Annotated in this window: 238 protein-coding genes and 22 pseudogenes (2 of these 260 only partly in view); 130 read left to right on the top strand and 130 right to left on the bottom strand. The window is 59.4% G+C overall.

Annotation, left to right across the window (positions count from 1 at the left end):
• A protein-coding gene (locus AC2444_RS32565; RefSeq protein WP_432431633.1) for a potassium transporter Kup crosses the window boundary here: on the top strand, positions 1–1359 show its 3' portion. It extends 528 nt beyond the left edge of the window; only the last 1359 of its 1887 coding nucleotides appear in the window; its start codon lies off the left edge, out of view; the stop codon is at positions 1357–1359.
• Positions 1360–1776: 417 nt separating this feature from the next.
• Here AC2444_RS32565 and AC2444_RS32560 read toward each other — a convergent pair.
• Positions 1777–1948: pseudogene (locus AC2444_RS32560) on the bottom strand (LysR family transcriptional regulator); the annotation flags it as partial.
• A gap of 164 nt (positions 1949–2112) precedes the next feature.
• On the opposite strand from AC2444_RS32560, the gene AC2444_RS32555 reads away from it, so the two are divergent.
• A complete protein-coding gene (locus AC2444_RS32555; RefSeq protein WP_245461288.1) occupies positions 2113–2538 on the top strand; it encodes a hypothetical protein in 426 nt (141 codons plus the stop codon).
• A 110-nt stretch (positions 2539–2648) separates the two neighbouring features.
• On the opposite strand, the gene AC2444_RS32550 is transcribed toward AC2444_RS32555, so the two are convergent.
• The 7 genes from AC2444_RS32550 to melA (AC2444_RS32520) form a co-directional block, all read right to left on the bottom strand.
• Entirely contained in the window at positions 2649–2870 is a 222-nt protein-coding gene (locus tag AC2444_RS32550; protein ID WP_128450086.1) for a hypothetical protein, read from the bottom strand.
• 245 nt (positions 2871–3115) lie between these two features.
• On the bottom strand, positions 3116–4486 hold the full coding sequence (melA, locus tag AC2444_RS32545) for an alpha-glucosidase/alpha-galactosidase (protein ID WP_128407992.1): 1371 nt from the start codon (positions 4484–4486) through the stop codon (positions 3116–3118).
• A 22-nt stretch (positions 4487–4508) separates the two neighbouring features.
• Complete coding sequence (locus tag AC2444_RS32540) at positions 4509–6176, bottom strand: ABC transporter ATP-binding protein (protein ID WP_128450085.1); 1668 nt, start codon at positions 6174–6176, stop codon at positions 4509–4511.
• Between the two features lie 10 nt (positions 6177–6186).
• A complete protein-coding gene (locus tag AC2444_RS32535; RefSeq protein ID WP_128450084.1) occupies positions 6187–7320 on the bottom strand; it encodes an ABC transporter permease in 1134 nt (377 codons plus the stop codon).
• Position 7321: 1 nt separating this feature from the next.
• On the bottom strand, positions 7322–8329 hold the full coding sequence (locus AC2444_RS32530) for an ABC transporter permease (protein WP_128450083.1): 1008 nt from the start codon (positions 8327–8329) through the stop codon (positions 7322–7324).
• A 118-nt stretch (positions 8330–8447) separates the two neighbouring features.
• Positions 8448–10535, bottom strand: a complete 2088-nt coding sequence (locus AC2444_RS32525) for an ABC transporter substrate-binding protein (RefSeq protein WP_128450082.1) — start codon at positions 10533–10535, stop codon at positions 8448–8450.
• A 124-nt stretch (positions 10536–10659) separates the two neighbouring features.
• Entirely contained in the window at positions 10660–12126 is a 1467-nt protein-coding gene (gene melA / locus AC2444_RS32520) for an alpha-glucosidase/alpha-galactosidase (RefSeq protein WP_128450081.1), read from the bottom strand.
• Positions 12127–12186: 60 nt separating this feature from the next.
• Between melA (AC2444_RS32520) and AC2444_RS32515 the strand changes: the two genes are divergently transcribed.
• Positions 12187–13212 carry an AraC family transcriptional regulator gene (locus AC2444_RS32515; protein ID WP_206615948.1) on the top strand — a complete coding sequence of 342 codons (1026 nt, stop codon included), beginning with the start codon at positions 12187–12189 and terminating at the stop codon, positions 13210–13212.
• 29 nt (positions 13213–13241) lie between these two features.
• Here AC2444_RS32515 and AC2444_RS32510 read toward each other — a convergent pair whose 3' ends face one another.
• Positions 13242–14303 carry a class I SAM-dependent methyltransferase gene (locus AC2444_RS32510; RefSeq protein ID WP_128450080.1) on the bottom strand — a complete coding sequence of 354 codons (1062 nt, stop codon included), beginning with the start codon at positions 14301–14303 and terminating at the stop codon, positions 13242–13244.
• 425 nt (positions 14304–14728) lie between these two features.
• Here AC2444_RS32510 and AC2444_RS32505 point away from each other — a divergent pair, with 425 nt between their 5' ends.
• The 6 genes from AC2444_RS32505 to AC2444_RS32480 all read left to right on the top strand — a co-directional run bounded on the left by AC2444_RS32505 (position 14729) and on the right by AC2444_RS32480 (position 19284).
• Positions 14729–15052, top strand: a complete 324-nt coding sequence (locus AC2444_RS32505) for a hypothetical protein (RefSeq protein ID WP_245461287.1) — start codon at positions 14729–14731, stop codon at positions 15050–15052.
• Positions 15053–15516: 464 nt separating this feature from the next.
• Entirely contained in the window at positions 15517–15837 is a 321-nt protein-coding gene (locus AC2444_RS32500) for a helix-turn-helix domain-containing protein (RefSeq protein WP_012763392.1), read from the top strand.
• A gap of 3 nt (positions 15838–15840) precedes the next feature.
• Positions 15841–16101: a hypothetical protein gene (locus tag AC2444_RS32495; RefSeq protein WP_012763393.1), complete on the top strand. Its 261-nt coding sequence runs from the start codon at positions 15841–15843 to the stop codon at positions 16099–16101.
• Between the two features lie 10 nt (positions 16102–16111).
• Positions 16112–16351 carry a hypothetical protein gene (locus tag AC2444_RS32490; RefSeq protein WP_128450079.1) on the top strand — a complete coding sequence of 80 codons (240 nt, stop codon included), beginning with the start codon at positions 16112–16114 and terminating at the stop codon, positions 16349–16351.
• Positions 16236–16619 carry a hypothetical protein gene (locus AC2444_RS32485; RefSeq protein ID WP_128450078.1) on the top strand — a complete coding sequence of 128 codons (384 nt, stop codon included), beginning with the start codon at positions 16236–16238 and terminating at the stop codon, positions 16617–16619. Before AC2444_RS32490 ends, AC2444_RS32485 begins: the two co-directional genes overlap by 116 nt.
• A 103-nt stretch (positions 16620–16722) precedes the next feature.
• Complete coding sequence (locus tag AC2444_RS32480; RefSeq protein ID WP_128450077.1) at positions 16723–19284, top strand: GcvT family protein; 2562 nt, start codon at positions 16723–16725, stop codon at positions 19282–19284.
• A gap of 413 nt (positions 19285–19697) precedes the next feature.
• Here the strand turns inward: AC2444_RS32480 and AC2444_RS32475 are convergent, their stop codons facing one another.
• Positions 19698–20024: a sunset domain-containing protein gene (locus tag AC2444_RS32475; protein WP_128450076.1), complete on the bottom strand. Its 327-nt coding sequence runs from the start codon at positions 20022–20024 to the stop codon at positions 19698–19700.
• Positions 20025–20385: 361 nt separating this feature from the next.
• Here AC2444_RS32475 and AC2444_RS32470 point away from each other — a divergent pair, with 361 nt between their 5' ends.
• From AC2444_RS32470 to AC2444_RS32460, 3 genes are all read left to right on the top strand, one after another.
• Entirely contained in the window at positions 20386–21906 is a 1521-nt protein-coding gene (locus AC2444_RS32470) for a mechanosensitive ion channel family protein (protein WP_128450075.1), read from the top strand.
• A 351-nt stretch (positions 21907–22257) separates the two neighbouring features.
• Positions 22258–22635: a helix-turn-helix domain-containing protein gene (locus tag AC2444_RS32465; RefSeq protein WP_012763398.1), complete on the top strand. Its 378-nt coding sequence runs from the start codon at positions 22258–22260 to the stop codon at positions 22633–22635.
• A gap of 290 nt (positions 22636–22925) precedes the next feature.
• The gene (locus tag AC2444_RS32460; protein ID WP_128450074.1) at positions 22926–23138 is read left to right on the top strand and encodes a hypothetical protein; all 213 of its coding nucleotides are present in this window, start codon (positions 22926–22928) and stop codon (positions 23136–23138) included.
• Positions 23139–23240: 102 nt separating this feature from the next.
• Here AC2444_RS32460 and AC2444_RS32455 read toward each other — a convergent pair whose 3' ends face one another.
• Genes AC2444_RS32455 through AC2444_RS32445 form a run of 3 tightly spaced genes read right to left on the bottom strand, consistent with a single transcriptional unit; the run spans position 23241 to position 25000 of the window.
• Positions 23241–23465 carry a hypothetical protein gene (locus AC2444_RS32455; RefSeq protein WP_128450073.1) on the bottom strand — a complete coding sequence of 75 codons (225 nt, stop codon included), beginning with the start codon at positions 23463–23465 and terminating at the stop codon, positions 23241–23243.
• Positions 23462–24214: a COG4280 domain-containing protein gene (locus tag AC2444_RS32450; protein ID WP_128450072.1), complete on the bottom strand. Its 753-nt coding sequence runs from the start codon at positions 24212–24214 to the stop codon at positions 23462–23464. The genes AC2444_RS32455 and AC2444_RS32450 overlap by 4 nt, the downstream gene beginning before the upstream one ends.
• A 57-nt stretch (positions 24215–24271) precedes the next feature.
• Positions 24272–25000, bottom strand: coding sequence for a phosphatase PAP2 family protein (locus tag AC2444_RS32445; RefSeq protein ID WP_128450097.1), 729 nt, complete (start codon positions 24998–25000; stop codon positions 24272–24274).
• Positions 25001–25573: 573 nt separating this feature from the next.
• Between AC2444_RS32445 and AC2444_RS32440 the strand changes: the two genes are divergently transcribed.
• On the top strand, positions 25574–26299 hold the full coding sequence (locus AC2444_RS32440) for a Crp/Fnr family transcriptional regulator (RefSeq protein WP_128450070.1): 726 nt from the start codon (positions 25574–25576) through the stop codon (positions 26297–26299).
• Between the two features lies 1 nt (position 26300).
• Here the strand turns inward: AC2444_RS32440 and AC2444_RS32435 are convergent, their stop codons facing one another.
• Positions 26301–26540 (bottom strand): DUF6894 family protein, encoded by a 240-nt coding sequence (locus AC2444_RS32435; protein ID WP_128450069.1) that lies wholly within the window; start codon positions 26538–26540, stop codon positions 26301–26303.
• 220 nt (positions 26541–26760) lie between these two features.
• On the opposite strand from AC2444_RS32435, the gene AC2444_RS32430 reads away from it, so the two are divergent.
• On the top strand, positions 26761–27009 hold the full coding sequence (locus AC2444_RS32430; protein ID WP_128450068.1) for a hypothetical protein: 249 nt from the start codon (positions 26761–26763) through the stop codon (positions 27007–27009).
• A 64-nt stretch (positions 27010–27073) separates the two neighbouring features.
• Positions 27074–27328, top strand: coding sequence for a hypothetical protein (locus AC2444_RS32425; RefSeq protein ID WP_128450067.1), 255 nt, complete (start codon positions 27074–27076; stop codon positions 27326–27328).
• Positions 27329–27503: 175 nt separating this feature from the next.
• Here the strand turns inward: AC2444_RS32425 and AC2444_RS32420 are convergent, their stop codons facing one another.
• The 6 genes from AC2444_RS32420 to AC2444_RS32395 form a co-directional block, all read right to left on the bottom strand.
• Complete coding sequence (locus AC2444_RS32420) at positions 27504–28409, bottom strand: formylglycine-generating enzyme family protein (RefSeq protein WP_128450066.1); 906 nt, start codon at positions 28407–28409, stop codon at positions 27504–27506.
• 166 nt (positions 28410–28575) lie between these two features.
• Positions 28576–29100: a hypothetical protein gene (locus AC2444_RS32415; protein ID WP_128450065.1), complete on the bottom strand. Its 525-nt coding sequence runs from the start codon at positions 29098–29100 to the stop codon at positions 28576–28578.
• 54 nt (positions 29101–29154) lie between these two features.
• Positions 29155–30792 carry an arylsulfatase gene (locus AC2444_RS32410; protein WP_128450064.1) on the bottom strand — a complete coding sequence of 546 codons (1638 nt, stop codon included), beginning with the start codon at positions 30790–30792 and terminating at the stop codon, positions 29155–29157.
• A gap of 363 nt (positions 30793–31155) precedes the next feature.
• Entirely contained in the window at positions 31156–31527 is a 372-nt protein-coding gene (locus AC2444_RS32405) for a response regulator transcription factor (RefSeq protein WP_128450063.1), read from the bottom strand.
• A 101-nt stretch (positions 31528–31628) separates the two neighbouring features.
• Positions 31629–32261 carry a response regulator transcription factor gene (locus AC2444_RS32400; RefSeq protein WP_128450062.1) on the bottom strand — a complete coding sequence of 211 codons (633 nt, stop codon included), beginning with the start codon at positions 32259–32261 and terminating at the stop codon, positions 31629–31631.
• A complete protein-coding gene (locus tag AC2444_RS32395) occupies positions 32258–34153 on the bottom strand; it encodes a sensor histidine kinase (RefSeq protein ID WP_128450061.1) in 1896 nt (631 codons plus the stop codon). Before AC2444_RS32395 ends, AC2444_RS32400 begins: the two co-directional genes overlap by 4 nt.
• 293 nt (positions 34154–34446) lie before the next feature.
• Here AC2444_RS32395 and AC2444_RS32390 point away from each other — a divergent pair, with 293 nt between their 5' ends.
• From AC2444_RS32390 to AC2444_RS32360, 7 genes are all read left to right on the top strand, one after another.
• Positions 34447–36117 (top strand): arylsulfatase, encoded by a 1671-nt coding sequence (locus tag AC2444_RS32390; protein WP_012763409.1) that lies wholly within the window; start codon positions 34447–34449, stop codon positions 36115–36117.
• Positions 36118–36201: 84 nt separating this feature from the next.
• The gene (locus tag AC2444_RS32385; protein ID WP_128450060.1) at positions 36202–37212 is read left to right on the top strand and encodes an HAD family hydrolase; all 1011 of its coding nucleotides are present in this window, start codon (positions 36202–36204) and stop codon (positions 37210–37212) included.
• A 70-nt stretch (positions 37213–37282) separates the two neighbouring features.
• Positions 37283–39559 (top strand): tetratricopeptide repeat protein, encoded by a 2277-nt coding sequence (locus AC2444_RS32380; protein WP_128450059.1) that lies wholly within the window; start codon positions 37283–37285, stop codon positions 39557–39559.
• Between the two features lie 90 nt (positions 39560–39649).
• Positions 39650–40438 (top strand): DUF481 domain-containing protein, encoded by a 789-nt coding sequence (locus AC2444_RS32375; protein WP_003554199.1) that lies wholly within the window; start codon positions 39650–39652, stop codon positions 40436–40438.
• A 224-nt stretch (positions 40439–40662) separates the two neighbouring features.
• Positions 40663–41478 (top strand): transporter, encoded by an 816-nt coding sequence (locus AC2444_RS32370; RefSeq protein ID WP_128450058.1) that lies wholly within the window; start codon positions 40663–40665, stop codon positions 41476–41478.
• Between the two features lie 552 nt (positions 41479–42030).
• Positions 42031–43443: a DUF1254 domain-containing protein gene (locus AC2444_RS32365; RefSeq protein ID WP_128450057.1), complete on the top strand. Its 1413-nt coding sequence runs from the start codon at positions 42031–42033 to the stop codon at positions 43441–43443.
• A gap of 193 nt (positions 43444–43636) precedes the next feature.
• The gene (locus AC2444_RS32360) at positions 43637–44179 is read left to right on the top strand and encodes a hypothetical protein (RefSeq protein WP_128450056.1); all 543 of its coding nucleotides are present in this window, start codon (positions 43637–43639) and stop codon (positions 44177–44179) included.
• 7 nt (positions 44180–44186) lie between these two features.
• On the opposite strand, the gene AC2444_RS32355 is transcribed toward AC2444_RS32360, so the two are convergent.
• The 5 genes from AC2444_RS32355 to AC2444_RS32335 form a co-directional block, all read right to left on the bottom strand.
• Positions 44187–45674, bottom strand: coding sequence for an HAL/PAL/TAL family ammonia-lyase (locus AC2444_RS32355; protein WP_128450055.1), 1488 nt, complete (start codon positions 45672–45674; stop codon positions 44187–44189).
• The gene (locus AC2444_RS32350) at positions 45671–46447 is read right to left on the bottom strand and encodes an ABC transporter ATP-binding protein (RefSeq protein ID WP_003554209.1); all 777 of its coding nucleotides are present in this window, start codon (positions 46445–46447) and stop codon (positions 45671–45673) included. The genes AC2444_RS32355 and AC2444_RS32350 overlap by 4 nt, the downstream gene beginning before the upstream one ends.
• 25 nt (positions 46448–46472) lie before the next feature.
• A complete protein-coding gene (locus AC2444_RS32345; protein WP_003554211.1) occupies positions 46473–47177 on the bottom strand; it encodes an ABC transporter permease in 705 nt (234 codons plus the stop codon).
• Between the two features lie 10 nt (positions 47178–47187).
• Positions 47188–47913, bottom strand: coding sequence for an ABC transporter permease (locus AC2444_RS32340; RefSeq protein WP_105009319.1), 726 nt, complete (start codon positions 47911–47913; stop codon positions 47188–47190).
• Between the two features lie 217 nt (positions 47914–48130).
• Complete coding sequence (locus AC2444_RS32335) at positions 48131–48973, bottom strand: transporter substrate-binding domain-containing protein (RefSeq protein ID WP_128450054.1); 843 nt, start codon at positions 48971–48973, stop codon at positions 48131–48133.
• A gap of 197 nt (positions 48974–49170) precedes the next feature.
• Here AC2444_RS32335 and hutC (AC2444_RS32330) point away from each other — a divergent pair, with 197 nt between their 5' ends.
• The 3 genes from hutC (AC2444_RS32330) (at position 49171) to AC2444_RS32320 (ending at position 51163) form a co-directional block, all read left to right on the top strand.
• Positions 49171–49926 carry a histidine utilization transcriptional repressor HutC gene (hutC, locus tag AC2444_RS32330; protein WP_017996595.1) on the top strand — a complete coding sequence of 252 codons (756 nt, stop codon included), beginning with the start codon at positions 49171–49173 and terminating at the stop codon, positions 49924–49926.
• Between the two features lie 125 nt (positions 49927–50051).
• Complete coding sequence (locus tag AC2444_RS32325) at positions 50052–50288, top strand: DUF6894 family protein (protein WP_128450053.1); 237 nt, start codon at positions 50052–50054, stop codon at positions 50286–50288.
• A 107-nt stretch (positions 50289–50395) separates the two neighbouring features.
• Positions 50396–51163 carry a Crp/Fnr family transcriptional regulator gene (locus AC2444_RS32320; protein ID WP_128450052.1) on the top strand — a complete coding sequence of 256 codons (768 nt, stop codon included), beginning with the start codon at positions 50396–50398 and terminating at the stop codon, positions 51161–51163.
• Positions 51164–51481: 318 nt separating this feature from the next.
• On the opposite strand, the gene hutC (AC2444_RS32315) is transcribed toward AC2444_RS32320, so the two are convergent.
• Together hutC (AC2444_RS32315) and AC2444_RS32310 are read right to left on the bottom strand one after the other, a co-directional pair.
• Positions 51482–52204, bottom strand: coding sequence for a histidine utilization transcriptional repressor HutC (gene hutC, locus AC2444_RS32315; RefSeq protein ID WP_128450050.1), 723 nt, complete (start codon positions 52202–52204; stop codon positions 51482–51484).
• A gap of 118 nt (positions 52205–52322) precedes the next feature.
• The gene (locus AC2444_RS32310; RefSeq protein ID WP_128450049.1) at positions 52323–53669 is read right to left on the bottom strand and encodes a formimidoylglutamate deiminase; all 1347 of its coding nucleotides are present in this window, start codon (positions 53667–53669) and stop codon (positions 52323–52325) included.
• Positions 53670–53791: 122 nt separating this feature from the next.
• Here AC2444_RS32310 and hutI point away from each other — a divergent pair, with 122 nt between their 5' ends.
• The 6 genes and pseudogenes from hutI (at position 53792) to AC2444_RS32280 (ending at position 60491) form a co-directional block, all read left to right on the top strand.
• On the top strand, positions 53792–55054 hold the full coding sequence (gene hutI, locus AC2444_RS32305; protein ID WP_128450048.1) for an imidazolonepropionase: 1263 nt from the start codon (positions 53792–53794) through the stop codon (positions 55052–55054).
• A pseudogene (hutH, locus tag AC2444_RS32300) lies at positions 55051–56584 on the top strand (histidine ammonia-lyase). Before hutI ends, hutH begins: the two are co-directional and overlap by 4 nt.
• A 1-nt stretch (position 56585) precedes the next feature.
• Entirely contained in the window at positions 56586–57407 is an 822-nt protein-coding gene (hutG, locus tag AC2444_RS32295; protein ID WP_128450046.1) for an N-formylglutamate deformylase, read from the top strand.
• A 24-nt stretch (positions 57408–57431) separates the two neighbouring features.
• The gene (gene hutU, locus AC2444_RS32290; protein ID WP_065283880.1) at positions 57432–59105 is read left to right on the top strand and encodes a urocanate hydratase; all 1674 of its coding nucleotides are present in this window, start codon (positions 57432–57434) and stop codon (positions 59103–59105) included.
• A gap of 5 nt (positions 59106–59110) precedes the next feature.
• Positions 59111–59686, top strand: a complete 576-nt coding sequence (locus tag AC2444_RS32285; protein ID WP_128450045.1) for a HutD/Ves family protein — start codon at positions 59111–59113, stop codon at positions 59684–59686.
• 175 nt (positions 59687–59861) lie between these two features.
• Entirely contained in the window at positions 59862–60491 is a 630-nt protein-coding gene (locus AC2444_RS32280) for a J domain-containing protein (protein WP_128450044.1), read from the top strand.
• 25 nt (positions 60492–60516) lie between these two features.
• Here the strand turns inward: AC2444_RS32280 and AC2444_RS32275 are convergent, their stop codons facing one another.
• The 4 genes from AC2444_RS32275 to AC2444_RS32260 all read right to left on the bottom strand — a co-directional run bounded on the left by AC2444_RS32275 (position 60517) and on the right by AC2444_RS32260 (position 65366).
• A complete protein-coding gene (locus AC2444_RS32275; RefSeq protein ID WP_128450043.1) occupies positions 60517–61218 on the bottom strand; it encodes a DUF899 family protein in 702 nt (233 codons plus the stop codon).
• Positions 61219–62087: 869 nt separating this feature from the next.
• Positions 62088–62966, bottom strand: a complete 879-nt coding sequence (locus AC2444_RS32270; protein WP_128450042.1) for a DUF1236 domain-containing protein — start codon at positions 62964–62966, stop codon at positions 62088–62090.
• Positions 62967–63065: 99 nt separating this feature from the next.
• Positions 63066–63461: a DUF1236 domain-containing protein gene (locus tag AC2444_RS32265; RefSeq protein ID WP_128450041.1), complete on the bottom strand. Its 396-nt coding sequence runs from the start codon at positions 63459–63461 to the stop codon at positions 63066–63068.
• 438 nt (positions 63462–63899) lie between these two features.
• Positions 63900–65366 carry a PAS domain S-box protein gene (locus AC2444_RS32260; protein ID WP_128450040.1) on the bottom strand — a complete coding sequence of 489 codons (1467 nt, stop codon included), beginning with the start codon at positions 65364–65366 and terminating at the stop codon, positions 63900–63902.
• Positions 65367–65567: 201 nt separating this feature from the next.
• On the opposite strand from AC2444_RS32260, the gene AC2444_RS32255 reads away from it, so the two are divergent.
• Positions 65568–66695, top strand: a complete 1128-nt coding sequence (locus tag AC2444_RS32255) for a PAS domain-containing protein (RefSeq protein WP_128450096.1) — start codon at positions 65568–65570, stop codon at positions 66693–66695.
• On the top strand, positions 66692–67117 hold the full coding sequence (locus AC2444_RS32250) for a response regulator (protein ID WP_128450039.1): 426 nt from the start codon (positions 66692–66694) through the stop codon (positions 67115–67117). The genes AC2444_RS32255 and AC2444_RS32250 overlap by 4 nt, the downstream gene beginning before the upstream one ends.
• A gap of 51 nt (positions 67118–67168) precedes the next feature.
• On the opposite strand, the gene AC2444_RS32245 is transcribed toward AC2444_RS32250, so the two are convergent.
• Both AC2444_RS32245 and AC2444_RS32240 read right to left on the bottom strand, forming a co-directional pair.
• Positions 67169–67462 (bottom strand): DUF982 domain-containing protein, encoded by a 294-nt coding sequence (locus AC2444_RS32245; RefSeq protein WP_128450038.1) that lies wholly within the window; start codon positions 67460–67462, stop codon positions 67169–67171.
• Between the two features lie 64 nt (positions 67463–67526).
• Positions 67527–67947: pseudogene (locus AC2444_RS32240) on the bottom strand (ATPase domain-containing protein); the annotation flags it as partial.
• A gap of 319 nt (positions 67948–68266) precedes the next feature.
• Here AC2444_RS32240 and AC2444_RS32235 point away from each other — a divergent pair.
• The 5 genes from AC2444_RS32235 to AC2444_RS32215 all read left to right on the top strand — a co-directional run bounded on the left by AC2444_RS32235 (position 68267) and on the right by AC2444_RS32215 (position 69833).
• Positions 68267–68668 carry a response regulator gene (locus AC2444_RS32235; protein WP_003554251.1) on the top strand — a complete coding sequence of 134 codons (402 nt, stop codon included), beginning with the start codon at positions 68267–68269 and terminating at the stop codon, positions 68666–68668.
• Positions 68669–68786: 118 nt separating this feature from the next.
• Positions 68787–68987, top strand: a complete 201-nt coding sequence (locus AC2444_RS32230) for a hypothetical protein (RefSeq protein WP_003554253.1) — start codon at positions 68787–68789, stop codon at positions 68985–68987.
• Between the two features lie 80 nt (positions 68988–69067).
• Entirely contained in the window at positions 69068–69382 is a 315-nt protein-coding gene (locus AC2444_RS32225; RefSeq protein ID WP_128450037.1) for a hypothetical protein, read from the top strand.
• Positions 69379–69615 (top strand): hypothetical protein, encoded by a 237-nt coding sequence (locus AC2444_RS32220; protein ID WP_128450036.1) that lies wholly within the window; start codon positions 69379–69381, stop codon positions 69613–69615. The genes AC2444_RS32225 and AC2444_RS32220 overlap by 4 nt, the downstream gene beginning before the upstream one ends.
• Positions 69612–69833 (top strand): hypothetical protein, encoded by a 222-nt coding sequence (locus AC2444_RS32215; RefSeq protein ID WP_348630196.1) that lies wholly within the window; start codon positions 69612–69614, stop codon positions 69831–69833. Before AC2444_RS32220 ends, AC2444_RS32215 begins: the two co-directional genes overlap by 4 nt.
• Before the next feature lie 72 nt (positions 69834–69905).
• Here the strand turns inward: AC2444_RS32215 and AC2444_RS32210 are convergent, their stop codons facing one another.
• Positions 69906–70166, bottom strand: coding sequence for a DUF982 domain-containing protein (locus AC2444_RS32210; protein WP_017957861.1), 261 nt, complete (start codon positions 70164–70166; stop codon positions 69906–69908).
• Between the two features lie 74 nt (positions 70167–70240).
• Between AC2444_RS32210 and AC2444_RS32205 the strand changes: the two genes are divergently transcribed.
• Both AC2444_RS32205 and AC2444_RS32200 read left to right on the top strand, forming a co-directional pair.
• Positions 70241–70753, top strand: a complete 513-nt coding sequence (locus AC2444_RS32205) for a hypothetical protein (RefSeq protein ID WP_128450035.1) — start codon at positions 70241–70243, stop codon at positions 70751–70753.
• 676 nt (positions 70754–71429) lie between these two features.
• A complete protein-coding gene (locus tag AC2444_RS32200; RefSeq protein WP_128450095.1) occupies positions 71430–71768 on the top strand; it encodes a helix-turn-helix transcriptional regulator in 339 nt (112 codons plus the stop codon).
• A 269-nt stretch (positions 71769–72037) separates the two neighbouring features.
• Here AC2444_RS32200 and AC2444_RS32195 read toward each other — a convergent pair.
• From AC2444_RS32195 to AC2444_RS32180, 4 genes and pseudogenes are all read right to left on the bottom strand, one after another.
• A pseudogene (locus AC2444_RS32195) lies at positions 72038–72253 on the bottom strand (GNAT family N-acetyltransferase); the annotation flags it as partial.
• Positions 72254–72567: 314 nt separating this feature from the next.
• The gene (locus AC2444_RS32190) at positions 72568–73317 is read right to left on the bottom strand and encodes a sulfite exporter TauE/SafE family protein (protein ID WP_128450034.1); all 750 of its coding nucleotides are present in this window, start codon (positions 73315–73317) and stop codon (positions 72568–72570) included.
• A gap of 148 nt (positions 73318–73465) precedes the next feature.
• The gene (locus AC2444_RS32185; RefSeq protein WP_128450033.1) at positions 73466–73780 is read right to left on the bottom strand and encodes an EamA family transporter; all 315 of its coding nucleotides are present in this window, start codon (positions 73778–73780) and stop codon (positions 73466–73468) included.
• A 397-nt stretch (positions 73781–74177) separates the two neighbouring features.
• A complete protein-coding gene (locus tag AC2444_RS32180) occupies positions 74178–74432 on the bottom strand; it encodes a hypothetical protein (RefSeq protein ID WP_128450032.1) in 255 nt (84 codons plus the stop codon).
• A gap of 75 nt (positions 74433–74507) precedes the next feature.
• On the opposite strand from AC2444_RS32180, the gene ku (AC2444_RS32175) reads away from it, so the two are divergent.
• From ku (AC2444_RS32175) to AC2444_RS32160, 4 genes are read left to right on the top strand one after another with little or no spacing between them, the layout of a single operon-like run.
• Entirely contained in the window at positions 74508–75401 is an 894-nt protein-coding gene (ku, locus tag AC2444_RS32175; RefSeq protein ID WP_206615945.1) for a non-homologous end joining protein Ku, read from the top strand.
• 9 nt (positions 75402–75410) lie between these two features.
• On the top strand, positions 75411–76238 hold the full coding sequence (ku, locus tag AC2444_RS32170) for a non-homologous end joining protein Ku (RefSeq protein ID WP_128450030.1): 828 nt from the start codon (positions 75411–75413) through the stop codon (positions 76236–76238).
• 28 nt (positions 76239–76266) lie between these two features.
• A complete protein-coding gene (locus AC2444_RS32165; RefSeq protein WP_128450029.1) occupies positions 76267–76863 on the top strand; it encodes an SOS response-associated peptidase in 597 nt (198 codons plus the stop codon).
• A complete protein-coding gene (locus AC2444_RS32160) occupies positions 76856–77275 on the top strand; it encodes a hypothetical protein (protein WP_128450028.1) in 420 nt (139 codons plus the stop codon). The genes AC2444_RS32165 and AC2444_RS32160 overlap by 8 nt, the downstream gene beginning before the upstream one ends.
• Before the next feature lie 504 nt (positions 77276–77779).
• Here AC2444_RS32160 and AC2444_RS32155 read toward each other — a convergent pair.
• Together AC2444_RS32155 and AC2444_RS32150 are read right to left on the bottom strand one after the other, a co-directional pair.
• Positions 77780–78082, bottom strand: coding sequence for a hypothetical protein (locus AC2444_RS32155; RefSeq protein ID WP_245461285.1), 303 nt, complete (start codon positions 78080–78082; stop codon positions 77780–77782).
• A pseudogene (locus tag AC2444_RS32150) lies at positions 78030–78281 on the bottom strand (spike base protein, RCAP_Rcc01079 family). Before AC2444_RS32150 ends, AC2444_RS32155 begins: the two are co-directional and overlap by 53 nt.
• A 906-nt stretch (positions 78282–79187) precedes the next feature.
• Here AC2444_RS32150 and AC2444_RS32145 point away from each other — a divergent pair.
• A pseudogene (locus AC2444_RS32145) lies at positions 79188–79406 on the top strand (MOSC domain-containing protein); the annotation flags it as partial.
• A gap of 203 nt (positions 79407–79609) precedes the next feature.
• Here AC2444_RS32145 and AC2444_RS32140 read toward each other — a convergent pair.
• A complete protein-coding gene (locus AC2444_RS32140; protein WP_003554361.1) occupies positions 79610–79792 on the bottom strand; it encodes a hypothetical protein in 183 nt (60 codons plus the stop codon).
• Between the two features lie 405 nt (positions 79793–80197).
• On the opposite strand from AC2444_RS32140, the gene AC2444_RS32135 reads away from it, so the two are divergent.
• The 4 genes from AC2444_RS32135 to AC2444_RS32120 all read left to right on the top strand — a co-directional run bounded on the left by AC2444_RS32135 (position 80198) and on the right by AC2444_RS32120 (position 81609).
• On the top strand, positions 80198–80518 hold the full coding sequence (locus AC2444_RS32135) for a hypothetical protein (protein WP_128450026.1): 321 nt from the start codon (positions 80198–80200) through the stop codon (positions 80516–80518).
• Positions 80511–80834 carry a hypothetical protein gene (locus tag AC2444_RS32130; protein WP_128450025.1) on the top strand — a complete coding sequence of 108 codons (324 nt, stop codon included), beginning with the start codon at positions 80511–80513 and terminating at the stop codon, positions 80832–80834. The genes AC2444_RS32135 and AC2444_RS32130 overlap by 8 nt, the downstream gene beginning before the upstream one ends.
• A 366-nt stretch (positions 80835–81200) precedes the next feature.
• Positions 81201–81401 carry a hypothetical protein gene (locus AC2444_RS32125; protein WP_128450024.1) on the top strand — a complete coding sequence of 67 codons (201 nt, stop codon included), beginning with the start codon at positions 81201–81203 and terminating at the stop codon, positions 81399–81401.
• A gap of 1 nt (position 81402) precedes the next feature.
• Positions 81403–81609 carry a hypothetical protein gene (locus AC2444_RS32120; protein ID WP_003554353.1) on the top strand — a complete coding sequence of 69 codons (207 nt, stop codon included), beginning with the start codon at positions 81403–81405 and terminating at the stop codon, positions 81607–81609.
• 2002 nt (positions 81610–83611) lie between these two features.
• Here AC2444_RS32120 and AC2444_RS32115 read toward each other — a convergent pair.
• From AC2444_RS32115 to AC2444_RS32100, 4 genes and pseudogenes are all read right to left on the bottom strand, one after another.
• The gene (locus tag AC2444_RS32115) at positions 83612–83851 is read right to left on the bottom strand and encodes a DUF2934 domain-containing protein (protein ID WP_128450022.1); all 240 of its coding nucleotides are present in this window, start codon (positions 83849–83851) and stop codon (positions 83612–83614) included.
• The gene (locus tag AC2444_RS32110; protein WP_128450021.1) at positions 83848–84093 is read right to left on the bottom strand and encodes a hypothetical protein; all 246 of its coding nucleotides are present in this window, start codon (positions 84091–84093) and stop codon (positions 83848–83850) included. Before AC2444_RS32110 ends, AC2444_RS32115 begins: the two co-directional genes overlap by 4 nt.
• 589 nt (positions 84094–84682) lie before the next feature.
• Positions 84683–84952, bottom strand: a complete 270-nt coding sequence (locus tag AC2444_RS32105) for a hypothetical protein (RefSeq protein WP_128450020.1) — start codon at positions 84950–84952, stop codon at positions 84683–84685.
• Between the two features lie 215 nt (positions 84953–85167).
• Positions 85168–85353: pseudogene (locus AC2444_RS32100) on the bottom strand (glycosyltransferase family 2 protein); the annotation flags it as partial.
• A gap of 186 nt (positions 85354–85539) precedes the next feature.
• Between AC2444_RS32100 and AC2444_RS32095 the strand changes: the two are divergent.
• The 4 genes and pseudogenes from AC2444_RS32095 (at position 85540) to AC2444_RS32080 (ending at position 87857) form a co-directional block, all read left to right on the top strand.
• The gene (locus AC2444_RS32095; RefSeq protein ID WP_128450018.1) at positions 85540–85917 is read left to right on the top strand and encodes a response regulator; all 378 of its coding nucleotides are present in this window, start codon (positions 85540–85542) and stop codon (positions 85915–85917) included.
• A 380-nt stretch (positions 85918–86297) separates the two neighbouring features.
• Positions 86298–86453: pseudogene (locus AC2444_RS32090) on the top strand (BON domain-containing protein); the annotation flags it as partial.
• 131 nt (positions 86454–86584) lie between these two features.
• The gene (locus AC2444_RS32085) at positions 86585–87196 is read left to right on the top strand and encodes a response regulator (protein ID WP_128450017.1); all 612 of its coding nucleotides are present in this window, start codon (positions 86585–86587) and stop codon (positions 87194–87196) included.
• 334 nt (positions 87197–87530) lie between these two features.
• The gene (locus AC2444_RS32080; protein ID WP_432431632.1) at positions 87531–87857 is read left to right on the top strand and encodes a BON domain-containing protein; all 327 of its coding nucleotides are present in this window, start codon (positions 87531–87533) and stop codon (positions 87855–87857) included.
• Here AC2444_RS32080 and AC2444_RS32075 read toward each other — a convergent pair.
• Positions 87805–88083: pseudogene (locus AC2444_RS32075) on the bottom strand (DUF983 domain-containing protein); the annotation flags it as partial. The gene AC2444_RS32080 and the pseudogene AC2444_RS32075 overlap by 53 nt on opposite strands.
• Before the next feature lie 530 nt (positions 88084–88613).
• Between AC2444_RS32075 and AC2444_RS32070 the strand changes: the two are divergent.
• The 13 genes from AC2444_RS32070 to AC2444_RS32010 all read left to right on the top strand — a co-directional run bounded on the left by AC2444_RS32070 (position 88614) and on the right by AC2444_RS32010 (position 96476).
• Entirely contained in the window at positions 88614–89588 is a 975-nt protein-coding gene (locus AC2444_RS32070) for a CobW family GTP-binding protein (protein ID WP_128450015.1), read from the top strand.
• 33 nt (positions 89589–89621) lie between these two features.
• Positions 89622–90122 carry a DUF1097 domain-containing protein gene (locus AC2444_RS32065; protein ID WP_128450014.1) on the top strand — a complete coding sequence of 167 codons (501 nt, stop codon included), beginning with the start codon at positions 89622–89624 and terminating at the stop codon, positions 90120–90122.
• A 29-nt stretch (positions 90123–90151) separates the two neighbouring features.
• Positions 90152–90892: a nitrile hydratase subunit beta gene (gene nthB / locus AC2444_RS32060; RefSeq protein WP_128450013.1), complete on the top strand. Its 741-nt coding sequence runs from the start codon at positions 90152–90154 to the stop codon at positions 90890–90892.
• 28 nt (positions 90893–90920) lie between these two features.
• Positions 90921–91538 (top strand): nitrile hydratase subunit alpha, encoded by a 618-nt coding sequence (gene nthA / locus AC2444_RS32055; RefSeq protein WP_128450012.1) that lies wholly within the window; start codon positions 90921–90923, stop codon positions 91536–91538.
• A gap of 10 nt (positions 91539–91548) precedes the next feature.
• Entirely contained in the window at positions 91549–91875 is a 327-nt protein-coding gene (locus AC2444_RS32050; RefSeq protein ID WP_128450011.1) for a nitrile hydratase accessory protein, read from the top strand.
• Between the two features lie 57 nt (positions 91876–91932).
• The gene (locus AC2444_RS32045) at positions 91933–92121 is read left to right on the top strand and encodes a CbtB domain-containing protein (protein WP_128450010.1); all 189 of its coding nucleotides are present in this window, start codon (positions 91933–91935) and stop codon (positions 92119–92121) included.
• Positions 92122–92132: 11 nt separating this feature from the next.
• The gene (locus tag AC2444_RS32040; protein WP_128450009.1) at positions 92133–92858 is read left to right on the top strand and encodes a CbtA family protein; all 726 of its coding nucleotides are present in this window, start codon (positions 92133–92135) and stop codon (positions 92856–92858) included.
• A complete protein-coding gene (locus AC2444_RS32035; protein WP_128450008.1) occupies positions 92855–93175 on the top strand; it encodes a hypothetical protein in 321 nt (106 codons plus the stop codon). Before AC2444_RS32040 ends, AC2444_RS32035 begins: the two co-directional genes overlap by 4 nt.
• A 2-nt stretch (positions 93176–93177) precedes the next feature.
• Positions 93178–94248, top strand: coding sequence for a GlxA family transcriptional regulator (locus AC2444_RS32030; RefSeq protein ID WP_128450007.1), 1071 nt, complete (start codon positions 93178–93180; stop codon positions 94246–94248).
• A 299-nt stretch (positions 94249–94547) separates the two neighbouring features.
• Positions 94548–95180, top strand: a complete 633-nt coding sequence (locus tag AC2444_RS32025; RefSeq protein WP_128450006.1) for a hypothetical protein — start codon at positions 94548–94550, stop codon at positions 95178–95180.
• A complete protein-coding gene (locus AC2444_RS32020; protein WP_128450005.1) occupies positions 95131–95454 on the top strand; it encodes a hypothetical protein in 324 nt (107 codons plus the stop codon). The genes AC2444_RS32025 and AC2444_RS32020 overlap by 50 nt, the downstream gene beginning before the upstream one ends.
• Before the next feature lie 437 nt (positions 95455–95891).
• A complete protein-coding gene (locus tag AC2444_RS32015) occupies positions 95892–96149 on the top strand; it encodes a hypothetical protein (protein ID WP_245461284.1) in 258 nt (85 codons plus the stop codon).
• Positions 96150–96185: 36 nt separating this feature from the next.
• Positions 96186–96476, top strand: coding sequence for a CopG family transcriptional regulator (locus AC2444_RS32010; protein ID WP_128450003.1), 291 nt, complete (start codon positions 96186–96188; stop codon positions 96474–96476).
• Between the two features lie 77 nt (positions 96477–96553).
• Here AC2444_RS32010 and AC2444_RS32005 read toward each other — a convergent pair whose 3' ends face one another.
• From AC2444_RS32005 to ligD, 3 genes are all read right to left on the bottom strand, one after another.
• A complete protein-coding gene (locus tag AC2444_RS32005) occupies positions 96554–96793 on the bottom strand; it encodes a hypothetical protein (protein ID WP_164902799.1) in 240 nt (79 codons plus the stop codon).
• Between the two features lie 370 nt (positions 96794–97163).
• Positions 97164–97529 (bottom strand): hypothetical protein, encoded by a 366-nt coding sequence (locus tag AC2444_RS32000; protein WP_164902798.1) that lies wholly within the window; start codon positions 97527–97529, stop codon positions 97164–97166.
• A gap of 25 nt (positions 97530–97554) precedes the next feature.
• The gene (gene ligD / locus AC2444_RS31995) at positions 97555–98598 is read right to left on the bottom strand and encodes a non-homologous end-joining DNA ligase (protein WP_128450001.1); all 1044 of its coding nucleotides are present in this window, start codon (positions 98596–98598) and stop codon (positions 97555–97557) included.
• 109 nt (positions 98599–98707) lie between these two features.
• Here ligD and AC2444_RS31990 point away from each other — a divergent pair.
• A pseudogene (locus tag AC2444_RS31990) lies at positions 98708–98989 on the top strand (hypothetical protein).
• 235 nt (positions 98990–99224) lie between these two features.
• Here the strand turns inward: AC2444_RS31990 and AC2444_RS31985 are convergent.
• Positions 99225–99473: a hypothetical protein gene (locus AC2444_RS31985; RefSeq protein WP_128450000.1), complete on the bottom strand. Its 249-nt coding sequence runs from the start codon at positions 99471–99473 to the stop codon at positions 99225–99227.
• A gap of 222 nt (positions 99474–99695) precedes the next feature.
• Between AC2444_RS31985 and istA the strand changes: the two are divergent.
• Together istA and istB are read left to right on the top strand one after the other, a co-directional pair.
• Positions 99696–101265 (top strand): annotated as a pseudogene (gene istA / locus AC2444_RS31980) (IS21 family transposase).
• Positions 101195–101929, top strand: coding sequence for an IS21-like element helper ATPase IstB (gene istB / locus AC2444_RS31975; protein ID WP_128449998.1), 735 nt, complete (start codon positions 101195–101197; stop codon positions 101927–101929). Before istA ends, istB begins: the two are co-directional and overlap by 71 nt.
• Positions 101930–102526: 597 nt before the next feature.
• Here the strand turns inward: istB and AC2444_RS31970 are convergent.
• The 8 genes and pseudogenes from AC2444_RS31970 to AC2444_RS31935 all read right to left on the bottom strand — a co-directional run.
• The gene (locus tag AC2444_RS31970) at positions 102527–103492 is read right to left on the bottom strand and encodes a sterol desaturase family protein (RefSeq protein WP_128449997.1); all 966 of its coding nucleotides are present in this window, start codon (positions 103490–103492) and stop codon (positions 102527–102529) included.
• Between the two features lie 527 nt (positions 103493–104019).
• Positions 104020–104400 carry a hypothetical protein gene (locus AC2444_RS31965; RefSeq protein ID WP_017996646.1) on the bottom strand — a complete coding sequence of 127 codons (381 nt, stop codon included), beginning with the start codon at positions 104398–104400 and terminating at the stop codon, positions 104020–104022.
• Positions 104401–104697: 297 nt separating this feature from the next.
• The gene (locus AC2444_RS31960; protein WP_128449995.1) at positions 104698–105423 is read right to left on the bottom strand and encodes a Crp/Fnr family transcriptional regulator; all 726 of its coding nucleotides are present in this window, start codon (positions 105421–105423) and stop codon (positions 104698–104700) included.
• Positions 105424–105556: 133 nt separating this feature from the next.
• Positions 105557–105829, bottom strand: a complete 273-nt coding sequence (locus tag AC2444_RS31955) for a DUF6894 family protein (RefSeq protein ID WP_128449994.1) — start codon at positions 105827–105829, stop codon at positions 105557–105559.
• A 779-nt stretch (positions 105830–106608) separates the two neighbouring features.
• Positions 106609–107085, bottom strand: a complete 477-nt coding sequence (locus AC2444_RS31950) for a hypothetical protein (protein ID WP_128449993.1) — start codon at positions 107083–107085, stop codon at positions 106609–106611.
• Between the two features lie 160 nt (positions 107086–107245).
• Positions 107246–109006: an adenylate/guanylate cyclase domain-containing protein gene (locus AC2444_RS31945; RefSeq protein WP_245461283.1), complete on the bottom strand. Its 1761-nt coding sequence runs from the start codon at positions 109004–109006 to the stop codon at positions 107246–107248.
• A complete protein-coding gene (locus AC2444_RS31940) occupies positions 108990–109988 on the bottom strand; it encodes an ABC transporter substrate-binding protein (RefSeq protein ID WP_128449992.1) in 999 nt (332 codons plus the stop codon). The genes AC2444_RS31945 and AC2444_RS31940 overlap by 17 nt, the downstream gene beginning before the upstream one ends.
• Before the next feature lie 169 nt (positions 109989–110157).
• Positions 110158–110262, bottom strand: a pseudogene (locus tag AC2444_RS31935) (non-homologous end-joining DNA ligase); the annotation flags it as partial.
• A gap of 111 nt (positions 110263–110373) precedes the next feature.
• Here AC2444_RS31935 and AC2444_RS31930 point away from each other — a divergent pair.
• The 3 genes and pseudogenes from AC2444_RS31930 to AC2444_RS31920 all read left to right on the top strand — a co-directional run bounded on the left by AC2444_RS31930 (position 110374) and on the right by AC2444_RS31920 (position 113011).
• Entirely contained in the window at positions 110374–110652 is a 279-nt protein-coding gene (locus tag AC2444_RS31930) for a hypothetical protein (protein ID WP_128449991.1), read from the top strand.
• A 1041-nt stretch (positions 110653–111693) separates the two neighbouring features.
• Complete coding sequence (locus AC2444_RS31925; RefSeq protein ID WP_206615951.1) at positions 111694–111918, top strand: hypothetical protein; 225 nt, start codon at positions 111694–111696, stop codon at positions 111916–111918.
• Between the two features lie 273 nt (positions 111919–112191).
• Positions 112192–113011, top strand: a pseudogene (locus AC2444_RS31920) (Crp/Fnr family transcriptional regulator).
• Positions 113012–113245: 234 nt separating this feature from the next.
• On the opposite strand, the gene AC2444_RS31915 reads toward AC2444_RS31920, so the two are convergent.
• A complete protein-coding gene (locus AC2444_RS31915) occupies positions 113246–113575 on the bottom strand; it encodes a DUF1515 domain-containing protein (protein WP_128449989.1) in 330 nt (109 codons plus the stop codon).
• Between the two features lie 486 nt (positions 113576–114061).
• Here AC2444_RS31915 and AC2444_RS31910 point away from each other — a divergent pair, with 486 nt between their 5' ends.
• Positions 114062–114286: a hypothetical protein gene (locus AC2444_RS31910; protein ID WP_206615943.1), complete on the top strand. Its 225-nt coding sequence runs from the start codon at positions 114062–114064 to the stop codon at positions 114284–114286.
• Positions 114277–114477 (top strand): hypothetical protein, encoded by a 201-nt coding sequence (locus tag AC2444_RS31905; protein WP_206615942.1) that lies wholly within the window; start codon positions 114277–114279, stop codon positions 114475–114477. The genes AC2444_RS31910 and AC2444_RS31905 overlap by 10 nt, the downstream gene beginning before the upstream one ends.
• A gap of 281 nt (positions 114478–114758) precedes the next feature.
• Here the strand turns inward: AC2444_RS31905 and AC2444_RS31900 are convergent, their stop codons facing one another.
• The 3 genes from AC2444_RS31900 to AC2444_RS31890 form a co-directional block, all read right to left on the bottom strand.
• The gene (locus AC2444_RS31900) at positions 114759–114926 is read right to left on the bottom strand and encodes a hypothetical protein (protein WP_164902797.1); all 168 of its coding nucleotides are present in this window, start codon (positions 114924–114926) and stop codon (positions 114759–114761) included.
• Between the two features lie 30 nt (positions 114927–114956).
• On the bottom strand, positions 114957–115085 hold the full coding sequence (locus tag AC2444_RS31895; protein WP_348630197.1) for a YHYH domain-containing protein: 129 nt from the start codon (positions 115083–115085) through the stop codon (positions 114957–114959).
• A gap of 496 nt (positions 115086–115581) precedes the next feature.
• Positions 115582–115776, bottom strand: coding sequence for a hypothetical protein (locus AC2444_RS31890; protein WP_128449987.1), 195 nt, complete (start codon positions 115774–115776; stop codon positions 115582–115584).
• A gap of 89 nt (positions 115777–115865) precedes the next feature.
• Here AC2444_RS31890 and AC2444_RS31885 point away from each other — a divergent pair, with 89 nt between their 5' ends.
• Both AC2444_RS31885 and AC2444_RS31880 read left to right on the top strand, forming a co-directional pair.
• Positions 115866–116102, top strand: coding sequence for a spike base protein, RCAP_Rcc01079 family (locus tag AC2444_RS31885; protein WP_128450091.1), 237 nt, complete (start codon positions 115866–115868; stop codon positions 116100–116102).
• A 249-nt stretch (positions 116103–116351) separates the two neighbouring features.
• The gene (locus AC2444_RS31880; protein WP_128449986.1) at positions 116352–116534 is read left to right on the top strand and encodes a hypothetical protein; all 183 of its coding nucleotides are present in this window, start codon (positions 116352–116354) and stop codon (positions 116532–116534) included.
• Between the two features lie 384 nt (positions 116535–116918).
• Here the strand turns inward: AC2444_RS31880 and AC2444_RS31875 are convergent, their stop codons facing one another.
• Positions 116919–117824, bottom strand: a complete 906-nt coding sequence (locus AC2444_RS31875) for a hypothetical protein (RefSeq protein ID WP_128449985.1) — start codon at positions 117822–117824, stop codon at positions 116919–116921.
• A gap of 34 nt (positions 117825–117858) precedes the next feature.
• Complete coding sequence (locus tag AC2444_RS31870) at positions 117859–118455, bottom strand: alpha/beta hydrolase (RefSeq protein WP_128449984.1); 597 nt, start codon at positions 118453–118455, stop codon at positions 117859–117861.
• 455 nt (positions 118456–118910) lie between these two features.
• Here AC2444_RS31870 and AC2444_RS31865 point away from each other — a divergent pair, with 455 nt between their 5' ends.
• Complete coding sequence (locus AC2444_RS31865) at positions 118911–119099, top strand: helix-turn-helix domain-containing protein (RefSeq protein ID WP_128449983.1); 189 nt, start codon at positions 118911–118913, stop codon at positions 119097–119099.
• Positions 119100–119193: 94 nt separating this feature from the next.
• Here the strand turns inward: AC2444_RS31865 and AC2444_RS31860 are convergent, their stop codons facing one another.
• Positions 119194–119448 carry a gamma-glutamylcyclotransferase gene (locus AC2444_RS31860; protein WP_128407349.1) on the bottom strand — a complete coding sequence of 85 codons (255 nt, stop codon included), beginning with the start codon at positions 119446–119448 and terminating at the stop codon, positions 119194–119196.
• A gap of 145 nt (positions 119449–119593) precedes the next feature.
• Entirely contained in the window at positions 119594–120013 is a 420-nt protein-coding gene (locus AC2444_RS31855; protein ID WP_409566181.1) for a Crp/Fnr family transcriptional regulator, read from the bottom strand.
• Here AC2444_RS31855 and AC2444_RS31850 point away from each other — a divergent pair.
• Positions 119990–120151: a hypothetical protein gene (locus tag AC2444_RS31850; protein WP_164902793.1), complete on the top strand. Its 162-nt coding sequence runs from the start codon at positions 119990–119992 to the stop codon at positions 120149–120151. The genes AC2444_RS31855 and AC2444_RS31850 overlap by 24 nt on opposite strands.
• On the opposite strand, the gene AC2444_RS31845 is transcribed toward AC2444_RS31850, so the two are convergent.
• The 4 genes and pseudogenes from AC2444_RS31845 to AC2444_RS31830 form a co-directional block, all read right to left on the bottom strand.
• On the bottom strand, positions 120139–120264 hold the full coding sequence (locus AC2444_RS31845) for a hypothetical protein (RefSeq protein ID WP_432431631.1): 126 nt from the start codon (positions 120262–120264) through the stop codon (positions 120139–120141). The two genes, AC2444_RS31850 and AC2444_RS31845, sit on opposite strands and share 13 nt — an antisense overlap.
• Positions 120265–121731: 1467 nt before the next feature.
• Complete coding sequence (locus tag AC2444_RS31840; protein WP_128449981.1) at positions 121732–122130, bottom strand: low affinity iron permease family protein; 399 nt, start codon at positions 122128–122130, stop codon at positions 121732–121734.
• A gap of 89 nt (positions 122131–122219) precedes the next feature.
• A pseudogene (locus tag AC2444_RS31835) lies at positions 122220–122675 on the bottom strand (cysteine hydrolase family protein); the annotation flags it as partial.
• A gap of 27 nt (positions 122676–122702) precedes the next feature.
• Positions 122703–123209: pseudogene (locus AC2444_RS31830) on the bottom strand (SDR family oxidoreductase); the annotation flags it as partial.
• A gap of 62 nt (positions 123210–123271) precedes the next feature.
• Between AC2444_RS31830 and AC2444_RS31825 the strand changes: the two are divergent.
• Positions 123272–123565, top strand: a complete 294-nt coding sequence (locus AC2444_RS31825) for a hypothetical protein (protein WP_012763472.1) — start codon at positions 123272–123274, stop codon at positions 123563–123565.
• Positions 123566–123589: 24 nt separating this feature from the next.
• Here AC2444_RS31825 and AC2444_RS31820 read toward each other — a convergent pair.
• The 4 genes and pseudogenes from AC2444_RS31820 to AC2444_RS31805 all read right to left on the bottom strand — a co-directional run.
• Positions 123590–123885 (bottom strand): annotated as a pseudogene (locus AC2444_RS31820) (transposase); the annotation flags it as partial.
• Between the two features lie 137 nt (positions 123886–124022).
• Complete coding sequence (locus AC2444_RS31815; RefSeq protein ID WP_128449979.1) at positions 124023–124919, bottom strand: universal stress protein; 897 nt, start codon at positions 124917–124919, stop codon at positions 124023–124025.
• Positions 124920–125530: 611 nt separating this feature from the next.
• Positions 125531–125980 carry a hypothetical protein gene (locus AC2444_RS31810; protein WP_003553728.1) on the bottom strand — a complete coding sequence of 150 codons (450 nt, stop codon included), beginning with the start codon at positions 125978–125980 and terminating at the stop codon, positions 125531–125533.
• Positions 125981–126119: 139 nt separating this feature from the next.
• A pseudogene (locus AC2444_RS31805) lies at positions 126120–126200 on the bottom strand (transposase); the annotation flags it as partial.
• 71 nt (positions 126201–126271) lie between these two features.
• Here AC2444_RS31805 and AC2444_RS31800 point away from each other — a divergent pair.
• Together AC2444_RS31800 and AC2444_RS31795 are read left to right on the top strand one after the other, a co-directional pair.
• Complete coding sequence (locus AC2444_RS31800) at positions 126272–126784, top strand: phosphotransferase (RefSeq protein WP_164902796.1); 513 nt, start codon at positions 126272–126274, stop codon at positions 126782–126784.
• 113 nt (positions 126785–126897) lie between these two features.
• Positions 126898–127278 carry a VOC family protein gene (locus AC2444_RS31795; RefSeq protein ID WP_128449977.1) on the top strand — a complete coding sequence of 127 codons (381 nt, stop codon included), beginning with the start codon at positions 126898–126900 and terminating at the stop codon, positions 127276–127278.
• A gap of 52 nt (positions 127279–127330) precedes the next feature.
• On the opposite strand, the gene AC2444_RS31790 is transcribed toward AC2444_RS31795, so the two are convergent.
• The 11 genes and pseudogenes from AC2444_RS31790 to AC2444_RS31740 all read right to left on the bottom strand — a co-directional run bounded on the left by AC2444_RS31790 (position 127331) and on the right by AC2444_RS31740 (position 134141).
• On the bottom strand, positions 127331–127543 hold the full coding sequence (locus AC2444_RS31790; RefSeq protein ID WP_245461281.1) for a cupin domain-containing protein: 213 nt from the start codon (positions 127541–127543) through the stop codon (positions 127331–127333).
• A gap of 1068 nt (positions 127544–128611) precedes the next feature.
• A complete protein-coding gene (locus tag AC2444_RS31785; protein ID WP_128449976.1) occupies positions 128612–129229 on the bottom strand; it encodes a hypothetical protein in 618 nt (205 codons plus the stop codon).
• 75 nt (positions 129230–129304) lie between these two features.
• Positions 129305–129460: a hypothetical protein gene (locus AC2444_RS31780; protein WP_164902795.1), complete on the bottom strand. Its 156-nt coding sequence runs from the start codon at positions 129458–129460 to the stop codon at positions 129305–129307.
• A 49-nt stretch (positions 129461–129509) separates the two neighbouring features.
• Positions 129510–130421, bottom strand: a complete 912-nt coding sequence (locus AC2444_RS31775) for a hypothetical protein (protein WP_128449975.1) — start codon at positions 130419–130421, stop codon at positions 129510–129512.
• A gap of 359 nt (positions 130422–130780) precedes the next feature.
• Entirely contained in the window at positions 130781–131092 is a 312-nt protein-coding gene (locus AC2444_RS31770; RefSeq protein WP_128450090.1) for a hypothetical protein, read from the bottom strand.
• Between the two features lie 593 nt (positions 131093–131685).
• Positions 131686–131838: pseudogene (locus AC2444_RS31765) on the bottom strand (ATP dependent DNA ligase); the annotation flags it as partial.
• A gap of 33 nt (positions 131839–131871) precedes the next feature.
• The gene (locus AC2444_RS31760) at positions 131872–132021 is read right to left on the bottom strand and encodes a hypothetical protein (protein WP_164902794.1); all 150 of its coding nucleotides are present in this window, start codon (positions 132019–132021) and stop codon (positions 131872–131874) included.
• 2 nt (positions 132022–132023) lie between these two features.
• On the bottom strand, positions 132024–132320 hold the full coding sequence (locus AC2444_RS31755) for a hypothetical protein (protein ID WP_128449974.1): 297 nt from the start codon (positions 132318–132320) through the stop codon (positions 132024–132026).
• A 202-nt stretch (positions 132321–132522) separates the two neighbouring features.
• On the bottom strand, positions 132523–132756 hold the full coding sequence (locus AC2444_RS31750) for a hypothetical protein (RefSeq protein WP_260687292.1): 234 nt from the start codon (positions 132754–132756) through the stop codon (positions 132523–132525).
• An 814-nt stretch (positions 132757–133570) separates the two neighbouring features.
• Positions 133571–133806: pseudogene (locus tag AC2444_RS31745) on the bottom strand (hypothetical protein).
• Positions 133807–133958: 152 nt separating this feature from the next.
• Positions 133959–134141 (bottom strand): DUF3606 domain-containing protein, encoded by a 183-nt coding sequence (locus AC2444_RS31740; protein WP_012763478.1) that lies wholly within the window; start codon positions 134139–134141, stop codon positions 133959–133961.
• A 68-nt stretch (positions 134142–134209) separates the two neighbouring features.
• Here AC2444_RS31740 and AC2444_RS31735 point away from each other — a divergent pair, with 68 nt between their 5' ends.
• The 4 genes from AC2444_RS31735 (at position 134210) to AC2444_RS31720 (ending at position 136472) form a co-directional block, all read left to right on the top strand.
• On the top strand, positions 134210–134410 hold the full coding sequence (locus AC2444_RS31735; RefSeq protein WP_128408132.1) for a hypothetical protein: 201 nt from the start codon (positions 134210–134212) through the stop codon (positions 134408–134410).
• Between the two features lie 61 nt (positions 134411–134471).
• Entirely contained in the window at positions 134472–135380 is a 909-nt protein-coding gene (ku, locus tag AC2444_RS31730; protein WP_012763479.1) for a non-homologous end joining protein Ku, read from the top strand.
• Between the two features lie 11 nt (positions 135381–135391).
• Positions 135392–136204 carry a non-homologous end joining protein Ku gene (ku, locus tag AC2444_RS31725; protein ID WP_128449972.1) on the top strand — a complete coding sequence of 271 codons (813 nt, stop codon included), beginning with the start codon at positions 135392–135394 and terminating at the stop codon, positions 136202–136204.
• Between the two features lie 4 nt (positions 136205–136208).
• Complete coding sequence (locus AC2444_RS31720; RefSeq protein ID WP_128449971.1) at positions 136209–136472, top strand: hypothetical protein; 264 nt, start codon at positions 136209–136211, stop codon at positions 136470–136472.
• A gap of 94 nt (positions 136473–136566) precedes the next feature.
• Here AC2444_RS31720 and AC2444_RS31715 read toward each other — a convergent pair whose 3' ends face one another.
• On the bottom strand, positions 136567–137457 hold the full coding sequence (locus AC2444_RS31715; RefSeq protein WP_128449970.1) for a LysR family transcriptional regulator: 891 nt from the start codon (positions 137455–137457) through the stop codon (positions 136567–136569).
• 212 nt (positions 137458–137669) lie between these two features.
• Here AC2444_RS31715 and AC2444_RS31710 point away from each other — a divergent pair, with 212 nt between their 5' ends.
• From AC2444_RS31710 to AC2444_RS31695, 4 genes are all read left to right on the top strand, one after another.
• Positions 137670–137915 carry a helix-turn-helix domain-containing protein gene (locus tag AC2444_RS31710; protein ID WP_003553687.1) on the top strand — a complete coding sequence of 82 codons (246 nt, stop codon included), beginning with the start codon at positions 137670–137672 and terminating at the stop codon, positions 137913–137915.
• Between the two features lie 300 nt (positions 137916–138215).
• Complete coding sequence (locus AC2444_RS31705; protein WP_003553685.1) at positions 138216–138629, top strand: very short patch repair endonuclease; 414 nt, start codon at positions 138216–138218, stop codon at positions 138627–138629.
• Positions 138629–139810, top strand: coding sequence for a DNA cytosine methyltransferase (locus AC2444_RS31700; protein WP_128449969.1), 1182 nt, complete (start codon positions 138629–138631; stop codon positions 139808–139810). The genes AC2444_RS31705 and AC2444_RS31700 overlap by 1 nt, the downstream gene beginning before the upstream one ends.
• On the top strand, positions 139807–140676 hold the full coding sequence (locus AC2444_RS31695) for a GIY-YIG nuclease family protein (protein ID WP_245461280.1): 870 nt from the start codon (positions 139807–139809) through the stop codon (positions 140674–140676). Before AC2444_RS31700 ends, AC2444_RS31695 begins: the two co-directional genes overlap by 4 nt.
• Positions 140677–141155: 479 nt before the next feature.
• On the opposite strand, the gene AC2444_RS31690 is transcribed toward AC2444_RS31695, so the two are convergent.
• On the bottom strand, positions 141156–141338 hold the full coding sequence (locus AC2444_RS31690; protein WP_003548476.1) for a hypothetical protein: 183 nt from the start codon (positions 141336–141338) through the stop codon (positions 141156–141158).
• A gap of 70 nt (positions 141339–141408) precedes the next feature.
• Between AC2444_RS31690 and AC2444_RS31685 the strand changes: the two genes are divergently transcribed.
• Positions 141409–142050 (top strand): alpha/beta hydrolase family protein, encoded by a 642-nt coding sequence (locus AC2444_RS31685; protein ID WP_128407538.1) that lies wholly within the window; start codon positions 141409–141411, stop codon positions 142048–142050.
• On the opposite strand, the gene AC2444_RS31680 is transcribed toward AC2444_RS31685, so the two are convergent.
• The gene (locus tag AC2444_RS31680) at positions 142047–142742 is read right to left on the bottom strand and encodes an RES family NAD+ phosphorylase (protein ID WP_128449968.1); all 696 of its coding nucleotides are present in this window, start codon (positions 142740–142742) and stop codon (positions 142047–142049) included. The genes AC2444_RS31685 and AC2444_RS31680 overlap by 4 nt on opposite strands.
• Positions 142739–143260 carry an MbcA/ParS/Xre antitoxin family protein gene (locus AC2444_RS31675; protein ID WP_003553677.1) on the bottom strand — a complete coding sequence of 174 codons (522 nt, stop codon included), beginning with the start codon at positions 143258–143260 and terminating at the stop codon, positions 142739–142741. The genes AC2444_RS31680 and AC2444_RS31675 overlap by 4 nt, the downstream gene beginning before the upstream one ends.
• A gap of 232 nt (positions 143261–143492) precedes the next feature.
• On the opposite strand from AC2444_RS31675, the gene AC2444_RS31670 reads away from it, so the two are divergent.
• On the top strand, positions 143493–144071 hold the full coding sequence (locus AC2444_RS31670) for an acyloxyacyl hydrolase (RefSeq protein WP_128449967.1): 579 nt from the start codon (positions 143493–143495) through the stop codon (positions 144069–144071).
• Positions 144072–144482: 411 nt separating this feature from the next.
• Here AC2444_RS31670 and pcaQ read toward each other — a convergent pair whose 3' ends face one another.
• A complete protein-coding gene (gene pcaQ, locus AC2444_RS31665; RefSeq protein WP_128449966.1) occupies positions 144483–145400 on the bottom strand; it encodes a pca operon transcription factor PcaQ in 918 nt (305 codons plus the stop codon).
• 94 nt (positions 145401–145494) lie between these two features.
• Between pcaQ and pcaD the strand changes: the two genes are divergently transcribed.
• The 5 genes from pcaD to AC2444_RS31640 all read left to right on the top strand — a co-directional run bounded on the left by pcaD (position 145495) and on the right by AC2444_RS31640 (position 149325).
• A complete protein-coding gene (pcaD, locus tag AC2444_RS31660) occupies positions 145495–146304 on the top strand; it encodes a 3-oxoadipate enol-lactonase (RefSeq protein WP_128449965.1) in 810 nt (269 codons plus the stop codon).
• Positions 146301–146705, top strand: a complete 405-nt coding sequence (gene pcaC / locus AC2444_RS31655; protein WP_128449964.1) for a 4-carboxymuconolactone decarboxylase — start codon at positions 146301–146303, stop codon at positions 146703–146705. Before pcaD ends, pcaC begins: the two co-directional genes overlap by 4 nt.
• Positions 146706–146714: 9 nt before the next feature.
• Positions 146715–147464, top strand: coding sequence for a protocatechuate 3,4-dioxygenase subunit beta (gene pcaH, locus AC2444_RS31650; protein WP_012763508.1), 750 nt, complete (start codon positions 146715–146717; stop codon positions 147462–147464).
• A gap of 2 nt (positions 147465–147466) precedes the next feature.
• Positions 147467–148078 carry a protocatechuate 3,4-dioxygenase subunit alpha gene (pcaG, locus tag AC2444_RS31645; protein ID WP_128449963.1) on the top strand — a complete coding sequence of 204 codons (612 nt, stop codon included), beginning with the start codon at positions 147467–147469 and terminating at the stop codon, positions 148076–148078.
• 200 nt (positions 148079–148278) lie between these two features.
• Positions 148279–149325, top strand: a complete 1047-nt coding sequence (locus AC2444_RS31640; protein ID WP_128449962.1) for a 3-carboxy-cis,cis-muconate cycloisomerase — start codon at positions 148279–148281, stop codon at positions 149323–149325.
• Here the strand turns inward: AC2444_RS31640 and AC2444_RS31635 are convergent.
• Positions 149322–149645: a helix-turn-helix domain-containing protein gene (locus AC2444_RS31635; protein ID WP_128449961.1), complete on the bottom strand. Its 324-nt coding sequence runs from the start codon at positions 149643–149645 to the stop codon at positions 149322–149324. The genes AC2444_RS31640 and AC2444_RS31635 overlap by 4 nt on opposite strands.
• 201 nt (positions 149646–149846) lie before the next feature.
• Between AC2444_RS31635 and AC2444_RS31630 the strand changes: the two genes are divergently transcribed.
• A complete protein-coding gene (locus tag AC2444_RS31630) occupies positions 149847–150614 on the top strand; it encodes an SDR family oxidoreductase (protein WP_128449960.1) in 768 nt (255 codons plus the stop codon).
• A 59-nt stretch (positions 150615–150673) separates the two neighbouring features.
• Here the strand turns inward: AC2444_RS31630 and AC2444_RS31625 are convergent, their stop codons facing one another.
• The 7 genes from AC2444_RS31625 to AC2444_RS31595 all read right to left on the bottom strand — a co-directional run bounded on the left by AC2444_RS31625 (position 150674) and on the right by AC2444_RS31595 (position 156183).
• The gene (locus tag AC2444_RS31625; RefSeq protein WP_128449959.1) at positions 150674–151504 is read right to left on the bottom strand and encodes a shikimate dehydrogenase family protein; all 831 of its coding nucleotides are present in this window, start codon (positions 151502–151504) and stop codon (positions 150674–150676) included.
• Between the two features lie 4 nt (positions 151505–151508).
• Entirely contained in the window at positions 151509–152570 is a 1062-nt protein-coding gene (locus AC2444_RS31620) for a Gfo/Idh/MocA family protein (RefSeq protein ID WP_128449958.1), read from the bottom strand.
• Positions 152571–152628: 58 nt separating this feature from the next.
• The gene (locus tag AC2444_RS31615; protein WP_128449957.1) at positions 152629–153393 is read right to left on the bottom strand and encodes an amino acid ABC transporter ATP-binding protein; all 765 of its coding nucleotides are present in this window, start codon (positions 153391–153393) and stop codon (positions 152629–152631) included.
• A 53-nt stretch (positions 153394–153446) separates the two neighbouring features.
• On the bottom strand, positions 153447–154088 hold the full coding sequence (locus AC2444_RS31610) for an amino acid ABC transporter permease (RefSeq protein ID WP_012763515.1): 642 nt from the start codon (positions 154086–154088) through the stop codon (positions 153447–153449).
• A gap of 10 nt (positions 154089–154098) precedes the next feature.
• Complete coding sequence (locus AC2444_RS31605) at positions 154099–154767, bottom strand: amino acid ABC transporter permease (RefSeq protein ID WP_003553649.1); 669 nt, start codon at positions 154765–154767, stop codon at positions 154099–154101.
• A gap of 31 nt (positions 154768–154798) precedes the next feature.
• Complete coding sequence (gene aroQ / locus AC2444_RS31600) at positions 154799–155242, bottom strand: type II 3-dehydroquinate dehydratase (RefSeq protein WP_128449956.1); 444 nt, start codon at positions 155240–155242, stop codon at positions 154799–154801.
• A gap of 110 nt (positions 155243–155352) precedes the next feature.
• The gene (locus AC2444_RS31595) at positions 155353–156183 is read right to left on the bottom strand and encodes a transporter substrate-binding domain-containing protein (RefSeq protein ID WP_128449955.1); all 831 of its coding nucleotides are present in this window, start codon (positions 156181–156183) and stop codon (positions 155353–155355) included.
• 250 nt (positions 156184–156433) lie between these two features.
• Here AC2444_RS31595 and AC2444_RS31590 point away from each other — a divergent pair, with 250 nt between their 5' ends.
• A complete protein-coding gene (locus AC2444_RS31590) occupies positions 156434–158329 on the top strand; it encodes a bifunctional sugar phosphate isomerase/epimerase/4-hydroxyphenylpyruvate dioxygenase family protein (protein WP_128449954.1) in 1896 nt (631 codons plus the stop codon).
• A gap of 110 nt (positions 158330–158439) precedes the next feature.
• Here the strand turns inward: AC2444_RS31590 and AC2444_RS31585 are convergent, their stop codons facing one another.
• Together AC2444_RS31585 and AC2444_RS31580 are read right to left on the bottom strand one after the other, a co-directional pair.
• Positions 158440–159114, bottom strand: coding sequence for a GntR family transcriptional regulator (locus AC2444_RS31585; protein ID WP_128449953.1), 675 nt, complete (start codon positions 159112–159114; stop codon positions 158440–158442).
• A 74-nt stretch (positions 159115–159188) separates the two neighbouring features.
• Positions 159189–159857: a GntR family transcriptional regulator gene (locus AC2444_RS31580; protein ID WP_128449952.1), complete on the bottom strand. Its 669-nt coding sequence runs from the start codon at positions 159855–159857 to the stop codon at positions 159189–159191.
• A gap of 571 nt (positions 159858–160428) precedes the next feature.
• On the opposite strand from AC2444_RS31580, the gene AC2444_RS31575 reads away from it, so the two are divergent.
• Positions 160429–162027, top strand: coding sequence for a Fic family protein (locus AC2444_RS31575; protein WP_128449951.1), 1599 nt, complete (start codon positions 160429–160431; stop codon positions 162025–162027).
• Between the two features lie 16 nt (positions 162028–162043).
• On the opposite strand, the gene AC2444_RS31570 is transcribed toward AC2444_RS31575, so the two are convergent.
• Both AC2444_RS31570 and AC2444_RS31565 read right to left on the bottom strand, forming a co-directional pair.
• Positions 162044–162292, bottom strand: a complete 249-nt coding sequence (locus tag AC2444_RS31570; RefSeq protein ID WP_128449950.1) for a hypothetical protein — start codon at positions 162290–162292, stop codon at positions 162044–162046.
• A gap of 273 nt (positions 162293–162565) precedes the next feature.
• Positions 162566–163084 carry an NUDIX hydrolase gene (locus AC2444_RS31565; protein ID WP_128449949.1) on the bottom strand — a complete coding sequence of 173 codons (519 nt, stop codon included), beginning with the start codon at positions 163082–163084 and terminating at the stop codon, positions 162566–162568.
• A gap of 140 nt (positions 163085–163224) precedes the next feature.
• Here AC2444_RS31565 and AC2444_RS31560 point away from each other — a divergent pair, with 140 nt between their 5' ends.
• The 3 genes from AC2444_RS31560 to AC2444_RS31550 all read left to right on the top strand — a co-directional run bounded on the left by AC2444_RS31560 (position 163225) and on the right by AC2444_RS31550 (position 166040).
• Entirely contained in the window at positions 163225–164673 is a 1449-nt protein-coding gene (locus AC2444_RS31560; RefSeq protein ID WP_245461279.1) for a CYTH and CHAD domain-containing protein, read from the top strand.
• Between the two features lie 145 nt (positions 164674–164818).
• Positions 164819–165325: a LapA family protein gene (locus AC2444_RS31555; RefSeq protein WP_245461278.1), complete on the top strand. Its 507-nt coding sequence runs from the start codon at positions 164819–164821 to the stop codon at positions 165323–165325.
• A gap of 415 nt (positions 165326–165740) precedes the next feature.
• Entirely contained in the window at positions 165741–166040 is a 300-nt protein-coding gene (locus AC2444_RS31550) for a hypothetical protein (protein WP_128449947.1), read from the top strand.
• A gap of 201 nt (positions 166041–166241) precedes the next feature.
• On the opposite strand, the gene AC2444_RS31545 is transcribed toward AC2444_RS31550, so the two are convergent.
• Entirely contained in the window at positions 166242–166544 is a 303-nt protein-coding gene (locus AC2444_RS31545) for a hypothetical protein (protein ID WP_017996800.1), read from the bottom strand.
• Positions 166545–166681: 137 nt separating this feature from the next.
• Here AC2444_RS31545 and AC2444_RS31540 point away from each other — a divergent pair, with 137 nt between their 5' ends.
• From AC2444_RS31540 to AC2444_RS31525, 4 genes are all read left to right on the top strand, one after another.
• On the top strand, positions 166682–166912 hold the full coding sequence (locus tag AC2444_RS31540) for a hypothetical protein (protein WP_012763524.1): 231 nt from the start codon (positions 166682–166684) through the stop codon (positions 166910–166912).
• A gap of 481 nt (positions 166913–167393) precedes the next feature.
• Positions 167394–168224 (top strand): MBL fold metallo-hydrolase, encoded by an 831-nt coding sequence (locus AC2444_RS31535; protein WP_012763525.1) that lies wholly within the window; start codon positions 167394–167396, stop codon positions 168222–168224.
• A 156-nt stretch (positions 168225–168380) separates the two neighbouring features.
• Positions 168381–168755: a GFA family protein gene (locus tag AC2444_RS31530; RefSeq protein ID WP_128449946.1), complete on the top strand. Its 375-nt coding sequence runs from the start codon at positions 168381–168383 to the stop codon at positions 168753–168755.
• A 24-nt stretch (positions 168756–168779) separates the two neighbouring features.
• The gene (locus tag AC2444_RS31525; protein WP_128449945.1) at positions 168780–169649 is read left to right on the top strand and encodes an alpha/beta fold hydrolase; all 870 of its coding nucleotides are present in this window, start codon (positions 168780–168782) and stop codon (positions 169647–169649) included.
• 106 nt (positions 169650–169755) lie between these two features.
• On the opposite strand, the gene AC2444_RS31520 is transcribed toward AC2444_RS31525, so the two are convergent.
• Together AC2444_RS31520 and AC2444_RS31515 are read right to left on the bottom strand one after the other, a co-directional pair.
• Entirely contained in the window at positions 169756–170514 is a 759-nt protein-coding gene (locus AC2444_RS31520) for a polysaccharide deacetylase family protein (protein ID WP_128449944.1), read from the bottom strand.
• Positions 170514–171602 carry a glycosyltransferase family 4 protein gene (locus AC2444_RS31515; protein WP_128449943.1) on the bottom strand — a complete coding sequence of 363 codons (1089 nt, stop codon included), beginning with the start codon at positions 171600–171602 and terminating at the stop codon, positions 170514–170516. Before AC2444_RS31515 ends, AC2444_RS31520 begins: the two co-directional genes overlap by 1 nt.
• Positions 171603–171781: 179 nt before the next feature.
• Here AC2444_RS31515 and AC2444_RS31510 point away from each other — a divergent pair, with 179 nt between their 5' ends.
• The gene (locus tag AC2444_RS31510) at positions 171782–173500 is read left to right on the top strand and encodes an adenylate/guanylate cyclase domain-containing protein (protein WP_128449942.1); all 1719 of its coding nucleotides are present in this window, start codon (positions 171782–171784) and stop codon (positions 173498–173500) included.
• The gene (locus AC2444_RS31505) at positions 173500–174378 is read left to right on the top strand and encodes an FkbM family methyltransferase (RefSeq protein ID WP_128449941.1); all 879 of its coding nucleotides are present in this window, start codon (positions 173500–173502) and stop codon (positions 174376–174378) included. The genes AC2444_RS31510 and AC2444_RS31505 overlap by 1 nt, the downstream gene beginning before the upstream one ends.
• Before the next feature lie 59 nt (positions 174379–174437).
• Here the strand turns inward: AC2444_RS31505 and AC2444_RS31500 are convergent, their stop codons facing one another.
• Both AC2444_RS31500 and AC2444_RS31495 read right to left on the bottom strand, forming a co-directional pair.
• Positions 174438–174815 (bottom strand): GFA family protein, encoded by a 378-nt coding sequence (locus AC2444_RS31500; RefSeq protein ID WP_128449940.1) that lies wholly within the window; start codon positions 174813–174815, stop codon positions 174438–174440.
• A gap of 182 nt (positions 174816–174997) precedes the next feature.
• Positions 174998–176341 (bottom strand): chloride channel protein, encoded by a 1344-nt coding sequence (locus AC2444_RS31495; RefSeq protein ID WP_128449939.1) that lies wholly within the window; start codon positions 176339–176341, stop codon positions 174998–175000.
• A gap of 656 nt (positions 176342–176997) precedes the next feature.
• Between AC2444_RS31495 and nhaA the strand changes: the two genes are divergently transcribed.
• On the top strand, positions 176998–178188 hold the full coding sequence (nhaA, locus tag AC2444_RS31490; protein WP_487762927.1) for a Na+/H+ antiporter NhaA: 1191 nt from the start codon (positions 176998–177000) through the stop codon (positions 178186–178188).
• 311 nt (positions 178189–178499) lie between these two features.
• On the opposite strand, the gene AC2444_RS31485 is transcribed toward nhaA, so the two are convergent.
• Complete coding sequence (locus tag AC2444_RS31485; protein WP_128449934.1) at positions 178500–179405, bottom strand: NAD(P)/FAD-dependent oxidoreductase; 906 nt, start codon at positions 179403–179405, stop codon at positions 178500–178502.
• A gap of 131 nt (positions 179406–179536) precedes the next feature.
• On the opposite strand from AC2444_RS31485, the gene AC2444_RS31480 reads away from it, so the two are divergent.
• Both AC2444_RS31480 and AC2444_RS31475 read left to right on the top strand, forming a co-directional pair.
• Positions 179537–179992: an Rrf2 family transcriptional regulator gene (locus tag AC2444_RS31480; protein ID WP_128449933.1), complete on the top strand. Its 456-nt coding sequence runs from the start codon at positions 179537–179539 to the stop codon at positions 179990–179992.
• A 418-nt stretch (positions 179993–180410) separates the two neighbouring features.
• Complete coding sequence (locus tag AC2444_RS31475) at positions 180411–182201, top strand: ABC transporter ATP-binding protein (RefSeq protein WP_128449932.1); 1791 nt, start codon at positions 180411–180413, stop codon at positions 182199–182201.
• Positions 182202–182328: 127 nt separating this feature from the next.
• Here AC2444_RS31475 and AC2444_RS31470 read toward each other — a convergent pair whose 3' ends face one another.
• A complete protein-coding gene (locus tag AC2444_RS31470; protein ID WP_012763538.1) occupies positions 182329–182808 on the bottom strand; it encodes a class I SAM-dependent methyltransferase in 480 nt (159 codons plus the stop codon).
• A 224-nt stretch (positions 182809–183032) separates the two neighbouring features.
• Here AC2444_RS31470 and AC2444_RS31465 point away from each other — a divergent pair, with 224 nt between their 5' ends.
• The gene (locus tag AC2444_RS31465) at positions 183033–184208 is read left to right on the top strand and encodes a DUF3095 domain-containing protein (protein WP_128449931.1); all 1176 of its coding nucleotides are present in this window, start codon (positions 183033–183035) and stop codon (positions 184206–184208) included.
• Positions 184209–184270: 62 nt separating this feature from the next.
• Here AC2444_RS31465 and AC2444_RS31460 read toward each other — a convergent pair whose 3' ends face one another.
• The 5 genes from AC2444_RS31460 to AC2444_RS31440 all read right to left on the bottom strand — a co-directional run bounded on the left by AC2444_RS31460 (position 184271) and on the right by AC2444_RS31440 (position 186987).
• Positions 184271–184645 (bottom strand): tudor domain-containing protein, encoded by a 375-nt coding sequence (locus AC2444_RS31460; protein ID WP_128449930.1) that lies wholly within the window; start codon positions 184643–184645, stop codon positions 184271–184273.
• 63 nt (positions 184646–184708) lie between these two features.
• Positions 184709–185095 (bottom strand): VOC family protein, encoded by a 387-nt coding sequence (locus AC2444_RS31455; protein ID WP_245461277.1) that lies wholly within the window; start codon positions 185093–185095, stop codon positions 184709–184711.
• A gap of 125 nt (positions 185096–185220) precedes the next feature.
• The gene (locus AC2444_RS31450; RefSeq protein WP_017996818.1) at positions 185221–185799 is read right to left on the bottom strand and encodes a cysteine hydrolase family protein; all 579 of its coding nucleotides are present in this window, start codon (positions 185797–185799) and stop codon (positions 185221–185223) included.
• A gap of 64 nt (positions 185800–185863) precedes the next feature.
• Positions 185864–186697, bottom strand: a complete 834-nt coding sequence (gene nadE, locus AC2444_RS31445) for an NAD(+) synthase (protein ID WP_128449928.1) — start codon at positions 186695–186697, stop codon at positions 185864–185866.
• A 44-nt stretch (positions 186698–186741) separates the two neighbouring features.
• Positions 186742–186987, bottom strand: coding sequence for a hypothetical protein (locus tag AC2444_RS31440; RefSeq protein ID WP_003553537.1), 246 nt, complete (start codon positions 186985–186987; stop codon positions 186742–186744).
• A 113-nt stretch (positions 186988–187100) separates the two neighbouring features.
• Here AC2444_RS31440 and AC2444_RS31435 point away from each other — a divergent pair, with 113 nt between their 5' ends.
• From AC2444_RS31435 to AC2444_RS31415, 5 genes and pseudogenes are all read left to right on the top strand, one after another.
• Complete coding sequence (locus AC2444_RS31435; protein ID WP_003553535.1) at positions 187101–187634, top strand: DUF4142 domain-containing protein; 534 nt, start codon at positions 187101–187103, stop codon at positions 187632–187634.
• A gap of 50 nt (positions 187635–187684) precedes the next feature.
• Positions 187685–187907 (top strand): annotated as a pseudogene (locus AC2444_RS31430) (LLM class F420-dependent oxidoreductase); the annotation flags it as partial.
• A gap of 144 nt (positions 187908–188051) precedes the next feature.
• Positions 188052–189002 carry a TniQ family protein gene (locus AC2444_RS31425; RefSeq protein WP_128449927.1) on the top strand — a complete coding sequence of 317 codons (951 nt, stop codon included), beginning with the start codon at positions 188052–188054 and terminating at the stop codon, positions 189000–189002.
• Positions 189003–189106: 104 nt separating this feature from the next.
• The gene (locus AC2444_RS31420; RefSeq protein WP_128449926.1) at positions 189107–190330 is read left to right on the top strand and encodes a hypothetical protein; all 1224 of its coding nucleotides are present in this window, start codon (positions 189107–189109) and stop codon (positions 190328–190330) included.
• Positions 190331–190444: 114 nt separating this feature from the next.
• Positions 190445–191440 carry a hypothetical protein gene (locus AC2444_RS31415; RefSeq protein ID WP_128449925.1) on the top strand — a complete coding sequence of 332 codons (996 nt, stop codon included), beginning with the start codon at positions 190445–190447 and terminating at the stop codon, positions 191438–191440.
• A 77-nt stretch (positions 191441–191517) separates the two neighbouring features.
• Here AC2444_RS31415 and AC2444_RS31410 read toward each other — a convergent pair whose 3' ends face one another.
• The 3 genes from AC2444_RS31410 to AC2444_RS31400 form a co-directional block, all read right to left on the bottom strand.
• A complete protein-coding gene (locus tag AC2444_RS31410) occupies positions 191518–192366 on the bottom strand; it encodes a hypothetical protein (RefSeq protein WP_128449924.1) in 849 nt (282 codons plus the stop codon).
• Entirely contained in the window at positions 192363–192563 is a 201-nt protein-coding gene (locus tag AC2444_RS31405) for a hypothetical protein (protein WP_128449923.1), read from the bottom strand. The genes AC2444_RS31410 and AC2444_RS31405 overlap by 4 nt, the downstream gene beginning before the upstream one ends.
• Before the next feature lie 117 nt (positions 192564–192680).
• The gene (locus AC2444_RS31400) at positions 192681–193355 is read right to left on the bottom strand and encodes a hypothetical protein (RefSeq protein ID WP_245461276.1); all 675 of its coding nucleotides are present in this window, start codon (positions 193353–193355) and stop codon (positions 192681–192683) included.
• Positions 193356–193439: 84 nt separating this feature from the next.
• Between AC2444_RS31400 and AC2444_RS31395 the strand changes: the two genes are divergently transcribed.
• Entirely contained in the window at positions 193440–194276 is an 837-nt protein-coding gene (locus AC2444_RS31395) for a hypothetical protein (RefSeq protein WP_245461275.1), read from the top strand.
• Positions 194277–194359: 83 nt separating this feature from the next.
• Here the strand turns inward: AC2444_RS31395 and AC2444_RS31390 are convergent.
• Positions 194360–194784, bottom strand: a pseudogene (locus tag AC2444_RS31390) (ATP-dependent DNA ligase); the annotation flags it as partial.
• A 139-nt stretch (positions 194785–194923) separates the two neighbouring features.
• Here AC2444_RS31390 and AC2444_RS31385 point away from each other — a divergent pair.
• Entirely contained in the window at positions 194924–196156 is a 1233-nt protein-coding gene (locus AC2444_RS31385; protein ID WP_128449922.1) for a hypothetical protein, read from the top strand.
• Between the two features lie 484 nt (positions 196157–196640).
• Here the strand turns inward: AC2444_RS31385 and AC2444_RS31380 are convergent, their stop codons facing one another.
• The 5 genes from AC2444_RS31380 to AC2444_RS31360 form a co-directional block, all read right to left on the bottom strand.
• Positions 196641–196901, bottom strand: coding sequence for a hypothetical protein (locus AC2444_RS31380; protein ID WP_128449921.1), 261 nt, complete (start codon positions 196899–196901; stop codon positions 196641–196643).
• 87 nt (positions 196902–196988) lie between these two features.
• Entirely contained in the window at positions 196989–197192 is a 204-nt protein-coding gene (locus tag AC2444_RS31375; RefSeq protein ID WP_128449920.1) for a hypothetical protein, read from the bottom strand.
• Positions 197193–197222: 30 nt separating this feature from the next.
• Entirely contained in the window at positions 197223–200486 is a 3264-nt protein-coding gene (locus AC2444_RS31370; protein WP_128449919.1) for an error-prone DNA polymerase, read from the bottom strand.
• Positions 200483–201994, bottom strand: a complete 1512-nt coding sequence (locus tag AC2444_RS31365) for a Y-family DNA polymerase (protein WP_128449918.1) — start codon at positions 201992–201994, stop codon at positions 200483–200485. Before AC2444_RS31365 ends, AC2444_RS31370 begins: the two co-directional genes overlap by 4 nt.
• The gene (locus tag AC2444_RS31360) at positions 201915–202667 is read right to left on the bottom strand and encodes an ImuA family protein (RefSeq protein WP_128449917.1); all 753 of its coding nucleotides are present in this window, start codon (positions 202665–202667) and stop codon (positions 201915–201917) included. Before AC2444_RS31360 ends, AC2444_RS31365 begins: the two co-directional genes overlap by 80 nt.
• A gap of 289 nt (positions 202668–202956) precedes the next feature.
• Between AC2444_RS31360 and AC2444_RS31355 the strand changes: the two genes are divergently transcribed.
• Positions 202957–203730, top strand: coding sequence for a hypothetical protein (locus AC2444_RS31355; protein ID WP_128449916.1), 774 nt, complete (start codon positions 202957–202959; stop codon positions 203728–203730).
• A 283-nt stretch (positions 203731–204013) separates the two neighbouring features.
• Positions 204014–204685 carry a hypothetical protein gene (locus tag AC2444_RS31350; RefSeq protein ID WP_128449914.1) on the top strand — a complete coding sequence of 224 codons (672 nt, stop codon included), beginning with the start codon at positions 204014–204016 and terminating at the stop codon, positions 204683–204685.
• Positions 204686–204747: 62 nt separating this feature from the next.
• Here the strand turns inward: AC2444_RS31350 and AC2444_RS31345 are convergent, their stop codons facing one another.
• Positions 204748–205311 carry a hypothetical protein gene (locus AC2444_RS31345; protein WP_128449913.1) on the bottom strand — a complete coding sequence of 188 codons (564 nt, stop codon included), beginning with the start codon at positions 205309–205311 and terminating at the stop codon, positions 204748–204750.
• A 137-nt stretch (positions 205312–205448) separates the two neighbouring features.
• Here AC2444_RS31345 and AC2444_RS31340 point away from each other — a divergent pair, with 137 nt between their 5' ends.
• The 6 genes and pseudogenes from AC2444_RS31340 to AC2444_RS31315 all read left to right on the top strand — a co-directional run bounded on the left by AC2444_RS31340 (position 205449) and on the right by AC2444_RS31315 (position 209572).
• On the top strand, positions 205449–205706 hold the full coding sequence (locus AC2444_RS31340) for a hypothetical protein (protein ID WP_206615941.1): 258 nt from the start codon (positions 205449–205451) through the stop codon (positions 205704–205706).
• Positions 205707–205979: 273 nt separating this feature from the next.
• Complete coding sequence (locus tag AC2444_RS31335; RefSeq protein ID WP_128449912.1) at positions 205980–206771, top strand: TIGR04255 family protein; 792 nt, start codon at positions 205980–205982, stop codon at positions 206769–206771.
• A 23-nt stretch (positions 206772–206794) separates the two neighbouring features.
• A complete protein-coding gene (locus AC2444_RS31330; protein WP_128449911.1) occupies positions 206795–207358 on the top strand; it encodes a hypothetical protein in 564 nt (187 codons plus the stop codon).
• 35 nt (positions 207359–207393) lie between these two features.
• Complete coding sequence (locus tag AC2444_RS31325) at positions 207394–208221, top strand: hypothetical protein (protein WP_128449910.1); 828 nt, start codon at positions 207394–207396, stop codon at positions 208219–208221.
• 118 nt (positions 208222–208339) lie between these two features.
• Positions 208340–209143, top strand: a pseudogene (locus AC2444_RS31320) (efflux RND transporter permease subunit); the annotation flags it as partial.
• 12 nt (positions 209144–209155) lie between these two features.
• Positions 209156–209572 (top strand): hypothetical protein, encoded by a 417-nt coding sequence (locus AC2444_RS31315; RefSeq protein WP_128449909.1) that lies wholly within the window; start codon positions 209156–209158, stop codon positions 209570–209572.
• A 163-nt stretch (positions 209573–209735) separates the two neighbouring features.
• Here AC2444_RS31315 and AC2444_RS31310 read toward each other — a convergent pair whose 3' ends face one another.
• From AC2444_RS31310 to AC2444_RS31295, 4 genes are all read right to left on the bottom strand, one after another.
• A complete protein-coding gene (locus tag AC2444_RS31310; RefSeq protein ID WP_128449908.1) occupies positions 209736–210308 on the bottom strand; it encodes a pyridoxamine 5'-phosphate oxidase family protein in 573 nt (190 codons plus the stop codon).
• A 67-nt stretch (positions 210309–210375) separates the two neighbouring features.
• Positions 210376–211692 (bottom strand): AAA family ATPase, encoded by a 1317-nt coding sequence (locus tag AC2444_RS31305; protein ID WP_245461274.1) that lies wholly within the window; start codon positions 211690–211692, stop codon positions 210376–210378.
• Between the two features lie 151 nt (positions 211693–211843).
• Positions 211844–212281: a hypothetical protein gene (locus tag AC2444_RS31300; protein ID WP_245461273.1), complete on the bottom strand. Its 438-nt coding sequence runs from the start codon at positions 212279–212281 to the stop codon at positions 211844–211846.
• 59 nt (positions 212282–212340) lie between these two features.
• Positions 212341–212955, bottom strand: a complete 615-nt coding sequence (locus tag AC2444_RS31295; protein WP_128449907.1) for a hypothetical protein — start codon at positions 212953–212955, stop codon at positions 212341–212343.
• Between the two features lie 157 nt (positions 212956–213112).
• Here AC2444_RS31295 and AC2444_RS31290 point away from each other — a divergent pair, with 157 nt between their 5' ends.
• The gene (locus AC2444_RS31290; protein ID WP_128449906.1) at positions 213113–217270 is read left to right on the top strand and encodes a PIN domain-containing protein; all 4158 of its coding nucleotides are present in this window, start codon (positions 213113–213115) and stop codon (positions 217268–217270) included.
• Between the two features lie 38 nt (positions 217271–217308).
• On the opposite strand, the gene AC2444_RS31285 is transcribed toward AC2444_RS31290, so the two are convergent.
• Complete coding sequence (locus AC2444_RS31285) at positions 217309–217482, bottom strand: hypothetical protein (protein WP_164902790.1); 174 nt, start codon at positions 217480–217482, stop codon at positions 217309–217311.
• Between the two features lie 450 nt (positions 217483–217932).
• Between AC2444_RS31285 and AC2444_RS31280 the strand changes: the two genes are divergently transcribed.
• Positions 217933–218532 (top strand): hypothetical protein, encoded by a 600-nt coding sequence (locus AC2444_RS31280; RefSeq protein ID WP_128449905.1) that lies wholly within the window; start codon positions 217933–217935, stop codon positions 218530–218532.
• Positions 218533–218859: 327 nt separating this feature from the next.
• On the opposite strand, the gene AC2444_RS31275 is transcribed toward AC2444_RS31280, so the two are convergent.
• Positions 218860–220197, bottom strand: coding sequence for a nucleotide sugar dehydrogenase (locus tag AC2444_RS31275; RefSeq protein ID WP_017996820.1), 1338 nt, complete (start codon positions 220195–220197; stop codon positions 218860–218862).
• 475 nt (positions 220198–220672) lie between these two features.
• Here AC2444_RS31275 and AC2444_RS31270 point away from each other — a divergent pair, with 475 nt between their 5' ends.
• Positions 220673–221776, top strand: partial view of an adenylate/guanylate cyclase domain-containing protein gene (locus AC2444_RS31270; protein ID WP_003553531.1) — the 5' portion only. The gene runs 240 nt beyond the window's last position; only the first 1104 of its 1344 coding nucleotides appear in the window; the start codon lies at positions 220673–220675; the stop codon falls past the right edge of the window.

Below are 221776 nucleotides of genomic sequence, written 5' to 3'. Positions count from 1 at the left end.
CCGATAACGGCGCTGTGGTTTGTCGTCCTGGGCGTCAGCGGGGCGATCCACATCCTCGACGATCCATCGGTCCTCGGCGCGATCAACCCGGTCCACGCCGTTTGGTACGTCGCCAACAACATCGCTTCCGCCGTCGCGGTCTTCGGCGCGGTCTTCCTCGCGGTGACGGGCGCCGAGGCGCTTTACGTCGACCTTGGACACTTTGGCCGGCGGCCGATCGTCGTGGCGTGGTTCGCGCTCGTCTTCCCGAGCCTGCTCCTAAACTACTTCGGACAGGGAGCCTTTGTGCTCGCAAATCCCACGATGGCCGCCCATCCCTTCTTCAACATGCATCCAGAATGGGCCAGGATTCCCATGGTCTGCCTCGCGACGGCGGCGACGGTCATCGCCAGCCAGGCGGTGATATCGGGAGCATACTCGCTCGTCCGCCAGGCGATCCATCTCAACCTGCTTCCCCGCCTGCAGATCCTGCACACGTCCGAGACCCATTCGGGGCAGATCTACATGCCGCGGGTGAACACGCTGCTCTTCGTCTTCGTGGCGGCCCTGGTCCTGTTTTTCCGCAGTTCCAGCGGACTGTCGGCCGCCTATGGCATCGCCGTCACCGGCGAGATGCTGATCACCTCCGTACTGCTGTTCGTCGTCATGCGGCGGATCTGGAGTTGGAAACTGGGGACCACCCTTGCCGTCATCATCCCGATATCCCTGATCGACGCCGGCTTCCTCGCGGCCAACATCGCCAAGTTCGCCGACGGCGGCTGGGTCCCGGTGGCCGTCGCCGCCACCATGGCGCTCATCATGCAGACCTGGACGGCAGGGCGACGGCTCCTCATCAGTCGCACCAAGGCCGACGAAATTCCGCTCGCGACGATCATCGACAACCTGGCCCGCAAGAAGCCACCGACGGTGCCAGGAACCGCGATCTTCCTGACCAGCGACGTCGAGGGCGCGCCGACGGCGCTCCTTCACAGTCTGAAGCACTACAAGGTGCTTCACGAGCGGAACGTCATCCTGAGCGTCGTCACCGCCACCACGCCGTTCGTTCCCGACACCGAGAAGATCTTTCTCGAAAGTTTCAATCCGCTGTTCAGCCGAATCGTCGTCACCTTCGGCTACATGGAGACGCCCAACATCCCGCGCGCGCTTGTCCTGGTGCGAAAGCTCGGCCTGAAATTCGACATCATGTCGACCTCGTTCTTCCTCTCCCGCCGGACGATCCTTCCATCAAGGAAGGGCGGCCTGCCCTTCTGGCAGGACAGGCTGTTCATCGCCCTTTCGCGCAACGCCAGCAATGCCACGGATTATTTCGGGCTGCCCACCGGGCGGGTGGTGGAACTCGGCCTGCAAACCACCATCTAGCCGGCCGCTTCCGAAACCAGGTCTTCGACGTCACGCCATGGGGAATGGTTGAGAGCGCTCGGCAACCAGGAATCTAGGCTTCGCGACAAGTCGCCACGCGACGCGTGTGGAATAGACGTCCATGAATGACAGCTCGGTATTTATAGCGTGCATGTCGTGAACCAAATGCCGAACTTGCGACCGTCAGCCCTTCTTGTTCTTGAGATCGTGCCTGCCACGGCAGGCACGCCTCCTCCAAACAATGAGCATGCCAGGCAAAGGCGCGTCCGCGCCGGCGCCAGTTCGCGCACGGCTTGACCGGTTAAAAGGGTAGCCGCAGGAGGGTTAGCGGAGCGCCGCTCGGGAACGAGCGGAACCCGGGACCGACTGCCCCCGGCAAGCCGTTCCGCTTTGGGTGTACCCGTGGTGCCCCTCACCTCACCTGCCTGGCCGCGCCAATGACCTCGCGATATCGACAATGTCGTCACGCGAGGCAGTCGGATCCTCTTTGTTCCAGGCGACGCCAGCCCGATCCGGAACTCGATGCCCCTGACCCCGCCTTCAGCTCGAAAAGCCAGTTCGACAGTCCCTCGGTCCATTCCGGCGCAAAGCAAAGCCTGCCGAGACGCCGTTAACTCCATTGGGCGAATTTACGCGGGGGCAAAATGGGCGCTGTTTTCAATCAATAGTGAAGGAGGATCAGCCGTGAAAAAGCCGCTACTGCTGTTGTGATCTCAATGGCGTTGGTCTTTTCAGCGCCGGCTTTTGCGAAGAATGAAGGGAAATTGCCGAAGAGCGCGGTCGAATTGTCCGAGCAGGAAGTCAAGGATCTATACCTCGGCCATACCGTCAAGTACGACGTCGGCGACGGCTTGGTCTTACACCTGGTTTGCCGACGGGACGCTCAAAGGGGTCAAAGTTGGCAAAAAGAAAGGTGAGTATGGCTATGCGGAAGGCACGTGGACAGGCACCGGCAACACCTTTTGCTTTACTTCGAATTGGAAAGATAAGAGTGGCGAGACCAAATTCGTCTACAGCCCGTGCAAGGGTTGGTGGCGGGTAGGCAAGCAGATTTGGACTAAGAACATTTCCGGCGATGACCAGTACGACGGAGACATCTACAACGGCGAAGTGAAAAAGATGTCAAAAGGTGACAAGGTCACGCCGATGTTCGACAAGGCCAAAGCCGCAGCGAAATGATAGGGAATGGTTCTCCTCGACGGCTTGGAGAATCTCCTGTCTCTATCGCGGCACTGTCCTTTGCAACTGCACCGGGGCGGATTTATCCGCGACGGCTGGGGCTCCAGGTCTCAATATTGTCGAGCATCGAATTCTTCAATCGTTTCGGGGTCCTGCTTATATTCCCATTGCACACCGTTCAGCCGGCGCCATATTTGTCCCGACGGGTTTCGGGCTGCGGCGTCCACGAGTGGCACCGGCAGGAGTGTCTCGTGCTTGTGCCAGAGTGTGACGTCTGTGACGTCGGGCTGCCTGGGCTTCCGGAATATGTTGAAAAGGAGTGCGAAGTCCATTGGCCGATTTTCTCCATGGACTAAACTATAAGGAGATTTGCGTACTTTCAAGTACCATAATTTGCAGAACCCGACGCGCGAAAAATGTCCGCGCCACTGGCTTGCGCTTCGGGCTCAAGACGTTGGGGATCGTGCATTCTGGAATGCAACAGAAGCCTGACAAACGAGTGACCCGTTATCCCAAGAAAAAGCCCTGCGGTTGTTGCGACCGCGGGGCTTCTTGACGCCTCACCCGGGAGAGGGGCTCAGGCGGCCTGTACCTTGCGGGCGGTGCGCGCCCATTCGGGCAGCCAGTCGCCGTGGGTGGCGAGCAGATCGTCGACCAGCGACCAGATCTGGTCGAGGTCGAGTTCGGCTGCCGTATGCGGGTCCATCATCGCGGCGTGATAGATATGCTCGCGATTTTCCGTCATCAGCGCCTGCACCGTCAGTTCCTGCACGTTGATATTGGTGCGGATCAGAGCCGTCAGCTGCGGCGGCAGGTCGCCGATGAAGGTTGGCTGGATGCCGGAGGCATCGACGAGGCAGGGCACCTCGGCGGCGCAATTGGCGGGCAGCGAGGTGATGCAGCCATTGTTGCGGACATTGCCGTAGATCACCGAGGGCTCGCCGGTCCAGACCGAGTTGATGATCGAGGAGGCATATTCCTTCGAAGGCTTGACCTCGATCTTGTCGGCCGAACGATAGGCCTCCGCCTGGCCTTTCCAGCGCTCGATCTGCTCGATGCAGCGCTTCGGATATTCATCGAGCGGGATGCCGAATTTCTCGATCAGGTCGTCGCGGCCCTCCTTGATGAAATAGGGCGTGTATTCGGCGAAATGCTCCGAGCTCTCGGTGACGAAATAGCCGAGCCGCGTCAGCATCTCGTAGCGCACCTTGTTCGGGCAGCGCGGGTTCCAGCCAGGCTTCGGCGCCCTGCCCTCGCGATAGGCGCGCACGAGATCGGGATAGAGGTCGCGGTAAGAACCGTCGGCCTGGCGATGCTCGAATTTGAGATAGAAGGCCATGTGGTTGATGCCGGCCGCCCGGTAACGGATTTCCTCGTAGGGAATATCGAGGTCGTGGGCCAGTTCCATCGCCGTGCCCTGCACCGAATGGCAAAGGCCGACCTGGCGAATGGTCGGATATTTCTCCGATATCGCCCAGGTGTTGATCGCCATCGGGTTGACATATTGCAGCATGATCGCCTCGGGGCAGACGGCGAGCATGTCCTCGCAGACCTTCCAGAGGTGCGGCACGGTGCGAAGCCCGCGCATGATGCCACCGACGCCGAGCGTATCGGCGATCGTCTGGCGAAGGCCATATTTCTTCGGCACCTCGAAATCGGTGACCGTGCAGGGTTCATAGCCGCCGATCTGGAAGGCGACGACGACGAAATCGGCGCCCGAAAGCGCCTTGCGCTGGTCAGAATAGGTCTCGGCCTTCGCCTTCACGCCGAGCGTCGAGATCAGCTTGTTGACGACGATGGCGCTTTCTTCCAGCCGCTGCGGGTTGAGATCCATCAAGGCGATCGTCGCGCCCGACAGGGCCGGACGCTGCAGCACGTCACCGACGATGTTCTTCATGAAGACGGTGGAGCCAGCTCCGATGAAAGTGATTTTGGGATTTCTTGCCATTATAACCTCCGGCATTCGGCAATCATGCTACCTCGAAAGCGGCCTTGACGAGCCGTTCGGTGTAAGCGGTCTTGGGATGGGACAAAACTTCGTTGACGGGACCCTCTTCGACGATCTTGCCGTGCTGCATGACGATGACGCGATGGCAGAGCGCGCGCACGACCTTGAGGTCGTGGGAGATGAAGAGGTAGCTCAGGCCACGTTCGTCCTGCAGCTTGCGCAAGAGTTCGATGATCTGCGCCTGGACGGAAAGGTCGAGCGCCGATGTCGGCTCGTCGAGGAGGATGAATTCCGGCTCCAGCGCGATGGCGCGGGCAATGGCGATGCGCTGGCGCTGGCCCCCGGAAAATTCGTGCGGGAATCGCGACAGGATATTGCCGGGCATGCCGGCGGCGACAAGCGCTTCGCGCACCCGGTCCTGCCGTTCGGCCTTGGTCGCGCCCAGCCGGTTGACGACCAGCCCCTCCTCAATGATCTGGCCGATCGTCATGCGCGGATTGAGCGATGAGAACGGGTCCTGGAACACCACCTGCATGCGGGCGCGCAAGGGCCGCATCTCGGCCCGGGATAGGCCGTGGATCGGCTGATTGGCGAAACGGATCTCGCCACTGTCGGGCGTGTTCAGTCGCAGGATCGCCTGGCCGAACGTCGTCTTGCCGGAACCGGATTCGCCCACCAGCCCCAGCGTCTCGTGACGGCGCAGCGTCAGGTCGAGGCTGTCGACGGCGACAAGCTCACGCATCGCCGGCTTGAGAAAGGTACCGTGACGCATCATGAAGGAGACGCGCACGCCCTTGGCATCGAGGATGACATCCGACCCTTCGGGCAGTGGATTGGCCTCGCCCCGCGGCTCGGAGGCAAGCAGATGCTTGGTATAGGCGTCCTTCGGATTGGCAAACAGGGCTTCGGTGGTGTTGTGCTCGCGCACTTCGCCGTACTGCATCACATAGACGTAATCGGAAAACTGTCGCACCACGGTCAGGTCGTGGGTGATGAGGATGACGGCCATCCCCAGCTCCTTCTGCAGGTTGCGGATCAGGTTCAGGATCTGCGCCTGCACGGTGACGTCGAGCGCCGTCGTCGGCTCGTCGGCGATCAGCACGTCGGGATCGTTGGCAAGCGCCATGGCGATCATCACGCGCTGGCGCTGGCCGCCCGAAAGCTGATGCGGATATTGCATCAGCCGCGCGGCGGGATCGGGGATCTGCACATGCTCCAGCAGTTCGAGCGCCCGCTTTTGCGCATCCCGCTTGCTGATCCGGCGATGCACGCGGATCGCTTCGACGATCTGGCTGCCGATCGTATAGATCGGGTTCAGCGAGCTCATCGGTTCCTGGAAGATCATCGAAATGCGGTCGCCGCGCAGCTTGCGGCGCTCCCGCTCGGAAAATTTCAGGATGTTGCTGCCGTCATAGGCGACCGTCGATTTCTCGGAGACGACGGCGCGCTTCGACAACAGCCCCATCACCGTTCGCGCCGTCACCGATTTGCCGGAACCGGATTCGCCGACGATCGCGATCGTCTCGCCGCGATAGAGCTGGAAGGAGACGTCCTTGACGGCTTCGACCATGCCGTCTTCGACCTTGAAATTCACCGCCACATTGCGGGCGTCGATAACAGGCGTGTCCGAGCGGCCATCATGATCGTGGCGGACGGGCGGGGCGAAGGAATTGACCAGTGCGAGAGCCATATCAATCACCTCAATAAGGATCGACCGCGTCGCGCAATCCGTCGCCGAGCGCGTTGAACGCGAAGACGGTGACGAGCACGAAGCCGACAGGAGCGAGAATCCAGGGATAGGAGCCGATGACCGAATAGGTCGCCGTATCCTGCAGCATCAGCCCCCAGGAGATCAGCGGCGGCTTGACGGCGAAACCGAGGAAACCGAGGAAGGATTCCAACAGCACGACGCTCGGTATATGCAGCGTCACCGCGACGATGACGTGGCTCATCACATTCGGGAAGATGTGCTGCATGATGATGCGCGTGTCGGTGGCGCCAACGGCCATGGCCGCCCTGACATAATCGATGCGGGCGAGTGCCAAGGTCTTGCCACGCACCTCGCGCGACATCTGCGCCCAGCCGAGCGCCGACATGACGACGATGACGAAGGCAAGGAAGACATTGGTCGGCGCCGTCACCGGGATCAGCGAGGTCAGCGCCAGATAGAGCGGCAGTTGCGGGAAGGCGAGCACCAGGTCGACGAAACGCTGCAGCCAGACATCGAAGGTGCCGCCGAAGTAACCCGACACCATGCCGACGGTCGTGCCGATGATGGTGACGATGAAGACAACCGTCAGGGCAATCGTCAGCGAAATGCGCGAGCCGATGATGGCGCGCGACAGCACGTCGCGGCCGAACTTGTCGGTGCCGAGGAAATGCACCGGCTGGCCGTCGGTCGAGCCGAAGAAGTGCCGGCTGGCCGGGATCAGGCCGAAAAGCCGGTATTCGGCGCCCTTGACGAAGAAGCCGAGCAGCCGCGGATTGTCGTAATCGATGCCGACGATCGGCTGGAAAGTGACCGGATCGAGCTCTTCGGAATCCGACAGCGCGTAGACGCGCGGCTGGAAGACGAAATCGCCGTCCTTGTCGTGGAAGCTCATCACCTGTGGCGGCGCGAAGCCGACATCGGTCGCCTTCGGATCCATCGGCGCGAAGAAATCGGCGAAGATCGCCATGAGGATCAAGAGCACGACGAGCACGAGCCCGGCCATGCCGGTCCAGGAGCGCCTCAACCGACGCCAGACAAGGGCGATATAGCTTTCCTGCCCACGCGATGGCTTGGTCACGATGTCGGTTGTCGGTGGCGTCGCGGAAGAGTCGAAAGCAAGCATCTCAGGCTCCTCCATATTGGCGGACACGCGGATCGAGAAGAGCGAGCAGCATGTCGGCGATGATATTGCCGATGATCAGGGTGGCCGACAGCACCATCATGAAGGTGGCGGTGACATAGACGTCGCCGACCGCCATCGAGCCGACGATGGCCGGACCGACGGTCGGCAATGCGAAGATGATGGCGGTTTCGATCTCGCCGGTCAGCATGTAAGGCAGCACGACGCCTTGATACATCACCAGCGGATGCAGCGCGTTCGGCACCGCATGTCGCATCACCACGGCCGCGCCGGAAAGCCCCTTGGCCTTGGCCGTCTCGACATATTGGGCGTTCAGCGTATCGAGCAGATTGCCGCGCATGACACGCATATTGTAGGCGAGCCCGCCGAAGGTGGCGATCGCCACGACCGGCCAGACATGGTGGACGAGATCGACGAATTTCGCCCAGGACCATGGCGCGCCGCCATACTGCGGCGAAAAGAAGCTACCGATCTCGGAAACATTGAGCTGGAAGACCAGGAGATAGACGATGATCAGCGCCATCAGGAAGCGCGGCACCGTCATGCCGAGGAAGGAAATCCCCGATAGCAGGCTGTCGATCCAGCTGTATTGTCGGGTCGCCGCCCAGATGCCGAAAACGATGCCGAGCACCGAGGCGAAGATGTGGCAGACGAGCGCCAGGAGCAGTGTCCTCGGCAGGCGTTCGCCAACGACATCGGCGACCGGCTTGTTATAGAACATGCTGTATCCGAAATCGCCGCGCGTCACGATGCCGCCGATCCAGTTGACGTATTGGACGACCAGCGGCTTATCGAGGCCGTGTTCGACGCGGTAAGCCTGCGCCTGCTCTTCGGCCTGCGCATAGGACGCGCCGCCCTGGTTGATCAGCTGGGAGCGGATGTAGTCGGCGTAGTCGCCAGGCGGGGCCTGGATGATCGCGAAAGTCACCACGCTCAGAATGAAGAGAACGGGGATCGCGGAGGCTATGCGCACGAGCAGGAATCGTAACATTAGACGGTTCGCTTCTCCTTGCCGCCAGTCGCTCCTCGTCAGCGCGGCCGGCTTGTTGGTCTTGCCCGGCCGCGCGCTGCACGCGCGGCCGGAAGCTCACTTCAGCTGGGAGGGAGCTCTAGTTTATGGGACCCTTGTCGCCGGGCTTGCCAGGCAGCTGTTCGGGGAACAGCTCGTATTTGCCCTGCTTGTCGGCGGCCACCCACAGGCGTTCGCGGATAACCGAATCTTCAGCCCAGTTGAACATCATGATCGGCGTACCCTGGGGCACGTTAGAGAACCGCTTGTTGACGATCAGGGCGCCCGGATATTCCGTCAGGCCAACGGTGTTGACGTGCTCCGTCGAGATCTTCTGATACTGCTTCATCAGATCGACGCGCTCGTCGTTGCTTTGGCTCGTCCTGAACTTGTTGACGACATCGACAAGCTCCTTCTCGAACGGCATCAGATCAAGCTGATCATCCTTGCCGGCGCGATGGTGCCAGCTGGTGCGCGGACCGACGGGGGCAAGCTGTTCGGTGTTCTGCACCACCGACGACAGTTCCGTCGTGTTGCGCTGGATCAGCCAGTCGAAGCGGCCGGCATAGTGGGCGTCGTCACGCTTGGCGCCGTCGAGCGCGTTGATGACGATCTTCAGACCAAGCTTCTCCATCTGGCCGACGACACCTTCGGCGAGGCTCTTGTCGGTCGTGTACTGATTGTTGATCAGCATGACGATTTCGACATCCTTGCCGCCGAGTGTCCCGGCCGGGAAGTTCACGACGCCGTTGCCATCGGTGTCCTTGAGGCCGGCCTTGGCGAGTTCCTCCTTGGCGCCCTTAAGATCGAAGGGATAGTAGACGGTCGAGTTGCGGTCGTAGAAGCTGGTGCCGGAGGAGAGCCCGCCGGGATAGATCGCGGTGAACGGCCCCTTGACCAGCGAGTCGCCGATCGCCTTGCGGTCGAGCGCCATGGTGACGGCCTTGCGGAAATCCTCGTTGCGGTTGAGCTCGCGGATCGCCTCACCGCGCTCGTCCGGGTTGCCCCAGCCGTTGGCGGAGAAGTTCATGCGAAGATTGTAGCCGATGAGGCGCGGGCCGAAGGCGAGACGGGCGGGTGCGGTTTTTTCCGCGGCACGCTTCAGCGAGGCGACGAAGTTTTCCGGCTGCTCGAGGTTGGAGAAATCGGCTGATCCCGCCACGGCCTGAACGTCGCGGTCGGCCCAGGTCGAAAGCTTGTAGTGCAGCTCGTTCAGATAGGGCAACTGATCGCCCTTCTCGTCCACCTTCCAGTAGTAAGGGTTGCGGCGCATGACGATGATATCGTCGGAGCGATATTCCACCGGCACCCAGGCGCCCATGACCGGCATGTTCATGAACTCCGGCGGGAACGCGTTCTTGAACTGGTCGTAGGTGTTCTTCGAATATTTCGGATGCTTCGGCTTCAGGATATGCGACGGACCCGGGCAGAAGTTCGGGTAGGACATCGTATAGAGATATTGCTTCGGGAAGGCCTCCTTGAAGGTCCATTCGACGGTGTAATCGTCGACCTTCTTCAGCGTCGTTCCCACGCCGAAAGCTTCCGGCGAGGCGCCGCCGCCGAGTGGCGAGACGTTCGGGTCGACGACTTCGTCGTCCCAGTAGAACATGATGTCGTCGGCGTTGAACGGCGCGCCGTCGGACCATTTGGCGCCTTCGACCAGGTGCATGGTCAGCTTATGGCCGTCTTGCGACCAATCCCAGCTCTTGGCGAGGTTGGGCAGCGGCTCGGTGTCGGAGGCCTGCACCTGGAACAGCGGCGCGGTGCGCGTCAGGCATTCGGACAGACCGATATCGATGCCGCCCCAGCCCTGCGTCTGGCCGGCGCCATAGTTCCAGCCTTCCGGCCGGCCGCCGATGACGTGACGCATCGTATCGCCGTAGACACCGATGCCGTCGGGCATATTGCCTGTCTTGAAGACCATCGGCTCCTTCGGCAGGCGATCCTTGACCGGCGGCAGCTTGCCGGTGGCGACGAAATTCTTCGTGACCCAGTCGGGCTCGTGATACTCGGGCAGCGCCTTGAACTCCAGGATGGAGTCGCGCGCCACATAGTTGATCTTGCCTTCGGCCGGAAAGTCCGCCGGCGCCGGCGGAACGGTTGGCTCGGAGGCATATGCATTCAGCGCCGCGGCTGAGACGCTGAGCGCCAGTCCGGCCAGAATGCCTGCGTTACGGAACTTCATCATCGTTTCTCCCTCTTGTTCCGGAGCACGGCTCACGCGGCTCCTTTTTCCTCGAACGACATGAAAGCGGGCCTGACGTCATGGATTTCCCTCCCGGAAACCCATGACGACCCATCTTTCACGAAAATCAGACGGCCTGTTTCAGTGCCGCCTTTTCCGCGCGCAGCTCCTCGATCGAGCGAACGTTGCGGCGTGCGGCCCCCGCCCAGTCGCGGGTCTGCACCTTCGATTTCGACAGCCGCTCCTTGGCGGCCGGCACGGCATGCGCATATTGCGGCAGCCAGCGCGCCTGGGCAACGACCATTTCGTCGACCATCTGCCAGACCTCTTCCGGCGTCGAGACGGCGCCGACCAGCGGGTCGTGCAGCACGGCAAGCTTCAGGAGGTCGATGTCGCCCGATATCGCCGCGTGCACCGACATGCGCTGGACGTTGATCGAGGCGATGCAGGTGGCCGCGCAGGCTTCCGGCAGGGTGACGCCGGAGACCATGTTGATGCCGAAGCGATCGACGAAGCCCGGCGATTCGATGATCGCATCGGACGGCAGGTTGGTGATGACGCCATTGTTCTTGACGTTGAAATGGCCGCGATAGACCCGGTTCGTCTCCAGCGCCTCGAGGATATGGCTGGCATGTTCGTTCGAGCGCTTGGCGGGATCGATCGGCTTTGCGGCGGATTCCAAAAATTGCGGATATTCCGTCTCGAACCAGTTGCGCGTTTCAGTGGAATGGCGGAGATAGCCGCCGGTCTCGCCGTGGATCCAGTCGGACATGTCGATCCAGCGGGTGATTTCGTCCGGCCGCTTGCGATACCAGGGCAGGTATTCCGAGAGATGGCCGTTGCTTTCCGTGGAATAGACGCCGAAACGCTTCAGCACGTCGATGCGCAATTTCTCCTGCTGCGAATAGACAGGATGCGCCTCGAAGGCGGCGATGAGCTCGTCCTTGCCGATCCTGCGGCCGTTGAGGCGCAGATCGATGAACCAGGTTTGGTGGTTGATGCCGGAGCAGATATAGTCGAGCTCGCTCAGCGATTTGGCGCCGAGCACCTCGGCGATCTGTTCGGCGCCATGCTGGACGCCGTGGCAGAGGCCGACGGTATCGACCTTGCCATATTCGATCGCCGCCCAGGTGTTCATCGCCATCGGGTTGGCATAGTTCAGGAATTTCGCGCCGGGATCGGCGACCTCGCGGATATCCTTGCAGAAGTCGAGAATGACCGGGATGTTGCGCTGGCCATAGAGGATGCCGCCAGCACAGATCGTATCGCCGACGCACTGGTCGATGCCGTATTTCAGGGGAATTCTGATATCGTCGGCATAGGCCTCGAGCCCACCGACCCGGACGCAGCTGATAATATAACGCGCGCCTTCCAGCGCCTGGCGCCGGTTGGTGGTCGCCGTCACCTTCGTCGGCAGCCCGTTCGCCTCGACGACGCGGTCGAGGATCGCCTTGATCATTTCGAGATTGTGTTCGCTGAGATCCGTCAGCGCGAATTCGACGTCTCGAAACTCGGGAACGCACAATATATCGGTAAACAGCTTCTTGGTGAAACCGACGCTGCCCGCACCGATGATAGCGATTTTGAAACTCATGATCTTCACCTCGATCCAATCGAATGCTAAGGAAAAGAAGGTTATGGAGGATCAGGCCGCATGCTGACGCATGTGGCTGAAAACACCGTAAAATCTGCCTTTTTTCTCCCGGCCGCTCTTTCGGCCGTGGTCTCTTCCTCTTGTCGGCCGGGATTATGCCCGAAATCGACAGGGCGACCAGAGAAGGATTATGCTTTCAGGGGTAATTTTGTGCTGCAGGATTTGATCGCCAACGGACAGTCGATGAGGACGGTTTCGCTACCCCGGGGCCGCCAGCGATTGCACGCCATGCCGACCAGCGCCGGCTATGAAGTGCGCGAAAACGAGAGCTATGACTGGGACGGCCGCCGGCGCGGCCAAACCCCCTTCACCGTGCTGCAGCACACGATCAGCGGCAGCGGCCAGCTGCGCTACCAGCACCGCAACTATCGCCTTCAAGGCGGCGACACGCTGCTCGTTCTCGTGCCGCACAATCATCGCTACTGGCTGGAGAAGGGCGACCGATGGGAATATTTCTGGATCTCGATGAATGGCGAGGAAACGCTGCGCATCCACCAGATGGTGCTGTCGACCGCCGGGCCGGTGCTGAAGCTCCAGCCCTCGACCATCGATCATCTCGCCGATTGCAGCCTGCGCCTGGTCAAGGGCGCGACGTCGCCGGGTGCCGCCTCGGCGATTGCCTATGAAGCGGCGATGGCGCTTTACGACGACGTCTTCGGCTCGCCGGCCTTCGCCGCCGAGCTCAGCCTGATGCAGCCGGTGATCGACCATATCAACGCCAACCTCGAAAAGCCGCTGCCGGTCAGCGAGCTTGCCGGCATCGTCGGCCTCAGCCGCGCGCATTTCTCGCGCAGCTTTGCCGAGAGCGAGGGCATGCCGCCGGCCGAATTCGTGCTGCAGCAACGCCTGCAGCGCGCCGTCAAGCTTCTGACCAAGGCCGACTTCCTGCCGGTCAAGGAAGTCGCCATCATGTGCGGGTTCGAAGACCCCAACTATTTCTCCAAGGTCTTCCGCCGCGTCTACGGCACCAATCCCACCGAATTCCGCACGACAGGCATGTATGCCAGCATCGGAAAACTGCGATAGCTGCTCGTCCCGATCGGCGGGACCTGGCTTCATGCCCGGACTTCGAACACCATGTTGAACGGCGTTTCCGTGGCGCGACGGAAATGCGTGAACCCGGCGTCGAGCGCGACCTTTCGAAGCTTCATTTCTCCCGCCTGGGCGCCGAGCCCGAGCCCAACCTCCTGGGAGAGCGATGCTGGCGTGCAGATCATCGTCGACGCGCCGTAATAGACGCGACCGACCGGATTGAGATTGTCCTTGAGATGGTCATGGGCAAAGGGCTCGACGATGAGCCACGTGCCGTTCGGCCCAAGCGTGTCCTTGACATGCCGGCCGGCGCCGACCGGATCGCCCATGTCGTGAAGGCAATCGAACATGGCGACCATGTCGTAGCCGCGCCCCGGAAATTCCGCCGCCGAGCCCTGCTCGAAGGTCACACGGTCGGAAACACCCGCTTCCTTGGCGGCGGCGTTTGCCCTTTCGATCGACGGGCCGTGATAGTCGAAGCCGGTGAAGCGGGAGGCCGGATAAGCCTGCGCCATCAGGATGGTCGATGCCCCATGACCGCAGCCGACATCGGCGACACTGGCGCCGGCCTTGAGCTTTTCCTCGACCCCGCCAAGAGCCGGAATCCATTCATTGACGAGATGGCTGTTATAGCCCGGACGGAAGAACCGCTCGGTTCCCCGAAACAGGCAGGTGCTATGCTCATGCCAGCCGAGACCCTCCCCCGTGCGGAAGGCGTCGGCGACCTTGGGCTCGTCCATCCACATGGATTGCACGACCTCGAAGGCGCCGACGAAGAAGGCCGGGCTGTTTTCCTCGCCAAAGACCATCGCCTGCTCCGGCGTCAGGCTGAAACGATCGGTCCTTTCATCGTAAGCGACATAGTCGGCCGCCGCCTGGGCGCTCAGCCATTCCCTGAGATAGCGCTCCTTGATCCCCGTCTTCTTGGCAAGCTCCTGGACGCTCATCGGCGTTCCGTCGGCCATCGCCTTGTAGATTCCGACCTGGTCGCCAAGCACGACCAAGGCACCTGACATGGCGGCGCCGACGTCGCCAACAAGACGACCGACAAGCGCATCGAGTTTTTGCATATCCGGCTCACGCATTGTTACCTCCCGGGTGCGTGATAAAGGTAAGCTAAATTAGGCTTTAATAATATTCAGTCAATCAACCTTGTCGTTCGAGAGAACGGGCGTGGAGTACTGAAGGTCGAAAGAATGGCATAGGGGTGCACTTGCGGGCTTCGGAGTCTCCACTCCTACTCACCCCGAGGGTTGCCATGAAGGACGGCAGGGATGCCTTTTGCCACGTGGCGGGAGTCTGATTTCACTTCCACGCAGCCGAGGAGTACCATGACTGCGCCGATGTTCGATCCACCTCCCGAGTGCCTCTACGCATCACGGCGACGGCCCTTCGGGCGCAGGCTGGTAGCAAAAACAGCAATCGAGCTGTCGAGAAAGATCTCGCGTTTTGGTAATGAGTGCGCAACCTCCCGGCGTTTTTCGAGGGGCTGCCTCCAAGGAGGCATGCAATGACGCTCGCCACATCAACAGTATTCCTGGTCGCGCTTGGGGCGATCTCCATCTGCACTATCGTTCGAACCGACGCCCATGAAGCGAAGAGCGGCTGGACCTATCCTCCGGCGTGCTGCAAAGCTCAGGGTTTGGTTGGAGATTGTGAGGCCATTCCCACTCAGGACATCAGTCGAGGGCCCCGCGGCTTTTGCGTCCTCCTGCAGGCCGGCGACCACCACCTCGTGACGGAACCACACCTGTTCTTCATTCCGTATGGGGACGAAATCCCCTCCGGCGATGGCCATATCATATCTGCCTTCATCCGACGGAAAACGACGTGAACTGTTTCTTCTCGCCGCCTGACAGTAGCTAACCACCCTTGCAAGCCAGGGCAGCCGCTAGCTTGCGTGATTCCCGCCTACGAGATGAAAAAGGTAGGCATCTGGAGGCCCGACAAGACGGACTGCTCGCTACTCTCGCTTGATGACCGGACACGGTCGCGCCACGGGCAATGTGGTAGCGGCCGTTCGTTGACGACGGGCACCGGGCATGGGAACATGTTCTATCGAGATCACCAGGTAAGAGATGCCGATTTCGCCAGTGCATGCGGCCCGGGCACGTTCTTCTTGATGCGAGGTAATGTGGGGCACGTTGCATGGTAAGCCCGGAGCGCAGGTCTAAAACCTAATAAAGACAATAAAACCCAGTTTACGCTGGCGCCGGGCGCTCATCGCTTGCATCGACATTGCGTTTTTAATATAATCTGCTCGAGGCTGAATCACACTTTTGATGCAAGGTTATTGTTTTGTGTCTATCTTCCGCTCAGTGCCGCGCTGCTCGCGCCCTTTTGGCATGGTCTCAGGACGAGCTTTCATCGGCCTCGAAAGTCGCAAAGGCGACGATCGCTAATTTCGAGGCCGGAAAGCGCTCGCCCTACGAACGAACGCTTCAGGATATGAAGCACGCCCTGGAGGGCGCGGGTGTGATCTTCATCCCGGAAAATGGCGGGGGTGCGGGCGTTCGCCTGGCGAAACGCGCCGATGCCTCGATCGACACGAATGAGACCGAGACGGTTCAATATGAAGAATATCTCGAAAACGACGCACCGCCCGGTGCGGGTGGCTGAATGATGGCGAAAAAAGAAAAGCTCGAACACTCCGAACTGGCGGGAGAATTCACCGACGACGGGATCACCGTGCTCGTCGATATCTTCCGCACGTCCGGCAGCAACGAAGACTGGTCGATGGAGGTGGTCACGCAAGCGGAGGATCTGATCCGCTGGGACGAGCCATTTCCGACCGACCGGGATGCCTTCGACGAATTCCTAGCCGTCGTCGCCCGCGACGGCATTCGATCGTTTCTTGAAGATGAAGAGCCGTCCGTGCATTGAGGGATATTCCGTGAAGAGCATCAACGATCTGGTCGCATCGGCGAAAACCGTCTGCGATCGATACCGGGCCGGGCGGATGGAGCGCGAGACCGTGCGCGAATGGGTTCTCGGACTTGGCGCCTATCCGTCGCCGCATGGAGATCGGGTGCGGGAAGCCGCCGAATGGTTCCGGCTGCACAATCGCGAGCCTGTTTCCGAAGAAATCGTGCTGGTCGACATCGACCGGCTTGCAGCGATTTCAGCGCCGTGACCCCGGGGCGTGCGAGGGGATAGGCTGTCTGCAATGGCCAGCCATATCCGACGCTCACCAGTCTTTTTCAGGTCGTTCGATGCGAGACGGATCGCCGGGGCGCCGGCTCCTGTTTGTCGGTTGCCTCGCCGCCTCGACGCGCACTGGCGCAATTACGCCGTTACTAGGCGGCGTAGGACCACTGACGATCATTAGCCTTATGCATAATACCCTCATCGCAGCTTCCATGCTGAGCGGTCTGGGGGTTCCGCTGCTTCGGCAAATGTGACACCTCTTGCGAGGCTGGCATGGCTCCTGCATCTCACGCGCGAAGCGTACGTCAAGCGCGGCTAGGGTATTTTGATTCGTGCGATAAATAGAAGGAACAGCACGTGGCAGCATTTCCGGAAAAGGCGAAGGTCGTCATCATCGGTCTCGGCGGCATCGTCGGCGCCTCCATCGCCCATCATCTCGTCGAGCGGGGATGGGACGATATCGTCGGCATCGATAAGTCGGGCATACCGACCGATATCGGCTCGACAGCCCATGCCTCGGACTTCTGTTACACCACGAGCCACGACTATCTGTCGGTCTGGACGACGCAATATTCGATCGATTTCTACGAGAAGATGGGCCATTACGCCCGCATCGGCGGCCTCGAAGTGGCCCGCACCGGCGACGATAGCTGGATGGAGGAAATCAAGCGCAAGCTATCCTCGGCACGCGCTTTCGGCACCCGCGCTCATTATGTCAGCCCTTCCGAGATCAAGGAGAAGTTCCCGCTGATCGAGGAAGATCAGGTGATGGGCGGCCTTTACGATCCGGATGCCGGCCTCGTCATTCCCCGCTCGCAAACCGTTGCCGGCAAGCTGGTCGATGCCGCCGAAAAGGCCGGCAAGCTTAAGGTGTTCGGCAACACGCCGGCGAAGTCGCTGATCGTCGAAGGCGGTCGCATCAAGGGAGTCGTCACCCATCGCGGCACGATCATGGCCGACCACGTCATCGTCTGCGCCGGCCTCTGGGCGCGCCTGATCGCGGAGATGGTCGGCGAAGACCTGCCGGTCATGCCGGTCGACCACCCGCTCACCTTCTTCGGTCCGTATGACGAATTCGAAGGCACCGGTAAGGAAATCGGCTTCCCGCTGCTGCGCGATCAGGGTAACTCCGCCTATATGCGCGATACCGGCGACCCGGCGACGACGGAGGGCGGCCAGATCGAGTGGGGCTATTACGAAGCCACCAATCCGCGCATGTGCCACCCGCGCGACATTCTCGAAAAACACGAGGCGCGCCTGTCGCCTTCGCAGCGCGACCTCGAGATGGAACAGATCATCGAGCCGCTCGAGCGTGCCATGGAACTGACGCCGATCCTCGGCGAGCTCGGCTATAACGAAGGTCACTCCTTCAACGGCCTGCTGCAAGTATCGGCAGGCGGCGGCGCATCCTGCGGCGAGAGCCAGAAGGTGCGCGGTCTCTGGTACTGCGTTGCCATCTGGGTCAAGGACGGCCCGGGCTACGGCAAGCTGATCGCCGACTGGATGACCGATGGCCGTACCGAGATCGATCACAACAGCATCGACTATGCCCGCTTCTACCCGCATCAGTTGACGGAAGAGTTCATCGAGGGCCGCTGCTACGAAGCCGCCCAGAAGATCTATTTTCCGGCTGTTCACACCCGGGAACCCTATGCATCCGGCCGCAACGCCAAGCGCTCGCCCTTCTACGAGCGCGAGAAAGAGCTAGGCGGGTATTTCATGGAACTTGGCGGCTGGGAGCGCGCGCACGGCTACGCCGCCAACGAACACCTTCTGGAGAAATACGCCGACCGCGTCCCGGTTCGCGAGAATGAATGGGACAGTCGCCACTTCTGGCGCGTGTCGAATGCCGAGCATCTGGCGATGAGCGACGATTGCGGCATCGTCAATCTCAGCCACTTCCACATGGTCGATATCGAGGGACCTGACCATGTCGAACTGATGGAATGGCTGTGCGCCGCCAAGATCGGTGGCGATGGCAACATCGGCAAGGGCGTTTACACCCACTTCCTCGACGACGAAGGCATGGTGCGCGCTGACTTCACCGTCTTCCGCATGGCCGATCGCTGCCGTCTCGTCAACGGCGCCGATGCCGGCCCGCGCGACCTGCACTACATGAAGCGGGTCGCCGAAGACCGCGGCCTCGACGTGATCATCACCGACGTCTCGGAAAAATTCGTGACGATCGGCATCTGGGGTCCGAACGCGCGCGACACGCTGAAGAAGACTGTCGCCGATCCGGCCGGGCTCGATCAGGAAAACTTCGCCTTCGCGGCGATCAAGCCGATCGAAATCGCGGGTAAGCCCGTCACCGCCTTCCGTATCTCCTATGTCGGCGAGCAGGGCTGGGAACTGCACATGAAGTACGAAGACGGCCTCGCCGTCTGGGACGCGCTGCGCGCGACCGGCGTCATGGCCTTCGGCGTCGAAACCTATGCGAACTCGCGCCGCATGGAAAAGAGCCTGCGCCTGCAGAACGGCGACCTCCTGACCCAGTACAACCTGATCGAAGCCGATCTCGCCCGTCCGAAGGTCAAGGAAGCCGATTTCCGCGGCAAGGCCAAGCATCTGGAATACAAGGCGCGCGAGCACCAGCCGGCAATGCTCTGCACGCTTGTGATGACCGAGAATACCGACAAGTCGGGCGTGAAGCGTTATCCCATCGGCAACATGCCGGTTGTCGATCCCGCCACGGGCGAGGTCCTGGTCGACGAGCTTGGCCGTCGGTCCTACACGACCTCGGTCGCCTACGGCCCGACGGTCGGAAAGAACATTGCGCTAGCCTATCTGCCCTGGTCGCATTGCCAGGTCGGACGCAGGCTGAATGTCGAGTATTTCGCCGAGACTTATCCGGTCGAGGTCGTCGGTGTCGGCTACAAGCCGATCTATGACCCAGAAAATCTGAAGCCGCGCACCTAGCAGTCAAGCGCTTGTGGCGCCCCAGGCAACGGGGCGCCATCATCCGGTTGGCTCGTGCCTTCGGCGTCTAGAGAAGCTTAACCGCCAGGTCCGCGGGCAAGCCTCCAGTTCCTGCCGTGTTAAGTGCCTCGTCGAAATCGACTGGCGAGGCAGTTCGCTTGCCTTGCCCTCGGCCCACATCCCACGCAGCTCGATGTCTCCACCGCGCTTCTACCATTGACGGACCAGTCGCGCATCGCTTCGCGGATGGGCACCGCCTGCGACCGCGTCGCGCAGCAGCTCGGCATGTTGGGGCGTCATCGAGACGCTGATCTTTTCAACATTTGCGATAATCACCTCCATACGCTTGTGGAAAGAATAATAGCCCTGCCTGACACTCTGCTAAGAAAATATAGACGCAATTTCGACGACGCTTATCTTCTTGCGCGACGCCAGCCCGCAGCGCGGGCTTCAGCCTCCGAGCAAAACCACCTCTCGCCATACCGAGGGGAAATGTTGGTCTTCTCGTAGTATTCTTGGCCTGGCAGATGGTAGATGCGCTCGTGGCTGCCGATGCTCACATTGCCTTTGATCGTGCATCCGACGCCATGATTGGCGAATGAAGCACCCGCTGCTTCGACGCCAAGATATCCGGCGACCCCTGCTCCGATGATCGCGAGATAGAACGCCTCCATCGTGAACCGTGGGCGGGCCCGTGTCCTGGTTGTATATCTGGGCGAAAATGAGCGGTGGGTCGGCATCCGCCATCAGATACGAATCCCGCGACCAATCGCAAGCCCTGGTTGAATAGCTGGTTAATCCCTCTGCGCGCAGATCGTTAAAAATGCACCGGTATGGATTGCTTCAAGCAGCCAGTCGAGAGGCAGGCGGTGCCGCTCCCGGCTTCAGCTCGTTAATGGATACACCCATCATCACAGATGTTACATCTTACGAAATCGGTCCCGACGTCACAGGGATGTCACGCACCCGCCGCGTACCCGGCGTTTCGTCAATAAGCGAATCTGATAGATCATGACGCGTGTAGAATTCGATAGTGAGGCATGATGTCGTCCGAAATTCGCTCACCCTTTTCGGCATCATGCTCTGGCAAGTGGACAATCGATGCTTGAAACTCTCACATGGTCCGGAGTGCTTGCCGATCCTGTCGTCCAGGCCGGGACGCTGGCCGTGGTCGGCGCGATCGTCACGCGCATAGCGCTTCGGCCCTTCCCGAGCTGGAGGCTCGCCGGCCAGGTATTCTTCTTCGCGGCGCTAACCGTCCTGCTGCTCTATCATGACATCGTGCCCTACCAGGTCGGGCCGACAACGGCATCGACCTTCGAACGCGTCTTCATCGCCCTTGCCAAGGTTGTCTGGTGGATCAACGCGGCCTGGGCATTGATCGCCTTCGTCCGCGTCTTCCTGATCTTCGAGCGCCAACCGCGCGAAGGCCGCCTCGTTCAGGATCTGGTCATCGGCCTGATCTATCTCGGCGCGATCCTCTCGGTGGTCGCCTATGTCTTCAGCTTTCCCGTCGGCACGCTGATCGCCACGTCTGGCGTCCTTGCCGTCATTCTCGGTCTGGCGATGCAGAGCACCCTGAGCGACGTCTTTTCCGGCATAGCGCTCAACCTCGGCCGGCCCTACGCGATCGGCGACTGGATCGTGCTGAATGACGGCGTCGAAGGCCGTGTCGTCGAAACCAACTGGCGCTCCACCCATCTGCTGAACGGCTCGAACGACCTCGTCGTCCTGCCCAATAGTTTTCTGGCCAAGGTCGGGCTGACCAATCTCAGTAGTCCTGACCGCAGTCACGGCGCGACGCTGACGGTCCGCGTCGTGCCGACAATCGGGCCGTCGGCGATCATCGACGTCATGCGCGCCGTGCTCTTGAGCAGCGACTTGATCCTGACCGAGCCGAAACCCGGCGTGCAGATCAAATCACTGACGTCGGACGCAATCGAGGTGGAGCTCTACTTCCGCGTCCGGGACATCGGCCAGGCGGGGCCGGCGAAAAACGAAATATTCGACCTGATCTACCGCCATGTCAAAGCCGCGGGTCTCACCTTGGCGCGACCGCTCGACGCCGCCGGCCCACCGCCCGAGCAATTGCAGCCGGAGGAGCTGGCAAAGCCGCACCGGCCGACGCCGCTCAAGCTTCTCGACGCCATCCCGCTGTTTTCCTCACTGACCGAGGACGAGAAGGAAACGCTCGCAGCCTCGATGACGCGGCGGACCTACAAGAAGGATGCCATCCTCATCGAGCAGGGCGATACGGTCGCATCGCTGATGATCGTGCGCAGCGGCGCCCTCGTCGCCACACGGAGGGAGGGCCACAAGGAAATCGAACTCGGCCGGCTGGCGCCGGGCGATTATTTCGGCGAAAGCGGGCTGCTGATTGGCGTCGGCGAGGCCGCCAGCCTGCGGGCGTTGACCTTCGTCGTCGTCTACGAGATTGCCCAGGCAAGCCTGACGCCGCTGCTGCACGACCGGCCCGGCATCGCCGAAGAGCTTGCCGCCACTTTGTCGCGCCGCATCGAGACCGGCCAGCATTCCTTCGCGGCCGACGGCGCCACGCTGAACGGTGGCTCGATGACCTCGCTGGTGACGCGCATCCGTCATCTGTTCCAGGTGCCGCAGTAGCGTTCCAGGGCAATGGTCGCCCGAGGCCTTTTACAGCTGGGATCATATCCGCTTCAATGCGAACCCCGAGAATGAGGTTCACTCCGTCCCGGCGAACGAGGAGCTGATGGCTTGCTACGTTTCGCCCAGAGCGGCCCGGCAGGAGGTTGGCAAGGCGCTAGGCGCCTCACTGAGAAAAAGCGGGGACCCCTTCAGTTGGACTCATCTTGAGCGCTCACCCCTTTTAGAAGCCATGGACTATCGGGCTGGTAGTTGACAGGACGTCTATCGCGCAACGCGCTTGTAGAAACAATCAACTCATCATATATGACATTATAAGTAACTTTATCTGCCATATCTGGGACGACTGCCATGGGATCGCCCAAATCGAAACCTGCCCTCCAAAGGCTCGGACACGACGTCCGCGGCGCTCGTTTGCGGCGCAGCATGGCCGTGGTCGATCTGGCGGTGCGGGCGGGCACGTCGCCGAGCACCGTCGCGCGCTTGGAAAAGGGAGATCCTGGTGTCGGGATCGGCACGCTCGCCGATGTTCTCGTTGTGCTTGGCCTCGTCGACCGGTTGGCCGACCTGGTCGACATCCGGAAAGACGATCTGGGTCTGGCGTTGACCGCCGAACGCCAGCCACGTCGCGGACGGTCTTTTGCGACTACGCTGCGCAGGCAGAGGGCCAAGGGTAAGACGGCACAGGAGGATCCGGATGTCGTTGATCCAGACGGCGCTTCATTCTGATGCCTGAGTTCAACGCCCATGTCGTTCTCGGCGAGAGCCTGACACCCTTTGGCCAGTTGCGTATCCGATCCAAGCTCTTGAGGAGGCGCTCCCGCGAGAGAACGACGCGCAAGGCGGACGGCTGAATAGAGGAAAATTGAGGGTCGCCGTGCGACGTTGCTCCGCCGATCGAGGTCCAAAAGGCCTTCTTGACAGCGCCCGCCAAACTCCGTTCTCACAGTTCGGTGCGGGGTTTGGTCCCGTCACCATTCTGTGGCACACTGACGCCGGCGACAATTGATGGGCTCATCATGACCTCAGAACGTTTCTCCGAGTGCCTGCTGCATATCCGGTGGACGCCAATCAACATTGCCTCGGCACTGCAATGCGAGCTGTCGTGGATTGAATCAATGGAGGCCGGCAACGAAGAAATTCCGAATGTTCTGGCAACGTGGCTCGAAACACTGGCTCAAGCCCACGAAGCGCTTCCGCCGCCAACGACCTATCGCGATCGGAGAGCATAGGAGTGACCGGCGAGACTGCCTAATGAACCTTAGCTTGCGCACCTCCTCGGCTGGTGACGCGCATCAGCCACCTGTTCAAGGTGCCGCAATAGCGTTCCGAGGCTATTTCCGCTGAAACCTCTTCCGCGCCGCGCGTGCCACGCTCTCGGCGAGGACCATCAGACAGCCGACGAGAAGCAGTGTAGCGCCGAGCAGCGCGTCGACATGCGCGAATTTCACCAGCACGCCGACGGCGGCGATCAATAGCAGCGCCAACAGCGCCAGGGCGCCGTCGTCGATGAACATGCCGAAGAACTCCTTGAGCGCGATGTTAAGAATATTCATCATGCGGCGACCTCGGCATGGGCGTTGGAGTAGTGGCGCAGCACCCGGACTGCGGCGAAGGAAAAGACGGCGAGCACGGCGAGGATCGCCAGAAGCGAAAGATCGGCGCCCGGCCAGTCGGCGCCGACGCCCTCGCCGACCCAGAATATGCCGAAGGCGCTGAGCAGCAGCCCGACGACGAATTTGAGGCTGTTCTCTGGGACCGCAGAGAGCGGTTTGTGCACGAAGATGCCGATGATCAGCACCAGCAGGCAGGCGGCGGCGGCCCCAAGGCTGGCATAACCGATCATGCCGTGTCCGGCGCCGGTGGCGATGACGATGAACACCACTTCGATCCCCTCGAGCAGAACCGCCTTGAAAGCCGCGGTCCCTGCCAGGAAATTGGCACGGCGCTCGGCGGATTGGCGCCGCAGGCTGTCGGTCTCGGCCGCAAAGGCCTTGTCCTCGTCGTGCAGCGCGATGAAGCCCGAGGCCCGCAAGATCGCCTTGCGCAACCAGCGCAGGCCGAACAGAACGAGCAGCGTCCCGATGACGAACTGCATCAGCTCGATCGGAATGAGGCCGAGCAGCGGACCGAGCGCCAGCACGAGAAGGGCGAGAAGGGCGAGTGCAAGACCGGTGCCGATGAGGGCCGGACGCCAGCTCTGCGTGACGCCGACGGCGAGGATGATGGTGAAGGCTTCAACGACCTCGACGAAGGAGCCGAGAAACGCGGCCGTGACCGTCGAGGTGATCGTTGTCAAAGTTGTCATGGTTCTTGTCCGTTATGCCGGCGGAAATCACGTATCAGCCTGAACTGCTGTCTCCTCTTACCGTTTTCCGGCTTCGCCGACATCATCTGGAGCGCGGCTCGGAACAAAGCGCTTCGAAATCAGCCAGCAGCCGAGCGCCCAGAGTGCACCGGCGCACCATCCAGCCAAGACGTCCGTGGGATAGTGAACGCCGAGGTAGATCCGGCTCAAACCGATGATGACGGCGAGGAAGACGCCGACGCCCATGACGAAGATCCGCGTCGACCGGTAGCGCTGTGTCCGGGCCAGCAGCGCCCCAAGCGTCAGATAGGTCACCGCCGAGACCATCGCGTGTCCGGAGGGAAAGCTGAGATCGCTCACCTCGACCAGGTGCGGCACGATATCGGGGCGCGGCCGGGCGACGAGGATCTTCAAGAGCGTGCTCGCCAGCCAGCCGGTCAGCACCGAGGAAAAGACGAAGATCGCGATCGGCCAACGCCGGTCGAGCAGAAGATAGACGGTCACGAGAACCGTCATCAGCGAGAGAACGGTAATGCCGCCTAGGCTGGTTATGTCGCCGATGGCATGCGTCAGCCAGCCGGGCCCGATCGGCAGGGCAAGTTCGCCAGGCCGTCGCAACGCCAGCAGGATCGCGTCGTCGAAGCGGAACGTCTCGCCCTCAAGAACCTCGCTCGTCAATCGCTGCAGCACGAACAAGCCTCCCGCGATGGATGCCAGCATAATCAGCGTCAGCGGCTCATAGGCCGTTAGCCTCGTCAGAAAACCTCGTCGTTGAACCTCGGTCATGCCGCCGTCGAGCTCCCATTGCATCATGTCGGTCCTCGCGCAAATCGGCAACGCGACCTCGGGATTCAAGGCACCGCTGCATTCGAAACGTCCCTGAAGCACGTTTTTACGCCCGGCGTCGCCGCCGTCCATGATTCATCGACCCTGGCTCGCCCCGCTGCCTAGAAGGCGTCGACGCCTTGGAATGGCGTGAGCGGCACCCTCAACGCGGTGACCGACCCTATCAAGGCGTCATCCCGGTACGCCCATGGACGTGTCCCCGCCTTCGCTACTTATGACGATCCCAGTTTGATGGCTATCGGCGGTCTGAAAGAGGCGAATTGTTTCCATCATTAATCCTTTCGCAATGAGCGCGCATGCCGAGGCGAAATGTGCTATGGTCTGTTGGTCGGCACCAAACATCGTTGCCGGCCTATCGCCACTGCACATCAAGGATTTCAGTGGCTTATGTGCGGTTTTGTCATAAACGCACACTTCCTCGGGACCTCTGGTCAAACCGACGGCCGTCCCGTAGTTTTTCACCACACCCACAGGCGTTTGGCTTGACATCCAAGCTCCCTATGCGGAGCTGCCATGCCCCACTTCGACCAATCGACCGTTGCAAATACCCTGCTGAAAAAGTTGAGCGCTGACCGCTTCGCACGCCTGTCGGAAGGGATGGAGCGCGTCGAGCTGCCATTACGGCATGCTCTTGTCGATAACGACGTGCCGACCACGCATGTTTGTTTCCTGGAAAGGGGCCTGGCATCCATGGTTGTCAGCAGCATCGACGAAGAAGTGGTGGAAATTGGCCACATCGGACCCGAAGGCGCATCCGGCATGCACGTCGTCCTGGCGGTAGAGACCACCCCCACGCGCACGTTCATGCAGGTCGCAGGCTCGGGAATTATGGTGCCGATGGAGACGTTTCAGCGCGCGATCGCCGATGATCCCGAGATGAAGGATTTCTTCCTTCGCTATGTCCACACAACCGTGCTGCAGCTCGCCCATTCGGCGCTCGCCAACGCCCGCTACAATATGCATGAACGGCTCGCTCGGTGGATCCTGATGTGTCACGACCGCCTCGAAGGCAATGACCTGGCCATTACCCATGAATTTCTGGCATTGATGCTCGGCGTCCGCCGTTCGGGCGTCACCAACGAACTACACGTCCTTGAGGGCGTCCACGCGATCCGATCGACCCGCGGAAACGTTAGAATATTGGACAGGGAAAAACTAATCGAAATCGCCGGTGGCTGTTATGGAGTGCCGGAGCGCGAATACGAGAAGTTGCTGGGTCTTCCGCTCCGCGCCAGGTAGATCAGCCCATTGGCTTCACCGCTTCCGAAAAGGGCAACACGAGCAGGATATCGCCTGTTTCGTTTCTGATCTCGACGCTTCTTGACGAAATGTCATATCCAAGCAGCACGGCACTGCTCATCAATGCCCGCGCATCACGCACCGCTTCAACGCGAGCGGCATCCAAATCGGCAAGCTCGGTTCCTTCCCAGTCGTCGAGCGATCCTGCTTCAGACAGAATGTTGAAGTAGAAGCGTGGCATTCGAAATCCTTCAAAGCCCGGAAGGACAAGTCGCCTATCTTGCCGGTCCGCGGCGTTCAGATCAACAGCATTGGGCATGCCTTCGTCATCGGCGCCGATGCCCTTCCGGCCACTGTGCGCAACCGCACTGATGGTTGGCGACGAGGTGCCAATGGATTAAGTTTTCAACGCGAGCTTCAACTCAAGATTAATCTGGAGCGGCGACGCGTAGGAGGATGATATGATCGATCTCAATCTCTCGCTCCAGACGAAAGACGTGAACGTGCTTACGGAGGCGGTTCGAACCTGGTACCGGCATAACCGCGTCACGCCGACGGAACAAGCTACGGAATTGCTCTGCAGCGCGGCTGTCGATCTTTTTAGCCAAGGACATAGGACGCCGGAGGAACTGGTCACGCTGCTGATCACTCGGTTTGACAGCCCTCATTCGCTTGAGATCAACGCAGCGACGTCCACTGCTCATCACTAGCGAATCCGATTTCATCCCTTGGCATGACCGCGGGCTGCTCCTATCGGATCTTGGAGGCATCGACATGCTTCAGTCCCTCATTACCTTGTCCGATCAAGACATTGATATCGTCATCACCGCGGTTCGGCGGTGGTGCACGAAGAACCACTGTGAGATCGATAGCAACGAAGGCCGCCGCGCCCTGACCCTTGCGATCGATCTCGTTCAAAACTCCGCTCGAGACACGCTCCTCCAGAACCTAACCGAGCGCCTTGGGCCGCACCCGCCATCGGGGATCGACGCGGAAGGGTCGGGCGCTCACTCGTGGAGGTCAAGCTGAGGGCGGATTCGAACGGCGAAGTTTAAACCTTTCGAAATCCGGCCGCCGATTTCACTTTGACCTGGGTTCTGTTGTCACTTGAAAGTCGCGCGGCCTGCCTCGACGATACCCCTTCCCGATTCGGCTGAGAGCCTGGATGCGCTACTTGGACATCATCCGGCAGAATGTTCATGAATCATCCGCGGGCAATACATCGGAAGCCCAGATGGCAAGTTGCTGTGTCGACGGGTTGCGCCATGCGCGCGGCCGGCCGGTAGCGGCGGCAATAATTGGGTGCGCAAAGATGTGAACCGCCTTTCATGACCTTGCGTGGAATGCTGATTTGCGGTTGGCGCGGATCATGGCTGTTGGAGAGTTCAGCGCCGACGGGATTCGAGATCGTGCAGCACGGGCTGTCGATCATGCCATGTTCTTGATACCAGTCGGTCGTCCATTCCCAGACATTGCCGGCCATATCGAATAGACCATAGCCGTTGGCCGGAAAACTCCCCACGGGAGATGTCCCCTCGAAACCGTCTTCCCGACTGTTCTGGACGGGAAACTCGCCCTGCCAGGTGTTGGCCAAATGCCGGCCGCCGGGTAACATTTCCCCGCCCCAGACATAGTCCGCCGCCTCAAGCCCGCCGCGTGCGGCAAACTCCCATTCCGCTTCGGTCGGCAGTTCCTTGCCGGCCCAGGCCGCATAGGCTTTCGCGTCCTCGAAGGCGACGTGGACAACGGGGTGCTCCAATAACCCCTTGATCGAGCTTGCCGGTCCTCGCGGATGGCGCCAGTTCGCTCCGCGCACATATTTCCACCAGTTGTAGTGGTTCGTGAGATCAACGGGCGACTTCGGCTTGATGAAAACGACCGATGCTGGTGCCAGCATCTCCATGATCGCACCCGGATAATCCGCCGGGTTGGCCGGCCGCTCCGCCGTGGTGACATAGCCGGTCGCCTCGACAAAGGCGGAAAACGCCCAGTTCGTCACCGGGCATGTGTCCATCCAGAAACCGTCGACGCGAACCCTGTGTGCCGGGGCTTCCTCCGCATAGTGGCGATCCGAGCCCATCAGGAAATCGCCGCCGGGGATCCATGACATACCACCGCTCGCACGCGCTTTCGCAATCCGTGGTTCCACCATGGCGTCGCCTTGCGTTCGACCTTCCCTGATCATTCATTCGCGGAGACCTTCACTCGATCGCCGCCGTGCTGTGTGCCTTCATCAACACGGACGAGAATTCGTCTTCGCCAATCGTTGTTTGCACCTACCGCACCTCGCGATGCTCAAAGAACAGACCCCAAAGCCTTCCTTTGCCGAGCGCCACTCCGAGTTCCCTCGAAGCCAGATAAGGGATCAAGATCAGTAGCATGATCGCGCTCATGGCCAGGAGTTCGGGTAACCTGCCGGCCATACCTGTGATCACAACCGAGATCGTCCGGCCATGGAGGAACCCAACGACGCACTCTTCGGCGAGCGACATGACGAGGATCAGCGAAAGATAGAGTGCCGCCTTATATGCCACGACGCCGACGAGTCTCGAACCGCCGGACCTCTCTCCCAGCCGGATCGTATGACCGAGCAGGATGAACTTTCCGAGAATGAGGGCCTTGAGCGCGGGTATACCGAACACAAGAAATTCCACACCCTGACCACCGAGCACTGCCATTTTGTAGAGGAGGATAGCCGCGAAACAGACATAGAGATAGGGGCAGAGGAAGGCATACTCCTTTATCTCGTGCCTCGCTCGCTGGAGAATGGTCGTTGTTTGCCTGTTCTCATTCGCGATCATTGATCTTTTCCGATCCGAATTTAACGGCGCATCATTGCCTTCTTCAAAGCGTGATCACTGTCCGCCACCCCGTTGGAGTTTATCAAGCACATTGTCCATCGAGAAACTTCCCGGCGCCTGGCGGGGCGGATATTTGACATAGGTTTGAAGATGTTTGGCCACGTATGCCTGGGCCGGAACCAGCGCGAAGGCATGTTCGACGCGCCATCGTGCGTAGTCTCCCGCTGCATGCTGGGCTATTTCGAACGGATCGGCGCGCAGGTCGATTAACTTCGGAAATCTCAGTGTGATCAGAGGATCCTGCCACACGTCCAACCCTTCTGCTCGTTGTTCCATGAACACCAGCTTCCAGCGGTCGTAGCGCAATCCTGCCAGGCTTCCGTCATCAGTCCAGTAAAAATACTCCTTGCGCGCGCCAGGCCCTGTGCCGTCAAGCAGTTTGCGTTGATTGTAGCCGTCAAGATGCACGTTGAATGTCTTGCCGACCGCTTCATAGCCGTTTAGAAGCTTGGCTGCGATGTCCGGCTCGCCGGCTGCCGCAACCAAGGTCGGCAGCCAGTCCTCGTGGGAGACAATCTCGTTAATCTCGGTTCCCGGTTTAACAACGCCCGGCCAGCGCACCATCCCGGGCACGCGGTAGCCCCCCTCCCAATTCGTATTCTTCTCGCCATGGAATGGCGTTGTGCCCCCGTCAGGCCAGGAGAACACCTCTGCACCGTTATCGGTCGTCCAGACAACAATGGTGTTTTCGGCGATTCCAAGATCATCGAGCTGGTCGAGCAGCTGGCCAACCATACCGTCAAATTCGGCCATGCCGTCGGCAACGATGCCCAACCCCGTTTTGCCTTCCGACTCAGCCTTAAGATGCGTGTAGATATGCATCCGGGTCGAGTTGAACCAGCAAAAGAACGGTTTGTCGGCTTTGGCGCTGCGGTCGATGAAGTCCTTGGCAGCGCCTAGGAATTCCTCATCAACGGTTTCCATGCGTTTTCTATTGAGCGGTCCCGTATCCTCAATCGTCTGCTTGCCCACTCTTCCGAAACGCGGATCCTCGGTCGGATCGTCTGTCTCGCTTGCTTTGCATTTCAGCACGCCACGCGGTCCGAATTTCGCGAGAAACTGTGGATCCTTCGGGTAATCGGGGTTCTCCGGTTCTTCTTCGGCATTGAGGTGATAGAGGTTGCCAAAGAATTCATCGAAGCCATGGACCGTTGGCAGAAATTCGTTGCGATCGCCGAGATGGTTCTTGCCGAACTGGCCGGTAACGTACCCTTGTGGCTTGAGCAGTTCGGCGATTGTCGGATCCTTCTCAGACAGACCCTCCTTGGCTCCGGGAAGCCCGACTTTTAGCAGCCCCGTGCGAAAACAGCTTTGGCCTGTGATGAAAGCCGCTCGCCCCGCGGTGCAGGATTGCTGAGCGTAGAGATCGGTGAACATCGCACCTTCATCGGCGATACGGTCAATGTTTGGCGTTCGGTACCCCATCTGCCCGCGGTTGTAAGCGCTGGTGTTCCACCAGCCGATGTCATCGCCGAAGATCACAAGGATGTTCGGTTTCCTTGCTCCTGCCTGGGCAAGCGCCGGGATGCTGGCGATCGGACAGAATGCCGTTAAAGCGATTGCCGAACCGCCGGCCAGCAGGATTTGGCGACGGGTGGCGTTGTAACCTTGCCGGTTGCTCTTGCTGCTCATCGTGGCGCTCCCGTTCACGTTATCGGCTGTTTGGCTGCTTCCAAAAATTTAGCGCAAATACGGTCCCGCGCTATTGCACTTAAGGGAGGGTCGGGGTGCTTTGCCCTGAGCAGGGCACTTTAGGCGCCAAGCTGTCAGCACGCTCAATGGCCGCCTGTAAATTCACGGGCGGCCGCATCATAGATGTCTAAAGATTCAAATTGCTAATTTCAAAGATCGGCAATCAACATCGGCAATTTTCTTGGTTTGAGCATGTTAACTTGTTAATTATAATGGTATTTTTGAGGTCATAAGGTCGGCAACTCTGCCGCCGATGCGACGCCGACCGCCGTGCTGGAGAGCGCATGGTCTCCGGCTCTCAGGTCACAATCCCAATGCTTTGTCGATGGCCGCAATCAGCGCGGCTCCGGAAAACTGCTTCTGCAGATAAGCAACGCATCCCACCTTTTCCGCCTCTGCCTTCACGGAGGCGGTTTCCAGTGCCGTGATGAAAATCACTGGAAGGGTTGTCCCGTCGGCCTTCAGCCTGCGTTGCAGATCGATGCCGGACATGCCACCGAGGTCGATATCAAGGACAAGACAGTCTATCGCCGCTTTGGGATCGCGAGCGAGAAAGGCCTCGGCGGATGCAAACTCCATGGCCAGAAAACCGTAGGCGTTGAGCAGCCGCCCCAGGCTGCGCCGCAGGCTTGCGTCATCGTCGACGACAGCGACCGTGCGGCGAAGGTTCTCCACCTCATGCCCCCTCTTTCGAACCTGTGAGAGACTAACGGTTACCGGTCAAATTAGGCCGCATGGAGGTCGATTGATATTGTCCTAAGGGGAAGGACATTGGATCACCCCACCGGCGATGCCGTATCCTCCTCGATCAGACCGATATTCGCGGCGATCGACACGACCTCGGCCAGCGAGCGCACGCCGAGCTTTTCCATGACCTGATGGCGATGCACCTTCACCGTCCGCTCCGATATTCCGAGTGCATAAGCGATCTGCTTGTTGAGACGGCCGCGAATGAGGAAGCGGAACACTTCGGCCTCGCGCGGGCTAAGCCCCGCCACCAGCGCCCGCTGGCCCTGGAGACGGTCGTGTTCGGCCCGCTGTCTTTCATATTGCATAAGAGCGCGATCGATCGCCCCCATCAATGTCGCCGCGGTCGAACTTTTCTCCAAAAAATCCTTGGCGCCCGCCTTCATCGCCTCGACGCTTGCCTTGATGTCTCCTTCCCCCGTCAGGAACACGACCGGAAATAGCGGCGCCAGCTCGCACAGCCGGCGTTGGATCTGCAGGCCGGATTGGCCAGGCATCTGGAGGTCGAGAAGAACGCAGCCCGGCTCGCAAGCGGAAAGTCGGGAAAGAAACTGATCTCCGGATTCATAGGCTTCGACCCTAAGGCCGTTTGCGGAAAGCAGCCTTGCGGTCGCCGTCCGGTAGGATTTGTCGTCATCGACGATATGGACAACCGGTTTCATCTCGATTGCTCCTCCCGGTGGGCGAGAGGCAGGGCCACGCGAAAGACCGCGCCTCCCTCGGGGCGGTTGTCGGCACGGATGGTACCGCCATAGGTCTCGAGAATGGCGCGGGCTATGGACAGACCCAGCCCCGTCCCCGCCTGCTTGGTGGTATAGAACGGTTCGAATATGCGGATCAGCCTCTCTTCCGGAATGCCGTCTCCGGTGTCGGAGACCCGCAGCTCCGCCTTCTCGTTCGCCAGTCCCGTCGCGAAGGTAAGAGTTCTCCCGGCCGGAACGGCGTCCAGCATGGCGTCCATCGCGTTGGTCGCGAGATTGAGAATGACCTGCTGCACGTGAACCTTGTCGGCACGCACCGGCAGTTCACCGGGCGGCTGGGTTGAGGTCAGCGTAATTCCGCGCCGGTCCGCCTCGCCGTGAATGATGTGGATTGCGCTCGATGTGACATCGTTCAGATCGAACTCCTGCCAATCGATCTCGCTTCTCTTCTTGAGCAACCCTCTCATCCGGCTGATAATATCGCCTGCGCGTTGATCGTCCTCCTGGATGTCGAGAAGAATCTGCTGGATCAGCCCGTGATCCGGGTTTGCACTCCGCAGCAGCACCGAGGCAGCCTCAGCGTTGTTTCGGATGGCCGATAGCGGCTGGTTCAGTTCGTGAGCGATCGACGAGGATAGTGCGCCGGCCGTCGCGGACTGGTTGAGATGGACAGCTTCAAGCAGGTGAAGCTGCGAGCTGCGCTCGGCGTCGCGGCGGCGCCTCCTCTCGAGCAGAAGCACCGAGATGATGCTGGCCTGCGCCAGCACGAGGCCGCCCCCCGCCACCAACACGATCCAATGTTCCTCCCAGAGACTCCTCTCCTTGTGCATCTGGATCGTGCCCGGCGGCAGATCCTTTTCGGCGAGCCCCCAGCGCTTGAGTTGCCGGGCATCGGCGACATAGGTCTGTGGCGCTTCGAGATCGGATACCGGCTTGCCGGCAATCGCATCGATGACGAGGTCACCGACGGTCCGGCCGAGCGCTTCGAATGTGACGGTATTGCCGCCGACGACGCCATGATCGATGTAGGTCTGATAAGGGCCGTAGACAGGCGCGCTGGCCGTCGACGCGATCTGTCTGATCGCGTCGCGCGGAATGAAGTTGCGCCCTGCCCGATCCTTAAAGACCGTCAATGCCAGGATGATGCTGTCGGGCGGTACGCGGGAAGCACGTTCGACCAATTCGTCGATCGTCAGATCTTCCAGATAGGTCGTCGTATCATAGGATTTGGAGAACTGTTTCAAATCCGCGCGGGCCGTCGTCAGCCAGCTCCGGTCGAACTCGGAAGAGCCACCGACGACGTAGAGGTGGCGCGCATCGGGCTGCAGGCCGCGGGCCATCTCAGCCGTCTTCAGAATGTCGAAGGTCGAGAAGGCTCCGATAACGTCATCGGGCAAGTCGATCTTCTCGGCGGTGGCGGTGCCGAAACCGGCGGCGACGATTTTTGCGCCTGGAGCGATCGTGCCGCGGTTCGCGACGAAGAAGCTCGTCGATTCCCGGCCTAGGGCCACGACCACGTCCGGGCGGCGCGCCGCGTATTTCTCGCCCAGATAGCGCGCCATGCGCGCGACGTGGTCACCTTCCGGAAACCGCGAGAGATCCAGGAACTCGGAAAACAGGTCGATCTTGCCGTTTGTCGCCTCCAGCAAGCGGCTCCGCAGCGCCTCTCCGGCAGCGGTCGTCGCCGCGATCCTCTCATCATAGGGAAAGAGGACGAGGACGCGGGGAACCCGGTCGATGATGGCGATAGAGGTGTCGGAGGCCGCGGCCTGACGACTGGACACAGTCAGGGCGACGACCGCCAACAAAAAGGCAGCGCAGCATAATCGACCCGACCATTCGCCCAAGCCCATCCGCTTTCCCCCCAAAGCCGGGGGACAATAACAGCTTCCCGCTGCGTCGTCATCTGCGCATCACTACTGTCGATTGCCACACATGAAGATTCCCTAAAGTACAATATCGAGAGAAGGCAGCATTCGCTAGGGTTCAGCACGCCGGGGCAGAGATGCGGCCGGTTTCGCAACCCGCCGGAGACAGTTCCGGCAGGATCTTCGTTTTCAAAGCAGTCTAGTTGAAGCGACGCATGCAATCGCAGGCCTTTGCCGCGCGGCTTCGTCACTCAAGAACGTCAACGGAGGGATTTGAAATGAACAGCAGAATCCTTATCCGCTGCATCGGAGCACTGGCTTCATCCACCATTCTTTGGTGTGCGGCCTCGCCCCTGCAAGCGCAGGACTCCCAACGAAAACCCAACATCCTGTTCATCGTTTCGGATGATACCGGCTACGGTGATCTCGGCCCCTATGGCGGAGGTGAAGGTCGCGGGATGCCTACCCCGAACATCGACAAGCTTGCTGAAGACGGCATGACCTTCTTCTCCTTCTACGCCCAGCCGAGTTGCACGCCCGGCCGTGCGGCCATGCAGACGGGGCGAATTCCAAACCGCAGCGGCATGACGACTGTCGCCTTTCAAGGTCAGGGCGGTGGCTTGCCCGCGGCCGAATGGACACTTGCATCGGTGCTGAAACGTGGCGGCTATCACACCTATTTCACCGGCAAATGGCATCTCGGCGAAGCGGACTACGCCCTACCGACTGCGCAGGGTTATGATGAGATGCGGTACGCCGGCCTCTACCATTTGAATGCCTATACGTATGCCGATCCCACCTGGTTCCCGGACATGGATCCGAAGCTGCGGGAGATGTTCCAGAAGGTGACCAAGGGGGCTTTGTCCGCCAAGGCAGGAGGACCAGTGACCGAAGAATTCAAGGTCAATGGCCAATACGTCGACACACCCATGATCGACGGTAAGGAGGGCGTTGTCGGCATTCCGTTCTTCGACGGCTACGTCGAGAAAGCGGCACTGGGCTTTCTGGACGAGGCTGCCAAAGCACCGGACGAACCCTTCTTCATCAACGTGAACTTCATGAAGGTCCACCAGCCGAACATGCCGGCCCCGGAGTTCGAGCACAAGTCCATGTCGAAGTCGAAGTATGCGGACTCGATCGTGGAACTCGACACCCGCATTGGCCGAATCATGGACAAATTGCGGGAAACCGGCATGGACCGCAACACGCTGGTTTTCTACACCACCGACAATGGGGCATGGCAGGACGTCTATCCGGACGCCGGATACACCCCGTTCCGCGGAACCAAAGGCACCTTGCGAGAGGGCGGCAACCGTGTTCCTGCGATTGCGGTCTGGCCGGGAAAGATCAAACCCCGCACCAAGAACCACGACATCGTCGGTGGTCTCGATCTGATGGCGACATTCGCCGCCGTCGGCGCGGTTCCGCTACCCGACAAGGATCGCGAAGACAAACCGATCATATTCGATAGCTACGACATGTCGCCGATCTTGCTCGGCACCGGTAAATCGGAACGCAAGTCGTGGTTTTACTTTACTGAAAACGAGCTCTCGCCCGGTGCGATACGCGTCAACAACTACAAGTTCGCCTTTAATATCCGCGGGGATAACGGAGCCTCGACGGGCGGACTGGCGGTCGACACCAACCTCGGCTGGAAGGGTGAGGAGAAGTATGTCGCTACGGTGCCCCAAGTGTTCGATCTGTGGCAGGACCCGCAGGAACGCTACGACATTTTCATGAACAACTTCACCGAGCGGACCTGGATGGGCGTCGTCATGGGCGAAGAATTGAAGAAGATCATGGCCACCTACGTGGAGTACCCACCTCGCAAACCCCAGAGCCTGACCTACAATGGTCCCATCACGCTATCGGACTACAGTCGTTTTCAGTGGATCCGAGAATCGTTGGCAAAGGAAGGCGTGAGCATTCCTATGCCGACCGGAAACTAAGTCTTTGGCAGCCCCGGAGCGATCCGGGGCTGCCGTATAGTTCCGAGTTTTAGATTGCTGCAAGCTAGTCGTGGAGGATTTGCGATGATTTCGGCACGTAATTTCCGGTATTTTTCCCGCGGCGTCGCGCTCGCCGCCGCAGCATGCCTTTTTACCGCGGCCTCGGTAGTCGCTCAAGCGGACGCACTGCCATCGTGGAATGACACGGCATCGAAGCAATCGATCATCTCCTTTGTCGAGAAGGTGACAAAACCAGGGTCAGTCGACTTCGTCCCGGAACTGGAGCGTGTCGCCGTGTTCGATAATGACGGCACCCTGTGGGTCGAACATCCGATCTATACGCAGCTTGCGTTCGCCCTCGACCGAGTGAAGGTGCTTGCTCCGCAGCATCCGGAATGGAAGGAAACGCAACCGTTCAAGGCGGTGCTCGAAGGCGATATGAAGGCGCTGGCGGCATCCGGCGAAAAGGGTCTCGTCGAGCTCATCATGACCACGCATGCGGGAATGACCACCAGTGAATTCCAGAAGGTCGTCACTGATTGGCTCGCTTCGGCCCGCGACCCTAAATTCAAGCGGCCATACACCGAACTCGTCTACCAGCCGATGATCGAGGTTCTCGCCTATCTCCGCGCCAACGGCTTCAAGACCTTCATCGTTTCGGGCGGCGGCATCGAACTCATGCGGCCCTGGACGGAAGAGGTATACGGCATCCCACCAGAGCAGGTTATTGGCTCGTCGATCAAGACCGAGTTCAGGATGCAGGACGACACGCCGACCCTGTTTCGGCTTCCCGAAGTCAATTTCATCGACGACAAGGCCGGCAAACCGGTCGGGATCAACCAGCATATAGGCCGGCGGCCGATTGCCGCCTTCGGCAATTCCGACGGAGACCTCCAAATGCTGCAATGGACGACCATGGCAGGTGGACCCGCCAGGCTCGGCGTGCTGATCCATCATACCGACGCGGAGCGTGAATACGCCTACGACCGCGATACCGAAGTCGGCCGTCTCGACAAGGCGCTCGATGCCGCCTCAATCGCCGGCTGGACCGTCGTCGACATGAAGGCCGACTGGAAGCAGGTCTTCAAGGACTAGGACCGCGCCCTCACGCCAGAGAGTTCAACCTGCGGCGGGACCTTGCAAAACGTCATATGGGAGTGATTGAGTGGCAGCGTCTGTTCGATCAGCAGCGGTGAGAGGAACACACCTCCTGTTCTTCCTGTTGCTCGCCTTTGCCGGGCGCAGCCTTGCGAGTGACGACATTTCGATACCCGCCGCCGATCCGCAGATATCGATCCACGAAGGTTTCGTGGACGAAAGGACGTGCGCATCCTGCCACGCCGATCAGGCGGCGGCTTTTTCGAAATCCCACCATGCAAAGGCCATGGCACTGGCCGACAACGGAACTGTGCGTGGCGATTTCGACAATAGCAGGTTCGAACATGACGGCGTCGTCACGACCTTCACCCGCCGCGCCGGCCGCTTCTTCGTCAACACCCAGGGAGCGGATGGCGGCCAGGCCGAGTTCGAAGTCAAGTATACCTTCGCCTACGAACCTCTGCAGCAGTACCTCGTCGACATCGGAGGCGGACGGCTGCAGGCTCTCGATATCGCCTGGGATACGGTCAGACGGCAGTGGTTCTGGCTCGGAAACGGCACCCCGGCCAAACCCGGATCGACCTATCATTGGACAGGTCCATTCTACCGCTGGAACCGCACCTGCATCGATTGTCATTCGACCGATCCTAAGGCGAAGTTTCAACCGCAGACGAACGAATACAAGTCGACCTACGTCGCCACCAGCATCGGCTGTCAATCCTGTCACGGCCCGGGCGCAAAACACGTGGCTTTGGCGCGATCGGGCAACGCATCATCCTCGGTCAAGCCGGATACAGGTCTGCCGAAAGTCGATGCGGGCATCTGTTTCGCCTGCCATGCCAGGCGCACCAAGCTGCTGGACGGTTATCAACCGGGAAAGCCCTTTCTCGATTATTTCTCACCCGCCCTGCTTCGGCAGGATCTTTATTTCCCGGACGGACAGATACTCGACGAGGTCTTCGAATATGGCTCGTTTCAGCAAAGCAAGATGGCCAGGGCGGGCGTGACCTGTCTCGACTGTCATCGGCCGCACGAGGCCGGGCTCAAGGCCGAGGGCAATGCACTGTGCACGCAATGCCACACAGAGACGAAGCCGGACCGCTTCGTCAACCAGGATCCGAGCGGGCGGTTCGACACTCCCGCGCACACCCACCATCAGGCCGGTTCGACTGGAGCACAATGCGCCAACTGCCACATGCCCGAACGCACCTACATGAAGGTCGACCCGCGCCGCGACCACTCTTTCGTCATCCCACGGCCCGACCTGTCGGCAACGCTTGGAACGCCGGATGCATGCACGACCTGCCATGTCGGCGAAACCGATGATTGGGCAGCCGAGACAATGGACAAATGGTACGGGACGCAGTGGCGCAAACGCGCGTCGATCGCCCATGCCTTCGCCGGAGCCGCCAACGGTGATCAAGCCCCGGCGGAGGCTCTGCGCGCCCTTGTCAGTGACCAAAACCAAGCAGGAATTGTCAGGGGCAGCGCCATCGCCGCAATGAGCCGAACTGGCGGCGTCGACGTCACCGCCGACATTCGAACAGCCGCAACCGATGCAGATCCGCTCGTCAGGCTCGGTGCTGCGGAAGCGGCAGGCAACATTCCGCCGGAGCAGAGGCTGGATGCGATCGGCAAGCTGCTCGGCGATGAAACGCGCGCGGTGCGCGTTGCTGCCGCCAATGCGCTCGCCGGCACTCCTCCGCACCTCTTTGCCAATCAGCAAGAAAATTTCGAAGCCGCTGTCGCGGACCTGCGTGGCTATGTCGAGGCGAATGCCGACGTCGCGGAAACACAAAGCAATTATGGCTTCTTCCTGTTCGCCCGCCAGCGTACGGCCGAGGCAGAAGCCGCCTTCCGGCGAGCGATTTCGCTAGACCCAACGCTGGAGGCAACGCGCATCAATCTCGCCGAGTTCTACCGCGCCACGGGTCAGAACGACAGGTCGGAACAAACTTATGCCGAAGCGATCGCCATGGCGCCGGCACGCGCGGATTTGCGCTACGGACATGCGCTGTCCCTGGTACGCAGGCAGGCATTGACCGAGGCGATCACGGAACTCGAAGAAGCGGTGCGGCTCGATCCGCAAAACCCCCGCTACAAGACCACCTTTGCCGTCGCTCTCGATTCCGCTGGCCGGACAGAAGAGGCGCTGGGCAGGCTCGATGGTTGGGCGGCAGGCGGAGACGCCGACATCATCGGCCTGGCACTCCAATACAGTCTCAAGCTTCGACACTTGCCGGAGGCGCTGAAACACGCGGAAGCTCTGGCGCGACTGAGACCTCAGGACCCGCAGATTTCAAGCCTCATCGGGCAGCTGAAGCAGGCGATCAACGGAAAATAGGTATTTTAGCTTGTCCAAATCTACTTCTCGCTGCACAGTGCCGACTGGGGACAGCAGTGCCGAGGCGACAAACGAGATCGGGGGATTCTCATGAAGGCCATATACTTGCGTGCCATTCTGTTACTGGCAGGCATTTCTGCAGCGTCGGGCGGCAACGCCGCCGATATCACGCCGCTCACGCCGGAAGCAAAAACAGTCGAGAGCCAGAGCGGCTGGGAATTCACCTTCGCTCCATATTTCTGGGCTGCCGGCTTATCCGGTGATATTGGGCAGTTCGGGCTTCCGGAAGTTCATGTCGACGCGGACTTCGGCGATATCCTCCAGAACCTCGACTTCGCTTTCATGGCGGCAGGCGAAGCAAGATACGATCGCTTCAGCATCGTCGGTGACGTGATCTACACCAAGCTCGGTGCCGACGCCGACACACCTGCCGGCATCCTTGCCGAGAGCGTCGATGTGACGTCGAAGACCTTCGCGGGATTTCTTGGCGTCGGTTACGCCGTGCTCGAAGACCAAAATGGCCATCTCGACGTGGTCGGCGGCATGAAGGTCTGGTCGGCCAAAACCGAGATTTCCTTCAATGGCGGCATTCTGGCCGGAGTGGATGTCGAAGACAGCGCCACATGGGTTGATGCCGTCGCCGGCGTCAGAGGAAACTACTTCTTCACGCCGGAAATCTATCTGACCGGTTGGGGTCTGGTGGGCGCCGGCGGCGCCGATCTCGACTGGGACGTGGCGTTGGGCCTCGGCTACAAGTTCAACGACAGCATCTCGGCGGTCGCCGGATATCGCGCACTCGGCGTCAATTACGACAATGACGGGTTCGTCTTCGACGTCGTCCAGCAGGGGCCGATCTTCGGGGTCGCCATTCGGTTCTAACGCCCGGACTGGCGAACTTCGTGCTGTTGGCGATTATCCTTCCGATATGCTCGCCATTAAAGACCTGACTTCTCCAGGAGCCGGAACAACGACGTCCCCCAGGAGGCAGAGAGCCGCCGTGAAAAGAACAGCGGCTCACAGTTCGGTATCCAGCAAGGCTCGATCCTGGGGATATCGTTTCACTTCGCAGAACGCCTGCCTCGCGGGCTGAATTCAATCGGATCATGGAGGCATTGATGACGAACGTCGCTTCTCGGATGGCACTGGTTGTCGCGGCACTCAGTCTCTGGGCAGGTACGGCAAGCGCTCAGTCGAGCGAAGAGCTTGCGAAGAAGTTGTCGAATCCAATCGCCTCGCTGATCAGCGTGCCGTTCCAGTTCAACTACGACCACGGCTATGGTCCCGAAGACGGCGACAAGGCAACGATGAACATCCAGCCTGTCATTCCGTTTTCTCTGAACGAGGACTGGAATCTCATTTCGAGGACCATCCTGCCGGTCACATGGCAGAACGACATCGCCGGACCCTCCGGCACGCAATTCGGCCTCGGCGACACGTTGCAAAGCTTCTTTCTCTCTCCTTCAAAGCCGACCGAGAGTGGCGTGGTCTGGGGTGCAGGACCCGTGTTCCTTCTTCCGACGGGCACGGATGAGCTTCTCGGAAGCGGTAAGTGGGGAGCGGGTCCGACCGCGGTCGTCCTCAAGCAGGACGGTCCCTGGACCTACGGCATGCTCGGCAACCATATCTGGTCATTTGCCGGTCAGAGTGATCGTCGGGACGTGAGTTCGACGTTCATGCAACCGTTCATCTCCTACACCACCAAGGACGCCTGGACTTTCTCGCTGAATACCGAGTCCACCTATAACTGGGAAGCAAACGACTGGTCGGTGCCGATCAACTTCGCAGTCGCCAAGCTGATCACCATCGACAAACAGCCAATCAGCCTGACGGCGGGCATACGATATTGGGCGGCTGCTCCAGACAATGGCCCGGAAGGACTGGGCTTCCGCGTCGCGGTCACGTTCCTCTTTCCTAGGTGAATCCGCAGCTGACGACGCGCTCCGCCCAAACGTCTTGGAGCTCGGGTCTACCAATCTTCGTGAAATATGGGCTTGCCTGGCGTCCATCGAAATTTGCTCTAGGATCAGGACCTATCAATCTGGCATCAACTGCCAACAGCCATTGTTTGCGGGATAGGCGACGAACGGCAACTTTCCGCCATTGTGAGATTTAGACCAAAGTCTCAAAGCCGCCATAAGCTGCCGTTTGCCAATGATGCTGCGAAGGCTCGACCCCGCCCTAAGCTACGGCCGCTATTTAAGGCGGACACTCGCTCCTTATGTGATGTAATTTATAATAATCTAATGTACAGTAGCGTACCTATCTCGGGCTGTGGTTTAGAGAATTCAACACGTATTGCCAGCCCTCCGGCGACGAACGTCGCCCCGCAACTGACACGCTAGTGCATGGTTTCTTAAATCGGAATCGATTTAAGAACAAAAATTATACAGAAATTCAAAGCGTTAAAGCCATATTTGCGCGTCTGAAAAGATGTGCGCAGTTGTAGGCTATTTCAACCGATGGAGGATGTCATGCAGCTGACCAGACGCGACTTCACGAGGGCTTCATTGTTAGCGGCAGGTCTTTTGGGACTTCGCTCCACTGGTGCCGCAGCCGACGATGTAACGGCAGAGGAGGCTCGCGCAATCGCCAAGGAGGCTTATATCTACGGCTTCCCAGCGGTGGACAGCTACCGGATCCAATACGCCTATTTCGTCGACGACAAGAACCCGGAATACAAGGCTCCGTGGAACCACCTCAAGAACATCCCCCGCGTCTACACGCCCGCAGATACGGCAATCCAGACGCCCAATTCCGACACGCCCTATTCCATGATTGGCCTGGACCTGCGCGCTGAACCGATGGTCCTTACTGTGCCAGTGATCGAGAAGGACCGGTATTTCAGCATTCAGCTCATCGACGCTTATACGTTTAACTTCGACTATGCCGGCAGCCGCACGACCGGCAACGACGGCGGCAGCTTCCTGGTCGCGGGCCCAGAGTGGAAAGGCGAGATGCCTGCGGGCATCAAGAATGTGTTTCGCGCGGAGACCCATCTCGTTATTGGGGCTTATCGCACGCAGTTGTTCAACACCGACGACTTGGACAATGTGAAAAAGATCCAGGATGGCTACAAGGCTGAGCCGCTTTCGTCGTTTCTCGGCAAGCCCGCACCTGCGGCCGCTCCCGCAATCGACTTTATCAAGCCGGTTTCGCCGGACGACGAGCGCAAGTCGCTCGAGTTTTTCAACATCCTGAATTTCGTCCTGCGGTTCTGCTCGCTCAATCCATCCGAGACCGAGTTGATGGCGCGTTTTGCCAAGATCGGGATCGGTGCAGGCAAGACAATAGACGTTGCTGCGCTCTCGCCCGGGATGAAGACCGCCATGGAACAAGGTATGGCCGATGCTTGGGCTGATCTTGAGGGCTTGAAGAAGCAGATCGACGCCGGCACGGTGACCTCGGGCGATATGTTCGGCACGCGCGAATACCTCAAGAACAACTATCTGTATCGCATGGCGGCGGCCGTTCTCGGAATTTACGGAAATTCAAAGCAGGAGGCGATGTACCCGGTCTACGCCATTGACACTGAGGGGCAGAAGCTCGACGGCGCCAACCGCTACGCCGTCCACTTCGCAGCCGACGAGATGCCGCCGGTTCACGCCTTCTGGTCGCTGACGATGTATGATCTCCCGGCGAGCCTGCTGGTCGCCAATCCGATCAACCGATACCTGCTCAACAAGCCGATGCTGCCGCAATTCGTGAAGGATTCCGATGGCGGCTACACCTTCTATGTGCAGAATGGGTCGCCGGGCAAGGACAAGGAGCCGAATTGGCTGCCAGCGCCCAAAGGCCCCTTCTTCGTCGCGATGCGCCTCTACTGGCCAAAAGACGAGGCGCTCGACGGCACGTGGAAACATCCGCCCATGGCCAAGACATCATAGCCAGTCGGTTCAGTTCGCCGCGGCGTTCAGCCGAATCCTATCCGAACTCACAGCCAGACGCGGCAAGCGGGAACAGCAGTTCAAACTGCTACAATGTGCTTGCGTGTCTGAAAAGACGCGCGGCGCTTAGTAGCAAAAGCTCAACCTTCTTTTGCTATCGCTGGAGCCGATTGCGTTGGAGAAGATTTCGGCGATGAAAATTCCGACAGTGATGGTTCTGATGGCGGCCCTGTTGCAGCCGGTCTCTGCCTTCGGCGAGACCGAATGGATGGGCGGCGCCAGACAATGGTCGGTCGGCTTTTCCAACGAGAGCCCGCATCCCTATTGCCGCCTGCTGTGGGACAGCGAGATCGGCAAGACCATGGAATTCCGCCAGAGCGCGACCGAGACCTTCTGGCTGGTCGCAAAGTCCACATGGGACATTCCGGCCGGCACCAAGACCGAGGTGACGCTGACCGATCGTACGGTAACGAAAGTAATCGCTGCCGACTTCTTCGACAAGAACACGCTTCGCCTCTGGGGTCCGGCCAGCAAGGGGAGCGCCGGGCTGAAGAAGATCATCAAGAATTCCTTTGCCGGAATGCCTGACGTGCAGATCACATTCGCCGGCGACGAAGGCGACTGGATGCTGCCGCTCTCGCGGGTGGAGCAGCTTTACCCGACTTATCTCCAGTGCCTCAAGCGTCTCGAGGCCGGCGAAAAGCCAAAGAAGAATTCCGAAACTCAGCCGTTCTGACAGCCGACTATAGCGGCGGCGCAGTCTCGCGGATCAGGCTGCGGACAGCCTCGATATCGCCGTTGAGTGGCCGTTCGTCACCATAATGGGAAACACGTTCCCGCACGGCTTGGTAGACGAGATCCGTGCCTGCGGCTCGCGGCGCCGTCGTCGCCAGGAAATCATGCGCCTGGGCGGCCGCCATCAGCTCGATCGCCAGGATATATTCGGCGTTGTCGATGACCGCGAGCAGCTTGCCGGCGGCAGCTGTCGGATGCGCGAGAAAATCTTCCTGCAGGCCGGAGGTCAGCCCGCCGTCCATGGCCGCCGGTGCGGCAAGGCGGCGGTTCTCGTTGCTGAGTGCGGCGGCGGTATACTGAGCAATCATGAAGCCGGAATGGCTGCCGGCATCGCTCGCCAAAAAGGGCGGCAGGCCGCTCACCAGCGGATTGACCAGCCGGTCCATGCGCCGCTCGCTGATCGCGCCGATCTGTGCGAGCGCAATCGCCAGGCTATCGGCCGCCTGCCCGAGCGCCGGGGCAACCGCATGGGCCTCGGAGGAGACGATCGGCTGTTCCGGCGTGCCCGAGACAGCCGGATTGTCCGTCACCGAAGCAAGTTCCTGATCGACGACGCGGGCGGAATTGTCGAAGACATCGCGGGCTACGCCATGGGCATGCGGCACCGAACGAAGGCTGAGCGCATCCTGCGTGCGCCGGCCGAAGGCGGCGGCGACAAGACCGCTGCCCTGAAGCCGCGCGCGCAGGCTCGCTCCTACGTTCTCTATTCCCGCCGATGGGCGCAGCGCCAGTACGACTTCGTCGAAGGCGCCGATCTGGCAGCCCGCTGCTTCCAGCGTCAGTGCTGCGATCGCATCGGCCCAGTCGAGCAGCCGTTCGGCGCGCGATAGCGCGACAGTGGTCAGGCCGGTGGCGCAGGCCGTGCCGTTGACAAGGCTCAAGCCCTCCTTGGCCCCAAGCACCAAGGGCTCGAGGCCGATCGCGGCAAGCGTCTCTCGGCCGCTCATGCGCCGACCATCCAACTGAGCGCTGCCTTCGCCGATCAGAACAAGGGCAATATGGGCATTGTGGACGAGATAACCGGCAGAGCCCTTCGACGGCACATCCGGAATGCAATCATGTTCTAGCAGTGCCGCAAGATGCTCGACGATCTCGCGCCGCACCCCGGAATGGCCATGTGCGAAATTGGCGATCCCAGCGGCGATGATGGCGCGCACCTCGCGGGCGGCAAGCAACGGCCCAACGCCGCAGGCATGGCTGAGCACGATGCTGCGCGACAACAGGCTCTGCGAGGCGCGATCAACCACCGTATCGGCCAGCGCCCCGACGCCGGTGTTGATGCCATAGGCGCGCGCACCGGTCTCGACGATGCGCGCAACGATGCGGCTTGCCTGCTCGACACGTGCAAAGGCGGCGGGCGACAGCGCAAGCTCTTCCCCGGCCGCAACGCGCGCGACTTCGCGCCAGGTGAGCCCTGCATCGATGGTGACCGTCATTGACCGCTTCCGAAATGGCCAATGAACTGGCGGAAGGCGGGGGTCGCGCCGCCGGTGAACATTTCCTCCGGCTTGCCGCTGCTTTCGATCAAGCCCTCGCGCATGAAGACGACGCGGTTCGAGACGTTGCGGGCAAAGCTCATCTCATGGGTGACGACGAGCATGGTCATGCCTTCCTCGGCAAGCGAGCGCATGACGCGCAGCACCTCGCCGACGAGCTCCGGATCGAGCGCCGAAGTCGGCTCGTCGAAGAGCATCACCTTCGGCTTCATTGCCAGCGCCCGGGCAATCGCCGCACGCTGCTGCTGGCCGCCGGAGAGGTGGGCGGGATAGGCGTGGCGCTTGTCGGCGATACCGACCTTTTCGAGCAGCGCTTCGGCCTCGGCGATGCAGTCGGCCCGCGGCCGCTTCAGCACATGGATGGGGCCCTCGATGACGTTCTGCAGGATCGTCATGTGGGACCAGAGATTGAAGGACTGGAACACCATGCCGAGTTCAGAGCGGATATGGTCCACCTGCTTCTGGCTGGCCGGCTTGCTCCGGCCGTTCTTGTGCACCATGCGGATCTCCTCGCCGTCGACCCAGATTTCGCCGTCGCTTGCGGTTTCGAGCATGTTGATGCAGCGCAGAAAGGTCGACTTGCCGGAACCGGAGGCGCCGAGCAGCGAAATCACATCGCCGTCTTCAGCATCGAGGGAAATGCCGCGCAGCACCTCGTGCGTACCGAAGCTCTTGCGGATATTGCGGACCGATAGTCGGGTTACGCCTGGCATGGGTGCTCCAATCGGGTCAAAATGCTTACGCCTTCAGCGCCTGCGGGGCCGCGCGGCGATGTCGCGAGAGCGAATATTCGAGCAGAGCCATGCCCTGCAGGATGATGAAGTTGAGGACGAGATAGATGATCGCCGCACAGAGAAAGACTTCCATCGTGCGGTAGGTCTGCGAGATCAGCCGCTGGGCGACGCCGGTGACCTCCCAGACGGTGACGAGGCTTGCGAGCGCCGTCGACTTCATCATCAGCACGATCTCGGTGGAATAGGCCGGCAACGCGTGGCGAAAAGCGATCGGCGCCAGGATACGGCGGACCAGCAGGAAGCCGGACATGCCGATCGAGCGCGCCGCTTCGATCTCTTTCGGCGAGACGGCGCGAATGCCGCCGCGGAATATCTCCGCCGTGTAGCCGGCGGTGCAGAGCGCCAGCGACAGCACGGCGCAGACCATCGGCTCGCGCAGGAACGGCCAGAGGAAGGAATAACGGATGAAGCCGAACTGGCCGAGGCCGTAGAATACCAGGAACATCTGGATCAGCAGCGGCGAGCCGCGGAAGATGAAGATGTAACCCTTGGCGAAGCTTGACAGCACCGGGTTGCCGCTGGTCCGCATCCAGACGATGACGAGCGCCAGCAGGCCACCGGTTAGGATCGACAGCGAAAACAGGATGAGCGTCGTCGGTACGGCCTTGAGCAGGGTGACCAAGGTCGAGGCGATGAAGGTGAAATCCATTGTCGCCTCCTTACGCCTGGCCCATGGCGGATGCCGGCATGCTGCGATTGGCGCGGCGCTCCGCCCCGTTGAAGATGCGGTCAGAAAGGCTGGTCAGGAGCAAATAGAGGCAGCCGCCGGCGATGAAGAACAGGAAATATTGCCGGGTTGAGCCCGCCGCCACCTGGCTGGTGCGCATCAGTTCGGCAAGACCGGTGACGGAAATCAGCGCCGAATCCTTGAGACTGAGCTGCCAGACGTTACCGAGGCCGGGGATGGCGAGGCGAAACACCTGCGGCATGATGATGCGGCGAAGGCGCATGCCGCGATGCATGCCGATCGCCGAGGCTGCCTCGAGCTCGCCCTTGGAGATGGCGAGAAAGGAGCCGCGGAACACCTCCGCCTGATAGGCGCCGGAGATGATGCCGACGGCAAGCGCGCCCGCGATAAAGGACGGCAGGCCGAGGAAACCCTCGTAACCCATCGCCTGGCCGATCGAGGTGACGGCCGAGGAGCCGCCGAAATAGATGAGATAGATGATCAGCAGCTCGGGCACGCCGCGAAACACGGTCGTATAGACGTTGCCGAGCGTGACGAGGACAAGATTACCGGAGAGTTTTGCCGCAGCGACGATCGCGCCGAGCACGGCGCCGATCGCCAGGGCTGTGGCCGTGACGGCCAGCGTCATCAAGGCGGCGGCAATGAGCAGCGCGCCCCATCCGGTCGAGCCGAAGCCGAGCAGTTCCAAGCTTGCCATATCGTCCGTTCCCCGTCCGTGGCAGTGTTTTGCGGATCGACACCAGAGCATGATGCCGAAAAGTGTGAGCGGCTTTCGGACGACATCATGCTCTAACTCTTTTCTTTAGAACAGGATCAGATTTTAGGCCGGCCGGGCCTGAAAACATCCTGTTCGAGCAAGCTGTCTCCGGCGATAAAGCCGGAGACAGGTGTACGCGGCCGAAGGGCCGAAACGCTCATTCCTGCGGGCTGACGTCGACCTTGAACCACTTCATCGACAGGTTCTTGACGGTTCCGTCGGCAAGCGTCGACTTGATCGCCTCGTTGAACTTGTCGCGCAGGTCGGTATCGGCCTTGCGGACGCCAAGGCCTTCGCCCTCGCCCCAGATCGAGCCGACAATTTCTGGGCCGGTAAAGTCGAGCGTGTCATTGGCCGCCTTAAACGCGTTGGCGAAATAGACGGCGTCGTCGAAGCCGAGGTCGATACGGCCGTTCTGCAGGTCGAGGTCGCGGTCGGCGCCGGTCTTGTATTCGCGGATCTCGGCAATGTCGCCGAAATTGTCATAGACGAACTTGGCGTAGACCGTTGCCGCCTGGATGCCGATCGTCTTGCCCTTGAAGGCGGCCTTCAGCGCGTCGATCTCCTTCACGCCGGTCTGGCCGGGGGTCATCTTGATCGTGGCGCCGGTGCCGGCGGCCTTTGCCAGCGGGCTGTCCTTGGCGGTGGCGAAGGCAGCAGGAGTAGCGGCATAGGGAGTGGTGAAACCGATCACCTGCTTGCGCTCCTCGGTGATCGACAGCGCATCCATGATGACGTCGAATTTGCCGGCGTTGAGCGCCGGGATCATGCCGTCCCAGTCGGAGGCGACCAGCGTGCATTCGATCTTGGCGCGCTCGCACAGCACCTTGGCGAGTTCCGGTTCGAAACCACCGAGCGTGCCGTCGGCATTGGTGAGATTCCAGGGCGCGTAAGCACCTTCAAGTGTAATGGTCGCCTTCGTCCAGTCCTTGGAAAAGGCAGGGGCGGCGAAGGCGGAAAAAGCCGCCACGCCGCAAAACAGGATTGCGCTGAATTTCATTGATGAACTCTCCTCTGGAGTTGAAACAGACCTTGCGGCACCACGGCCGATCTTCGCCGGCTTGCCCTTTCCCGTCCTATTTCTGTTTCAAGGACCGATTGGGAGGTTGTATATGGTACCATATGAAATATTTTGTGTTATGCAAGTGGGAAAGTCGATTTATGTGGCGAATTCCATTCGTGCAAAAGGAATAGGCAATGAAACGTCCCGGCGAGATGAAGCGCGAGCTGGCGGAAAATGACAGCACGCCGCTCTACGCCGGCGTCAAGCAGGTGATCCTCGACCGCATCCAGAGCGGCGAGTGGCCGCCGAAATACCGGGTGCCGTCGGAAAACGAACTGGTCGTCGAGCTCGGCGTCAGCAAGATGACCGCCAACCGCGCCTTACGCGAACTTGCCAACGAAGGCGAACTCGTCCGCATCCAGGGCGTCGGCTCCTTCGTCGCCGAACGCAAGGGATATTCGGCACTGTTCGAGGTCCGCAACATCGCCGAGGAAATCGCCGAACGCGGTCATGTCCACGAGGCCTCCGTCGTTGTTCTCGCCCAGGAAGCCGCATCTCCCGAGGTTGCCGACGCACTCGAACTGCCGATTGGCGCCGCGGTTTTCCACTCGTTGATCGTCCACAGCGAAAACGGCGTTCCCGTGCAAATCGAGGACCGCTTCGTCCATCCGGAGGCCGCGCCTGAATATCTCGACCAGGATTTTTCGACGCTGACGCCGAACGCCTATCTGACTGCCTCAGCCCCGCTCAGCGGCTCCGAGCATGTCGTCGAGGCGGCGATGCCGCAGGCCTGGGAATGCAAGCTCTTGACCATCATGAAGACCGAACCGTGCCTGACGATCCGCCGGCGCACATGGTCGGCGAAACAGGTGGTCTCGACCGCCCGCCTCGTCTATCCCGGCCACCGCTATCGGCTGGAAGCGCGCAGCGGCAAGATGTTCGAGGAATGAAAACGCCGGCAGTGTTGTATATGGGACCGCGCAATGCCATCGGCGGGAGTGAGGGGTGCGATCAGGTTCGGGAGGAACAACTTCCCGCTTGAGAGGTTAGGGGGGCCTTCTTGATGGAGAAAACGATGCCGAAGTATTTTTTCCACGTCCGCAGGAACGATGTCTTCAATGAAGATCTGGAAGGCATTGACCTAGCCACGCCCGAGCTGGCGTTCGAGGAAGCAACGGCCGCCGCCCGCGAAATCGTCGCGGAAAGGCTCCGCATGGGCGATCCCACGGACGGAGACACTTTCGAGATCAGGACCGAAGACGGCTCGTTGGTCGCAACCGTTCCTTTCCGGTCGGCGGTTCAGTTGAACTAGGTCTATCGGCGTCGATGCTGAACAGCCGCCTTTGTCAAAATCAGACAGAGCGTGAACTCTCTGAACCATAGGAGTGGCGTCGCGTTGGTCATCAAAGCGGTGCTACCATGACAATAATCAGGCAGAGTGGGACCAAGAATAGGTTGCTGCGCCGGTTACCGGAGGAAGCCTTCGGGCGTCTGGCGCCGTTCCTGGAACCCGTCGATATTCCAGTCAAGCACGCGCTCGTGCTGCCGCGCAAGCCGATCGAGCATGTCTGCTTTCTTGAAAGCGGCCTCGCCTCGATGGTGGCCGAGAGCGCCGACGGCAAAAGTGTCGAAATCCGCCATATCGGGCGCGAAGGGATTGCCGGTTATCCCATTGTGCTGGGCGTCGACCGAACCCCGAACAGCACCTTCATGCAGGTGCCGGGCCACGGGCTTCAGGTGGCCACGGAGCATTTTGTTCCGATCCTTGAACACCCAGAGGTGCGGCAACTGTTGCTGCGTTATGTCCACACCTGCGAATTGCAGCTTGCCCACAGCGCGCTGGCCGCCGCCAAATTCAACGTACATCAGCGGCTGGCGCGCTGGCTGCTCATGTGTCACGACCGTATCGACGGCAATGATCTGCCACTAACGCACGAATTCCTGGCGCTGATGCTTGGCGTCAGGAGGGCGGGCGTCACCGATGAGCTGCACATTCTTGAGGGCATCCACGCCATCAAATCGACACGCGGCAACGTCCGCATCCTGGATCGCGACCAGCTGATCGAAATCGCCGACGGCTGCTACGGGGTGCCGGAGCAGGAGTACGAGCGACTGATCGAGACGTCGGCGCGGCCGTCGGTACTTCCCGTCCATCCAAACGGAAATCCCCTTCACGGTATGCTTTGAGCAGTCTCCCGTGACCGCGCCGTGCTCGACCATTCGCCTCGATACCGCCGCCGCGGTCAGCTAATCCCGGCAAATTATCACCCAGCCCAGCCAGAGCTTGAGGCGCAAGCCACCTAGCAGCGGCCGATCGCGTTCCCGGCGGAAGGAACGCATGACCTTGGCGGCCTCCACGACGTACCACCGATTTCTAGGGGTCTTGCTGATCACATGGCGGACGGTGACGCTGCCGGCGGCCCTCATGCCCAGCAGTTCCGACAGCCGGCGATGGGCGGATCCAGCAGGTTCGTCACCGGGCACCAGCCGGTTGGATCGGGCTCTTTATGACGATGCCGGCGTGAAACGCGCCACCAGCGCGTGACGATCGCCCGGATAGGTGAAGCGCACATGCGTCACCGGGCCGGCATTGCTCCAGGTGCGGCGTTCGACGACGAGGCAGGCGGTATTGCGTGGTATATCGAGAGCCGCGGCCAACTCGGCGCCAGCTGAGACGGCATGGATCCGATGTTCGGCCGTGCTCCACGGCACTTGGTTGAGCAGCCAGGGGCCTGGCGCCATCGTCAGGAAATCGGCATCGGCGGCTTCTGGAACCGTCGCAAGACTGATCAACCGCTCCTCCAGGCAAAAGGGCCGCGCGCCGGCATTGTGGATGCAGACGACCTCGACGACCGAGGACGCCACCGGCAGTTCCAGACGGCGGCTGTCGTCCGCCTTCGCCTTGCGGCTCGCCTTCTTCGAAACCGCATAGGAATAGGGCAAGTTCAGCGACCGCACCTCGGCCTTGATGTCGTGGATTTCGAGAATGGCCGATTGTGCCTGCGGCTGGGTGACGAAGCTGCCGGACTTCTTGCGGCGCTCGATGAGGCCGGCCTTGGCAAGCTGGGTCAGCACCTTGTTCACCGTCATGCGCGAGCAGTCATACTGCGTGGCGAGATCGACCTCGAAGGGAATGCGGTACCCCGGCGGCCAATCGCCCGAGACGATACGGCCCTCGATGTCGCCGAGGATGCGCTGGTGCAAGGTGGGATCCTTGCTTTGGTTCATCGCCACGTTCCGATTGGTCTCCCGCTATCTCTTTGTTTTTACGCAATCCCGGACGCGAACCGCTACACACTTGCAGGAATTGCTCTAATTCGAATGCCTGGACAGGAAAAGCTCTTTTTCAGGCGGCCAGCAATTCGCCCATGACGGCCAGGAAGCGCCGGTCGATGGCATCACGCTTGAGATGGCGACCGCCCTCCACCTGTTTGCTGCCGCGCGCCCAGACGCAGTCGACGGAAACGCCACCTGCAAACAGCCAATGGTCGAGGATCTGGTCGCCCGTGAGATAGGGAACGGCCGTGGCATCGAGCGAAACGATATCGGCGTGATGGCCCTCAACGAGGCCTGCCGATGCTTTCAGAGCGGCGCCGCCGCCGGCAAGCGCATGTATGAACAGCGAAAGCGCCGTCGAACCGCCGGGTGCCGCGACGACGTTGCGAGCGCGAAGCGCCAGGCGCTGCGAATATTCGAGCTGGCGCAGTTCCTCCGGCACGGAGATCAGCACGTTGGAATCCGAACCGATGCCGTAACGCCCGCCCTCTTCGAGAAAGAGCGGCGCGGCGAAAGCGCCGTCGCCGAGATTGGCTTCGGTAATCGGGCAGAGGCCGGCGATCGCGCCGCTTTTCGCCATCCGCCGCGTTTCGTCATCGGTCATGTGCGTCGCATGGATCAGACACCAGCGCTCATCGACCGGCGCATGATCGAGCAGCCATTCGACAGGCCGCGCGCCGGACCAGGCGATGCAGTCCTCGACCTCCTTCACCTGCTCGGCGAGATGGATATGGATGGGACCGTCGCCGGCCATCGGCACCAGCCTTGTGAGCTCCTCCGGTGTCGCCGCCCGCAGGCTGTGCGGCGCCAGCCCAAGCTCGGCGCCGTCGAGCCGGCCGGTGACTGCCCGGCATCCCTCCATCAGCCTTTCGAAGCTTTCGAGCGAATTGATGAAACGCCGCTGGCCGTCGATGGGAGCGGCACCGCCGAAGCCGGAATGGGCATAGAAGACCGGCAGCAGCGTCAGGCCGATACCGGTCTCTTGGCTTGCCGCGCCAATGCGTTCGGCAAGCTCGGCGATATTGGCGTAAGTGCCGCCATCCCTGTCGTGGTGGAGATAGTGGAACTCGCCGACGCGGGAAAAACCGGCCTCCAGCATTTCCGCATAAAGCTTGGCCGCGACCGCCCCGACATGATCGGGCGTCATCGCCAAGGCAAACTTGTACATGACCGTGCGCCAACTCCAGAAGCTGTCATTGGCCGGGCCGCGCACTTCGGCAAGACCGGCCATCGCCCGCTGGAAGGCGTGGCTGTGCAGATTCGCCATGGCGGGAACGAGGAGAGCATGGCACTCGTCGCCGGGCTCGGGAGAAGTGCCAATCTCGACCCGCGCAATACGTCCGGCCTTAAGCGTCAGCCGCACATCCTTCTGCCAACCCTGCGGCGTCAGCGCCGTGTCTGCGTGAAGTATGGTCATGACCTTGCCTCTCCTCTTGCCGTGCCGCCGATCTTTCTTTTCCAGAAAAGCGCACAAAATTTCTCTTGTCACCTGTCGATTATGTATATACATGTTTCGGCATAAGGAAAGGCGCAAAGCTGATGACCGGGAACATTTTTTCAGAGGAAGCCCCATCCGCCGACACCCGCCCAGTGCTTTGGCGCAATGCGCGGCTGGCCACGCTTGTGCCTGGCAAGGAAGGGCTCGGCATCGTCGAAAAGGGCGCCGTGCTGGTCGAAAACGGCCGCATCGCCTTTGCCGGCGCCGAAAGCGAGCTGCCAGCATCGGCCATCAAACGCTCCGAAATCGTCGATCTCGAAGGCCGCTGGGTAACGCCCGGTCTCGTCGACTGCCACACCCATATCGTCCACGGCGGCAACCGCGCCCGCGAGTTCGAAATGCGCCTTGCAGGCGCGACTTATGAGGAGGTCGCGCGCGCCGGCGGCGGCATCGTCTCCTCGGTGAAGGCGACCAATGCGCTGTCGGTCGAGGAGCTCGTCGCGCAGGCTCTGCCGCGGCTCGACACGCTGCTTGCCGAAGGCGTGACGACGATCGAGGTCAAGTCCGGTTACGGGCTGAACCGGACCGGTGAAGTGAAGATGCTGCAGAGCGCCCGCCTGCTCGGCCATATAAGACCAGTCCGCGTCGCCACCAGCTATCTCGGCGCCCATGCGACGCCCGTGGAATATAAGGGGCGCAACGGCGATTATCTCGATGATGTCGTTCTGCCCGGTCTCGACGACATGCATGGCCTCGGTCTTGCCGATGCCGTCGACGGCTTCTGCGAGGGCATCGCTTTTTCGGCCACCGAGATCGCCCGCGTCTTCGACAAGGCCAAGGCGCTCGGCCTGCCGGTCAAGCTGCATGCCGAGCAGCTCTCCAATCTTGGCGGCGCCAGGCTCGCCGCGTCATATGGCGCATTGTCGGCCGATCATCTCGAATATCTCGACGAAGATGGCGTTGCGGCGATGGCCGCGGCCGGCACCGTCGCCGTGCTGCTCCCCGGCGCCTTTTACGCCATCCATGAAAAGCAGAAGCCGCCGGTGGAGGCGCTGCGGCGGGCAGGCGTGCCGATCGCGATCGCCACTGATTGCAATCCCGGCACCTCGCCGCTCACCTCGATGTTGCTCACCATGAACATGTCGGCCACGCTTTTCGGCCTCACCGTCGAGGAATGCATCGCCGGCGCCACCCGCGAAGGCGCCCGGGCGCTTGGCCTGCTCGACCAGACGGGAACGCTCGAACCCGGCAAATCCGCCGATCTCGCCGTCTGGAATATCGAAAGCCTCGCCGAGCTCGTCTACCGCATCGGCTTCAATCCGATTCACGCACGCGTCTTCAAGGGCGAAAGGAACAGTCGATGACCATCACGCTCCACCCTGGCTCCGTCTCGCTCAAGGATCTCGAAACCATCTACTGGACCGGCGTGCCGGCAAGGCTCGATCCCGCCTTCGATGCCGGGATCGCCAAGGCCGCTGCCCGTATCGCCGAGATCGCCGCCGGTAACGCGCCGGTCTACGGCATCAATACCGGCTTCGGCAAACTCGCCTCGATCAAGATCGACAGCGCCGATGTGACCACCTTGCAGCGCAATCTTATCCTCTCGCATTGCTGCGGCGTCGGCGCGCCGTTGCCCGACAACATCGTGCGGCTGATCATGGCGCTGAAGCTGGTCTCGCTTGGGCGCGGTGCCTCCGGCGTGCGGCTGGAGCTGGTGCGGCTGATCGAAGGCATGCTGGAAAAGGGCGTCATTCCGCTGATCCCGGAAAAGGGCTCTGTCGGCGCCTCCGGCGATCTTGCGCCGCTTGCCCATATGGCGGCGGTGATGATGGGCGAGGCCGAAGCCTTCTTCGCCGGCGAACGCCTCCCGGGCGCGCAAGCCCTCGAAAGGGCCGGCCTCAGACCAGTCGTGCTCGCCGCCAAGGAAGGCCTGGCGCTGATCAACGGCACCCAGACTTCGACGGCGCTGGCGCTCGCCGGCCTCTTCCGCGCCCATCGCGCCGCGCAGGCAGCTCTCATCACCGGCGCCATGTCCACCGATGCCGCCATGGGTTCTTCGGCGCCCTTCCATCCGGATATTCACACACTGCGTGGCCACAAGGGCCAGATCGACACGGCGGCCGCTCTTCGGGCACTGCTCGAAAACTCCATCATTCGCCAGAGCCATATCGAGGGCGACGAGCGCGTGCAGGATCCCTATTGCATCCGCTGCCAGCCGCAGGTCGACGGTGCCTGCCTTGATCTGCTGCGCTCGGTTGCCCGCACCCTCGAAATCGAGGCCAACGCGGTCACCGACAATCCGCTGGTGCTTTCGGACAATTCGGTCGTCTCCGGCGGCAATTTCCACGCCGAACCCGTCGCCTTCGCCGCCGACCAGATCGCGCTCGCCGTCTGCGAGATCGGCGCGATTTCGCAGCGCCGCATCGCGCTGCTCGTCGATCCGACCCTCTCCTACGGCTTGCCGGCCTTCCTCGCCAAGAAGCCCGGACTGAATTCCGGCCTGATGATCGCCGAGGTGACCTCAGGCGCTGATGTCCGAAAACAAGCAGATGTCGCACCCGGCCTCGGTCGATTCGACCCCGACCTCGGCCAATCAGGAAGACCATGTCTCCATGGCCTGCCACGGCGCCCGTCGCCTGCTCGCCATGACCGAGAACCTGTTCGGCATCATCGGCATCGAGGCGCTGACCGCCGCCCAAGGCGTCGAACTGCGCGCGCCGCTGTCGACCAGCCCGGAGCTTGGCAAGGCGATCAGTGCCATCCGCACCAAGGTGGCGAGCCTCGACGTCGACCGCTACATGGCAAACGACCTCGCCGCGGCCGCCGAACTAGTGGCGACGGGCGCCCTGAACGCCTCGGTTTCCTCTGGGATCTTGCCGGTTCTGGAGAGCTGAGATGACGATCAAGGAAAAAGTCTCCGTGCCATGCGAAATTCGCCAAGGCACCTCCCCCGTCATCCTCGGCTTTCCCCATACCGGCACCGAAGTCCCGCCCGAGATCGCCGATCGCCTCAACGACAATGGCAGGATGCTGGCCGACACCGACTGGCACATTGACCGGCTCTATGACGGCCTGCTCGACAATGTCACGACGGTGCGCGCCACATTCCACCGCTACGTGATCGACGCCAACCGCGATCCGGCCGGTGTCAGCCTCTACCCCGGCCAGAACACCACCGGCCTCGTTCCCCAGACGGATTTCGACGGCAAGGCGATCTGGAAGGAAGGCGCCGCACCCGACGAGGCCGATACCGCGGCGCGGCTGCGCGACTTTCATGCTCCCTATCACGCTTCCCTTGCCGCCGAGATCGAGCGCGTGAGAGCAATCCACGGCGTCGCGATCCTCTACGACTGCCATTCGATCCGCTCCCACATTCCCTTCCTGTTCGAAGGCAAGCTGCCGGATTTCAATATCGGCACTGACATGGGCAAGACGTGCGACAGCGCGATCGAGCAGGCGACGCTTACCGTCGTCGAAGCCGCCGAGGGTTACGACAGCGTGCTCAACGGTCGTTTCAAGGGCGGCTGGACGACCCGCCACTATGGTCGGCCCGAAACCGGCGTGCACGCGATCCAGATGGAGTTCGCGCAATCGACGCATCTGCAGAGCGAGGCGGCGCCCTTTGCCTATGACGCCGCCAAGGCGGACAGACTTCGCGTCCATCTCAAGAACATTCTGGTGCGCATCGAACAGATTGCGCCAGGCCTGAAACGATAACGATCTCTCGACAGGGGAACCGCCATGAGCAATCCACGCCACAATATCCGCGAAATCCGCGCACCCCGCGGCAACGATCTCAATGCCAAAAGCTGGATGACCGAAGCGCCGCTGCGCATGCTGATGAACAATCTCGACCCCGACGTCGCCGAAAATCCGAACGAGCTCGTCGTCTATGGCGGCATCGGCCGCGCCGCCCGGACCTGGGAGGATTTCGACCGCATCGTCGCGACGCTCAAGACGCTGACGGAAGAAGAAACGCTGGTCGTGCAATCCGGCAAGCCGGTCGGCGTGTTCCGCACCCACAAGGATGCGCCGCGGGTGCTGATCGCCAATTCCAACCTCGTGCCGCATTGGGCGACCTGGGATCATTTCAACGAGCTGGATAAGAAGGGTCTCGCCATGTACGGCCAGATGACGGCCGGCTCATGGATCTATATCGGCACCCAGGGCATCGTGCAGGGCACCTACGAGACCTTCGTCGAGGCCGGCCGCCAGCACTACGGCGGCAATCTCAAGGGCAAATGGATCCTGACCGGCGGGCTCGGCGGCATGGGCGGCGCCCAGCCGCTCGCCGCCGTCATGGCCGGCGCCTGCTGCCTCGCCGTCGAGTGCAATCCCGATTCGATCGATTTCCGCCTGCGCACCCGCTATGTCGACGCCAAGGCCGAGACGCTCGATGAAGCGCTCGAGATGATCGACCGTTGGACCAAGGCCGGCGAGGCGAAATCCGTCGGTCTGCTCGGCAACGCCGCCGAAATCCTGCCGGAGATGGTCCGCCGCGGCATCCGCCCCGATATCGTCACCGACCAGACCTCGGCCCACGACCCGATCAACGGCTACCTGCCGAAGGGCTGGACGATGGGTGAGTGGAAGGCAAAGCGCGAAAGCGATCCGAAGGCCGTGGAAAAGGCCGCGCGCGCCTCGATGCGCGAGCATGTCGAAGCGATGATCGCCTTCTGGAACGCCGGGGTGCCGACCCTCGATTACGGCAACAATATCCGCCAGGTCGCCAAGGACGAAGGCCTCGAAAACGCCTTCGCCTTCCCGGGCTTCGTGCCGGCCTATATCCGGCCGCTGTTTTGCCGCGGCATCGGTCCCTTCCGCTGGGCGGCCCTGTCGGGCGATCCGGAGGATATCTACAAGACCGATGCCAAGGTGAAGGAATTGCTGCCTGACAACAAGCACCTGCATCATTGGCTCGACATGGCCAGGGAGCGCATCGCCTTCCAGGGCCTGCCGGCGCGCATCTGCTGGGTGGGCTTGGGCGACCGCCACAAGCTCGGCCTCGCCTTCAACGAGATGGTGAGAACAGGCGAACTCTCCGCCCCGATCGTCATCGGCCGCGACCATCTGGACTCAGGCTCCGTCGCCTCGCCGAACCGCGAGACGGAGGCGATGAAGGACGGCTCCGACGCCGTCTCCGACTGGCCGCTGCTCAACGCCCTGCTCAACACGGCGTCGGGCGCCACCTGGGTGTCGCTGCATCATGGCGGCGGCGTCGGCATGGGCTTCTCGCAGCACTCCGGCATGGTCATCTGCGCCGATGGCACGGACGATGCCGCAAGACGCCTCGAGCGCGTGCTCTGGAACGACCCGGCGACGGGCGTCATGCGCCACGCCGATGCCGGTTACGAGATCGCCATCGACTGCGCCAAGGAAAAGGGCCTGCGCCTGCCCGGCATTCTCGGGAACTGAACCCGGTGAGGATCCTGCGCGCCGGCGATCACAAACGCATGCCCTGGAAAAACGGCAAGGGAGTGACGGTGGAGATCGCCGTCTTTCCACCCGGCGCTTCGATCAACGACTTCGACTGGCGCATCAGCATGGCAACGGTCGCAGAGGATGGCCCGTTTTCGATCTTTCCCGGCATCGACCGGACGCTGGCGATCCTCGATGGCAACGGCATGGTGCTCGATGTCGCAGGCAGCACGCCCGTGCTGCTGACAACGGCAAGTGATCCGCTCGCCTTCCCGGCGGATATCCCGGTTGCGGCCAGGCTGGAGGACGGAGCCATCACCGATCTCAACGTGATGACGCGCCGTGACGGGCTTACCCATACGCTGATCCGCATCGACGTCGATGGCGGCAGGACCGTGCCGCTTTCGCCCTCGACATGCCTGTTGCTTTGCCATTTCGGCGCACTCTCATTCCGGCGCGACGGCGAGACCGGCGCGCTTGCGGACGGCGATGCGCTGCTGATCGAGCACGCGACTGCTACCGTGCTAAAAATCGATGGCGAAGCCACATGTTATCTCGCTTCGATCACCGCAGGCTGATCTTCGAACAACATATTGAAAACACTAAGCAATCGAGGAAATGTCGAAGCATGTGCGTAAACCATCGCCATCTCGGGCCATGGACGTCATTCCTCGTTTCGGTCTAAACTTCGCCCTTCTGATGCGGAAGAAGACCTAGACTGCCCGCAACGTGGCGGGGAGCAAGGGAGCAGGCGTGACGGATCCATACGATATTCTCGGCGTTGAACGCGATGCGGACGAGGCGCAGTTGAAGGCCGCCTATCGGCGCCTAGCAAAAGTTGCCCACCCCGATTCGGGCGGTGATTCGGACGCGTTCGCCCATCTGCAGAAAGCCTACGGGCTGCTTCTCGATCCGGTCCGGCGCAAGGTCTACGACGACACCGGCTACGACGTCGAATTCGCCGACGCGGCAGAATTGCAGGCGCTGGTGATGATCGAGAAACTCGTCACCGACGCGGTGCTCGACGAGCGCGCGCCCGGAAGTTTCGATCCCGTCGCCGTCATGCAGGACAGCCTTTCCGAAGAACTGCGCAAGGCGCGTTTCAGCAAGAGCGAGTTGGAGCGCCACGCCTCGCGAATCGGCCTGCATCTGGAACGGCTCGAAAAACAGTCAGGCCGCGATGTGCTTGCCCACATGTTCCGCGCCCGCATCGAAGCGATCTCCAAGGCGGTTGCCGAAACCGAGGCGAAGATCAAGGCGACGGAACGCGCCGCCGACATGATCTCCGGCTATGTCTACGACGTCGATCCGCCGCCGCTACCGGATGACACGGTCACCAGCATCGAATGGGCCGAGCCCTCCAGAAACCGCTCCACCGGCTGACGGGCCGCGTAGGACGCGGCTGATCTTAATAAGACAGCTTGGGATACCAGTCCGCCGGCCGGCCTTCGGGCGTCGAATCGATGACGGTCCAGAGCGGCATCAGGTCGGGCGCCCCGCGGGGATCCTCACCGGGATCGGCCGTCACCCCGCCCATCTCCTGGCTCCAGAAATGGCGGATGGTGCCGTCGCGCCGCGTGAAAACGTTGAAGGCCGCGTCATCGCCGCCATCCTGGCCGATTGCGTGATAGTCGCGGCTGTAATCGTCCGTCATGTCGGAATAAAGCGGCAGGTGATGCCAGCCACGCTCTTTCTTGAAGGCGAGCAGCTTTTCAATCGGCGAGCGGGCGACGACGGCCAAGGCTGCGCGCTGCTGAATGTCGGGCACCTCGCCGTCCCATGACGATAGCAGCGAAGTGCACATCGGGCACGGGCGCTCGCGTTGCGGGCCGAACATGTAGCTGTAGACGATCAGCGTCTCCTTGTCGGCGAAGAGTTCGCTAAAGGAGATGGGCCCGTCGCTGCCTTCGAAGCGGTAGTCTTTCGTCACCTCGCCGCCCGGCGGCAGCGCCCGGCGCTGTACCGCCACGCGCTCGATGTGCCGGCGCAATTCGATCTCTTCGGCCAGCAGCGCGTCGCGGGCGCTGCGATACGCCTTACTCTCGTTTGGGAACCGGACGCCGTTCTTGGCCGCAAGCACGGCGGCAGGTACGAGATGCTGATTATCCATGACAATTGCTCCTTCTGTTGCCTGACGACGTGCTGAAGCCACGACCGCGGTGCCAGCACATCGTGATAAGGACGATCGGCCAAGGCGAAAATCGACAGTGCCGACGGAAAATATTCACGGAATGTAGCAAATGCCACGAGGTTTCGAAGGCAGAAATAGTTACTTCCAACGCTGTCGAGGGACTGGATTGCACGCAAGCGGCGTTATGGCCCCACCTTCCGGATCAGCGTGTGATTGTTGATGTTGTTGCCGAACGGGGCTTCGACATATGACGATTCAGACGTGCCGGCGCAGCGGTTTAAGGTTTTCACGGAAACTGGACGTCGGCGCGATTGGAGCGCTGTTTCAGCGTCCTGTGGAACTGATATTCGCGTGTAATTCCGCTTCAGGATTTCGACAAAAGCATCGGACATACCGTTCGAATGGAAGCGCAACTCTGTTGCGGCTGCGGATCAAAGCGGAGGGGTCAATGCCTCATCGTCGAACTTCCGGATTTCAATAACTCCTAGTCCAGACTTAAGCTTGACCCCCCACGGCCCAATTCGCATTTTTACAATTCTACTTCACAAGATAATGTGTCAGCGGATTGCTGAGCACGACGATCGGTCTAGTGCGCAAATCCATGTGCTAAAAGCTGCTGAACACCGGCAAGCCGTCGCCTCCGTCATGTGAGATGAGATCACCGACCTGTCGAGCTGGCGGGGACTCAAACTCGTGCCGGCGGCTGATGGCCTGAAGACAGAACCAGGCAGCCGATAAGGGCGACAATGGCAAACAGGATGACGACTATGGGAAAGGTGGTCGTCATGGTAGGTCATTGATCCCTCCTGCGGCCCCGGCGGCGCAAGGACGCCGCCGGGAAGCGCGTGTTAGGCCTCGATGATGTAGACGATCGTGAGAGCATCGGGATCGACAATAACGATCCGGCCATCCGCAAGGATGAAGAAGCGGTAGCTTTCGTATTGCGGAACGATCTTCACGATGCGTGGCGGGAGCGGTTCGAGACGAACCTTCTTCGGGATCGTCGTTCCGACGGAAACCGTGAAGTTCACCTCCTTCACAGGTTCGACATGAACCTCTTTCACCACCTGGCGAATTTCGGTCTGCTGTTCAACGGAAATGTTGACGTTGGTCTTGGTGTTGGACGTCTGATTGTTCGTCGTGGCGTTGTTGTTGACGTTGGTTTCCGAAGAGCTTTTGTTGGTCGTCGACGTGTTCTGGTCGGTCGACTGCTTCGACGCGTCGCCGCTTTGCGTGGTGGCGCCCTTGCCGGTGCCCTCCGCGGGCTTGGTTTCGGTGCTGCTCTTCGTGCCTGCTTTAGCCGAGCCGCTGGTATCGGTGCTGCCGGACTTGGCGGCCGGGTTCTGTTCGGTCGTGGTGCCACCGCTGGCGTCTTGCGATCCGGGCTTGGCTTCCGTCGAAGACTTGCCGGAGGAACTTCCGCTCGTCGAACTATCGGTCGAAGGCTGCTCGGCGCTCTTTTTCATGTCCGAACCCTGGTCGGATTTCTGCTGCGAAGATTGGCCCTTGCCTTGCGGGCAGGCACCCGACGCGTCGGGCGTGCAGTCGGCGCCGGTGTCGGTGGCGCTGGAGCCGGACTGCGAACCGGCGTCCGTGCCCGTCTGCGAACCGGATTGGGCCTGGCCGCCGCTCTTGGTGTCCTGCTGGGCCGCCGCTGGCAGTGTGGCAAGCGGCGACACGCTGAGGGACAGCGCTGCCACGAGCATGGTGAGATGGTTGCTTTTCATGATAACTCTCCAAAGTTTGGGCACGCGATGCCGCCCCGCATTCTCATGCGTCGCATGCTTGCCCTGATTGTTAAGGGGCGGCCGAAGCCGCCCGGAAGGTCACTGAATGACCTGGATGACCTTCCGAGAGGAAGGTTCGACGATCACACGCTGATCGTTAACGATAGCGTATGCGTACTTCGGGTCATCGGGAATGGGCGTGACGACCACGGTTTCCGGCAGAGGCTGTCCGACGACGACTTTCTCCTTCACCACGACGCGCTCGGTCGGGGCGGGAGCCTGTTGAACATAGGTCACCACCTTCTGCGGCGGCGGATCGATGACGCTACCCGCCACACCGCCAACAATGCCGCCGACAGCAGCACCGACCGGGCCGCCGACGACGGCACCCGTTGCGGCACCACCTGCTGCACCTGTCACCGTCGAAGACTGCGCAAAGGCAGAAGTCGATGCCAACAGGATGCCGGCGGCAATTCCTAGTGCCTTGATCTTCATCTGTTTTCCTCCTTGTATGGTTGATTCCGCTGGGGACCAAACCGCAGGATGGAGGAAGTGTTCCAGAAGTAGGACTTCAGACCGGGCCTCCTCAGACCTTGGTCCTAGCCCTCACGACTCGGCAGCCTGTTGGGTTGGAAAGCGAAGCAGCATCCGGTCCTTGATTGGGGTTCGCTATGTTCTCAGGCGGCATGCCATGGCCGGCTAGAAAGCAGGTGGCAAAAGAGAAGATTCGAGAGGCCCACTCCAAAGACAGTTCGCAGCGCTTTTGCGGGAACAGCAGTTCGAGGTCACTGTCCCTGCCCCCAAATTCGACTTCTGCGCGCGAAGCTGCCGATTGCGCCCGGTCGGGATCTGAAGGCGGCGTGAAGCCCGAGGCGCGATACGCGCCAGTCCCAGTCAACGGCAACCGGGACCCCTGGCCACCGGACGCCCGTTTTAAGCAGAGGCAGCAACCTCGTGATCGGTGTCTGCCCATTCCACATCCAGAGGCGCGCTGATCAGGCAACGCAGGCCACCGTCGTCGTAAGCAAGTTCTGCACGGCCCTTGAGCTGTCCCGAGGACATCGCCTCGATCAAGCGCGACCCGAACCCCCGCCGTAAGGGAGGCTTAACTGGGGGGCCGCCGCTTTCACTCCACAGCAGTATGAGCGACGGGTCGGGTGAACCATCCAACTTCCATGACACTGCGATTTTTCCGGACTCGGCTGATAAGGCACCGTATTTCGCGGCATTGGTGGCCAGCTCATGTACAATGAGCGCCAGCGCGACCACTGCTTTGGGCGAGATATTGAGATCCGGCCCGCTAATGTCGAGACGCTCCGCCGGATACGCTGACAGCGCCTCGGAAACCACATTTCCAAGGCTTGCCGCCTCCCAATTGCCATGGGTGAGCAAATCATGCGCTCTCGCCAGGCTTTGGAGCCTGGCGTCGAAAGCTGCCCTCGCCGCCTCGGCATCCGGCGCTCCCGCAAATGTCTGACGAGCGATCGCCGCAACCGTCGCCAAGATATTCTTGACCCTATGGTTCAACTCGGCGATCAGAACCTCCTGCACCCGCTCCGCTTCCTTGCGCGCCGTAATATCTCTCGCGATTTTCGAGGCGCCAACGATGCGTCCCTCTGCGTCATAGATCGGAGATACCGTAAGGGAGACGTCCAAGAGTTTTCCGCTCCTATGGCGCCTGATCGTCTCATGGGTCTCGATACGCTCCCCGGCCTTGATGCGCGCGATGATGCGCGCCTCCTCGTCCACGCGATTATCTGGAATAAGAACCGTCACCGACCGGCCGAGAATTTCGCTGGATGAATAGCCGTAGAGCTTTTCGGCTCCATCGTTCCAGTCGGTCACCATCATGGCGAGATCGATACCGAGGATTGCGTCTTCAGAGGAGGAAATGATTGATGCCAGGCGTTTGAGCTTAGCCTCGTAGCCGACCCGACCCGTCGTTTCGCTGACGATGCAAAAGACCGCCAGGACCCTGCCGTTTTCATCGAATACCGGCGAATAGGAAATATCGAAATAAACCGTTTCCGGCTTGTGATGCCTCTCGATATAGAAAGGCCTGTCCTTGCCGAAGACAGTCTCGCCGGTCTCCAAAACCTTGCGCAGCAGCGGCTCCAGATCATCCCACAGCTCGGCCCAGTTTTCCTTTGCCGGCTTTCCCAGCGCCGCCGGATGCTTTGCTCCAATCGTCGGTGCATAGGCGTCATTGTATATGGCGATGAATTCTGGGCCGCAGAACATGACGATCTGGGCACGCGAGGGAAGCGCTATATCAACCGCGCATCTGAGCTGGATCGGCCACGACGAAACCGGCCCGAGGCTGGTGTTTGCCCAATCATAGCGGAGGATGAGCGCGGCCAATTCGCCCTGATGGGGCACAGCGGGATTACTTTCGTGCATGAAACGGGCCTCGGTCTTTTCGTCATTCTTGAAAGTTCGCGGGCGGCAAGTCAACGGTGGAAAGGGAGCAAGACCGGCCAGGAGACATGTCGCTTGACGCGATCGCGGATTGAGATCGACTTAAAAAAAATCGAGGCGAATCCACTAGACTCAGTGGGGGAAAGCGCTAGGTCAAGTCTCCCAAACCTAGATCAACATCGCATGCAGGATACCGATCGATATCACAAAGAGGCTCGCCGCGCCGGCGACCGGCTGATTGCTAGGCACGTGAAGGAAGACCCCTTCGCGGCGGCATTCAAGGCGACGCGCATGCCGATGATCGTCACTGATCCCGCTCAGCATGATAATCCCATCATCTTCTGCAACGCGGCTTTCGAAAAAATGACGGGCTACTCGAATGATGAGCTCATCGGCCGCAACTGCCGCCTGCTCCAGGGGCCGGAGACAGACAGGCGGAGGGTAGGTTACATTCGCGACAGCGTCGCGCGAGGCCAAGACATCTCCGTCGACATCCTCAATTACCGAAAAGACGGCAGCACCTTTTGGAACGCGCTTTTCATCAGTCCGGTGCGCGATGACGAGGGAAGGATCATCTATTTTTTCGCCTCGCAGCTAGATTTCACAACCGTCAAAAGCCGTGAAGCGGAACTTGCATTGGCCCGACATCAAGCGGAAGAGGCAGTTGCAAGGAATATGGCGGAACTGAAATCAGCCCTTTTGGCAAAGACCCTTCTCATCCACGAAGTCGACCATCGGGTCAAAAACAATCTCCTGACCATGGCGTCGATCGTCAAACTGCAGGCGCGGTTCACGCAGGACACGGTCAAGAAGCAGACGCTGATGTCGGTGCTCAACAGGGTAGAAGCACTGAGTACCGTGCAGCGAAAACTTTTCACCCTCGACGACATTGCCCGATTCGACGTCGCGGACTTCATCCGCGAGCTGGTCACCGACCTTGTCAGCGGCGTCGGACGGAATGACATCCGGCTGACGCTCGACCTAGCGCCGCTCCTCGTTCCGGCCGTCAAGGCGACACCCCTGTCGCTGATCGTCAACGAGCTCGTGGTGGACGCGGTCAACAGGGGTCTCAGCGACGGCGGCGGCGCGATCCACGTCGTCGTAAAACGCATGCACGGCCACTTTGTGATCCGGGTCGAGGACACGACGACTCCCGTCGAGCCGGACGCGGAAGCCGCCGAATTCGGGCGGCTTCTCCTGCAAGCATCGGCCCGTCAACTCGCAGCCAGTGTCGAACGCAAGATCGAAGGCGACAAGACAGTGGTCGAGGTCATGCTGCTGATCGGCGAACATCAGGAGAACGAGAATTGAAAGTCATGATCGTCGAGGACGAGATGCTGCTCGCCATGGAGCTTGAAATCGAGATGGAAGCAGCCGGACACGAGGTCGCGGGCATCGCGATGAATAGCAGACAAGCGCACGATCTGCTGGCTGCTCAAAAACCGGATTTCGCTTTCGTCGACGTTCAACTGATGGACGGACCGACGGGAATCGAAGTCGGCCGCTCTTTAGCCGCTGCAGGCATTCCCTACGTCTTCGTTACAGGCAACATCAAGCGATTGCCGCCCGATTTCGTGGATGCGCTTGGCGCGATCGAAAAGCCCTACACGATGAACGGCATGAAAAACGCGTTAAATTACATCTCCGCCATCCTATCGGGAAACGAGGGGCCGGACATACCGGCAAATCTCGTGCTGGCCAACGATAGCCAGCCCCAGCCTGTCAACAAGTAAACGAGGACCTACCTGGATTCCCGGGGCCCGACACTTGTGCATTGCCGCTGTCTAGGAGGTTAAGCTGCGGCGCATGACCCCCTCTTTGGCCAGGGGGAGTTCGTCAATGTTTGCGAGAGCCCGTTCCTTGATGAGATACCGCCGAACATTTTCACGAAGGGAGTTCAACGGGAAAATCCCTTGTGCTGCCAGTCGGCAGGCTTTCACCAGCACCTCGTAGGTCATGCCTCGTCTTTCCGCCGGCCATTCATCAAGCAGGTCGAATAAGTCTTCCAGGCTTGCCACTTCCTGAATGTGGTGGCCCCGCTTAACGAAGAGCGGTCTGTCAAACAATGTGCTTGTCATCGCTGTCTCCTTTCTAAGCTTTTTGATCCCGACAATCTGGGAACGGTAAGTTGGATCTTCAAGCCTGAGCCTGGTGTGCCTTGAAGGCAATAAGTTCGCGGCGGAAGCGGGGCGAATCTCCGGAGATGAGCCGAATTTCGAGCAAGCAGTCATAGACGAGACGGCGGGGCTTGTGTTCCTCGATGGCAGCCTCTCATCCAGCCTGAGATCGGAAGTCATGAAGATGCTCCGCTCATCAGCCTCATCGACCGAGCCAGACCTCGCGAGTTCTTCGACACGAATGCCATCAAGCGTCCAGCCATGGGACAAGGCGATGGCGTTGAGTTCGGCGGCCGTCTGCGACAGCGCCACGTAGACGCAGCTTTCGGCCACTTCGACACCGGCGCGCAAAAACCGCAGTGCAGCAGTCGTCTTGCCGGATCCCCGAGCGCCCTGAAGCATATATAATTGGACGCGGGAAGGCCGCTGCGGAGGATTTCATTCAATCCTTATAATCCTGTGTTGACAACAGAGGGAGTTTTTCGTTTGGGCATGGTCACCTTCCGTAGAATATCCGGGCGGCGCCCGCCGGTGCGGCCACGACGCGTCAGGGATATGGAACACGCTATGTGGGCTCAGCACTGGTCTCGTTATTAGGCACGGCGCCGAACATCACGTTCGCCGCATCAGGCTTTCAGTGCAGCGCCAAGGGTCCGGCATCGCGGCTGCGTATTCGAAGAGCGTTTGAGGGTTATCGGCGATTTTCAGCGGAGGATGGATCCTTCCCGCCGCCCAAGTGTTACCGTGCTCGAGGCCATGCCAGAGATGCTGGCGGCCGGAACGGAGAGCGTTGAGGTGTCTGATATCGGCGCGGCGGTTCTTGTTGTTGAGGACGAGGTTCTCGTCCGCCTGGCCATCGTGATATCGCTCGAGGATGAGGGGTTCACGGTCTTCGAGGCCTCTGACGCGGACGCTGCGATAGAAATACTGAATGTCCACGCAGAGATCCGGCTGATGTTCACCGATATAGACATGCCAGGATCGATGGATGGTCTTAAACTCGCCGCGGCGGTACGGGACCGATGGCCCCCTGTCAAGATCATCGTGACATCAGGGCACCATGACCTAAGTGACGAGGTCCTGCCAGTCGAAGGCCGGTTCTTCAGCAAGCCATATGATCATAGTCGGGTTGTCGGCACCGTGAGAGAGATGGTCGCCGCCGTCTAAATGCGCGCGAAAACTCAATTGACCCAGATTGATTGTTGACTCGCAGGGAGATGAGAACATAATAAGAACATAAGGCGCCGCGGCAGCCATTCTGAAAACCGAAGCACGGAGCACGGATATGCGAGAGCGGCCGATCGGCGAAGCCGTGGAAGACGATGAGCGTGCAAAGGTGATTGCCTACCACAGAGGCGATACGCACGCGGCCATAGACACCCTTCTGGAAGATATCCGTCACCTTCGCCGGCAGTTGGCATTGACCGAAGGCGCCATGAGCCGGGGCATGGCCCGCGGCTGGCGACCGAGCTACCATCGAGACTGATATGCCCAAGATCACCCATGAGCGAAAGCGACTGCGATGGCCGATCCGCGGTGTCGAACCCGAGACCAGGGCTGACACCTATGCTTGACCGTCCCCAACCAACGTCCGTGTCATTCGAAACCGCTCTGCGGGACTGGTGGTCGTCGCAGCCGCGGGCTTTCCGCGAGAGCGTTGGTCTGTCGGCCGCGCGCGCTTGCTTTCGCGCGGGATACACGGCAGGCAAGCAAACGACCGAACGGCGCTTCGTATTCAAAGCCGGCCGCATGCGCATCACTGTCTGGGCAACAGGCATCATGGAAGCAAAGAAGAAAGCCGAAGCCGAGGCTGATTTCCGCGCGGCCCAGAAGGGGTGGCCGGTCCCGAAAGCCGGCTGGCAACTCCAGGAGGAAAGATGAGCGACACCGACAGACGGCCACTGACGGAAGCGCCGCGAATGCATGTCCACTATTGCGAGGAAAAGGGATGCGAGGAGTGGGGTGGCTGGGGCAACAGTCCTTCTCCGACCGGGGCGACCCGCTGGTGGTGCTTCGAGCATTTCCCGCACAAGTCATACGAGCAGGAACAGGCACTCAGGCGAAAGCTGGAGGCGGCCGAGCGTGGTGATATCGTTCAACGATTGCTGGGATGAATCATCTGGGCATCTTTGACCGTCGGCAACGGCGACACGGTAGATGCGGCGGGCAGAACATGCGGTTGCTGGGGGAAGCTGTTCCCTTCGTCTCCGGCATCGACACGCCGCAGACCCCCGCGAAGTGCATGAAGGAACGGAAGCTGGCAGTTGGCGCCAAAAAGCGGCCAAAAGAACTGCTGGCCGAGCGCGGCCTGAAATTGATTTCAGCGGCATGACCTGCGCATGCAGCGCAACGAGGAGCCGTGTCAAGAAGGCGGCCATGAACTCATTTCACCGTCGGCTGAAACTCAGTGAACGGTGATCACCGGAATGCCAGCTTCGTCGGCGGCACGGATAAGCGCTGCTCGGGCATCCTGAGCCGGAATTTCCCCATGAATTGCATTCCGGCAGGCCCTAATCGCTATAAGGTATTCTTCTCCATCGTCGACCGGCCAGCTAGCCGTCAGCATTTCAGCAGCCTGGAAAAGGGTCGCGACAAGCTTGTATTTTTCCGACCCGCTTACAACGAGCATCAGAGGGGTAAACTCTCCCGATGTGTGCCATTTCATGACTTTCGGTCTCCCACGGTAAATATATTAGTAACCGTGCAAGAACTGTTCCGTGATCTCCGCTGGCATTCCGAATGCCCGTTTTCGCAGGCAGCATCGTGAAAAGGAGAACATTTCTTGAAGGCGCTTCGGTCGCCTCAGCATCGCCAGCGTCGGCATGGCCAACTGTTAGCTGGGAAACGCTCGCCAGCCTGATTACCCGCCATGCTGAAGCCACCAAGGCCGCCGACATATTCGCAAGGAAGTCGAAGGCCCCAATCCGCAACGACGACATCATTGAAATTCCGCTTCATCCGAGAATGACCGCGATTGCCTGGCGGACCAGCATCAACGCTGCTACGTCGCCATGTTTCACCATCATCAAAACCGGCATTGATATCTCGATCGGCGAGCCAGGCGCGGGCCCTCCGATACCATACTGCTTGCAAAATCCTCGGATCGTCTTGCTCGTCTCTCCGCGAGCGCAGGCTTTTTTTGATGTTTCTACCCTTGCTCTCCTTATCAAAGAGTCGGTCATGGCCCGAGACCGTCGGCGGCGATCAGTTCGCTACTCGAGAAAAGCATCTCTTCACGGCACCACCTCTTGAATAATCGGAAGGACACGCGAGTTTTCCCTGCAAGGAGGAGGAAATCATGTCCGTACCCAACGAGCCTATCGTTCCGCCGCCAGGGCCGCCGATCGGCAATCCCGAACCTGAGCGAGATCCTGGGGAGACTCCACCGCCTGACGGCCCCGAGCCAGACGACGGCGACGATCCAATGACGCAAGCTCACGCCCTGGATGCCCAACGAAGCCCGACTTGGGGACTGCTCTGCCGCGGCGTTCAGGTGCATGCTGCTGACTGAGATCATGCGACGTTCTTTCTGATGGGAGTGAGTTCCCCGTCCTTGGGCAGATCCGCTTGGTGATTGCAGGCACAAGATCGATCACCTCTCCCAGCGACGAACTCGTCCAGAATCGGTTGCTTGTCGGCCTGGGCAGTTCGATCGATATCGCTCGACAGTCGCTTCGTCCAATTCCGATCGGTTGCCATCCTAGTCCGGCTCGCTATCCATCCTCCGAACCAGGATGACAACAACCGCTTCATCCCCTCGGGACGGGACCCTAACGGCAACAATCAACGGTTGACGGCTGCCTCTGACCGGTGAGTGGCTGGCAGTAACGGTGGCGGCGCGCAATAACCCGGGATACTCTTTGAAAATAATGATCTATAAATAGGCCGTAAAGGACTTTAGTGGTTTATTAATGGATCAAAGGTGATCATGCCCAAGCCCATATCACGCGCTTACTCACGTTACAGCCGGGACGCCCTGCTAGTTTTCAGCCACTTGATCAGGCGTGCTCGGATCGAGCGCAAACTCACCACGCAGGAGCTGGCAGACCGCGCCGGTATCTCGCGCGGCCTGTTGCAGCGGATCGAAAAGGGCGACCCCGCCTGCGCCATCGGAGCCTTCTTCGAGGTGGCCGCCATCGTGGGCGTGCGCCTGTTCAACGCCGATCATGCAACGCTTTCAACGGCGATATCGGCAAACAACGCGATACTTGCTCTTCTTCCGAAGTCTGTTCGCCCCTCCTCTATCAAGGTGAATGATGACTTCTAAGGCTGAGAACAACGCACCTTTCGTCTGGGTGTGGTTACCGGAAAGCAAGAGCCAGTCGTCGCCGGTCGTCTTGAGTATCTTGCTCCAAATCGTCCTTGGGCGATTCGACTTGTAACCGGCTCTCTTCTTCGACTGCCGGCAAGCTCCAAATATTCGAAATCATGTGGCAATTAGGACATGGATGATATTAGGCGATTTTTCGAAGCTCTCCGTCGATTTGCCAACCGCGGTTAGATTGTCAGAGGAGCGGCCGAAGCGATTTTCACCGATCACTTCAGGCCTACTTGAACTTTCAATGATAACACCAAGGCCATGGGATTCGCGGGCGACGCTGCAAATCCAAAATGCTCATAGAAGGCCTTGGCTTCATCGGAGATCGCGTGAACCAGAAGGCCGCGAATACCCATGATGTGGGCTGCCTGTCCGGTACGCAGCACGGCGTCTTGCAACAGCGCGGCTCCGATTCCTTTTCCCTGCCAGTTGCGCCAGTTCATCAATCCCTACGCCTTCGACGACCGCCCGCCGCATTGCGGGCGCTAGTTGAGTGATCCAGCAGCCCCGGATCGCGCCTCTCGCCCATGAACCAGCAAATCCGCGCATTTGGAGAGGCGCACTGGGCACAAGCTCATCTGCGTGCCGCCAATATTCGGCGGCAATGACGATCGTTCGTGCGTTCTCAATCACGCTGGATCGACGCTTTCCCGCGATCCAATTCGTCGAGCCCCTTGAGCATTTTGGAGGAGTTCGGCTCCATCAATTGCAAGTTATTGCTGAGCCTGAGGGGTTACGGGACCTCCGCTCAAAGGTAAGCTCGCGAAAAGAACACCGCGGTCGTTAAAAAGGCGACCGCGAGGGTTAGCACCCGAACGACCGATGATGGCAGCCTTCGTCCGATATGCGCTCCGATCCACCCGCCGATAACGGCTCCAATCGTCATGGGAATGCACTCCTGCCATACGATTGCCCCGGCAACTACGAAGACGACGACGGCGACGGCGTTGGCGGCAGTGACCATCACCATTCTTGTCGGATTCAGGCTCTTGATGTCCCCGCCCCCGAGCGCGCTCCATGCCGCAAGCATCATGAGACCCACCGCGCCACCAAAATAGCCGCCATAAAGACCGAGAAAGAATTGAACCGTTGCGAATGCCAGAATACTCGGACGTGCCCGCGTCTGCAAATGGGCGCTGAGCCTCGGACCCGCGGCGAGCATCAATGTCGCCACCAGCAAAAGCCATGGCAGGATTCCATCGAAAATCCTCGATGGGGTTAGCAGCAATAGAATGCTTCCGGCCACGCCACCCATCACCGTCACGATGGCGATGGGCACGACATTGATGCCGCACACACTCCTGACCCCGTCACGATAAACCCACGAGCTCGCCATGCCGCCGGGAAACAAGGCCAGGGTGCTTGTCGCGTTTGCGGCTACCGACGGCACTCCCACCGATATCAGCGCCGGCAGGGATACGAACGACCCGCCGCCCGCCAACGCGTTCATGCTGCCTGCCAACAAGCCAGCAAGGAAAAGAAGCATTGCATCGTACATGTTCAGGTCGCCTTAGCACCCAGGCCTGAGTTTGGCCGAGCGCCTTGTCCAATACCGCCGTCAAATCGCCGCACGCCGTTGCGCGTCCAGAAGAGCCCACCCCATGACTGCCATTCGCCGTAGTCAAGGAAACGCAATTGAGAGCCATTCATCCGATCACCATGAGCGTAACCGATGCTATACCGAGGAGGACGCCAACCGCCTGATGCCAGCCGAGCCGCTCGTCGAAAACCAACACGGCGATCGCGTTGATGGCGATGAGCTGCGCAACCGACGACAACGAAATAGCAAGGGAAAGACCGCTTGTCCGCATGAGAGCGATCATCGAAAGGTTGCCTAATGTATAAAGGACAAGCGCGGTTGCGAGCAGCCAAAAGTTAGAGTTGCCCACGTATGCGCGCGAAGCAGTCGCTCCCGCCAGGAATAGGCACACGGCTATGAAGAGGATGGCGGCGACACGCATCGGTAAACTCCTGCTGACGCGCTTGTCTAACGCCGGGCGAACCATCAGTCCACCGGAGACTATCCCCGTCCTTGATCTCGCCGTACGCCCTGATTGGTGATCAGTCGACTCTAGGCCCAACTCGACGCGTTTCGAAGCACGGGCTTTCCGAGGGCTGCCCTTCAACCGGCACTCTGGCTTTCAAAACATGCCGAAAAAACGCGTAGCACGAATTGCCCGGACATAAGCCGTGAAGCAGTGGAGATAGTACTCGGAGGATCCCGAGCAGCTTTTGAAATAGGACTTTATGGCGTCAGTCGCCTTGTCGGAGGATTAGGGACGATAGCATCACCGTTCCAGATCAGCCTTCGCACCGCCCTCACCTGGCCAGGCCCCGTGCACTCAGAAAACGAATCGCTCAATGGCTTAGAGCCGAAGACGGAGCGTTGACCCTCATGGCCATCGGACCTGAAAACGTCCGGATGAGGTCACCTTCTATGCAACGCTGGCCTCGCCCCTCTGCGTAGAGCAACATCGCCCGCTCGCACAAGACATCGGCAGTTTGTTCATCGAAGGGGACACCATAAAACCGAAACCACATGAGAACGGCATTGAGCAGGATCGCCTCTTCGTCCTGAAGGGTTTCGCTGTCGTGTTCATGCGGCGCTGACATGCCCATCTCCCCCATAGGTCGGAACGAAAGGCCGAACGACAAGTTAATTGGAAAGTTCCGCCCGGAGGGAAAATCATGGCAGCGCATAGGGCTCAATGGAAAGGCCACATCAAGATCGGGGAAATCACCTGCGGCGTCGGGCTTTATACCGCTGCGTCGACCTCGGATCGCATCTCCTTCCGGACGATCAACAAGGCCACCGGAAACCCCGTACGCCGTGAGTTCGTGGATAGCGAGACCGAGGAGACTGTCGAGCGGGAAAACCAGGTGAAGGGCTTCGAGATTGAAACCGGCGAATACATCATGATCGACCCGGAAGAAGTGACCGCCGTCATCCCGGATTCCGATAAGATGCTCGAGATCGAGGCGTTCCTCCCCTGCTCCGAGGTCGACGATGTCTATTTCGACAAGCCGTACCATCTTGTACCGACAGACGAAGTCTCAGAAGACGCGTTTGCAGGCCTTCGCGATGCCCTAACCAAGGCCAGCGTCACCGCGATAGCGAGAACGGTTCTCTTTCGACGGGTGCGCACCGTTCTTATCCGCGCCCACGGGCGCGGCCTGATCGCGACGACACTCAATTTCGATTACGAGGTGCGGCCGTCCAAGGAGGCATTCAAGGAGGTCCCGGAGATCAAGGTAGAGGGAGAAATGCTCGACCTCGCCAAGCACATCATCGGCACCAAGAAGGGTGATTTCGATCCGGCGACGTTCGATGACCGCTATGAGGCCGCCCTCGCCGATCTGGTGAAAGCGAAGTCGGAGGGCCGCTCACTACCCAAGCCGAAGCCAGTTCAGGTGTCAAAGCCCAACGACCTTCTGAAGGCCCTGCGCGAAAGCGCTGGAATGGGGAACGCCAAGCCCGCTGCCAAATCCAAGAATAAGGCTGCAAACGCGAACGCGAAGAAAAAGACCAAGGCGGCCGCTCCCAAGACAGCTGCCAAGACCACTCACAAAAAAGCCAGCTAGGAAACAACAATGGCACCCCGTCCATACTGGAAAGGCTACCTCAAGCTTTCGCTTGTCACGTGTCCCGTGGCAATGAGCCCGGCGACATCGGAGAGCGAGAAGGTCCGTTTCCACACGCTCAACAAAGAGACCGGCAATCGCGTCCTGTCCCGTTACGTCGATTCCGTGACTGGAAAGCCCGTCAAGGATGAAAACGAAGCCAAAGGCTACGAGCGCGGTGAAAACGACTACGTTCTGCTGACCGAGGAAGACCTCGAGTCCGTTGACCTGGAGACCGTGCGGACGATCGATATCGAAAAATTCGTCCCGCGCGAAAGTATCGAGTGGATCTACCTTGAAACACCCCACTACCTCGTTCCTAACGACAAGATCGGCAACGAGGCATTTGCCGTCATACGGGATGCGATGAAGGCAGAAAACGTCCTTGGCGTCTCGAGGGTAGTAATCGGCCGGCGAGAACGTGCGGTGGTCCTCGAACCGCGCGATGAGGGCATCGTTGTCTGGACCCTGCGCTTCGGCGACGAGGTCCGCCCTGAGGAGGAGTACTTCCAGGGTATCGAGAAAAAGGCTGACATCTCGACGGTCGCTGCCATCACCCAAATGATCAAGCGGCGCATGGTTGAATGGTCGCCTTCGATGGTCAGCGATCCAATCCAGGAGAGCTTGCTGAAACTGATAGCGACCAAGAAGAAGGCTCTAAAGCCCTCCAAATCGTCCAAGGCGGCCAAGGGTAAAAAGGACGACGACGCGAAGCCATCAAACGTCATCAGCATCATGGACGCCCTCAAGAAGAGCGTCGAAGCCGACCTTAAAGGCCGAAAGAAGGCGGGCCGATAATCCTCCCTGGCTGACGAGCTGTCCCGCTATGTGCAATGACTATGAACAACATATTCGCTGGAAAGAGTACTGCGAGATGATGCAGTCTCTCGCGCTGCGCATTCCGGCGCACCAGTCTGAACTCGATCTACCCACGGCCGATGACATCAAAATCGGTGATATCGCCCCGGTGGTCCGGACATCTGGCGATGAGTTCGAACTCTTCGCCGCCAAGTTCGGGTTCCCGCCCCCTGCCGGACGCAAAGGCGGACCGGTTTTTAATTTCGTCTCGGAAAACCGGGATTTCTCTGAGAGCAAGCGCTGCCTCATCCCGGCGTCGGCCTTTTTCGAGTTTACCGGAACGAAATACCCAAAGGCCAAGCACAGGTTTACGCTCGCCGATGGTGCGATGTTTGCCATTGCCGGGCTGTGGCACGAAGGAGAAGGCAATCAGCCGGCGTCTATGACGATGCTCACGACGAAGCCGAGCTTGGATGTCGAGCCCATCCACAATCGACAGGTTGTTATCTTGAAACCCGAAGATTGGAGACACTGGCTGGCGCTGTCGAAACCGCAGGATCAGCTGCTCAAGCCGCTGCCTGCGGGAAGTCTCTCGGTGGAGCAGGTGCGAGCTGGAAGTGACTGACGCTCACCTCATCGCATGTGCGGCAGCATTGCAAATCTCCGAGGCAATCCAGAATGTGATCCATTGCCAAGACACAATGCGCACGCGCACCGACGATGGCGGTATCGTTCAGGTCACCGCGGCGGCCCGCGAGGCCGGAGCAATCTTCGCGATCGTCAGCGATCCCGACGCTCCAGAGGCGACGGATGAACAACTGGCCAAGGCCAAAATCCTTTGCCGAAGCCCTTCCCGAGTTGCCGGGTCCATCAGGAAGAACCTGGACCTTCGTAAGTCCGATAATCCCAAGGTCGCCGTGATCCCCATTTTGCGGTCGGTGGTGCAATTTTCGCAATTATGGCGACCTGCGAACTTGCTCCCGGCATGTTTACTGGTCGTCTGTACCGTTCTGACGTTTCTTGGAAATGGGCGATAGTGTCCGTGACCGCTTCACGCAGTCTGAGAAAACACCCGCTTTCACCCGCTTTGGCGGGTTCTTTGTTATCACCGCGGAACTTTTCTCGGGGTAAGGCGTTTCGCGCGCGGATGCACAGGTATCCGCCTACCCGCATCCCCTTTCCAGCAACTTTAGCCCCGCAACCGCGGGGCTCCTTTTATGCAAAAGTGTACGGGACCCAGTGACCTGTCTCCACCCGCGCAGCCGTGCGATCTGCGGGATGCTCCAGGCGCGCTTCAGGACCTCGCGCCGGTTATGGACGAACACGGAGTGGTCCGGGTTGTGAGTTTTCAGCAGAAGTTCGTTGCCAAAATCCGACAAAGGCCTACTTCCCCGCTTTTTGGAGGGCAAAATTGCTACAGAGTGAAACACGTAAAGCGCTTATGCTCGCCTTCTTAATTGGCGGCGTCTTTTTGATTGCAATTCGCTATGGCATACACCACGGCTATCTTTCGCCCTGACCGTCAGAGAGAAGCCGCACCCTTAAAACCCGTCGATCTGTTGCGGCGGGAAGCCCATGGCAACAAATCCAGCCAACGTCGTCGGACTCTTCCCCCCAAAGCCGCTTGCGACTTGCATAGTTCCCACGCTTCCGCCTGCCTCATTGGCCAGCAGGGAGAAGGAGTTTGGCCGGGTCGCCTTGGTGTACTTCGTCGGTCTGCCTGTCACGGTGCTCTGCTTCTGATCGGCTGGATAGGTGGTGATGAAGTTGGGCTGCGACATCTTGGCGGCGCTACCCAGTATCCCGATCTCGTTCAGCGAGACGTTGTTGCCGGAATAATGCAATGACGTTGGAGGCCGCGGTCCCGGTGAGCGCCAAGATGGCGGCGTGAACCGGCGGGATCGTTCCGGCGGGCACGCTCTTGAAGATGACAGGGTCATGTCTCGACGCGGCGCGATAGCAACATCGCCGGCGGTGCCAATATAGAGGGCCCGCGCACCGACGATGGCAGTATCGCTTTGCAGCCCGAGAGGCCGGTGCAATCTCCTTACTCGCTGCTTGCGACGCGGCTTTTGGAAGTCTTCAAATCTCGCCTTCCCTACTTGGATATGGTTGGAACCGACCCTAGATTTTCGGTTCAGGAGTAGCCACCTTTGGGAGGATGGGATGTTCGTGAAGTTAACCGACGGCGTTATAACTCGCTGGATTAACATGGACGCCGTGATCCAGATGCGGTTCGATGAGGACAAACATCAAACGGAACTACTTTTGGTCGGAGAGAACGCTAGACTGGTTTTCGTGGATCAGTCTCCGGAAGAAATCCAAACGCTACTGGACGTCGAACTCGAACGGCTATCCCAAATCACAAACTGGACCACGGGCGGCCCGATAGGAGGCTCAAATGGTTGCAGATGATGGGCCATTTGTCGTTGGCGCCCAAAGACAAACTTGTAGTTCTGTGAAAGCATTAAAATCCCTCTAAAACCGCCCTCGCAATGACTGGTTAAATGTGACGGGCAGAACCGTGTGATCAAGCGCGCTAAGACTGCACTCGCTCGGGTGTGTGGGTCGAAGTCAGCTTAATGGACTGACAGGCTGCCGCTGGAAGTATGAAATTCGCTCCAACCCAAGCGCACGCTTTTCCAGCAGATGCCATGAAAGCCAGCCGAGCAACAAGCTTGTCGGCAAGGAAAGGGCGAAGACCGCCCACCACGTGCTGTACGGCCGAGGGCATGGTTCATCACCTGCTCCACTGGCCACCCATAGAGATAGGTCCCGTAGGAGACATCGCCCAACCGTTCGAGGGTCGGCAGGCGTATGGTCGGTGAAGTCGCGATGTAGACAAGCGGATAGGCAAACAACATAGGTCCGTAGAGATAGGCGGGCCAGAAGACGAAGGCGACGCCGAAGCTTTCTCCCGCGGGGAATGGCTGTCGAAACCGACGATGCGAGGACGAGGCGCACTCCGGCGTGACGGTGAAGCACCGCTCGCGTGTCCGCGCCGATCCGAGCCAGCGGAACTTGCGCCAGGTTCATCTGATCCACGCGTAGCTGCTCAACGAACTTGCCGACTAGGGATTCCATGTCGACCCCGCCGATCTTGGAGAAAACATCACCACGCGCGGCGTCGACCTACTGGGGCTTCCACGCGGGACGGTGCTGAAAATACATCCGGTGCGGTGGCTTCTGGCGGGGACGCCTCGCATGACGAAGGAACCCGCGACGACGGCGCGTTTGAGGGCGACATCGAGGTTTCGATATCACCGCGGGGCAGATCGCAGCCGTGCAACGGATTTTCGGGGGTGGCGGCGCGATGCGGGTTTCGAAAGGCTAGGCGGCTCCGGAGGATCACCGGCGCCATCGCGCGATGGTCAGCCGCCGCCGGGAGAAACGCTTTCGTCTTCACGGTCGGGAAGTGCGCCCGTGCCAGGCGTCTTGCTTTCGTCCGTCTGTTCCTTAGTCGCGTGTGGACCGGCAGCCGGTAGCCCCTGCCCATCGACCTGCTTCTTCCCTGTCTCCTCGATCGCCTCCTGGGCCGTCTTGTCCTTGTCCATGCTTGTACTCCATGCCTCGGTAGGAGGAAACCCGCCGTGCTCTCGATGGTTCAGGCCAACGGCCCCAATAGTTGCGGATCTGTTAGCGGCGTGCCAATCGGCGTCATCGGCAAGGAACGTCAAGCAGGAGCTACAGAACGCCCAGTATCCGCAGGCAGACCAGGGCGGGCAATGTGCGCCTATGCGATGATTCTTCCTTATGTCGAGCCGCAAAAGCGGTCTCTCCCGCGCCTGAGGAATTGAGACGCCCGCTGACAGGCGACCGATCGGTTCTATGATGACGGCGACAAGGACTGCCGCTTCCCGACCTCCTCGTCCCCCTCGTTGGTAGACCGCTACCGTGTAGATATTGACTCCGGAGTGAATTGGAACAAATAAGGAACATTCCTTTGTCGGAGCGATGCCATGTTGGACGATGTCAAGAAACCCGCAAAAAAGAAAACTGCCTTCGACGCCTGGTGGTCTGCGCTTCCGCTGACTATTCGCGAGAGCAACGACGAGGCGTTTGCACGCCGATGTTTCCGCGCCGGCCAAGCCGTAGGCTCGCGACCCGCCAAAAACAAGTATAAGCTTCGAGCGCGCAGGTTGGTCGTGTCCGTCTGGGCGACCAACAGTAGGGACGCGGCGAGGGAAGCGGCCATCGAGCTGGATTACCGGGTCGCAAAAGCGGGCAAGCGGCCGCCGGGTTCGGGGTGGAAATTGACGGCCGTCGCCGACCATGCCTGAGATCCATCCGTTCAAGCGGCTGCGGCTCTGGACGGTGAGGGCCGCCGCGGATCAGGGGCAGATACTTGTGGTGACATGCAATCTCTGCCGGGTGACCCACAACTATATCCCTAAGGATATCGAGGAGCTTTGCGGCAACCTTTCCCTCGATAGACTGCTTCAGAAGTTCAGGTGCGACGGCTGTGGCAAGAAGAACTACCTGCAAATGAAGCTACATTTCCCGCACGGGAGCGAGTACGGAACGCTGAAGGTCCGCAGGCTGAAGCGGATTCGCACGGTTGCGGTGCCGGTCTGGAACGACGAGTTTCTCAGCTAGAATAGACTGCATCCGAGGCGCCGCATTTGCATGCGGTCAAGTGCTTTTTCGCGTAGAATGTCGTAGCCGTTCGATGCCCCCGAGATCCGGCGCCCCGTGCGCCCAACCAGCGTCGGAGATGCGACTGAAGTTTGATAAGGCCGCCGGTGTCACCTCGACGACAGGTTGACCGAGGCGGTCGGAAGCCCCTTCCCGTCGAGACCTACCGCGGCTCGCCGTCGGGGAAGAGAAGAGGAGGGAGGGTGATGGTCTCCTCGTTTGAAAGCGACACCGAACCTTGGTGGGCGCTCAAAGTTCCGGCGTGGCGACGAGGAGAAGGGAACATCCATCGACGACGAAGGTTAGCTAGCAGAAGGAGTAAGCATCATGGGAATGAACAAGCTGAAGGACGGTGCACCGGGCACCACGGACCAGTCGCCGCGATGGGAAGGTCCCCAGGAAAACACGCCGCGAGGATATCTGCCCGCCAAGGACGATCCCGACCGTGCGGAAGACGCCAATGGCGAGACCAATGCCGACCCCGAGGTCAAGAAGATCTCGGACGGGCTGAAGCAGAAAGGCGAGTGAGATGTCCGACGTCGAGAAGGATGCCAAAGGCCAGTTCGCCAAGTCGATCGGCGACAGAAAAGCGACGGGCGTGGCCAGTGCCAAGCCGACAGTCCTCACCGGATCGGAAGATGCGACGGAGCACAAGACGCCGCCAGGTAAGAAGCCTGTTAAAGAATGGGATCTGAACTACGATCCCGGTGACATGAACGAAGGTCAGACGCGGTAGTCGAGGATGCCGGATGAGCGCGAGGTCGGGGACGACACGAAGACCCGGCGTTAAACGACCCCAAGCGGAATCAGCGGCGGGACGGGCAGCTCGACGACAACGGCGTCGCCGGGCGCGACCACGCCCCCTTGAGAACTATCGTCATCACACCCGTCTTCCTGACGAGTTCGCCGTTCGGCCCTTTGCCGTGAACGGTTTTGAGGTTGGCGGATACCGTTGAACAAGTTGGCGTTGCTGGCAACCAGATTAACGTTTGCGTTCGTCTCTAATGACTGGTGGGGCTTATATAATTCTCGTGACAACGCCTCGAAAGCCCGATCGTACTGCAATGACGGATAAGATTTCGATGTATGCTACTACGCCAGCGCAGTGCACAGCTGGTTGGCGCGAACTCCCCACAGGACCTTCAGCTCTCTTAAAAAGGCCATCGAATACGCAGGCGAGCACGCCGATGAGCTTCGCGCCCTTGAGATTTTCGTGCACACGAACAGTGAACCTGAGCTGATTATATGGGGTGAGGAACTCGCTTCCCTGATCAAGCAAGAATGTCCGTGTCCCTAGGGGGCTCCAAAGCCTCACCGCCGGACCCGGCGGCCCGGTTCGACAACACGGTAGGCGCGACCAGCGAAGCGGCTCGCTCAAAGAGCGCCGGAGGACCCGAGGCTCTGGGACAGGTCCGGTCGTCGGTGTAAGCTGAAAAGAAGGGCTTCCGCACGCGCGATCAGCGCGGTGATAAAAAAGGCGGCTGATCCAGGCACCGCCGCTTAGCATCAGGGTCTTATGCGAAACATTATTGGCAGATTCGCATGTGATACCTGCTACCGCAACCAGATGGATCTCTCTATATCACCCATCAGCACTTAGTTCGCAGCTTGGTAATTTTAGAGAAAGCGCAAACAAGCTGCATCATGTTCTCATGATATCCAACAAAAAATCCATCCTGACGAATAAATTCAGATTTGATTATCCTATGATACTTCGGTAACATTTGGTACGGCCGCTCAGCGTTTGTTGCCAACCCCACGCAGCTAAGAACTCCTGTGCGTTGGGCGGCCACCGAACTTCGCATTTAGCCAATTGCTTGTTGAAAATTCTTGGAAACACGCTCGATCGACACATGCCGGCATAGTAGTATAAGGCGATACACCCATCACGGCCGACAGGAAGGTATGGGCAGCCTTCGCCGAGATCGTGTCGAGCCGTCGAATAACGGGGATGGAGAAAATGCATCCAACCAGGGTAAACAGGTAGCTGCTTCACCCAGCCGCTCCTGAAGTCGGGCTGTGTGGGATAGTGGCCCACCAAAAACGGAACGGGCGGATTACTGAGCGCTGTTGCCAGGCCAAGCTGTAGAGCCTGAGACTCAAGCTATCCGGTCCAAGCTGTTGAGGAGACGTGCCCGCAATAGGACGGCGCGCAGGAGGATCGAGGACAGAACAACTGAAGACCACATATCCAGGTCATCCAGCATGTTAAGGCTCGCCGGTCCGATCGCAGCGAGATAAGAAGCGACGGCGCCGGAGGCGATCCCGGCAGCCGCGTGATCCCCTCGCCTTGCGCCCACGGTGGGGTTGGTCGGTCCGCACAGCGATCAGTCGGCCACGGACTGTTTTTTGGCCAATCATGCAGTTCCAACAGCCTATGTTAGGGATCACCGGGCCGTCCATTGCTCGCGCCCTCCGAATCCGGACTTGGGGCAGTGCACTTCGCTGTGAACCCTGGCCTTATCCAGTACCCGGAGGGCCGAGCTGTCGTTACCAACCCGGCGAGCCCCGAATGAATAGTGGAAGCCTTCCATGCACTCAACAGGACTTAGCCCGGGGCCTTTTTGGTATTGCGATACTTTAATTAATCTTCAGCCAATGCCTGACCCAGGCCCCAGCCCCTCAAGCCGCCAATTTGAGGCCGGCCAAGTGATGAGTCCTGACAGCCAACGTCTTTGAGCGTGGTGCTTTGTCGTGTGATGATCACACGAGTACCGCGTAAAAACGCGTTACGCCGCTCAGCCGGCCTTAGTCGATGGATTGCCCCAGGCATGGCGCGGCATTGCCGGACGTTGCGGTTTCGGGCGAAACTTCACCAGCACCTCGCGGCCATCAACTGAAGCCTGCGTGCGCTCGAGCGCGTCGCGTTCGGCAACCGCCTGGCGCCAGTGTTCGGCGTCGCGGCCATCAGGCCGGCCCTGTTCCTCCCAAATCGCGTAAGCTCTTTTGCTGATCCATTCGTGGCGTCTGTCGCTCATCTATCCATTCCATTCGATGCTTCGGCAATGCTGTCCTGCGGGACCAGTCGGTCCTTCCGAACCCGTAGGCGGCGCTTGGCTGCCATCAGCAAGTCAAGTTCGATCGAGGACGGCCCGAATCGGGTGAACAGGGTTTTTGCCTGCTCGTCTTTCAAGCCATATTTGGTAGCGAATTCATCAAGGGTATAGGGGCGGCCGCGCAGCGTTCTGCTCCGGCGCTCCGGTTCACGGATTTGCGTCATTGGTAGTAACCCCAGTGTGTTTTGCAAATGCAAGAACAAATAATGGGGGCGGAAGTTCCGCCAGTTTTCAGCGTTTTTTCGTCCGGTAATGTCGTCATTTGGCTGCTATGTCACAGACGAAAAAAGCGCCCTCCCGATCAAGGAGAGGGCGTTTAGAAGTGGCGTGTGTTGCTATACAGCGAACAGCAATATTGTATCGGCGACGAACTTCGGGATGCTCGCTTAGCCGGCGGTGTTTGGATGGCGCGAATTAAACAATCCCTGCGACACCATATTCAGGTAATCGCCGTAATGGTCACGAAGTCGATCATGGGAGGATCATGGATAGTTGCTGCTTCACGTCCGTATCATCGGCAAGGCTACAGGGATGTCCGGTTTGCAACAGGACGTCGCCCCCTCCGGCTTTGGCCGACCGACCAAAGCAGAGTGGTTGAGTGTACCGCACTCGAAGGCGGCATACCTGCACGGGTGTCGTGGTTCAAATGCCACCCTCTCCGCCATTAACCTCATCCAACTATATGCATTTTTTTTTGCGAGTGGATGACGCCTGTTGCCAGCTTCGATCCTGAGAATTGCGCTTAACGCTAACCTAGCCGTCTGAACCGCCGAGATCCTTAGCGAACCGTTCCAGGTCTCGGCACAGCGTGTCCGCGAAAGCGATCGACTGCGACGTATCCGTTGACCGCCGCACGAGCTCTACGACCTCAAGCACAAGGACCTGGGCTTCCCGGCTTGTGATCAGGCCTTTCTTGAGCATGACCTTCGTGTTGGCTATGAAGATCGCGTTAGCAAGGGACAAGGCTGTCACTGCTGTCGCAGTGATCACAGATGCACCGACATTTGGCGTATTATGGCTCATTGGTAATCTCCTGGATGCAAGGGAATATAGCCATAGCGTTGCTCTGATGAACAGTAGATGCGTTCGGTAGTCTTTCCTGTCGGCCCGGCCGGAGGCGCGGAGCGCAACGAAGAGTGCGTGCTGCGCTTCATGAGAGCTGAGAAGTGGAATGCCACCGACGCCGTGCAGAGATTGTTATGGCAGCCTACCATACGCTTCAATATGCGGGCCGCCGAAACCGCAGCCCAGTGCGAGGGCAACCGGCTGAGAGCGCTCAGCTGCTTTTCGATTTTCGTTAGGTGCCAGAGATCGTCCGCATCAAGCAATGCCACGAATCGACCTGATGACGCCTCGATCCCAGTGTTCCTCGCGGCGGCGACACCGCGGATGGGGGTAGACAGAAGGCGGATTCGTGAGTCACTTCGTCCACGCGGGTCGCTGACGGGGAGCGGGCGCGCGATCTCGGTGAGGCATCCGGATCTCGGACCTTAGTTGGGCATGCTTGAGACTGAAGTCCTACACGTGGAACGGCTTGTAGCGGGGAGTGTTTTCGATTTGCGCCGCCAGAGAGCGCCGCGCCGATTTTGTAGCCGCCCTGGAGACGAAACATGCGTCTGCTCATCGTTGAAGACGAACCGGGAATCGCTCTGGTGATCGAGGATGTCGCGATCGACGCCGGATTCGAAATCACTGGCATAGCGGGGAACATGTCAGAGGCTCTGGAGCTCGGCTCCGAAGCAGACATCGCCATCATCGACGTCCGGCTTGGGGATGGACTCACCGGGCCGTCCATTGCCCGCGCCCTCTTTTCCGGGTTCGGACTTGGTGTGGTGTATTTCACCCTGAACCCCGGCCTTGTCGAAAATCCGGAGGGCCGAGCTGTCGTCACCAAACCGGCGAGCCCCGAAAGAATAGTGGACGCGTTGTCTATGGCAGCCAAGAACGCAAGAGCGCATCGCGTCGCGAGTAGGCCCACCTTCCACTGAACGCTTGAGGCGCGGTTGATCGGTTTCCTCCACCCGAACCCAATGCTGACGACACTATTCCTATTGTCGGTCAGGAGTGTACCTGCCCACTCCGCAATCGTATGAAGCGGCTGTGCTCGAATTTTTCAACGAATGCTATCCTCGGGAACTCCCCCAACGACGCCCGAATGGATCGACAGGCGCTTCACCAGGGAGGTTCTGACTGGATACAGCAACATTGCTAAAACCTCCCTGGTGTCCTCTCAACAAGGATGAGGAAAATTTAAGCGAGATAGCGCCGAGGGGAAGACGGACCTAAGTCTGACAGGGCCCCAGGACCCGCTCTTAAATTAGGCTTGAGTAATATGAAGCTCCGCGGAGGGACGGAACAGGAGGACGATATGAAGTTCGGTTCCGACAATGCCAGCCATGAAGAGCGCTGCTCCCAAGGCCATAGTTCAGCCTCGACCATCGCGATGATCGAATCGGCCCTTTCCGCTGATCACGATATCGACAGTAGCGCCATCGAGATCAAGATGCCCGGCCCCGTGGTCCTCTAACTAAAAGTGTCAGTCGCTCCTAGTGTCTCTCTGGACGTTTCCCAAACGCTTGCCATGTCTATGCCGAATAGCCCAGTCGATGGACCGCAGATGGCTTTTCTTCAGCCCGACGAGATGGAGAGTGCAGCTTGACAGCCATTACGATCGCGATCGCGGACGACCACCCTCTTTTTCGAGAAGGGGTGAGCCGCAGTCTGTCCGAAATTGATGATTTCGTCGTTGTCGGCGAAGGGGCGAGCGCTGATGACGCGACCACGCTGGCGGCATCCCGTAGGCCCGACGTCCTCCTGCTCGATGTGTCCATGCCCGGAGGAGGAATTGATACGATTTCCGAGATCCTGGCGCGAAGCCCGGAGACAAAGGTCCTGATGCTGACCGCCTCGGAAGACGTCGCCCCCCTCATCGCGGCCCTACGACGGGGCGCAGCGGGATACGTCGTCAAGGGTATTGGATCACGCGGACTTGCTGAGGCCATCCGAACGGTCGTTGGAGGCTCGAGGTACATCTCGCCGAGCATGCGCCCCAAGGTCGAGAAAAGTCTTCTCGACAGACCGGCTTCACTGAGGCCCCGCGAAACCGAGGTGATGGAACTGGTCGCCGGCGGACTTACCAACAAGCAAATTGCGCGCCGTCTGGACCTGCAGGAGAAAACGATCAAGCATCACATGACCGAAATACTGTCCAAGCTTGGCGCCAGCAATCGGACGGAAGCAGCAATCAGATGGCGCCAGGGCGCTTAGCGGAGACAATGGCGGTGAGGCGGCGCGCCAAGGATTCGAGGTCGCCGACCGTTCGGATTCTTTTCCGTTTCCTCCCAACGCCAAAGCAGCACATATAGCGGCGTTGGGGAGTGATCAGGGAGGTTCTGACTGGAGTTGGGCAACATGCTAAAACCTCCCTGATGTCCTTGCAAGGATCACTAGCCTGACGTCCTTGAAAGGATCAGGAGAATCTAATGCGGATCGTGCCGAGGGAAAGCCGGACTTAGGTCCGGCTGGTGATGTCAGGGCACGCCGCTCATATCTAGTGCGAGGTAATGTGTACGTCCGTGGAGGGGCGGAACAGGAGGAGAATATGAAGTTCGGCCCCGATAACTACAATCACAAAGAGCGCTGCTCGCAAGGCCATAGTTCGGCGTCCACGATCGCCACAATCGAAGCCACCCTTGCCGCCGATCCGGATACCGACAGCAGTGACATCGAGGTCAGGAGAGCCCTTCGCTTGGGGATCGTTTTCGCCTTCACTTGCCCCACTCTCGATCGATCCGACCCTCCTCGGCTTTGTGGAAGTATTGCGAGCAGACCAGCCATCCTTTCAGAGGCCTCAACAACAATATGCATGCCAGCCCGGTCAGTGGAACCGTCACGACCAGATGGACCCAGAGGTGAACGTCGAAGGTGAACTGAAGCCATAGAGCAAAGGCAAGCGCGGGAACCGCGACGATGCTCATGGCGAAGAATGCCGGCCCGTCCGCCGGGTCCGCGAAGGAGTAGTCCAAGCCGCAGACTTCACAGGCCGGAGCGAGGGATAGGAGGCCATTGAACAGATGTCCCCGCTGGCAACGCGGGCAACGCCCTTTGATACCAGTTAAAGCGGGGACTGTCGTTTCGTCGTATTCCGTTTTCATCTCCGCATTCCCTCGATCGCGCGGTCAAAGGCGCCTCCCGACTAAGGCGGTAATGCGGAAGCGAACTCTTGACGGGACGTCGGGTTCCAATCGATCATCTCGTGGACGGTCTTCGATCCGCGGAGGGTTACCTTCAAAGAGGCCGGCCCGCGAATGGCTTCCCACCGATATGACCGACCGGGCGCCCGGAGTTCGTTTGCGCAGCGTGCCAGCGCGCCCTCGATTTTGAGCGCTCGGCTAAGCCTACCAAGACCCCAACATCTCCAAGAGATGCCCTGTATGTAATTTAGGCACGCTGATTATTTCATCAGCAGACTGCAAAAAGCAGCGTTTTTTGGCAGATTTTGCGATTCCTTTGGCCGAAATTGAAACCCTCGCCGTATTGCGCGATCTCGCAAGTTTACCTGTAATGCCGGTCAAGCGATCGGGACAACTCGCCCTTCGTAACACCGAAAACTTGCATAGCGATCCCTCTGCCGGCCTGCAATCGCGGGAGTGGCGAAGCTGTGCCTGACACGGAGACGGCAGCCATGTCGAAGTTGAAAACCACCATACTCACGGGCTTCCTCGGAGCCGGAAAGACGACGCTACTCAATAAGATTCTTTCGTCCGAGAGCACCGAGCATGTTGCTGTCATCGTCAACGAATATGGAGAAGTGGGCATCGACGGCCAACTTGTCGTGCAGACCAACGATCAGATCGTGGAACTGAACAACGGATGCATTTGCTGCACCGTCCGCGACGACCTCATCGCGGCGATCAGAGCCCTGCTTCAGTCGGGCCGCCTGATCGATCGTTTCATCATCGAGACGTCGGGACTAGCCGATCCGGCGCCCGTCATCCAGTCGTTCATCCTCGACGACGTTCTGTCGGCCCGATTGGAACTGGACGCGATCGTCACCGTAGTCGACGCCCGACACATAGAAGGACAACTCTCGCAAGAAGAAGCAGTCGAACAGATCAGCTTTGCCGACGTCCTGCTGCTGAATAAGATCGATCTCGTCGACGAGGATCATCTTCTGGAAGTCGAACGGGATCTAAGGAGACGAAATCCCCTGGCCCGGATCATCCCGACCAAGGATTGCGGCGTCGCATTTGAAGATGTCGTGGGCGTCGGCGCGTTCGACTTGAAGAACGTGCTCGCGATCGATCCGCAGATCCTGGAAGAACAGGAGCACGAGCACGATCAAACCATCGGGTGCGTAGCTTTCCGCGAGCGAGAGCCTCTCGATCCGGTGGCGCTCAATAGCTGGCTGACCCGCCTGGTGCAGGACATCGGAGCCGACCTGTTTCGGATGAAAGGCGTGCTCAGCTTCGCCGGAGAAGCCAGGCGATATGTCTTGCATGGCATCCACATGACCTTGGAAGGCCGGCCGGGAAAGGTCTGGCAACCGTCGGAGGTTCGCTCAAGCGACATTGTCTTCATCGGTCGCGGCCTTGACGAGGAGATGCTGCGAGCGGGCTTCGAGCGCTGCATCGTACCACGCCAAGCCCTGGCGTCCTGACCCACTCCCCGCTTTCACACAAGGAGACACGACATGCCCCCTCTCGTAGCAGCAATGATCAGCCTTGGCGTCCTTGGCGCCATGGACACCTATATCACCGCTACCGTCTTTCCTGTTCCGGTATGGGTGACGTTTATCGCCTGGGCGTCTTTTTATGCCTGCGGCGGCGGGCAGCAGGGCCTCGTCAAGAGCGTCGTGTCCAACTGGACCGGTATCATCATCGCGTCGCTAACGCTGCTGGTGATCCAATACGGACCGCAGCATCCGATCTTTGTCGCCTTACTCGTCGGCCTCGGCACCTCGGCCATGGTGATGGTTTCCTCCATCAACATACTGAACTTCCCGCCGGCCATCGTATTCGGCTTCGCGTCGTTGGTCGGCACGACGGCCGCCACCAATACATCTGTCGTCACGTCGGGATTGAACCATCCAACCCTCGTCGCCATGGCCGCAATGTTGCTCGGCGGCGCCTTCGGTCTTCTGTCGGAAATCGGCACGTCGCTACTCTCCACCAAGAAGCCCGCCACCGCGTAGCCACACCAATCGCTCAAGAGGAAATTTCGATGAAGCTCCAACACTACCTCGGGGGCCTTGAAGGCCTAGGCCCGGTCAGCACCGAAACGCGTGTCTTCGTGGAAACATGGGAGACCCGCATCTTCGGTATCCACACCGCAATGATGGCCCTGTCCTCTCAACTCCCGCTTCCGGCGACGCCGTCCGCATTCTCGAGCATCTGGACCTGGGCGGACCTGCGCAAGGGTGCGGAATCGCTCAACCCGTTCGACTACTTCAAATACCGATACTACGAGAAATGGCTCGGTGGCATTTCCGGCTACTTCATCGACAACGGCTACATCACCGCCGAGGAACTCGATGCCCTGACGGAGGAATACTACGCTGATCCCTCGATACCCGTGCCGACGGCAGGCGACCAGGCGATCGACGATCGGGTCGTTCAATATCTCGTCGAAGGCGACAGCCCCAAGCGCGAGGCGGAGGTATCCTTCGATTTCACCGTTGGCGACCTCGTCTCGATCAGGAATGTCCCATCGGTCGAACACACCAGGCTGCCCGGCTTTCTTCGGGGTAAGACGGGAACCGTCGAGACTGTCTACGACGGCGCCTACGTCTACCTCTGTGACACTGGAACGGACGGGATCGGCGCGGCGATGCCGGTCTACTGCATCCGTTTCGAGCCGGAGGAACTCTGGCCCACCAACGCCGAGACGAACTTCAGCCTCTACGCGGATCTCTACGCCCACTACCTGGAATCCCCACGCGCCGTCGCCGCCCAAGCCGCCTGACGCCGCAAAGCAATAGGAGAACACTCAGATGACCGACCGCTTCAAATACCGCGAAGATCGCGAAGCCTACAGTGCCGCGCGCGTTAAAGCTCTCGAGGCCCTCCTGATCAAGAAAGGCATCATCACGGACAAGACCGTCGATACCATCTTGGATTTCTTCGAAACGAAGATGGGACCGTTTAACGGCGCGAAGATCGTTGCCCGCGCATGGCTCGACCCCGCCTTCAAGGACCGCCTGGTGGCCAATACCCCCGCAGCGATTGCCGAACTCGATCTTCCCGAAGGGATGGCGGGCGCCGAGGGCGAACATATGCGCGCAGTCGCCAATTCTGCAGGCGTCCACAACCTGATCATTTGCACGCTCTGCTCCTGCTACCCTTGGCCAGTCCTGGGGCTGCCGCCATACTGGTATAAGGATCCGACATTCCGCAGCCGTGCAGCTCGCGAGCCACGCGCGGTCTTGAACGAGTTCGGTCTGCCCGTGTCGGAGGCCATCGAGATCAAAGTCTGGGATTCCAGCGCGCAGATCCGCTGGTTCGTTATCCCGGAACGCCCGCCAGGCACCGAAGGGCTGACGGAGACGGAGCTTGAGGCTCTCGTAACCCCCGAAGCCATGATGGGCGTCGCCATCGCCAAGGCCGCTTGAGGCGGATGCGATGTTGACCCAGTTCGAACATTTCGCGGTTACGGAAATGATGGGCAAGACCGACAGCCCTCCCCGAGCCAACGGTTCCCTCTGCTTCGCTTCCCAATGGGAGCGATCCTCGTTCGGAATGGCGCTTGCCCTCGCAAAGAGCGGCGCCTTCGAATGGGACGATTTCCGAGACGAACTGATCGCGACGATCAAGGATTGGGAAGATGCCCATCCCATCGATCGCTCGAGCTGGAATTACTACGACCAGTTCCTGACAGCCCTGGAGAAGGCCATCGTGAAAGCTGGTGTCGTCGACCCTGAAGAGATCGTGGCCGCTCTGGCGGCCTGATCTCACTTAAATCTTGCCAAAATTGGCTCTCTACTCAAACACTTGAAAGGTATCAGGATGTCAATCTCAGCCTCCACAGCCCTTGCGGCGCCAAGCCTCACGACGTCGGCCGCGAAAATCCTCCAGGCCGCGACGGCGGTCTTCTTCGGTCTGGTGATCGTGGGATTCGTCGGGTTCTCGCACATCGAAATCGTTCACAACGCAGCGCATGACACCCGTCACGCCAACGCGTTTCCCTGCCACTGAGGTTTAATCTCATGTCGCTGTTTCGCTCGATCGTATTCACGGCGGCCCTTACGGGCGTCATCGTCGGCGGCGCCGTCAGCGCCGCCCAATTCGCTGGAACCAGCCAGTTGATCGCCAAGGCCGAGGTCTATGAGAAGGCCGGCGAAGCAACGGAAACGCCGGAAGTCGCCTCACCTATGACGACACCGCACCCCCACGAAGCCGATCACGATCACGACGAAGCAGGCTGGGAGCCGTCAGACGGGCTGGAGCGGATGGCCTTCACGGTTGCAGCAAACATGCTGACCGCGATCGGCTACGCCCTGGTGCTGTGCGGGCTTATCGCAATGCGTGGGAAGCCCGTCACCTGGCGTGACGGCTTGCTGTGGGGATTTGCCGGTTTCGCCTGTGTGATGCTCGCGCCTTTAATAGGTCTGCCGCCCGAGTTACCCGGAACGCCTTCCGCGCCCCTGGCCGACCGTCAGCTCTGGTGGATCGGAACCGCGTTGGCTACGGCAGTCGGTATCGGTCTAATTGCTTTCCAACGAAAGCCATGGGCGGCAGCCGCCGCCATTGCGGTCATCGCGGCCCCTCACCTGATCGGCGCTCCGGTCGCACCGGAAGGAATGCACCCGCTGGCCCCGGAGTCCCTCGAGCATCAGTTCGTAGTTGCTGCGGTGATGACGAGCCTCGTCTTCTGGGCTCTCCTTGGGTCCGTGAGCGGGGCGCTCTTCCGTCGATTTGAAGGTACCGCATGAACTCGAGCCCGCTTTGGAGCGCAGACCTCGACGCGTTGCAGTTCTCAGCCGGTAACGGCGGGAACTGCCTCGTTCATCGAAGGGCGTTTCGCGCCGTGCTGCGGAAGTCTCCGCTCATGAAGGACTGTATCGCTTTTTACGAGGTGAACCAGGCGGCCTTCCAAGCGGCTGCGACGAAGAAGATCGAAGAACATTGCATAGGCGACGGTCAGAATTTCCATCTCAACAGCAGGCAGATCAGGCGCGGGCTAGCCATGACGGGACTGGCAGAAATCTTGCATGACCAGACATTGGACGGGCAACTAGGAGCGGAGTAGTCATGCGGATTGTCATCCTCGCGCCGCCAGGCGTGCAGTCGCTGGACATCGTCGGCCCTGCTGAAGTTTTCTGGGAGGCCGCGCGAAGGCTGGGCGACATGAGCGCCTACGATATCCAGGTCATGTCAACCGGAGCGCGCTCGATCGCCGGAACCGGTCAGTTGAGGTTCATGGCGGATCGCTCCATCTTCGACGAAGATGAAGAGATCGACACGCTGCTGGTTGCCGGAGATCCTGCTTTTCTCGAAATCGATCCAGAAGTCACTGCATGGCTTCGGCGCCGAGTTCCAGGCGTACGGCGGTTCGGCTCGATCTGCACCGGGGTTTTCCTGCTTGCCGAAGCCGGGCTTCTCGATGGAAAGCGGGTGACGACACACTGGGAATGCGCGGCGAAGTTTAGCCGCGAGTATCCGGCGATCGATCTCGACGCCGATGCCATCTACGTACGGGACGGGTCGCTGATCACCGCCGCCGGTGTCACCGCCGGCATCGATCTCGCCCTTTCGCTTGTTGAAGAGGATCACGGGAAGGACGTAGCAATGATCGTCGCCCGTTACATGGTCATGTTCATGAAAAGACCTGGCGGCCAATCGCAGTTCAGCGCGCACCTTGTCGGGCAGATGTCCGAGACGACGTTGATACAGAAGGCTCAGGAGTTCGTGCTCGCAAATCTGAACGGCAACCTCGACGTCGAGAGTTTGGCGCAAGAGATTGGAATGAGCATCCGTAATTTCGCACGCGTCTTTCGCAAGGAGCTTGGAATCACGCCGGCCGATTTCGTCGCGGCCGCTCGGACGGACGCCGCACGGCGGCTGCTCGAGGACACCGTCCATCCGCTACAGAGGATCGCCACCATCTGCGGGTTCGCAGACGTCAACGCGATGAGGCGGGTCTTTACCAAGACGATCGGCGTGAGCCCGAACGATTATCGAAACCGTTTCCAGGTATCATCCAAAACCATTGCCCAGCCGGCCTCCGACCGGCGCCCTGCTCGACAAACGATAGCCATGGACATCGCACTAGCAATCTCGCATCCTCAAGAGACATCAACGAGCGCAAGCCCACACACTTGAGGCGAGCGCGCCCTCGTCCGGTTCCGTCCGGGTCGATCGAGCTCAAATCCAGGCTGATATTCACGCCGCCGTTGAACATCGACAGGAACCCTTCTGCTCAAGAGGTTAAGCCCGCAGGCGGCTGCCAGCTTCATCGCGATGAATTCGGCCTTGACCACGCTGGGCTAAGATTGAAGCGGGGCAGCGTGTGAAGAAGACGCCTCTGCGCGCGGTAGAGAATACCGCCATCCCACACCGTGCTCATTGGAACCAAGTACATCAGCCCCCAAAGCGCACACATCGCAGGGGTGTTGGCCGCGGTGAAAATGGAGCTTGAGCGAGAAGACGAGGAAATAGAAAAGTCTCGGCCTTCGGCTCTACTTTCCGAACCCGAACCTGTTCGGCCGGCCCCGGCGGTGATTTCACCCGCCGGCATTCATTCCGATGCGAAGCCTCTCCTGACGGAGCTAAGGAGGCTTGAACCCGATCGCGACGGATTTGTCGACCTGAGTTACATCAAGGTCTCCCCTTCTGACATCAACCGTGTGGTGAATCTTGTCAGCGCTCTGGCCTACCAACTGGAGGGCCACGATTTTGAGCTTGTGACGGACAGGAATCGGCTTCGTTTTGCGAAAGACGGCACAACGATTGGGTTCTCTATCACGGCGCCGCGAAAGCGGGTCGCCACCAAAAGTGGATGGCGTTCCTACGATTACCTTCACATCGGGCGGCTGGTCTTCGAGATATATGGCGGCCGTGACGGAACTCGGAAAAATTGGAGCGATACTGACAACCGCAAGGTCGAGGAAGCTATCAGCCAGATCGTGGAGGGGTTCCGCGTCGCCTTGATCGTCGAAAGAGAGCGACAAGAAAAACAACGAATTGAAAACGAGGCTAGCCCATATGGCTCATCGGAGAGAACTGGTCACGCTCAGGCAACAGAGAGAACGTGACCGACTTTCCTTTCTCCATTTCATTGCGGCGGCTCGACGCGAGGTCGCCGACCTCAAAGCCACAATAGCAACTGTACCGCAAGACGGCTCCCTGCCGGACGACTACCAGCGGATGATCGGCTGGGCCAAACGCCGCCTCGATGACCTGGAAGCAGAAACCAGCATCGAACGAATTCAGGAACGCTTGGTCGAACAGCGGCAATACACAGACCCAGATCACCTATTCGATCCCGAGGGTGACCCGCCGCCGAAAGCGAATTACTGGGATGATTGAGGCGGCACCGTGAAGGAAACCGATACCGAAGGTAGACACCGGCCGTATTGGCCGGCGGCGCTTAACAAGAAGATGGCTGCCGCCTACTGTGGAATTTCCTATGAGCTCTTCCGCCAATTGTGCCCCGTGAAGCCGATCTCGGTCACAGACTCGGCTTGGGGACAGCGATACTTGCGGCAGCGGCTGGACGAGTGGCTATTGTCTCAAGATCCGAATGAAGCGATCGGCGCACACCCCCCCGGATGCAAGCGACGAATTGGAGAGTTGGGACTCTTGGGAGCCTGGTCCCCGTAAGAGTGCGGAGCCACGTAAGGGGGCCGGCGGTTACCCAATAGTCGATGATCCAAAGCATCCTCTGAAGGAATGGTATAACCGCCTCGGATTTGATCCAGAGACCATGAGCGAGGAAGGTATGTCGCGGCTTATAGCAAAAGCTCATGAAGAATGCGCAGCCGCCATACCTGGAACTAAACTTGGAAAAAGGCGAGATCAAAGCCTTGAATCACCTCGCGGCGATCGGCCCGAGGGTGAAAGTTCACTGGCGCGACGTCAAGGACTGCGGGCCGGATACCGAGGAGAGACTCAAGATCAGAGGTTTCATTGAAACGTTCCCGCAGGACAATTACCCAGATCGGATCGGCTATTATATGCTCACGGATGAAGGGTTTACCGCTTGGAGACAAGAAGCACCGTAAATACCACACTCGCACCAACCACTGGGACCTCTGAGAATGACGTCGCCCGACACCGCCACCCTCCTTGAAGACGCCGCCGACCGGATCGCCGATATCTCGCGAGCGGATCTCCAGATCATGCTTCGTCGGGCCGCGTTGCTGTTGCGGAACTCCGGCTCGATCGCCTTCGAAGATGACATGGAAGAAGCGCTGCGGGATCTGTCCGGCGAGTTCGGCAAGACGCGCAATGATACGATCAGGTTTATCGTCCGGGAGTGGATGGAGAAGAACACCTATTTGCCGGTGCACGAGCTGGACGAAGATGGCGATGTTGATGGGAGCGCCTGAGCAGCGCTATTCCTGACTGCACCAGCCCGAACACGAAATGGAGCATCAGCATGCCAAGCCTCGCTCAGATGACCGGGTCACCGCATATCCACAACCTCTAAATCGGAAAGTTGAAAGCTGAGCAGGAACAGCTTTTCGAGACCGATCCTGACTTGGCTCAGCTTCTCGACAATGTTGCTGAGTTTCTCAGTGAACACGTAGTCACTTGGCCGATGAAATAGCCGAGCGGGAATACGAGGAGTAGTCAGCTTTAGTTTGACACCGCTCATGGCGGCGCGGGTCGGGGACTTCGCAATGGAGATGATTCCGCGCGGCACGCGTGCTATCCCTTCTGAATATAGAGATTGGCCGCACAGGTCATTAACGGAAGAAGAATGCCAGTCGAGCTTGACCGCCCAATTGCTGGAGATGAAGTTGTACTGTTAGAGCGAACCACCCCGCAAAGATATCGCGAGTGGCTCATTACCCTCACGGGTGGCATTGAGACTCTGCCCGCCGAATTTCGGGACCGCATGCCTGCCCCTGAGGAGGAACTGAAGACTCTCCTCGCGCGGATGCTGCCAGGAGATGAACTCTGGCTTGCGAGGTCGCGGCGCTTTGAGCCAAACGCCCTCGTAGGGAACAGGGGTATTGCAGTCGTACGAAACGGCTATGCCATCTGGTATCGGATAGGTATGCACCACTAACTCATGCGCCAGCCACAGCTGTTGTCTGTGCACGAACTCGAAGAAGATGGATGTCGATGTCGATGTCGATGGGGAAGCTTGATTGAGTGACGGTCGTTTTCAACTGTGGATCGGACTGTGCCTCCTGGGCGGCTTTTGCGCTTACAGCTGGTATTGGTACATTAGGTCGATTATTTTCTACTTTAGAAACGGCTTCGATTTCAGCGAAGATTTCGGCCCTGAAATGTCCGAATTTCCCGATGATGATCGCTTCACGACGAAGCCGAGAGAGAAGTTCCTGGTCGCCTGGCCTGTTTTCGTGTTGGTGACCTCTTTGCTCTTGCTGTTTATAGTTTTGGGTTTGATGGGGGTTCTCAAGCCTTGTCACGCTTGCGGCCCCTAGCGTTGGCGGATCAGTCCATCTCATAAACCTCCGCATTGTCCTGCACATCGCGGAGCCCCTTGTACGACGCATGCCGCAGCTTCCCGTCATGCGTCCACGCCCGGTACTCAACCTCGGCAACAAGTTTGGGATCGATGAAGACCGCGTTTCGCTTCCTCCCGGTATCAACAGCTGGCTTGGCGATGATCAGCCTATCCATCTGCTCCCGGAGCTCGGCGGCGGATCGTTCACTAAAGCCGGTTCCCACTCCCCCGACATAGACCAGATCGTTTCCTTTGCGCGCCGCGAGCAGAAGCCGGCCGATCCCGGCCCGCGCGACTGTGGATCGCTCATAACCGACGATCACAAAGCTGTCGCTCTGGACGCATTTGACTTTCAGCCAGTCGCCGAGCCGGCCGCTGCGATAAGGCGCGTCCCGACGCTTGGCGATGATGCCTTCCAACCCGTGTTCGCAGGCGTTTTCCAGCAGCCGATCGCCGTCGGCCTCGATCTCCTCGGAGAGCCGGATATCGCCCTGCTCGCCGGCCGGCACCAGATCTTCGAGCAGATGCCGGCGCACGTCTAACTCGGACTGCCTGAGGTCGTGACCGTCGAAATAGAGCAGATCGAATGCCATGAAGATGGCGTCGCTTGACATCTTCTTGCCGCCCCGGCCGCCGAGCGATTGTTGCAGCAGGCCAAAATCCGGCCGGCCCTGCTCGTCGAGAACCACCGCCTCGCCGTCGAGGATTGCGGTGCCAACAGGAAGCCACATGGCCGCTTGCTTGATCGCGGGGAAACGATCTGTCCAGTCGTGGCCGCCGCGCGTCAGGATGCGGATGCCCGTCGGCTCGACATGAACCGACAGGCGATAGCCATCCCATTTTACTTCGAAAGCCCATTGAGGCCCTTTGGGCGGCTTCGGCTTCAGGAGAGCAAGGCATGGATCGACGCGATCCGGCATGGGGTCGAGGGGAAGGTTCGGCTGTGCGGGATTTCGTGGCTTGCGAGGCCGGGATCGAACCGGCTTGTCAGCATCCTGCAGGAGCGGCTCTGGTTTCTGCGGCTTTGTCATGCCGCCATCCCATCAGCAATGCCTTAGAAAGCAATTGCCTAATTAGAGTTATTGACTCCGCCTCAGTCGAGAACATTTAGCGACACGCTCGACGGTCGGAGGCTACCCGGTGCCAGATCAGTATCAACCAAAATCTAAATGGCGCGAGACCTGGCCGGGAGAAGGACACCAAGACTTCAGCGGGTTCGACGGCGAGCAGTCCTTCGGCCGAATCCAGTTGGACCAAACTAGCCACAGCAAGATGGGGATGTGAAAGTGGAACATCACCCCTTGGATGCGAGAACATATCGCGTCTCATAGCGGATGGGAGGCAATGTCACGGGAGGCATGCCGGAGGGTCGAGGAGCACTACGAGAAATTGTTGGAATTGCATGGTCGGCCGAAAGGCTGACAAAAATCTTTCGGCATGGGAACTAGTGGCTCCGCCGATCGTAAGGAGTCGGGCCGTGCACAGATTGTTATGGCAGCCACCATACACTTCAATATGCGGTCCGCCGAACCCAAACTAGCCCCGTCCTACCTAAGGCGGGGCTTTTTTGGCCCTCGGCCCATTGGCTTCGACGTGCCAGGAGATGGGCTGAGCGACACCGGCAAGCCGGCGTTCCGCATTCTCGGCCGATATTACTTCAATGATGAGACGTGGACGTTGGCGCGTTTACCTGCAGCGAGTGAGGGCTATCAAACTTCATGATCAGAAGCGTGACCAACTCCTCGCGCGTCCTGTGTCCTTGATTATAGAGGTCGACCGCCGCGCTGCAAAGCAGCTGCATTGATTGTTCCGTTGGCGCGGCGCGATTGTGCCGGCACCAAATCCGAATGGCATCCGAAAGCACATTCACGTCGTCCATCTGGAGTGAGAGATTGAAGTCAGCCATATCATTCTCCTTGAGCGTCGCAACAGCTCGCCCGGATCGCGATAAGGAAACGGTAGTGCATTAACCTCGCAAGGCCAACCATCAGTACGGTTGCGGACGGTTGCCGCGAACTGTGTTTCGGCATGCAAATTTGACCCCCTTGGCGGGGTAATCGGCATTCAATTTTGACCCCCCTCAGATTTCATCTGACCATCCGGCTTTTAGCGGCGGATGGAGCGGGAGTTGAAGCGAGTGGATACGATTGCGCGTGTTCGACGGGCCTTCCATGTGCAGGGCTGGTCGGTGAAGAAGATCGTTCGGGAACTCCACGTGTCGCGCAACACGGTTCGCAAGATTCTGCGTTCCGACGAGACCGATTTTGCCTATGAACGCGAGCGACAACCCCTACCAAGGATCGGAGCCTGGAAGGCCGAGATCGAGCGGTTTCTGGTTGCCAATGAGGGCAAGCCGTCGCGTGAACGGCTAACGCTGATCCGGATTTACGAGGAGGTTCAGGCACTCGGCTACGATGGCAGTTATGACGCGATCCGGCGATATGCCAAGACCTGGGCGAAGAACCGGGGAGCCGTGACAGCGGAAGCCTATGTGCCCCTCTATTACGCGCCAGGCGAAGCCTACCAGTTCGACTGGAGCCACGAGATCATTCTGGTCAACGGGGTGACGACGACCGTGAAGGTCGCGCACGTCCGGCTCTGCCACAGCCGGATGATGTTCGCCCGAGCCTATATGCGCGAGAGCCAGGAGATGGTGTTCGATGCCCATGACAAGGCCTTCGCCTTCTTCCGTGGCACCTGCACGCGCGGCATCTACGATAACATGAAGACTGCGGTCGAGGCGGTGTTCGTCGGCAAGGAGCGACAATACAATCGCCGCTTCCTGCAGATGTGCAGCCACTATCTGGTCCATCCCGTTGCCTGCACGCCAGCATCCGGATGGGAGAAGGGACAGGTCGAGAACCAGGTTGGCCTGGTGCGCGAACGCTTCTTCACCCCACGCCTTCGCGTCAAAAGCCTGGAGGAGCTGAACGTCTGGCTGCTCGATAAGTGCATCGCCTACGCCAAGGCTCACCGCCATCCCGAGCAAACCGAGCGAATGATATGGCAGGTGTTCGAGGAGGAGCGCGGCAGCCTCGTGCATTATGTCGGCCCATTCGATGGCTTCCACTGCGTTCCGGCCTCGGTGTCGAAGACCTGCACGGTCCGCTTCGACAACAACAAATACTCCGTCATCTCGACTGCGGTCGGCCGCCCTGTCGAGGTTCATGCTTATGCCGAGAAGATCATCATCAGGCAGGATGGCGTGAACGTCGGTGAGCATCCTCGTTGCTTTGGCCGTGGCGAGACGATCTACGATCCCTGGCATTATGTCCCTGTTCTGGCTCGCAAACCCGGCGCTTTGCGCAACGGTGCGCCGTTCCGAGAATGGGTCTTACCCGCAGCGATGGAGAAAGTGCGTCGCAGGTTGAAGAGCGTCCATGATGGTGATCGGCAAATGGTCACCATCCTCGGCTGTGTTCCCACCGACGGTCTGGCGGCTGTCGATGCTGCCTGCCAGGAGGCTCTGGATCACGACGTCTGCTCGGCCTCGGTGATCATCAACATTCTCGCCCGCAGCCGTGATCCGGCTCCGGCCGCAACCCTGCAAACCCCGGATGCGCTACGGTTGACCCATGAACCGGTCGCCGACTGCGCACGCTATGACAGCCTCAGGAGGGCAAGCTGATGGAACGCACACAGGTTCTCGAACTGATGAGTACGCTGAAGCTCTATGGAATGCGCAGCGCTTACGATGAGGTCATGGGCAACGGCATCAAACGGCAGCACGAACCGCCGCGCATCGTCGGCGATCTCTTGCAGTCAGAGATCGCCGAGAAGCAGGCCCGCTCTATTCGCTACCAACTCAGCATCGCCAAGCTGCCCCTCGCCAAGGACATCGACGATTTCGACTTCACCGATACGCCTGTCAATGAATCCCTGGTGCGGGAGCTGGCTACCGGCACCTTCGTCGCGGATCAGCGTAACGTCGTCCTCGTCGGCGGCACGGGAACCGGAAAAAGCCATCTCGCCATCGCGATTGCCCGTGCACTGATCCGCAACGGAACACGCGGGCGCTTCTTCAACGTCGTCGATCTGGTCAATCGGTTGGAAACGGAAACGCGCAGCGGCAAGCAAGGGCGGACGGCCGACTATCTCAACCGCCTCGACTTCATCATACTGGATGAACTCGGCTATCTGCCATTTGCCCAGGCGGGCGGCCAACTCCTGTTCCATCTGATCAGCAGGCTCTATGAGCGCACGTCGATCATTGTCACCACGAACCTGGCGTTCGGTGAATGGCCGTCAGTGTTCGGGGACGCCAAAATGACGACAGCACTTCTGGACCGGCTGACCCATCATTGCGAGATTGTCGAAACCGGAAACGAGTCCTGGCGCTTCAAGACCCGCTCTCAAAGCTAAAGCCGAAGACGATCATCACCCGCACTTGGCCTACCCTCTGCAACCCCGGCCGGCGCCGGGCAGGCCAAGCGCTGATCTACACCACCAAGGGGGTCAAAATTGGATGCCGATGAGGGGTGAATTTTGGACGCCGATTGACACCGCGAACCTCCGCCAAGTCACCGGCGATCCGCTTCTTAACTCTTGTACGGAACCGCACGGGAACGTTTCCGATAATCTATTGTTAGGCCACAGGATCGCACAGGTGGCCCCAATCCCGGGGCCGGCCGCCATCCCTTCCTTAAGCCTGTGCGATTCGTCCTTTTCCCAAACTGCCCCGTTTCGGCCGGAAATCCGGCAGTGTGAATGCGTATCGACCGAGCATATTGATATGTTTGAGCCCGAGGGCCGACAGTCTATCGGCTATAGGTTTCTGCACGGGTATTTATGATGGGGGCCTTTCTAACGGCTTTGCGATCGGCTCCACATCAACGCATTAAACCTGGCTTTGTTGGAGCGGAAGCGGCGGCTGGAATCGACCCGTTTCTGTCATTCGGGGCTAGTTCGTGGATTCCCGAAAGCTGCCGCTTATCACAACAGAGCGATGCCAACTTCGCGCTACCGGCGCTCTTCCGTGCCCGACAGCCCCTGCGGCGAGGCAGGTTTTCCGCTTATGAGGCTTATGCCGCACTTGGCCTTGACCGCTTGCCCCGCGCGTTGGAAGAAACGGATTTCCGTGGCGATGCTTTCGCGGAACGGATCGGTTTGGTTGAAGTAGTCGCGGTCCAGACCGAGCTTTGCACCGTCTGCATCGCCCTCGTAATAGGTGCCGAACAAATGATCCCAGATCGGGAAATAATTGGCGAAATTCTTGTCGTGATGTTCCCGCACTCGGGAGTGATGGATGAAGTGGTCGCGTGGTGACTGGATCACGTATTTGCCAAACCAGCCATGCCAGGGAATGGCACTGTGCTTGACCAGGCCAATGGCGCCAAAGGTGATGGTCACGAAGGCGAATTCGGCCGTTGGCAGGCCGATAAGCAGCGCCGGAACGACCATGATGGCCATGTTTATGGCCTTCTCCAGCGGATGCTCCCGCGACGAAGTCAGCGCGTTGAACTCTTCGGCTGCGTGGTGAAATTCGTGCAGCCGCCATAGTACGGGCAGCCGGTGCATCAACCGATGCTGCCAGTAGCTCAAGAAGTCTGTCAGCACTAGGAACAAGAGAACATGTGCCCAGCTTGGCAGCCTCCCGGCAAGGTCCAGGTGGGGGGCATCCCTAGCCGCGCGGGTGATGGCATAGGACAGACCAAATGACGCAAGCGCCGCGAATAGCGTAATCATTCCGGTCGCCTGAAGGACGAAATAAACGATATCGGTGATTGTGGATCTGCTGCGTTCGAAGAAAACCCGACGGAATCCCGAATTGCCGAACCCCACATAGGTGAGTTCCACCGCGAAAACCGTCAGAACCAGGCCAATGGAAATGGCGAAACTGAGCGCCATTGCCTCACCATTCAGATAGTAAGTTTTGTAAAAAAAGCCTCCAAGCTTGTGCAGGCAGTATTCGACGACCAGCTCCATGGCGCTGCTCCAAAACACGAACTGGTACAGCTTAGTCCTGACGATGCGCGTTTGCCAGATTGCTCAAAGGACGATCGGGGGGCGTCCTTTTGATGTATTGTCAGCGGTGGAAGTGCAGTCCCGGGAGGTATGCCGGAGGGTCGAGGAGTATTATGAAAAACTGCTGGAATGACATGGCCGGCCGCAAGGCCGATAAAAAATCTGTCGGGAGGGAACAATTCGGCTCCGCCGATCGTAAGGAGTCGGGTCGTGCAGAGATTTGATATGGCAGCCACCCTACACTTCAATGTGCGGCCCACCGCAACCCAAACTAGCCCCGTCCTACCTAAGGCGGGGCTTTTTTTGGCGTTTCGGCCCATCGGCATCGACACTCCAGGAGGTTGGCTGAGCGACACCGACAATCTCGCCCCCTTCTGGGCCGACTCGTTGGTGGTGCTTAGAGCACTTCCCTCATAATCTTGCGAACAGGAACAGGTGCTCGGGTGGAGCTAGAGGCGGCCGAGCCTTGATAGCGCCTTTGCTCGACACTACTTCCAGGAGTTCTTGCCGATATTCTCTTTTCCGTTCAACACGGTAACCGACTTAGGACCTGTTTTATTCCAGGTCTCACATACCTCTTTCCCAGCGTCCGTTCCGCCCTTCCACGTGCGGCAGAACTTGTTGCCAGTAATGTGCCACACGCCGTCAATGGTGATCACATCTCCGGAATCGAGTTTGACCGAACCATGTGCGGTACCGTCCTTGAGAACCGAAAGCTCGCCGTTGTAGCCTTCTTTTGGCCCGCCCAGCACAATCACCTTGCCGTCCGAAAGCAGAGCTTGAAGCTCTTTTCCAGTCATCGCGGTAGCAGCAATAGCTTGCGCTCCGAGAAACAATACGGATAGTCCAGTTAATAGAATTCTACGCATGCGCCATTCTCTCCGAGTTTTGACAGGCAACATTGTCATCCAATTCATATGAACCACAAGTTGGCGGCTGTCACGTCCCAGTTTTGTGGCCGCTACATCTATAACAAGACGGCGGCGTACTTCTGAGAGAGTATCAAATCGAGGCATTGCGAACGGCAGCACTACGTTCGGGAAATGTTTATCGCTGAACTATCTGCTATGGCTGATGTCAGCTCGTCCCCGTCCCGCGGGTCCAAATCGTAATCCCACCTAACCAGTCGCAGCGACGCATGAGAGAAGCTGCAGCTTTTTCTGAGCTCAAGCCTGCCTGATGGGAAATCCGACGAGCCGTTCGTATTCGCGCTCAGGAACACCATAGGAGCCACCGGCTATGTCCTCCAGCTTCGGCCTGTCCAGGATCCGAATATTCCCGCGCGTGGCCTTGATGGCGTGCACGCCCTCGAGGATGTGAATTTCATTGGTGACCCCCGCACGCCGGACGCCGAGCATAAGCGAGAGGAACTCGTGGGTGAGAGGCAGATTCTTGTCCCGCAGCCGGTCGTGGCACATCAGCAGCCATCGCGCCAGCCGTTCAGGCATGTTGTAGCGGGCATTGGCAAGGGCGGAATGGGCAAGCTGCAAATCGCAGCAATGCGCATATCTGAGAAGCAGGTCGTTGGCCGACGGAATCCGTTCCGCCATGGAATGAAGCACGGATACCGGCACCGAAATTCCGTGCCCCTCGGCCTGCATGAAGGTCCTGTTCGGAGTTTGGTTGACCTTCAGCAGCACATGAGCCCCAGCCATGCCCTCATATCCGACATGCCCGACCTCCACGGATTCGTCATCGGCGTTGGTGGCAACAACTGATGCCAGCCCGCTTTCCAGGAAGTAGGCGGCCTCACTTGGCACATCCGGCGCGATCACTTCGAATTTCACCGGGAGCGCTACCGGCTGCATCGCGGGCCGCAGCAGATCGTACGCTTCGGGCTCGAGCGCTCTCAGAAGTAGGTTTCGAACATCAGACTGCGAAAAGTCGGACATGGCCCAGCCTCCGGCGGGATTGAGCCCGATCTCATGTCGACGTCACGGGGACGCGTCAGCAATGTTAAGCTTATGGGTCAAAGCACCAGTACAGGCCAAGAGGGGCTAAGCCGTCTGTGCGGTTTTGACATTTCTACAACGCGCCGGGCACTTGCCCAGTGACATTCACATGATCCACGATTTGGACGGCCGCCGTGAAGGATAGAACAATGACGGTCAAGCCGCGCTCATCGGTGACGTTCATAAGCCACGCAGAAACGTCACCCTTCGTCAACAGAGCGCCCCGCAGCCGCTCGGCTATGGTCTCCACAGCCTCGGTACGGGCGCTCTGCAGGTCCGGGTGCTCCGAGCCCAGAGTGTCCGGAATCGAGATGCCGTCATGGACGTTGAAAAAGTAGCGAGCCATCCAGCCATTGCTCCTGTACAGGCAAGAGCAATCGGGTTCTCTTAGCCATCCGCGCCTGGATCGATGGCGGATGATGTCCCATCATCGCATGTAATCACGTTCTAATGAAGGCGCATTGCGCGCGGTCATCGGGGTCACTGCGAGCGAATGATGAAGAGAACCGTCAGAAGCTACTCAAGGAAGGGCAGGTCAAGGCATGGATTTCGCGACAGCGGAACCAATCGAGAGGTTGGAGGCCGCCCAACGCACAGGAGACATTATGCTTGGGGTTAGCAAGTAATCGCTGAGCGGCCTACCGAATAATACTCAGCGCACGTGTAATTTGAAGACCCTTTGTCCTTCTGAGCGAAATCGTACGATATTTGATTAATTTCTGAGCGAACCTGTGGAAAGTAATATTATTCATTGCTCACGTAGGAGGGTTATGCAAAGTAGTTGTAGCAACGCCATAATGCGTTCCTGCCTAGAAACCACCCCCCTATCTAAGCCCCGCTCTTGCGGGGATTTTTCTTGCTCTGGGCAGTTAAGCTCTGGAGGATCGGTACTAGAGCGTACCGGGAACCGGCGTGCCCCTTGGTTGTTAGACTGGAAGGAACGCAATGGTGTGTTCCTCTAAGGCCACCGAACTTGCCCCGCCCAGGCGGGGCTTTTTTTATTAAAGAGATCCCCTTCGCGTCACGACCAGCTGATATCTGAGGGCTTTTCTGGCCAGCCCTGCAGGCCATACTGCCGGCCGCCGCTCTCATGCCGAAAGTCTGGAGATCATACGCGGCAGGATTTCAAGCGCTCGCCCCGGTGCCCGGCCCATCGCGCGTCAAATTGTCCCCTTCGATCTTCGCATGGAACTGGGATTCATGTGCCCATTCCGTCTCTGCCGCTTCCAACTCCTCCGGGGAAAGATGGTAGATAACGAGCTTTTCAAGCACTTCGTCCACGTCCCGCGCCATGCCGAGAAGGTCCATGGACTTGCCCATATGGCCGCGCTCTCCGAACGTATCGAAGCACATGCCGGAGACCAGATCTCGAAGGTCGAGAACCTTCTTCGTCGTCTCCGCCAAGAAGTGCGGTTCATCTCCAAAATCGAGTGAATCAGACACGGCTTGCGCTCGACGGGAAAGAGCTTCTGATCGAGACCTCGACCCGTCTTCCTCGAAAAGGTCATAGCACTGTCTGCTGACGTGCTCCGCGTAGACCGCGAATTTCATGACATCGCCTGGCGAGATTTTCTGATCGTTTCTGTACAAAATGGTGGGCATGCCAAATCCTCCACGCTGGAATAGGAATATCAGGTTGCCGCAGGAATGTTCCTATTTTGTTCTTTTTGGTGAAGGAGTCAAGGTCGCTTTTTCTTCAGGACCGTCAGCCCACTGTCGAGGTCGGCGTTGGCGGCAAGCATGCCCCGTTTGATCTTCCGATTCATGCTCCGACCTTCCAAGCAGGTATTTGCTCGTCGAAACCTTTGAGCTGCCGCGGGCCGAGAGCGACCAATAAGATTTCTCCACCCACGGATTGCGCCACGACGTGATCGACGAGGATTTGGCGATCAGCGGCGGACGAACAGAGTCGCGATGCCAGGTTCACGACGTGTCCGATCGCGGTGTAGTCAACCCGGGCTTCGTAACCAATTCGGCCGACTGTAGCCCATCCCATCGCCAGTCCTATGCCGAAGCCGACCGCGTGGCCGCGCAGACGCCATTCGGCGATCAGGCGCTGGATGGCATCCTGCATGTCGATGGCCATCTCAACAGCACGAAGCGCCGGATCCGCGCACGGTACCGGGGCGTTGACGAGCACCATCAAACCGTCCGCCGCGAAGTTGGTCAGCGTGGCCCCGTAGCGCGTGATGATCGCGCCGAGCGCCTCATAGTACTCGCGCAAGACATGCATGATCTCCTCAGGTTCGGCGTGCGCCGAAAAAGCGGTGAAGCCACGTAAATCGCAGAACACAGCGACCACTTCTACACGCTGTCCGGCGAGCACGCTCTCGTCCCCGGAAGTTTCGACGAGTTCCGCGACCTGCGGCGCTAGAAAACGCTTCAGCCGCGCGATCCGCTCCGAACGATCCCGCGACACGGCGAGTTCTTGCGCCATTTCATTGAACCGCTCCGCCAGCCGTTCGAATTCGTCTCCCGTGGCGATTTCGATCCGGTGCTCGAATTGTCCAGCACCGATTTTTTCGGTGCCCTCCTCCAGCAGGCGGATTGGCCCGGTCATCCGCCTGGCAAGCCAGTAGGCAAGCGCCGATGCGAAGATGGCGGCGGCGAGCAGCAGGCCGCCAGTCCGCCACAATGACGCATACAGCGGTGCGAAAGCCTCGGCCTGCGCCTGCTCCACGAACACGGTCCAACCGGGATTGGGGATCGCTGTCATGGCGGTCACGACTGGTTCGTTCTCGGCGTTGCTGGCCGTGGTCGCCTCTCCTCCCGCGGCGGCGAGCTCGTCGCGCAGTCTCGCATGAGCCGCCGCCGTCTTCTCGTCCGTTCCCCGCAACACCTTGCTGATGTCGGGGTGGGCAATGAGCCGGCCGGCCCGGTCGAGAACAAAGGCTCGGCCACGACTGCCGACGCGAATTTCCGAAACCACCGTCCAGACAAGCTTCAGGTTGATCTCGGCGACGACGATGCCACCTGCCTTACGCTTTCCGGCCATGGCAATGGTCATGAAAGGTTCGGAGCCGCCTCGAAACGTGACTGGACCGAACCATGAGCCATTCGAACGAACTCCCACGACAGCAGGATCGCCAGAGCGATCCCATCCGCCTGCCATCCTGTTCAAGTCGATACGGGAGACATGCAGCCGTTCGAGGCCGACATCGTCAATAAGGGTGATGCTGACGATCGCCGGCGCTTGGCGCATCACCCGCAGTGCATCGATACGATGCTGTCCCTCCGCATCAGCGGTCCAGTCTTGCTGCACCGTCCAACCCAGTTGATCCTTGACGCCGTCGAGAAAGCTCTGAATTTTATATGCGGCCGATGTGGCCTCCACCCGCAATAGAGTGCTGAGCATGGAACGCTGCTCGCGATAGCCGAACCACGCATCGCCGATGCCGCTAACGCCCAGCGGAACAATGACCGCAGCGAAGAAGGCGAGGAAGTACTTCCGGAACAGCGATCGGCGCATCGGGGCTTGAGGCTGGACCGAACGTCGCACATCATCCTCACTCGATGACTTCATCAGCCATCAGCAAAACGGTCTGCGGTAGCTCGATGCCGAGCGCATTGGCCGTCTTCAGATTGACCGACAAGTCGAACTTCGTCGGCTGCTCGATCGGCAACTCCCCTGGCTTGGTGCCTTTCAAAATGCGATCGACATAATAGGCGAGCCGATGTTGCATTACCGCATAGTCCGCCGAATATGCCATCAGGCAGCCGTCCGTGACGTACCACGAGCCCCAAGCCATGATCGGCAGGCGATGCTTGATCCCCAAGGCGGCGATCCGCGACGACTGGTCGGCCAGCATGAGGTCGGGAAGCACCAAGGCAGCTTGAGCGCCATCGGCCTTCATGCGCGAGAACGCGGCATCGAGTTCGCCCGGCTCGCTGACTTGCTGGAGGCTCAAAGCCACTCCGAGCTGGCCGGCAGCTTGCTTGGTGTCCGTTTCGAAGGGGAGATATGACACCACCGGGTTCGCCAGCACGCCGACCGCGGCAAGCCCCGGCATTGCCTCCATCAAAAGCTGCAGCCGTTTGGCGGCGAGTTCGGTGGCGTAATAGGTGACGCCGGTGAGGTTGCCCCCAGGTTTCGCGAGGCTGTTCGCCAAGCCCGCCGCAACTGGGTCGCCGCTGATGATGGTCACGATGGGGATTGCTTCAGTCGCCCTTTGGACGGCATGCGCCGCCGGCTGAGACGACGTCACGATCACATCCACGCGGAGCTGCACCAGGTCCCTCGCCGCAGCCGCAAGGTGATTGTCCTGCTTACTCGCGCTCCGGCACTCGAAGCTGAGTTCGTTCATCGCGTAGCCCAGATCGTGAAGCCCTCGCATGAAGATTCCGAACTCACTGGTTTGGCTCGCATACGGCATACCGCAAGGCAACCAGGCGAGAAGGCCAATCCGCGGCGTCTTGGCCGACGTCTGCTGCGCGGCGGCGATGGCAGGAAAGCTTATCGCCAGCGCGACTGCAAGTTCGATGTAGGGACGTCGTTTCGGGTTCATCCGAATACCCCTTGCGGATCCACGGCCGCGGGTGAGCCGATGAGATCAGGCAATTGCTGCAAACTCACCTTGCGAAGCGCCCTTTCTCCTGAAGGAACGACCGACGAACAAGCCGAGATATTCAGCGGACGAAAGTATAGTCGATGTTGCCGCGGATTGCACGGGCAGCGAGGGGAAGATTCGGCTGAGCAGGATCTCGCGCTTCGCGAGCGCGGGAACGAATCGGCTTATCTGTATCCTGCTGGAGCGGTTTTGGTCTCGGCGGCTTTGTCATGCCGCCATCCCATCAGCAATGTCTTAAAAAAAGCAATTGCCCAATAAGAGTTATTGATTTCGGCCAAGTCCAGAACAGTTAGCGACATCGCTAGACCGTCGGAGGTACCAGGTGCCAAAGCAATACCTGCCAAAATACAAATGGCGCGAGACGTGGCCAGGAGAAGGACATCAGGACTTCAGCGGTTTCGACGGCGAACAGTCGTTCGGCCGCATCCAGCTGGACCAAAGTAGTCACACTAAGATGGGTATGTGGAAGTGGAACATCACCCACATCCCCTGGGTGCGAAAGCAGATCGTACCACACAGCGGTTGGGAAGAGACCACGCGGGAAGCATGCCGGAGGGTCGAGCAGCATTACGCAAAATTGTTGGAATTGCATGGCCGGTGAAAGGCTGAAAAAATTCGTCGGCGCGGGAACAATTGGCTCCGCCGATCGTAAGGGGTCGGGCCGTGCAGAGATTGTTTGGCAGCCTACCATACACTTCAATACGCGGCCCGCCGAACCCAAACTAGCCCCGTCTCACCTAAGGCGGGGCTTTTTTGGCGTTTCGGCCCACTGGGGAACGACTGGGGTGATTGCGCATATTGCCCCTTCATCTGAGGTTCAGGTTGGATCCCCGAAATTAGTCCGATAGCCCGGCCACAGATCTATGGACACCTAGATGTTTCCAGCGCTGACCTCCCTTTGCGACCATGATATTGATGTTGTGGTCGATGCCGTGACGGAATGGTGTTCTCAACATCATTGCGACATTCGGAGCTGTCGCGGGCAATTTGCCCTCGCTGCGGCTGTCGATGCGCTCCAGAGTTCACGGAACCATGACACTTTGCTCCAGCATCTCTCCGAGAGATTGGGCGAACAATAATTCGCTAGTCTTGGGTTTATGGTGACCCCGAGCGCACAGGAGAAGCGATGCTTGGGGTTAGCAAATTATCGCTGAGCGGCCTGCGGAATAATACTCAGCATTGCTGTAACCTGAAGTCACTTTATCCTTCAGAGCGAAATCGTACGAAACATGCTTAATTTCGGAGCACGCCTGTGGAAATAAAGTATTACTTATTGCTAACATAGCAAGCCTATGCAAGAAGGTTTTGCAGCGCCACGACGCGATCTAGCCTAGAAACCACCCCTACCTAAGCCCCGCTCTTGCGGGGATTTTCTTTCTCGGGGTGTTTAAGCTCTGGAAGATTGTACGAAAGCGCACAGGGAACCGGCCTGACCCGTTCTTTGTTAGATCGGAGAACGCAATGGTGTGTTCCCTAAGGCTCGTTAACTTGCCCCGTCTCGGCGGGGCATTTTTTAATCACCGAGGTCAACTCGGCTGGCATGAACAGACCAGTAACCAGATTTGGTTTTTCACGTCTTACACCAGGTTGAAACTTGATATGCATGACTCTCGCTTAACTGGTGGAGACGAAGTTGGCTGAAATGATGTTGATGTATTCGACCACTCCGATCACAGTTCACAGCTGGCTCCCCGGCACTGCGAACAAACACTTCATCTCTCTGCAAGCAGCCATCGAATACGCCGGAGAGCAAGCCGACGAGCTCTCGACGATCGAGGTACTGATTCCCACGGGCAACCATCGTTTTGTAATCATCTGGGGTGAGCAACTCGCCGCATTGATTAAGCGGATTTGCGCTTCTCACTGACGATCACTCCAAACCAGCCGCAGATTTGAAGGAAACTATCTTCACAACTGCGCCGTCTGAACTTGTGATCTCAAACTCCTGGTCTCCTACGCGGTTGCCTGCACGCGGGGCTTTTTTCTGAGTCGCAGCGGTTTCCGGTCCGCTTTCGGCCTGGGATAGCGGCCTGGCGCAAACGCGTGGCCGCTCGTTGGAATTGTCAAAACCGCACGGAGCCTGAAGCCCTCGAACGAAAGGAGTAGGTTATCGTTTTGACATTCCGGATGGTGCGATTTCATGACAGAATTGCTGCAGAGGCGGGTGAATAACAGGTTGTTGCGGCGATTTCCGGAGGATGCTTTCGAGCTTCTCGCGCCGTTCCTCGAACCTATCGATCTTCCTGTCAAGCGCCCACTCGTGCTGCCGCGCAAACCAATTGAACATGTCTGCTTTATTGAGAGCGGCCTCGCCTCGATGGTCGCCGAAAGCGCCGAGGGCAGAAGCGTCGAAGTCCGCCACATCGGCCGCGAAGGCATTGTCGGATACCCCGTTATTCTCGGCGTGGATCGGACGCCCAACAAGACCTTCATGCAGGTGTCAGGCCACGGGCTTCAGGTCGCTAAGGAGGATTTTCTTCCGACGCTTGAGAACGCGGATGTGCGGCAACTGCTGCTGCGCTATGTCCATGGGCGTGCCCCGCCATCGGGGCACGCCCGTGCCGCCCTGTGCGATCCTGCGCACCTGCGAGCTGCAGCTTGCCCACAGTGCTCTGGCAGCCGCTCAGTATGACGTACATCAGCGGCTGGCACGCTGGTTACTCATGTGTCACGACCGCATCGACGGCCATGATCTGCCCCTGACGCATGAGTTCCTGGCGCTGATGCTTGGCATCAGGCGGTCGGGCGTCACCAATGAGCTGCACGTCCTTGAGGGGATCCATGCCATCAAATCGAGACGCGGCAATGTCCGCATCCTGGACCGCGACAAGCTCATCGAAATCGCCGGCGGCTGCTACGGCGTGCCGGAACAGGAGTACCAGCGGCTGATCGAGGCGCCGGGACAGCCGTCGGTTCTTCCCGTGCATTTAAACGAAAATCACCACAACCGTATGATTTGAACAGCGCCCGGGGAATAAGCCTCAAGCGACGGGCGGTGATCCGCTCTCTAACTCTTGTACGGAACCGCACAGGAACATTTCTGGCAATCTATTGTTAGCCCACAGGATCGTACAGGTGGCCCCAATCCCGGGGCCGGCCGCCATCCCTTCCTTCAGCCTGTGCGATCCGCCCTTTCCCAAACTGCCCCGTTTCGACGGAGCTTCTTTTTGATACGCCGAGCAAATCGCGAGCAATCAGTTAATCTTCAACCAATGCCGAAGCGCCGCCACTGCCCCATCACTGGCATAGGCAATGATGCCGCCGATCGTCAGGCCGGCGAAAGCGATGAGCCCCGAGATGCCGTAGCCGAGGGTCTTCATTTTCTTCCACTCTTCGAGTGTCGGGGCGACCGCCTCATGGTTCTTTTCGACGGTGTCCTTGAGGGTTTTGATTTCCTCGCGGATCTGACCATCGACGTTGCCGTCGCTGACCCCTTCGCGAAGATGAGAAACACTGTCCTCGATGCCGGTCAATCTGCCTTCGACGCGGCCGAGCGCGCGAAGAGTATCGTCATTGGATGCCATCAAGCTGTCTGCCCTGTCTCATTTCAACTGTCGCGCGGCGGAAGCGCGGCGTCGCATCGACGACCGCCCTTCGCGCTTTTTGGGAGGAAAAGGTCAAACTGTCTCGTAGCAGCCGATGTCATAGAGCCCTTGGGGAAGCAGGTTCCCGAAGAGGTCACGAGTCCCGGGGTTGATGCCGTGAGGGTGTTGATGTCCTGGCCGCCATTCTTGCAGGGCGACCCGGACTGCGTCTTGTACGGTGCCAGGAGCGTGGTGTTGAAGCCGTTGGTGTTGCCCACGGGGACAGTCCCAACGAGGAGCGGGCTGGTGGACTTGAAGGTTGCCACTCCGGTCACAGTCTCCTGGGTCGTGAAGGCTGCCCTCCGGTTGGAGAAGGTGGTGTAGGTCGTGGCTTGCCCCGCTCTGGAAAGCAGCGCAGGCCGACCACCAGCAATGCCGCCAGAGATCCATCGGCGGGGAATCTTGAAATTGATACGAGGGACAAAGATGTCTGAAAAGCGCAAGAAGCAGACGAGCGGACTGGAATGGAAGCCCAAAATCAAGGTCGAAAAGGTTACCATAGACAATCCCTTCTATTCCAAGGCTCACCAAGGTATCGAAGCAAACCCGGTCAAGATCCAGGCGCAGATGAACATCCGCGAGAGCGCTGTCGTCACACTCGCTGCAAGGAAGCAGATCAACGATGTGTTCCGGAAAATTGGATGCCGATAAGGGAGGTGCGGACGAATTTTTGGACGCCGATTGACATCAACGAGGCGCAGCTTGCCGCAGCGACACGCTTCAGGTCGCTTTATGAGGCCATGGGCGGGGCAGGGACGGGATCGTTCGACTACAGCCGCGAGCCGGTCGACGGCGGCGGCTCGCGCGAGCCGCTGACGGAACAGCAGATCCGCGCCGGCTAGGAGCTGAAGCGCTGCCGGGAAATCCTCGGCATCAAAGCCTATGACATCATGAGCAAGGTCGCCGGCCAAGGCTATGCGATCGGCGAGCTTGCAAAGTCGCATCGGGAACGCACAACGCTTGCAGATTATCTAAAGGATGGGCTCGATGAAATGGCCCGCAACTGGGGCTATGAAAACCGGGGAGAGGCGGAAGAACGCCTGACGCTACTTGCGCCGTTACAACGAAGCGGGTATAGATTATCTACAGTCGTGGCGCAAGCCGGACACGCAGCTGCTCAACCTCACCAAAATCCGATCCACAGGCCCCAACCGTGGACCACGCCCACTGGGAAGAAGATGGCCCCGGCTATTAGGAATCCCCACATCTGTTCGGTAAAACAGACGTAAAGATGATTCAGCCAGCCGGCCATAATGCCGATCAGGAGCAGAAACCCCAGGAAATTTCCCATTGCGTTCCCCACGCCGGATTAAAGGTGATTTCAGTGGCAGTGATAGTCACCTGTCTTGTGGTTGGTATGGCACCCGTTCTTATCGAGGCCGCCGCCATGCGCAAAAGCGCTGACTGAAGACAAAGCGATTGCGGTCGCCGCGAGAGCGATTTTTAACATTTTCATCGGCTGAGTTCCCCACCCAGTTACACCTTTAGTGAAGCACGCGCTCGACTAGAAGTCGAGTCGATATCAACCACTGATACACGGTATGTTGACGGATGGTAAACGGTCGGCGGAGAAGATGCCCCGCTATCTCATCTGCCTGGAAGCTGCCCACCCGCACGCCGCACCAACAGCTATTCCCATCGCAACGCCGATCGGGCTAGTGCGAATAAAGTTGTTCCGAGAACCACACCTAGACCGACGCCTATACCAATACCTAAAGCCATCGTTCGTTGCGCTTATTGGCCGCCCTCACTTTCGGCTGGTGATCTCGGCGGTCCTGGCTCGACTTGCCCAGGCGTAAAGAAAGCCATGTACGCCACCGCTATGATCATCGCGACAACGAAGATAGTCAGCACGAATTTGATCATGCCGTGCGTGGCTTTTTTATCTGTGTTGCTCATGCGACTACAACATAGCCGCAGTATAGAAGTTCCGGCCGTTCGGCATGCTAGCCGGTTAGCTGCTTAACGACTTCATCGATCGACTCCCTAACGGGATAAAAGCTCGGCGAGGCATCTTTCCCCAGCACGCTCACATAGATGTGGGTGCTGCTGGCGAACGCCCTGATGGCGACCACATGCTCCGGATTGATAAAGATAATCGGATCCTTAGTGCCCGCGTAGTGGAACGGCACAAGTCTCATCTTGTCCTCCCCAGGTTAGCCCCATCCGCACTGAACGACCAAATGCACTGTTTGTTGCTGCGCATCTGAATTTTAGAAGGACAAAAATGATGGACCCTTCGATTGCTCCGGCATCGCGGGCCGCAGTGGTGACGCCGAACGATACTGCCATTGTCGGTGCGCGCGCCCTCTACATCGGTACGCCGGGCGACGTAGCCATTGCGCCGCGCCGGGATATGGGTCCGGTCATCTTCAAGAATGTGCCGGCCGGGACGATCCTGCCGGTTCATGCGGCCATTGTGGCTCTGACCGGGACCATGGCATCCAGCATCGTGGCGCTGTTCTAGTGGACGACGGCAAGAACATCCCGATGAACGACATCGGGATATTCGTCAAGAATGGTTGAAGCGCGAGCCTTCAACCGCCGACCGCGTGACTGAAGCGGCGTCCGGCGGGAACGTCCCCACCTCCCCGAACCGGCGGGCGTCAAGGCGCCGATCTGCGTTCATTTAAGCGTCGATACGCGCGCTGTTGCTTGTCGACAGGAACTCTCTCTGGCGCGGCGGGTTTTCTCTAATCACGGCAAGGAGAGCGAGATGGACAAGGACACGAAAGCCCAGCAGGCGATCGAGGAGACCGGCAAGAAAGCAGTCGACGGTCAGGATCAACCGGCTGCGGGTCCTCATGACAAGGAGCACTTGCAGGACGAGAGCAAGACGCCCGGCGCCGGAGCGTTGCCCGACAAGTGCGACGAGAGCGTGTCACCAGGAAGCGGTTAAAAAAAGGGGCGCTCGACCCGATGGGGAGCGCCCGAACCATCCCGGCGACGTTTGCGGCGGAGGCCGGAGATTGGTTGAGGAGAATGCCGTCCGAGTCGGAGTGGTCGAGCAAGCGCGTCATGAACGGAGCCGGAACGACGGGTTCATTCATCTTTCTTTGCACACAGGATATCCACAGCCCGCCCACAGCCTAACCGCCCCCAACGAACTTTGGGTGCGGCCGTACTGCAACTCTTCTTACGAGTTTCATCACCCCGATACCGTGATGTGCTGTTAAGGCGTATCGTGACGAACTCCTTGAGCGCCAGGCGACGGGACGCTCGGAGTCGGGAAGCGGCCGGCGGACCTCGAAGGTCGCTTCCCGAAAGGCCCGGGAAAGATACGTCACTCAGGACCTGTGGACGCTTCCTCGCCAGGTCTCAGGGAAACGGACTTTCGTCGCTCGCGGCATTTCGCTGTTCTTCTGGCATCCCGCAGTTCGTCTAGCGTCGGCTGCCACCAGCCACGGATCTTCTCATATTCTCCCGGTGGATCTCGTAGCGGCCAGGTGTGCACCAGTTCCTCGAGCGTGGCGGCGCGCCATTCGGCCCACACGTGTTCATCGCTCGCATCGGGGTGGTGTTCAACGACTTCTTCCGGATCGACGATCTCGCCCGTCACTTCGGTGATGACAACGATTCCGAATGCCGAGGTCGCGACGGGCCTGCTGATGGGAGGAAGGTCGTCGCTCGACACCGGCAACCGACGCTTCTTTCGCTCCTGAGTGCGACGCCGTGCCTTCGCCTCCTCTTCGGTGCCCTTACGCGCTTCGGCACGCTTGCGCCGCTCCTCGGGCTCTGCCCTCCTGGCCGCCTCTTCGATCGCCTCCCACCGGTGCTGAAGATCGTCGTACGATGCGAACGGAATTTCCCAAACCTTGTCGTCGCCGTTCCAGCGAGCGAAAGGTATCTGACGGAGCTCGTCAACGACCGTCCGGGAGAACGGCGTCTTGATTCGGAAGCCGCGGTCGTAGACCTGAAGGTATGAACTGAGGATCGGTTCGAACTGATAGGCGTCGCGCCCCCTTTCTTCTTCGAAGGGCGAGTGCCGAGCATCTTCCGAGGCCAGCCAGCGATCGATGCGGCGGCGCGCCGTCTTGCCGGGCACCGTCCATGCCTGGAGTGTGTCGCTCCACCGCGCGTTCGGGAAGACTTCCCGGAACCTGGCGACGGTCATCCGGTCGAACGCGAAGGCCACCGTTTCCTGTAACGGTTCGTCTGCTCCAGATTGCTGGCGTTGCTCGTCGGTCATCAAAGGAAAACGGTCAAGTTGGGATGCGGTTCGCTCAAGGAAGGTTCTTCTTCAAGAAAGACAGCGCTTTCTGTGCGCCAGCGCTGGAGATCGTGTGTCCCGTTCCGCGCTCGACGTCCAGCTCGACCTTGAAGCCGGCCGTTCCGAGCTGCGCGGCGGCGAGCCTCGAAGCGATAGGCGGTATGGTCGTATCGTTCTCTCCATGAACGAGCAGGATCGGCGTGCTGTTGCTCACGGGCGAAATCGGCTGCGGCGGAAGGAGACCTGAGAACGCGACGAGCGCGCCGGCATGCCAGCGGCCGGAGGCAACCGCGTCGAGCGCGACGATGGCACCTTGCGAGACGCCGACGAAGGCAACCCTGTCATGAGCCTCGGCAAAACCTTCCCTGCGGACGACGTCGCTTATGAGAACGTCGAAGGCCTCGCGCGCGGTTCGGATACGTGCTGCATCGAGAGGGTTTCCCTCGGTCGAAAACCACTGGTGCCCATATCGATGATGCATCGGGGCGTCTGGAGCGACGAAGCGGGTGTTCGGAAGCTTTGGTCGCCATGATGACGCTAATGGCATGAGCTGAGCGCCAGACGCCCCGATGCCGTGCAAGAATATGACGAGGTGATCGTGAGAGGCCATGGTTTTCCGTGGATTGCTGAAATGGACCGAGGGGGCTCACCCGAAGAAGGGGAGCCGCCCTCTCACCCCGACGCGCGAGCATCGACGCGGACGCCGGCGGACATCTGCGGAGCTTCGCGATTATGGGGTGGCCCGACATAGATGGGTGCCGATCGCGCCCTTCGCAAGCGCCCGCTCAAGGGCGGTACGCTACCAGACACTTCGCTCAAGGTGTTGAAGCGGCTTGGCAATCCACCCATATATCGGAAAACCCTCAAGGAACATTCCAATGGTAAGCAGGATCAGACGCACTCTGACCGTGCAGGAACGCGCGGAAGCATTCGAGCGAACAAACAAGGCCGCGGCCGAAGCCGCTGAAGAGGAACGCAGACGACGCGAGGAGAAGAACGAACGCCTCCGACAGCTACGTGTCGCCTCTGAAAACTGAAGACCATTTACAACGGAAACGACGAGACATGGAGCAGATCTCCACTCCCAAGACCGCGGCATCTCATCGCCGCGAGGCGCGGCTCGCCAAAGGCTACAGTCTGGAAGACCTTGCTGTAGCAACTGGCCTCACTCTGGCGGAACTCGCGGCTGCGGAGGAACCTGGCGCGGAGGTTCCTCAAAACCACCTCGCACGTATTGACCACGCTCTCGCGTGAGACGCGCTCGGTTGTGTCGGGCCGCGACGCCGGACCCGCGTATCGCAAAAATGCCTAATCACGAAACCAAGCATTACCTCGAAATGGAGCGGTTTCAGCCACTCCTCGCTTGCAAATAGCCGATCGCAGAAATGGGAACGCCGCCGCCTATCAGAGCGACTTGGCGAATTCTTCTGAAGCTTCCAGGCTTGCCGACGTCCTCGAGCTTGTCGAGCACCGGGAGCCGATTTGCGTCTAATTCGTAAAGTTCGCCATGGTCTCGCATGCCTCGCCGGCTTTGTCCAACATAGGTAGAAAACCCCCGATCAGCATTGGGTAAAGACTCGAACTTGATTTCGAACTTGAGCACGCAGTGAAGCTTTCCTAGACGCGCTTGCCGCGATCATGCAGTCGCGCATGGTGTGCCAAAGCGTCGACCTGGCCTTCTTCGAAGACGACCGTTCGACAGCGTCGGGGGTTGACAACAGCAACGGCGGATCAATTCCGACCCGTTCCTATGAGGCGAGCTCATGGACGAGGCCTCGCTCCGCCGGTCCGTATGCGGGTCCCGCAAATTCTTCGAGCGCTGCCCTGTCGCGGACTGTCACCAAACTCCGGTTGGAGTATATCAAGCGCTTTCCCTCGAGTACATGCAGCGCGTCCGTGACGCCCGAGCGACGGGACGCTATCATGACAGCCAGAAACTCATGCGTGACGTCGATGTGGTTGCCATCGACACGGTCGTCGATCAACAAGATCCACCGAGCGAGTCGCGCATCGACGTGGTGCACTGCATTTGACAGCGCCGTATATGCGGTCTGCGTGAAGAGACGCGCGGTGAAGGACTCGAGCGTCTCTCTCGATGACCGGCTTTCTTCAACCAAGCGCCGGAGAGCGTCCCGGCCGATACGATGGCCGTGACCCGAAACCTGCATCATGAACTCGAAGGGCTGCCGGCTGGCGTCGGCCATCGTTGCCAAGGGGGTGACGCCCTCACGGCCGACAAGGCCGACTTCCGCTCGTTCGCCGAGGACACCGCCACCATTGAGGCGACGCCGGCCTACGGGAAGTAGTCATAGGCGATCGCGCTGTCCTTGTGACCGATCTGAAAGTCCCGAGGTAGATCGATCGGCTGGAGGTGGAACCAGCGCCCAGGCATCGACGGAAAGAGAAGCGAGAAGATCATCTCGAATTTCGGACTGAAGGATGACGATGCCCCCCAAGGATGTGGCAAGAGCAGAGCGTCTCCCAGTCGCGCGCGCCGGTAAAGTTACACACGATACCCGGACTATCCTGCTTCCCGCGACCGCAAGGACGTTCCGATCCTCTTCGTCCGGCGCCGTACGGAAACCCTCTCGTCTCTCCGACGTTCCCATGGAATGTCAACGGGAGGTTCCCATGCTATCAAGACTCTCCGTTATCGGCGCTATCGCAGGGCTGCTGTTCCTATTCGCGGGACTCGTCCAGTCTGGAACATATGTAGCGGCAACCGCTATCGGCATGGCGGCGCTCCTCGCTCTGGCCTGCGTCCTCATCCGACTGAAGCAATATCGACCCGATATTCTCGGAGCCGGTCGGAAGCTGCCATGACTGAACCCGCTTCTGGCCGCGTCGGTCCCGCCTCGCCTTCCTATTTCTGCCTGGTGTCCGCCCTCACTCCTGGCGTTTGCCCTGCCGGCCTCTGGACGGCCTTGAAGCGAGCATGGTGCGCTCCCAAGGTGCGGCCGGAACGAACCGCGGACGTGGAGGTTAATCGGTGCATCAGCAACCGCGTCAAGCAGGGAGAATCCGATGAACCGCCGTAACATGCTGAAGATCGCAGCCGTCGCACCGTCGCGAAGTGGGAGATTGCCGAGCAGGAGACGATTGCCGACATCCTGAAGTCCATGGAGATGGGCGGCAAGGCCGAAGGTACATTGAAGCCACCGTCGAACTCGAGAAGATGCTCGACGCCGAAGGCAAGGCGTCTCTCGACGAGTTGAAGAACGCTTCCGGCCGGGAGTTCGACGCCGCTACCTTACCGCGCAGCTCGACGGACACAAGAAGCTGCTGACGATCCAGGAGGATACTTGAAAGTTAGTCAGGACAGAGAGCACCTCAGCGTCACCAAGCTGGCCCGCGGTCAGATCAAGGAGCATATCGATCATCTCGACACGCTGAAGCCGAAGGCGGGCTGAATTCTTCGCGAGTTGACAATCCAACTGTCATGAGCGTCGGTGACCACGGATGTACTGGCACCACGCGCCAAGGCCGGGACCAGTTCCCGGCCTTTCGGTATCTAGCTTTCGGCGACGGCGGCAGCGAGCGCCCTTTGCGACTGTGCCTGTCCGAACGGTTTGGCGAGCCTCGGCAGCGTCGATTCCTCATCGCTTGGAAGATCGCCGTAGCCTGTCGCCAGGATCAGCGGAATTCCGGGGTAGCGGTCGATGATTATGCGGGCGAGATCGGATCCCGAGGGTCGCGGAGACCGATTAGTGGCGCAAATGCAGGCGCTTGTCTCCGGTTGTTTGGGCGCATCGATCCACTACATGTGTCTCCAAGCACAAAGACTTCGACGAGGTACTCGAGCTAGGTCCGTTGCCGGACGTCGTCATCACGGATCACGCGATGCCTCATACGACGTCAATCCCAGCAATTGCGAACGCCAGGCGCGTCAGGCAGACGCCTTGTTGCGCTGCGCCTTTTCGTCCGCGACGTCCTCGACGCATTCCGCCTTTTCGGCAAGCGTCCTGCTCATCTCGCGCAAGGACTCCTCGTCGAGCCTTTCGATGCCTACAAACTTGTTTTGAGCCTGCGACGTCAGGATCAGTTCGTCCAGCTTGGCCTGTAGCGCTTTGCCGTCTCTGTTCTGCGAATTCTGAAGGACGAACACCATCAGGAAGGTAATGATCGTCGTCGAGGTGTTGATGACGAGCTGCCAGGTCTCGGAATAGCCGAAGAAAGGGCCTGAGACCGCCCAGGCAAGGACGAGCGCGGCCGCCAGCACGAAGGTGCCAGGCTTGCCGGAGAGATCTGCGATGGCAGTGGCGAATTTTGAAAAGAACTTCGACATGGTATCTCCTGTGCTCCCTGCTCAGGAAAACGTGGTCAAGCGTAAAGGAGTTCCGCACCAGGGACTTAGGTCCGGGAAAGAGGTCTCATCTAGCGGACCTGAAACAAAAAAGCAGCCGTCTCCATGATTTCTAGCTGGACGGAGAACCGCTCTCCCAGCAGTTTCTTGGATGCGTCGCGAGTCTCGTCGGTGCCGCTGAAGACGGCGTCTTTCAGCAGGATGACTTGGTAGCCCAGGTCGATGGCTCCCTAGATCGCGGCGCTTACGCAGACATCGGTTTCACCGCCGGTCACAACCAGCGTTCGGACGCGCTCGCTTTGAAGCTGGCCGTCCAGCCTTCCGTCCACCCAGGGCGAGTATGCCGATTTGTCGAAGACGCGCGCGGGCGGAACGAGACTGCGCAATTCGGGCAGGAGGTCGACAAGCTCCGAGTGCAGGTGCTCGCCCGTCATCATCCACCACTTCTCATAGTAGGCCCTCCACGTTCCACGTGCCGCCGCCGGGTTCGGCGGCGGCACGAACCGCGTGAAGATCGTCCTCTCCGGTTAGCGCGGGAGAGTTCGATAACCGCGGTGACGTCCAAGTTCTAACGCAAGCTGCTCGGTCATCGCGACCTGAGCGGCCTTGGTGGCGCTGTAGGCTGTCGCACCGGGATTGGTGAACGTCCTGACACCATTGATGGACGACACAACGACGATCGCCCCGCCGCCGTTCGCCTTGAGGAGAGGAACAGTCTTGTTGAGCGCCAGGTACGTGCCGCGCAGGTTGACCCGGATAGTGGTATCCCACTCGTCAGGCGTCAGATCGTCGACAGGCGCCCACACGCCGTTAATGCCGGCGTTGGCCACGACCGCATCCAGCCGGCCAAACCGCGTAGCGATATCCTCGGCTGCGCGGCCCATGTCAGCTTCGGACGAGACGTCGCCACCTATGCAAAGCACGCGTTCACCGTCCACGAGAGTTGTCGCTATCGACTTCAAGGCTTCGAGGTCTTGGTCGAACAGAGCGAGGTCATGTCCGCGCGACGCGAGTAGCCGTGCAGTTGCCAGCCCTATACCTGAACCCGCGCCAGTTATGATGAACTGGACGGGAACCCGCTCGGCATCTGTGCATTTCAACGTTTTCGAACAGGAGACATAGAATGCAGATCTTAGACACTCGAGTAGGCAATGTTCACGAAGGCACGATCACCGTTGAATTCACCGGGGAAGGTAATGAAGCGGTCTCCGTTCGCATGGCCACCGACGGCAGCGTCGACGGCGACGGTGCCGTGCGTCGGGCGAAGGCCTTGATGGTTCAGATCGCGACGTTCGGCGACGACGATGCTTCTGAGACCGATGAACCGCCCGCCATGACCGGACCTGAGGATGACGTCCTTGTCACTTCTCCCTCGGCGGCCAGCGACGCACCGGTGATGAACATGCCGCGGAACTGATTCATTGAGCTGTCCTGTCGCTTTCGCAACAGCTTTCCGCTTGGCCGCGGGCGTCACCACTTCTTTCCCAAAAGGTCTTTCAAGGCAGCATTGTCGAGCATCGCATCCGCCAGAAGCCGCTTCAGCTTCGTGTTCTCGTCCTCAAGCGTCTTCAGCCGCTTGGCCTCGGACACCTCCATGCCGCCCTACTTGGCCTTCCATTTATAGATGCTGGCATCGCTGACGCCATGCTTGCGGCAAAGCTCCGAGACCGGCGTGCCTGCCTCGTGCTCCTTCAATATGCCGATGATCTGTTCGTCTGTGAAACGATTGCGCTTCATCCTCTGGTCCTCTCAAGGGCCAGAGCTTACTTCAAAATGGATTATTTCAACGGGGCAAGGTCACGTCTCCAGGATGAACTCAGCAAACTCATCGCTATTCAGCTCAGCCCAACGTCGGCATTCCAGAGCGGAGCCCACTAAAAACTGGGAGGAACCACCAGCACATCACTCTCGATCTCATTCACAATTCGAGATGACACGCTGCCCAGGAGGAAATTCATCACGTCTGTGCGGCCATGGGTCCCAACAATGACAAGGTCGAGGTCCCCCTGGTCTACCACTGGGCGCAGGGCGTCCACCACGTCACCATCTCTCACAGTGATATCGAACCTGTTCGGCGCGGCCGCGCCAGCGGCCTCGACGGCGAACCGCGCGCATTCATCGATCGCGAACTGTTCAACTTGGCGTAGGTAAGCCGCCTTATCCTCCGCCCACATCCGGTAAGGCGGATCGATTACGTGAAAAAGTCCATACCGGCCATTGGGGAACCAATTCAGGGCAACCTGCAAAGCGGTGCTAGAGGACGCCGTTAGGTCGGTGGCCACCAACATTCGTGACCTTGTGTCGAGGAGCTTCTTCTTCACCACGAGCACCGGAACAATTGATGACCGCGCCAGAGCCATGACGGTGCTGCCCATCGGCAGTACGCCCAGTATCATGCTTCTTGCCAGGCCGGTGACGATCAGATCAGCCCGCTCTCGCGTGGCCAGTGCCTGAACCACTGTTGCCGGTCTTCCGCTTTTGACGAGAACGGACGAACGAAGACCCTCGATCCCTGCCAGATCCTCGCGCAGGCGCTTGGCTTTTCGGCGCGCAGCGATCTGATGAGCATGGCGGATCGAGGCGTTGGCAGCTATGCCGGCATCGTCGATTGCGTGAACAGCTGTGAGACTGGCACTCCATTCGATGGCAAGCTGCACCGCGCGATCCTGCGCGCGATCACATCGCGCCGTGAAGTCGGTGGCGAAAACAATATGACTTGGTATCTGGTTGACGACTGCATCGCCCGACACATCCAGTGAAGGATTGAACATGTTTCTATTCCCGTGATCTGAGACGCGTCGGTCGCTTGATGCCGTCCGGCACGTCGGCGGCAGGCTTTGCCGACCGCATGGCTACGTTCTTCGCGACCGCAGATCGCTGAATGTTCCAGCACAGTTGCGGTTTCGCAAACTCGTCGCGTACAAAAGCAGGAGCTATATAGATTGAACCCAAGACGCGGGAGCGACAGAACCCGGTCCGGGTCTAGTGCTCCGCGATAGAGCAGATCCGGATGCAAGAGCAGGAGTATATCTCTCGGGTCTTCATAACTCCATCTTCGCCCGCGAGCATCAACGAGTCAAGTCGAGGGCACTGGGACGCATAAGCGAAACGGCGGGAACCCCGGTGATCCCTATGACGGCGGCGATGCTGCGCGACCAGAAGATGACGCTACCCGACGTCGGCAGCGAAGGCTTGTTTCCGACCCCCTCCCCGCGACGCTTGCGGCGAGAGCTACACTGTCGTGCAGGTGCCCGGTACAGATTCATCGGCGGCTCGAATTAACTCGTATAATTTTATTGGAAATCCTACCGCAACCATAACTTGTCCCATCTTCTTGTGGTGTATGTTTTGTTCCCTGCCGTCGCGAGATCTCGGCTCGGCGTCAATCCTGGTTTGGTAACGGCTTCCCCTCGTAGCGCACGCGAAAATTCCTTCTGTGAAAATCCTGCTCGAAGCAGACGAAGATGAGCTCCAGGTCATTGGCGCTGTCGCGCTTCCCAAGGAGGCTTAGCGTGACAACGATAACGCCGCTGTATCCGCGCGTTAGGCGGAAAGCCGCGTTGCGGATGTCAGTCCCTACCGGATCCTTCCGGTCTTCGCGGCGCTCATAGATGACCCAGAAGCGGGCAGCATCCCAAGTCTGCCGTAGGATTTGACTGACCTCTGCCTTGAACTCTTCGGCATGCATTGCCGGACCCCAAGACAATGCCGTCTCGCCCGCATCGCTCGCGACATTGAGGTAACCGTCATATTGGTAAACGCCTGACAGTGACCGCTCGATCATCTCGAATGCGGTGTTTTCGCTGATTGTTGTTTTGAAGAGAATTGCCATGAAATCGCTGGGTGCCACTGCCGATCGATGAGACGGCGAGATTACTGGGTGTCGCCTGGGCGAGCAACGGAGACTAGTTCATCGCGGTAATCGTAACGAACGGTTGAAAAACGCGCCGAGATCGTTGTCCGGCCGTCCAAAGCTCCGAGACCGGCGTGCCTGCCTCGTGCTCCTTCAATATGCCGATGATCTGTTCGTCTGTGAAACGATTGCGCTTCATTCTCTGGTCCTCTCAATGGGCCAGAGCTTACTTCAAAATGGATTTTCAACGGGGCAAGGTCACCTGGTAGGGTGCCCCGGGAATCAGGCCACTTCCATGATGGTCAGCTCTCGGCGGCTGCGGCATTGTTGCGGCGCTTTCACGATGCGACAGCAAGCCTAGTCCAGGACGTAGACAGTGGGACTGAAGTGATTTGCCACAATGATTGGGGACCGCCCAACGCCGTGTTCATCGACGGCTTGCCCACGGGCATCATTGACTTCGACACTATCGTACCCGGTCTTCGCCTCTGGGATTTGGGTTACTCAGCCTTCGCCTGGCTCGATCTCGGCAATCCGGACTATACGGGCGACGAACAAATTCGACGGCTATTCGTGTTTGCCAAGGGATATGGATCAAAGCAGTGCTCGGCCGCCGCAATCGCCACCTACGCTATCGCGCGACAGACCGCGCTGGCGGTATCAGGAAAAACACGAGGGAATGCCGATATTGCCGCCTGGGCAGAATCGGCGGCAATATGGACCGTTCTTAATGTGACCGAGCGATTGGCACCTACCGGCTATGGACTGATAGCGCGGGTCTAGCAGCGTCGAGCATTGCTGAACAAGTACCTGCCTAAATGAAGTCCGCGAGCGTCAGGCTAGTTTGCCCCTTTCTGGCAAACAACATTCAGTCTGAGCAAAAAAGGAGGCACCAGTTGCAACTGAGTTTGGAGCTATTTGTCGAGAGCCCTGAAAAATCGCTTGATTTCTATCGGCGGGTTCTGGGCTTTGAAGTCCAGGGCTCGCCAAGCACCGAATACACGATGTTGCAAAGCGGTGACGCGGTGATCGCAATCAATTCGCGTAGCGTCCTTTCGACCGATCATCCGCTACGGATCGATACCGGCCAGAGAGCTGGCCTCGGCATCGAAATCGTCTTGAAGGTCGCTGACGTCGAGGATGCCTATCGCGCGGCAAAGGTGAGCGGCTGGCCGCTCTCCGATCTTGCTCTGCAGCCTTGGGGGCTGCGCGACTTTCGCCTTGTCGATCCCGACGGCTATTATGTCAGAGTGACCGGCCGCAAAAACGAAACTTAACGTCGAGGACTTCCGCGACCTGAGATCGGTCCGTGCGCAATACAAATACCCCCTATTTCTGGATCGGCCCGACGTCCTCGTCGGGGTAATGGATCGTTTCATCACCCGGTCGGCGTGAGCCAACAATCAGGAACATGCCCGGCCGATCAGAGCGGTTCTGGATGTGATGGCCGTTCCCCTCACCTGCCGGAAAGGCCGCGAACATTCCAGGCGTCACTTCGTGAGGTCCATCGTCATCGAGCAATGTCAGGGTGCCTTCGAGCACGTAGATAAATTCGCCCTCAACTGCATGCCAGTGTCGGAGTGATGACCCGTCCCCGGTTCAAGCCGCACGTGGTTGACGCCGAACTGCGTCAACGAAAGAGGTTTGGCCAACCTTAGTTCAACCGTACCTGCAAAGCGTTCGGCTTGATCTGGCCTTCATAGCTTGCGCTTGCCGTGCGAGGTGCGGTTGCAAGGCTGCCGATGCGGCTCTCGGACATGGCTCAGGTTCTCTTGGCTGCCGAAGCACGTATAAGGGGACTTTGCTAGTAACCGCGCGGCAGAGGGTCACTTGTATTTGCGCCGAGCTCTCCACAGTAAGCTTTTCGCGCATTCAGTTCTGGGATGTATTCGCCTGCTGAATTGTCATGGCACTTTGAGATCATATCGTTGGCTGCTAATCCCGACCAAATTAACAATACTGCAATGGCGACCAATGCCGATAATGTTATGCCGCCAATGATTCTGAAGGTTCGCATTACCGCATCTCCGAGACGCAAAAAGCCATATGATTTTGCACCGTGTGCCGCAAGTCCATCCTATCGTAGTCTAACTGGGAATGCTGCTCGCCGTTCTTTCAGTTTGAAAACAGGATGCTCTCTTTGCGCCGACGGCGCTTGGGGGCTGGATGGACCCGACGGGCGCGTTCTTGTGGAACCTCAGTTCGAAGCCATCTCGTGCTTCCAGCAAGGAGTCGCGTGGGTTCCTGACGCTTCGAAGAATGCCTGATGCCCAATCGGCCCAGATGGCAAAGCTCGGAACAAGCCCGCTTGCCGCCCGACCTACTACGAGTTCGAGATGTCTCATCATTATCCGGAGAAGCTCGATCCCGACCCGTTCAGAAGCAGCGTCTTATGGATGCAGGCATTCTTGAAACACGGTTTAGACCCTTCGTATCCACCACCAAGGCTGATCGGAGACCAGATACAAGGGAAAGGCTCGATCTCTGTATCATGCAGAGGAATTTTCGGGTGCGATTGAAGCCCCCGCTATCGTCCTGACACGATAGACATCACGGCTGCCGTGGTTGCAAAGCGAGGCGAGATTTCTGTGTTCGAAGACGGGCATCCATCTAGTATGGCGCGTTTTGTATCGTCGCAAAGTTAAATGTGTCAACCATGGTAGCAATGGGGTCTGGGAAATACCGGTAAGTTGCAACGCGCTTCCCATGCACAATGTAGTCTTTTTGCTCGACGTCTCCCATCACAATCAGCGAAACCGTCACCCTGGAAGTTCCCAGCATCTTGAGGGCAACGATTCGTTCCCGTGGGTTCGGGCATTGCTCCCCGACGTCACACAGCCTGCCAATCAATCTCATTTGAGCGAAAGGCTCGAAACCTGCGAAAAACGTACCGCCTATGAACTTAACCTTGTCCTTGAAGGCCGACCATTCTGTTCCGGCGGTAATCTTCTCAAACATGGGGACTGCGTTTTTGAAGGTGAAGTCCTTTGCAACGAAAGGTGCGACCGAAGAGATCAAAAGCGTGACATGCTTTTCGCCAATCCAACAGTCAATCCACAGATGGCTGTCGTCAGGCGCGGTGCGCTCGATGTCGCGACCTTTACAGGCGGGGTCGGCTGCCATGCTAGTATTGGCTGGCCCCCTAACCAGCCACATGGCTGCGGATGATCTCTCAGCGGAGACAGCCCAAAGCGCCACAAGAAAAATGATTGCATAAAATCTTGGCATTAATGTTTCCTGTTCAGGTCCGTTGCGAATCCATATGTGGCTCACCGCTGAGGCCCCAAACGCCAATGCCCGGCGTCAAGTGCGGTACATGTAAAACAGCGCGAGGGTGATGAGCACGATTGCGAAAAAGACAACTATGCGCTCCACCCAGCGCATAAACGCCGATTTCGATGAATTGCCCGTTAGCCACTCGCTCAGGATGTCTCCAAGGAAGAAAAGCAAACTGTCCATTTCTTTCTTTTCCCTGTAACCAGGTCTCAATTAACATCGCGGCTCCTCCTCACAGAGTGCTGAAGCCCGTCTGCACCCACAGCAACTGCTTACCGTCCTTCGACCACGTCGCATCAACGGACATGCCATATGGTATCGATCTAAAGGCCCGCCGAATGACGCCCTTAGTCGGAAATTTGGGCCCGTTCTTTCGGATCGAATACCCGCCGGTAACCCGCTGCGTGCCGTCCGACTCTATGTAAGGGCGAGCGCTACTGAAGTTCGGGGGCACGTCAAAGCCTTGCGCTTCGAACCAGTCGGTTGCGTAGGATAAATTCTCGTAGGAACCCAGCAGTCTGAACACACAGACCTCCGCTTCGTCCGCGTTATCGATCCGATCCCAGTCCATTTCTTTTAGGCGATCTGTCGACAGGTCATCCGTTTCTGCCTTCTTGAGACAGGAAGCTGGATCAGGAAAATCCATCATGGCGACCTTCTTGAACGCGGTCATTTCTTGTTCGAACCTGACATGAAATGGAGGCGTTCCGGGATCAGGCTCGGGACCAGAACTGACCCAGAGCAGCTTGCCGCCATAATAGAGATAGCCTGATAGTTCGTAACCGAGATATGCCAGGACGACATAGGCGGCATAATTCAGCAGCTTGCGGCCGGCGATGCTCCAGATGGTGAGATACCATCTCCAACTCTGCGCCGATTTCCACTCTGTCACCGCCAGAACGATCAACAACGGGATCGTGCCATTGAAGAGATAGCCCGGCGCACGGAATACCACTCCCCATACGAGCGCATCGAAAAACAGCGAACCTCTCGGATTTGCGAGGCCTCCCTGAGGATGATTGGAGAGAGAAAGATGTGTCGGGATGGCGTTCAGAAACTCGAACAACGCCGCGAAGGCGACGATGCATATGATGCATAGGATTGTGACCAGCGCGATCCTCAGCAACCGAACGAGGATTGTCATGTCAAGTGTCCACGGAAGTCATCGCGCTTCAACTGTCCCGCAACTTCAATGATCCAAGCGTAAGGGTTGGTCGCGTGGCCGTGAGCCCACGCTTCCGCCGCATACATTGTCATAGGTTTCGTGTCGAAATGGCTCACGCCGAACATCCTCACAACGTCGGGGTTGTTTCCCAGCGAAAATCGGGCTGCGGCATCATCAGGCTAAGCGGGCCGTAGCCGCAAGCTTGGACCTTCCATGCAAGTCATCATTACCTCGATTGCGAACCGATCAATGGAGTTAGTCTAAGTGAAACTGAGGCTGGCACAATGACCGCTCACGGTGTGTTTAAGCATGCTCGGATAGTCCAGAGGGCTTCCGAGTTACCTAATTACCATATACCCGGCGATGTATCCGAGAGGGAGCATTGCCGCTACGATGTAGCCGGGTCGGTAGTTCGACATCATGGCGATGACGCTGGTTACTAACCCGGTTGCAATTCCAACCGCGAGGACAACTGGAAAGGCATCCGCCGCGAACGCGCCTGGGCCATCCCCTGATCCTCTGGAAAACAAATAGACAATAATCATTGCGACAGTTGCCGCCATAAGCGTCCACCCCTGTCGCCAGAAAGCGAGCGCGACGAAACCGACGATGTACGGCAAAACAAAAAGAATAAAGAACAACATCAGCATATCACTCTTGGTACTTAGGAGAATAAGACCGTCGCGCTGGGCACAGGCACTTTTCCTATCACTGCCATTCGTCATACCTTCCGGCGTCGTGCCGCTTTGTTTCTTTGACTGACTAGAGGAGTCGTACTGGATTGCATCGCCTCGCAACCACTATGAACTGCCATGGCTGGCGGAAAACCATCCAGAATCCTTTACACATGTCTTTCGTTTTCTCTGATCACCTTTACGGTCGTGAAGACACTATTGTTTTCGATTTATATCATTTCCTCACAATTGAGCCGAGCGATTATAGTTGCCCATCTAAAAAACTTTGTTAAACGGACTTGGTATATGTGCTCACCTTCGTTTCTTTAATTTTTCTCATTCCTTTGCCGATCTACGGTGCAGGCGCTTCGACAACAGTTGTCGGAAATGCGTATTCCCTCACATTTTTCAATATACTTTTTCTAAAGATGCTGAGCGGTGGGATCTCGTCGACGGTTTTGCTGGCCAAGAGAATCGAAAGGCCGAATAGAAGGGATCAAGTCGAAGTTACTAGCAAAGACTGAGGGGGTGGCTGTTTGCCGACCGACGAGGCTGGCCAGTGTTGGACCTTAGCGTATGTCGTCCAACTCATAAATCGCCAGTTGATCAGCGGCTTCGCGCAGCCCCTTATAAGAAGCATGCCGCAGCTTGCCGTCATGCGCCCAAGCCCGATATTCGAGCTGAGCGACAAGCTCCGGGCAGACGAAGACGGCATTCCGCTTTCACCCAGTGGCAAATTCTTCTCGCTATGCGGTTTAAGGAAAAGCTATCTCAGCTTCCACGGCATCAGTGATAACGATCTTATGTCCTGCATCTATCAACGCTTGAAGTAGCTGCAGGCCGGAGGTACCGTTCATCTGAGCGAGCGTATAAAAATTAGCTGCATCCACGATAAAGTCGGCCATCTCTACGCCTCGGATGAAATAATAATTTTGCGTATTCCCATATATAGGAACAACAAATACATATGAGATCTTCCCTTGTACGCATCGTTTATGAAATTTCGCAGATTTATGTAATCATCAGGCACAATTATGCTAGCTGCTCTGTCTTCGTCACTTAAGCCGTAATCTTTGGGCGCCTTAGAAAGCTGCAGGGCTGCGATTCTGTAATTTTCAATCAGTTCTGGTGCATTCTGCTTTATATATGAAAAGGCTTCATTGATTTCATTTGGTGTGGGAAGTACAATCTTGGAGTTGCCCATATTTCCGCTCAAATTCGAAGAAGAAATTATATTGTTGCAGTTACTTCTCGATCAGATCGAACCATCTGCTTTCAGCACGACATCCTAAGCTAGGCGTCAGGACTGAATACTACTCCGCTCCTCGTTAGGCGCAACAGCCACACTGTATCGACATGCCTGTCCAACGCCCAAAAGGATCGGAGACACTGACGCCCTGCGGGTGTCAGTTCAGGGTATTCGCGTGTTGCTCGCCATGGGTCGACGCTTGGGCGATTTTGGAGAGCTTCGCAAGAACCTCAGGATCGACGAGGTGCGCGACCATCGGATGGATCTTGATGTTGTCTTGCTTCGCAACCTGGTGGAAATTCGTTAGCACCATCGTTGCCAGTTCGCGCGTTGGCGCGATCACGTCGAGCAGCCAAACGATGTCACCACTCTTCCAGTCTTCCGGCTTCAGCCGGACCGGGAACCCACCCGCTTTATTGCGGCGATCGGAACGAACGGCTGAAAACGCGTAGAGATCATTGTCCGGCCGTTCTCATTGAAGGTCTCTTGACCCCTTTGGAGAACACGTTCGCGCCGTCTCAAAGCGACCGCGCCCCCTTCTTCAGACCTCGCAACATTGTGAACCATTAGTAACTTGAAACACGACAAGCAAACCTCATTATCCGACCGATGAATCTGAAGCACTCCATCTCGGCAATCAGTATCGTGGCTTTGGCGGCATGCTCGCATATCGAGCCGCTTGAGACGCCCCTCGCCCAGTCAGCAATCCCGCACCAGTCGCCTTTGACCGATCAAGCGGTGATCGCAGATACGGTGGGTCACAGTGCCGTAGGAGCAACTGCGCTTGCTTGGGCCAACCCATCGACGGGCAGCGCGGGTGTTATCGAGCAGATCGATGCCAGTAACGATGGGCCTGACGGATGTCGCGGTTTTGTGACCAGTCGGAAATCTCTCGACGGCATCACCCGCTTCAACGGCGTGGCCTGTCCGTCTGGGGACAGTTGGAAGCTGGGCGGGCAATAGGGGAGCGCTCGACGTCCGGTCTCGCGTCAACGGCATCTTCGCCGTGCTCTCTTCGGACAGCGATCAGACGCACCCATGTCGATCGCAACGGTCGGCCCCACGACCCGCGGCAGCGAAGCGGCCCATGCAACGGCGCGACAGCGCGAGCACCGAAAAGCTAAGACACCAAGAGTCGCAGCAAGGACTCGTTGAACGGCTAGCAGGTCGTATTCGTCGAGTCCGGTCCGATCTGATCTGGCCTGTCAATGGACTGAGTTCGAAGATGGCGCGTTTACGCGCGTGGCGGCCGGCCCGACGTAAGTGCCGATCAGAACGGTCGCCATCTCCTCTAGCGAGCGACGCCCTCGTTGTAGAGTTCGATGGCGGCATCACACAAAAACGAGGAGACTTGATCGTCCCACTCCACCTCGTAGTACCGATACCATTCACGGACCGCCTTCGACATCAGCAGGTGGTCGTTCTCTATGCACTTGGACATGCTTTACCCCAGACATGGAGGCGGCAGGCTTGCGTGGCTATGACTGCTTCTCGTTACGAGACACCGGCGTCGCCATTATCCCGGATTAGGAAACCCAGGAACACCCACGGGACCTGCCTCCTCCGTGGACGGAGCAACTTCGTTCGGGCCGCCTAACGGCGGTCAATTTCGGCCTCGACCTTCCTCCTTGAGTTTCCAGCGCTCTTCACGGCCTTCTTAACGGCATCTTTCGAGACGCCCTCCTTCTTTGCTTCGTACTTGACCTCGTGATCCTGGCCGCCGGCCACGCGGGCTCGATCCTGCGCGCGGCCTCGGGATGTCGGTGTCTGTGCCATCGGGTTTCTCCTTCAAATGAACGTCCGCAGTAGAAACTCATAACGATTCCGGTGGTTCCCGGGAGATAGTGGATGATGCCGCGCTTGAAGCGGCCGCGGAATTCCCTAAGCTCCCCGGCATGGCGCTGGAGGAATCAGGTTGCTGTGGCTCTCGAACTAAACAATCTCCACCGCTTTCCACTACTGCCGGGCGCAATTCGACTAGCGGAGACGGCGGAATCAATTTGGGAGAGAATTTCCGTAAAGTATTGAAAAATGATTCGTTTTGAGTCGGAACGAATCACCCTGACACGTCTTTGAGTCGCGTATCAGTGATTCGGAGTATTTGTCATGCCGTCAGGACAGCGTGCGCAGTGGAAAGGCTTTCTGAAGTTCGGCGAGGTAAGCTGCGGCGTCGCTCTCTATACGGCAGCCTCGACCAGCGAGCGCATCACCTTCAACACCATCAACAAGGCCACGGGCAACCGCGTCAATCGCATCTTCATAGATAGCGAGACCGAGGATCCGGTGCCGAAGGAAGCCCAGACCAAGGGCTTCGAGATCGAGAACGGCCAGTACCTCATCATCGATCCCGAGGAAATTTCCGCCGCGATCCCCGAGAGCAACAAAACGCTCGAGGTCGAGGCGTTCATCCCCTGCTCCGACGTCGACGACGTCTACTTCGACAAGCCGTACTACCTTACGCCCGACAAGATGGGCGGAGACGCGTTCGCGGCTCTGCGCGATGCGATGAAAAAGTCAATGGTCGCGGCCATTGCCCGCACCGTCCTATTCCGTCGAATGCGTACGGTGCTGATACGGCCGCATGGCAAGGGCCTGATCGCCAGCACGCTCAACTACGACTACGAGGTTCGTTCCTCCGAAAAGGCTTTCGAGGAGATGCCCAAGCTCAAGATCGAGGGCGAGATGCTCGATCTGGCCAAGCACATCATCAGCACCAAGAAGGGCGAGTTCGACCCGGCGACCTTCGACGACCGCTACGAAGCCGCCCTCGCGGATCTGGTGAAGGCGAAGCTGGAAGGCAAGTCGCTTCCGAAGCCGAAGAAGGTGCAGGTCTCGAAGCCAAACGATCTTCTGGCCGCGCTCCGCGAGAGTGCTGGGATGATGAAGGCCGCCGACGATAAACCGAAACGCACTGCGGCCAATGCCAATCAAGGCACTGGCAGGCAGCGCGCCGCGCGCGGAGTGGCTTCGAAAGCCGCCTCTTCCGGGGCCGCTCCGCGGCGCAAGGCCAGCTAGGGGGATAGGTCATGGCTCCGAAATATTACTGGAAAGGCTATCTCAAACTTTCCCTCGTCACCTGCCCCGTGGCCATGACCCCGGCCACCAGCGAAAGCGAGAAGGTTCGCTTCCATACACTCAACAAGGAGACGGGGAACCGCGTCGTCTCGCGGTATATCGATTCCGTCACGGGCAAGCCCGTCAAGGACGAGAACGAAGCCAAGGGCTACGCTCGCGGGGAGAACGACTACGTTATCCTCACGGAGGACGATCTCGATGCCGTCGCGCTCGACACGGTGAAGACGATCGACATCGACAAGTTCGTCCCGGCCGACAGCATCGAGTGGATCTATCTCGAGAAGCCGCATTACCTGATGCCGGACGACGCCGTCGGCAACGAGGCATTCGCGGTGATCAGGGATGCCATGAAGGCCGACAAGGTTTTCGGCGTGTCGAAGCTCGTGATGGGCCGCCGAGAGCGGGCGGTCGTCCTGGAACCGCGCGGCGAAGGCATCGTGCTCTGGACTTTGCGTTTCGGCGACGAGGTTCGGCCGGAAGAGAACTATTTCGAAGACATCGACGAGCAGGCCGATCCGGATCTCATTCCCCTTGTGCAGCAGCTTATTAAGCAAAAGAGCGCGCGTTGGTCTCCGGACATGGTCAGCGATCCCATTCAGGAAAGCCTGCTGAAGCTCGTTGATGAGAAAAAGAAGGCGCTGAAGCCGAAAAAGGCGGCGAAGGGTAAGGCGGCCGAAGCCGCTCCGAAGTCCAATGTGGTCAGCATCATGGACGCGCTCCGCAAGAGCGTCGAGGCAGATCTCAAAGGTAGGAAGTCAGGGTAGTCACATGCACTTGCTGGAAACGAAGATTGTTCACGAGACAGCCGGATGGCGGGTAGACTTTCTCGGCGACGACGGGGAATTGGTGTCGATCAAGGTCGCGGACGGTCATGCTGCAAGCGAAGACGAGGCCATCGAGCGTGCGAAAGAGGTCATGGTGCAGTTGACGGCATATGGCACGCGTGGCGGCGGCCGAAGCATCAACCCGTACGATGCCGCCAGCAATGGAAACTTTGACGACGACGAGCCTTTGCTGGATACCTGGCACTGATCCCGCCCTGAGGGAACCACAGCCTCTCAGGTAACAATAAGGCCGGGCCCCGGCAAGCCATTCCACTTGGGGTCACCACCCGTGGTGCCTCGCCTCACCTGCCCGGCCGCGCCAATGACCGGGCGATATCGACGATGTCGTCGCGCGAGGCGGTTGGATCCTCCTTGTTCCAGGCAACACCGAGCCCGATCCTGAAGTCGATGCCCCTCACCGCCTTCAGCTCGAAGGCCCGGTTCGGCAGGCCCTCGGTCCATTCCGGCGCAAAGCCGATGCCAAGGCCGGCCGAGACCAGCGACACCAGCGAATAGGTGTCGTCGCAGCTATAGGCGATGTTGCGGGTCAGATCGTATTCCTCGAACTTCTCGTTGAAGTACCGCTCGGTGTAGGAGAGGTTCTTGCGATTGAAGGCGATGATCTTCTCCCCGCGCAGATCGTCGATGGCGATCTCCGCCTGCCCGGCCAGCCGGTTGGTGCGGGCCACCGCCAAGAGATAACGCTCATGGGCGATCGAGGAGAAGCGCAACGAGCCGATGTTTTCCACCGGTCTGATGAAGCCGAGATTGATCTGGCCGTTTTCCAGGCCGCGGATGATGTCGCCGGTATTGCCGCTTGATATATGGATGCGGATATCCGGGTACTTGCGGGCGATCTTTCCAAGGAACGCCGGCAGCACGCCGGTGGTCGCCGGATAGACGGTGCCGATCCTGATCTGCCGGATCGTCTTGCCGGCCACCGCCCTGGTGATCTCGGCGGACAGATCGACCTCACTCAGGATCCCGACGCAGCGTTCGTGGAAGATCTCCCCTGCCCTCGTCAGTTCCACCCGCCGGGTCGAGCGGATGAACAGCGCGCACCCGAGTTCCCGCTCCAGCGCCTGCACATGATTGGATAGGGCCGGCTGGGCGATGCGGACCTTGGCGGCTGCCCGGCCGAAATGCAGTTCCTCGGCCACCGCGACGAAGTAGGAGAGCTGGCGTAGTTCCATGTGGAGAGCTCCCCTATCTCACAACCGTGTATGGACTTCACCCAGCGTGACGCCAGACAAAGTTCTGCTATTGTCGGAATCAGCCATGATCCGAGCTCCTGACAGCTTAGGTTGTGGTCAGGCCGTATTCGGTGGCTCAAACACCGGACCCGGCTGATCTGAACCAAAATATTGCACATGAACTAAAAAGTTTCAATGAGAAATCGAAAATAATGAGCGAATTAACCGGGGCTCAGATTCGGGCGGCGAGGGCTCTACTACGATGGACAGCTGAAGATCTTGCTGAGTCGGCCAGCGTAGGGTTGTCGACGATACGGCGTGCTGAAGCGGAGGACGGTCCGCCATCGATCACAGCTGCAAATTCGAAATTAATCCGAATGACACTGGAAAACGCCGGGATTCAGTTCATCACCAGGAACGGTGGGGGAGTGGGCGTTAGGTTTAAAGATCCGAACTGAGAGGAAGCAGAGTGGTTGAAATGCGCCGCACTCGAAATGTGGCATACCTAAGAGGGTATCGTGGGTTGAATCCCACCCTCTCCGCCATTGCTCATAATGCATTTTTTCAACGATTTGCTTAATCGCCGCGATTGCACCCGTCACTCGGGAGCGGTGATCCGTGCCTAGGAACGACAAGGTGGGATAGAACCTCGGCGTGCGGGTTCACTGCCTTGCACTCACTGACGTTATCTCGCTAGTTCGGCAGGTAAAATTTGAAGATCGATTTTGAACGGGCAAGGAGATGAGAGTCGCCGTCGCATGGACAGCCTGACACCAGAAGAACGCAGTATACGAATGGGATTGGTGCGTGGCCGGGACACCAAGCCGGAGATGGTCGTCCGACGCCTCCTCCATCGGATGGGATATCGATATCGCTTGCATGGCAAGGGATTGCCCGGAAAGCCCGATATAGTCTTTGGAAAACGTCGCAAGGTCATTTTCATTCATGGCTGCTTTTGGCATCGTCACGACGATCCCACCTGCCGCCTCGCGCGACTGCCGAAGTCGCGGTTGGAGTTTTGGGAACCGAAATTCGAGGCGACCGTGGCGCGAGATGCCAGGGCGGAAGCCAATCTTCAGGGCCGGGGTTGGCAAGTTTTAGTTGTCTGGGAATGTGAATTGCGGAATAGTGAACCATTAGAGAACAAACTAAGGCAATTCCTGGAGGGATAATGCGGGCAATCGAACTTTTCGCCGGCGCGGGCGGCCTAGGCATGGGGGTGAGCCGCGCTGGTTTCACCCCGCAAGCCGTCGTTGAATGGGATCGCTGGTGCTGCGACACGATCCGCGAGAATCGCGAGAAAGGGATCGCTTCTCTCGCAAGCTGGCCCATGCCGATTGAGGGCGACGTCCGTAGCGTCGACTTCCGCGGGTTCGAGGGCAAGCTTGATCTTGTGACGGGCGGTCCGCCTTGTCAGCCGTTTTCCCTGGGGGGAAAGCACCAGGCTCACGCCGATCGCCGCGATATGTGGCCAGAGGCCGTCCGCGCGGTCCGGGAGACCCGGCCGCGCGCCTTCATCTTCGAGAATGTCAAGGGCCTGACCCGCGAGAGTTTCGCGACCTACGTCTCTCACATCGTGCTGCAAATGACCTACCCGGACATTGTCGCGAAATCCGAGGAGGGCTGGGAAGGTCACCTTCAGCGGCTAGAGCGCCACCATACCAGCCGCCGGCGGGTCGCCGGGCTAGAATACCGCGTCGTGTATCGCGTGCTCAACGCCGCCAACCATGGTGTGCCGCAGCGTCGGGAGCGCGTCGTCTTCGTGGGCTTCCGGTCGGACCTTGATATCAAGTGGGCATTTCCCGCGGAAACTCATTCCCTGGACGCCCTTCTGTGGGACCAGGTTCACGGTGATTATTGGGATCGGCATCGAGTTCGAAAGGCCGATCGGGATATAGGGGACCGCTATCGTCAACGCGTGGCGCGATTGGGTCGGCAGCCGGATACCCTGCCGTGGCGGACCACGCGCGACGCGATCGCCGACCTGCCGGATCCGGAGCGCGAGCCAAAGCAATCCATGACCTACCTCAATCACCGTTTCCAGCCCGGAGCCAGATCATATCCGGGGCATACGGGCAGTCCGCTCGACGAGCCGGCGAAGACGCTCAAGGCGGGCGTCCATGGCGTGCCTGGTGGCGAAAATATGCTGCTGCGTCCCGATGGCAGCGTCCGATATTTCACCGTGCGCGAAAGCGCGCGGCTTCAAACTTTCCCCGACGACTTCCGTTTGCATGGATCATGGTCCGAGGCCATGCGTCAGCTTGGTAATGCCGTGCCGGTTGAGCTAGCGCATGTCGTGGCGTCGAGCGTAAACGCGCATTTGCAGTTCAAGGCTTCCGGAATCGCCGCATGACAGGTTATGTCGAATTTGAGTTCGATCTTCCTGGAGCCCTGCTTGTTCGACTGATCGAAGTTTTGGACGGCTTGGGTGCCGTGCCGTTGAACACCACCAACCTCGCCGCCATTCCGGAAGAACAAGGCGTTTATCAGCTTTTTCTGGACGATCAGCTTGTTTACATCGGCAAAACCGATGCCGACGCCGGCCTTCACAAGCGCCTGTCGCGCCATGCACGCAAGGTGATGCATCGCGTCGGCCTCGACCCTGCTCGTGTAAGCTTTAAGGCGGTGCGCGTGTTCGTGTTTACCGCCGTGGATCTGGAATCTGACCTGATCCGTCATTACGGCGGCGTCAAGGCTATTGATTGGAATGGTAGTGGCTTCGGATCGAACGATCCGGGCCGCGAGCGAGACACAACCAGGGTCGATCCAAGGAACTTCGACGCAAAGTTCCCAATCGACATCGATAGGGAGATGGCGTTCGCCATCGATCAGAATGAGACCGCGGCGAGCGCGCTCGCACGGCTGAAGGATGCCCTGCCTTACACTTTCCGATATCAAGGAAAGGGCGGTGGGGAGCCGAAAACCCCATATGGACCTAGCATCCGTGTCCCTCCCCGCCAAGGGCGGGCCGATGACACCACGAGAGGCGATCAAAAGCATCGTGAGCCACCTGCCCGGTGGGTGGCAAGCCACGGCCTTGCCCGGCTACATTATTCTTTACAAGGAAGAGCGGGAATACCCCCAGGCGGAAGTAATCATTTCACGATAGTGTTTATGGCGGCGCCAGGGGAGGAGTTTGTCGCCCAATGCTCGGCTCCCGCGTCGGAGCCTGCGAATACCGCGTTGTATTTTGTTGTCGATGCGAGCCGTCATCGATGAAGCGGGTTGCCATTAAGAACTGGACGCAGAGCTACGTCACCAGCATTCTCACACCAAGAGAATGGCGATCTAGGAAAACATCCGACCCATCAGGTCTTTCTCAGAAAGCCTAAAAGATCTCCGTCGAGAACGTTGATTGAGAAAATTGTGCGCCTTCAGGCAAAACTCAATCGGTATGACGGAAATCGGTCGAAGAAGCGCACTGAGGTCGCGCGAGGCGGGCTGACGCCTTAAACACCGTTCCCTCCAGACTGGGCGGACAAGGCGAATGCAAGTAGCGGCGATGAGCACAATGGCTGTAGAGCAAAAAGGGCGCTCGACCCTTGCGGGGAGCGCCCTTATCCTGTCGGACAACGAGCAGTTCGACGACGTCGATACCACGCGCATCCATTTTTCAGGCAGGACGGGTATATGGACCCTTTCCTCCGAGGTTTCAAGAGGCGGTTCAACGGTTCCACACGATAATCGACCGCGGTCGATCAGGAGGCGACACCAGTGATCGGATTGACCACGGGTCGTTCGCTTTTGTCCCTGACCCCCGCCGGCTGCACCACCGGCGGCGCCATCGATTCCGCGTCGGCCGGCTCCGGTTTCTCGGGAACGGCCCCGACATCCTTGGGTCGCCGCTGCTCGGGCTTTACGTTTTGATCATTCGTCGACATTGTCTGTCTCCTTTCCAGGAGGAAGTCATGACCATCGACATGGTTCCGGTGATGGGATGGAGGATTACTGATGCTTGACAGGTTTTTGCTGCTGGGGCCCGAGGATGCGCGCTTCACGATCCTTCTCGCGCATGGCGCCGGCGCGCCGATGGATTCGGCATCGATGACATCAGCGGCAAATGCGCTCGCCGGCGTCGGCTTCCGTGTCGCCCGTTTCGAATTCGCCTACATGGCAGCCCGCCGTACCTCGGAAGGTCGTAAACCACCGCCGCGGGCCGAAACACTCAATCCCGAATACGAGGGGGCGATTGCCGAGCTCGGCGCTAGCGGCCCGCTGATCATCGGCGGCAAGTCGATGGGTGGCCGGGTCGCCAGCATGGTGGCCGACGATCTCCATCGTCGAGGAAAGATCGCCGGCCTGCTCTGCCTCGGCTATCCCTTCCATCCGCCCGGCCAGCCTGGGAAGCTGCGCACCGGCCATCTCAGGAGACTGACGACGCCGGCGCTGATCTGCCAGGGAACCCGCGACGAATTCGGTACGCGGGATGAAGTGCCGGGCTACGATCTGTCCGATAGGATCGAGATCCTCTGGCTCGAGGATGGCGACCACGATCTCAAGCCGCGCAAGACGATCTCCGGCTTCTCCACTGCCGACCACCTCGCCACGATGGCGAAGGCGGTGAAGGCATGGGCCGAGCGTCTCCCAGTCTAGGCGTTGCCTCTTGGTCGCCGCCTACTTGCAAGCTTCCTCACATCGATGCGCCGGTCGGTGGCGGAGACCGTGATTTCGAAGTGGTCGACCTGCACCACGTCGCGAATATTGCGCGGCCGGTGAGCGACAATGTTGACGCCGCCTCTCAGCCGGACACTGTCATAGAGGATACCGGCGCCGCCGCTCGAGCGCACCTCTTCTCCCAGCACTTGCGAGGCCGCATAGCTGGTGCCGTCATAGACATCGGGCCTTAGCGTCTGCTCTCCGCGAATATCGAGGTAATCACCAGCTAGATTGGCCGAATAGCTTCGATAGATGCGCGCCATCGTGGTAACTCCGCGCGCGACGGCCTCGCGCCTCAGGTGATGGCCGACCTCCGCGGCGGCTGCTTTCAGATTGTCGGCGGCATACCAGGCGCCGAGATCCGGGCCATTGAAGCGCATTCCGCCGGGTGCGACATGCAGGAACGCCGCCATCACTATACTGGAGTTGGGTGTGCCATAAACCCACTCTGCCTCGGGAAGCCGCCGGATGCGGTCGGCGACAAGACGGTCGTTGGTCCAGCCGACCAACTCCATCACGGCTTCGAGATCGGCCGCCCTCGTCACCGTCTCAAAAAGTCCGATCGGCGGAAATTGCGACGGAATCAGCCGGAACGACGGACGCGGCGCCTCGGCAAAACGATCTCTCACCGGAAGACGATGTCCGCATCTTCGTAAGGCGTGAACGCGTCGTCGAGGATATTTGGCTGCATGTAGAGACCACCTCGCGCGCCATCGAGAAACCGACGGACGGTCATCAACCCGTCCTGGGTCCCGTTGGTCACGATATCAAGCGGCGGGCGGCCGCCGAATACCGGCGCATGATGTGGTGCGCGCAGCCAGGCGACGCCGGCGCGTTCATCGGAAAACAGCACGCCGAGCGCCTGATGGATGCCGAGCACGGCCGAGATCCGGGTCAGCGTATCGACATCGAGCGTGAAGGAGCCGTGCTCGCGCGCCTGCTTGGCCCAATTGTGGTAAGTCGATCGCGAGGGGTAACCCAGCACGAGCAGACGCTGCTCCTCGGTCAGCCCCCAGAGATCGGCGATCGCCAGAAAGGTTCGCAGTGCCGGGGCGCTCAGCCTCTTGCGGTTGACCGGAGCGAACCGCTCAGGTTCCAACCGCTGTTCTTCCCGGCCCTCTCGTTGCACCCTTGGCGCATGCCGCATGATAAGTCTCCTGTCTCGAACTAGACTTAGTCCAGATCTGGTCTTTTTTCAAGCGCATCTGCTCAAACGCCCCTGCTGATGGCCCCGATGGCTCGTATAGTCCAAGCAGCAGCCGGTAGCGGAATATTAGTTGGCAAATCACCACGCCTTTTCCCGCAAAACGTCTTTGCCAACCGTAGCGCCAATGTTACCTCTTCCTTATTCCCGCCCGACGCGAATCAAAGGACAGCAAATGAGGGTCGACTTCGGAACGGTCGCGTTGCGTTTTTTGGGTATGGCATCATTGGCAGCGGCAGCCGCCATCCCGGTCGCGGGCTCGGCGACTGCCGGCGAGCAGATATTCGATGAACTACGCTTCGGCGTCTCGGCCTCGGTACAATCGGGCCATTCCAGAGAAGACGGCGTCTTTCCGGAGATTACCGCTCTCTTCGATCTCTTCGGCTACGATACGGCGGTCGGCTGGCAGCAACAGCTGCTGCATCCTCGTGTGCATCTCGGCACCTCGATCGGCACGTCAGGCGAGGCCACCCAGTTCTTCACCGGATTCACCTGGACGGTCGATTTCAACGAGAAGCTTTTTGCCGAAGCCGGCTTCGGCGGCGTCATTCATACCGGCGAGCTCGACGGCGATGATGACGGCCCGGAACTCGGCTGTCGCGTCCTTTTCCACGAATATCTGGGCGCCGGCTATCGTTTCAACGCCCACTGGAATGTCATGGCCCAGGTCGCCCATTCATCGCACGCCAATCTCTGCGACGGGCCGAACGACGGCATGACGCGCGCCGGCTTGCAGGTCGGCTACAAGTTCTAAGCACAGCTGCTTTTCCCGAGCTGAGTAGTTGCCGGCCCGCAGTTGATGGCGAGCATTTTCCTGCCGCGCGCCGCCCCGACAAAGGCTAAAGAGCGGAACCCGCGCTCAGGGCTTTCGAGAGCTGATGACCATGCAGGCCATCCCGATCGAGCCGGACCTCATCGCACGCCATGGCCTGAAAGCGGACGAGCACCAAGTGCGGCCGCGAACCGACCTTCCGGAGCCTGGTATCTTCTCGCCCTGTGGAACGATCGTCCGGCGTCATTCACCATGACGGCTCGGACGCATTGTTTTGCAGCATGCGCTTTATTCACCCAGACCGAAAGCGTCACGACGAATTTCGCCGTCGCGTCCGTTGCGCGCCGGCCCAGATCCTTATTCTGATCCTCCATCGATCCGACCTTCGCTGCTTCAGGCAACCTCGCCTGCCGCCTCCCGGATCGTCTGCGTCAGGATCGATTGCGGCAGGGACGGCACCGCATCGGCGCGCATCGTCAAGCCGACCGGCCCCTTGGTCTCGCCGGTATCGACCGGCAAAAGCGCCAGCCGCCCGTCGGCGACATCGCCGGCCACGACGCCGTTGGAAATGATCCAGATCGCATCGCTTGCCCTGAGGAACGCGCGGCCGAAGGAATCCGACACCGTCTCGATCTGGTTCGGCAGGCTGGAAACGCCGTTGGCGATGAGGAAATTTTCAACCACCGGCCGGATGATCGAACCCCGCGTCGGCATCAGCACCGTGTAATCGCCGAAGCTGGCAAACGGCGATTGCCGGCCGTCGAGCAGCGGATGGCCGGCGCGCACGGCAAACACCACCTGCTCGGAATAAAGATGTTCGAAGGAAAAGCCCGCCATCTTCTCGGCGCCGGCCAGACGTCCGACGACGAGGTCGAGATCACCGACGCGAAGCTGCTCTAGCAGCACGGCGTTCTCGCCGGTGACGATCTTCACCCGGCTCCAGGTCTTTTCCTTGAGGAAGAGTTCCATCGCCCGCGGCATGATGCGCGATGACACCGTCGGCAGGGCGCCGATCCGGATCGGCGGCGCATCGGAAAACTGCTCCTGCGAGACGGAATCGAGACCCTGACGCAGTGCCGTCAGTGCCGCGCCGGCGTGGCGCAGGAAGACCTCGCCGTAGCGGGTGATCTTGATGCCGCGGCCGTCGCGCTCGAAAACGTCGACACCCAGCACCTGTTCCAGTTCGCGGATCGTCTTGGTGACCGCCGGCTGGCTGACATGGAGCAATTCGGCGGCCTTCATGACGCTCTTCTGCCGCGCCACCTCGACAAAGGTTTGCAGATGGCGGAACTTGACCCGGCTGTCGATCATCGCTCGCATAACTCCACGGTTATCGAAACGCCAATAAATATCATTTTACTTAACCGGATCAACCAGTCAATTTGACCAACAGGAGGAGAGTGACGTGCAATTCGCCCGCATAAACGACGTGACGATCCATTATCAGATCATCGGCGCCCCCGCCGACAGGCCGGTCATCGTCTTCGCCAATTCGCTGGGCACGGATTTCCGCATCTGGCGCGACGTCGTGGTGCGGCTTGCCGGTGAATTCGCCATCGTGCTTTACGACAAGCGCGGCCACGGCCTTTCCGATGTCGGCCAGCTTCCCTCGTCGATCGAGGACCATGCGACGGATCTCGCCGGACTTCTCGATCTGCTGTCGGTCAAGGATGCCGTCATCTGCGGCCTCTCCGTCGGTGGTCTCATCGCCCAGTCGCTCTATCACCGCCGGCCGGACCTGGTCCGCGCGCTGATCCTCTGCGACACCGCCCACAAGATCGGCACGGCCGACAGCTGGAACGCCCGCATCGCCGCCGTCGAGCAAAACGGCATCGGTAGCATCGTCGACGCGGTCATGGAGCGTTGGTTCACGCCCGCCTTCCGCCGGCCCGAAAGCACCGCCTATGCCGGCTATTGCAACATGCTGACGCGCCAGCCGGTCGAAGGCTATCTCGCCGCCTGCGCCGCGATCCGCGATGCCGATTTTACCGAGGTCGCAAAGACGATCAATGTTCCGACGATCTGCATTGTCGGTGACCAGGATGGCTCGACGCCGCCCGATCTCGTGCTTTCGACCGCCAAGCTGATATCGGGCGCCCGCTACGAGGTGATCCCCAATTGCGCGCACATTCCCTGCGTCGAGCAGCCCGACGCGCTGACGGCGATCATCCGCGCCTTCCTCACATCCATTCCGCCTGGAGAAGCCAGCCCATGAATGAAATCGCGTCCACTTCCGAGCGCTATCGCCAGGGCATGGCGACCCGCCGCGCCGTGCTCGGCGACGCCCATGTCGACCGCGCCGCCACCGCGTCGACAGAGTTTGACCGCCCTTTCCAGGAGTTGATCACCGAAGCCGCCTGGGGCCATGTCTGGTCGCGCCCGGCGCTGACGAAGCGCGAGCGCTCGATCGTCACGATCGCTCTACTTGCCGCGCTTGGCCAGGACGACGAGGTCGCCATGCATGTGCGTGCCACCGCCAATACCGGGGCGACCCGCGAGGATATCTGCGAGGCGCTGTTGCATGTGGCGATCTACGCCGGCGTTCCCGCCGCCAATCACGCGATCAAGATCGCAAAGCAGGCTTTTGAACAGATGGACGCCGAAAAGGCGGCCTGAGGGAGGAACATGTCCGAACGACCGAACCGCAAGCCCGAGACCGGCGGCTTCTTCGCCCGCGACCGCGCCTGGCATGCGCCGGCGCTGACGCCTGGCTACAAGACCTCGGTGCTGCGCGCACCGCAGCGCGCGCTGCTGTCGCTCGATGGCACGATTTCCGAGACCACCGGGCCGGTCTTCGGCCATTCGATGATCGGCGAACTCGACAATGACCTGATCCTGAACTACGCGCAGCCCGGCGAAAGTGCGATCGGCGAGCGCATCATCGTCCATGGCCGCGTGCTTGACGAGCGCGCCAAGCCGGTTGCAGGCGCCTTGGTCGAGTTCTGGCAGGCCAATGCCGGCGGCCGCTATCGCCACAAGAAGGAAACCTATCTGGCGGCGATCGACCCGAATTTCGGGGGCTGCGGCCGCGCCATCACCGACGAGGATGGCCGTTATCACTTCCGCACCGTCCGCCCCGGCGCCTATCCCTGGCCGAACGGCATCAACGATTGGCGTCCCGCCCATATCCATTTCTCGATCTTCGGCCATGGCTTTGCCCAGCGCCTGATCACCCAGATGTATTTCGAAGGCGATCCGATGATCTGGAAATGTCCGATCGTCGGCACCATCCCCGACAAGGCGGCGATCGAGCAGCTAATCGCGCCGCTCGACTGGGGCAACACCATCCCGATGGATTCACGCGCCTATAAATTCGATATCGTCCTGCGCGGTCGCCGCTCGACGATGTTCGAAAACAGACCGGAGGGCAACTGACCATGCAGCAGCTCGGCTATCTCAAGGAAACCCCGTCGCAGACGGCGGGCCCCTATGTCCATATCGGCCTGACGCCGAATTTCTGCGACATCTCGGGCGTCTACGACACCGATCTCGGCATCGGGATGGTCAACGACAAGACCCTCGGCGAGCGTATCACCGTCACCGGCCGGATCTTCGATGGCGCCGGCGCGCTGGTGCGCGATGCGGTCATCGAGATCTGGCAGGCCGACAGCGCCGGCCTCTACAACAGCCCGTCGGAAATGCGCGGCGCCGCCGATCCGAATTTCATCGGCTGGGGCCGCTGCCCGACCCGCGCCGAGGACGGCGTCTACAGCTTCGAGACGATCAAGCCCGGCCGTGTCCCCTTCAAGGACGGCCGCGGACAAGCCCCGCACGTCACCTTCTGGATCGTCGCCCGCGGCATCAATATCGGCCTGCACACGCGCATGTATTTCCCGGAAGAGACGGAGGCCAACGCCGCCGACCCATTGCTTTCGCGCATCGAACATCGCGAGCGCGTCGCGACGATGATCGCCACCCGCGATGGCGCGACCTGTCATTTCGACATCCATCTGCAGGGTCCGAAGGAGACGGTGTTTCTCGATATCTGAGGGCGGGCCGCGCAAGTCGCTTGTTCGCAGGGCTCCGTCCAAGTAGCCTCCCGCTCACCCTACCCTTTCCCCGCGGCGGGAGGGACGTGCCACGAGATCACCTGCCCATAAAGCGCGGACGCCGCCTTGAGTCCCCTCTCCCCGCCGGGGAGAAGTGGCGGCAGCCGGATGACGGGCCGCCACCACAAACCGAGACGCTCATGACCGCATCGCCCTTCGACCATCCTTTCCTTTCCGGCCTGCTCGGCGACGACGAAATCGCGCCCTATTTCTCCGCCGAGGCCGATATACGGGCCATGCTCTCCTTCGAGGCCGCCCTCGCCAAGGCTGAAGCGGCTCATGGCCTCATTCCCGCCGAAGCCGCAAGGCGCATCGCCGACACCTGCGCTGCCTTCTCACCCGAGATCTCCAGTCTTCGATCGGCAACGGCAAGGGATGGTGTCGTCGTTCCCGACCTCGTCAAGCAGCTGCGCGCTGACGTCGGCGAGGAAGCGGCCAAGAGCCTGCATCTCGGCGCGACCAGCCAGGACGTCATCGATACCAGCCTGATGATCCGCCTGAAGGCCGTCGTCTTCCTGTTTGCCGGCCGGCTTTCCACCATCGCCGCAGGGCTCGATGCGCTGGACGGCCAGTTCGGCCGGAACCAGTTGATGGGTCATACCCGCATGCAGGCGGCGATCCCGATCACCGTCTCCGATCGCCTCAACGCGTGGCGGGAGCCGCTGACGACCTATCGCGACCGCCTGACCGAGCAGAGCTTTCCCGTCCAGTTCGGTGGTGCGGCCGGCACGCTGGACAAGCTCGGATCGCAGGCCGCAGCCATCCGTGCCTCGCTCGCCCAGGAACTCGGCCTTACCGATGCGCAGCAATGGCAGAGCGGGCGTCTGCCGATCGCCGATATCGCTGGGCTGTTCGCATCGATATCGGGCAGTCTCGGCAAGATGGGCCAGGATATCGCGCTGCTTGCCCAGGCCGGCGGTGAAATCGAAATGTCGGGCGGCGGCACTTCGTCGGCGATGGCGCACAAGCAGAACCCCGTTTCCGCCGAAGTCCTCGTCTCGCTCGCCCGCTCCAACGCCACTCTCCTATCGGGCATCCACCAGTCCTTGGTCCACGAACAGGAACGCTCGGGCGCCGCCTGGACGCTCGAATGGCTGTTGCTGCCGCAAATGACGGTGGCAACCGCCGCCAGCCTGCGGCTGGCCAAGGAGCTGGCGGGAAATATCAAGAGGCTTGGAACGGCCTAGCTCAGAACCTGAAGCCCGTGCTTCTGCACGATCGAGAGCAGCTTCAACGCCATCCCGCTTGGCCTTTTGGCTCCACTTTCCCACTTCTGCACGGTGGATTCGCTGGTATTCAGATATCGGGCGAAAACCGGCTGGCTGACGTGATTGCTTTCCCGCAGTGCCTTGATGGCCTCGGGACCAAGTGCGTGCGGCAAAACCAGACAGCTTTCATCGAAGGACCGCATCGTTTCCTTGTCGATCGTTCCTATTTTATGCATAGCCTTCGCGGACGCGTGGATCGCCTCGAACGCATCGCTCTTGTACTTCATTCTTTTTGCCATGTTCGATCTCCAGGCGCCGCCCTGATCATCGGCCTTGCCTTCCGCAACCTGCCTGATAGCTTTCAATAATTCGGAATTCGATATCCGCGCTTTGCGAGCTGCCTTGGTAACCAGCCGGTTTTAAAAGCCGTTCCGCCATGCCTTTAAGTAGCACCCGGTGCTATGTCCTTCAAGTTGACCTCCTAGAATGAGAGCAGCCTCTTGACCTTCCCCCTCTTCGACCTCTCCGGCCGCCGTGCCCTCGTCACCGGCTCCAGTCAGGGCATCGGCCGCGCATTGGCGGTCGGGCTAGCCGAGCATGGCGCCTCGATCATCATCAACGGCCGCAATGCGCAGAAGGCGGAGGCCGCCGCCGAAGATATCCGTCGCAGCCATCGCCATGCCGTCAGCGCCGCCTTCGACGTCACCGATGCGGAGGCGAGCCGCACCGCCATCGACTATATCGAGGCGGAGATCGGCCCGATCGATATCCTCGTCAACAATGCCGGCATGCAATTCCGCGCACCGCTGGAGAACTTCCCGGTCGACAAATGGGACGAGATCTTCAAGACCAACGTCTCCAGCCTGTTCTATGTCAGTCAGCCGGTCGCCCAGGCGATGATATCGCGCGGCCGCGGCAAGATCATCAACATCGCCTCCGTCCAGGCCGAACTCGCCCGTCCCGGCATTGCGCCCTATACCGCGACAAAGGGCGCGGTGAAGAACCTGACGCGCGGCATGGCGACCGACTGGGCAAAACACGGCTTGCAGGTCAATGCGATCGCGCCCGGCTATTTCCGCACGCCGCTCAACCAGGCGCTTGTCGATGATCCCAAGTTTTCTGGCTGGCTGGAAACCCGCACGCCGGCCGGCCGCTGGGGCGAGGTCAAGGAGCTTGTCGGCGCCGCCGTCTTCCTGGCCTCGGATGCCTCCTCCTTCGTCAACGGCCATATGCTGACCGTCGATGGTGGCATCACCGTCTCGCTCTAGAACAGGATATCGTCCGAAAACCGCTCACACGCTTTTCGCCATCACGCTCCAAATGCGCATCATCCGAGTTTGGCGATTGCCCGCAGATTGTCGGCCGTCGTCGTCGGGAATTCAAAGAATTCGAGATAGGCGGGGATCTGTTCGAACAACATGTCCGTGCCAACCTGAAATGCACAGCCGCGCGCCCGAACCGCCTCGAGAAAAGGGGTTATCTCCTTGGTCATCACGACTTCGCCGACGAAGGTCGAGGGCGAGATGCGGTCGATATCGATCGGCAGCGGGTCACCGCGCCGCATGCCGAGAGGTGTCGCGTTGACGACGATGTCGAAACCTTCAGGATCGGCGGAGCCGACTGTCACTTCAAGCTGCGGATAGTATTTCCTCAGCCTGTCCAGCAGCGCGGTCGCGGTCGCATCTTTGGCGTCGAAGATCGCCAGATGCTCCACCCCGGCCTGTGCCAACGACGCCGCAATCGCCGAGCCGACGCCGCCGGCACCGGCAATGAGCGCACGCGCTCCTTCGACTTGTTTGCCCTTGCGCAATACACCCCGAACGAAGCCCTCGCCATCGAACATGTCACCGATCAGCCTGCCGTCCGAACCGAGACGCACTGCATTGCACGAGCCGGCGACTTTGGCGTTGGTCGACGTTTCGTCGAGCAGCGCCATCGTCGAAATCTTGTGCGGCATGGTGATCAGAGCACCGTGGATATTGGATAGTCGGAACAGAAGTTTCAAAAATACTGGATAGTCCGCCGGCCGGCAGCCCATCGGCACGACGACGGCATCAATTCCGTTCTTCTCGAAGTACGGATTGTAGATCAGCGGGGCCTTGAAGGACTCCGTCGGATAGCCGAGGTGCGCGATGAGTTTGGTCGTCCCGGTGATCATGTGGTCAGACTTTCTGGGGATCGGAAGAGGCGTTGGAGAGGTGGATCATCTGTCCCGCGCCCGCCGATCTCTTGATCGCCTCGACGACCCTGAGCGTGGCAAGGCCCTCGCGGCCACTCACCAGAGGCGTGGTTTCGCCACGAATGACGTCGCAAAAATGTCTGAGCTGAACGCAAAGGGGATCGGCTGCTTCATAAGGCACGCGCTCCTCGGCAAGTGGCTCCAGCCAATCGGGCCTCGAAAGGCTTGTCCACAGCGTCAGATCTGGAATTCCAAGTGAACCCTTGGTGCCGCCGATCTGGTAGCAGAATTGATCGTAATGGGGAAAAGCGGGGTTTTCGCCGGTGGTCGTCTCCCAGCTCCAGGGCGCGGCCACGGCATCACTACCGTTAAGGGTGGCAAGCACTCCGTTTGCGAAACGCAGCGTGACGACAGCCGTATCCTCGACGGCATGGTTCCGCACGGCGCGGGATTCCATCGCATGGACGGCTTCGACCTCGCCGAAGAGATATCGGAAGAGATCGACATCGTGGATCAGGTTGACGAAGACCGGACCGGCCCCTGCTTCGCGCCGCCAGGGGATGTCGAAATAGTCGCCGGGCTTGGCGACCCAGAACGTGCCGTGCACCGTGATGATCCGGCCAAGCCTTCCGCCGTCGACGATTTGCTTGACCGCCTGGATCATCGGATTGTGGCGCCTGTGATGGCCAATCAGCAGCGGTATGCCCGCCTTCTCGCCGGCGGCAACCAGTCCTGCGGCAGCATCGACATCGTCGGCGATCGGTTTCTCGATCAGGACAGGGATGCCGGCGGCGACGATCTCCATTCCGTTCTCGACGTGGAGCTGGTTCGGCGTTGCGACGATCACGCCGTCAGGCATGTCTTCGACGCGGATGTCTAAGAAGCTTTGGTACCATCTGGCGCCGACAGTCTCGGCAAAGTCGCGACCGGCGGCGGAAGGATCGATCACCGCCGAGAGAACGGTTCCGGGCTCGGACATGACACGCTCGACGTGGCGCCTGCCGATCAGGCCGGCTCCCATGACTGCAATCTCCAGTGGCTTCATTGCCGGCTCCTGGAATCCGCCAGAGGTATATTTGTCAGACGCATCGACCTTGAGCCCCTTATTTCCGCAGGATTTCTCCAAGGAATTTCCTGGTTCGCTCATGCTGTGGGTTTGTGAAGAACTCGGCCGGCGGGGCTTCCTCGACAATCGCGCCGCTGGCCATGAAGATCACGCGATCGGCGACCTGGCGGGCAAAGCCCATTTCGTGGGTGACGCAGATCATCGTCATGCCCTCATCGGCCAGCCCGATCATGGTATCCAGCACCTCCTTGACCATCTCCGGGTCAAGCGCCGAGGTCGGCTCGTCGAACAGCATCACTTTCGGCCGCATGCAAAGCGCGCGGGCGATGGCGACGCGCTGCTGCTGGCCGCCCGAAAGCTGCACCGGATATTTGTCGGCCTGCTCCAGGATCTTGACCCGCTCAAGCAGCCCGCGTGCCCGTTCCTCGGCCTCCGCCCTACTGATGCCGGCTGCCTTCATCGGCGCCAGCATGCAGTTCTGCAGCACGGTCAGATGCGGAAACAGATTGAACTGCTGAAAGACCATGCCGACCTCACGACGGATCGCATCGATGGTCTTGGCCTGATTGCCGAGAAGAATCCCCCCGACGCGGATTTCACCTTTCTCGTAGGTCTCGAGATGGTTGATGCAGCGAATGAGCGTCGACTTGCCGCTGCCGGAGGGCCCGCACAAGACGATCCTCTCGCCGCTGCGAACAGATATGTTGATGTCGCGCAGGGCTTGAAAAGCGCCATACCACTTCTCCACCCGCTCCATGGTGATCATGGTTTCCGCGCCCTGAGCGTGACTGGGACTGGTCATCGGTAGAACTCCATATTGGCGGGCTGGACCGCATCGAAGACGAGGGATGCGGATCAGCGCGCGGAGGCGGCGAACCTTCGTTCGAGGCGGGCGCCAAGAATCGTCAGTGGGCAGCACATCAGGAAATAGAGAATGCCGACGACGCCGAAGACCGTCAGCGGTTGGAAGATCTGGTTGGAGATGATGTTGCCGGCCCGCGTCAGCTCGGTGAAGCCGACGATCGACGCAAGCGAGGTGCCCTTGATCAGCTGCACCAGGAAGCCGATCGTGGCGGGTAGCGAAACGCGCAGCGCCTGCGGCAGGATGACATCCTTCATGCGCGAGATGTATCTGAGGCTGAGAGCCTTTGCCGCTTCCGTCTGGCCGCGCGGAACCGCTTCGATCGATCCGCGCCAGATCTCGCCGAGATAGGCACTGGCATGCAGCGTCAGCCCGATGGCGACGGCCACCCAGGAATCGAGCATCAGCCCCACCAGCGCCAGGCCGTAATAGACGACGAAAAGCTGCATCAGCAGCGGGGTTCCCTGGAAGACGGCGATATAGCCGGCCGTCAGACGTTCCAGCAGCGGTATGCCCGAGGCGCGCGCAAGAGCGACGCCGAGCCCCGCGATGCCGCCGCAGACAAAGCCGACGGCAGACAGGAGCACGGTCCATTTCAGGCCGATCAGGAGGAAGACGAATTCTTCTTGACCCATGGAATTCCTCCTACTTGACCGGATATTTGAAGTAGCGCGCCGAAAACAGCGCGAAGATGCGCATCATCAGCCAGGAGATCACGAAATAGAAAACCGTGACGGTGAAGTAGACCTCGAAGCTGCGGAAGCTCTCCGATTCGATGCGCTGCGAAACGGACGTCAGCTCGTAGGCCGAGATCGCCGAGGCGATGCTGGTGGTCAGCGTCAGGAGGACGAACTGGCTGGTCAAGGACGGATAGATCGCCCGCAGTGCCGGCTTGAGAATGATCAGCCGAAAGACCTGGGCCTTGTGCAGACCAAGGGCGAGACCCGCTTCCATTTGACCCTTCGGGATCGACTGGACGCCGCCGCGGATGATCTCGATGGCGTAGGCGCCGCCGTTGATGCCAAGCGCGATAATCGCCGTCGGCGTCGGATCCAGCCTGATGCCCGTCAGCGGAAGCGCGAAGTAGATGAAGAAGATCTGCACCAGAAACGGCGTGTTGCGGATCAATTCGACGAAGGCGATGACCAGCCATCGTGCCGGCTTCAGAGCAGAGTCGCGCAGCGCAACGCCGCCAATTCCGATGACGATCGCCAGCAGCATCCCACAAATGGCAAGCAGGAATGTCCCGAGGCAGCCGAGCAGAAGGTTCGGCAGGCCATCTATGACCGGGGTGAAATCCAACTTATAATTCATGGCGATCCTTCCGGTCCGTCTTCCTGAAAATTCAGTCCCGCTTGACCATTCCAGCCATCGCCTGAATAGCCAGTTCATAGCCATCGGCTCCAAAGCCGATCATGATCGCCGTGGCAACGCGCGAGATCAGCGAATTGTGGTAGATGCTCTCGCGCGCATGGACATTGGAGATGTGCAGTTCGATCTTCGGCGCATCGAACATTTTCAAGGCATCGAGAAGAGCGATCGATGTGAAGGTATAACCGGCTGGATTGATGATGATGCCACAAGCATCGGTCCGGGCCTGGTGCACGCTCTCGACCAGTTCGCCCTCGAAATTGGTCTGCCGAAACTCGACGTCGAACCCCAAAGACCTTGCCTTGGCGACGCATCGTTTGTTGATGTCGGCTAGCGTCGTGGTCCCGTAGATTGCCGGCTCGCGCTGACCGAGAAGATTGAGATTCGGCCCATTGAGCACAAAAATTGGCTTGTTCATGATCGCGCTCCCGGACGCGGGCCGAAGCCGGTCTCGAAACATGATGGTGGCGTTGGCGGGCATCACCAGGGATGCCCGCCTCCTCGACTAAACGCTCGATTTATGAGCTTTCACTTCGCCGCGAACGGAATGCCTTCCAGCGTTTCCGGGAATTCCGGTACCGGAACCTTCATCCACTTGTCGTAGACGGCCTTGAGCTCGCCGTTGGCCTTGATCTTGTCGATGAACATATTGAGCGCCGCATTGATTTCCTTTTCGCCGAGACGCGTGCAAGCACCGTTGTAGAGCTTCTGGAATTCAAGCTTGTTTTCGAATTCGCCCGGACGGGCCTTCTCCAGCCGGTCCATGTAGAAGATGTTGCCGCCAAGCGTTTCGACCTGGCCGGACACCAGGGCCTGGACGCTTGCGGCGTCTCCGTCATAGCGGCGGATGGTGGTGCTGGGCGGCGCGTTCTTGGTGACCTGCGTGTCCTGAGCAGCTCCCTTGGCGACGCCGACCGTGAACTTGGCCATGTCGGCATTCGTTTTGATCTCAGCCTTTTTCGGACCGATCAGGACGATGGCATTGGCAACATAGGGCTTGCTGAACTGCACGGCTTTTGCGCGATCCGGCAACATCGCCATCGTCGCGAATAGAACGTCGACTCGGCCGGCCGTCAGTGCGGGAATGCGGTTGTTGACTTCAAGCGGCACGAACTCGACGGAAACGCCGAGTTCCTTGGCAAACAGCGTTGCGATGTCGGCGTCGAGGCCGTCCTGCTTGCCGCCGCTGGTCACAAAGCCCCAAGGCGGATTGTCGCCCTGAATTCCGACGATGATCTTACCACGAGCCTTGATTTCATCGGGCGTGACGGCGGCGGCCGGCTGCGCCAGGGTGACGGCTGCCACGAGGGCGGCGGCTCCGAGCATCGCGTTTCGACGCGTTAGCATAGACTTGAACATGTAATTTCTCCTCCTTGGAACGGTCCATGGACCGGACAGCCAACCTCACCTTTTGACTGTGAGAGGAATGATTGCCAGAGACGGAAGCGCAAATCAACAGAGTTTTTTAAAATCATATGAGAATTTATAATAAGACACGCTATTTGAATTCCTCACGACATTTGCCATAATAGTAGCGAGCGGTTTTTTGGAACGCATCATCGTGTTCGGCGCTCGTTTTATCTCGCACAGATATCGGAAGGGCTTTGACATGAGGACCTCGATTGCGACTGTAACGATCAGCGGCGAACTTTCCGAGAAGCTCGAGGCGATCGCCCGAGCGGGCTTCGACGGCGTCGAGATCTTCGAAAATGATTTCCTCGCCTTCGACGGAAGCCCGGCCGATGTCGGAAAACTCGTCCGCGATCATGGCCTGGAGATCACCCTGTTTCAGCCGTTTCGTGATTTCGAGGGCATGCCGGAGCAGCTGCGAAGCCGAACGTTTGATCGCGCGGAACGGAAGTTCGACGTGATGCAGCAGCTCGGAACGGAGCTGGTGCTGGTCTGCTCCAACGTCTCGCCGGCAGCCATCGGCGGCATCGACCGGGCGGCGGCGGACTTTCACGAACTCGGCGAGCGTGCCGCCCGGCGGGGACTGAGGGTGGGCTACGAGGCGCTTGCCTGGGGCCGCCATATCAGCGACCACCGCGACGCCTGGGAGATCGTCCGTCGCGCCGATCATCCGAATATCGGTCTTATCCTCGACAGCTTCCACACTTTGTCGCGCAAGATCGACGTCAATTCGATCCGCTCAATTCCCAAAGAGAAAATCTTCATCGTCCAGCTTGCCGATGCCCCTGATATCGACATGGACCTGCTCTATTGGAGCCGCCACTTCCGAAACATGCCAGGGGAAGGCGATCTTCCCGTCACGGCGTTTACCGAAGCCGTCGCGGCAACAGGTTATGATGGCTATTTCTCCCTGGAGATCTTCAACGACCAGTTTCGAGGCGGTCTGTCGCGGGCGATTGCCGCCGATGGCCACCGCTCGCTGATCTATCTTGGCGATCAGGTGCGCCGCCATCTCGGCATCGGCAGCATGACCGGAGCGGCGATGCCGGAAAGGCCTTCCGTCAAGGGCGTCGGTTTCGTCGAGTTCGCCACGGACGAGGAAGACGAGGTCGAGCTGGTTGCATTGCTGCGCACCCTCGGTTTCAAAAGGACGGCAATCCACCGCACGAAGAAAGTCTCTCTTTTCGAGCAGGGCGAGATCCGGATCCTCGTCAATGTCGATGAGGCAGGATTCGCGAACGCGGCTTACGCCGTTCACGGCACTTTTGCCTATGCCATGGCCCTGGTCGTCGACGATGCCGCAAAGGCCTATGAGCGCGCGCTCGCCTTGGATGCCGAGCCATTCACCCAGCCTGTCGCGGACGGTGAACTCGAGCTGCCTGCCATTCGGGGTGTCGGGGGCGGGATCGTCTATCTCATCGACGACAAGAGCGCATTGGGTCGCTTCTCCGAAATCGACTTTCAGCCGGTCACGGACGATACCGACGCGCCGTCCGCGGGGCTGTTGCGCGTTGATCACGTCGCCCAGACGGTCGGTTACGATGAAATGCTCACCTGGCTTCTGTTCTACACGTCGATTTTCGAGACGCGGAAGACCCCAATGGTCGATATCATCGATCCGGCCGGAGTGGTGCGCAGCCAAGTCGTCGAGAACGACACCGGGGCGCTGCGCATTACCATGAACGGCGCCGAGAATCGCCGCACTCTGGCGGGACATTTCATCGCCGAAAAATTCGGGGCCGGCATCCAGCACCTGGCGTTTTTGACCGACGACATCTTCGCGACCGCCGAAAGCCTTCGTGTTTGCGGTTTCAGATCGCTGCACATTTCGCCGAACTACTACGACGACGTCGAAGCACGCTTCGGCCTCGATCCGGCCCTGACCGAGCGGTTGAAGGCGGAAAACATCCTCTATGACCGCGACGAGCATGGCGAATATTTCCAGCTCTATAGCGGAACCTATGGAGAGGGGTTCTTCTTCGAGATCGTCGAGCGCCGCGGCTACCGCGGCTACGGCGCCCCGAACGCGATTTTCCGGATCGCCGCCCTGAAGAAACAGATGCGTCCGGAAGGAATTCCGAAAGACGACTTTTGAGCCATGGTTAGGGGCGGCTCAGCTTTTCATGAAAGCGCAGAGCCGCGCGCTAACCTTTTCTTTTGCGCTTCCGGACGGAAAACCGCGTCGCACTTTTTGCTGGAATTTCTCTATGTGATCCGGCCGCTCTTGAGCACATAGTCCACGCCGCTTTGAACGTGCCGTCTGACGACGTCGGTCGCGCCAGCGACGTCGCGCCGAATGGAAAGTTCAAACAAAACCCTGTGGTCATCGACGACGGGCTTTCCGCGAAAACTCTCGGCCAGCATATGGTAGCGGAGAAAGCGGTCGAAGACGGACGACAATGTCGCCATCAGCGTCGCTGAATTGCAGGCCGAGACGATCGCCTGATGGAACTCCCAGTCGTATCGAACCCAGTCGACCGTCCGTGAGACGTCGCCGGCAAGGAGCTTGCGTTCCGCGGCAGCCAGCCGGTGATGGGCGGCGACGATGCGCCCCTCCCATTCAAGATTTCCCGCAGCGAAGGCAAGGCCGATCGCATGTGTTTCCAGAACAATCCTGAGGTCGGCGAGCTCCAGAAGTTCGCGGCGCGAAGCAGGGCTGACTTCAAAACCGCGCTGCCCCTCGGCAACGACGAGGTTTTCCGTGGTCAGACGGCTCAGGATTTCGCGCAGCGATGAAATGCCGATGGAGTAACGCTCCTTGGCCTGCTCCAGCTTGATCTTGGCCCCCGGCGGCAATGTCCCCGATATGATATCCTCGCGGATCTGCCGGAAGACGACATCGCTTACTGTTTCAGCCGGGTCGTGGACTTGCTTGAGCATGGCTTTTCCTGGTTTGGCCGAAATGCAATTTACGTGGTGGATCTAAAGCTCGAATTGGAACCTCCGGACAATTTCTATCTCAGCGTCCCTCTCGCCAGCGCATGTTCGACCCCGCCCTCAATATGCAGGGCAAGCACCCGCTTGGCCGTCTCCGCGTCCCGTCGCAATGCCGCATCCAAAAGCTGCTGATGTTCATTGGCTGCGACATCGCCTCGATAGGACAAGGCAACCATCTGATATCTGAGATATCTGTCGAAGATCACCGAATGCGTCTCCACCAGCAGTTTCGACCCGCAGGCAGATATCAGGGCTTGGTGGAACTCCCAGTCGTAGCGCTTCCAGTCCTCAGCTCTGCTGGTGTCGCCGGTTGCCATCACCTGTTCCATCCGCGCCAATTTGTAATGCGCCGATACCAGCGGAGCTTCCCACTCCACGTCGCCATGCACGAACGACTGCTCCAGCGCATGTGTTTCCAAGAGAAGCCTCAGCGCCGCCGTCTCCTTGAGGTCTGAAACCGACACCGGAGACACTTCGAAACCTTTCTGTCCCTCGGCGAGGACAAGCCCCTCGGAGGAGAGCCGGTTCAGCACTTCCCGAAGTGTGCTGATGCTGGTCTCGTAGGTCTCCTTCAGGCTTTCCAGTTTCAACTTTTGTCCGGGAGGCAGCCGGCCAAAAATGATGTCGGCCCGAATGCGCCTGTAGCTGCTCTCGGCGATGGTCTCGTTGATAATCGGCGGCAACATCGCGAGTCTCTTATATTTCCCGTATCGTCGGATATATCGCTTTCTGGCATCCTAAAGCAAGGAAACATTCCCACAAATCGGATGCACAATTTTCTCATATGATGGTGGTTTTCCCGGAGATGCAGGCGAAAGGGGGTAAACGCAATACACGCGCCATAAGTCGTTTCGGCTAGGCTCTTCGCGTAACCCGCAAGATCACATGGCACTAACCGGGAATTCTGGGAATTACCGCGTCACTTTTGTTGATGAAATCGGAATTGTTTTTGGCGATTCGCATCCAAGTTCGGTAATTGAACTGCCCCGGCCCTCAGCGAAGGCGGCCCGCTCAGACGATGTGCAGGCTCCGAAATGCCATTTCCTTCCGAGGAATAATCATTCGGCGACACAGGCCTGCGATTCTAATCGTTTGGCGACTTCAGTAATAATACTGCGACATTTCATTCAATATCGCCCGAATAACTGTTTGGTGACATAGTTGGCGCATTCTAATCGTATCGCGACATCGGTAATTGAACTATGCAGGATGACGGCGCATATAACCGTTTAGCGACGGTTACGCGGGGATGATCAAATGCCTAGCAATCCGGCCAATCCAAGGGTCTTCAAGGAGTGGATTATCCCAGTCGGCTCAGAGCTGGCTGGATATTCCGCGCTGATCGCCATGTACGGGGTCGACGCGCCTGTCCGCGCGCCTTCCGTCGTTGCGAACGCTTCGGTCAGGGGAGGAAGGAAGCATCAGGACGGCTGGACGATCTTCGACAAGCGGTTCATGCCGGAAAATTCCCTGGCAGGCCAGCTCGCGTTTGCGTTCAGGAATGAGCAGACCGATCTCCTTGTTTTGAAGCGGCTGTTCCAGAAGGTCTCCGCTCACGATATAGCGCCCATAGTTGAGGCTGCGCCGACTGGCGCGACCACACGCAGGATCTGGTTTTTCTACGAGTGGCTCACGAACGAGAGGGTTCCCCTTCCTGACCTGGATCAAGGCAACTACGTGGAGGCTCTGGATTCAAGAGAGTACTTTACCTCGCAGCCTGTCAATTCGCCACGCCACCGGGTGCGCGACAACCTTCTTGGAACACCGTCGTTCTGTCCAGTGCTCCGCCGGAGCAACTTCCTTTCGGAAACCGTCGACCACCGCTGGAACGAGGCTGCGAAGGAACTGATCGGCAAGATAGACAGGCAGGTGATCGCCAGAGCTGCGAATTTCCTTCTGCTGGCCGACAGCCAAGCCACCTACCAGATCGAAGGGGAACGCCCTCCACGCAACCGACTTGAATTGTGGATGCGCGCGGTCGCTCAAGCAGGGCGCAGACCGCTGTCAATAGACGAACTGGTGCGTCTACAGCACATCGTCATCGAGGAAGACCGGTTCATAAAGCGCGGACTACGCGACGCCGGCGGGTTCATCGGCGGCCGCGACTGGAATAACGATCCCAGCCCTGAGCACGTGCCCGCCCGGCACGAGGATGTCGCCGATCTTCTCCAAGGGGTGATCGCCTGCGGCGAGCGGATGGCAAAGAGCGACGTCGACGCAGTCTTGCAGGCGTCGGTCATGGCATTCGCCTTCGTCTTCATCCATCCGTTCGAGGATGGCAACGGGCGACTTCACCGGTATATGATCCACCACGTACTCTCCGAGCGCGGCTACACTCCGACGGGCATGATCTTTCCTGTATCGTCAGTGCTTCTGAAGCGTCAGGCCGAATACGGCGAGGAACTTCGAGCCTTCACTGGACCACTGCTCCAGTTCGTTGAATGGGTGCCTACCGACAAGCAGAACGTCCGCGTGATCAACGACACCGCCGATCTCTACCGCTTCGGAGACTATACCGAGATCACCGAGTTCCTGTACGAATGCGTCGTGACTACGATCGAGCACGACCTGCCAAGGGAGATCGAGTATCTCGCCCGTTTTGATGAAGCAAAGGGGCGGATACAGAGCTTCATCGAGATGCCTGATGGGATGATCTCCTCGCTGATCAATTTCGTGCGGCAGAACGACGGCGTCCTGGCGAAGAAGCGCCGCCGGCGGGAGTTCGAAAAGATGACAGACCTCGAAATCGAGGCGGCGGAAGCGGTCGTGCGCGACGTGTTCGAGATGAACGTTCCGGAAGACGGCCCCGAACTGCTGGAACAAGTCGATCCACCGGCCGCACCGGGCCGGCGTTGAGAAGCTGTACTGCCCGTCAGGAAAAAGACGGGGCAGCGCACAGCTCCACCGGTGCATCGTCCCCGCCCTCCTGAAACGCCTGGCGGAGTTCGCTCCACACAGGATTCGGAAACGACCACTTCCCCGCATACGGCCGCCATCCAAAGAAGATTCGAGCCTCCTCCGACATATCCGCCCGTATGGATTCAATCTCTTCGACAACGGCCGTATCCTTACGGAGGAACGGCAGGTTTCGCGACATCCGGTGCAGGTCGTCCTGCGCCATCGACAAGTCTTCGTCCGCGTCGATGGAGTCCTGATCGGGGAACTAGAAGACCTGCGCCGCGGCGACGCCGTTCCGGTAAGGGACATGCCGGAGGTCGTCGAGGATCCCGTCGGCCGCCGCCCGATCGAAGCGGGTTCGTCCCCTAGTCCGGAACAAGGCGGTCTTCAGCCGTTCGAAGGGGGCGGCGTCGCTGGCATCTCGGCATGAACGGTGTTCTCAACGCTTGGCCAGCCCGCACGCCCGACGTTTCGTCCCGGACGGCGATCGCCCGCTTCATGTCGTCGTCGAGCCGCAGGAAGATCTCCGCCTGCTTGTCGGTGATCGCCACCTTCCCGCCATTGGAAGGCGCCCTTCTAAACTTGCGAGTAGCATCCGCAAGCCCGGCTGCGCCGCTTGCCGCAGCGCGCTCTCCAAGGGGAACCATCGCGTCTTTCGGACATCCTTCTCCGGAAACTTGTCCGCTATCCTCGAGACCTGAAGAAGGTGGACGGCCACGTGGTATTGGTTGGGACTCGTGTCCTTCCGGTACGAAAACGTACCGAACACGGTCTTGTCGACGACGCCTTCGACCCCGGCCTCCTCGAACGCCTCTCTCAGCGCCGCGGCGCTGCTAGTCTCACCCTCGTCGAGGTGCCCCTTCGGAATTCCCCATCGACCGTTCCGTCGGCTGCCCACAAAAAGGATCTCAACTCGACCGTTTTCGTTCCGACGGTAGCACAGAGCACCAGCCTGCGCGACATCGCGACCAGACTCGGTTTTCGTAAGTTCCATCTGGGCGTTTTCGTTGAGCATCGTCCGCCTCCGGTTTCGAAGCCCGCGCAAGCTAGCTGGGCAACGTTGAAGAGTCCAGTTTGCTTCATCACGTCGTGACGCGACCGAACTATGACAGGACCTCCAGCGTTGATGAGCGTCCAATCAGAATGGAGCCCGCCTTGCCATCGGAAATCGAAATCAAGCTCGACCTCTCCAACGAAGCCCTTGAGCGCCTTTTGGGTTCCGATCTTCTCGGAGGGCCTGACGAGGCACTGCAACAGTCATCGACCTACTTCGAGACAGACGATCGTCGGCTGTCGCAGAAAGGGTTCTCTCTGCGTATCCGCTCTACCGGCGCTTCCAACGTCCAGACTGTGAAGGCATCCGGGCCGGCGAAATCACTGTTTGTCCGTTCAGAATGGGAGACTCCCATTGAAGGCAATGAACCCGTCCTCGACCATACGAGCCCGCTCATAAGCGAGTTCGGACCGGAACTTGAGGTGGAGGCCGCTTTCACCGTGTTCATTGAGCGCCGCGTCTGGAAGTTCGAATTGAATGGCTCTCGGCTGGAGGTGGTCGTCGACCGGGGAGACCTTGTGTCTGGCAACAGGCGCTCGCCTGTTCAGGAAATCGAGGTCGAACTCGAGGACGGCGATCCGAAGAACCTCTTCGTATTCATTCGCAAGATCGACGCGATCGCACCTTTCCGGTTCGGAATTCAGTCCAAGTCCGAACGGGGTCTCGCGCTTCTGGACAGGCAGCAATTCATGTTCAAGGCAGAGCGCCTCGATCTCGAGCGAAACATCAAGGCATCTGCCGCCTTTCGAGAAATCGCCGCATCCTGCTTTCGGCAATTCCGTCTCAACGAAGATATCCTTCTCCAGCGACGAAATTCGGAAGCCCTTCATCAGGCGCGGGTAGCTCTGCGGCGTCTCCGCTCCGCGTTCTCGCTGTTCAAGCCGCTCTTGGAGGGCGACGAGCCGAGTGGGCTGCAGAGGGAGTTTCGGTGGCTCGCCGGCGTCCTCGGCGAAGCGCGTAATCTCGACGTCCTGCTGACGAAGGCGAAGGACCCCGACCTTCGGGCCCAGCTCAAGGATGCCCGCAACAAGGCGTACGGTGACGCCGTCGAGGCGCTGGAGTCGGCGAGAGCGCGCGCGCTGATGCTCGATTTCAACGAGTGGCTTCACTGTCACCTCGATCGCGCTGGTGGCAGCGCAACTTCCGAGGACGCGTCGGTTTCGGAGTTTGCCGCGAGGGCCCTCGACAAGATGCGGAAGAAGCTGAAAAAGCATGGCAGTGCGCTGGCCGAGACCGACGACGAGCATCGTCACCAGGTTCGCAAGGATGCTAAAAAGCTTCGCTACGCGGCCGAGTTCTTCGGATCGCTGTTCGACGACAAGCGCGGCGCCCGTCGGCACCGGAAATTTATCGCTGCGATGGGGGATCTGCAGGACCATCTTGGAGCATTGAACGATCTGGCAACGGGACCGGGCGTGCTCGAGCAGCATGGACTGGCCGACCACCCTGCTCGCGATTCTGTCGTTTTCCACGATGACAAGAATGCGTTGATCCACATGGCCCAGTCCTTAGTAGACGAGGTCATCGACACCAAGCGTTTCTGGCGCTGACATGAGGATGCCATTAACCTTACGCGAAGATCTGGTGAACAGCATCCCCGCGGTACCAGAAGGCGTATGGGTAGGTCCTCCGCTGGCGGGGTAGGATCATAACCACGTCGTTGGTGAGCCCGATCGTTGCGAAAGGCAAATTCTCATGGACCCATACATCTCCGCCCTGATGGGCCTTGCCGGCGTCGTTATCGGCGGTCTCGCCTCGTTCGCCACCGCCTGGATGACGCACCGTTCACAAGTGAGGGAAAAACAGCGAGAGCTCGAGGCCGCCAAGCGGGAAAAGCTTTTTTCCGACTTCATAGCTGAAGCGACGCGACTTTACGCCGATGCGATAAGCCACCAGAAGGGCGATGTTTCCGATCTCGTGCTACTTTACGCACTGGTCGCCCAGATGCGTCTGATCTCGTCGAGACGGGTCGTGGATGCAGCCGAACTGGCGATGGCAAGGATCGTCAAAACCTACCTGACCCCCAATCGCTCGCTTTCGGAAATGCGGGACCTTGCGCATTCCGGCGCGATGAACTTTCTCCTGGATTTCAGTGAGGCTTGCCGCGCGGAACTGGCGACGGGGCGAGCAGCCTCGGGAATGATGTTCCATGCACCTCGCGGACTAAAACACGCTCAACATCCCACGCCTTCACTTTCATAACCCAACAAATCACCTGTCGCCGTCATTGCGGAACCTAACACTGGCGCCCTCGTTGTGACATCATGTCTGAAACATATAAAACAACCACAGCAGGAATCTTCCAGCGCGATACCTTGAAGCGCTTGGGACCACGTTTGCGTGGGCTGCCAGAATTCTCATTGCCCACCGACTGCGAAGATGTTTTCGGGGACTTACTGAAAAAGCTGGACGCTGCGGCGAGAGAAAACCAGGCACCAAGACATTCAGGTTTGACCGGCTGACGCCTTGATCAATCTCATAAGACAGCCGAGTTGATGTCGTCCAGCGTCATTCCACCGCATGTTCGCCGATGGCGGCGCTCGATTCACACTTTCAGGATGGATCGCCGACGGCGCCGGCAACCAGGAACTTCCGGTCGCGACGCCGGTTAACCAGGATGCCGTATCTCGTCGAAATCCTCCTTCCAGTTTCACACCCTCGTGGGAGCCGGCCGAACGTCAACCTTGTCCGGGACGAACTCACGGCGAAGTTCGGCGGGGTCACCCTTCACGTCGACTCACCCGCCGAAGGACTGTGGCGCGACGACGGCGAAATCGAGCAGGACCGCATCGTTGTCGCCGAATTAATGACCCCTGATCTCGACCGCGCCTGGTGGTCGTCCTACCGCAAGAAACTGGAGGCGCGGTTCCGTCAGGAGGAGATCGTCATTCGCGTGATTGAAATCGAACGCCTTTGATTTTCTTCGCAACCATAACCATCGTGAATCGGCCTCGTTTGCCGATCGTAAGGTGGAAACGCATGCGCGAATATTGCCGCCCATGATAGTTCCCGCAATCGTTAAACAGAACAGCACGGTAGGTAAGCCAGGCCCCCGCTATACTCTACAGATCACCTGAGCGTTCAACCGCCGCTTTGACATCGCCCTGGCCGCCGGTCCCTACTGTCCGAGCCACTGATACTCGGCAATGGACGCCTTGCCCGACTTCTTGTCGTACAGACAGATGAGGTTCACTAGCTTCTTCGACTTCGAGCTCTTCTCGCGGAGAAGAACTGCTACCTTGCCAGTCGCATCGTCGAAGACCACCGGCGCGGTCGCTTCCGGTGACACCATTCGCGACTGACCGATGCAGGTCCCGTTCGCCTTCGCGAACAGTGCGTTCCATGCGCTGTCGCTGGAAGCACTGGCGAACTGGGTAAGGGCAAGCAACGTTGTCGTCGCGACCAATGTGGTCTTCAGCATGTCAAACTCCTCATTTCATTCAGAATCACGCCTCGGCGTGGCGGGTGTTGATCGCGAAAAAGGATGGCAGGATCACGACGGCGGCGGGTGGAACCGCGTCGGCGTCTGCGAGTTCCTTCTCCAGAAGGAGAACCAACATGACGACGAACTCAATCCCCAGTTCCGCCAAGCTTCCTCCAAAGTCGCTGAACGAAGACACGCAGGACGACGAGCTTCCAGAGATCAACGTCGACGAACAGCGCGCCCCGCCCGTGAACATGGGCAACAGCCGCGAGGCCGGTGACGGCGTCGCCGACGCCGAACCAGAGACTGGTCGGTCCGATGCGAAGACGCGCATCCCCGCGCCGCAGACGGCAAACCGCGAGTGACGATGTCGAAGGTCAGCACCGGCCTAAACGACCGCCCGAAGGATTCCACGATAGCGCAGAGCGGCCCGCCCTATAGTTGAACTTAGACCAGACGTTCCAGACAAAGCCGCGAGATGCAAAATGAAAGAAGGCTGATTGTCAGAGCCCAGTCAGCCGTCGTTGGATATAGCGGTCCCCCCAACCTTCGGAACTGGATTTTCGGCTCGACAGGGCGGCAATTGTTTTTTCAATCGCGCGCAACCATCTAATAGGCATGACTTACGGGAAAATGTCCCCGCCCTGAGCAGCGCGTATACCGAAAACCAACCATACTGGCTTGCTTTCCGAACCGAAAGCCGATTGCTTAGGAAAATCTACTTCTTCTTCCGCTATCGGTTGGGAGAATACAAAGGGGAACAGACAAACCCGTGGAATTCTGCTGCTTCGCATCGGGACGAACTATGACTACGATGGCGATGCGGGAAGGCCGGTTTGAAGAACGATGACGACAGAACTGTTTCAGGTAAAATTTTGGGGCGTCCGCGGCAGTATTCCCGTGTCTGGCCCCGAGTTCGATCGCTACGGCGGTAACACTTCCTGCATCGAGATTCGCTGCGGAGAACATCGGATGATCTTCGACGCGGGCTCCGGCCTGCGCGAGGCGGGGCTGTCGTTGCTCGCCGACAGCGTCAGCGACGTCGACCTGTTCTTCAGCCACTGCCATTACGACCACATCATCGGCCTGCCCTTCTTCAAGGCGATCTATTATCCCTCGATCAACGTCAACATCTGGTCCGGCCATCTCGATGGCAAGATGAGCACGCGGGAAATGGTCGAGCAGTTCATCAGCCCGCCCTGGTTTCCCGTCAAGACCGACATCTGTCAGGCGACGATGAATTTCAGCGATTTTCATGCCGGCCAGGTGCTGAACCCGCGCCCGGGCGTCAAGATCAAGACCTTCATGCTGAACCATCCGGGCGGCGCCATAGGCTACCGCATCGAATGGCAGGGCCGTTCGGTCGCGCTCATCTACGATATCGAACATGATCCCGGCAACTACGATCCAGTCTCGCTCGAAATGATGCAGGACGCCGATCTCGTCGTCTACGACTGCACCTACAATGAAGACGAGATGCAGCGTTTCAAGGGCTTCGGCCATTCGACCTGGCAGCACGGTACCGAGCTCGCGAAGATCGCGGGCGCCAAGCGCTTCGCGCTGTTCCACCACGCTCCCTCCCGCACCGACGAACAGCTGGCGCAGATGGAAACGCAGGCGCAGGCGGCCTTCCCCGAATCCTTTGCCGCGCGCGACAATCAGATCGTGATGATCTAGCAGGCCGCTGAAGCCGCCTTCATCTCGTCCAGTCTGACGCTCTTCGACAGAGTATCCTATTCGTCGAGCCGAGCAGGCCTGCGACGTCACGACGGAACAGATGCCCGGCCGGACCGTTTTCCCGGCAGCGAAAAATCAACGAAACAGGGATCCGTCATGACCGTGCTTTCCGGAAAGTGTCTTTGCGGGCAGGTGCATGTTTCTGTCCGGGGCGAACCCTTGCGCGTTGGAATCTGTCATTGCACCGACTGCCGGCAAGAAAGCGGTTCGGCCTTTACCTTCTATGGGATCTGGCCCGCCGGCCAGTTCGAACATTCAGGGAAAACCGGCGAGTTCCAGGGTCGACATTTCTGCACCGGTTGCGGCTCGCGGCTGTTTTCCGCCGATGACCAGGAGGCCGAAATCAAGCTCGGCATCCTTTCCGAGGCCCCGTCGCCTCTTGTGCCGAGCTACGAACTCTGGATCAAACGCCGCGAGCCGTGGCTGCGACCGGTGGAAGGCGCAAAGCAGTATGATGAAGACCGAACGTGAAGAACGGTTCCGAGGAGCTTGTCCATGACCACTCTCGTCCGACATCGCTGGATGACGGTTGCAGGCGTCGAGACTTTTTACCGCGAGGCCGGCCGGGAAGATGCTCCGGTCTTGTTGCTGCCGCACGGATATCCCTGCTCGTCCCATGAATTTCGCAATCTCATGCCGCGCCTTGCCGACCATTGGCGCCTGATCGCGCCGGATTTCCCAGGCGCGGGCTATAGCGGCACGCCTGATGATTTCGACTACAGTTTCGATGGTTACGCTGCCTGGCTAGAGGCCTTCGTCGGCGCCCTAGGTGTCGACCGGTTCGTCCTCTACCTCCACGACTTCGGCTCGCCGATCGGTGCCCGCTTGGCGATCAGGGCCCCTCAACGCATCGTGGCGCTGATCATCCAGAATGGCGACATACCCTATGAAGATGCCCTCGGACCAAAATATGCGGGTATCGAGGCGACCTGGACGCTTCCGAGATCGGAGATGAGGAAGGTGCTGGCGGAGGCGGTCAGCGAGGAGACTTTCAAGGAGGAATTCCTCAACGACTTGCCGCCTCCTCTGGCCGATGCGATCCCGCCAGACCTCTGGAAGCTGCATTGGTCGCTGATCACGCCACGGCGCAAGGACATCGCCATGGACCTGATCGCCGGACTGAAGGAGAACCGGGCCTGGTTCCCGGAACACCGCAAATACCTGCGGGAATACCAGCCTCCGACCTTGATCGTCTGGGGTCCGAACGACCACTACATGCCGGAAAAATCGGCGCGAGCCTACCTACGGGATCTGCCGGACGCCGAACTGCATCTGCTCGGCGGCGGCCACTGGCTGCTCGAGACACATCTCGAAGAGGTCGTCGCAATCATGCGAGACTTCCTCGGGCGCGTTCATGCCACCTGATCGACAATGTCTAATGCCCTATATCGTGTCGCGATCTTTGAGATTCGCTCCTCGCGCTTCAGGTCTTGCTTTTGCGCATGCGCTATCGCAACACCGCGGCACAGTTTCACGCGATGTGCTCTAGCAGTTCCGACGCCGATGACCAGCGGACGGCCGGATGTCGGGTCGTCACCGCGAACAAGGCCGACAGGAAATCCCATGCCGCTACGTCATGCACCAGATGGTGGGTGAGCACGCCGAGAGGCTCGTCGCCGCCGGCAAACCGGTCGTCAAGCTCGGCCACCAGTTCGGCCACCAATTCCGCCTCGCCCCGTCCGCCGCGCGTGCCATGCCAGTCGATGATGTCGACATGGGTGTTGAGGAGCGGCATCGGGCCGTCCTGCTTGGCTCGCCCATAGACCGAAAGGGCTGCAAATCCGAGCGCCGGAAGCGCCGGGATGAGGGCGGCGTCGATCCGGTTCCACGGCGGCACCAGCACCGGCAGGAAGCGGGCCGGATGCAGCCGCCGCAGCAGCCGGAACCCCTCACCCAACTCGCCGAGCACGGCCTCCGCCGGCCGCTCGCCGCCGAGTTCCTGCTTCTTGCCTTGCGGCCCGGCATGGTTGGTATGAGACCAGCCATGCACGGCGACAGCGACGGATTTTTCCTCCGCCAAGCGCGCGGCCAACGTTTCGCCGGTCAGGCCGGGAATGATGGCGAGCATCAGCGGAACCCCGCTTTCACCCGTCAGCGCCAACAGCGTCTCCAGCGGCTGCGTCGGCTCGACGGCGTCGTCATCTCGCAGCCAGAACCGCGCCACGCGGCCGGCGGCCTGCCAGCGGTCTAGCTCGCGGCGCAGGGGGTCCCAGGCTATTCCGTCGGTCATCACGTCACTCCTGTTGCTGCGCTGTCGCGCAAAATTCCGTCCAATACCTGCGCCGCCATCGCAAGCGAGCGCTCGCCAAGCACCAAGCGCCGCGCCGCCTGCCCCATGGCGTCGCGCCTTTGCCTCTCGTCAAGCAGGGCGGCCACGGCCTCGGCATAGGCGGCAACATCGCCCTCCGGCGTCAACAGCCCGGTCACGCCAGCCTCGACCACCGCTGGCACGCCTGCCGTTTCCTGCGCGACGACAGGCAGGCCAGCGGCCTGGGCTTCCAGATAGGCGAGACCGTAGGCCTCGCCGCAGCCGGGCCAGACATAGAGGCCGCCGCGTCCGAGCAGTTCGGCGATCTCGCCGGGATTGCGCTCGCCCAGCCATTCGATGCGGCCGGGAAAGTCGGCAAACAGCGCCCGCACCTCTTGCCGCGTCGGACCATCGCCGATGACGGCCAGCGTCCAGGGCCGGTCTTCGATCAGCCTCAACGCATTTGCAAGCATGACATAACTGTCCATCTTGTCGCCGGCTCGCATCATCGCGACCGTCATCAGCCGGCGCGGATCAGGCGCCGGCGACACCTTCTCGAACAGCGCCGTGTCGATGAAGGGGTTAAGCCTGGCGAGGCGCGCCTGCGCGAAGGCGGCGGCAAGCCCGTCCTGGTCGCGCCCGGTGAAGCTGATATTGACCGCCGCCCGAATGATCGCATCGCCCACCAGCTTCTGCGAAGCCGCCCAGCCGGTTCGATCGCGTTTTGCCGCATAGGAGGCTTCGGCGGTGACGTAGGGAATGGCGAATTCGGCGGATATCGCCGGCCCGAAGGGATCGGGCGATTTATAATAGGGGTGGTAGCAGAACCAGAGGTCCGGCCGCGGCGCGGATTTCCATCTTAGCCGCAGCCGCTCCAGCTCGGCGCCGATGGCGGGTTCGAGCGCCCGTGCCGCGTCCGGTGTCGAGGCATAGGCGCGGAATTCGGAGGCGACGTCGACCTGATGCCCGCCAAGCTCCAGTGCCCGGATCAGCAGTCGCGCCATCAGCCGGTCGCCCGACGGTACCGGATGGTTCGGCGATTTCATCGGCGCGTAGAAAGCCACCCGCATTGGGACACCTCAGGTAAGACACACTGTTTACAACTTTCACGCCTGTCGGGAAAATTCCGCTATTGTCCCTTTGCCGAAAACTTGCGCATAAGCATATGGAATGTGATCGCGATCGAAGCAATTCCGCCTCTTTCTCAATCTCTATGGGCCTGCGGTTACATCGACAAGAACGGGAATGAATGACGACGGTCTCGGCCACAGGGATTTTTTCGGAACGTACGATCAGAAGGGCGAGGCTCGGTTCCGGCCTCGTCATTTTCATCTTCGTCCTCTTGCATTTGTCGAACCATGCGATTGGCCTGATTTCAGTCGCCGCCGCCGATAAAGCCGCCCACCTCTTCCTGGCGATCTGGCGCAATCCTCTGGGGACCGCCATCTTCTATTCATCGGTGCTCATCCATATCGCGCTGGTGCTGCGCGCCATCCACATGCGCCGCAGCCTGGTCATGCCGAAGGGGGAAATGGCCCAGATCGTGCTCGGCCTGATGATCCCGCTGTTGCTTATGGATCATGTCATCGGCACACGCATTGCTCACGAATTCTACGGCTACATCGATGACTACGAGACGGTTGTCGGCATGCTCTGGATCAAGAACCCGGCGAACGGATTGCGGCAGGCGCTCGCCGTCGTCGCCGTCTGGATCCACGGCTGTATCGGCATCCATTTCTGGTTGCGCTACCGCTCCTGGTACCCGGACTTCGCTCCGCTGCTGCTGGCGATTGCGATCCTCGTGCCGGTGCTTTCGCTGCTCGGCTTCGTCGAAATGGGCCGAACGCTCGCCGACCCTTCCTACCAGCAGTCAATGACGGTCAGCGCCTACAAGGAGGGCATCAACACCCGTTACGCCTCGAACCCGCAAGTTCACCGCGAGGTCGCCATGATCCGCGCCGGGCTCTACGGCGCCTTCTCGGCCTCGCTGCTCATCGTCGTCATCGCGCGTGCCCGGCGCAAGCTGAAGGAGCGGCTTGACCAAGTCGCCGTGAACTATCCGGGCGGCGAGGTGATCCGCGTGCCGCGCGGCTTCTCGGTGCTGGAAGCGAGCCGGCTCGGCGGCCTGCCGCATTATGCCGTCTGCGGCGGCAAGGGCCAGTGCTCCACCTGCCGCGTGCAGATCCTTGGCGATTACGACAGCCTGCCGATCCCCGACAAGATGGAGCAGACGACGCTGAAGCGCATCAATGCCGGCCCGGATGTCCGGCTCGCCTGCCAGCTTCGTCCGAACCGCGACGTTGCCGTCGCGCCACTTCTCGTGCCGGCGATCGAGGCGGCCCTTCCCGCCAACAGCCAGGAGACGAGCCCTGGCCGCGAGCGCGAGATCGCCGTGCTCTTCGTCGATATTCGCCATTTCACCACAATGACGGAAACCCGCCTGCCCTTCGACGTCGTCTTCCTGCTGAACCGCTATTTCGCCATCATCGGCAAGGCGGTGGAGCAGTCGGGCGGACGGCTCGACAAGTTCATCGGCGACGGCGCCATGGCGCTCTTCGGGCTCAACACCGCGCCGGAGGAAGCCTGCCGCCAGGCGCTCAACGCTGCAGCAGCGATCGTCGCCGAGATCGAGAAACTCGCGGCGGAACTCGCCGACGAACTGGCGCTGCCGCTGCGGATCGCGATCGGCATTCACACCGGCCCGGCCGTCGTCGGCACGATGGGATACGGCCGGGTGCGCAGCATGACGGCGATCGGCGATACCGTGAATGTCGCGAGCCGTTTGGAAACAGCCGCCAAGGAATTCGAAGCGGCGATCGTCATCTCCGAACCGGTGGCGAACCTTTCGGGTGCTGATCTTTCCGGGATCGAAAGCCGCGAAATCAGCGTTCGCGGCCGGGCCCTGCCCTTGAAAGTCTACGTCATTCCAAGAGAGAAAGCGGCAGAGCCGCTCGAAGGAAAAACCTGATGCCCGGCAAGCCCTGGCTGACCGCCAAATACTGGAGCCGCCTGTTTCGCAAGGCCCGCAACGCCGCCGCTTCGCGCTTCTTCGACACCCGCTTCGGCCGCCGACTGCTGATCGAGAATATCGGCCCGCGCGTGGTCTCGGTGACGGTCGACGCCGGCGACCATCTGATGACTTTCTCGCCTTCGGACTATATCGGCCGCAAGGTCTTCCGGAAGGGCCATTTCGAGCGCGAGGCCGTTGATCGACTGATCGTCATCCTGCGCGAGCGCGGCCTCGTGAGAAAGGACGCAACGCTGCTCGAGATCGGCGGCAATATAGGCACCCAGACCGTCTATTTCGCCCTCAGCGACACCTACGCCCATATCGTCAGCGTCGAGCCCGATCCGCGCAATTTCCCGCTGCTTGCCCTCAACATCCGCCAGAATCGGCTGGAGGCGAAGGTCCGCCTCGTCAACTGCGCCGCCGGCGAGCACGAAGGCGAGATCGATTTCTTTCTCAACCTCAACAATCACGGCAAGAGCAGCGCCATCCGTCAAAGCCCGACAGACAGGAAGATAAGCGTGCCGGTGAAGCCGGTTTCCGAGATCCTCGCCGGACTTTCGATCGACCCGGCCGCGATCGGCCTCGTCTGGATGGATATCGAAGGCTACGAGCCAGTGGCCTGCCGCTCGATGCAGCCGCTGCTTACCCGCCGCGTGCCGCTCTACATGGAATTCACCCCGCTCTTTTACGGAGCAGAAGGAACGAAGGCCTTCATATCGATGCTATCGGGCTTCTACGAGAATTGCCTCGTCATCTTCGAGGATCGCGAAGAGGAGATGAAGGTCCGCGACCTGCCGGGCGAATTCGATCAGTACAACGTGCTGTTTTTGCCTTAGAGGCTGCTTGTTACCGGCATTCGGGGCAGTATCTGTTAACGTGTCATTCTGTACGGCATCTAGGTCAAATCGAACGACACCCATTCCAGACGACTTTCCTCGTAGACGCTTTGCGTTGGCGCGAGCGATGAGGGATCGGCGAAGCATCCCAATGCGACGGCTACCAGCTCTTTCCTGAATTCCGGTATCCAGAAAACTGTCGACCCGCATGCCGGGCAGAAGCAGAATTCGACCGATTTGCCGCTGTCGCCCCATCGCACGTAGCTGGTCGAAACCCCGGACGTCTTTATTTGATCGGCGTGGAAGAAGACGGCTACTCCGAACGCGCTGCCGGTGCGACGTTGGCAGGCCCGGCAATGGCAGGCGGAGATTTTGACAGGTTCTCCGTCGGCGGTGATCGAAAGCTGGCCGCATGAACAACTGGCTGCTCGTTTCATTCCGTGCTCCGCTAAAATGATGTCCGCGAAAGCAAACGCACGCACCTGGTAGCTGTTTTAATTGCCGCCGCCAGGCCGCCGGACAGATCGAACAGTGCCATCAGGTGTCAGGTCCATGTTCGTAGCAAACTACTCGGCAGATGATCGCGCGTATTCGCCGGTCGTCTGTGCAGAACTGAAGGTTACTCCGACTCCCTTTCGACCGCACGCCGCGCCCGGATAGCCGCGGCGATGAAGACGCGCGAAAGGCCATGATAAAGCGGTTCGCGCGAAAGAATGCGCGAAGTCACGTAACCGATCATGGACACTGCCATGATCGGGATGACTGCCTGATGATCGCCTGTCATTTCGAGGATAATGACGAAGGCCGTCATCGGCGCCTGCACGACGCCCGCGAAATAGCCGGCCATGCCGAGGATGGCCGCCAGCGCGACGCTGGTGCCGAGCAGGGAGCCGACGGTGCTGCCGAAACCGGCGCCGACGGCGAGCGACGGCGCAAAGATGCCGCCCGGAATACCTGACAGCATCGACAGGAAGCTTGCGGCGAACTTCTCGACGAAGAAGAGCAGAGGCAGGGCGTTGCCTTCGACCGCAGTTCGTGCCTGCTCATAGCCGGTACCGAAGGTCGTGCCACCTGATGCCACTCCGATAACTGCGATCGTCAGTCCGCAGGTGCCTGCAAGAGCCAGCATGCGCTTCAGCGGCTGTGGCTGCGCCCAGCGGCGGATCTTCTGGCCAAAGTGCAGCGCGAAACCGCTGAAGGCTGCTCCGAGCGCGCCGCCGCCGACGCCGCAGATCAGAACCAGTCCCCAGTCGCGAAGCTCCGTGGGTGCAGCCGATGCCATGCCGAAGTAATTGTAGCTTCCCGAAATCCCGAGCGCTGCAAGGCCGGAGAGGATGACGGCGGTCAGCACCAGTCCGTTGGCCCGAGACTCGTAGGTCCGACTCATTTCCTCGATCGCGAAGACGATGCCGGCGAGCGGCGTGTTGAAGGCGGCCGCAATTCCCGCCGCCGATCCGGCCAGGATCAGCCCGCGCGCCTGCGCCATGCCACTGAACCGGGCAACAGCGAGCATGATCGATGCGCCGACCTGGACAGTCGGTCCCTCGCGGCCGATCGAGGCGCCGGAGAAGAGCCCGAGCACCGTCAGCACAATCTTGCCGAAGGCGATCTTCAGCGACAGCAGCCGCGTCCGATCTTCCTCGTCCCGCAGATGTCGCGCGGCGATCGCCTGCGGAATGCCGCTGCCCTGCGAGTTCGGAAACAGCCTCGCCGCCAGATAGGCCGACAGCATGAAGCCGAGCGGGGTCAGCGCAAGTGGCAGCAGGAAGGCCCATTCACCGGACGAGGTGAGAGACCCGAAGCCCTTCTGCGCCAGATCCGCAAGCTTCGCAAAGCCGACGCTGATCACCCCGATTGCCAAGGCCCCGCACCAAAACACCAGCCTTGGCTGCCAAACTGAGAAAGACCCCCATAAGACGCGGGAGCGGCGAAAGAGCTTGGAATATCGATAGGATGGCGGCATGTCGGGCTCGGCGATGCGGGGCGGGGTTGTCCTTTACTAGCGCTATCGTGCCCGAAGATCACCCCCATTTGCAGCATGTCGATCGCGGGCACGACTGCGGGCGCGCGCGCCGAGCACGGAAGCTCACGTTCAACCGTTCCGTCCAGGCTTCCCTAGGTCGGACCTCGTCGCATGAGAGCAGGCAGCCAGCCTACATTTTCGTCAACGCATCCAATGACGATCGCGGCGAACCATGGTTCATCTCTCGAGGTGGCTTTCGGACCTATCAGAGCCGCCGATAATTTTACTTCGCATGACCGTGGGTGTAATCTGAGGATGCTCTCCTGAGGCGTTTGAACGCCAAGGGCACCTGGCTCGCTCCGTGGTTCCCCCGCTGGAGCGGGTTTTTTTCTGCCGGTCAACTCGGAACAACTGACGATATTAGGCAGTGATAGACGCGGCATCCCAAAGCTCCATCGCCTATTATGAGAAGCGCTGATCGACACTGGATGTCCATCATCGTCGAACGTTACGACACGGGAACGATGTCGGGGGGCCCCTGGAAATCCCTGCTGCTTTTAGGTATCCCTTTCCGGATGGCGTGTGCTGCGTGCGCCGCGGGCTTCCCCGAAATCGACGGAGACGAAGATCAACCTTCCAGAAGGGAGCGCGAAACCATGTCCTTGCCGATCACGACCGGTCGCATTCAATCCACTCTCCGCGGATATCTTGACAACGAGGCCTCCGGCGGCGTCGTCTTGATGGCAGCCGCGGCCATGGCCCTTGCGGTGGCGAACTCGCCGCTGGCGGGCGCATATTTTCATGCCCTCCATCTTTACCTCGGGCCACTGAGCTTGCAGCACTGGATCAATGACGCCCTGATGGCCGTGTTCTTCCTGCTCGTCGGTCTGGAGATCAAGCGCGAAATGCTCGATGGCCAGCTCTCGACCTGGAGCAGGCGAATTCTTCCCGGTGCCGCCGCGGCCGGAGGAATGCTCGCCCCAGCCCTCGTCTATCTGGCTTTCAATGCCGGGACGCCAGCTAGCCTCCGCGGTTGGGCGATCCCGACGGCCACAGACATTGCCTTCGCGCTCGGAGTGCTGTCGCTCTTTGGCAACCGGGTTCCGGCGTCCCTGAAAATCTTTCTGGCGGCGCTTGCCATTATCGACGACCTCGGCGCCGTCCTCGTCATCGCACTCTTCTATACAAACGGTCTCAACCTCCTGGCCCTTGCCGGAGCCGCCGCGGTTCTTGCCCTGCTGTTTTTCATGAACCGAGCCGGCGTGAAGACGCTGACGCTTTATCTCGGCCTTGGCGTCGCCTTGTGGGTGCTGATGTTCACCTCCGGGATCCACGCCACGCTTGCGGGCGTGCTGCTGGCCTTGACGATACCGATTAAGCTTTCTCCCGGCGCTCCGGAGGCTAGCGACGAAGAATCTCCGCTGCACCGGCTCGAACACCTGCTTCATCGACCAGTGGCATTCATCATCGTCCCACTCTTTGGCTTGGCCAACGCCGGCGTTTCCCTTCGCGGCACGTCCATCTCGAGTTTGGGAGACCCTCATACAATTGGCGTCGCCGCCGGACTGTTTGCTGGCAAGTTGCTTGGGGTTCTCTCCGTCGTTGGTCTCCTGGTGAAGCTACGTTTTGCGCAGCTTCCGGCAATGGCGAACTGGACGCAGATGACCGGTGTCGCGCTTCTTTGCGGCATCGGCTTCACGATGAGTTTCTTTATCGGTCTTCTCGCTTTCGATGACCCAGCCGTACAGGACAAGGTCAAGATCGGCATTCTGCTCGGTTCGGCGATCTCTGGCGTGGCCGGATCCGCGGTTCTGATGGCGAGCCGGCGGAAAAGCAGCCGGTCGTAGTCATCTACGAGTTCGCGGCGACGGCACTCGTGGACATCTAGTTCTTCGGAGGGTCTGCGCGCCGCGCCTCTTTGGATCCCACCTTCTCCGCCGCTTTCCTCGCTGCTGGAACAGGCGAACGCCTTGCCATGTCAATGCATAAAAGACCGCGCCTAAGAGCGCGGCGAGCGGAAGGCAGGCCAGCATGTCTTTCGCGTACGCACATTGCGGCATTGCTCTAGTTTATCGCCCTCTCCCGATCTTGACCGCTTGGCACGAATGGCCTCTCGACCGGCCAACTGCCCGAGCCGCCCGAACGTGCTGTTTGCGCCCTATGCGACCGACTGCATGACAAGCGATTGATGGCAATGCACGCCAGCAAGCACGCCTGAGGCGGAGGCGAGTGTGGCATTGTGCATGGCGCTTGCCGCATCACCGGCGGCGAAGACACCCTTAGTGGTCGTTTCCTTGTTATCACCGGTGCGGATGACGGGTCCAAACGGGCCGTCGTCGAAGGCGCAGCCTAGCTGTTCGGCAACCGGGCTCGCCATCGTCGTTTTCGGCGCGACGAAGACGGCATCGAGCGGCAGGATGCGGCCATCGGCGAGGCGAACGGCCTCAAGCTTCGGATCGTCGCCCAACAATTCCACGATTGGGCTGCGCTCGATCCGGACGCCACGGCCAGTCAACTTCACCAACTGCTCTTCATCGGGCTCGAACAGCCCTTGAGTGAAAAACGTCGTCGCACCCCAGTCCGGGATCATGACGGCCGAATGGGCCGAATGCGGATGGTTTGCAAGGACACCGAGCTTGCCGCCGCTGACCTCAAAACCGTGGCAATAGGGGCAGTGCAGCGCGGAGCGACCCCATCGCTCCTTCAGCCCGGGGATTTCGGGCAGCGTGTCGCTGACGCCGGTTGCAAGCACGATGCGCGCGGCCCGTTCTTCGCCGCCGTCTTCGGTGCCGACAATGAAGGCGTCACCATCGCCCCGCGCCCGGACGACTTTCCCCTGGCGGACGGTGATGGTCGGATAAAGCGAAAGCTGCCGTTTTCCCTCCCGCATGATCGCCGCCGGCGTCTGGCCGTCCTGGCCGAGGAACCCGTGCGAGGCTTCAGAAAAACGATTGCGCGGCGCGCCGGCGTCAACGAGCAGCACCCGCCGCCGCGCCCGGGCGAGCTGCATCGCGGCCGAAAGGCCGGCGAAGTTTCCGCCGATGATGATGGCGTCGAACGACATGGGACTCTCCTTGGATATTGAACTCATGACTCAACATAAGTTACATGAACTGGTGCCGTCAACCATCATGTTACTTGTCTTGTTACGATCAGCTTGCGATAATGACCCGCCCGATCGACAGGAAGAGAATCATGCGCAATGACAGCCGCCTTTCACGCATGCTGCACGTGCTGATCCACATGGATAAGCACCAGCATTCGGCGACCTCGGACATGATTGCCAAGATGCTGAACACCAATCCCGTCGTCGTCCGCCGCACCATGGCCGGCCTTCGCGAACAGGGCTACGTCCGCTCCGAAAAGGGCCATGGCGGCGGCTGGACGCTGGTGCGTCCGCTGTCCGAGATCACCCTGCTCGACGTCTACCGCGCCATCGGCGAGCCGCATCTCTTCGCCATCGGCCCAGCCGACGATCAGCCACAGTGTCTTGTGGAACAGGCGGTGAATGTCGTACTCGGCGACGCGATGAAGGAGGCCCAGGCCCTGCTGCTGCAGCGATTGGACAGCGTCACGCTGGACAAGATCGCCGCCGACTTCGAGGCAAAACTGACCGCGCGCCCGGCCACATCCTATTCCTGCGCTTCCTGAGCGGGGATTACGTCCTGCGGTAGTGGAATAACGGTCTTTGTCGATGCCGTTTTGGGCGAACGAGCCGGCCGAACCGTCACCTTGCAAGCGCACAAGCTGTGTCGTTTCCGCATCACTTTCTGTAAGGTTGCAAATATCCGCTTGGCAATGGCGAAATGCTTCGGTACAAAACGCTCACCGCTTTAGTTCAAACATAGGGAGGCGTTGCATGCCAGCAATCATCGAAACCTTCCCTTGCGGAATGTCCCGACACTAGGTCATTTCCACTCGCGGCCCGCCGCAAGCGCGCCCGACACGCGGTTTTCCCTTAATTCATAGCCCGATTGATCTGACGGGGTTATTTCGTCTCCCGCTTGGGCCGTGCCATCCAACTCTCTATCCTGAGGACCGGCTGCCGACACGGCGCCGAGCGATTAAAATGACTCGCAAGAAGCTCGATTTCCGCGCCGATGCCTATCGCCATGTGCTCGGCTTTGTTTTCCATCATTGGCGCCATCGGCCTTTACTGGTGGGCATTATTGTCGTGCTGGTCATTGCCAGCACCCTGGCCGAAGTCATGGTGCCGGTGTTTTCCGGCCAGATCGTCGATGCCATCGCCGGCGGCAACGCGGCTGACCGGGCGCTGCGCGCCTTCGTCGTTGTCGTGGCGCTCGGCCTGACCAGCGTGGCACTGCGCTGGTTCATCTTCAACGGCATCATCCGGCTGACGCTGCGCACCATGGCGGATGTGACGAATAACGGTTTCCACAAGGTGCAGCGGTTTTCGACCGACTGGCACGCCAACAGCTTTGCCGGTTCGACGGTGCGCAAGATCACCCGCGGCATGTGGGCGCTCGACCAGCTCAACGACCTGCTGCTGGTCGCACTGCTGCCCTCGATCGTCATGCTGGTCGGCGCCAGCATCGTGCTCGGCAGCTACTGGCCGATCATGGGCCTGATCGTGGCCGCGGGCTCGCTGATCTACATCGGCGTGACCGTGGCGCTTTCCATGGGCTTCGTGTCGCCGGCGGCACGGCTTGCCAATGCCTGGGACACCAAGCTTGGCGGCGCGCTGGCGGATGCGATCAGCTGCAATTCGGTGGTCAAGGCCTTCGGCGCCGAAGGCCGTGAAGAGGTGCGCCTGCGCCAGGTGATGGCCAGATGGGACAGCCGCACGCGACGGACTTGGAAGCGCGGCACGTTGAGCGGCACGATCCAGGGTTTCCTGATGGTTTCCATGCAGGCCGGTATTCTGGGAACGGGCCTGATCATGTGGCGGCAGGGGCTGGCGACGCCTGGCGACATCACCTTCGTGCTGGCGATGTTCTTCGTCCTACAAGGTTATCTGCGCAATGTCGGCCAGGATATCCGCAATCTGCAGCGTGCCGTCAACGACATGGAGGAACTGGTGCTGCTCGACAAGATGCCGCTCGGTATCGAGGACAAGCCCAACGCCACGCCGATCAGGATTGGCGAGGGCGAGATCGTCTTCGATCGCATCACCTTCCAGTATGGCGCCCATCCCACGCCGCTTTATGACGACTTTTCGGTCACCATCAAGCCGGGTGAGCGCGTCGGCCTGGTGGGACATTCGGGTTCCGGCAAGACGACCTTCGTCAAGCTCATCCAGCGCCTCTATGACGTCAACTCGGGCCAAATCCGCATCGACGGACAGGATATCGCAGGGGTCGGGCAATCAAGCCTGCGCGGCCAGATCGCCATCGTGCAGCAGGAGCCCATCCTGTTTCACCGTACGCTGGCGGAAAACATCGCCTATTCCAGGCCGAACGCCTCGCGGCGCGAGATCGAACAGGCGGCGAAACAGGCGAGCGCCGACGACTTCATCATGGACCTTCCCAAGGGCTATGAGACGATGGTGGGCGAACGCGGCGTCAAGCTGTCGGGCGGCGAGCGGCAGCGTGTCGCCATTGCCCGTGCCTTCCTGGCCGACGCACCGGTGCTGATCCTCGACGAGGCGACGTCGAGCCTCGACAGCGAAAGCGAAGTGCAGATCCAGCAGGCCATGGAACGCCTGATGAACGGCCGCACGACGCTGGTGATCGCCCATCGGCTGTCCACGGTGCGGGCGCTCGACCGGCTGCTGGTCTTCGACAAGGGAAAGATTGTCGAGGAAGGCGACCACCAGGCGCTGATCCGGCTCAATAACGGTATCTATCGCCGGCTGTTCGAGCGCCAGGCGCTGGAACTGACCAAGGGTCTGGTGGCGTGAACCAAAACGCGAGAGCGCCGCGTCTTTTCGAGAGCCGCGGCGCTGTAGCACTTTGAATGGCTGCATGATTTTAGCCCTAAATCGATGGCGGTTTCAGGAATCACGCAAGTCAGGCCGATGCTGTCCTTTACGTCTTCCGGTAAAGGAAATAACGGCCTTCCTTGATGCCGTCAGGCAGCGGCAGCCCCACCAGCTCCGGATGCTCCAGCGGCAGCCCGCTGACGGCGATGCCGTTGTGGGCAAGCACGCCGGCCATCAGTTGCGGCAGCCATGTCAGCGTCACCGCGTCGATCTCGTCATGGCCGGTGCCGATATCGGCATGGGCAAGGGCCGCGCCGATGCCGACGAAGGCCTGGCCGGACTCGCGGATATTGCCGGTCACCATGTCTTCCGCCGCTGGCGTCGAGGCCGAATAGGAACGGACTTCCCAGTCGAAAGCGACGATGCGCCGGCCAGGAAAGTTCTCGCGCAGATGATCATAGGTGCGGCCGTTGCCAAGGCCGAACTCCAGCACCGGGCCTGGCGTTTCCCCCACCAGATCGATGATCGAGTTCAAAATGTCTCGCTGGGCCGTCAACCGGCGAATGAAGCTGTCGAGGCGGCTCATCTAATCTATATCCGTCATGAAATCGTCGGCGGTCCTGGTGGAATTCCAGCAAAAGTGCGAGAGCGGTTTTGCGTGCGGAATTGCGTAAAAACAAAAAGATAGAGTGTTTCGGTGGGTCCGAAAAAACACGAAATGCTCTAGCACATGAAACCTTGCCACGTCGATTGCCGTAAATGGGAATTGGCGTTGCAGTGGCGACATGGGTCTGTGCTAAGCTGGACGATATGAAAACCGTGACCGACGAAGATTTCTTTGCCGAAGTGCCGCTCTTCAACAAATTCGAGGGCGTGACCGACGCCGCCAACTACCGGCCGCTGCCGGATGGTTGGGTGCTGGCGCTGGCCGACATCGTCGGCTCGACGCCGGCGATCGCCGCCGGCCGTTACAAGGACGTCAACATGGCGGGCGCCAGTGTGATTTCAGCGGTGTTGAATTCCGTCGGCAAAGGCGATTATCCCTTCGTCTTCGGCGGCGACGGCGCGCTGATTGCGCTTCCGGGATCGTTGGAAAAGCCGGCGCGCGACGCCCTTGCCGCCGTGCAGGTCTGGGTCGAGGAGGATCTGGGCCTGACGCTGCGCGTCGCCATCGTGCCGGTCGCCGACACCCGCGCCGAGGGCCTCGACGTCCGCGTCGCGCGTTACTCCGTAAGCCCTCATGTCACCTATGCGATGTTCTGGGGCGGCGGCACCAGCTGGGCCGAAAGACAGATGAAGCTCGGCCGGTACGGCATTGATCGCGCCGCCCCGGGTACGCGCCCGGATCTCACCGGCCTTTCCTGCCGCTGGAGCCCGATCGACGCCAGGCACGGCGAGATCGTCTCGATCATCGCGGTGCCTGGCGAAGGCCGGCCGGGACAGGAATTTCGGGACCTCGTCAACGGCATCGTCGCCATCACCACCGAGCAGAACCGGGACAGCCACCCGGTGCCGGCGGATGGTCCGGACCTTGCCTTCTCGCTGCACGGCATCAACCGCGAGGCCAAGGCCACCGCGCCGGCTGGTCGGCGATTGCGGCAGAAGCTCATCATCTTCCTGCAGCTCGCCATCACGGTCGTGTTCTACAGGCTCGGCATTCCACTCGGCCGCTTCGACGCCCGCCGCTACAAGCGCGACGTCGCCGGCAATTCCGATTTCCGCAAGTTCGATGACGGGCTGAAGATGACGATCGACGTCGACGCCGAACATCTGAAACGGATCGAGACGCTGCTGGAAGCGGCACGCGCCAAGGGCATTGCCCGCTACGGCCTGCATCGTCAGGCCTCGGCGCTGATGACCTGCTTCGTGCCGACGCCGATCTCGCGCGACCACATGCATTTCATCGACGGCGCGGCCGGCGGTTACGCGGTGGCCGCAAGCCGGATGACCGGCAAGGTGCTTGCGACGGCGCCGCATCAAACGTGATCGCCCGAAACCCATCGCTTTGACGGCGACGGGCTGATCTCGCATTTGGTTCAAGCAAAGACTTATCGTGAACGGCAGCGACCGGTCCGCGTGGTTTCCTTGTCGCCGTCATCATAGGCAATACCGATCTTCTCGCCGCCAAGCGAGGTGATCTTGCCCGCATACCAATCGCCAGCACCCTTGTAGTTGCACTCTACCTTCATCCCGATGACCCAGTCGTAAGGACGCACATCGCTCAAGGAAACAGTTTCCTTATCGCCGTCATCATATCGGATCGTGACCTTCCCGCCCGAGGCGCTGTCGATAACGCCAGGGAACCAATAACCGGCCCTTTTGTAGTTTCCGAGAACCCAGTCGCCTTTGGTCTGCGCGGATGCGACAGAAGCGCAGGAGCACATGACACCGATTGCGATAGCCGCGGCAACAAAACTCTTCAAGATAGTCCTCCCTTAGAACTCATCCAATCCGCCCCCCGAAATGGTTGTGGCAAGATCAGCAGCTTAAAGCGCGGTGATGAAATCTGCCTTAACAACAGAAAGGGAGTAAGTCCGCTCACCATCGGAGAAGATCGCGGTTGGCGTCGTAGCTATAGGCTTGCCAGAAAGCTTCTTGATTTGATTAAGGTGGTGGCTGGTCGAAAGGCCGGTGTTGACGATACCGGACAGACGGGGGTCGTGCGTCTTGTCAAGGTAGCATGTCGCCCGCAAACCATTGATCGGGCGCCGGAGAGCGAACCGCGGCCAACGCCTTTCGCGTTTACGCCGGATGACACCTGCCACGTCTTCTAACTCGACGACTCGCCGCGGATCGAGTGGTGCCAAGACATCGTCGAAAAATGAAACCATTGTCTCAAGGTCGCGAGCGCCGATCATGATGTGACTGAACATGGTGAGTTCCCGTGTCAAAAAGCCCGCGACGCGCCGCGAATCTACGGTCCTTGTAGGGATGGGAGATCTGACTTCGCTGTCCGGCAAGAGAAGGTAGCTGCGCGCCGGAAGATTCCAGCGCTTGTTCATAACTGGCGGAGAACGTCCTCCGTCGACGAGATTTCCAACTGCACCGAGAACCTATCCCCCAACAATTCGAGCGAGGCGTCATGAGTATCATCGGCACCGCTACAAACGGCGTCCTTCAGAAGGATGACACGATAGCCAAGGTCAATAGCTCCAAGGGCTGCGGCCAGCACACATACGTCCGTCTCCCCGCCCGAGATCGCGAGGGTCTGAACCCCTTCCCCTGCCAGGACGCGGTGAAGCTCGCCGGTGGTCCACGGAGAATAGGTCATCTTGTCGAAGATCCGGGCGGGTGGAACCAACGCCTTGAGTGACGGGACGAGATCGACCATGTCTGGTCCCAGTCGTTCGAGGGTCATGGTGTCCCATTTCTCGTAGTAGCTCCGCCACATGCCATGCATGTCCTCTGCCCGCTTGGGCGGCACGAAGCGCGTGAACACCGTGCGCTGCGGATAGCGCTGCGAAATTTCCTGGATCCGAGGCGAGACCTCCTTCATCCACGGCACATGCCAGGGCGTGTTTTCCGCGAACATCCGCTGCATATCGATGCACAAGTGAATCCAGTGGCTGTCGTTCATCGTCTCCTCCCTCCAACACGAACCAACATCACAGACTGCGGTTCCCAACGGCGGCCGACGCTTTTCACCCCGCTCTTTCGTCGATCGGCGCCACGGGCAGCGCGCGTTTGTGCGCACTTGCCCAGTAAGTTTTGAGAATACGCTGCCTTGCTGGCTCGGCGATCGCCTTCCCCTCGAGAAAATCATCAATGTTGTCGTAGGTGACGCCATAGACATCTTCATCGGGACGAAGAGGCGCGTCAGATTCAAGGTCCGCAGTCGGCACCTTGAATACCAGTTCCCGCGGAGCGCCCATATGCTCGGCCATGGCCCTCACCCGTCGCTTGGTCAGGCCGGCAAGCGGCAATATGTCAGCTGCTCCATCGCCGAACTTTGTGAAGAACCCCATGAGAGCTTCGGCCGCTTGATCAGTCCCGATCACCAATCCTCTGGTTAACCCAGCCAGCGCGTACTGCGCGACCATTCGCTGGCGTGCTTTGATGTTGCCGAGATGGAAATGTTTGCGAGCCGGCTCCACCAGATCTTCTCCCTCGGCCATGACCGCGTCGAGCATGGCGTCTGCTGCTGGCTGTATATCGACCGTGACGACACGATCCGGGCCAATGACGTCTAGCGACTTTTGCGCGTCTGTCTCGTCGGCCTGGACACCATACGGCAGTCGAACTGCAATGAACTGCGCATCGCATCCATCCGCTGGAACTTCCGAGACTGCGGCTTGCGCGAGTAGACCGGCGACAAGCGAGTCGACGCCACCGCTTATCCCAAGAACGAAAGTTCGGCAGGAAGCCTGGCGCAGATAACGGCCCAGGAAATCGATGCGACGCCGAACCTCAAGCGCCGCATCGAAATCGGCGGTGACCCCGAGTGTCCGAGATATTGACAGCTGGTCTTGGTCCATTTGATCCGTAGCCTGTTTGGCTTATCGTTATCTGCCGAGGTAACTCAGGACAGCAGAGGCTGCTCTTTCTTCCAGTCCCGGTAAGGGGTCAGCATTTGCCCAGGAAAGCGCCGCTCGATCTCTTCTTCCACGAGCGTAATCCGTGAAAGGGTTTCCTCCCTATCCCTGATGTCATGCTCGCTATGCTTTTCCAGCGAGCTCATGGCAGCAAAAACCTCATCGCTCGTCATCGCCTCAAGCCGGGTCGCGAAATCCGAAACGTCTTCGTTCAAAATGTCATTGGCTACCATTACTGCTCTCCCTGCTTGCGCTGCAAACCATGGGGATATGAAATTGTTCCTTCTCTCGGAACTCGATTGCGTCGCGAAAGTTTATGGGGCGATCGACAACGGGAGTATCCTGCATGAAAAAAACCCTCATTCTGGCATCTATCCTCATGGCAACCGCCGGATCCGCTACCTTCGCCCAGTCCACAGCCGAGAAAACCGGCGTCAACTCCGTGATGGGTGTCGCACCGAAGACCGAAGATTTCGTCGTCGAGGCGGCCAGCAGCGACATGTTCGAGATTGAATCCAGCAAGCTCGCCTTGGAACGGTCGGACGACAAGACCAAGGCATTTGCACAGCAGATGCTGACCGACCACCAGAAGACGTCGGACGAGTTGAAGGCTATGGTCACATCCGGAAAGGTGAAGGGGACGATCCCCGCAGCCATGTCCTCTTCTCATCAGGGAATGCTAGACGATCTGGCGAAACTTCAGGGCGATGACTTCACCAAGCAGTATCATTCTGACCAGGAAGACGTGCATGAGGACGCGGTCGATCTATTCAAGCGTTACGGCGACGAGGGTGAAAATGCCGAGCTGAAGGCTTGGGCGGCAAAAACCCGGCCGGCTTTGGAGCATCATCTTCAGATGGCAACGGAGCTGAACAAGTAATCGTGTACCCGCCCCCGCTAGTATGGCGGGGGCTTTTTCTTGGTCAAGCTATGCTGATCGGCTACCGCGCTTCGCACGAGCAATTCTCTCCTAGGCAGCCTTGAGCGCGTCCAGGCAGCGGAGGGGGCCGGATTTCAGGCTGTGATAACCTCGGATCACCTTGCGCCGTGGAGCTCGAGGCAGGGGAATTCCGGGAATAACTGGGCCCCGCTCGGCGCAGTCATGGCGAAAACAACAGTCCCGTTCGGGAGCCTCGCCATACCGGGAAGCTGGTGCTGGCTCACCGCACGCGGAACCCGTCGCGGACGTTCAGGCCGTCTTTAGTTCGTGCCTGAGACTCGCCTATCTCGGCAAGGTCGAGTTCGACTCGTCAAAACCGATCTCGACGTCGTCGACGGTCTCGCGGAGGGCATAGTCATGTCATTCGCAAGCCGACATTTCGAGTTCATGCAGCCCGTCCTGACGGCTCATGATCTCGGACTTCCTAAGGTTGAAGTAGGTGAGGAGGACGGCCAGCTTTTCGATTTCACGCCGGGCGACCACATCCTGTTCTTCAACGAGGACCGGACAAGTTACACGGAAACGCGGTTCAAGGAGTGGCTCCAACTTACCGCCAGCGCCCGCGTCTACGCCAACGAGATGGAGATCAACGGCCGCAACATCGTCATGCAGGAGCTGCTTGACGAACTTCTGAGGCTCCCACTTGCCGAAGAGCACAAGGAGTCACTTATCCGTTGGACACCGATTTGGAACGGCACGTTCCATCGCCTTGCGGGTGAAACCCTGAGAAAGCGGCAGTTGTCGTTCATTAATCGCCGCTTCTGCCGCGGGTGCTTGGGCGAAGCAGCGTACCATCGGGTGTGGTGGGATATCGTGGAATTCAACGTCTGCCCCTTCCACGCAGAGCCGCTGGAAGACAAAACGATCAAGGGCGATACGATCAAGTGGTGGTATCCTTCGTTCCAAACGGCTCCTGACGGCGACGTCCTCCGGCGCCACATCCCGCAGCTTCACGAGCCCGACGATTTCGAGTGGTATCTTGTCAGTCGGTTCGGATGCGTCGAGTGCTACGAACGCCCCCTTTTGGATCCCGCTCCTCTTCACGAGGTCATCGACCTGTGCGGCGCGGTCGGCCGCATACTCGCAAACCCTTGGGCAAGGGTCGCACCCGAACCGGGTCGAGAGGACTGCAGAGTTGGCTTTCATGCCCTCTCCGGAAGTCTGGAAGACCTCGAGCGCGCGTTTGTCACGTGGCTTGAGACGAACGTTCCCGAGAAGGAGCGCAGACGAGGCATCCTGCACGGCTACGGATGGTTTCAGCGACGCGGCGACAGTAACTTCCTTGAAGCCGCGCTTTGGCCACAATGAGACGGGCTTTCGCCAGAACGGGACGCATCGGTCGGCAGAGCACGGGTGTCGAAGGACTTAGGCATAGGGAATCCACGATAAAGGAAGCCGCGGCGGCCATCGGCATGGATGTTCGCGGACTGAGGGCCATCAGTCAGCAAGCAGGCATTTCTGCAAAGAGCACGGATCCTGCCTTGCGTGTATTCCTGACCGAAGATGAAGTGGCACGTCTTCACGCGACAGCGGCGGACCTGATCGGAGTGAAACAGGCAGCATCCCTGTTGGGCTGCTCGGAATCCTGCGTCCGGCATTTGGTATCAAAGGGAATCATCAAGGGATTCCTGCACACCCGCATCTTCGGCCACGAGGGTCATGGACTAGCGCACCTTCGGTCCGAGGTCGAAGCCCTACGCAAGTGTGTTCTCGCAGTGGAACCCAACAAGAGCCGCGGCCAGCAGTACGGCATCGACTACATGGCAAAAGCGCTAGGAAAGAGCGTTGCAGATATCGTTCAGGCCGTACTGCAAGGAAAAATGACAGTTGCCAACATCGATCGACGCCGAAAGGGAATCGGTTCCTGGCGGTTCGAGGCGGTCGCCTACAAGACAGGTTTTCGTCGGCGAGTCCATGAAGCCGAAGTTCGCGTCATCGAAGCCGGCGCCGTCATGCGAATGGGGACGGACGTCATCAGCTTGTTCGTGCGCGCGGGCGTTATCAAAAGCCGAATTGGTGAGGACGGGCAGACATACCTAGATCGGGCGTCGTTTGATGCATTCAGCTCGAAGTACGTGAATGCCAAGGCCTATATGGACCGTCTCGGCTGCACAGAATTCTATCTTGCTGCCCGGCTTCAGGAACTTGGCATCCGGCGCTGCCATTCCAAGATCCGCGGCCGCCATGAGATCTATCTGGTGGAGCGAAAGGCGCTTGAGAACGCTGTCGGGACCATCGACGGCGATGGTGATCCTGACCTGTGGAACGCATTCCGCGGCGAGATGACCAGAATCTGCGCGTCCTTTGTCATTCCTCCGGTCTCGGGAGGCCAGGTGGTGAAGGCCTACACGGCGACCCGGTCAACCTTCGTGGAACTGCACGTCGATGGCCGACTGCTCAAAATCCGCAAGACTTTCCAAAACCGGACGGCTCGTCGTGAGTGGAAGGTCTTCGTGGCTAACCAGCAGCAGATCAGGCAAGAATGGAAGGTATTCAAATGGTCGAAGCTCAATGCGCGTGGAGACGTGACAGCTGAGTTCACGATCCGGAATGTGGGCGATGTCCCTGTGGCCGCTGAGGCCCTGAGGTGTCTCTACCTTCATTTTCGGAACCCGCGTAAATTGCCTCAGGGGTGACCATTGAAATCTCCTTCGGGCCGCTGTGAGCGCCCGGGGGAGACCGACCCCGACCATCTTGCTGTTGCTCGGTCGTGTCGCTACACAATCTCCAGGTTTTATGGGGGACGGGGTATGCGGTCTGCAATTGCAGCAGTGGCGCTGATGGCTTTCACGCCTATGGCGGCAGCTCAAGCATTCGATTGGTCGGCGCAGCTAGGTAAATCCTCGGCGACATTGCAAGCTGCATTGGGACAGTCAGGCCGATGCGCAACGGGCGGTTTCTCGGTTCCTGTCAGGTGGGTCAACAAGGACACGACACTGTCCGACAACCTGTTCGATCCCGTCGAGACCCCGGGTTCGGGAGCGATAATCATCGGCAAGCCGGATCCAACCAATGATCACGATGATGAGCGTAGCTATTCGTCGAGCAAGATTACCTCAATTCGGTGCACGATCGGACGAGAGGCAACCGTCGAGGCTTATGCTTACGAGGATCGCCTCTTACGGATCAAGCTCAGCTTCGACCGGTGCGACAATCGCGAGCTGCGCGAGGACAAGCTTTTTGGGAACATCATGGGCAGTGACAAGCCATTCATGGTGGAGAGATGCGAAGGTGTCGATCTGAAGGAGAAGGATTTCGACACCGCTCTCTATCTGTCCATCAAAGCTCGCAATAAATACGGCTACGACAGGGAAGGATCCCCTGGAATACTCGACTTCCAATGGTCGGGAGATATGAATGGTGAGTACGGCCAGGCCGAGCGCAGAGTCATGTGGGATGTCCTGTGCGATCGGGATTCACGGAACGAACTCAGCAGGATGATTCCGCCGGACGGCATGGCGTACCGATGCCTTATCGACGTCGAGAACGTAGATCCATCGCGATGGTCGGCGACCGCAATGTACGAGATCCTTAATCCGGGAACGATGTTCGACAGTGTAGCTTCGCGACTCACCGCTATGCGTCTCTTCATCGACATGCCCGCCGAGCGTGCCGCCGCCCTCGCCATCAGGCCGGAACTCCAAACAATGGTCGACGGGATCAAATCGAAGATCGCAGCACGTGTGGAAGACGACGACCAAAACGACAATGCCGTTTCGAATATCCTCGGCGGCGCTGGCAACTGAAGCCGCCCGCGGCGAGTGCAACGGCGGCAAGCAGCCTCCCACTCGGCGCGGGCGAGTTCGATCTGTTCGCCTCCATTTCACCCGTCGTATGTTCGAAAGTTTTCCTTGGGCGGTACAGGGACCGACAGTCCGGTCTCCCCAAGTAGATCGTCGAAGGCCTCCGGCGGGGTGGATTTGATCCAGCTCGACATAACTCTCCAGTCGGCAACTTGGATGCGTCGGCTGTCGAGCCGCTCGTACGCGGCTTTCGTCGCCGCGAGAAGGCTCCGGACTGGCGGTGTCTTATGAGCCTTTAAAAACAGCACCTGCAGAGCCGCAGAGAATTCCGCCTCAAAGGCGTCTTTGTCAGATTTCGTCAAGTCGAAAGCGGCGCGAAGGATGACTGTCCTAAGGTCGTGGAGCAGGTTGTCGTTGTCGCCGGGTCCCATCCGCTTGGCGACAAACTTGATGCAGCGGTCGATCTTCTCGAGTTCCTTCACGTGACCAAGGTATCCGTAGACTTCGGACGGGAGAAGCTCGCCAACGATGCTCCCAGACAGGACGCTCTTGGTATCGGAATTGTAGACATTGAAGCCCACCGTCGAGCTGATGACGGTTCCGAAAGCCAAACCCTCATCCAGTTGCCGAGTATCGTTCACCGGAAAGACTGTCGGTCCAGACCAAACAAGGGCGCTTTTTATGAATGACCGATAGGACTGCAATTGCCGCTCGCTTCCCGCGTCCTTCTCGCTGGTAACTGTGCCAACGAAATATTTAAAGCCTGCGGCCGGAAGTGCCAATGATATTGCTGTACCGAGATCGCTATGACCTCTGAACAGATAGAGCAGCTGAGCAGCCGCCAGTGCGAACAGTGCTATCCAGAAGATCCAGTAGATGCCGAGCAGCAGGGTGTCGGACGTAAGCAGTGCCGCTGGATTTTTCCTCATTCACTGCCCCTAACCACGCGAGTGATGGTGACGCTTCCCCATGCACTCAGGCTCCTGGACTTGCCACCTTCTCCCTGGATTGTCAGCTGACCATCTTCGGTGATGCTGACGGCAACCGCCTTCATATCGAACTCAGGTTGCTGGTTGGCGTTCTCGTTGACCCGTTCTACGTGGACGTCGAAGAGCTGTTTGCTCATCTGAGGTTCTCCCTTTGATTGAAGGCGGTTGTGCACCCTACGGCAGCGCAATCAAAACAGCCATCGCAAGGACGAACTATCCAAAGGGCAAGAAGGCTGCAACGCTATGGTGACTGATCAGCAAATTCCAGGCTTCGAGCTGAACTCAGCTCCGAGCGTAGCCTCGACGATTGAACGGGCATTGAAAACAGACACGCCCGAGTCTACGAGTTCGCGAAACCGATCTCTCATGCGGATATGGTCTTCGGGATACTTTCGAAGCGCATCAGGAAGCCGGGCTCCGTTCCTGAATGGTTCCCGTGATCCATCGGCGTTTTCCAGCCACTCTATGGTCATGTCCGGGATGAACGTGAAGTGCGGAGGCACTGGGATGTGTTGCGGTGTCAGGCAGCGCCAAAGTCCGCCACGTTCCACGACGGAGTGAAGGATTAGATCGGATCCGTGGATGATCCAACCCCAAACATGCTTGGTTGAGCCATCCGGGTCGCTTTCAGCGTAGACGGCACAATTCCGGTGACAATCATACGCTACCATCCCCATCGCTAGTAGGTTTTGCTGGGATGGCCGTGTGACGGTTACCCGAGGCAGTTTCAGAACGCTCGCCAAGACCTCAGCCTCCTCGGGGGAGACTGGGAAAGCCATGCTCTCCACGTTCCAGATGATGTGGTCGATCATCGTCGCTGCTGACGGCTCGGCCGTTGCTCGGAGATCTTCCATTAATCCCGCCCCATGCTGATCGTTTCCCGCGACTTGAGCATGGATCGCCTTTCGGAAAAAGCTCGACGCCATCATGACGGCAAATTTCCGATGTGCAGTTCACAAGGAAGTTGAATTTCGGCGCGCGCCGCTGCAAACATGCGCCCGGAGGACTTCCCCATGAGATCACTTCTCGCATGCCTGTTTGGCCTGCTCGCGTCGAACGCGGTCGCCACCGACTACCCGACGACTGGCATGCTCTACAATCAGCAGGAGGATTCATCGCTGACCTATAACTGCATCATGCAGCAGAGCCAGCGACTGCGGTGCGAGTTCATACAGACGGCGGTACGGAAGAAGGCGAAGGCAGCCGATCTGGAAAAGAAGCTCGATGAAGCCCGCAAGAACTATCCGAGTGCTATGAAGGAATTCTCCGATCCCAAGGAATGCAACATGGTCGGCGTCTGGCTCGGCATGGCCACGGGTCAGATTTCCATCGATGCCGCCCTCGCCCGCAATCCTGGAATCGCGACGGATGCTGCGAAGTTCAAGGAAGGCATGATCCGTCTACAAGAGGACGCGAAAGCGAACCCCAGTGTGCTCGACACGTTCCGCGCTCTCGCGGGCATGTGCGATCATCCGACCGAGGAAAACTTCCTAAAGATTACAAAGGTCGACCACGATAAGGATCTTCGAACCTGCCAGGTCAGTTCGAACCCGTTCGCGCAGGAGTTTGTTTGGGTGTCTGATTTTGGCAACGCGGGTGCTTGGGTTGTTTCCTCACAGCCCGAAGGGCCGTGTGGAGTCGTTCAGCTCTCGCGCTTCGAAAAGGATCACTCAGAAAGCTCAGGCCTTTTCTGGCGATATACGGCTCGCAAAGCGGCCACCAATCCATCGGGTACCGTGATGCCCGGCTTAAGCTGCTCCGCCGTCGATCAGGGGGAATACGTCTATGACTGGAAGGAGTCGCGGTCGGATCACATGCAGTGCGAGTTCGTGGAGTTCAGCCCGATCTGATTCGAGGTCGTTAGCGAGCGCACTGACTCCGAGGGCGGCGCGCTCGATCGGGAGTCGACCCGGCTTGTACCAGAATAAAGAGTAAGGAGATCGAACGCGTATATGATCGACGCGCCGGAGTTCATGTTTCCGCCTCGGCCACCGAGCGACTGCTGGAGCTCACCGAAGTCGGACCGGCCCTCCGCATCGAGAACAACCGCCTCGCCATCGATGACGGCACTTCCGACTGTAGCCGCCTCACCGCCTCCTCGAACGCAGGGAACCGGCGGGTTCAGTCATGTCCACCTCGCGTGAGGTCCGAACATGCCCGTTGTTGAGATGCATGGCGATCCGATAGCCGTCCCACTTTAACTCGTAAATCCAATCCGGTCCGATCGTCGGGCGAGGTTTCAGCAAGGTCAAACAAGGGTCCACCCGAGGCTGGCATAGGATACTGGTCGCGAGGCTTGCGAGCGCGGAGCGGCTGACTATCGGCAACAAGAGGGTTGGTACGCGGCGATTTTCCTATGAAATAGTAAATGGCGCAAAGGCGTGAAAGGCAATGTCTCCGTCGTTGACATCTCGCCTAATCAGAAAGTGGTAGCTGCAATCTCTATCGCTCTCTCTTAAATTGCAATATCCTTATACGACATGTCAGGAGGGGTGTCATGATCAGGTTGGCTTCTATTGTGATATTGGCCTTGCTGTCATTCTCCTATCCCGCCAACGCGATAACGATCGGGTTGGATCGGGGCACGCGGGAGATGATTGAGAAACTCCCATCCGATATCGCAAAGGCGCTATTGGATACGATCGTTCAGGCTCAGCCCCTAATCGATAAAAGTGTGGTCCTCTATCTGACGACACTAGACAAGATCGTGGCGGACAACATCGCAAGAGGCGCGTCGGCCATTCAATGCGGCATTGTGGGTACCGCAGACCTCGGGGCGACCGAATTCCGCGCAAGCCTAGCTTCCGTGCTTTATCTAGGCGGGCGCGACAAACTCAACCAAGGAAAGATCGGCGATTATACTCAAAATTTTTCCGACAAAATAGACGAGATGCGCAATCGTGTTACCACGAGTACCAAAGCGACAGATATCTCGATCGCTTATAGTGACCTTTTAATTAGGGGGGCGATTGTGAAGTGCGCGGTGAACATCAGTCCGGCGTTGGCTCAGACCGAACTGGACGCGCAGATAAGAAGAATTCAAGTCCCCAGCTTAGAGTGGAATATTTTGATTGGGGACAGAGACAAACCGTATTGCCAAACCATCCACGATTGCGTTGTGAAACGACGGGATGAGATGTCAAAGTACCTTCATGCGGCTGATAATAGAGACAAGGTGGTCACCTACATCGACCCAAATGATCGGCAACCGAAGACAACTTCCGCGCAGGCCCTTTTCGACACGCTAGAACCAACACCTGCTTTGCCCGGACTTCTTGCCCTCGGACACATCCAGGTTCTTGACTATGAACACATTCTGGAGTCCTTGCGACAGATCGAGCGCGGTGTGGAGGCGATGAGAGCCAAACGCCTCGACCAGGCCGCAGATGAACTCACTCGTTCAAAGGCGGCAGGGACGGAGGCTATTAAGAACTACACCAACAATCTGAACAATGTGAACGGCGGTGGACCAGTTGATCGGCAGATGGCTATCCAGCGGACCGCCGGTATGCTTAAGCAAACGAACGACGTTGTGACGCTAGCGACCGCTGCGAAAACGGATGACGCGGGGTTGACTGCCGATGCCGATGCGCTGATTGCCTCAATGAACACGAATGCGCAGAACATCAACGCGCTTAAAGATCGATCCCAAAAGGACCTCGATGAAATGGAGTTGAGAGCACAAAGGGACGTGCAAAAGCTGCGGATGTACGACAAGGCGCCGAAATGAAGCAGGTCAGGAACTTTCTCGTTCTGCTATGCGTCCTCGCTTTGAACACACAGCTCTCATTCGCTGACCAGTACTACGACGAGAGCACGCTCGTGAAGTTGGGCGAGCGAACACCTGTTTGGGGCGTTCTCTGCAAGGATTTATACTGTGCGCATTCTCTCTGCTTCAGACTGCAGAATAAGAATGGCCAGCCTGCGACGGCTAAGATCGCGGTCGAGGCAACGTTTCACGATACCCTCGACACGGTAGCAACCAACGACTACTGCACTCCCTTGCGTAGCATGACGTTTTTTATGTCAATGACAGTGTGGGTAGAACCGATCACAGAAGACGTGAACGTTATGATCACGAAAAAGGCGCCGCTCTAGCTCGTCAATGACCTAGGTTTCCGACGTGATGGTTGCCATGAAGTCGCGCTCGAACAGTTCGGGCGGCCCCGTGGCCAAGAGCCTGGCCGACAGCCAGCTTCGGAAGTATTTCGGCGCTAGGCGCGGTTCGAGGACGGCTTGAGATAACTCCCGGAAGCAAGGATTTCGGACCTTGTCACCGGACGTGCCTTCAGGACCGCAGCCGCCATCGCTCTGCTGTCGCCGCTGCAGGTATTGCCGAACCTGTCAGCCGAGAAGTCTTCCCCCTCGCGCTCGTGGGGGCGGCCGCAGTGCTTGCAGGTATTGAATAGAATCGCGATCGCATCATTGCCTTCCGGTTGCATTACCGAACATAACGCGAACAGGTAAACAGTCAATCAAGATCGCCGAAGGGAGCTAGATGCCTCCGGAAGCAATCAACATCGAGTTAGATTTTTGTCGGACCTCGCCGAGCTGTTTGTCCCCTATGTCTGCGCGCCCGGCCAGTCGTTGGCAGGCTCTTCGGCCCAGCCGGGACCGTCGGCCGGTTCAGGATCCTGCTCGGAAGCTAACTTCACGTCCTCAAGCTCACGCAGCATGATTTCGATGACATCAGGAGCCATGCTGCTCCTGACCACGAGAAGGTCTACGAGCGGCTCGAGCTGCAGCCTGTTCTCGGCCAGCAACAACTACAGGAGACGTCCTCACCTAAGGTAAAGCTAATGGAAGTTCCGCGCTTTCACCTTGAGCGTATCGATATGCAGATCCCTGACAAAGATGTCTCGAGGTTGGGGCACTGGCTTTGATCGATCCCGTGAATCCAGACTTCCGGGCGAGCCGTGGGCGAACTCGTCTCCCCTGCCTGTCGGTAGTCTGAAATCAATGTCGCGATCTGCAAGCCCGGATAGATCGGCGGACAGGTCGAAGAGCTGCTGCGCGACAAGGTGGACGACATCGCCCTCCCGCTGGATCTTGCCATTGATCGCCATCATCGACGATCCGAGCACCACGCGGCGGCGCTTCTCGAACAATGATGGCCAGACCACAAGGTTGGCAGAACCTGTCTCGTCCTCGATGGTGATGAACATCACGCCTTTCGCCGATCCAGGCATCTGACGGACGAGAACAAGTCCCGCGGTCATCAGCCAGCGGCCGTCGCGAGCGTTCATCGCTTCAAAGCACGTGACGATGTTCTTCTTCTGCAGATCCTTTCGCAGGAACGCGAGCGGATGCTCGCGCAGCGTCAGCCCCGTGTGGCTGTAGTCGGCGATGACATTGTGACTAGCAGTCATCTGCCGAAGTGCGACGTCCGGCTCCTGCTGCTCCGCGATCGTTTTCATCTCGCGATCGGCAGCGGCAGCGAACAGCGGTAGTGGCTCGTCGCGCAAGGCCTTGATCGCCCAAATGGCATCACGTCTTTCGAGCTTCAGAGACGGCAGGTAGGCATCGGCGTCGGCAAGCTGCTTCAGAGCCTCCGACGGAACGCCCGAACGCCGCCACATGTCGTCGATGCTCTCGAAATCCTTGTTCATCCGGGCGGCGACAATGCGGGCGGCATCGGCCATCGCCAGCCCCTTGACCATCCGCATCCCGAGACGGACGGCATGACGGTCACCATTGCCGACGCGTTCGAGCGTGCAATCCCAGCGAGATCGATTCACGCACACTGGGAGAACTTTCACGCCGTGGTTCTTGGCGCATCCGACGACTTGCGCGGGAGCATAGAAGCCCATCGGTTGCGAATTCAAAAGCGCGGCGCAGAACGCGTCGGGATAGTGGCACTTCACGTAGCTGGAGGCGTAGGCGATGAGAGCGAACGATGCCGCATGGCTTTCCGGGAAACCGTAGGATCCGAACCCTTCGAGTTGTCCGAAGGTCTTCTCGGCGAATTCTGGCGTATAGCCATTCTTGATCATGCCGGACACCAGCTTGTCCTTGAACCGCGAGACGCCGCCTGTGAACTTGAAGGTGGCCATGCTCTTCCGGAGCTGGTCGGCCTCACCACCCGTGAACCCGGCGCAGACCATGGCGACACGCATCGCGGACTCTTGAAACAGTGGCACGCCGAGAGTCTTCCCGAGAACAGCCTCAAGTTCCGGTGTCGGATATTCGATCTTTTCCTTGCCTTCACGCCGCCGGAGGTATGGGTGGACCATGTCGCCTTGGATCGGCCCCGGCCTGACAATCGCGACCTGAACGACGAGATCGTAAAAGGTCTGCGGTCGAAGCCTCGGAAGCATCGACATCTGCGCGCGGGATTCGATCTGAAAGGTGCCCAGCGTATCCGCTTTCCGGATCATCGCATACGTGGCCGCATCTTCCTGCTCGATCTTCGCAAGGTCGATATCGACGTGCTTGTGCTCTCGGATGAGGTCGAAAGCCTTTGACATGCAGGTGAGCATGCCCAAAGCCAACACGTCCACCTTCATAAACTTGAGAGCTTCGACGTCGCCCTTGTCCCACTCGATGATCTGGCGATCCTTCATGGTTGCAGGCTCGATCGGCACGAGATCGTCCAGCCTATCATGTGTCAGGACGAAGCCGCCTGGGTGCTGCCCCAGGTGACGCGGCGCGCCCATGAGCTGCTGCGCCAGCCGGAGGGTGAGTGCAAGACGGCGATCCTCGGGGTTCAGGCCGAGGTCACGGATGTTGCGGTCCGGCACTTCCTCCGACCACGACCACATGCCCGACGAAAGCGCCTTGATGACGTCCTCCGGAAGGCCGAGCGCCTTGCCGACATCGCGGATTGCGCCCTTCGCCCGGTATCGTGTGACCGTCGCGCAGAGAGCGGCCTTCTCGCGCGTGTAGGTCTTGTAGATCCATTGGATGACCTCCTCGCGCCGCTCGTGTTCGAAGTCCACGTCGATATCCGGCGGCTCGTCACGTTCCTGAGAAACGAAGCGCTCGAAAAGAAGGTCGTTCGTCGACGGGTCGATGCTCGTGATGCCGAGGATGTAGCAGACGGCCGAGTTCGCGGCTGATCCTCGGCCCTGACAGAGGATGCCTTGGCTGCGGGCGTATTTCACGATGCTGAAGACGGTGAGGAAATACGGCGCGTACTGCATCTTCTGGATCAGGTCGAGCTCGTGCCGGACAGTCTTCAAGACATCGGGCGGCAGGCCTTCAGGATATCGGTTCGGCACGCATTCCCAGAGATAGTGTTCCAGGGATTCCTGCGCGCTTTTGCCGGGCACGATGGCTTCTTCTGGATACTGGTAGGTCAGCTCCTCAAGGTAGAACTTGCAACGGTCTACAATTTCCATCGTCCGCCGGAGAGCGTCCGAGTTTCGCGGAAACAGGCGATCCATCTCTTCTGGCGGCTTGAGATACCGATCGGCATGTCGCTCGCGCTCGAAGCCAACCTCGTCGATCGTCGTGTTGTTGCGGATGCAGGTGACGACGTCCTGAAGCTGTCGCCTGCCTGGCTCATGGAAGAGAACATCATTCGTGACGACGGTCTTGACCTTGAACTTCGCCGCCATGTTCGACAGCTCATGTAGTCGCAGTTGGTCGTTCGGCCGTCGCCGCAGACAGAGCGACAGATATGCCCTGTCGCCGAAGATCTCCGCCATCTTCCGGAGTTGGACTGCGCAAGCGTCGTCTGGCATATCCGGCACAAGGATGCCGATCATCCCGTCCGAGTATGCGATGACGTCCTCAAGGTGCAGAATGCAATTGTTCTTGCCACCGCGGGACTTCCCGAGCGTGATAAGGCGTGTCAGCCGGGAATAGGCGGCGCGATCCGTCGGGTAGACGAGGATCGACATCCCGTCCTGCAGGTCGAGCCGACAGCCGACGACCAGCCGGACGCCAGTTGATCGAGACGCTTCGAGCGCACGGACGATCCCGGCCAGGGAATTCCGATCGACGACGCCGACGGCTTCAATGCCCAATAGCTTTGCGGTCTCGAACAGCTCCTGTGCTGAACTCGCGCCTCGGAGGAAAGAGAAATGTGTCGTGACCTGAAGCTCCGCGTATCTCATGCGAAAACCCCATGTACGAACCACTTGTGGCTGCCTGTCTCCGTATCCACGCCATCGCCGGATCGATAGATCCAGAGCCGTTCGCCCGCATCGTCTTCGACCACGAAATAATCGCGCACCGCGGCCATCTCGGAATTGCGCTCCCACCACTCTCCGAAGATGCGTTCCGGCCCGTCGGCAGCCTTCACCTTCCGTCGCTTGCCACGCCACATGACCCAGACGGGCGGGTGGTCTGGCATCAGCGCCATGACATCGACCTGTTCAGGTCGCGCCAACAGACGGACGGGTCGCTTCCAATGGGTGACCCACGTTGCCTCTACCGGAGCTGATGCGGCACCAACTCTCCTCACAGACCGCTCGGGAACGTCGGAGGCGACAGGGGCCACCCGATAGACCCGCGCTCCGCGGTTTCCGAAGATGTCGATCAGGGGCGTCACGTCGATGACCTCGTCTTCCACCAGGGATGACGCCTTCTGCGCATCCTCAAGCGGTTCCGCCATAACGGCGACCAGCGTCATCTTCTCGATGCCCCATCCTGGCTCAATCTTCTCGGTTCGGTCCCTGAAGAGCTTGGTCAGCCAGGTCACATCGCGGGCGGGCTTTGCGGTCCCTGCCCTTATGGCCTGACGGGTTCCATCCACCTTTTCGACGATGAGGTCAGTGCGCCGGACCCCGAGGCCCCTCTTCTGCAACTCGGCGACGAGCTGGGCGACCAACCGTCCGACGTACTTGTTGATGGTCTCCGCGGCACCGATGGGTTCGGCGAACGCCCGGCTGACTTCGACAATATCGGCAGTTCGAATGGGATCGATAGGCTCGGGCGTGCGGCCGAACAACTGGTCGAGGCGTCGGCCGACCTCAGGCCCGAAACGAAGCGTCACCGGTGCCCGCGGAGTGTTTGCGAGTTCGCCTATCGTCTTGAAGCCCAGGGTGCGCAGATCCCCGACGATCTTGTCCGGCAGGCGCAGAAGGGAAAGCGGAAGCTTCTCCACGGCACGAACGGTCTCGCCTCTGGGAACAATGACGGTGTCGCGAGTGACGGCGCGGGCGCACGCGTTCGCCGCACCCCACGTGTCGGCGATTGCAACCCTCGCCGTCAGTCCCTTGGCTCGGAACTGGTTGGCGATCCGCGCCAGCATCGGTTCCTCGCCGCCTTGCAGATGGTCAGCGCCTTCGGTGTCCATCACGAGACCGTCGAGGCCGTCGACGGCAACGATGGGCGAATACTGGGTCAACGCCCAGTAGGTGATCCGTTCGAGCGCTGCCGCATCGGCTGCAGGGTCCGCGTCGACCATCGTCAGGCCTCGAAACAGAGCTTGCGCCCTGGCGGCCTGCATTCCGACGTGAACGCCAGCTTTCTTTGCCGCGGCGTCGACGGCCGACACCCAGCGCTTGGATCCCGACTTGGCGATCACGGCAATCGCCTGGTCAGGCGGAATAGATGGATCGGCTCGACGAATGCGATCCGTCGGCAGGTCGGGCAGATAGATGGATACGACCCTTGTCATCGCAGGCTCCTACAAGAAACTCGGCACATTCGCCCGCACGCGATCTCATCAATTCAAGAAACCATCTCGGCCGTCCCACCCCCGGTACCGGAAGCTCTTCCGACGGCCTGACACTCACCCTCCATCGTGTGGTCGACGCCGTCGGCTGGCCGAAGTCACTGGCCTCGGTCTGCCGCCGCCATCGCCTGACCGCCAACGCCATCGTTCCTGTCTTCTCCGCCGCAAGCTGCAGACGGCGCGATGCCGTCATCGGAAGCCGGACGATCTCGCCGATCACAGCGCCGAGGCCGCCAAAGGCGAGTGCCTCTTCCATGTTCGCCAGCACGTCTTCTTCCTTGTCGGACTCCACGAAGATCACCCGGTCTGCCTTCAAGCCGACCTGCGCCAGCGCTGGGAAGAACAGATCCGGCCTCGTCAGGGACCAGACGATCGGCCCTGTAGTGCGGGTTACGATCCCCGCCACGAAGAGCGCTGCCGCGGCTCCATCAACTGTTCCCGCCCCGCCTCCAGCGAACTCGTGGAGAGCACCGTGGGCCAATCCGCCTCCCGGAAGAACGGCATCAATCTCGGGCACGCCGAACTCCAGGCACCCAACCTTCTTCACCGCATGGCTCTCGATGGAGCTGATGCGTTCCCGAAGATCGGCTATGACGTGCGCGCGGACAGCGGACATCGATCACGAATCCTGTTCAGATCGCGTTGAGACTGACGACATCATGTCGCTTGAATGTAGATGTTCTTGTAATGTTCCTTCCAGAAATCAGAGTCAAGACACCGGAAAATAGGAAAACGATCCCATTACTTTAGTTAAATCGAAGATTGTTTCGATGAATCAGGGACGTAGGCAAATCTCGTAAGTGACCGGCTTTATTGAAAAAATTTTTGGATGGCTTGCCCCGTTGACTGATCGCGGCGGCCTCGCCTAGACATCGTGTCCTTCGGGCACTCGTGGGAGAGTTCAGGTGGCTGGCATAGTCGGAATCGATGAGGCGAAAGTGGTAGCGGACGCCCTTGCCCGCCAACGCGGGGTCACCCTTGCCGAGACCACGCCGTCGGCTATTAGCCCGTCTCTGCTAGCGTTCTGCCGCGAGGATCTTGGCGCCGATCCCGCGTTTGTTCCAGTCGTCGAGAATCCCGATGGGATACATGGCTTCTGCAATCTTACCGTGGCAGCGAAGGTTCAGCATCAGGGCGGCGGTCCCCTGCACGGATGGATCGTATGGGAATTGCCTGGCGCGCTTTGGACGGCCGAATTCCACGTCGTTTGGAAGTCGCCCGATGGAACTCTTGTCGACGTTACCCCTAAGCCGGACGGCGAGACGTCGATCCTGTTCGTTCCCGACGACAGCTATCCATCCGATTTCGATTTTGCTACGCGCCCGCTCAACCGGAGACGGCGAGCTAGGCCGGATCTCGACCGTGCGGCAATTGTCGCCACAGCGATATCGGGTCTCGCAGAGAGTCAGAAGGCTTATGAGGCACGGCGAGCCACAAAGGTAGGACTGACGCTGTCTGAATGGATGGAACGCAAGGTTCCCACTGACCCATTGAATGAACAGATCGACAAGGTCGTACGCGTAACTTGTGAATTCGAAGCGCACCGCGACAGCCTTACCAGAGGATCGAACTACTTCACGCCTGATCGCAAGTTCATTACCCTTAATCAGGATGCCGCCCGCGCGCTGGAAAAGCTGAAAGCGATGCTGGCACGAACCGCTGGCGCCCGCCGCGGATGAAGAAGCCACATAAGTCACTCGATCTGTCCTCGACCCTTCGTCAGGTTCGCGATCCGGTCATCGAAGTGGAATGCCGGGCCTGCGGCCGAATAGGAAGCTATGTCCGCGCAGAACTCGTCAAAAAACACGGTGCCAGCGTGACATTCGCAAGGCTACGGCGAATGTCAGCGCTCGGATGCGACCGACTTGTGGATGCCGCCGGGGATCGGTGCGGGACATCGTTCCCATGCCTGTCTGACGATGCTTGATCTGCTGACGATGCTTGATCTGGAGAGGGAAAACCTTGGACGAGGCGCAACGACGATGGATTGAAGCACGGCGGTCGCAACTCGCTGGAAAGCGGACCGTCGGCGAAGCGACGGCGGTCAAGTACACCTGGGTGAAGGGTTTCGGAGGCGGGATCACCGTCTCATGTGATCGGCGCAGGTACGTCCGGGTCGATGAGAGCGACTTCAAGATGCGATACATATCGCTTCGCTTTTCCCATGTTGGCATGCCAGACACCCACGCTTCCTTCTTCGAGTGGGACGCTTCCGACCACCCGGTGATGGGATCGGACTTCGTGGATGTCGCTGATAGCCGAAGCCAGGAAGACTACGAAATGGCAGCGATTGTCGAGCAATGCTGGTCCGAGGCGTGGGAGCACCCTCTGGACTACGGATCGATCGTCGTTTTCCATCGACTGGTCATTCCCCGCCCGATGCCCGCGTTCTGGCCGACCATGAGGTCTGCCATCAAGCGGGAATTTTCCCGACGCGCTGCGATGATGCTGCTGAAAGCATTTCCACTTGAGTGGGAAAACAGGTTTCAGGATCCCGCCGCCCCAGGTAGGGGTGATTTCGAGTGTCGACTTAACGCCATGCTGAAGCATTACAGTCGACAGCTTGGCGTCTCGAGGCTACCTGTCTCGTCGGCGAATGGGCAGTGGATGTGGCTCCCCCATCAGGTTCGATGAGGAGCCACAGGAAGGCGCGGAAATACCGTCAGCGTATCGAGTTTAATTCCGATCCACTCCATTTACCGGAAAAGTTGGTGTATCCGAGTGAGTATCCCTGTGCTCACTGGTGCATCGTCGATTGCCACAGACGAGAGAGAGGCTGGCTCGCACGGTGGAGGCGTATCAGCAGGAATCGCGCTGGCCGAAGCCCTGGCAAGCTCGTCCTGAAGGAACGCGACCTCCGCTGCTATCTCGCTAAAGAAGTCATCAATCGTGCTCAAAAAGAAGCCGACGTTCGTATCTTCCTTGCCATTGCCGTCAATTGTAAGCACCAGAGAGGCAATAGTGTCAGCCTTCGCGTCGTAACCTAGTCCCGCAATCAGGCGGGTGCCGGATGCCGAAGAAAACGAGATTGCCGATCCAAAGAGCGTGTAGTGGTAGAACTTAAACGGCTTCTCAAGGATGGCGTTGTTGATCAGCTCAACTGTAAGACCTGGAAAGGCAGACGCCTCGGCGAAATTTCTTAGCAAACGCTCCACATCGATGCCCTGCTTGAGCATCGCTTGCACTTTGGCGTCACCGACGGTTTCCACTCGTTCCCGTGCCTCCCTGATGAGCTTCTTGAAGTCTTGTTCGCTTTCCATGGAAACCTCCAAACATCGTTTGAAAGATGATGACCCCAATAATCGCCGGCGGAAATGAATTTGACCGAAAAGCATTACCCAACCTATTGCGAAGACTGATGAAATAGCGTTGTGTTCACCTTCGCTGGGAGGGTGTCATGCACTGGGTCGATACTACGACTGATGAAGAGGCGCGAGCGCTTGACCGCCAGATGTGGGATTTCGCCACGCGCCAAGAACCAGGCGGCACAACGATAATGCAAGCTCCAGGGCCAGATCCGGAGAACGGTGAATTCTGGGCTGATGCCCTTGACCGCATCAAGGACGATCCCGACCAGCGCTATGCCATGGCGCGCCGTCATCTGCCGCTGCCTGGGAGGCGGTTGATAGGGACTGTGCCGGGTCGCCTCGCCTGAAGGGAGACTCTTTCGAGGTCATCCTCAATGCTCGGCCATTGAGCTGCAAGCCACGCGATCGGTGGCTGGCCGAGGAGAAGGCAAGAACCTCGTGCTTCGGATCATCGTCCAGCCGGAGCTGCTTTTGCTATAAACCTCCGGATCGGTCGGCAATGTGCTAGCCTATGTCCGATCTGCTAACTTTATTTGGATCCGGTGGCTGCCGGCCCCTTTTCGTGTCGCTTGCATGTGTTTAGTTTTGTGTATAGTTACGGACACGGAAGGGAACACACAATGGCGCAGATGAAAAATGCCCCGATCAGATATGTGATCGGCGTTGTCCGTTTTCCTGAGATCGCGGACTTCGACACCTTCGTCAAGGAGATGGCGCGTGGCCTGGCCGCCGGGTATCCGGCTGGCAAGGAAGCCGAGATCCCCCAGATCAACGTTCATATCGATGAGCGCGGCGTGCAGGTTCAGTCGGAAGTCCTTCGCATCTGGCAGTTCAGGAGCGAAGACTTCAAATGGTCCGCCGTCGTGAACAAGGGAATGATCGCGCTGCACACCACGGGCTATATCGGGCACGAGGATTTCCTCCGTCGCCTCGTGGAGGTCGCCGAGGTGGCGGTAAAGACGGAAAGCAGTCAGGTTCGGATGGTCGAGGGCGTGGCCCTGCGGTATCTGGATCTCGTCGAGCCCAAGGAAGACGATGTACTTGAGCAGTATCTTCACGAGCGCTTCATGCCTGTCGGCATCGATGTCGGTGAGTTTGCTCTCCGTGAGGGTGTGAACCAGCTTCAGATGGGCACCGAGGCTGGCGGGGCGCTGAGGCTCCAGGTTGCTCGCAGGCCTCCGTCGGTGTTTCCGCCGGATCTGAACTCCCAGTTGATCGTCGACAACAACTGGCAGATCGATCGGCCGCGGGAAGACTTCGTGACCATCGATGCGGATCATTCACTCACATATGTGCCACCACGGAAGATTGATCTCGAGGAGATGCGAGGCAATATAGTAGGCCTCTGGCAACCCATCCGTGATATCTTTGACAAGATTACCACCGAGCATGCGATGAAGGTGTGGAAATGACTGCAGCCGTTGCGAACCAGAAAATGAACCTCTTCGGTATTCTGAAGGGCGTGACCTACTTTGCCGCTGCTGGAGCCTCCATCACGAACGGCTTCGCGGCTGACAGGATGATTCTGACCTCCAATGTCCAGACGCTTCCGAGCGCGGACTTCCTGCTGAAACAGGCTCCGGTGATCGACTTCAAGTCCACGGTTCAGGAGATGCAGCAGAACGGGCTACCCGTGAGCATCATCGCCAGCATCATGCGGGTGGAGCGGAAGACCGTCTACGCGTGGATGAAAGATGCGCAGCCCCGCCGGGATGCAGTCGACAGGCTCGCGCTGGTCTACCCGATACTGAAGTCGGCCTTCGGCACACACCTGAAGACGGCTCATCGGTTGTGGAATACAAAGGATCGCTCATCGGTGACGCTCGAAAGCCTGCTCACTGCACCGGCGATCGACGCCGCGGCGACCGAAAAGTATCTTGCCACCTTCGCATCCGCCATCCGGCGCTACGCAGCACAGGATTCTGCCGCCATGCCATCCGCCCGCGGAGGCAATGCGCTCCTCGATGAAATTCCGATCGTCGACTTCGATCGGACTTGATCTCATCTCTTGGGTGACGGTGTCTGGGAGTTGAGATGACAGCATTCGGTGAAGCGGAAGCGCGCAGAATCCTTGATCTGGGATGGCGGCAAGGGTCTACGTTCCACGTCCGCGGAAGGGCGGCGGAACAGGCGGGCTTCCCAGAGGGAACGCTCGTCGTTGTTCTCACGCAATCCTGCACTGTCGTGAGCGTTGATCTCGAGAAGGATCCGCTGGTTGAAATTACAACGCTGGACCGCTCTGAAGAGGCCTACCGGGCGAACTCCGACGGGGCGCGCGGAAAGAACATGCGCAAGCTCACCATCCCGCTGACGGAGGGAGGCGCGGAAGTCGCGTACGTGGTCGATATCAACGCCCGCCGCTTCATCGACCGCACGCACCTTATGGATCTGGCGCCGGACGGGCCTGTCTCGACGATCGGCACTGGCGAAAGGATCGGTCGGTGGATCGCCAGCACCTATGCGAGGGCGGCCCTGCCGAACAACCTCGTCGAGTTCTTCCGGAAGGATGGATTCGATACCGCGATAGAGAAGATCCTCAAGGCGAAGTTCGAAGGCGACCCGATCCATGGAAGGATCAGGGCGATGTTCGCGAACTGGTCGTCGGACGAAGAAATCGACTTCTACGAGCTGCGGATCGAATTCCTGTGCGACGACGAGCTGGTCGCCATGGAGCTTGATGATCGCCTTCAGAAGCTCTTCGGTGTGGAGCTTCCGCATGTCGCGAAGACCGATCGCATCCAGCTCCAGCTCCACGTGCGCGAAGCCGGCGGAACCTTCTTCAATGAGTTCGACAACTTGAGAAGGTTCTCGCGGTGGGATTTCTTCTCTGGCCTTGCCGAGAGTCAAGCCGATGGCATTTAATCCGGAAAAGCATCTACCGAGAGCGCGGCGAGCCTAGCTGGCCCGGATATCTGTATCCGCCCCACCGTCTGCGACAACACATCTCCGTGAACCCGGCTTCCAATACCGGGAGCGCCGTGAAGTGGCCGATGTCAAGCTCACACGCGGAGCGACGACCATCCGCACCGAGAACGGCCAGCTCGCTGTCTACATCTATGTCGACATCGCCAACCGCGATCTCGGCGGCTATGTCGCCGAAGCCCAGCAGGCGGTCGCCAAAAGCGTTCAGATGCCGCCCGGCTATTCTGTCGCCTGGAGCGGCCAGTTCGAATATCTCGAACGGGCAGAGGCGCGGCTTGCCATCGTCGCACCCCTGACGCTGGCGCTGATCTTCCTGCTGCTCTACCTGAACTTCAAGGCACTGACCGAGACAATGATCGTCATGCTGTCCCTGCCCTTCGCGCTGGTCGGTGGCATCTGGCTGATGTGGTGGATGGGCTTCAACGCCTCGGTCGCGGTCGCCGTCGGCTTCATCGCTCTTGCGGGCGTGGCGGCCGAGACTGGCGTGATCATGCTTATCTATCTCGACCACGCCATGAAGGAACAACGCGAAGCCTGTGAAAAGGAAGGCCGTTCCTTCTCCAGGCTGGATCTCAACCGGGCCATCATGGTCGGTGCGGTGGAGCGCGTCCGTCCGGAGATGATGACGGTCGTCGCCATCATGGCAGGTCTTGTACCGATCCTTTGGCGCACTGGCACGGGTTCGGAGATCATGCAGCGGATCGCCGTTCCGATGATCGGCGGCATGGTGTCGTCGACGCTGCTGACGCTGATCGTCATCCCGGCGGTCTATGGGCTGGTCAAGGGATGGCGGCTGCCGGCCGCATCCGCGGAGGGCGCCTTCGTCGCGGAGGACGAGCGCAGGCTCGAGGCAGCCGAATGAAAGGAGGACGCGATGATGAACGACATGATGGGCGTCGGCATGATTTGGGGCATGGGTCTTGCGGGCCTGCTCGGCATCATCCTCGTCGTCCTAGTGATTGCGGCGAGGGCGTTCGACGGGACCATCTGCTTTGGTTTTGTTTCTTTCCTGCCGAAACCGTACTTTTTTTGGCAGGAGGTCCCACATATGACATCACAAGATCGCAAAGAATTACTCGAGAAGGCCACGATAGCTGCCCTCCTCGTTAGGATGGCCAGCTCTTCGGCTCGCGTTGCATTCGTTTCCCAGCTCAACGACATGCATCTCGTGCAAAAAGAAGACAGCAATCAACCGGATTCGGACACCGAGGAAGCACGATATCACCTTCGTGAGGCCATCCACGAGGTCAACAAAATCAATGGCGAATTGCTTGAATTCCTCGGGGAATGAAGCGGCTGTTCATAGGAAAAGTGGGACGAAACTCCAGGAGGACGGGTCTTTCACCGCTGTCCCGGAGCCCATAGCTCGCTCTCACGGCCGTCCGGCTGATTTCTCCGCCGACCCGGTGATCGTGATTTCATGATGACCCGCATATCGAGCCCGCGTTTCGAAATCAACGTGAGAACCTCGATCCATGCCATTTCGGCCGCCGATCCCGATAGAAGATAAACCTCATCTTTTCATCGCCAGAGACGTTTAGCCATTCGGCGCTGGCAACTGAGATTGAGATGAGCGCGAAGCGTTCGTAGGGCTCCATTGGACCGGTGTCGTCCTCCCACGACACCGGTCTGCCGTCATCATACAGTGAAATTCCAGGCGGCAAGGCTGCCTCGAACTGTTTGTGGGTATGCGGTTTAAGCCGATCCCACATCGAGCGCCGGGCGTCCTCGTTCTCCACGACCGCCGCTCTGCCAAGTAGCGTGATTTGAACACGGCTCTCGAGGTCATAGGCAATCGCGCTGACCATCGGATGATTTCGGATGTGCTTGACCTTCGTCGACCGGATGTCCGTGACGAAGGAGACCGTTGCCTGATCGAAGTTCGCGTCGCGGAGAATGACCGTTCGCAAGCCTGGAAAGCCAGTGTCGCCTATCGTCGTAAGCTGCACGGCGGCCGACCCTGCAGATCCATCGGCCATCGCACCGAGACGCTCCCAAATGTGATCGAGGTGGCGCATGTCTTTCATCGGGATCCCCTTTGGTCAACCGTCATGCCAGACGCCATCCACAGCGGTCAATGGTCGCCGCCGGCTCTTATCCATAACCCCGAACCACAGGATTTCCTTGCTCGCCGCCCTCATCCAGCGCGTCCAAAACCTCTCTGCCTGGCAGCTCGCCTCGCTCGACTAACTCGGCGGCGAGCCTGACGCATGCATCCCGATGTCGTTCCAGGATCGTCATCGCGCGCTCGAGCTGTTTCCGGAGAATTGCGTCGACCTGCGCCATCAGCGCTGCATCAAGCGACTTGATATCACTGGCGATCTTGTCGTCAATCGGACCGTAGGAGGCAAGCTTCTGCCCCATGCCGAACGACCGCTCCAACGCGATGGCCGTCATCGTCGCCTCGTGAAGATCGGATCCAGCCCCGCCGGAAGCGCCATCGTCCCAGCAACCGAGAAATAGCTGTTCCGCGGCCATGCCTGCGACCGTCATGGCGATGATATCGAGATAGTGTTCCTTCGTCCTGCGCGCCCAGGGATTGCGCTTGAACACGGCCCTCCCGACCGACTGGTGCTGTGGCGCGAGCCTGAGTGTCTTCGAGATGGAGACCTTTTCGAGGTTCATGCCGAGGACGGCGCCCACCACGGCATGCCCGACTTCATGGATGGCGTTCACGCGAACGACTTGAGGCGGCATGACGACCATCGGAGGAACGTGACGAAATACATCTTCTGCGGACAGTTGCTGTCGACGCTTCCTGGCGGTGCGGCGGGCCTCCCGGACGATCTGCTCGATGGCAGCCCCTGTCATGCCTTCGGTGGCTTCTGCGAACGCCATGTGCTCGCCATCGGAGAGAGCGCCACGGAGATGCATGCGAAAGATCCCGGCGCGGGCTTCAAGATCCGGCACCGGAATTCGAACATGCCGATCGAGCCGCCCCGGCCTGGTGATTGCGGCGTCGATCCATTCGGGATGGTTACAGGCGCCGACGACCACGACCCCTTCCCTGCCATCAAGGCCATCAAGCTGCTCCAGCAGACCATTGATGGCCTTCACGTCGTAGCTGGAGTTATCAGTGCCGCCCGCAGTTCTTTCACCGAAGGCATCGAGTTCATCAATGAACAAGATCGAGGGCGCCTTCTTCTTTGCTTCCGCAAAGCTTGCCAGCATAGCCTTCAGGAAGTCCCCGAGGTGCCCTCGGGCCTGCCACTTGGCATAGGAAGCGACGACCAGCTCCACTCCGCATGTTGCCGCCAACGCTCGTGAGAAGATGGTCTTCCCGACACCCGGCGGTCCGGACAACAAGATCCCCTTGTCGACCTCTTCCCAGGAGATCGAGCCAGTTCTCCAGTCGGCGATGTCGCGGGCAAGATCCAGCCCCCAGTCCTTTGCGTCGCCGTAGCCTGCCATGTCGTCCAAGGTCGCCTCATGAGGAATGACGGGACCCTTTACGGGGCGGCCATTTCCGTCTGCGTGGAGAGCATCAATTTTCTCGAGTGTCGCCAGCACCCTCGACATTGGACGGCCACGCATGACGGCGAGCTTCAGCCGCCTCCAGTTGCTACGGGCGAGGACTCCGGCCTCGTCTGGGGTGATGTCGAGGCCGTAGACCCACTTTTACGACGCCACGCACCTGCCGCGCTGACGGCGCATCGACCCGCACGACGGCATCGAATGCGAGCGCGATGTCTTTGGGGACGTCCTCTTCGTCCTTGAACAGGACGATGGTTCGCTTGTTCGCGAAGTCGTCCAGGATCGTGTCGTATGTCTCCTCCTTGGCGTCGCCCACGTAGACCCGATCCGAAATGCGAAAGTCGGCTCTAGGATTCAGATAGGCGGCAGCGGCTCTCAGGTAGGTGCTCTTCTCCTCCCATTTCGAGAGGACGAGAGCCACGGCGAAGCGGTCGGCGCGCGCATAGGGGCGGATGGCACCGCAGATTCCTGCATAGGCAATGTATTCGGGCAGGCTGTATCCCTGCCGAGTGCGAGAAATTCTCATTTTTGTGTTCCCGGAAAAGCTGAATGGTGACGTTGGATCCTGCGCGTCAGCGCGTCACGTCAGCTCCGTATCCGGCGAACCTGGGTATCAGGACCGATCAGGGCATCGTCCAGATCGATCTCCAGGAATCCTTGAAGGATCAGCGCGGCCACCGTCGGCATCGGCCGCCCTTCCCTGACCGCGGACATGCATTCCGCGACCGTAAGCGACCCCATGTCGTCCAGTGCCGCAAGGAGACGAATCCTGTCGCCGAGCGGCGGCCTGTAGAAACCATAGCGCAAGAGATCCTTGGCGTTCCGGAGACGGAAGCTGCCTTCGAAGTCGGCCATGGCAACGGGTCGATATTGATGCCCCATGGATTCGGCAAGTGACGTGACCCATGGCGGCGTTCGTGGCTCTTCGCGGCCGACATCGATCAGGAAGGATCCGGCATCGGTGATGACAACGAAGTCGAGCTGGTATTCATCGTTGCCGTCCCGAAGCAATGGCGGCGCCGAACTCCATTGAACAACCTCGGGATCGAGATCGAGCAGGCAAGCGAAATTGCGCGCGTGCTCGGAGCGAAAGAGCACGGGGCCGACGCTTTTAATCGTGGCTTCAGTATGTGAAATTGCGGGTAGCGTGACCGGGCGTGGAGCGTCATCGCTCCTGCGGCCATCATGGATACTCTTCATGGCATCCCTCGAAATCGAAACGCAGAACTGGGCGACACCGGGCGAAGCCGGGATCGGTCAGCGTATTCGGAACGAGGTGCGTGCGAAGGTGATCATGGACGCGAACGAATATAGAACATCGAGGGAGGCGTCAAGGACCTTGTCTCGGTGAAGATTGTTGGGGACGGATGCCAAAACTGTCCGTTTTAGTCGAGGAACGAAGAAAGAACCGATTGGCAAAATCATCGAAATATTGCACGCTTACGTGGAAGTGTTGCGACACCACCCCACGCAGGCATCAATGGCATATACTGCAGGTACAGAACTAAATCGTCCCGACAGCTACGCAGTCTTCGAAACGCTCTGCATGGAGTTGGGAGCGAAGATGATCAACGCGACCGAAATGGAGAAGAACGGTCGTCGCGGACAGCCTCAGAAGGGCGTCGATGTTTGGGGGTGGCGCAACAACAACGTAGAGCACATTGTCGGTGTTCAGTGCAAACAAAAGGGCTTTGGCCAGGATCTGGAAGAGAAGGAGGTTCGGGACGAGTGGGAGCAAGCTCTGACTTTCGTCCCCCCGATCAAGGAATTTTACCTTTTAACGACGGCCAACAACGACGCGGCGATGGAGCAGCTCGCCCGCGAACTCTGTCTCGACTTACTTCAGAAGACCGGGCGTTCGGTTCCTTACAAGATTTGGGGTTGGGGGCGCATCTGCGACGCGCTGCTGCCGTATCCTGATCTCATCAAGATCTTTCAGCCTGACTATGGTCTCCGGTCTCAGGAGCACTCCGACAAGCTCGATAATGTCATCGAAATGATGACCGATGAGCGGTCTACGAATGCATTCTACCTCAAGAAGATCTGGGCGGCGGTCAATAAGTCGAACGGTGTTATGCTTCTCGATGGCGTCGATGATGCATCTGCGGGGAACGAAATCGATAAGGTTTACGACCAGCAGATAGATGGATATCGATCCATCCAGCAGGGCGGACGCCCCACAACGGCGCTGCCCTTATTCGAAAAGATGCTCAAGGACGTCGGTTCGGTTGCTTCGGATCGCATTCTATTTCGCATCAAGGCAAATATTGCTGCCTGCTTCATTGCGCTTGACGATATTGAGCGGGGTTGCAAACTACTCCTCGAAGCATGCGATTGCGCGCCCGACGAGCCAAAGGCCATCTCGAACCGAGCCTTGGCTCACCTGCTTCTCCGAGACTTCCCTAAGGTGCTCGAGACCGGAAGAGAGCAGTTCGAAGCTGACGTTGCTGACGAAGCGTTGTGGGGGCATGTCATACAGGCCGCCGCGCAGAACGGTGTTCGGGAGCAGCCCCTGTCTCTAGTTCCCGAGCGGCACCAGACGACTGAAGGCGTCGTTGTTGCGGAAGTGCAGTTCTATCGAATTCATGGGAACAAAATCTGGCGAGAAAAGGCGGCCCGCGCCCGCTCGCTATTTCCGGAAAGCCGATACGCAAGACAATTCTTTGCGGACTCGTTCTTGGATCAGGCTGGCAAGGCTGCAGATAGCTGGAAGACGGGTACCCTGCCTTTCGCCCTGCGCGGTCACATCGAGGCTTCGGCCGAGACATACCGAGATATCTGGCAGGAAGTAGTCCGAGGCGACGCCGCTGTAGGAAAAGACGATTTTGTGGTCCTTGCCAACTGGCTAGTCGCCCTGAGGCTGCTTGATAGCTACCCCGAGGCACTAGCGGTCATCGAGAAGGAGCGTCAGTACGTCGAACGAGATCAGGATGTGCTCGCGAGAGCAGCCATAGCCGCATATGAGGCTGGAAGTGAACTCGCGGATGAGCTGGCACCTTTGCTGGAGAACAGCGCGATCGCGTCGATGCTCAAGCTTCAATTGGCCCTCCGCAAGGCAGATTGGAAGCTGATCGCAGAATTGCCTGATTCCAACGTCGATACGGTCGATCCTCCGGAAAGGGCTGTCTATCGTACTGCAATCAACATGTGCCGAGTGTGGAAGGGGGCGGGAGGAATCCCATCCGCTGGCGATCTCGAAGCTCCGGTGGCGGGTGCTGCCAATGATCCTAGAGCGAGCATCCTTGCGGCGGATATGTGTATGGCGTTCGGAGCGCCGACCATAGCGGAAACAGCCTACGACAACGCCCGAGAAGCGCTTACCGAGACGTCGCACTGGACCTCGCGGATAAGCGTCGCCAAGCACGCGTTTCGCCGCCAAAAATGGCGGGACGCCGCGGAGCATTATCTCGGTGCGGTCGACGAAACTCGCGATTCCGATGAACTGCGAGATCTCGCGGTGGCGTTGGCGTTTGAGGTGCCGCAAACTGGCCAAGGCGCACGATTTTATCAAGATCTCAATCAGAACCTGCGGAAAGATCAGTTCTACCGACATTTCGAAGCAGTCATGCTCTTCAACGCGGGCGACATGCCTAAAGCGGAGGCTGCTGCTCGTTCACTCCTGAAAGACGTGCAACGACTGGACACGTTCAATCTGCTCGCTATGACGCTTCAGCGACGCGGACGCCTCGACAGGATTAAAGAGTTTCTTAGGAAGAACGACGTTCTCACCTTCGAGGGCGGGACGAGAGACAAATTGTCGGCCGCCCAGGTCCTGCACGAGATTGGTCGGATTCCCGAAGCTCTAACAGAGGTTTACCGCCTCTACATGGCTCACCGTGATCGGCCGGACGTCGCCCTGACGCTGTTCGGGATGGTGATCAATGAGCGATCCTATAAGCATATTCCTCACCCTTCTGTCGTCACAGTCGATGCTTGGGTTCGATTGGAAGACCATGCTGGTCATCCGTTCACGTTCATTGTCGGTGAAGACGTATCGATACCCAACGGCGTTTATCCCGCAACACATCCTGTTGTGTCGCAGGCGATGGGTAAGTCGATCGGGGAATCGTTCACGGTATCCCGCGACGTAGGTGGGCAGATTGCCTGGACCGTAAAGGAAGTCCGCCATCGGTGGTCTCAGGCAGCTCGGGATATCGGACATAATTTCGAAACCCAGTTTCCGGATGAGAACGGCGTCTACTCCTACACCATGAAGGATAACGACATCCAACCGATGCTGGACCTCGTCAAACAGCAGGCGGAGGCAAACAAGCAATTTGCCAAACAGTACGCAGATGGGTTGCCACTCGCATTCCTGTCCGGCCGGATGAAGAAGGAGTCAATCAGTTTTGCCGAATACATCCGTTCGCTCGGAATGGAGATCAGAACATGCTTCGGTAGCAGTCAGGAACGTGCCGAGGCATTTGCTGTTATCGAACAACGTCGAGCATCTGGCGCTGTGCTCGACACCTATACAGCGTGGGTCGCTGCTGCACTCGACGTTCTTCCTATTCTAAAAGAGTTGTTCGGGTCGCTCTACGTTCCACAAGCTGTCCATGACGACCTCCTCCTTCTGAGAGGTTTCGAGAAACCTGGAAAGTCGTTCTCTATTGTATTTCATGACGGAGAGTTCCTGAAGCACGAGACCTCGCGCGAGGAGGAACTGAATCGCCGCAAAGTCATCGAGGGTCGCGAAAAGAAAATCCGGGAATATTGCGAAGTGCTCCCTGTTTCCGCGCCGGAGATCACGGGTGATTTCGCGAACGACCGAAAGCAGTCGGTAGAAATCGCGGTGGAGAACTTCGGTTCAGGTGTGCTCGATCCTGCGGCACTTGCCGCGAACGGCTACGTGCTGTTGAGCGAGGACATGAACTATCGGACGCTTGCTCGCGGGATCTGGCCGATCCAGGGCGTGTGGCTGCAGCCTGCTCTCGAATCTGCGGCTCGCCTGGGGCTTATGACCTACGACGAGTGCGTGGCCAAAATCGTCGCACTGGCGCGGCTCCGCCATGGGCATGTGTCCATCGAGGATGTGCTCCTATTGAAGGCACTCAAGTCCGGCGACGAGACTGCCGTCGCGGACTTCAAGGCACTAGCCGCTTACATTGGAACGGCATCGGCTGACATCTACGCTCATATGGGCGTTGTCGTTCGGTTTACGGATGCAGTTCTGGAAGTTAAGGAGCTTCCCCACCATGTCCGTCTGAAGGCCATCTCGATCCTACTTGAAAACCTCATAAGGAGCAGACCCGACATATATGCAAGGGTCTTGGTGGCCGTACTGATTGCTTGCGATGAAGAGGGCCAATCAGCCGTCGCTCATTGGATCAAGGGACATTTCATGCTCCCTGATGCAGAGGAGGCGCACAGGGTGTTTAGCAGGCGGACATTGAGCAACTCGATCTGGAAGATCATTCGCAGCAACAGCAGCCTGGTAGGAAACATCTCAAGGCTGTCGTCTCCGCGGCCGATACAGCTGCCGAAGGCCTTCAATGTAAAGAGGAAGAAAATCTAAAATTGGAGCCGGGTTGGAAGCGACCGTGCGGCAAGCACCTATCGAGTCTGATCGTCACGTGCACCGCTGGTCTGTTGGGTCACGACATTCGCGAAATGATCGCTGACCCGCAGCATCTCAGCTGCCAACATTTCTTGCTTGTATTTGTTGTTGTTAAGGTAGTTGCGAAGCTGAGTTTCGGTGTCTCTCACATCAAATTTCGGCAAGGCCATTCTTTCTCGGTTGCGCGACATGCTTGAGGATGACACACCACACGCTTTGATCGGTAGCGCCGATTGTGGCCAAGGATTCGATCCTCGGCAATCGCAGTTTGCCGACAATCGGATCTATCGGACCGACGAGCCCGCCTCGAATGCAATGATCGGCTACGTCCCCATGGAGGGTCCCTTGTCATCTGACGCTCCTCCCGCTCCTCCCTTGCTTTCCGCGCCTTCTCAAGGGAACGCGCGCGGGGGCTGTCTTTCCTGATGCCACTGATCTTCTCCCTGATTTCGGCCTCGACCACGGCCGGCGCGTAAAGGCACCATCGCGGGATCGTCGGCTTCGAGTTGTAGACTCGATCAATTTGACATGGCGCCGAGGTCAGCGAACCATCGGTGCGAAACCAGCAAAGGATTCGCACACCCCGCCCTTCCATTGCTCATGAACCTAGGCAAGGACATATGGCTAGAATTCCAGAAAGTTTCAGAGCATTCCAATTCCAGACTGGGATCAACCACATCCGCGATGCGTATCGAGCATCCGCCGCGACGCTTGAGAAAGCACATGCGGATGCGGCGCAAGCGTATGATGACTGGGATCGAATGGGTATCGACGGGCGCGTCTACGATGAAGACGGGACCTTGATCGATTCAATCGAGATCACGCGGGCCGAAGCAGCGAGAAGTGCGTTCTTGCAGGTCTCTCTGGTGCGGGAAGCCTTCATTATGACCACGTATCACTATTGGGAGCGTTCGGCGAAAGTCTGGTCCGGGATTCAAGGATATGCCAACTTTTACGCCCTGCGCGATAGAAGCAGTTTTCCTGTCAGTCCCCAGCTCGAAAATCTCAACCGTCTCAACAATCTCCTGAAGCACGACATATCCCGTATTGACCCCCAGCTGGTGCGTGATCGTCCCGACTACTTTCACAACGGTCTGCTTGCTCCGAAACCTGGCGACACCATCCCGAACCCAAGGCTCCAGCTTCGACACGAGCACGTTGAGGAAGCACTCGAAATCATCAGAGCGTCAGGCCCCGCATACCCTTATCCGCGAAGCTAAAGGCCTTCTCTGGAGGATACGGAGACGTGGAGGTCCAGAGGGGATCTCGTTATCGGAGGACGGTTCGAAAGGCTCGCACCATCCTGACGTGTCAAGGTGAGATCGGGCAGCTGGCGCTCCGAAATCGCGTCAATTGCGGCAGTTTACGCTGATGCCAAGCAGGACGGCCCCAGTGCACGCTGTTGTCCGGCAGGGTGCACGGGAAAGTGCTCGCACGTTCCAGAAAGCTCAATGATTTCTATGATTGGCGGTGTACGCTGATGACGTGCGCTACATGTTGGCTCGGATCTTTCGCCCTTGAATCGATTCCGAGCAAAGGCGTTTCCATCATGCCTTGATGACGTGATCGGCCGAAAGTCCGAGCCGGTTGAAGACGTTGCGCGTGTCGATGATCAGCGGGGCGCTATTTGCGAGCGCCGTATAATCCACCCTGTCGTGATCGGTCGAGACCAGCACCGCATCATAGCCGGCAATGGTATCAGGCGTCAGCGTCACCGACTTCCGGCCTTTCAGCGCCTGGTATTCGCGCGTCGGCGGTATCTCGGCGACGAAGGGATCATGGTAGTCCGCGTGTCCGCCACGCTCCTCGATGATCTCGATCAGCCGCAGCGACGGGCTCTCGCGGATATCGGCGACGTTCTTCTTATAGGCGAGCCCGAGCACCAGCACCCTGCTGCGGCTCAGCGCCTTGCCGGCGCGGATGTCGAGTGCTTCGGCAAGTTTGCCGACGATATAACGCGGCATTGCCGAATTGATCTCGCCGGCGAGCTCGATGAAGCGGGTCGGCAGCTCGTATTCGCGCGATTTCCAGGTGAGGTAGAAGGGATCGATCGGGATGCAATGACCGCCAAGGCCGGGGCCGGGATAAAACGGCATGTAGCCGAAGGGCTTGGTCTTGGCGGCGTCGATGACTTCCCAGACGTCGATGCCCATGGCCGCGTAGACGGTCTTCAGTTCGTTGACGAGAGCGATATTGACCGAGCGGAAGATGTTTTCGGTGAGCTTCACGGCCTCGGCCGTCGCATTCGAAGAGACGGGAACGACCGAGGATACCGCCGCACCATAGAATGCCTTCATCAGCGCCAGCGCCTCGGGCCCGTCGCCGGCGACGACCTTCGGGATCGTGGCGGTATGATAATGCTGGTTGCCGGGATCCTCGCGCTCCGGCGAGAAGCCGACGAAGAAGTCCGAGCCGGATTTCAGCCCGGTGCCTTCGAGAATGACCTTCACCACGTCATCGGTCGTGCCGGGATAGGTGGTCGATTCCAGCACGACGAGCTGACCGGGGCGCAAATGCGCGGCGATCGAGCGCGACGTCGCCTCGACGAAGGAAAGGTCGGGATCGCGATGCTTGGTGAGCGGCGTCGGCACGCAGATGATGACAACGTCGCATTCGGCAAGTCCGGCGAAATCATTCGTCGCCTTGAAGCGGCCGGCATCGATCTCGGCCGAAAGTGCTGCGTCGGTCACCGAGTCGATATAGGAGCGGCGGGCATCGAGCGCCACCATCTTGCCCGGGTCGATGTCGAAGCCGGTGACAGCAAAGCCGCTGCGCGCCACCGCCATCGCCAGCGGCAGGCCGACATAGCCAAGCCCGATGATGCCGGCGCGAGCCGTGCGAGTTTCGATCTTCTGCAAAAGCGTATCGAAGGAGGAGCTGGCCAAGGCGGGATCTTTCAAACGGGGAAGAGAAGGTTGATCTAATGCATGATCCAGGCAAATTAAACCCAGGCGCGGATCTTCCTCTCACGCTGGCGGTGCTGCTGTCCTGTTCGCGTCGATGACTGCCCCTCGTCAGCCGATCTCCTAACAGCACAACGCCCTTGGTCGGGTGTTGCGGAAATGACTCAGGCCATGCTGTTTGCTGCAACTTCAGCGCACAAAAAAATATAGATCCCATTGTTTCGCACTTGCAGCATCCCTATTTTGACTTTCGATATTGAACCACCTGGAAAGGATTACCCGTCCGATCCCGCCATGGGGAGTCGAGGGGCGCCGCCGCCGGGCTTTCGGCGGATCCGTTGACACAATAATACCGCTCGTACATCCTGATTTCCTTGTGACCTGCGCATGAAAATGGGCCGGCCGGGGGGACTTTTGGCTCTTGGGGATGGCGTGCCTTATGAGGATCATACCGAGAATGAGCACGATCGAATCCAGCGTGTCGTCCATCCTGTTGGACCGGGTCGCTGAATGGCTGACGAACTCTTCGCTGGCCGGAGACGAGCTTGAAAACATTGTCCGCGGTTTTTGCGAAAGGCTGACTGCCGCGGGCCTGCCGCTCGCGCGCGTGCATCTTTCCTTTTCGATGCTGCACCCGCTCTACGATGCGCTGAGCTTCACCTGGCGGCGCGCCAGCGGCGTCACCATCGAGGGCTTTCGCATGCCCGCGGGGCAAAAGCCGGACCGCTTCCTGCAGAGCCCATATTATTACCTGCTCGACAACAATCTGCAGCACATCCGCCGCCGGCTGATCCAGGATGGGCCGAACGAATTTCCGATTTTCGAGGACCTGCGCAAGGACGGCATCACCGACTATCTGGCCTTCGTGCAGCCCTTTGGCGACGGCTCGGTGCAGGGCATGATGGGTTCCTGGTCGACGGACCACAATACCGGCTTTTCCGACGACATGATCGATGCGCTGCTCAGGATGCAGAACCATCTGGCGGTCGCCGCCAAGATGGCGGTGCTCGGCAAGCTCGCCAACAACATGCTGACCACCTATCTCGGCGGCGACGCCGGCAAGCGGGTGCTGAACGGCCAGATCCGCCGCGGCGACGGTGAGACGATCCGCGCCGCCCTCGTCATGGGCGACATGCGCGAATCCACCGTCTATGCCGAAAAGGAAGGCCGCCAGGCCTATATCGACACGCTGAACCAGTTCTTCGACGCGATCGCCGCCCCGTTCAACCGCAATGGCGGCGAGATCCTGAGTTTCCTCGGCGACGGCTTTCTCGCCGTCTATCCTTGCGGACGCCACAAGGACCCATCGAAAATTGCCTGCGAGGCGGCGCTTTCGGCCGTGCATCAGGCGCAGGCGCGGGTCGCCGAACTCAACAGGGACCGCGAGCAGAAGGGCCTGACCAGGGTCGGCTACGGCATCGGCCTGCATGTCGGCAACGTCATGTTCGGCAATGTCGGCCTCAAGGACCGCCTGACCTTCTCGGCCTTCGGCTCGGCGGTCAACGAGGTTCAACGTCTGCAGATCCTGACCAAGAAATACGGCCGCGAGGTCGTCGCCAGC

The sequence above is a fragment of the Rhizobium sp. WSM1328 genome (genome assembly GCF_057653715.1).
This window is presented reverse-complemented; position numbering and strand designations above follow the sequence as displayed.

Excerpts from the sequence above, each read along its gene's own strand:
- AC2444_RS32555 (WP_245461288.1), top strand. The coding sequence starts at position 2,113 with ATGAAGGGAAATTGCCGAAGAGCGCGGTCGAATTGTCCGAGCAGGAAG.
- AC2444_RS32550 (WP_128450086.1), bottom strand. The coding sequence starts at position 2,870 with ATGGACTTCGCACTCCTTTTCAACATATTCCGGAAGCCCAGGCAGCCC.
- melA (WP_128407992.1), bottom strand. The coding sequence starts at position 4,486 with ATGGCAAGAAATCCCAAAATCACTTTCATCGGAGCTGGCTCCACCGTC.
- AC2444_RS32540 (WP_128450085.1), bottom strand. The coding sequence starts at position 6,176 with ATGGCTCTCGCACTGGTCAATTCCTTCGCCCCGCCCGTCCGCCACGAT.
- AC2444_RS32535 (WP_128450084.1), bottom strand. The coding sequence starts at position 7,320 with ATGCTTGCTTTCGACTCTTCCGCGACGCCACCGACAACCGACATCGTG.
- AC2444_RS32530 (WP_128450083.1), bottom strand. The coding sequence starts at position 8,329 with ATGTTACGATTCCTGCTCGTGCGCATAGCCTCCGCGATCCCCGTTCTC.
- AC2444_RS32525 (WP_128450082.1), bottom strand. The coding sequence starts at position 10,535 with ATGATGAAGTTCCGTAACGCAGGCATTCTGGCCGGACTGGCGCTCAGC.
- melA (WP_128450081.1), bottom strand. The coding sequence starts at position 12,126 with ATGAGTTTCAAAATCGCTATCATCGGTGCGGGCAGCGTCGGTTTCACC.
- AC2444_RS32515 (WP_206615948.1), top strand. The coding sequence starts at position 12,187 with ATGCTGACGCATGTGGCTGAAAACACCGTAAAATCTGCCTTTTTTCTC.
- AC2444_RS32510 (WP_128450080.1), bottom strand. The coding sequence starts at position 14,303 with ATGCGTGAGCCGGATATGCAAAAACTCGATGCGCTTGTCGGTCGTCTT.
- AC2444_RS32505 (WP_245461287.1), top strand. The coding sequence starts at position 14,729 with ATGACGCTCGCCACATCAACAGTATTCCTGGTCGCGCTTGGGGCGATC.
- AC2444_RS32495 (WP_012763393.1), top strand. The coding sequence starts at position 15,841 with ATGGCGAAAAAAGAAAAGCTCGAACACTCCGAACTGGCGGGAGAATTC.
- AC2444_RS32485 (WP_128450078.1), top strand. The coding sequence starts at position 16,236 with ATGGAGATCGGGTGCGGGAAGCCGCCGAATGGTTCCGGCTGCACAATC.
- AC2444_RS32475 (WP_128450076.1), bottom strand. The coding sequence starts at position 20,024 with ATGCCGACCCACCGCTCATTTTCGCCCAGATATACAACCAGGACACGG.
- AC2444_RS32470 (WP_128450075.1), top strand. The coding sequence starts at position 20,386 with ATGCTTGAAACTCTCACATGGTCCGGAGTGCTTGCCGATCCTGTCGTC.
- AC2444_RS32465 (WP_012763398.1), top strand. The coding sequence starts at position 22,258 with ATGGGATCGCCCAAATCGAAACCTGCCCTCCAAAGGCTCGGACACGAC.
- AC2444_RS32460 (WP_128450074.1), top strand. The coding sequence starts at position 22,926 with ATGACCTCAGAACGTTTCTCCGAGTGCCTGCTGCATATCCGGTGGACG.
- AC2444_RS32455 (WP_128450073.1), bottom strand. The coding sequence starts at position 23,465 with ATGATGAATATTCTTAACATCGCGCTCAAGGAGTTCTTCGGCATGTTC.
- AC2444_RS32450 (WP_128450072.1), bottom strand. The coding sequence starts at position 24,214 with ATGACAACTTTGACAACGATCACCTCGACGGTCACGGCCGCGTTTCTC.
- AC2444_RS32445 (WP_128450097.1), bottom strand. The coding sequence starts at position 25,000 with ATGACCGAGGTTCAACGACGAGGTTTTCTGACGAGGCTAACGGCCTAT.
- AC2444_RS32440 (WP_128450070.1), top strand. The coding sequence starts at position 25,574 with ATGCCCCACTTCGACCAATCGACCGTTGCAAATACCCTGCTGAAAAAG.
- AC2444_RS32435 (WP_128450069.1), bottom strand. The coding sequence starts at position 26,540 with ATGCCACGCTTCTACTTCAACATTCTGTCTGAAGCAGGATCGCTCGAC.
- AC2444_RS32430 (WP_128450068.1), top strand. The coding sequence starts at position 26,761 with ATGATCGATCTCAATCTCTCGCTCCAGACGAAAGACGTGAACGTGCTT.
- AC2444_RS32425 (WP_128450067.1), top strand. The coding sequence starts at position 27,074 with ATGCTTCAGTCCCTCATTACCTTGTCCGATCAAGACATTGATATCGTC.
- AC2444_RS32420 (WP_128450066.1), bottom strand. The coding sequence starts at position 28,409 with ATGTCATGGATCCCCGGCGGCGATTTCCTGATGGGCTCGGATCGCCAC.
- AC2444_RS32415 (WP_128450065.1), bottom strand. The coding sequence starts at position 29,100 with ATGATCGCGAATGAGAACAGGCAAACAACGACCATTCTCCAGCGAGCG.
- AC2444_RS32410 (WP_128450064.1), bottom strand. The coding sequence starts at position 30,792 with ATGAGCAGCAAGAGCAACCGGCAAGGTTACAACGCCACCCGTCGCCAA.
- AC2444_RS32400 (WP_128450062.1), bottom strand. The coding sequence starts at position 32,261 with ATGAAACCGGTTGTCCATATCGTCGATGACGACAAATCCTACCGGACG.
- AC2444_RS32395 (WP_128450061.1), bottom strand. The coding sequence starts at position 34,153 with ATGGGCTTGGGCGAATGGTCGGGTCGATTATGCTGCGCTGCCTTTTTG.
- AC2444_RS32390 (WP_012763409.1), top strand. The coding sequence starts at position 34,447 with ATGAACAGCAGAATCCTTATCCGCTGCATCGGAGCACTGGCTTCATCC.
- AC2444_RS32385 (WP_128450060.1), top strand. The coding sequence starts at position 36,202 with ATGATTTCGGCACGTAATTTCCGGTATTTTTCCCGCGGCGTCGCGCTC.
- AC2444_RS32375 (WP_003554199.1), top strand. The coding sequence starts at position 39,650 with ATGAAGGCCATATACTTGCGTGCCATTCTGTTACTGGCAGGCATTTCT.
- AC2444_RS32370 (WP_128450058.1), top strand. The coding sequence starts at position 40,663 with ATGGAGGCATTGATGACGAACGTCGCTTCTCGGATGGCACTGGTTGTC.
- AC2444_RS32365 (WP_128450057.1), top strand. The coding sequence starts at position 42,031 with ATGCAGCTGACCAGACGCGACTTCACGAGGGCTTCATTGTTAGCGGCA.
- AC2444_RS32360 (WP_128450056.1), top strand. The coding sequence starts at position 43,637 with ATGAAAATTCCGACAGTGATGGTTCTGATGGCGGCCCTGTTGCAGCCG.
- AC2444_RS32355 (WP_128450055.1), bottom strand. The coding sequence starts at position 45,674 with ATGACGGTCACCATCGATGCAGGGCTCACCTGGCGCGAAGTCGCGCGC.
- AC2444_RS32350 (WP_003554209.1), bottom strand. The coding sequence starts at position 46,447 with ATGCCAGGCGTAACCCGACTATCGGTCCGCAATATCCGCAAGAGCTTC.
- AC2444_RS32345 (WP_003554211.1), bottom strand. The coding sequence starts at position 47,177 with ATGGATTTCACCTTCATCGCCTCGACCTTGGTCACCCTGCTCAAGGCC.
- AC2444_RS32340 (WP_105009319.1), bottom strand. The coding sequence starts at position 47,913 with ATGGCAAGCTTGGAACTGCTCGGCTTCGGCTCGACCGGATGGGGCGCG.
- AC2444_RS32335 (WP_128450054.1), bottom strand. The coding sequence starts at position 48,973 with ATGAAATTCAGCGCAATCCTGTTTTGCGGCGTGGCGGCTTTTTCCGCC.
- hutC (WP_017996595.1), top strand. The coding sequence starts at position 49,171 with ATGAAACGTCCCGGCGAGATGAAGCGCGAGCTGGCGGAAAATGACAGC.
- AC2444_RS32325 (WP_128450053.1), top strand. The coding sequence starts at position 50,052 with ATGCCGAAGTATTTTTTCCACGTCCGCAGGAACGATGTCTTCAATGAA.
- AC2444_RS32320 (WP_128450052.1), top strand. The coding sequence starts at position 50,396 with ATGACAATAATCAGGCAGAGTGGGACCAAGAATAGGTTGCTGCGCCGG.
- hutC (WP_128450050.1), bottom strand. The coding sequence starts at position 52,204 with ATGAACCAAAGCAAGGATCCCACCTTGCACCAGCGCATCCTCGGCGAC.
- AC2444_RS32310 (WP_128450049.1), bottom strand. The coding sequence starts at position 53,669 with ATGACCATACTTCACGCAGACACGGCGCTGACGCCGCAGGGTTGGCAG.
- hutI (WP_128450048.1), top strand. The coding sequence starts at position 53,792 with ATGACCGGGAACATTTTTTCAGAGGAAGCCCCATCCGCCGACACCCGC.
- hutG (WP_128450046.1), top strand. The coding sequence starts at position 56,586 with ATGACGATCAAGGAAAAAGTCTCCGTGCCATGCGAAATTCGCCAAGGC.
- hutU (WP_065283880.1), top strand. The coding sequence starts at position 57,432 with ATGAGCAATCCACGCCACAATATCCGCGAAATCCGCGCACCCCGCGGC.
- AC2444_RS32275 (WP_128450043.1), bottom strand. The coding sequence starts at position 61,218 with ATGGATAATCAGCATCTCGTACCTGCCGCCGTGCTTGCGGCCAAGAAC.
- AC2444_RS32270 (WP_128450042.1), bottom strand. The coding sequence starts at position 62,966 with ATGAAAAGCAACCATCTCACCATGCTCGTGGCAGCGCTGTCCCTCAGC.
- AC2444_RS32265 (WP_128450041.1), bottom strand. The coding sequence starts at position 63,461 with ATGAAGATCAAGGCACTAGGAATTGCCGCCGGCATCCTGTTGGCATCG.
- AC2444_RS32260 (WP_128450040.1), bottom strand. The coding sequence starts at position 65,366 with ATGCACGAAAGTAATCCCGCTGTGCCCCATCAGGGCGAATTGGCCGCG.
- AC2444_RS32255 (WP_128450096.1), top strand. The coding sequence starts at position 65,568 with ATGCAGGATACCGATCGATATCACAAAGAGGCTCGCCGCGCCGGCGAC.
- AC2444_RS32245 (WP_128450038.1), bottom strand. The coding sequence starts at position 67,462 with ATGACAAGCACATTGTTTGACAGACCGCTCTTCGTTAAGCGGGGCCAC.
- AC2444_RS32235 (WP_003554251.1), top strand. The coding sequence starts at position 68,267 with ATGCTGGCGGCCGGAACGGAGAGCGTTGAGGTGTCTGATATCGGCGCG.
- AC2444_RS32230 (WP_003554253.1), top strand. The coding sequence starts at position 68,787 with ATGCGAGAGCGGCCGATCGGCGAAGCCGTGGAAGACGATGAGCGTGCA.
- AC2444_RS32225 (WP_128450037.1), top strand. The coding sequence starts at position 69,068 with ATGCTTGACCGTCCCCAACCAACGTCCGTGTCATTCGAAACCGCTCTG.
- AC2444_RS32220 (WP_128450036.1), top strand. The coding sequence starts at position 69,379 with ATGAGCGACACCGACAGACGGCCACTGACGGAAGCGCCGCGAATGCAT.
- AC2444_RS32215 (WP_348630196.1), top strand. The coding sequence starts at position 69,612 with ATGAATCATCTGGGCATCTTTGACCGTCGGCAACGGCGACACGGTAGA.
- AC2444_RS32210 (WP_017957861.1), bottom strand. The coding sequence starts at position 70,166 with ATGAAATGGCACACATCGGGAGAGTTTACCCCTCTGATGCTCGTTGTA.
- AC2444_RS32205 (WP_128450035.1), top strand. The coding sequence starts at position 70,241 with ATGCCCGTTTTCGCAGGCAGCATCGTGAAAAGGAGAACATTTCTTGAA.
- AC2444_RS32200 (WP_128450095.1), top strand. The coding sequence starts at position 71,430 with ATGCCCAAGCCCATATCACGCGCTTACTCACGTTACAGCCGGGACGCC.
- AC2444_RS32190 (WP_128450034.1), bottom strand. The coding sequence starts at position 73,317 with ATGTACGATGCAATGCTTCTTTTCCTTGCTGGCTTGTTGGCAGGCAGC.
- AC2444_RS32185 (WP_128450033.1), bottom strand. The coding sequence starts at position 73,780 with ATGCGTGTCGCCGCCATCCTCTTCATAGCCGTGTGCCTATTCCTGGCG.
- AC2444_RS32180 (WP_128450032.1), bottom strand. The coding sequence starts at position 74,432 with ATGTCAGCGCCGCATGAACACGACAGCGAAACCCTTCAGGACGAAGAG.
- ku (WP_206615945.1), top strand. The coding sequence starts at position 74,508 with ATGGCAGCGCATAGGGCTCAATGGAAAGGCCACATCAAGATCGGGGAA.
- ku (WP_128450030.1), top strand. The coding sequence starts at position 75,411 with ATGGCACCCCGTCCATACTGGAAAGGCTACCTCAAGCTTTCGCTTGTC.
- AC2444_RS32165 (WP_128450029.1), top strand. The coding sequence starts at position 76,267 with ATGTGCAATGACTATGAACAACATATTCGCTGGAAAGAGTACTGCGAG.
- AC2444_RS32140 (WP_003554361.1), bottom strand. The coding sequence starts at position 79,792 with ATGGACAAGGACAAGACGGCCCAGGAGGCGATCGAGGAGACAGGGAAG.
- AC2444_RS32135 (WP_128450026.1), top strand. The coding sequence starts at position 80,198 with ATGTTGGACGATGTCAAGAAACCCGCAAAAAAGAAAACTGCCTTCGAC.
- AC2444_RS32130 (WP_128450025.1), top strand. The coding sequence starts at position 80,511 with ATGCCTGAGATCCATCCGTTCAAGCGGCTGCGGCTCTGGACGGTGAGG.
- AC2444_RS32125 (WP_128450024.1), top strand. The coding sequence starts at position 81,201 with ATGGGAATGAACAAGCTGAAGGACGGTGCACCGGGCACCACGGACCAG.
- AC2444_RS32120 (WP_003554353.1), top strand. The coding sequence starts at position 81,403 with ATGTCCGACGTCGAGAAGGATGCCAAAGGCCAGTTCGCCAAGTCGATC.
- AC2444_RS32115 (WP_128450022.1), bottom strand. The coding sequence starts at position 83,851 with ATGAGCGACAGACGCCACGAATGGATCAGCAAAAGAGCTTACGCGATT.
- AC2444_RS32110 (WP_128450021.1), bottom strand. The coding sequence starts at position 84,093 with ATGACGCAAATCCGTGAACCGGAGCGCCGGAGCAGAACGCTGCGCGGC.
- AC2444_RS32105 (WP_128450020.1), bottom strand. The coding sequence starts at position 84,952 with ATGAGCCATAATACGCCAAATGTCGGTGCATCTGTGATCACTGCGACA.
- AC2444_RS32095 (WP_128450018.1), top strand. The coding sequence starts at position 85,540 with ATGCGTCTGCTCATCGTTGAAGACGAACCGGGAATCGCTCTGGTGATC.
- AC2444_RS32080 (WP_432431632.1), top strand. The coding sequence starts at position 87,531 with ATGAAGTTCGGCCCCGATAACTACAATCACAAAGAGCGCTGCTCGCAA.
- AC2444_RS32070 (WP_128450015.1), top strand. The coding sequence starts at position 88,614 with ATGTCGAAGTTGAAAACCACCATACTCACGGGCTTCCTCGGAGCCGGA.
- AC2444_RS32065 (WP_128450014.1), top strand. The coding sequence starts at position 89,622 with ATGCCCCCTCTCGTAGCAGCAATGATCAGCCTTGGCGTCCTTGGCGCC.
- nthB (WP_128450013.1), top strand. The coding sequence starts at position 90,152 with ATGAAGCTCCAACACTACCTCGGGGGCCTTGAAGGCCTAGGCCCGGTC.
- nthA (WP_128450012.1), top strand. The coding sequence starts at position 90,921 with ATGACCGACCGCTTCAAATACCGCGAAGATCGCGAAGCCTACAGTGCC.
- AC2444_RS32050 (WP_128450011.1), top strand. The coding sequence starts at position 91,549 with ATGTTGACCCAGTTCGAACATTTCGCGGTTACGGAAATGATGGGCAAG.
- AC2444_RS32045 (WP_128450010.1), top strand. The coding sequence starts at position 91,933 with ATGTCAATCTCAGCCTCCACAGCCCTTGCGGCGCCAAGCCTCACGACG.
- AC2444_RS32040 (WP_128450009.1), top strand. The coding sequence starts at position 92,133 with ATGTCGCTGTTTCGCTCGATCGTATTCACGGCGGCCCTTACGGGCGTC.
- AC2444_RS32035 (WP_128450008.1), top strand. The coding sequence starts at position 92,855 with ATGAACTCGAGCCCGCTTTGGAGCGCAGACCTCGACGCGTTGCAGTTC.
- AC2444_RS32030 (WP_128450007.1), top strand. The coding sequence starts at position 93,178 with ATGCGGATTGTCATCCTCGCGCCGCCAGGCGTGCAGTCGCTGGACATC.
- AC2444_RS32020 (WP_128450005.1), top strand. The coding sequence starts at position 95,131 with ATGGCTCATCGGAGAGAACTGGTCACGCTCAGGCAACAGAGAGAACGT.
- AC2444_RS32015 (WP_245461284.1), top strand. The coding sequence starts at position 95,892 with ATGAAGAATGCGCAGCCGCCATACCTGGAACTAAACTTGGAAAAAGGC.
- AC2444_RS32010 (WP_128450003.1), top strand. The coding sequence starts at position 96,186 with ATGACGTCGCCCGACACCGCCACCCTCCTTGAAGACGCCGCCGACCGG.
- ligD (WP_128450001.1), bottom strand. The coding sequence starts at position 98,598 with ATGACAAAGCCGCAGAAACCAGAGCCGCTCCTGCAGGATGCTGACAAG.
- AC2444_RS31985 (WP_128450000.1), bottom strand. The coding sequence starts at position 99,473 with ATGGCTGACTTCAATCTCTCACTCCAGATGGACGACGTGAATGTGCTT.
- istB (WP_128449998.1), top strand. The coding sequence starts at position 101,195 with ATGGAACGCACACAGGTTCTCGAACTGATGAGTACGCTGAAGCTCTAT.
- AC2444_RS31970 (WP_128449997.1), bottom strand. The coding sequence starts at position 103,492 with ATGGAGCTGGTCGTCGAATACTGCCTGCACAAGCTTGGAGGCTTTTTT.
- AC2444_RS31965 (WP_017996646.1), bottom strand. The coding sequence starts at position 104,400 with ATGCGTAGAATTCTATTAACTGGACTATCCGTATTGTTTCTCGGAGCG.
- AC2444_RS31960 (WP_128449995.1), bottom strand. The coding sequence starts at position 105,423 with ATGTCCGACTTTTCGCAGTCTGATGTTCGAAACCTACTTCTGAGAGCG.
- AC2444_RS31955 (WP_128449994.1), bottom strand. The coding sequence starts at position 105,829 with ATGGCTCGCTACTTTTTCAACGTCCATGACGGCATCTCGATTCCGGAC.
- AC2444_RS31950 (WP_128449993.1), bottom strand. The coding sequence starts at position 107,085 with ATGCCCACCATTTTGTACAGAAACGATCAGAAAATCTCGCCAGGCGAT.
- AC2444_RS31945 (WP_245461283.1), bottom strand. The coding sequence starts at position 109,006 with ATGAAGTCATCGAGTGAGGATGATGTGCGACGTTCGGTCCAGCCTCAA.
- AC2444_RS31940 (WP_128449992.1), bottom strand. The coding sequence starts at position 109,988 with ATGAACCCGAAACGACGTCCCTACATCGAACTTGCAGTCGCGCTGGCG.
- AC2444_RS31925 (WP_206615951.1), top strand. The coding sequence starts at position 111,694 with ATGATGTTGATGTATTCGACCACTCCGATCACAGTTCACAGCTGGCTC.
- AC2444_RS31915 (WP_128449989.1), bottom strand. The coding sequence starts at position 113,575 with ATGGCATCCAATGACGATACTCTTCGCGCGCTCGGCCGCGTCGAAGGC.
- AC2444_RS31910 (WP_206615943.1), top strand. The coding sequence starts at position 114,062 with ATGTCTGAAAAGCGCAAGAAGCAGACGAGCGGACTGGAATGGAAGCCC.
- AC2444_RS31905 (WP_206615942.1), top strand. The coding sequence starts at position 114,277 with ATGCCGATAAGGGAGGTGCGGACGAATTTTTGGACGCCGATTGACATC.
- AC2444_RS31900 (WP_164902797.1), bottom strand. The coding sequence starts at position 114,926 with ATGGGAAATTTCCTGGGGTTTCTGCTCCTGATCGGCATTATGGCCGGC.
- AC2444_RS31895 (WP_348630197.1), bottom strand. The coding sequence starts at position 115,085 with ATGTTAAAAATCGCTCTCGCGGCGACCGCAATCGCTTTGTCTTCAGTC.
- AC2444_RS31890 (WP_128449987.1), bottom strand. The coding sequence starts at position 115,776 with ATGAGACTTGTGCCGTTCCACTACGCGGGCACTAAGGATCCGATTATC.
- AC2444_RS31885 (WP_128450091.1), top strand. The coding sequence starts at position 115,866 with ATGGACCCTTCGATTGCTCCGGCATCGCGGGCCGCAGTGGTGACGCCG.
- AC2444_RS31880 (WP_128449986.1), top strand. The coding sequence starts at position 116,352 with ATGGACAAGGACACGAAAGCCCAGCAGGCGATCGAGGAGACCGGCAAG.
- AC2444_RS31875 (WP_128449985.1), bottom strand. The coding sequence starts at position 117,824 with ATGACCGACGAGCAACGCCAGCAATCTGGAGCAGACGAACCGTTACAG.
- AC2444_RS31870 (WP_128449984.1), bottom strand. The coding sequence starts at position 118,455 with ATGGCCTCTCACGATCACCTCGTCATATTCTTGCACGGCATCGGGGCG.
- AC2444_RS31865 (WP_128449983.1), top strand. The coding sequence starts at position 118,911 with ATGGAGCAGATCTCCACTCCCAAGACCGCGGCATCTCATCGCCGCGAG.
- AC2444_RS31850 (WP_164902793.1), top strand. The coding sequence starts at position 119,990 with ATGGCCGTGACCCGAAACCTGCATCATGAACTCGAAGGGCTGCCGGCT.
- AC2444_RS31855 (WP_409566181.1), bottom strand. The coding sequence starts at position 120,013 with ATGCAGGTTTCGGGTCACGGCCATCGTATCGGCCGGGACGCTCTCCGG.
- AC2444_RS31845 (WP_432431631.1), bottom strand. The coding sequence starts at position 120,264 with ATGATCTTCTCGCTTCTCTTTCCGTCGATGCCTGGGCGCTGGTTCCAC.
- AC2444_RS31840 (WP_128449981.1), bottom strand. The coding sequence starts at position 122,130 with ATGTCGAAGTTCTTTTCAAAATTCGCCACTGCCATCGCAGATCTCTCC.
- AC2444_RS31825 (WP_012763472.1), top strand. The coding sequence starts at position 123,272 with ATGCAGATCTTAGACACTCGAGTAGGCAATGTTCACGAAGGCACGATC.
- AC2444_RS31815 (WP_128449979.1), bottom strand. The coding sequence starts at position 124,919 with ATGTTCAATCCTTCACTGGATGTGTCGGGCGATGCAGTCGTCAACCAG.
- AC2444_RS31810 (WP_003553728.1), bottom strand. The coding sequence starts at position 125,980 with ATGGCAATTCTCTTCAAAACAACAATCAGCGAAAACACCGCATTCGAG.
- AC2444_RS31785 (WP_128449976.1), bottom strand. The coding sequence starts at position 129,229 with ATGCCAAGATTTTATGCAATCATTTTTCTTGTGGCGCTTTGGGCTGTC.
- AC2444_RS31780 (WP_164902795.1), bottom strand. The coding sequence starts at position 129,460 with ATGGACAGTTTGCTTTTCTTCCTTGGAGACATCCTGAGCGAGTGGCTA.
- AC2444_RS31775 (WP_128449975.1), bottom strand. The coding sequence starts at position 130,421 with ATGACAATCCTCGTTCGGTTGCTGAGGATCGCGCTGGTCACAATCCTA.
- AC2444_RS31770 (WP_128450090.1), bottom strand. The coding sequence starts at position 131,092 with ATGCTGATGTTGTTCTTTATTCTTTTTGTTTTGCCGTACATCGTCGGT.
- AC2444_RS31760 (WP_164902794.1), bottom strand. The coding sequence starts at position 132,021 with ATGGCCGACTTTATCGTGGATGCAGCTAATTTTTATACGCTCGCTCAG.
- AC2444_RS31755 (WP_128449974.1), bottom strand. The coding sequence starts at position 132,320 with ATGGGCAACTCCAAGATTGTACTTCCCACACCAAATGAAATCAATGAA.
- AC2444_RS31740 (WP_012763478.1), bottom strand. The coding sequence starts at position 134,141 with ATGGCACAGACACCGACATCCCGAGGCCGCGCGCAGGATCGAGCCCGC.
- ku (WP_012763479.1), top strand. The coding sequence starts at position 134,472 with ATGCCGTCAGGACAGCGTGCGCAGTGGAAAGGCTTTCTGAAGTTCGGC.
- ku (WP_128449972.1), top strand. The coding sequence starts at position 135,392 with ATGGCTCCGAAATATTACTGGAAAGGCTATCTCAAACTTTCCCTCGTC.
- AC2444_RS31720 (WP_128449971.1), top strand. The coding sequence starts at position 136,209 with ATGCACTTGCTGGAAACGAAGATTGTTCACGAGACAGCCGGATGGCGG.
- AC2444_RS31715 (WP_128449970.1), bottom strand. The coding sequence starts at position 137,457 with ATGGAACTACGCCAGCTCTCCTACTTCGTCGCGGTGGCCGAGGAACTG.
- AC2444_RS31710 (WP_003553687.1), top strand. The coding sequence starts at position 137,670 with ATGAGCGAATTAACCGGGGCTCAGATTCGGGCGGCGAGGGCTCTACTA.
- AC2444_RS31705 (WP_003553685.1), top strand. The coding sequence starts at position 138,216 with ATGGACAGCCTGACACCAGAAGAACGCAGTATACGAATGGGATTGGTG.
- AC2444_RS31700 (WP_128449969.1), top strand. The coding sequence starts at position 138,629 with ATGCGGGCAATCGAACTTTTCGCCGGCGCGGGCGGCCTAGGCATGGGG.
- AC2444_RS31695 (WP_245461280.1), top strand. The coding sequence starts at position 139,807 with ATGACAGGTTATGTCGAATTTGAGTTCGATCTTCCTGGAGCCCTGCTT.
- AC2444_RS31690 (WP_003548476.1), bottom strand. The coding sequence starts at position 141,338 with ATGTCGACGAATGATCAAAACGTAAAGCCCGAGCAGCGGCGACCCAAG.
- AC2444_RS31685 (WP_128407538.1), top strand. The coding sequence starts at position 141,409 with ATGCTTGACAGGTTTTTGCTGCTGGGGCCCGAGGATGCGCGCTTCACG.
- AC2444_RS31675 (WP_003553677.1), bottom strand. The coding sequence starts at position 143,260 with ATGCGGCATGCGCCAAGGGTGCAACGAGAGGGCCGGGAAGAACAGCGG.
- AC2444_RS31670 (WP_128449967.1), top strand. The coding sequence starts at position 143,493 with ATGAGGGTCGACTTCGGAACGGTCGCGTTGCGTTTTTTGGGTATGGCA.
- pcaQ (WP_128449966.1), bottom strand. The coding sequence starts at position 145,400 with ATGATCGACAGCCGGGTCAAGTTCCGCCATCTGCAAACCTTTGTCGAG.
- pcaC (WP_128449964.1), top strand. The coding sequence starts at position 146,301 with ATGAATGAAATCGCGTCCACTTCCGAGCGCTATCGCCAGGGCATGGCG.
- pcaH (WP_012763508.1), top strand. The coding sequence starts at position 146,715 with ATGTCCGAACGACCGAACCGCAAGCCCGAGACCGGCGGCTTCTTCGCC.
- pcaG (WP_128449963.1), top strand. The coding sequence starts at position 147,467 with ATGCAGCAGCTCGGCTATCTCAAGGAAACCCCGTCGCAGACGGCGGGC.
- AC2444_RS31640 (WP_128449962.1), top strand. The coding sequence starts at position 148,279 with ATGACCGCATCGCCCTTCGACCATCCTTTCCTTTCCGGCCTGCTCGGC.
- AC2444_RS31635 (WP_128449961.1), bottom strand. The coding sequence starts at position 149,645 with ATGGCAAAAAGAATGAAGTACAAGAGCGATGCGTTCGAGGCGATCCAC.
- AC2444_RS31625 (WP_128449959.1), bottom strand. The coding sequence starts at position 151,504 with ATGATCACCGGGACGACCAAACTCATCGCGCACCTCGGCTATCCGACG.
- AC2444_RS31620 (WP_128449958.1), bottom strand. The coding sequence starts at position 152,570 with ATGAAGCCACTGGAGATTGCAGTCATGGGAGCCGGCCTGATCGGCAGG.
- AC2444_RS31615 (WP_128449957.1), bottom strand. The coding sequence starts at position 153,393 with ATGACCAGTCCCAGTCACGCTCAGGGCGCGGAAACCATGATCACCATG.
- AC2444_RS31610 (WP_012763515.1), bottom strand. The coding sequence starts at position 154,088 with ATGGGTCAAGAAGAATTCGTCTTCCTCCTGATCGGCCTGAAATGGACC.
- AC2444_RS31605 (WP_003553649.1), bottom strand. The coding sequence starts at position 154,767 with ATGAATTATAAGTTGGATTTCACCCCGGTCATAGATGGCCTGCCGAAC.
- aroQ (WP_128449956.1), bottom strand. The coding sequence starts at position 155,242 with ATGAACAAGCCAATTTTTGTGCTCAATGGGCCGAATCTCAATCTTCTC.
- AC2444_RS31595 (WP_128449955.1), bottom strand. The coding sequence starts at position 156,183 with ATGTTCAAGTCTATGCTAACGCGTCGAAACGCGATGCTCGGAGCCGCC.
- AC2444_RS31590 (WP_128449954.1), top strand. The coding sequence starts at position 156,434 with ATGAGGACCTCGATTGCGACTGTAACGATCAGCGGCGAACTTTCCGAG.
- AC2444_RS31585 (WP_128449953.1), bottom strand. The coding sequence starts at position 159,114 with ATGCTCAAGCAAGTCCACGACCCGGCTGAAACAGTAAGCGATGTCGTC.
- AC2444_RS31580 (WP_128449952.1), bottom strand. The coding sequence starts at position 159,857 with ATGTTGCCGCCGATTATCAACGAGACCATCGCCGAGAGCAGCTACAGG.
- AC2444_RS31575 (WP_128449951.1), top strand. The coding sequence starts at position 160,429 with ATGCCTAGCAATCCGGCCAATCCAAGGGTCTTCAAGGAGTGGATTATC.
- AC2444_RS31570 (WP_128449950.1), bottom strand. The coding sequence starts at position 162,292 with ATGGCGCAGGACGACCTGCACCGGATGTCGCGAAACCTGCCGTTCCTC.
- AC2444_RS31565 (WP_128449949.1), bottom strand. The coding sequence starts at position 163,084 with ATGCTCAACGAAAACGCCCAGATGGAACTTACGAAAACCGAGTCTGGT.
- AC2444_RS31555 (WP_245461278.1), top strand. The coding sequence starts at position 164,819 with ATGGACCCATACATCTCCGCCCTGATGGGCCTTGCCGGCGTCGTTATC.
- AC2444_RS31550 (WP_128449947.1), top strand. The coding sequence starts at position 165,741 with ATGCCGTATCTCGTCGAAATCCTCCTTCCAGTTTCACACCCTCGTGGG.
- AC2444_RS31545 (WP_017996800.1), bottom strand. The coding sequence starts at position 166,544 with ATGCTGAAGACCACATTGGTCGCGACGACAACGTTGCTTGCCCTTACC.
- AC2444_RS31540 (WP_012763524.1), top strand. The coding sequence starts at position 166,682 with ATGACGACGAACTCAATCCCCAGTTCCGCCAAGCTTCCTCCAAAGTCG.
- AC2444_RS31535 (WP_012763525.1), top strand. The coding sequence starts at position 167,394 with ATGACGACAGAACTGTTTCAGGTAAAATTTTGGGGCGTCCGCGGCAGT.
- AC2444_RS31530 (WP_128449946.1), top strand. The coding sequence starts at position 168,381 with ATGACCGTGCTTTCCGGAAAGTGTCTTTGCGGGCAGGTGCATGTTTCT.
- AC2444_RS31525 (WP_128449945.1), top strand. The coding sequence starts at position 168,780 with ATGACCACTCTCGTCCGACATCGCTGGATGACGGTTGCAGGCGTCGAG.
- AC2444_RS31520 (WP_128449944.1), bottom strand. The coding sequence starts at position 170,514 with ATGACCGACGGAATAGCCTGGGACCCCCTGCGCCGCGAGCTAGACCGC.
- AC2444_RS31515 (WP_128449943.1), bottom strand. The coding sequence starts at position 171,602 with ATGCGGGTGGCTTTCTACGCGCCGATGAAATCGCCGAACCATCCGGTA.
- AC2444_RS31510 (WP_128449942.1), top strand. The coding sequence starts at position 171,782 with ATGACGACGGTCTCGGCCACAGGGATTTTTTCGGAACGTACGATCAGA.
- AC2444_RS31505 (WP_128449941.1), top strand. The coding sequence starts at position 173,500 with ATGCCCGGCAAGCCCTGGCTGACCGCCAAATACTGGAGCCGCCTGTTT.
- AC2444_RS31500 (WP_128449940.1), bottom strand. The coding sequence starts at position 174,815 with ATGAAACGAGCAGCCAGTTGTTCATGCGGCCAGCTTTCGATCACCGCC.
- AC2444_RS31495 (WP_128449939.1), bottom strand. The coding sequence starts at position 176,341 with ATGCCGCCATCCTATCGATATTCCAAGCTCTTTCGCCGCTCCCGCGTC.
- nhaA (WP_487762927.1), top strand. The coding sequence starts at position 176,998 with ATGTCCTTGCCGATCACGACCGGTCGCATTCAATCCACTCTCCGCGGA.
- AC2444_RS31485 (WP_128449934.1), bottom strand. The coding sequence starts at position 179,405 with ATGTCGTTCGACGCCATCATCATCGGCGGAAACTTCGCCGGCCTTTCG.
- AC2444_RS31480 (WP_128449933.1), top strand. The coding sequence starts at position 179,537 with ATGCGCAATGACAGCCGCCTTTCACGCATGCTGCACGTGCTGATCCAC.
- AC2444_RS31475 (WP_128449932.1), top strand. The coding sequence starts at position 180,411 with ATGACTCGCAAGAAGCTCGATTTCCGCGCCGATGCCTATCGCCATGTG.
- AC2444_RS31470 (WP_012763538.1), bottom strand. The coding sequence starts at position 182,808 with ATGAGCCGCCTCGACAGCTTCATTCGCCGGTTGACGGCCCAGCGAGAC.
- AC2444_RS31465 (WP_128449931.1), top strand. The coding sequence starts at position 183,033 with ATGAAAACCGTGACCGACGAAGATTTCTTTGCCGAAGTGCCGCTCTTC.
- AC2444_RS31455 (WP_245461277.1), bottom strand. The coding sequence starts at position 185,095 with ATGTTCAGTCACATCATGATCGGCGCTCGCGACCTTGAGACAATGGTT.
- AC2444_RS31450 (WP_017996818.1), bottom strand. The coding sequence starts at position 185,799 with ATGAACGACAGCCACTGGATTCACTTGTGCATCGATATGCAGCGGATG.
- nadE (WP_128449928.1), bottom strand. The coding sequence starts at position 186,697 with ATGGACCAAGACCAGCTGTCAATATCTCGGACACTCGGGGTCACCGCC.
- AC2444_RS31440 (WP_003553537.1), bottom strand. The coding sequence starts at position 186,987 with ATGGTAGCCAATGACATTTTGAACGAAGACGTTTCGGATTTCGCGACC.
- AC2444_RS31435 (WP_003553535.1), top strand. The coding sequence starts at position 187,101 with ATGAAAAAAACCCTCATTCTGGCATCTATCCTCATGGCAACCGCCGGA.
- AC2444_RS31425 (WP_128449927.1), top strand. The coding sequence starts at position 188,052 with ATGTCATTCGCAAGCCGACATTTCGAGTTCATGCAGCCCGTCCTGACG.
- AC2444_RS31420 (WP_128449926.1), top strand. The coding sequence starts at position 189,107 with ATGGATGTTCGCGGACTGAGGGCCATCAGTCAGCAAGCAGGCATTTCT.
- AC2444_RS31415 (WP_128449925.1), top strand. The coding sequence starts at position 190,445 with ATGCGGTCTGCAATTGCAGCAGTGGCGCTGATGGCTTTCACGCCTATG.
- AC2444_RS31410 (WP_128449924.1), bottom strand. The coding sequence starts at position 192,366 with ATGAGGAAAAATCCAGCGGCACTGCTTACGTCCGACACCCTGCTGCTC.
- AC2444_RS31405 (WP_128449923.1), bottom strand. The coding sequence starts at position 192,563 with ATGAGCAAACAGCTCTTCGACGTCCACGTAGAACGGGTCAACGAGAAC.
- AC2444_RS31400 (WP_245461276.1), bottom strand. The coding sequence starts at position 193,355 with ATGATGGCGTCGAGCTTTTTCCGAAAGGCGATCCATGCTCAAGTCGCG.
- AC2444_RS31395 (WP_245461275.1), top strand. The coding sequence starts at position 193,440 with ATGAGATCACTTCTCGCATGCCTGTTTGGCCTGCTCGCGTCGAACGCG.
- AC2444_RS31385 (WP_128449922.1), top strand. The coding sequence starts at position 194,924 with ATGATCAGGTTGGCTTCTATTGTGATATTGGCCTTGCTGTCATTCTCC.
- AC2444_RS31370 (WP_128449919.1), bottom strand. The coding sequence starts at position 200,486 with ATGAGATACGCGGAGCTTCAGGTCACGACACATTTCTCTTTCCTCCGA.
- AC2444_RS31365 (WP_128449918.1), bottom strand. The coding sequence starts at position 201,994 with ATGACAAGGGTCGTATCCATCTATCTGCCCGACCTGCCGACGGATCGC.
- AC2444_RS31360 (WP_128449917.1), bottom strand. The coding sequence starts at position 202,667 with ATGTCCGCTGTCCGCGCGCACGTCATAGCCGATCTTCGGGAACGCATC.
- AC2444_RS31345 (WP_128449913.1), bottom strand. The coding sequence starts at position 205,311 with ATGGAAAGCGAACAAGACTTCAAGAAGCTCATCAGGGAGGCACGGGAA.
- AC2444_RS31340 (WP_206615941.1), top strand. The coding sequence starts at position 205,449 with ATGCACTGGGTCGATACTACGACTGATGAAGAGGCGCGAGCGCTTGAC.
- AC2444_RS31335 (WP_128449912.1), top strand. The coding sequence starts at position 205,980 with ATGGCGCAGATGAAAAATGCCCCGATCAGATATGTGATCGGCGTTGTC.
- AC2444_RS31330 (WP_128449911.1), top strand. The coding sequence starts at position 206,795 with ATGAACCTCTTCGGTATTCTGAAGGGCGTGACCTACTTTGCCGCTGCT.
- AC2444_RS31325 (WP_128449910.1), top strand. The coding sequence starts at position 207,394 with ATGACAGCATTCGGTGAAGCGGAAGCGCGCAGAATCCTTGATCTGGGA.
- AC2444_RS31315 (WP_128449909.1), top strand. The coding sequence starts at position 209,156 with ATGATGAACGACATGATGGGCGTCGGCATGATTTGGGGCATGGGTCTT.
- AC2444_RS31310 (WP_128449908.1), bottom strand. The coding sequence starts at position 210,308 with ATGAAAGACATGCGCCACCTCGATCACATTTGGGAGCGTCTCGGTGCG.
- AC2444_RS31305 (WP_245461274.1), bottom strand. The coding sequence starts at position 211,692 with ATGGCAGGCTACGGCGACGCAAAGGACTGGGGGCTGGATCTTGCCCGC.
- AC2444_RS31300 (WP_245461273.1), bottom strand. The coding sequence starts at position 212,281 with ATGAGAATTTCTCGCACTCGGCAGGGATACAGCCTGCCCGAATACATT.
- AC2444_RS31295 (WP_128449907.1), bottom strand. The coding sequence starts at position 212,955 with ATGAAGAGTATCCATGATGGCCGCAGGAGCGATGACGCTCCACGCCCG.
- AC2444_RS31285 (WP_164902790.1), bottom strand. The coding sequence starts at position 217,482 with ATGGCCTTGCCGAAATTTGATGTGAGAGACACCGAAACTCAGCTTCGC.
- AC2444_RS31280 (WP_128449905.1), top strand. The coding sequence starts at position 217,933 with ATGGCTAGAATTCCAGAAAGTTTCAGAGCATTCCAATTCCAGACTGGG.